The sequence below is a fragment of the Paenibacillus sp. GSMTC-2017 genome, from assembly GCF_016019935.1.
Lineage (GTDB): Bacteria > Bacillota > Bacilli > Paenibacillales > Paenibacillaceae > Pristimantibacillus.
On sequence record NZ_JAECMT010000002.1, the window covers coordinates 807,151 to 1,036,491 of the forward strand.

The window sequence follows — 229,341 nt, forward strand, 5'->3', positions numbered from 1 at the left end:
CTGCTAGCGTCGTAGCTTGAACGATATTGCTCAATGGAGATAGGTTACCGGCTGCATCCTTAGCTTTAATGCTATAGCTATAAGTCGTACTCGCTGTTAAACCTGTGTCACTGTAAGTCGTACCAATTGTTTCACCGATTAGTAGAGTGTCACGGTAAACCTGATAGCTAGTAACACCTACATTATCTGTCGCTGCCACCCAGTTCACATTAATTTGAGAATTTGAAATCGGTGTCGCAGTTAATCCGGTCGGTGCGGTTGGCGCCTCTGTATCTGTACTCGCACATGTATTGGTTGCAGTTCCAGCATCAAGCAAGGACGTTCCTGTGAACGTTAAACACGCATAAACGCCTTTATTAGGTGAATTGCTGAAATCAGTTTTTTCATTGCTGCCCCAAGTATTAATGAACATACCTGACGGCTTTTGCAAATGAGTCCAAGCTGAACCATCCCATCCTAATTGGTAGATTGTATTTAACTGATTATAAGGAGCATAACTGATATAAGGCCCGCCTTTTGTTTCTTGTTTGCTCATCGTATTGTTGAAGAAGACGTTCTGTTCGCCTGTTGAACCTGACCACTTCGTTGCATGAGGTCCAGCACCATACCAAATCGGATACCAAGTACCTTCCAAAACATCCTGGCCACCTTCTCCTTCACCCCATGAGCTATGTTCAAAAGGTATCGTAATCGTATTTTGCTGGATTAAATTTCTACGTTCCCAGCCGCCATGCAAGTTTATATCCGTTGTAAGTGCATTATGTTGAACAACGTTACCTGTTGCCGACCACTGAAGAGTAAGATGGCGTACTCGGTCTATTGTGTTGCCAACAATTTTGCTGTCATACAGCTTAGAACCCCGAACATAGCCGTGCCCACCCTTGCCTTTATTCCATGAGCCAAAAATAATATTGTTTCGTATCTCCATATTTTTGGCGAATTCGGTTACGATCGGATGAGACCCCGTCATGTACGTTTGAATGCCTTTCACCCAACCGTCCTGTGCCCATTTGAATAAAATGCCATGCACGGCATATTCCAATGCTTCATTTTTATATTTTAGTCCAACCCCACCCGGATTTGCTGTTGCATCGTAATCATTGGCGTTGATCGTAGAAGCATACGGAGTATAGGAGATATCTTGCGTGAAGTAGAAGTCCTCGAACCCGACACCTTTAACTGTAGTTACTTTCATCACCTTACTATAATAAATTGAATTGGAACCACCAGGATCAGCAGGAAGCAATCCTTCGTTGCTAAATGGAACATCGAACTCCAACGGCTTATCAAGTGTGAGCGTGTCTCCACTAATACTGACTACCGTAAACATTTGGGTCCGCATATGCGCGTTGTAACGATATTGCTGTGGTCCTTGCATTTGATCATAAAAAGCAACGGTATTAGCTGCTCCCACATATACGGTGTTTCCTGCTTGGAATGTGTTTCCTTTGCCGGAAGCAACCTTTATTTGCGTACTGCCCTTGATTCCTCCTCCGCTAGTAGCAACCCTTTGTCCGCTTAGCCAGTGAAAGTTAATACTTCCTTCATACGTTTGATCGCTGGCATGTTTGGTTCTGTCTTCAACTCGAAATGCTGCATAACCTGGCCACAGCTTACCATCTATTAACGGAGCCCCTTGATTCGCTGGATCTTCGGAGTATATAGCTGATGGTTTAAAAACAATCTTTGTCCCCGTTGTTGGATCGTTGCCCGCACCTTGAATCGTTATAAAACTTGCGTCCACACGAATTTGTTTGTTTAGGTCGATTTGACCAGCAGGAAGTTTAAGAATAGCCCGATTGAATTCGCTGATTACTTGCCCGTTTGCCTTTAATACACCGCTTCGAATATCATTAATGACTTGCTGAAGCGCATTGGAATCATCCACCCCATCATTCGCTGCAATGCCCTTTGTAGTAAGATCAATAATCGTACCAGTTGTTGGCAGTGCTTGTCCGCCTTTATAACCTGCTGTACTCCAATCAGGCAATGAAGGGTCGACAGCCGCTTGTGCTGAAGGCATTCCAAGAGAGGCAATGACGAGGAATGAGGAGAGAATAGATAAGTAGATACATCTTATTTGGGAGCCTTTTAACATTTTTCTAACTTGAATCATTGTAATTCCTCCTTCAAATGGTCGTTTTGATTCCAGCATAACTAGAACATTAGGTAAGTAGTGCTTCACCACCTTTCGTAGCCAGTAGTTACGATTATATTTTAGTTCCATATACAAAAATTAACAATAGAGCGCTTTCAATATCGTGCTAACCTTAAATACGTATGATAAAAAAAATAAAAAACGAACATTTCTATGAAAATGCCCGTCTTTTATACTTGTTAGAACCCCATCTCCGACAACCAATTGGAAAGTTGTTCTTCTCTTATTTTGTTGTCTCCATTATCTTTTTTGTATTTGCCTAAATGCAGTTCGCCCGCAATGCTGCCATCTAGCATAAATAAAATACGTTCCGATTTGGCGGCGACTTTAACATCATGTGTTACTACTAAAATCGTTGTACCTGATTCATTGATATCCGCGATTATGTCCATAATTTCACTTGCCGACTTTGAGTTCAGTGCTCCTGTTGGTTCATCGCCAAACAATATTTCTGGACTATTCATTAGTGCTCTGCAAATCGCTACTCGTTGCAGTTGTCCACCTGACGCTTGAGAAATATCATTGCTCGCAAGCTCTGCAATACCTGACTTTTCCATCACCTCAACCGCACGCTTATTAATATCTGCGCGACTACGATTTTTAGCCACATAGGCGGTTAATATAATATTGTCCATTATAGATAGATTCTTTAGTAGATGAATGTTCTGAAATATAAATCCCATCTTTGTTAAACGTAAATTGGACAACTCTTCTTCAGATAATGAGGATATTTCCTGACCATCAAACACTACACTTCCTGTACTTAACTTGTCCATGCCGCTAATGTTGTATAGCAACGTCGATTTGCCTGAACCGGATGGACCCATTATAGAGACAAACTCTCCTTTATTAATCTGAACATTAATTCCTTTTAAAATAAGCTGTTCTTGGTTAAGGTTGGTCGAATACGTTTTCCCTAGTTCTTTCGCTTCCAAAATAATCCCCATACTTCTAATCACTCCTTTATTCAGCATTCAACTGAGTTATACTCGTTTTTTTCATTGAGGCCATACTTACGTAAGCCGCGGCAGTTACCGCAATCATTAGTACAAGTGGACAAATGATATAGGCTTGCACAGGATCGATCTCAAACTCTATTTTGGCTGCACCCATAAAAGATAACATGACACCCGCTAAGCTCTGCCCCCACGTATTCGAAATTAAGGTACCTACAACAATTCCTATTCCAAGTACAACTAATGCTCTTGTCACATATTGCAAACGGATCGACTTTAAAGAAAATCCAATACTTTTCATAATGGCGATTTGCGCCGAATCTTTGGCTACGATCATTCTCAAAAATAAGGAAGTAATAAGTATAGATACGAGAATAGCAATAACAATCGATACCGTTGCAAGCAGTTTTAATCCTTTAATCGTGTTGCCTAACGTTTGGGTCAAATAACCTTCCAGATCAGTCACTCTAGCCGGTTGAAAGATTTTTTCATATTCCTTCGTTTTTGCAACGATATTAATATGCGGTTTCACGTCAACAATAGCTTCATATCTCAGTACCGTTTCTGGCTGGACAGGCAATACTGCTTTTGCTGTGCGTCCGCCATTCGTAACATCTTGATAAATACCGCTGACAGTCATCACTTGTTCTTGACCATTAATAACTAAACGAATCTGATCCCCGACCCCTTTATTCATCTCCTTGCCATTTAAGAAAGAGAGTGCCATTTCATTTGCTTTAGCAGGGGCAACACCTTTTAAATAATCTAATGGGAATATCGAAAAGTCCCCCGATTCTACTGTTATATTTTCAATTACCCCTTCTTCATTGACCATCTTTAGTGAGCTAATAAGCAAGGACGAAAATCGTTCTACTTCTTCATCATTCGTAAGATGTTCCGAAACACGGTTATGGTCACGCATAATATTGTCTGAATATTGTAGGTCAATTCGTAGATCACTTCGCTCGATACCCATGTATGTGTTGAAGGCTGACGATTGCATCGTATTTACTAAATGCAGAGGAACAAGAATAATAAATGATCCGATTATAAAAACAAACAGCAATAACCGATACATATGAAATCGTCCTAGTACATCCCTTAATCCTAAAAAAACAGGAACGTTAAGCCATTTACTCTTATGCAATGGAAGAGCTAACACTCTCTTTTTGATCCGAACATCTCCAATCTTTCCTGAACGGAGTGCCTCCACTGCCGATATCTTTTTAAACACTTTTAGCGTCCGCATACATATAAGCATGACCATCAAAAACAAAAGAATGACGGCAATAAACGGAATACTGTGTAATAGAACTCCCTTTTCTGCATGGCCAAAATACAATGTAATATTTGCTGTAAACAAACTATTCAACATTAATGAAGCAACAAAACCGACGAATGAAGCTACTGCTGTCATTACCATATATTTAAGTAGATACATTCTTTTGATGTCCCGATGCCCAATGCCAATTGCTTTCATAATTCCGATTTCTCGATAATCTTCTTCAATCGCAGCAAGAATGGTGAACCTAAGGCAAAGAATAGCGATTAGACTGAGCAAAAAGCTTACAAACAAAATGACAGCCGCCATTATTCCATCTGTAATCGCATTTAACATTTTAAACAGTTGATGATCAATACTTGGGCCCATCTTCGGCAAGTTTGATGATTGATACGCATTTCTAAATTCAGAGAGCTTGCTAGTATCTGTTAACAGAAACTCGATTAAATATTCCGTTTCTCCAACATTTCCTTTAAGCTTGTTTAAGTCCGTTTCGCTTACTACAAATCGTTTCGAATGAATGATGGAAGGGTTCATCTGGATGTCTCGAACAAAATCGACAACGGTAAACGTCATGTTAAATGATCCGTTACGAATGTTGATCTTGTCGCCAACTTTCATATTCTTTTGCTGCATATAGTAGATCGGCACCGCAATTTCACCTTGATTAACGGACAACTCTTCATTCGCCATATTGAGCAGAAAATCAAATGATTCGTTTTGTTTTACAAAATAATGATCCATCACACTTGTACTCTCAGGGATTGACGCATCGTCCAAAAATAGATGTAACCCGTCGATACTAAGCATCTCTACCGTCTGTTGTTTATCTACAAGATCGTTGCTAATCGCAAAATGATCAATCGCTGCCTGATCGATTTCCCCTGCATGCATTTGCACAAAATGCGGCGCTTTCGATTTCGTAAATAACGTATTCATCGAAGTCGTTAATTCCGTTATCATATTAGAGCCACTGGCAACTAGCAGTGCAGATAACGTTACAAATATAAACAAAGTAATCGACAACCCTTTATTTCTTTGAAAATCTTTCCTCAACATTTTGATAAGCATCTTATAGGTACTCCTTTCGTATTGTTCTTCTCCTAATTGATTTGTTTACATCCCATTGTTATCGTTACTCAGAACTCCGAATATATAACTGAAGCTTCCAGGTTTTGCTCCTAACGTCTTCTCCATAATCGAAGTGAACGCTATTGCCTTTCGAGTCAGCTCATCAGGTTGCCATTGAAAAATACCTTCATCAAACAAAAATTGCGAAGAAACAAGTAGGAACTCTATCGATTCCCTTGGGTATTCCGTATCGAAAGCTCCCTCCTCAATTCCTTGTTCAATAACTTCCGTTAATATAGGAGTTAGCTGAAGAATCGTTTCTACTAAACTTTTTTGATGCATTTCGGCATTGTTTGCTAGATGCAACTGCTCAATTAATTGTTCCTTTTCGCTCGTATTAGGTTTTTGCGCCATTATAATTTGAAACATCTTTTCATGAGCTGTAAGCTCATTATTCGCCGCGATTGCTTTAGCAGCTGTCACCCCTAATTCGATATACCTCATCACAATCGCATCCATTACTTCTTCCTTGGATTGAAAATAATAATAAAACGTACCTTTAGCGATACCGACCACTTGTAAAATATCGTTAATCGTCGTTTTTGAATATCCTTTTGACCCAAATAGCCCCTCAGCAACATCTAATATTTCGTTTTTTCGTTCGTCTGGTTTTTTCGTTATTCTCAATAAAGACACCCCTCACCTATATAGACCGACGGTCGGTCTAATAAATTGTAACATCATTCCATTTTAACCGTCAAGATCCATAATAAACAAAAAATCGCCTTGCCCCTTAAAGAAAGAGCAAAGCGATTAGCACTATATGAGTTTATGTTGGTACCATTTATCCCCTTTAAACCTCCATGCAAAGATAAACCCTCGTACTCCCCATTCAGCAACCATCGCAATCCAGACTCCTAAAAGACCGAATCCAAGCGTAATTCCTAAAATATAACCAAGTATGATGCGTAATAGCCACATGGTCAGTAAAGAAGCTACAGACGTGAACTTCGAATCCCCTGCGGCTCTTAGAGCCGATGGCAATATAAAACTTAATGACCAAAGAAACGGCTGCGCAATTCCTATCAGCAGCATCAGAGTAAAGATGTCAGGGACGATTTCTTTTGGCGGGGCGTACATGTTTACGAGGAGCGGAAATAATATCAAGATAACTCCTGTAACTAGTACAAAAAATACGGTTGAAAGACCTAAAAAGGATTTTATAAACTTTCTAGCATCCGCGATATTTTTTCGTCCGATACTTTGTCCAACTACAGTAACGATAGCGACACTTAAAGCGGTTCCTCCGATTTGAAACAACATCGATAAAGAATTGCTGATTGCATTTACTGTAGTCGCGAGCGTTCCGAGCTGAACGATGTACGTTTGCGTTAATAGCTTTCCGCCATTAAAGAACATCCCTTCAGCAGCAAATGGAAGGCCGATGAACATAATTTTTTTCAAAATCGAAAAGTGGACACGAAACGTTTCCTTGATCTTAAAACGAAGAGATTGATTATATTTAAGTAAATAAATAATCGAAACGACCATACCAAGCACTCGTGCTACAACGAGTGAGATTGAAAGACCTACTACACCCATATCAAACACTTTTATGAACAAAATATTCAATCCAAAATAAGAGACATTCAATATTAACGATAACATCAAACATGCCTTCGTCTCGGCAACACCTCTAAGTACACCCGTTACAGCCTGATAAATCGCAATAAAAGGATAAGAGATGCAACTACCTATTAAAAAGATCTTCGCATTGTACAAGACATCCGCATCCGCATTGCCAAATAGCATGTTCAAAGTGGATTCATGAAAGATTAAAACTAATGCGGTAATTAACACGGATACAATCGCTACCGATGAAATAGATTGTGAAGCCGCCTTCGTAACCATCTCCTGATTTCCACTGCCCTTGTATTGAGCAACAATGACCGTACCACCTGTCGCTACAGCGATAAATAAATTAATGATAAACATATTAATCGAATCTACCATACTAACCGCACTAACAGCAGCTACTCCTGAAGAACTTATCATTGCTGTATTCATTAACGCCATCAGTACAATAAACGCAGAATCCACAAATATCGGAATAATAATTGCAAATATTTGCTTGTAGTCCATTGAGCTTCCCGAAAAATATTTGTTTAACATCGGTTCGCTTTTTCTATGAATCATTGATCGTATGCCATTCACTGCATCATCACTTCTTTTCATAAACTGTGTCTTAAGATCATCGTCATTGTCGAACAATTCTAATTATAACAAAAAAACAACATCTCTACTGTGATTTGAAATTTTATTTCAAAACTTTTTTGTTACGCTTACCCAAGTGGGTATATGGCACCTGCTCGACAAACACAATCTCTTTCGGCACTTGATATCTAGCAATTCTAGGTCGTAACCATTCCATAATGTCAGCTTCAGTAATTTTATTGTTCGGAGCCATTTGAACATACACTTTCAATCTTTGTCCAAAACGTTCGTCCGTCACACCAACTGCAGCTACATCTTCAATTAATGGATGATGGATGAGAACTTGCTCAATCTCAATCGGATATACATTTTCCCCGGCGGAAACGATCATATCATCGACTCTTCCTCTAAGAAAATAGTACCCCTGCTCATCCCGATATCCTAAATCACCTGTTTCGATCCATATATCCTTTCGATTACGCATGGACCAGCGATTTCGAACACATAACTGCCCTATCGTTCCGTCAGCAACTTTATTACGCTTTGCATCCAGTACCTTTAATCGGACACCGCTAATGACTTTGCCAATTGTAATTGAAGAGTAAGTTAAATGTTGTGGAGTAGCAACGATGTTGAGACCCGCTTCTGAAGTTCCATACAAATTAAATAAAACATCTCCTAATGAGCTCGACACATCGGCTACCAGTTTAGGACTTAACTCTGCACCGCCTGATGCGATACAAGCGAGTGACTTCAAGTCTGCCACATTATGCGCTAACATTTTATGTACCATTAATGGAACGACGGTTACAATTTCGACTTCGTGCTCTCTTATTAGATTGCATGCCTTTGCAGCGTTGAAACTAGCAGTTAACACAACTTTTTTTCCTAGTGCCATACATAATAGTAGGATTGCTATCCCGTATCCATGATAAATGGGTGTTGCAATATATGCTGAACGATGTTTCAGTAAATTTAGTTTAGTAAGAAGCGCTGAGAATGGATACAAGTAATTAAACAACGAAGGTTTATGCGCGACTTTTTTTGCTTTGCCAGTTGTACCTCCCGTTAGCAGCATTAACGTACTGGAAGAGGTACGCTTTCGCATGCCTCCTTCATATTGGAACATTCGGTGCAAATTATTGATGGCAGGGGAATGATCATGATAGCTCATTATCCGTTCCCTTGTATACGATGATTGTTTCAATAGTGCACTTAAATCTTCATCGTATACAATAAGGTCAAATGGATGAGCATCTAGAAGTTGATTAAGCTGACCTAAGCTCATCTCTGTATTAAGCAAGTAAATATCGGAACCTGCAAGTGAAGATGCAAAGATGGACTTTACTAAAGAGACGTGGTTTCTGCACAACAAACCGACTTTTTGACCGCTCCCAATTCCGTACTTTATATGGAAAATAGTCGTTAGCCGCTCAGATTCGGACATTAGCTCGGAATAAGTTATTGTTTCACGATCATCAATCAATGCGGTTCTTTCGCCATAGGTTCTTTCTGCAACTTTAATCAATGTCATGACATTGATTCCGTATTGATAAATTGCAGTAAATAATCTTAACAAAGATTGTGGAGATAACATTTTAATTTTATACAGTACCTCTAGCAGTTTAATGAAGCCCACTGCTCTTTCCCCTCCTTCGCAGTACGTTTGGCAACGCCCAATCCCACACCCCTCTGAACAAAATAGATGCAAGTTGTACGAATATGAGCCACCACGGCATTATTCGTTTACGTTTCGTATACATGGATTTCGCAATCATCGCAGCAACATGTTCTGGGCTCATAGCTGGCTTATTTGCATAAGAAGCCGTTGGCAAAATCATCGGTGTTCTTACTAAAGGAAGATATAGGGATGTTGTTGTGATCCCGCATGCATGAAGCTCGGGTGCAGTAGACCTTAGCCAAGTATCAAAAGCTGTTTTTGACGCTTGATATGCAGCCCAATATGGAAGAGGAATTAATGAAGTATTTATCGTAGAGACATTAATAATTTGGCCCTTATTGCTCTTGAGCTGTGGTATGACGGACAGTAGAATCTGCACGGGGACCAAATAATTGATCGCCATCGTTCGTGTAAAATCGTGACTCCTGTCCAATGAGTCCATAATAGAACGTCTTATGGAATGGCCTGCATTATTCACCATAATATCGACACCACCTGGCAGCCCATGAAGAAAGGTTAACAATCCGTCCATCTCATCCCCATCTCTTAAATCAGCCCGATAGACACTCACCTTTGCAACGTTTTTTTCGATATTTGCTTTCATAGTAAATAGTTTGTTTTCCCTTCTAGCTACTAGAATAAGATGAACATCAAATAGCGCAAGTAAATAAGCTAACTGCTCACCAATACCAGAGCTAGCTCCTGTAATCAAAATCGTCTTTCCGCGTAACGTATACGAAAGTTTATTTTTGTTCAATCGTGTCGGTAAAAATAGCACTTTTTCTAATAGGCTATACGAATGCATCGGCATCATCCTATGTGTGAGATTTCTACAAATAGCCAAGACGTTTCCCTTACGGAAACGCCTTGGCTACTTCAATCCACCTGCATCTCTATTTTAGCACAATATTCCAGCCGTTAAATTTTAAATTGGGACAGGTTATCTAGAAGATCCTGTACCATATCACTTAGTGAAGCTGACGCTGCACTTATTTGTTCCATCGAAGCAAGTTGCTCTTCCGCTGCTGCTGCTACACTTTGCGCCTCGGCAGACGCTTTATCTGCAAGCTCTGACTGATACGTAACCGTAGCAGATATTTGCTGAGTACCAGCAGTCATCTGCTCCGATGCAGCAGAAACCTCTTGCAACTGATCATTCACCGCTTCGATCTCCTTCAATATGGATGTAAATAACGCCCCGCTTACATTAACAGCATCCACACCTACTTCAATTTCACTTACACTTCTTTTCATTGATGCTTCTACTAATCTCGTTTCTGCTTGAACTTCCTTAATAATCGTAGCAATTTTACTAGAAGCAGCTTTAGCACCTTCTGCAAGCTTCCGCACCTCACCAGCAACTACGGCAAACCCTCTACCGTGCTCACCTGCTCTTGATGCTTCAATAGCGGCATTTAATGCAAGTAAATTAGTCTGAACACTAATATCCGTTATTAGTTGAACCGCGCTACCAATTTCCTCGGATTTACTTGCTAGTTTGCGTAGTGCCGATTCCGTTTCAGTTGCAGTAAGGTGAATAGAGTCCATTTTATCAACAGCTAGTTGAATGCGTTCATTGCCACGTCTAGTTTGGGTCGCAACTTCTTCCGTAGAAGTCGTTACTTCACCGCTGGATTCAGATATTCGCATAACACCTTCAGCCATCTCAAGAATAGCACGAGATGTATCCTCAGCAGTACGGCTTTGCGACTGTGCACCTTCCGCCACAGCTTGAATCGATTCGGCAATCGTTTCCGATGCTCTGCTTGTTTCAGCTGCTCCTGCAGTAAGCTGCTGTGAAGTAGCACCTACTGACATCGCCAAATCAGAGATTTGCCTAAACATATCTCTTAGCTTCAGAGACATCGTATTAAAAGCTTCTCCCATCTGACCGATCTCATCTTTTTTATAAATCTTAATCTGTCCGGTTAAGTCTCCCTCGGCCATCTCTTTCATCTTGCCCATAAGAATTCGGATTGGATTCACAATCATTATTTTCACCGTAATAAATACGACAAAACCAACGAGCAGCATTGCACTAATTGTCATTACGTTAGTAAGGAATCTGCTTTTTTCATAGTCTGCTAAAATAACTTCCTTCTCAACTGCAGTCTGTGTATACCACACTTGCTTCGAACCAGGCAAATCAAGTGTATCAAATGTTCGCAAAACCTCTTTGTTTTTCGAGTTGATCGTATAAGCAGAGGATGATTTCCCATTCATAAGTGCATTCCACAATTTTAGCTTGCCTGGGTTGTCGCCGAAATGTTTGCCAATGGAATCTGGGTCGTTAGGGTTAGCTATATATAGACCAGCACCTGTTACCAATGATACATATCCACCCATCGGAGTAAACGTTGCAGCCGCTTCCTGCAATTCTGTCATGGATAGATCCATTCCGACAATAGCCAAAACTTCACCTTTACTGTTCAGAATAGGCTTAACTATTGTACTTATTAATTCCTTTTTGCCAGCTACTTCATAAACAATCGGATCTATGTATTGAAGTTGCTTCGTCTTCTTTGTTACCGAATAATAATCTCCAACACCTTCTTGCATATAATCCGCTAATATTTGCCGCTGGATCTTCCCCTCATTGCGTACAAAATAAACGTTAAACCGCCCTGTAGGATCAATTGCTACTCCTTTATTTGCTGCAATTTCAACATCTTTTCCATCAAATGCATTTGGCTCCCAAAGTGTATATATACCATTTATTTTTGGGTTGACTTCAAGGATATTTTTTAACAACTTCTCTGCATCATCACGACTTCCAACTTCACTCATACTAACTAATGATTGAGATAATGTAGTGAGTGTTGATTCATAACCATGCATCGCAGAAATAATAAGCTCAGAGTAAGCACCACCAGCACTGTGTGCTTCAACTTCAGCTTTCTCGATACTGATTTTCTTCAGCGAGTTGAGATTCACCGTACCATATACACCAAATACAATGATCAATGTTACCAACAAATAACCGATTAACTTTGCTGATAAAGATAACTTTCGATAAAAACGCATACATCTCGCTCCCCCATGTTGACTTTACTCTACATTAATCGACATATTACGACATAAAATTAAGGGGCTGAGCAGCTAATTCTACAGTAAACTCAACAATTTTTTCTTAACTATATTGTTGACCAAAATAGTTAAGGCGCTGTCCCATAAGTAGATTACTCTACTTACGAAACAACGCCTTTTTCTGATTACTATTTTAAATACTACTATTATTTTTTAGTAACCGATTGGTACCATTCATTTACTTCTTTCGTAATTTGCTCGCCGCCGTTTGCATTCCAGCTCTTCACAAATTCATCGAATGCATCAACAGGCAATTTGCCATATACAATTTTATTAAACGTTTCTAGCTCGGATTGGTTAAGCAAGTTCCATTTTGTAATCATTGTAGGAGTTGCTGCACCTGTAAAGTAGTTTTGTTTACGAATGTCTAGTTGTGACATTACGACTTTTGCTGCATACCAGTTTTCTGGTTTACGGAAAGTAGCAATTTGTTTTTCGTAAGGTGTTTTCGCTTCTTCACCATTAGCTAGTTTAACTAGCGTACTCATATAAAGGTTTGGAATACGAGCAGGTCCAGTAATATACGGGAATTTATCAAAGAAACCTTCAATTTTTTCTTTATCTGTTGTTGGTTTGCCGTCTACCATATCCCAGTCATAACCTTGCGCGAATCCATATTCATACTTGCTTCCTGCTGTTGGGTCTGCCAAATTTTCAAGCAAGTAGTTATAGTAAAGAATAATTGCTTCTGGATTTTTTGCATCTTTATTAATCATAAAGCTGCTGTTAACACCTGAGTTTTGCCATTTCGTACCGATATGTCCATCCGGACCTGCTGGTATTGGATAAGCTTTGTACTCTGAACCTGGTACGTTTTTGATCAAATCTGGAGCTGGCCAGTCTGGAACCCAGTTCGCACCTGGCAATATTCCTGCACTACCTTTAGTCCAGTTTTCAGCTGCTTTGTCTTCAGCCCATAGTGCAGAGTCAGGGTGAATATAACCTTTCTCCATCCATTCTTGCAGCTTAGCAAGCGCTTGTTTCGTTCCTGGATTAACAGAACCATATTCTAGATTGCCATTAGCGTCTTTGTTCCATTGCTCATTAACAGCACCATATGCTCCGAAGAACCAATCAAGTCCGCCCATCCACGTATTCGTTTTACCTTTCATGGATATCGCAAGCGGATAAACATCTTTAGGAGCTAAGCCATCCGGATTTTGGTTTTTGAACTTGTCCATAATGTTTTCTAGATCTGCGATCGTTTTTGGTGCTTCAAGCTTAAGCTTAGTCATCCAATCTTCGCGAAGCCACAAAATCGTATCGTCATTATCCGTATACTCTAGAATTGGAAGATTCCATTTCTTGCCGTCCTTTGTGAACGGATACCAAAGCTCTGGATTCTCTTTTGCATGGTCTTTCCATATTTGCGTCGCATACTTCTCGAACAACTCTTCAATCGGAAGGAACTGCCCGGAATCAATAAGCTGGTTCGTAAGTACTGGATCTGAAGGTACCATTACAAAGTCAGGAAGTTTCTCACCAGATGTAAGTGCTAGCTGAAGTTGTTGTCTATACTGGGCATCACCTGCTGGATACCATGTGTTTTTATGTTTCATACCAAGAGTTTCAAGCATCCAACGATCATGAACGTTGTTTTCTTTTGATTCACCTTTGGTATATTCCTTTGGCATAATAATTGTACTAATTTCGATTGGTGGGTCATATTTACCTTTTTCAAAAACAGTTTCCGGAGCATTTGTTGTTACTCCTGCGCCATCCTTGCCTTTGTCTGCAGTGCTACCTTTGTTGTCATCTTTGCCACATGCTGACACGATAAGCGTCAATGCAATGAGCGGCAACAATAGTTTTTTGAATTTACCCATTTCGATTGTCCCCCTGCTGTATGAGATGGTTTATAGTCTTACTTTACCAACGCGCCTAGGAGATCATCTATAGGATTATTTCAGTTTCCATAGGACTCTGTCATGTTGTTAATTTCCTTCTCGATATTCCTGTGGTGTCGTTCCGAACTGTCTTTTAAAAACTTTGATAAAGTAGGCAGGGTCCAAATAACCGATCTCTGCACTAATTTCATATACCTTTTTGTCCGTTGTTTTCAGCTTATGACAAGCCGTTTCCATACGAAGCCGCGATACGAAATCACTTACTCCCTCACCAGTCTCAATCTTATATAATTTAGAAAGATGAGTTGGGTGAAGATTTACATGATCTGCGAGTGCTCGGAGCGAAACATCATGATGTAAGTTTGCTTCAACAAATCGTTGTGTTTTCTTGACATATATCGAGCGAATATCTTTTACTTCAGATGATGCCCCTTCCTTAAGCTTGCCCATTGTACGAAATGCCCAACTACGAAGCTTACTGATGGATGAAAATGCTTCACCATTTTGCAAAAGTTCAATATCTTGACCTAATATTCCTTCAAGTGTATGTCCGTTGCGATGTGAATAATGAGTAAATGACGAAGCGATTACGTATCCCGCTTCTAGGCAATGTTCCCATGAATCCGACCACTTCTCATCAAGCTCAGCAAATATTTGCGAAAGCTTATCTTCCGCTGAATCCCACCGACCAGCCTCTAGTAAACTTTTCAGCGCTGGTGGAGCATGTATAATGTCGAGTACCCCTTGTGGTACATGATTAGCTAAGTCACCTGCTCGCATGACAAACTCTCGTTCTTCCCCAACGATCTGCCGAAAGTAAGCAAGTGCATGCCGATAGCGATCTGTAAGTTTTTCAGGAAATAGAAATGGCTCAGTCATCACAATCGATAATGATCCTTTTAAAAATTGTTTTACTTTCGCTTGGAGCTGCATCGCTGCTTTCTCAAACTTTATTTCTTGTGAAGCATTCGATTGCCCGTCTTTGATTTGAAGTAAAAATGCTAAATAACCGTGTTCTTCCTTAACGCTCCACACATGAGCAAATTCACCGAAAATCTCTTCGGCTATATTAATAATGGCATATTCCATTAAATTTTGACCCCGATTACGAAACTCTCCAAACTCTTCTTCCATTCTGACTAGAAGAAGTGCACTTTCTCCAAAACTAAGAGGCAAGTTGTAACTTTCCAGCTTACGACTCCATTCTTCCATCGACAATCGTTCTCCACGCAAAGCGTTCAGCAATAATTGACCTCGTAATAAAGGAAGATTTTCTCTAAGAATATGTTCCACTCGCTCATAAGAGCTTACACTCCCCCATTCTCTTTCTAACTGTTCAATGGCCGATTTCACAGCTCCGAGTAATTCGTTATCTGTTGGTGGTTTAAGCAAATAATCCACTGCCTGATTTCTAAGCGCTTCTTTCGTATATTCAAAGTCAGAGTATCCTGACAAAATAATGCATTTGATCCGTTTGTCACGTTCACGGATTTTCTCAAGCAACTCTAGTCCCGTCATTTCTGGCATAAGAACATCCGAAATGACGATATCTATCGGATAGGTTTCGATTAGTTGTAACGCTTCTTGTGCGGAGTAAGCTTTATGAACCTGTTCAATTCCTAATTTGTGCCACGGCTTTGTTGTGGATAGGTTGTCTACCCAATGGGCTTCGTCATCAACGATGATCATTTGCATGTGTACGTTCTCCTTCTTGATTCGAATGATGGCGTTCTTCATCACCTGTAGGTATTTCCCACATCAACTCTGATCGAAACCCTCCAATGTCAGATTTCATGAAAGTAAGTCGCGACCTTCCTCCGAATTGATGCATAATACGCTGGTTCGTATTCCAGAAGCCATATCCCATTTCTTCTTGCAGCGGTTGTTCCATTTTACGATTTAACGCGTCCAATTGTTCATCTGTCATTCCAGGTCCATCATCATCTATCGTTAGCTTGCAGAGACCATCCGCCATTACACCAGTAATACGAATTTCACCCGAAGCATACGTTTTTCCTACTCCATGAATAACGGCATTTTCTACGATTGGCTGAAGGATCAGACGAGGCACTTCCTGCCACATCATCTCATTCGGAATGTCGATATGATAATGAATTCTAGGGTTACGAAGCTTCTGAATATCTAAATAGTTAATAATAAGCCCTACTTCATCTGAAAGTGAAGCAGTTGGCCGCTCCAATCTGGTCATATAACGATAATATGCACTCAAATTGTGACCCATAGAAACAACAGCCTCTTCATCCTTCATCTGGGACATATTAATCATATATCCAATACAGTTGTATAAGAAATGCGGATTTATTTGCGCTTGTAATTGCTTTAATGTCGCTTCCCTTACTCTTAACTTTTCGTTTAAGACGTTTTCTATTAGACTTTGAATTTGCTTCGACATATCGTTAAACCGATAAAACAGAAAGGCAAATTCGTTATTTACATTTGAATTCATTCGTACCGAAAAATCTCCTCGTTGAACACTTTGTAAACCTAACATTAGCTTGCGAATTGGTCTTTGGACATTACGATAAAGCAGTACCGAAGCAGCAACTCCGACTAAAAAAAGAAGCAGCATTGCGGCATAAAACAAATTTCGATTAAACGAAATCGGTCCTAATATTTGTTCCAGCGGTGCAATATCGACTAAATACCATCCTAAGGACTCTGATTTCACAGAACTAATTAAGTATCTCTTATTATCGAGCTCAACAACACTTTGCATGGAATCTTCAACATTTATTCCGTTTAAGTATCGAACTAGCTCTGACGATAGTTCTATATCTGCAGTTCGGTTTAAAATCGGTGAATACCCCTTATGATATAACAAAGGATCACCTTGTCCGCCTGCTTTGTAGGTGTCTAACATATTTTGAATGTTTTCATGGTAAAAACTTGCTTGAACGACTAAATCATTCCCTTTAAGCTCATCCTGTTCTCCGAATGTATCCGAATAAAACCAATGAAAGGCTATAGGTTTGTTAGATGTTGCTTCTTCTCCATCACCGTAAGACCATTTACCAATCACATTTCTTTTTAAATATTGTTCATCGTAATGTACCGCGCTTTTTTTATTTGAAATAGCCTCTTTATTGAGCTGCGAATATAAGGTGAACTCAACAGGCCAAATACTCATAACTCCAGATTGCAGCATCATCTTTTCTTGAATGACATATCTCGTCTGCATCCGATCATAACGATCATCCCAAATGTTTAGTCCGTTAAACTTGCGTACGTTCGGATCTCTGGAAAAGGTAACTACAAAATCCATCGTTTGATTGATACGCGACTCCATTTGACTAGAGAAAAAGGATAGTTGCTTTAAATTGGACGCTTGAAGTTCTTTATCAATTACATTCATAGACACTTTATTGGTGTACGTAAAAAAAATGATGACTGGAATAAACAGGAGAACGATCAACCCATTCATTTTTGCAAACAAACTAAGCTTGGAACCTAATCTTCTCCTGACCACACTTATGCCTCTGCCTAACATCAATAACGTTCCCCCCGACAATTTCCATAACAAAACCCTATCGATCCTAATAATGTCTTATAGTTTGATCCTTGTACATGTTGATATTATATATAGCAAGGCTACACCTCATTTACAAATGAAATTTTAGAAAGGGAGAGAACTATGGATCAAATCACATCATCGCATCCCAATCTCAAATCCACTCGTGGAGTAGGAAAGAGAAAAGGATTTAAAATTCCTTGGACATTGCATCTTATGGTACTGCCAGCCGTAATTACGGTTTTCATTTTTTCCTACCTTCCAATGACGGGTATCGTTATGGCGTTCCAAGATTATAAGGCTGGACTCGGAATTACTGGCTCTCCATTCGTTGGCCTGAAGCATTTTAAATACATGTTTGAAAATGATTACTTCATGAAAATCACTTTAAACACTGTAATCTTCGCTTGTTCCAAAATCGTTCTAAATTTGATTATTCCCTTTACCTTCGCACTATTATTGAACGAAGTTCGGAATATGGCGTTCAAAAGATCGATTCAAACACTCGTCTACTTGCCTCACTTTTTATCGTGGGTTACCCTTGGCGGTATTTTGATAGACTTGCTCGCTCAAACTGGTATCGTTAACTCTTTCCTCACGAGCGTATTCGGCATAAAACCGATATTTTTCTTAGGCGACGGCACATGGTTCCGTCTCACTATTATTTTCAGTGATGTTTGGAAGGAATTCGGCTTTAATACGATCATCTTCCTCGCTGCACTTGCTGGTATTAACCCAGCCCTATATGAAGCAGCTGAAGTCGATGGTGCAAGCAGAATCAAGCAAACGATGCATATTACAATACCAGCACTTATTCCGATTCTAATCGTTGTTGCTACACTTGCGCTTGGAAACGTACTTAATGCAAACTTTGACCAAGTGTTTAACTTGTACAGCCCGATGATCTATCAACAAGGTGATATTATTGACACATTCGTATATAGAGAAGGCTTACTAGGTGGACAATTTAGTTTTGCAACAGCTGTAAGTTTGTTCAAATCAGTGATCAGCTTAGTATTAATTATTGTCTCTTACAAACTAGCTCATAAATATGCTGGATACCGTATCTTCTAACATCTTTTATTAGAAACAGCTTCCTAGAAAGGGTGACTTCTCGTGTATCATAAAACGGTGCCTTATCGCATTTTCAACGTGTTTAACAATATATTTCTTGCTGTGATATCAATCGGTTGTTTGTTGCCTTTGTTTCACTTATTGATGGTTTCCTTAAGTGACACATCCGCAGCAAATGCCGGGCTCGTTACTTTCTGGCCAATTAACTTTAATGTAGATGCTTACGCCAGAACGTTCGAAAATGAAAACTTTATGACTTCCCTTATCGTATCACTCAAACGTACCATCATCGGTACAGCACTTGCGTTAGTTGTTAACTCGCTTGCTGCTTACGCGTTATCTAAAGATAATCGAATTTTTCCCGGCAGAAACGGATACTTGTGGTACTTTATCGTTACGATGTTATTCAGTGTCGGCCTAATCCCAGGATATATCCTAATCCTGAAGCTGGGGTTACTGAATAATTTGTTCGCACTTATATTGCCTGGTCTTGTAGCTGTCTATAATGTTATTCTTCTCCTCAACTTCTTCCGTAACGTACCAAAAGAATTAGAAGAAGCTACTTTTATAGATGGTGCCGGACATTTCCGCAGCTTCATATCGATCTATCTTCCAATCTCTATGCCAGCTATCGCAACAATTGCATTGTTTACGATGGTAGGACACTGGAATGCATACTTTGATGGACTTATCTATATGAAGGGTGTTGAAAATCTGCCGTTAGCAAGTTTCATGCAAACTCTTATCGTTCAAGGCAGCAAAACAGGATTCGATCTATTAGTTATTGAAAGCATGTCGGAAAGAACACTACGTGCATCACAAATCTTTATTAGTGCCCTGCCAATCTTGATCGTTTATCCACTTTTGCAACGTTTCTTCGTAAAAGGGATTGTCATTGGTGCGGTTAAAGAATAGCATCTAGTAATTAATGAATATGGCTGCAAAATGGGGGCTGACTCGTAACATTACGAGTCAGCCCTTTTGCTGTGCATACCACGTAGAAAAGCACCATCTCATTGGGATATCGACCTATGAGATGGTGCTCTACGTTTTGCTCTGGCTATAGGGCGTGTAACCCGATTTTTTCGGGTTAGAGCTCGGGTAGCTCGAGCTTCGACGCCTTTAATCCGATTTTTTCGGATTACACGCCCGCCGAGAGTTTGCATGAATTATTTCTTTAATACAAATGGAAGCTGTGCATTCATCTTACTGTTAGGACCTACGAAAGCAACAAATGCACCTGCGTCGCTCTCATGTGTTAAATCAGAATGGTAGTAACGTAACTGCTCCTCTGTAAGGACAAATTCAATCTCCGTACTTTCTCCCGGCTGAAGTAGTACTTTGCGGAAGTCCTTTAGCTCCTTAACCGGACGTACAACCTCACCCGACATATCACGAACGTAGAATTGAACCGTTTCTACTCCAGCTACACTACCTTTATTCGTCAAACTAACTGTAAGCTTGATTGGATCTGTTACGGTTATAACATCAGAAGATAGCTGAGCTTCACCGTATTCAAAATCAGAATAACTAAGTCCGAATCCAAACGGTAGCAATGGCTCATTTGGAATATCTAAGTACTGGGACACGTAACGAACTTGTGCATCTGGAGCACCTTGCGGACGTCCAGTGTTGTAAGCATTATAGTAAACAGGTATTTGACCTACGCTGTAAGGGAACGACATCACTAATCTTCCACTTGGGTTAGCGTCTCCGAACAACAGCTCAGCTACAGCACTGCCGGCTTGAGAACCTGGATACCAAGCTTCTAGTATAGCATCAGCTTCCTCGTAAACACCGTGTAAATCTAATGGACGACCATTAAATAGTACAACTACGATCGGCTTACCCAATACTTTAAGCTTACGAACTAATTCGAGCTGAACGTGAGGCAATTTAATATCTGCTCTGCAAGCCGCTTCACCATTCATATCTGAATGTTCTCCTAAAGCTAAAACGATGATCTCAGCATCATTAGCAGCCGTTAGTGCAGCTTGCCACTGTTCCTTCGTTTCTGTCTCTATTCCGCAGCCTTCAGCTATTAACAGCTCAGCCTGTCCGTTCAACTTATTGCTCATTCCATCAGCGAGCGTAACCGCATCTTCCTTCGCGCCTGTCCATGACCATGGTCCAAGTACATCGTTGTTAGTAGCAAAAGGACCGATTAATGCAATTTTACGATCACGTTTAAGTGGCAAAACACCCTCATTTTTGAGCAGGACACATGATTTGATCGCCAAATCTTTTGCGACTTCTTGGTGAGCTTCACAGAATACAATTTCTTTCTCACGCTCTGGATCAGCAGCACGATAAGGATTTTCAAACAATCCTAGTTTCTCTTTTAATTGAAGGATGCGGAGTACAGCCTCGTCAATAAGTGCTTCGTCTACTTCTTTATTTTCCACTAGCTCGGACAAATGTTTGACATAACAAGCTGTCATCATTTCGATGTCGACACCAGCTTTGATTGATTTAAGTGCTGCTTCGGATTCATCTGCAGCGATACCATGTGCGATCAATTCTCTAACTGCTCCCCAGTCCGAGATCAATATGCCATTAAAGCCCCATTCTTCACGCAATAGCTTCCGCATTAACTTGGAGTTGCCCGTTGCTGGGATACCATCCACCGTGTTAAAGGAAGTCATAACCATCTCGCAGCCTTCATCGAGAGCAGCTTTATACGCTGGCAAATAAAACTCACGCATTTGGCGATCCGATAAATCGACTGTATTATAATCACGACCAGCTTCCGCTGCGCCATATGCTGCAAAGTGTTTAACACAAGCAGCTACTCTATCCATTTCATTAGGTAAATCCTTACCTTGGAATCCTCTTACGAAAGCTTTTGAGAACTCAGCATTCAGGAATGGGTCTTCACCAGTTGATTCTACTACTCGGCCCCATCTCGGATCACGCACTAGATCTACCATCGGTGCGAAAGTAACATGAACACCGGAAACAGCCGCTTCCTTAGCAGCAATTTCTGCACTCTTTTCTGCAAGCTCCATATCCCATGAACAACCAATGGCAAGCGGCACTGGGAAGATCGTTTTAAAACCATGAACAATATCGGCCATCATTAAGAGCGGAATACCGTGACGGTTATGCTTCAAATGAGTACGTTGTACATTGATAACTTCCTGTGCACCAGCAATGCCAAGTACAGAACCTGAGTTATGGACTGTTTCCTCTTTAATACCGAGGGAATCCATAGGCCCAGTAATTTGACCTTCACCTACAGCTCCTTCATAAAACGGCACAGCCAGCTGAATAAGTTGGGCTACTTTTTCATCAAGCGTCATTTGACTAATTAGCTCATTTAAGTTCACTTTATTAATTTGCATGTTTGGAATATGTTGATTCTGATCTGTCATGTTTATCGCAACCTCTCTAGGAGTAATTTCAACAGAATCGAAACGTTTCGATTAGTCTATAATTGAATTATAAATCTCATTTTCTACCGCTGTCAAATGGATTATAACGATAAAAATAGGAGTATATAGAGGGTTGTATGCTATTTCTAGTTCGGTTATAGTTAAAATCTAAACGTTTCACCAATTTTTGTAGAGGGGCGAGTACTTTGGTAAGCATTAAAGATATTGCAAAGCACGCTGGAGTCTCGATATCTACCGTTTCATGTGCCCTTAATGGTAGTGATAAAGTAACAAAAGAAACGACAGCGAAAATCTTAAAAATTGCCGAGGAACTAAATTACGTGCCTCATGCAGCAGCTCGATTGTTAAAGACAAAAAAATCGAATATGATTGGTATTTTTTTGAGGGATTTTAGCGGAAGTTTTTATGGCGATTTGTTACAAGGAATTAAAGATTTTCTTAGTGTTCGAGGGTATGATTTGCTCGTGTGTAGCGGAGCACAGTCACGCAGATTAATTGCCGAAAGGATGATCGACGGCTCGATTATTCTCGACGCGACATTCACAAACGAAGAACTGCTTCAATATATGAAGCAAGGACATAAAGCGGTTGTATTAGATCGCGAGCTTGATCATTCACATATTAATCAAGTGCTGCTCGACAACAAAGCTGGTGCAACTCTTGCACTTGAATATCTAATTGAGCAAGGACATACCAACATATACATTGTAACAGGTCCAACTAGCTCTTACGATGCTAGTCAAAGATTACGTGCGGTCAAACAAGTTATTGAACGTAATCCTATGTTGGATATACATGAAATAACGGGTGATTTCACTAAAGCAGCAGGCGAAGTGGCTGCAAAACATATCGCATCAGAATATACGACTCCAATCGCCGTATTTTGTCTTAATGACGAGATGGCAATTGGCGTATACAGCTACATTAGCAATCATACCGACCTTGTAATCGGTGAGCACATTCATCTCATTGGATTCGATAATATTGAGTTATCCCAATTCGTTCAGCCTAGATTAACGACGATTAACTACTCGATGCGCAAGTGGGGGGCGCTCGCTTCTGAGCAGTTGCTTAAAATGTTGAATGACGAGACTGTTGATCATGAACGAGTTTACGTTACTCTTGTTGAAGGGGCCTCGGTGAGGTCTAGTGGGTAACCATATTTATTTAAGTTTGGCTAATAATTATAGTCTTGTAGATGAATTTGTACAAAGATCACATGTACATTTATTGTTTGCAAGAGTGAAGTATAATTTTAATAAATTATTATCTGTTGGACAAATTATGCCGCAATTCTAAAGACTTGATTCATTCATAACAACATCATCCCATCCAATTGAAAAATTATAATCTCATAAATCATCTACTTAAATTTATAATAAAAGATACATTCTCTTACTATGTGTTAATTAGCCATTAAGCTGAATATCGCTTTGCTTGCGTGTTGAACATATCAGCATATGAGCCTTCTAGATGGAGTAGCTCTTCATGGCTGCCTACTTCAATAATTTCACCGTTATGCAAGACGATAATTTTATCTGCAAAACGACAACTGCTTAGACGATGGGAAATCATTATAGTGGTTTTCCCTTCGTATAGCTTTGCGAAATTATCGTATATTTCTGCTTCCGCTCTTGGATCGAGAGCTGCTGTTGGTTCATCCAAAATCACAATTTGAGCATCTCTCATAAATGCGCGACTTAAAGCGATTTTCTGCCATTGCCCACCAGACAGTTCGTGCCCTTGATGAAACATTGCACCAAGCTCCGTATCTAGCCCGTTAGGAAGGTTTTTGATTAACTCTCCTACTCCCGCTTTAGCTGCTGCGACTTCTACATAAGCATCATCATCAATTTTTCCGTGACCCATCGCGATGTTTTCTCGAACGGTTAGATTGTAGCTCTCAAAATCTTGAAATACTGCAGATACATGCTCACGTAAACTCTTAGGATCTATTGTACGAATGTCAACTCCATCAAATTTAATCGAACCATTGTCAGGCATATAGAGTCCTAACAAACACTTTACGAGCGTACTTTTTCCAGCCCCGTTTTCGCCAACAATAGCGATTTTTTCACCTGGTTTTATCATAAAGCTGATCCCTTTCAATTGGGGAGACGTATGCGTTGCATAGGTGAACGAAAGATTGTTAATTAGGATATGCTTTTGTAATTTTTCAGGAAATGCTCTCATCTTTTGATCTCCATTGATAGCCTCCCATTTATTGTGGAATGTTGCTTTTCCGTTTTCTTAATTTAATCATAGACCTTGTCTATATGTATGTCTGTTGACAATAAGAAACATTTATAGAAGTTTTTAAATACTAGTAATCGAGATTTTCATTGCGTAGTAGCTGTAAAAACTCCTTGAAACTATTTAGTCAAAGTGAATATGTTCGAATAGTAGAGGAATAGAATTTCTGCTTTCCATTAATGTGAACTTAGTGTAATTAAGTTAAAAAAAGGTTGCGTAATGCTGACCACGTGTGGCAAAATCAATTTTATTAATACAAAATTTCTATATGAGTGTAGCCTATCATTATGTCGTTTTCATAAAGACATTTGTAGCAGCGTCATAGAGAAAAACCCCTGATGGAATGACATACTTAATAACAATTTCGTTAGCGTTGAAAAAGTTTAATATGTGAAGGGGTAGCTACGTCTATGGATATACGAATTGATTTCGGTCAACGTATTAAAGAACTCCGTACTCGAGCAGGTATGTCACAAGAAATATTAGCGCATTATTCTGAATTAGATCGCAGCTATATAAGTTCGATAGAAAGTGGGAATCGAAATATTAGCATTTTAAACATTGCGAAAATTGCAGATGCTCTTAAGGTTTCTATTCCTTATTTGTTTTCCAATGAAAGGTTTTCTATCCATCCTGCTTATCAACAGCAAGACTTTAAAATTCCATTCGCCAATAGATTTCATTATTACCTCGATCACGAAAAGAAAATACTCGCTTTACAAGTTAAGGGCTTGTTAAATGGTTATGAGGACTGTAATTATCTTAGTTCAGTTGTGATGGGTATTTGCTCCGCATTCGGCAAAGGGGGGCTTCACTTATTTGTAGACCATCGTTTTATGGTGAGTTCTGACGGTCAGCCAGCAGTATACTCGCCAGAGGTTTTATTAAAAAACCTCGAACTCCAACAAAAAGTGTTAGCCTACTGTAACAAGGTAGTTGTACTCTGTCCATTAAAAAGACATTTTTTCCTGCAAAGGGTGCCTTAGTAGCCTCATACGACAGGAAGAGATGTCTCTTTTTTATTTCATTTGCTAAACTTGTTGCTATTCGCATACAAATATAGTAAAAATAAATAAACACTGTTTATTTATTGGAGGACATATGCCAACCGCAGATGAGTTAGAGGAAAAGGGACTTCGCAAAGGTAGTCGCAACCGAAGTGATGGGCAAAAGGCACAGCTTCGAAGTCACATCCTGCACACAGCAACTGAAATGTTCGTGGAGCTAGGGTACCACGATTTTTCTATGCGAAAGTTAGCTATGAGAGTAGGCTGTTCAGCGGCTACTTTATATTTATATTTTCATGATAAAGACGATTTGTTGTTTACATCAATCGATAACACATTTACCCTTTTTCGCAATCAACTTGCAGATGCAGCTATTAGAAGTAACGATCCATGGGAGCGACTGAGCAGTTTGGCTGAAGCTTATGTCCATTTTGGAATAAACAATCCAGCCTACTATCGGTTGATGTTTATGTGGAGAGTCGATTATTTAAATGGCTCACAGAAAGGGGAAAACAATCTTCGTGTTGAAGCCTTTCAGGTTCTGGCTGATACAGTGACCTATGCTATTGAGCACGGAGCAATGCAGCCTGGCGACCCAATTGTATACAGTGACGTCCTTTGGTCCGTCATGCATGGAATTGTTGCGCTAGCAATCCAGATACCAGGATTTGATGAACAAAGAACGGAAAATCTCACTGAACTTGCGAAAATGATGATCTATAAGGCCTTTCATCAGTAGGCCTTTTTTAAAAAACATAACTGAACAGCGTTCATCAATATTCAAATTATAGTGAGGAGGGATTATTATACCTACATTTTCATTTTTTCTCATCATTCACATTGTTGCCGGATCAATTTGTTTACTAAGTGGGGCTGTAGCCATTTTCGCACGCAAACGAAAAGGTGTACACACTAAGATTGGCGAATTATATCATGCCTGCTACCTAATTGTGTTTATTACTGCTATCGTCATGTCCATAATGAGGTGGTCACAATTACAGTATCTTTTTTACATCGCAATCTTTTCTTATTCACTTGCACTCTATGGCTATTTGGCGAAAAAGTTCCGCTGGAAAGAATGGTTACGTAAACATATCACAGGTATGCTCGGATCATATATCGGGGTTATTACTGCTGTACTAGTAGTAAACGGTGAGCCCGTTTCATATGTGACAGGACTTCCATACTTATCACTTTGGTTCATCCCAACCATAATAGGCACTCCTCTAATTATGTATATAACAAATAAGTTTTTGCGCCCTCGAAAACGGAGTAAATAGGTCGTTTAACTAGTTGATAATAACCACTGTTAAATGTATATCGTTTAGGGGTGAAGTACCAAACTGTTGATAGTGATAAATTGATCAATAATACAACAGTCGGTTTTGTTTTCATTCCACCCCTCCTAAGCAACGATATTCTCACAGATCTATTTTCGACTGCACCTTTAGAGATGTTGTAGCATCTCCTACCCAAATTAGGCTATTCACAGCAATATCAATCTGTTCCGTTAACTCTACAACTACTTGACTCGTATATTGCTCAAAATGTGGCTTTTTAGAATCTGTATTCGTTTCGCTGGAAGTTGGTGTAGCTGAGTTTGCGACCGACGTTTCAGTTGACTCCGCGGTCCCGCTCGGTCCCACACCAGATTCAGTAGCAGTCTCCTCATTTGCTGTATCATCTAGGCTTGTACGACAAGATGAATCAATGACTGTACCTGTCATTGGAGTCAGTTGAGATTCGACTGAACCATCCCCTTTTTCCAGCTGCACCGACAACTTTTCGGTCTTAAACTGCTTACATACTTCAGCACTTTTAAACATAAATACTAAAGAAGTCTGTGCTTTCTGCTCGTTTGTAGCTTCCTTCTGCTCTACATAAACAATAGTATCTTGCTCTTCACCTACAACAGTTCCGTCTGATGGTGTCGGCGTTATTGTAGGTGACGGCTCAATCGGAATGGTTGGAACTTCTACATTTTCTTTATTGGAATTACCTTCTTCTGATAGTGTCAACATAATGCCAGAAAAGAGCATAATACACCCTAACACAGCAATAAAAATAATTTTCGATCCTTTACCACCTTTACGCAGCAAACGGACTAGTGGGGAAGAAAGCTCTAACTGCGCTTCTTTTAAAATAGCTTGTAACTTATCTCCGCTTTCATTAAAAAATTGCTTCCAATTTGCTCGTTTCTTAAGAGCAGCAGGATCATAAGATATGAAGTATGTCATAATTGCCGCTTTGTAAGCTGGCACAATCCCTCTTGGACGCATAAAGTGAGCATTTGTTTCCGACCACAAGAAGAAACGATAGATTGTTTCTTTCTCCACACATTTATTATGGAGGAACTGGAGTAAACCGTTGTAATCTACTACTTCCAGCTCAGGTGAACGCAGAAAGGCAAGAATCAGCTTTGGAAAATCAGTTTCCGTCAAATCCGTCGCGAGCAGATTACGCCCTACCCCTTGCACCCGACTAACCTCTTGAGGTGTTAAACTATCAAGTAAAGATTCCTTGGGCTCTTTCTGTTGAAACCAATAATAAAGTGCTTCTAGCATACGAGCAACCGACGATTGATTACTTCCATTCAACCTTTTATTCCACTTCAGCAATCGCTTATTATCACTCAAAAAAGTTGCTTTCTTTAATCCGTCACGCGTTAGTTTCTCAGGATCAAGCTCGTTTAACATCAATTGATAGACCCAGTATTGAAGTTCTTCACCTAATTCACTTACTCCGCTATTTGCTTTTCCACTTCCTAACTTCGAGTCTGCTTCCAAAACAAATAGCTGTTCGAAGATCATGTTAGAAGCACCTAGTGAATAACGTTCTTTAGTCAACTTTAAGCTCAGACTTTCGCGAGCAATTGTATAAAACTGCTCATATTCATACAACTTCGGATATGCATTTCCAAACTCTACTATTGATTGAATCATATCTTTCAGTGGGATGCTCTTTAGCTTTTGAGATAAGTATGGAAAAAATAAACTTTGTGCTAATCTGCCCTCTGCTACAATTTTATTAAAAAAAGTTTTACGAAGTGGAGCATTACCCTCCACCGTTTCATAATAAGTTGCAACTGCCTCTTGATCATTTCCTCTGCTCGCATTAGAAATGGCATGAACAAGAAAAGCAACTAACTTATGTTCGATCATTTTCCCTACAATCCCATAATAGTCTCTAAATATTAAAACAGTATCTTTAGATGGAATAGCACCTTTACTAAGCTTGTCGTATTCATGGTCAAAATGAGCTAAAAACAGATCATTTAGTTGAACCTTAGCATCAATCGCACCTGGAATACTTAAATATTGAAGTGCACCTCGTAGAATTGAAACCTGATGCTTTTCAAATAATGCCCCATCACCTTCTAAACTTCTGTACATAACAGATAGCTCATGATAGGTTGAAGCAGCTTGTACTCTCTCCGCTTCCATCCCTTCAAGCATTGTACTAGCGAATTGAAAGAAGTTCTCTATCTCTTCTTTTCGATCGATATTCGTCCATACAAAGTCAAGAAAAGGTTGATCTAACCCATCCATATCTACATTCAAAATACGATCATTGGCAAGATCAAAAATAAACTCCTTTTCCATCTCACGATCTAATGTACGCAAACTACTCGATTCCACGAATGAAAGATGAATCCCTTTACGACTAATTGGTTCTTTCGAATAGGTAACAAATCCAAGCATCTTACGAAGAGCGTAAGGTAGGCAGCTATATAAAACGACTAGAAGATCCTTAGCTCTATTTGAGAGTTTATTAATAGGAACATCAAGTGAAATGTACACTTTTTTCTTACCGCCAAGAGAAGTCATTACAGCATGTAGAAGTGCCTTAAACTGTCTTTCACCAATTCCTAGCTCGGAAAGTAGCTTATGTGACGATAGCTCACTTCTTCTTTCCGAAACTTGCGGAAGACGAGAAAGTTGTTCAATTTCAGTCCCTTGTTCAATTAAATAATCCTCTCTAAATGACGCTGATAGCCAGCTTAAATAATCCTGATTAGACTGGGCGCCATAGCTTGCCGGAATTACATAGTGATGACTAAAAAACGCACTGCGAAGTCCTGTGAAATCCGCTGATCGATACACGCTTCGACCAAGAACAACTTCGCCTTGCTCTAGATGAATCAGATGGACAGCATCAGGATAAGCGCTATTGTCCTTCTGACCACTTGCAACTAGCTCCGCAGGTGCATCATATGCACAAAGCGGATGAAGCACTTTTTTGACAAAAGAAGGGTCTAGTCCACTCGATATAGCGATCGTGTCATACCCTTCAGTAGAACGGAATATGCCACGCCTCTCACGAGTGTACAATTGCTGCTGAATAGATGTGCGAGGCGTTTGATCTGCCACTAGTCTCTTCTCCCCTCAATATAGTTCAGCTTGTACAACAGCCATATGAATGGTTCATCCACTCGAATCGGACTCACAACTGTCTGTAGTTTTTGATCGACTGGGTTACTGCCAAGTGCTGAAACGGCATAATAAGCTGTATCGGTAAAATAAACATCCATCGTTCCTTTAAATGGACGATCCACTTTTTCTATAAAACGGCGAATTTCACCATCGATATTTTCAAATTCAGTTAAATTGAAATAATTGCGATGTATCATATTGTTAAAGATGTTGCTGTTACTCTTAATATATTCGCCTTCTTCATCTTTGAGAGAATGAAGCATATCACTTTTAGTGAGTACTACTGCTGTAGGAATATCTGTTTTCCCTTTATCTTGATGAGCAATAAAATCACCAAACATCGTAAGAACGACATCACGCGGCTCATCATATTGAGATACCCACTCTCCAGGTGTATCTCCATGTTTAATTCTTATTTTGTCACGGATCGAACGAATTTGAAGCGGATCTACCATAAATAAAATGCCTGCCGAGTTTTTAATATGTTGGCCATGCAATCCTAGATAGTCCTGTTCCACCATACCTTCACCTGCCACATCAAAAAATACGAGTGTAAGCGGCGGCGTTTCTTCATCTTTAAATACAAACTGGAAAATAAACGGTTCCTGCATCTTCTCCTTCTGAGTAGAAGCAAGCAAATCGCCACGTTCAAATAGTGGCTCTTCATAGTTTGTACGGAACTTTCGGCTAATTTCCGCGTTAAGCGGCATACATGCAGCATTAAAGTGATCTGCCGTAGTATGTTGCAACGTATGAATAAGCGATGTCATATACACCGATTTTCCAACCTGTGAAGCACCAATAATCGAAATGATGTTGCTTGGCACCTTACCAGCCGTCACGGGAAGTTCGTTATGACACTTCGGACATAACCTTCTACGAGTTAACTCACCATAACGGTCTCTTAATCCTGCTAGCACATGCCCTGAATAAATATGTTCTTCAGACGGCACATCTTGCGGGCGTATGACAGCTTCTATATCGTAAAGTGAATCAAGTCCGAATCGCTCTCGATATTTATTAAGTTCCTCATCCTCGCCAAGCGCAAAGTCTTCATCGTCCTCACGAGAATGTGTAGCGCGAAACACAACTTGCTCAGGTGAAAATTTACTAAAGCAATACGGGCATACGATATCATAAAACAACGGCTTCGGCTTACTCTCTGGTTTCTTCTTAAATAGATCAAACAGACCCATGTTTTTTACCTCCCAAGGTTTGCAAGGCAAACCTACTTCGTAAGCATTATCCCAAGGTTTGTGGAACAAACCTACTTCGTAAGCTTTATCTAGCAATTAGTTCATATAATTGCCCGTGTGTACGTCCATCGGTTAAAAATAATCGAACATAGTCTGACTTTCCTACTTCAATAGGAGGAAGAATATTTTTACCCGCTGAGAAAGGCACTACAAATGGATAAAGTACGCCATCATCTCTGTTCGCAGGGAAACTTCCACTCTTTTTCACATAGCACAATACGTCATTCTCTAAAGCTACTTCCGTATTCACTTCAATCCCGATACTTTTGTGTTTGCGGAACAATCCACCTTTTTCCGTCACGGAATAATAGATTTTCGCTTTTCCTGCACTTATTTCAATTATATTTCCACGGTTGGGCTGTTCCAGCAAAAAAGAGCCCTCTTTAGTCTCAATTAGAACATAAACGGTAAACCGATAAATGCGAGCACTTTCGAGACGACTGACGTAACCGTTATTTGCTTTGTATTCAGCTTTTGTATACAACTTTAATCGATTAACATCTTCTCTAGAGTCTTCACATTCGTCTAACGCTACTTTGCGTATATAGACCGCATCAACACCTGTTGGCCAAGTCCAGCGGAGCGTACATCTATCTTTTTCCAACATACGAGTAAGGCCTGTAATAAGGGGTGTACCTTCTTCTGCGATTTTAATCTGCATCTTTCTCATCCCCTCATCGTTCTAGAAACCATGACTGCGACCTTCCCTATTCCGCCCATTTCTACTGCTAACAACTGGACTTTCAAGAGATCCACTTCTACCTCGCCCAGTATTTTTCCGTTCACCAACTGGTACGACTAATGTAAACAGCGAGATGACCAAAGCAAGCACTAGTGCTGCTAATAATCGAATTAATCCATCTGTAAACGAATGCCCTGACAGGCCTGCATTCATAATAAATCCTGCTATTAACCCACCTACAATACCTCCAGTACCGAAACTGAGTGCTAAGAAACGGTTATCGAACATTAGCCCAAGCGATAAACCAATAGCTAATCCGATGACTACGAATGATAATACGCGTAACATTTTATAAATCGAATGCTCCTCGGGTGCATTGGCATTAATAGAATGCAACATCCGATTATCAATCGTCATATAAATATCGCTAAATGCAGCCGCAAGTCCGTCTGACTTAGAAACGTCGTAATATCTTCCTCCGGTTGAATCCGCAATATCTTGTAGCAAAGCAACCCCTTGATCGTTTCCTATTTTGAGTCCTATTGTATGGAGCGCTATATTTTGATTTTGAAATTCATTAATTTGTGCTGTAATGTCCGATTCACTAAAACCATCTGATAATAAAATGGCCATCGTCCCTCGTTCCGCAAATTGCTTCTCTTTAATAACATCTAAAGCCGTTTGGAGTGCCGCACTATAGTTTGTACCGCCTTCCGTTGCAGTGATGGAATCCATCACCTCATAGATCTTATTTTTTTCTTCCACTGTACCCGCACTTACAAAGGGCATATACAATTCAGATGCATCTGCAAATGTAACAATTGCTACCCGCTTTTCTTTGTTCATCTCAGCGATTAGACCTTTAGCAGCTTTGTAACGATCATTATTAGGGTCAGTCTCAGTCATGCTTCCGGAATTATCAATGACCAAAACGATATCTCTAACTTTTTTTGTACCGCCAAAATCTAACCCAAAAACAAACTGAAGTGCCCCACCAATTACAAACAATGAAACAAGTGTTGCCGGAAGGAGTAATTTCCACGATAAATCCATATATCGTTGCCGCCAAGAATGACCATTTAATTTCGGTGATATCATCTCAGCAATCAAACAGGAAAGACCTATACATAAAGCAAGAATGCCGAAGTATAATCCAACAGCAACATAGCTTGGCCACGCCTCTGGTAGCGTAAGCATAACAACCTCGCTAATCGCGAATCCGATGGTTGCGCCTATTAAGCTGAACAGTAGAAGCAGCATATTTATTTTCCGTTGCATATTTTCAGCACCCTCTCACCTTAGCTATAAATCATATTTCGCACTTATCGTTACCGAAGTACCGGAAGTTCGTTCTGATCGATCGAATGAAACTTGTATCCATCCTTCAAATACGCTTCATAAAACACCTTTGCATTACGATAATAAATTAAATCTTCTAAGTGGAATCCACCCATCAAATGGAGCTTCTCTACACCACTACTACGATTTTCGTGTAAGCTCCCAAGCTTATGAATGCGTGACGCTTCATCCATTCCGAATGCATAGCGAATAAATTCACTATTTCGATCCCCGAAAAAGTACTGTTCTTCATAACGGAGCTTATGTGTATAGTCGAACAATCGAATATTGATCGTCGCATTCTCTTCCAGCATGCGATATAACTGCTGAAACAACTCATCTTTCGGCAACACTTTACGATTGCTATAAGAGACAGAAACATTAGCACGTTGTAGTAATTCTTCTTCAAATGATTGATTAAAACGTTCTGTCGTTAAGATATCTCTTCGGCAAACTATAATCAAGCGTTCGATAAACGAAGATTCCCCTTGCTCTATCCGTTCTAGAACATTACCGATGTAACGTTCCTCGAACAACATCGAAGCTCCCCGCTTCTCCTCAAGTTCTTGAATAACGTCAGTCGTAACTCGCTCGTAATATTCAAAAACATTTTGCCCGATATAATCATCACTTAAAGAGATACTTTGTTTTGCTGCCATCTTAAGCTGAGCTCTTAAATCATTCATACGCTCGATTCGAACACGATACCATTGATTAAGCACTTCAAGCTCAATCGCGAATCGTCGATAAATGGAAAGCTCTGTCTCAAGCTTTAACACTGCTAGGCGTAGTCCATAAACGACATCCAAAAAAGTATGGATAAAAGTACGAACATTTCGTTTATCCATAAACGGTACTCGCTGAAACTTCAAATCTTCAACTCGCATCGAAAGTGTCGCTTCAAGCTCTTGCTGAACATCTTCAATCGCCCTCGTTAGCTCACGAATTTTATCACGAACGGATAGCGTGACTTCTCCGGTTGCATTGTTTTCATCCGTCCACTTAAACAAATGATAAAAAGTAATTTCGGTATGTTCTTTCATACTTCGAGATAGTGAGTACTGAATTTCCTTAGAAATATTAATGTTCTGAAGTCTACGTTCAGCAGCTTCTACAAAATGTTTATTAAAAAACGCTTCGCAGCCATTTCCATAAAGAGCAGCTTCCGCTTCTCTAAGCGTCATGCCTCGTAATTGCTCGTACTTTATACCGCTTGTAATAAGCCCTTTCATATCATCAAGCTTATCACCATCAGAAATCATCTCGTTGCTTCTTCCCGTAAGTGTTACTGCATCTAACCCGAAGAAACGCAACTTTTCCTTAGAACCAAGTTCTGTCGTCGCTTGTAATCTCACAATAATTTGATCGAACAGATGATATAACACGGTTAATGCAATAGCGTAAGCGGGCCTTTGTACTTTCGCTAATCCTGCTGAAACAAACCCTATTCTGCCTGATTCTGCCCTTAAACTATGCTTAAAGGATGTATTGTTATAGCTTTCTCCGCTATAGTGTACACTAGAATCTTTACGACTTTTATTTTTCAGAAGCATGATACGACATATGATTTCATAGTTATGCTCCATGCCGTTATGTGCTGTCATTCCTCTTTCATTACGATCCGACAACATATATACAAGATCAAAGAGCGAAGCTGGGCCATGATCTACAGGAATTGTGAGCCCATCACCCGTCATTTGCAGAGGAGCATTATAGTGGAAATCCGGCTGTTGAAACCGCTCGAGCTCACGTAAAAAGCTAATACCCGATGCAGCTGCATAACCGAATGTCTCCGCTTGTTCTCTCTCCTGAATGAGGACAAACAGGTCCATCTGAACTGATTTAAACAATGATCCAAAGATCGATTGAGCAAGGAGCACAACATCTGGCAATAATATATTCATTGGATCATCAGCTCTAGTAATAACAGCTAAATGAAGTCGATCAAAAGAAGCGTACATACGTCCATAGTCACCAATCGAATCGTTAATACGGCGCAGTGTACGATTGAGTACTATTAAATGTTCTCCCGTTGAATGAAAGCTCTTGCCGATCTGCTCTCTTATTGTCCTTTTGTCATCAAGGATTGTTGGTAAACCAGTCAATGGGATATTGAAAAAATTATTCCCGCTTCCCTTACCCGCATTAGCTCCACTAGTGCTAGAAACATGACAATAAACGACTCCTGCATTGTTCGCCCATCTCAGCTCATTAGACTTCATCATCGGTTCAATCGCTTGTTCTGATTCATCCCCAATAAATAGAAATACGGTTGGATAATGAATGCTACTCTGATCATCTTCCGTTCCTTTTAACCGCTGCTCAGCTGCCGAATAATCGGCAGCATATTGTTCTATCATCGCTCTCATCCTTATTTCAACTTTCTGCGAATATCATGAAGCTTAGCTGTCATCCCTTTATAAAATTGATACAGATCTTCACCATTTGCCAGTTCAGCTTTCTCATATTCCAGACGTTCGCGTGCATCAAGGAAAATGCCGAATAAATCATCAAGCTTTGTGACAAGCGAAGACGTATCTTCATTTGATGTTAACTCTGTAACTCTACGAGTTGCTTTACGCATAAGGGTACTGCGACTCTTCTCATCCAACCCGCGGAAACTTTCGAACACTTCATATTCGACATAATTACTGCCCTTCATTAAATTCGCAAACGGCGACCATGCTTCTTCTTCAGAATCTCGATCATAAACAAATAGTGCACCGCGTTTACAAATCGTATCTGTATATAACGCTTCAATAAATTGTTCTAACCACTTCTCTTCACTTTCATGAAGAAGCAATAATTGTTCTAACTCTTTAATTGAGGCAACTAACGAATCCATCTTCGCGAGCTCCTCACGTACACGCCGCAGTTGCTGAGGTGATCGAATTAGATTTTCTTGAGCTAGTTCCTCTGTATAACTACCGAAAATATCTTTTGTAGATTCCGTTTCAATACCACCGTCAAGCAACCTCTTAAGCTCATTAACTGCTCGTTTTACTTCACCTAAATTTGGCTTTGCACCTTCCAAATTCATCGGGAATGCCTTTAATACTTCCGAAACTTGGAGCGGTTTCGTGAATCGAACGTTATACCGATTGCTAAGCGGGTTGTCGATCCCCTTTTCAGCAATAATGCCATAGCCTACTGCATTTGCGAATTCTTCACGAACTCTCGCATTATAGCTCTGCACTCTGCGGTTCATGTATGTTTCTCCCCAAGACTTCTCAGGGATTGGGGACGGTAGGTACGTCCAATTGTCCTTATCGCTTTGAACAAGGTGACGCCCTATTCCTTCTTTGTCCAAAATAGTACGCTCGTAACTCTCCTCATATACTTTCAGCGGCGTATAGACGAATAGCGGCACGCCGTTTCTCGTGTTTAGCCAGAAAATGCGATTACGAACTTCACTTTCCTTAATTGTAAAATGGGACTTACCAATCGAGCTGTTCTGATAGTTCCGAATACCTCTTAAGATGCTTGGTGCTTGCACCGGGACGGAAACGAATCCCCATGAAGGAACATGCAAGCTACCAGCGCTATTGCTCAAATGGAAAACAGGAATTGCTTCCTCATCGAGTTTGCTTGCGATATGTCGCTCAACAAACTTTTCGATTGATTCATCATTACCATATTTCATCACTAAGAAATCTTCCATCGACTTCGTAATCAAATCACCGAATTTATCTGTAAGAAACTCTGATATTGAACCAACGATATCAACTTCTTGCTCTTTCACCCATAGATTAGAATGATCAAGTAGCTCTCTCGTAAAGTCGCGGATTAAGTCTTCTCCATCTTTGTTATCCATTATTCGACCAATAACACTAGAGATATCCGGCACACTTACAATGTTCCAATAATAAGTTTTGTTCCCCTTATGATCACCTTGTTCTTCTCCACTCGTAAGAATTTCACCATTTTTGGCAAAGATCGTATTGAGCACATTCAATATTTCCGTATAAACGTTATAAATGCGGTTGTTCTCAGCGTTAAGCAACTCATGTAAATCTTCATAAAATTCAATTAGTTGTTCCATTCGCTCAACGTCTGCACGCAGCCAATATTCATTTATTTTTGCTTCAATATAGTTGTTCTTTTTCTTATCTTTCGAAACAAATGCGCTCTTCGCATCGCCCATACGCTCGTCAGCTTGTTCTCTTGCCGCCTCAATATCTCTCGGAAGTCTTAATAATCCTTCACGCAATGTTTCGATATAAGAAAGAAGCATCTTTAACAAACAGAAACCTTTTTCCGTATAAAGTAGTCGCGACACGTAAAATGGCCCTTGCTCAGGATGAAGGAAAGTTCGGCGTATTTGCTCAGTAAAATTAGCTGTAATTTCGCCAGGATACTGTTTTTTCGCCTTAATATATTCTTCACGAGCTCTAGCTAGGAAGTTTTGCTCTAATTCAGTGTCCATATTGACCGCTTGCATCTTGATCACATTGTTATAGCTTAATCTTTCGCTATTTTCGAAGCCTGGTAACGGTTCAGGTACACGTGAGTCAAACGTCTTCATCATCGTGTCTAGATCAATGCCAAGTTTGCGAACAAACTTCTCTACATCGTCTTGAGACGGCGCTTTTTGAAACATTCCTTCCATCTTCTGAAACAATCGATAAGCTAAATAAGTGGTCATCTCTTCAATCGGAAGCACTGCTGAAGAAGCACCTATAATATTGTAATCATAGTTAGCAGGATACATCTTGTGCATCTGAGCAATGTTCGTCCGAATGTTGCTAATATAATCATGAATGGCGAACTCTTCGCCAGATTGTTTTTCTTCACTCGATATAAAGTTAGTAATATTTTCAGCTGTTACGTTCATGCAATAATCGTATGCATTGTCAAGAAGCTTGCCTTCTGTGTTCGTTGCTGAAATGAGATGACATAGGTTGAATGGAGGTAGTGGCGAGTTAACAGATAAGATATTGCCATATTGCTGTTTGAAACGCTCACCTCTAGCATCTACGTTCATCCAATAATCCAATTCCTTAAGCGCTGCGTAACCATTTTTCTTAATATATTCCCGCGTGTGATCGCTTAAGCTTTTGTTCGCTAGGTTAATGTCCGGTGTAAACAAATAACCTAACGTATTCACTCGATCAATACCAGCAGCACCGTGATCACGTTCAATAATACCTCTAACGATATAAGAAATATCGAGGAAGCAACCACTACCCGTCCCACCAGATAATCCAGTAAGAAGGAATACCATTAACTTTTTATTAGTGCCAACGGACAATGTCTTAATTTTTTTATCAATACTTTGTACTACTTGATTAATCTTTGTGAACAGCAGCAATCGTCCAGCTTGGCGTACACCCGCTGCACCGTTCATTCCATCCGTAATACTTAATTCTGGAGAAAGCCAATCCGTTATGTACGGCTCCAAAATGCTACGATTTTGCAGTAGTCCTCCGACTTCAGCATTCGACAGTAATACAAATTCATTAATGGGATCAAGACCGACCCCTTTATATTTTTTGTTCCGGTCCTGTTCATTCGTCTCGAAAGCGAGAAACTCTACATTATCGGGTTTATCGCGTTTTCTCTTCGAAATTGGATCTTCTGGTAACTTAAATCTGCGGTTAATCTGATATTTTAATCGGAGCAAAGCATCGATACCTGTACCGCCAAGTCCAATAATTAATATGGGATTGTCAATTGTGTCTACCCTTATCTTTTCACTAACAATACCGCCGCCTAACGATACATCAAGTTGTTGAATATGCTCTCTTACGATTGGTTTCATTGATATTTGCCTCCTGGGTTGTTGTTAAATGAGATATTCGATGTAGATCGTTTTGTCTACTTGCGTCAGCGTTACTGTTAGTCTGTCTCCACTTTGAAGCTCCAGACCACGTCCATCAGCGACCGCTCTTCCGAACTTTTCTACTTTGCATACAGAACTATTAAACAACATGATTTTGTCATTGTTCGCGGGTTTGAAGATAACCTTTTCCGTTTCCTTGAACTCAGGGGCTAGCTGCAATAATTGATGAAGCTGGAATTTTCCTTTAAAATGGTTTAATTTTTTATATTGCGGCGAAGATTTATCTCCTGTATTTTCATCTCGAATCTCAATAATCAATTGTCCAACGAATCCGCGATTTTTCTCCTTTAACATCCGGCTAATCCAATAAGCAAGTGCTAGGAGTCCGATTAATAGAGCAACACCAATTACGACGATTAAAGTCGGAAACGGCTTGTCATTAGATTCTGTAACTGGCGGGCTAGTAGGCTTTGCCGCTCCAGATGCAGCTGAGATTGTTAATAATGCACTCTCTCGGAAAAAACTCTTCTCTTCCGCCCTTACTTTAATTTCATATTTACGTTTATCCGCCACCTTATAGTCGCCTTCAAAGTGGTCACCTGTGTTTGTCATCTTTATTTCTTCAGATTTACCTGTCGTTACATCTTTAACGAACATAACCGCGTTCATGTTGCTATATTGCGCTGTATCGCTAAGTTTTTGTCCTCCACTTGCTAAAAAAGCTTTAACTTTTACCGTGTCGCCCTTGGAAAAAGTAGTTGACTTAAGCGGTTCAAGCTCAAGTGTCAAATCGTAGTTGAAGATTAAGTTAATATCGATTTTATCCTTTGCCACACCTTTTACTTGCAGAGTCCAATCACCTTGGTCTGGCTTAATCAGTTTCATTAAAGAATAGCTCTTCGATTTTGCTAACAACACTTCTTGAGATGGAATGGCAACAGCATTCCCCGATGGATCAATTAGTTTGGCCTCTACTGGCTTATTCGACATAATCGAAATGTTTGCTTCCAGTACATTGCTGTTAGGAACAGTAATTTTCACATCTTGATATGCTCCATTCGCAGTTAACGAGTTAACTGGAACGATGTTGAGTTCCAAATGGCTAGCAAATATTTCACTTAATATTTGAGGTAAGTCATCTGCTGAATCGGTAACGAACGACTTACCATCTGTCTGCTTTGATAAATCTTCTATTGCGTTCTTGTTAAGTTTACCGTCTGCGTTCAAACCAATTGTGTAGATTGGAATGCCGCTATCATTAGCCCCTTTGACAGCTTTCTTCATCACTTCATTTGATTCCGCTTCTGTTCGACCAGATTTCGGATCAAGCGAGGTGTTTCCATCCGTTAACAATATTATGATTGGCTCTCTACCTGCAGTAGCCCCATCCTCTAATATTTGTACAGCTCCCTCTATCCCTACCGATAAATCCGTATATGAACCTCGATCCAATTGATCGATAAACGATTTTAAGTTTTCTTTATCGTCTGCTGAACGAATTTCGAGAAGCGCCTTCTCACGCTGAATCTCATCGGTATATGCTACAATACCTACTCGATCACCTTTCTCGGATAACATATCAATAAACATTTTCATAGCTTCATTACCTATCTTCTGATGATCACTTTTATCCATTGAATGGCTCACATCTAGTACAAGTACTGCATCAATCTTTGAAGCGCCCCCGGCAGCTGCTATAATTGACACATTGCTTAAGCACATAAATACCACAATTGCTATGATGATAAAATAATCTCTATATCTTTTTTGTAAAATCATGATAGTCCTCCTTGGCCACATTGCCGATATATTGTCTAAACTAGTTCAAAAGTCATCGTTAGTCATGACTGTTACTATAATGATATACTTACAATAAGTATACCTGATCAATTTCCATAAATCACTTTTTTTGTCTTATAGGGGAGGCTTTCCGCATGATTACATACTTTGTAATAGGCATAATCGTATTAATTGTAATAATAGTAGTGCTGGGCTATCGTTCCCAAATAAAACAGGCCCCTTCGCCGGAGCAGCTAAGCAGGCTTGTCGTATCCATCTTAAAACGCGGACATGGTAATGTAGAATGAACAATAAATTAGCAGTAACACTTAAACCTTATTCGCCCGTTCAATATCCATATAAAAAGCTCAAAATTTGTCGTAAGTGCAACCATTTCACTGTTCTTGGTGAACAAATCTGTATGTTTTGCCATAAGTCTGCTCTTCAGCCAGTCGAGAAACGAGCTGCAGTCTTAACACAAAGGAAATGTTGGTTCATAAGAATACTTCTAGTCGTGCTCATTGGGGTAGGATTACCATTCAGCACTTCTCCATTACAAACAGGACTTCTGCTAGTTTGCGGCATCGCACTACTATCACTTATATGGACGATACAAGTACGTCTTACCCCTGCACTTGAGCGGATACAACTTAAAAAAATGTTTCACCAACATGCTTATTCACTCGTTTCAGGTTTAAAAACTGATCATCAAGCAGCGATTGCTATGTTCCATCAAGGCGACAAACCTCGTACTTATGAGATGCTGAGAGAAATAGGATCATTAGTACAAACCGATCAAATGCGTGTCGAACAAATTATGCTTCTGCAAACTTTCCGATTGCGCAAAGATATGGATTTAATGATTGAACCATTGCTCATGGAAAGTTTTAACGCAGATCTAGTTGACTACATCGGAGAACTCGCCAAAATTAGGCGCGATCTGCTAAAAGAAAACACATTCCGTTATGTACTTCAATATGAATCACAAATATTGAAGTTACAAGGTGGTAAAAGCATAATAGCAGGTGTCGCTGGAGCCGCAGTTCGCAAAAAGCGCTATTTAGTTTTGTATCCATATTTATTGATTAGTTACGCACGTTTACTTCCGAAGGATCGATTTTTAAGACTATACCGCATTGTACAAAACGATCCGATATTTAAGTCACGACCTTTGTATGATGAAGTTATGCGCGTCTATGAAGAAAAATACAAATGGGATCAGGACTTTCAAAACGGTTAAACCTTTTTGACTAATCGAGTTCCATTCAGCATACAGTGCTCATAAACAATCTAAAACCTACTTAAGTCACAAACGATACAAGACTTTAGTCTAGAGGAATTACAACAAAAACCACGTCCTCAGGACGTGGTTTTTCGTGATGTAATAGATTAAAAATATAGTTTAGCTGTAAAGTGAGATCGTTGTCCGAACCACGACTTACTTCCATTTAACTCCGCTCAAACTAGCCCCATTTACAAATAATCGTTTTATATTTTGTTCCACAGTTGGATTAGCTATTAATGGTGGTGCTTGATGTGGCTTTTTTCGTGCATCGATTATGATATTGTCACAACCCCAATGTTTATGTGAATAGTAGCTATTCACACCGTAGATATCATGGGATGGGTTACTCCGTGTAAATGCAGCCCACAGGAAATTGTCTACTGTAGCACTCATAAACTCGCTGTCATCACATAAGATGATCATCGGGCATGATGGAATTGCTCCCTTTTCAGAAATCGAATCACTTAGCGATTTCAATTGTTTCTCCGCATCACTGTAGCTCACGAATGCTGGTCCTTGAATCGCCACTATACCAGGCATAATCATATGAACGTGTTCATAACCCTTTAATCCTCTCAGACCATCAGGAACTTCCTTGCAAAGCTCCCGCTTTTTCTCCCCGACAGCTGCAAATACGACCTTACTGCCCGTATTGAGCCCAGTTCCAGAGTAATCTAATGTATCAATAGTTGTATTCGTCTGGAAATGAATATCACGATGAAGATCCATTCTTTCCAGCATATACGTCAAAAAGTCTACTATATGATGAGTGCTTAGTGATTGTTTCTCTTCAGCGGCAATAAACAAATATTTAGCCAAACTCAATTGACCCGTTCCGAGTATCCGATTAGCTAGGGTAAGAATCTCAGCTGGTTGTTTCACTTCTTGATAAGGTGTATAACGTTCACTTCCAATTGCAAAGAGCAAAGGATGAACACCAGCTGCATCGACTGCATGAACTTCTTTCAGCCCAGGTATTTCTTGTTTGATCGCTCCTCCAGTTAACTCATGAATAAGTTCTCCGAAGGAAGTATCTTCTTGTGGCGGTCTGCCCACAACGGTAAACGGGAAAATAGCATTTTTTCTAGCATACACCTTATGCACTCTCATAACAGGGAACGGATGTGTCAGGCTGTAATAACCCAAATGATCGCCAAAAGGCCCCTCAGGTTTTGTATCATTTGGATGAATTTCTCCTGTTATTACAAAATCGGCATCGTTACTAACACAGTGTCCTTCAACATAACTGTAACGGAAGTGGCGACCCGCAAGCAGTCCAGCGAAAGTAAGCTCACTCATGCCCTCAGGAAGCGGCATTACAGCAGACAACGTATGGGCTGGAGGCCCTCCAATAAAGATACTTACTTTAAGCGGTTTTCCTAGTTTATTCGCTTTATCTTGATGGACTCCAATACCGCGATGTATTTGGTAATGGATGCCTACTTCTTTGTTCAATTCATAATCATTGCCATCAAGCTGAACACGATACATACCTAAATTGGCATTCATGATGCCTGGCTTATCGGAATCTTCCGAATACACTTGTGGTAAAGTGACGAATGCACCACCATCCATCGGCCAGCTTTTTATAAGTGGAAGATCTTCAATTTTAATTTCTGTGAACTCAGATGGTAGCCCGCCGGATGATTTAATAGGCAGCGCTTTTTTGGCAGCGAGCCCTGTTCCAACATAACTAAACGGTTTTTTGACCGCCTTCATCGGATCGTTGCGTAGAGCGATAACATTTTTTGTAGATTCTAATGTATCTCTAAATATGAACTTACTGCGCTCGATAGTACCAAATAGATTAGAAACGGCACGATATTTCGAACCTTTCACATTTTCGAATAATAAAGCAGGACCGCCAGCCGCATAAGCTTTCATATGTATAGCAGCCATCTCTAAATTAGGATCAACTTCTTCATATATACGGACCAAATGACCATGCTTCTCTAGATCAATAACACATTCCTCTAAATTACGATAGCTCATAGTAGTACTCCAATCTTCTGTTTCTATACAAAAGTGATTCTTTCTAATACTTATGTTACGTACCGCAATATGTTTGGTACGGATACTCTGAACGGTTAGGCTTTGCAGAACATTCTGCTTGTTCTGTAGAGTGCTCATAAGGATTCGATAGAACGTTTATTAAACGTTCCATAACACTATAATCGCCTAACTTAACAGCTGCTTCGAGCGCTTCCTCTACAAGATGGTTCCGTGGAATGAGAGCAGGATTACTGCTACGCATCAGTGCTACTGAGTCCGCTATTGATCCTTGCTGTCTGCCCAATCTTTCCTGCCACTGTTCATACCATTCCGTAAACTCCGAAGTACCGAACAATACAGTTTCCTCTGGCTTACCGAAAGTGAACGCACGGAACGTATTTGTGTAATCCGCTTCGTACTTCTCCATTATTGTGAGGAGAGCAACAATTAGTGTTTCATCTTGTTCCTCTACGTTCATCAAGCCTAGCTTGGATCTCATTCCAGCGAGCCAGTGTTGATGAAACAACTCTGCAAACTGGGCAATTGCACCTTCGGCAAGTTTGACAGCTTGTTCTTCGTCTTCATGAAGTAGTGGTAGTAACGTCTCAGCAAATCGTGCAAGATTCCATGCAGCAATTTGCGGCTGATTGCCATAAGCGTAACGACCATGTCGGTCTATTGAACTGAATACAGTTGCCGAATCATATTCATCCATAAAGGCACAGGGGCCGTAATCAATCGTTTCCCCGCTAATCGCCATATTGTCTGTGTTCATCACTCCGTGAATAAAGCCAACAAGTTGCCATTTAGCAATCAATGAAGCTTGACGTTTGATTACTTCCTGTAGTAACGCAAGATAACAATTGTCAGCTGCCGTAACTGCTGGATAATGTCTTTGTATCGTGTAATCTGCTAAGGTTTGGAGATTCTCCACAGAGCCCGCTTTCGCAAAATACTGAAAAGTCCCTACCCGAAGATGGCTAGCTGCAACTCGTGTTAAAATAGCACCAGGTAGTACCGTTTCACGATATACGTGTTCACCTGTTGTTACAACCGCAAGACTGCGAGTCGTTGGAATACCCAGTCCGTGCATAGCTTCGCTAATGATGTATTCACGGAGCATCGGTCCAAGTGCCGCTAGTCCATCCCCTCGACGGGAATAAGGAGTTGGACCTGAGCCTTTAAGCTGAATATCAAATCGTTCACCTTCTGGTGTAATTTGCTCACCAATAAGCATAGCCCTTCCATCACCTAAATTTGTAAAATGTCCGAATTGATGTCCAGCATAAGCTTGAGCTAGTGGCAATGCACCTTCGGGAATTACGTTTCCAGCAAGAGTTGCAGCACCATGCTCACTTTGCAGCACTTCCAAGTCTAGTCCTAATTTTTTTGCTAATTCGTCATTGAAAATGATTAATTCTGGAGCGCTTACTTCGTTCGGTCCGAGCTTAGAAAAAGCTAATTCTGGCAACTGGGCGTAACTATTGTCAAAGTTCCATCCTGCTTTGCTTTCATTTCTATTTATTGTCATTGGATCTCCTATTTTCGTAGTCTCTTTTTATCTTAGTTTATTCCTCTACATAAATCAAAATATTCGCCACCCTTAAAGAAGCATAAGTATTTATCAATAGAAAGAAAAAAAGCCTCTCCAAAATGGAGTAGGCTTCAGTCAACCTATTAAATAGGGGTATCACATGGTTTCGGACAAGAATAACAATACTCTGCTGAAATTTCGTAATAAAAGCAACACGTATGACGAATGTGAGTCGTTAATTCCTTTTTACTACCTCTATTCGTTGGTGACATAAATGTAGATAATGGGTTTCGACGTTCTCCAAAAATGGTCGCTGGTGCGAGGCGTACGATATAATTGTAATCTTCACGCAGCCGCTGGACAACAGACGTATCCGCTTCTTCCTCTATTCCATCTTCATAAAGTGGTCTTATACGAACGAATGCATTTTCCCAAAGTATGGATATAGGAACACGGCTAACTCCAGCTAACGTACGAAACACCAGAGATAAATGCTCGGCAAAAATATGACGTAACACCTCTTCCCGCCACTCGTTACGTTTCCCTTCTTCCGGTTCCGAAACCTCATATTCACCGAGGCTTCCGTTAGGATACCTCGATTCCACTCCATCGTCAGGCGATTCTAAACGACTGCTTTCAATTGACAATTTCAAACCTTTGTTGAAATACGACATCGCAAAAAGTACAGGAGCTACCGTTAACATTGCATACCTTTTTGCCAGCATTGATGCTGTTACTAATCGAGTTGGAGAGTCTAACTCTATTGAGAGATAATCTAAATATAATGCGCACTTCTCCTGATTAAGTAGATCGTTAGTCATTACAAATCGATTTGTAGGTTGCGAGTCATTTTCTAATAAAAATCTAAACCTAGTTTTCAAACATTCCCATTCCGGCTTCGTCAAAGTGACGGACATGTTATGTCGCTCCTAGTAATGTTTCAGCTATTTGATCTACAACCAAATTAATTGCAATCGGTCCATAATACGCAATCCATAAGGTCGTATCTACCGTATACACTTTATTTTGTTTTACTGCATCAATAGATTTCCATACTTCTGTTTTTTCGTATTCTTCTACAAGAGATTTGAACATATCATTTTTTAATAGGAAATAATGGTCAGCACCGACATCCGGCAAAGCCTCTAAAGATATATGATACGCAGTATCTTTCTCCTGTTTCACTTGCTCAGGTGCTACCAGTCCCAAATCCTGATGCAAAATCGCAGCCGTTCGGTGGCTTGGGGTATGTACACGAATTCCATCATCACGCGGACGAATTAATGCAACACTTTCCCCATTTAATTTAAGTGCGAGTTCAGCCTTCAACTTGTCAATTTTCTGCTTGTAAGCATCCACTGCTAAAGTCGCTTCTTGCTCATTGCCTACTATTTTGCCAAAAGTGATAAGTGTGTCTCTCCAGTCTTCGTTACGATCAAGCATAACAGTTGGTGCGATCTTCGTTAAACTATCATAAATTTTTTCTTGAAATTCTGTACAAATAATAAAATCAGGAGCCATTGCAACGATGGCTTCTAGATTGGGTTCATCTCTTGTTCCTAATAGTTTTACATCCTTTAGTTTATCCGTTAGATAACTTGGGAAATCAGCACTATCCCCATCCGCAGTAACACTTCCTGCTGGTTGTTCACTCAGTGCTACCAAATGATCAACGAATTGGGTATCTAATACAGCAATTCTCTCTGGACGTTGTTCTAGTGTGAAATCTCCCTTAAGTGTTTTTATTACGACCGGATAGGATTGTTGCGCAGCTTGTTCAGCACTAGCACTTGGAGTGACAGTATTGGTTTGGGATGTTGGTTGACTAGACTCTCTTGTAGTCGTTCCTGATCCCGTGCTACATGCTCCGAGAAATAACATCAAACTTAACATTAAACTTACTGCGAGCAATGGTTTTGAACTTCTGTTCATCTTATAAGCCCCTTCGTTTCGTATTCGATAATGATTATCATCATCAACACTATACGAAAGTAAGTCCCTTGTTCCAATGGATTTCCGCGACAACTTGAATGGATTTATACGACTATTGTGTCTAAAGTATATGGGAGCGACCCCGGAATATTTCTTAAATGCACGGCTGAAATAGTAACTGTCTCCATAACCGACCGACTCAGCTATCGACTTAAGTGAGACGTTCGTATTGACCAACATCGCTTGTGCATGGTCCATCCGAACTTGAATCAAATATTCAATTGGGCCCATTCGAAGTTTTTCTTTAAATGCTCTTTGTAGTTGTCTTGTGCTGCAATGTAGTGCACTAGCCAGATCTTCTAGACTAATTGGACTTGCGAAATGCTCTTCCATATAACGAATACTTTGACTAACAATATCCGGTTGTTTCACAAATGCCTTCCCATTGTTATGTAACTGCTGTAGCATTTCATATACAAATTGGTGAAATAATGCTCGTACATGAAACTTCTCCAACTGCTCACCTAATTGCCACTGCTTGTATATCTGTTCTACTTTTGTTAATAGACTTAGCGGATACGAAGGAACTAAACCATATTGGATTTGAAACGGATTATTGTTCTCAAACATACTTAGCAGATCCCTGCGACATGGCAATACCATCGCTGCTTTGTAATATATAATATAATAATCAATTTTCTCGGCTACTTGTACGATATCTAAAGTCGCACCTTTGCCCGCATGACATACGAAGCAATGATCTACTACATATTCATTTCTGTCGATTAGAATTTTTGCCTCTCCAATAACAACGTAAATAAAAGCACTCGCTGGTAACCGAAACTGGAGCACACTTTCGCCCGATTGCACAATTGATCGCCGCACATCAAGCACCCTTATTGCTGCGTGATTCCAGAGTGGCAATTGTTCAAGTATTTTCATTCCTTTCACCTTCCATGTTTGTTTACGTGTTTCCACCATTTATAGGTTTAACTCTATTTTATCAGCACTATCGCAATTTTCTACTAGTAACATTAGATTTTGTCTTATACATTACTAAAACTTTTTTACAACGATTTTCCTCACAATCCCTTAATTCATTTAATGTAACTTACCTACAATATGTCATTCCGATTGTTAAAGATTCAATAAATACACTTTTTTTATATCATTATAAACGTCGTGAAGAACACGCCGCTTCCACACAATTAACGTACTGATTAATTATTCGGGGATTGTGTAGAGGCGGCTTTTGTTTTGTTGTAGTAGTAATAACAACAACCAAGTTTACTTTAAATGAGGACACAGAAACCGTTATTCCTCAAAATCAGCATGTTTTTTACTTTCGCGGACAGAGGTTCCGTTATTTACTCAAAAGATCCCTATTTATATGCAATTAGTGTGCAATAACGGATCTCTTGTTCTCGTACTACCTTAATAAAGAAAAAGCTGCAAAATAACGGAACGTGTGTCCTCGAGTTATAGCAACTTACAAAACTGAAATCGAATTACACTAACTCACAAAACTGTAAGTTTGACCTTTAAGTGTTCGTCACTCTCCTTCCTTGTGGCGGAAGAAGCGGAAGAATAACCAAATCGTTGATTAGTATAGATATTATTAAATAAAAGCTTTCTACTATAAAAAAAATCTATAATCCATTTTGTGGATTTTTGAAGAAGTCATCTTGCATTCCTTATAATTCCGAGTATAATACTAGGTAAATAGAGCAAACGAACAAGGAAGGTGCTACTTATGAATAAAGTTAATGAGCAGACAACATGGTTAAATGATTACTTGGATTTGTATAACTTCGCAGGTCAAATCAACGATACTGCTTGGCAAGAAGAGTTGTTGCAAATAATTCGCAGTGGTCCTTCTGGAGAAAATAGCATTAATAAACATGAGTTAGGGAAAGAAGAATTGTGGGGCGAATTTAATTTGTTAAATCATAAGTTACTACAATTGTTCGCTCAAATAAAAACAAGCAACAGCCTTTTTGAAATCGAAACTGTTCAACAATTAATTCAATCTTTAAAGCAAAGAAGACTAGAGGTCGGTCGTCAATTAATATAAAAACAGTATGCGTACAACTGAATCCAAAGATCATGTTGGTGGTATAGTACGTTATAATTAAATCAGAAAGTTTTGTTGATGTAATTGAGGTTTTACCAATGTGCAAAGGGGTTTTTCAGATGAAACAGAGGATTTTATTTGTAGCTGAAGACTGTAGTAAGGTAGACGGCATGTAGTTGGTCTGCTCTGCCATCATCGAGAATATAATTAAAGGAAACATGCATATGTATGCACTGCACAATAGTGTTGATCGAATCTGGGAAATTCGGTCTACATAAAACGTTAAATTACATTGTCATTTGTTTAGCTTCTGTCATCATGTTCATCATCTTAGTCATCATCTCGTCGCAATTTTGCATGTTCTTCATCATCGTGTCCATATCCATACATGTCATCATCATGTCTTCTGACTTCATACATTCCATCATCATCATCATGCCGTTCATACGAGTCATCATATCTTGCATACACATTGTCATCATCATGTTCATCGCCATTTTCTCCACTCTATCCACCACCTTTCAACCCTTTTCTGTGCCCATAAAAAAGATACTATATTTTTCCTTTTAAGTCAAGGATAATACTTGATTTATTTTTTTCGTTGTGCTATCATACTAAACTTACTTAAATTGTAGGAATAGTAAACAATCTATCATTAATAGAAATAATAGATTGTTCACCTTTCTTTTTTAGTTAACCTGCATCGTCCATCCAAATAGATCTTCGATCGCACCATTTTGTATACCAGTCAATGTATCGTATACTTTTTGTGTTAATGCTCCCAATGAACCCTCAGCAATTAGTAATGTTTGTCCATTCCAGTACATCTCGCCGATTGGTGCGATAACGACTGCTGTCCCCGTCCCAAATGCTTCCGACACATGACCTGACTCATAAATCTCGTTAATCGAAATTTTCCTCTCTTCCACAGGTAAACCCCAATGAGTAAGTAACTGAATAACAGAATTACGAGTAATTCCAGCCAATATACTTCCACTAAGTGCAGGTGTAACAATCGTTCCATTCATGTTGAAAAACACATTCATACTGCCTACTTCTTCAACATATTTGTGCTGTATACCATCAAGCCACATGACTTGCGAATAGCCTTGTTCCTTAGCTAACTTTTGTGATTTAAAAGTCGCCCCATAGTTGCCTGCTGCCTTTGCCTCCCCTACTCCGCCCTCGACAGCACGTACATATTGAGACTCTACGAAAATTTTTATCGGATTAATACGATCACCATAGTAAGCACCTACAGGCGACATGATGATAATAAATTTATACTCTTCAGAAGGCGCTACGCCGAGTACAGCTTGAGTAGCAATAACAAATGGACGAATGTATAATGACATACCCGGCGCGGTAGGAATCCAATTCTCATCGAGTTTAATCAATTGCTTTAAAGCATTTAGAACGACATCCGTATCAAGTTTCGGTATGCTCATTCGTTCATTAGAACGATTCATTCGATCAATATTTTCTTGTGGTCTAAACAATAGAATTCGACCATCTGGTGCTCTATACGCTTTGAGTCCTTCAAAAATCGCTTGCCCATAATGAAACACTTTCGAAGCTGGATCTAGTGTAAGTGGTTGATACGGCATTATTTTTGCTTGATGCCACCCCTCTTCTACACTGTAGTTCATCATAAACATATGGTCGGTAAAATGAGTGCCAAAACCGAGCTGATTATTCGGTGGAATCTTTTTCTTATTTTTACTATGTTCGATATAGATCATATTCTCTTCCGTCATATCAATCATATCCCCTCGTTCTATTCATATATGATTGAATACTATCATCCCGTGATGTATAAATAAATTATCTATTAAGTACTCTATCCAGATCTTTTAAGTATGTTAATAAGGGGGCAATTATGGACATTCGGAAGCTAAAATATTTTCTTGCTATAGCGGAGGAGAAACAAATTACAAAAGCGGCTAAGCTACTTCATATGGAGCAACCGCCATTAAGCCGTCAGCTCATACAATTAGAAGAAGAACTTGGAGCCCAATTATTCGAGCGTAGCAGAAAACAGCTTACGTTAACCGCAGCTGGTGAATTGCTCAAAGTGAGGGCTGAACATTTGTTACTTCAATTGGATGAAACGATTAAAGAAGTAAAGGATCTCGAATCCGGGGTACGCGGTATTTTAAGCATCGGTGCAGCAGTTTCATGTGTTTCGATTCTCCCAAAGCCAATCAAACAAATGAGGGAGCAATATCCGCTCGTTACATTTAAAATCGCAGAAGGGGATCACTATTTTTTAGGGGAGTTACTCGCAAAACGTTCTGTTGAGCTAGTCATATCAAGACTGCCTTTTGAAACTCATATTTTACAAAATAAATTAGACATATTTCAGTTGCCATCCGATCCTTATGTTGCTATATTGCCATGCTCCGACGGCTCGTCTCCTTCTTCCCAACAAAACAGCATCTCTATCAAACATTTGGCGAGTTACCCGCTCCTAACTTTAAAATCCGACAAAACAACTAGAATGCATGAACAAGTTGTGAGTGAATTTAAGCGTCGCGGCTTTGAACCAACTATAATTTGCGAATGTTCAAGTGTATCCATTATTATGTCTCTCATTACGGCAGGAATTGGGGCGTCTATATTCCCCAAATCTGTAGTATCTTCTTTTCCGATTGGTACTGTAGATATAAGAGAAATAGAAGATGCAGACTTTCAATCCGACGTAGGTATTTTGTGGATCAAAGATCAATCACTCTCGAAAAGAGCACAACATTTTATCCAATGCTTTACATCCGATCAAAGTTATTAATGGGTTTCCTTCAGATGACCAAGGATACTTTCTTGATGAACTTTCTCCATAATGTAAGACTTTGATCTTTCGATTAACTTTATAAGCAGATGATTTTCTTTCTATTTGTTCAAGTGATACAATTTCTCAGGATTCATTACGATATAAATGTCAGAAATGGTATTCTCCTTGATCTGAAAGGAAATAACCGAAAAGGTCAGCTCCCCTATCTTTATAATAATGCCGGGATTACCATTAATCTCATGAACGAAACATTCAAAATGTGCAGGAACCTTGTCTCTAACCGTAGTAAAGTAACGTATAATAAGCTCTTGTCCAACGATAGGACGTAATGCTGCATTCGTTTTTCCCCCGCCATCTGTATACAATACCGATTCAGTTGAAAGAATCGTTAACAATGAATTGATATTGCCTGTAGCAATTGCACTTACGAATTGCTCCGTCAATGTCGTCGATATATTCCGTGGTACTGTGTTTTTCTTAGATGCTGAACCGATTCTTTTTTTCGCTCTATAAAAGATTTGCCGACTATTTCCACTACTCTTATCGATAATAGACGCAATTTCCTCGAAACGATAACTAAATAGTTCTCTTAATAAAAATACGACTCGCTCTACGGCTGACAATTGTTGCAATAGAAGCAAATATGCGGTGGACGTCGATTCTTTTGAAATAAACTGTTCCAATGGATCATTTGTATTATTTCGTCTAGTAACTAGCGGCTCAGGAAGCCATGGCCCCACATACATTTCCCGCTGTTTACTGCTCGATTTTAATTTATTGAGACATTTATTCGTAACTACTTTACACATGTATGCTTTAATAAACTGGGTATCAGTTGGCTCGTTTTCATGCAAAGACATAAATGTATCCTGAACAATATCTTCCGCATCCGTAACGCTTCCCAATATTTGATAAGCAAGAGAAAATAACAATGGCTTTAGCTCGACGTATAACTGTTCTATATCCACTTATCCCTTCCTCCGCTCTTCTCTTTTTTGCTTAATTACAACTTGAGCGGCTCTTTTTGCTCCAGCAAAAACAGCGTCCACGAGTAGTTCTCCCTCATGACCGGTCCAATCTCCCGCAACATAAAGTCCTGTCATTTCCGGTACATCCGGTCCTGAATAACTGCCCACTTTGTTAAAAGAACAAAAATCGCTAGCGACCGTTATATATGGTAAGAACTGACGGGCAATTTCCTCTTCCCGCCATCCCGGTTGTATAAGATCTAATGCTTGTTCCAATTGCCATTTATCCTCTTCTGGATAACTTGGATTTTCACCTAGCTGCTTTACCATATGAATGACTGTAGAGCCATCATCTTGTTCCGTGTACTTTGCAACTGATGTTGGATTGTTATAAAAAAGAGGTGCATCTAGCCAAAACCCTGCCACAGAGAATGAGCAACGACTCGGAAGACGACGTAATACAACATCCAAGCAAGCCGCTTTGATCGGATGTGCTTGTTTCTTCCACTTCGTAAGGCTAGTTTGATCAGCTCCCTTTACAATTTTGCACGTTTCAGTTAAGCCCGTAGCAACTATAACAGAAGAAACGTCTAACAAGTCGCCACTTGCAAAGCTAACTTGCAATCCATTGTCGCTTGGAGAAATTTCGACCACTGAATGTTCTGTCATAATCGTTACTCCAGCTTGCTCCGCTTTATATTTGAGAACTTCTATGAGACTAGCCCATCCATCATCAATATAAAATGCCTTCCCTCCAAATGTTCGCTGAAGTTGTTTGACAGCTGTAGAAGCCAAATGTAATTCTGGACGAAGCACAAACGTATTGGCTCGGCATATCGAATAAATAACATGACGGATCATCGGATCAACAACTTCCTTCTCTGCCCATTCTCTGAATGTAAGATGGCTGAGCTTAGCTGTATCTATCTTTCCTAGTTTCATCATAAACTTTATGAGTTCTACTTTTCCAGACAAAGAAAACAACCTAGATGTGATCAACTTTATCGGATCAGTTGGTAGCGTATATACTTTGTTATTCCATATCGCTACGACAGATGCAGGCGGGTTAGCACCTTTTAGCTCAACATTAAGCTCTTTTAATACTTCTTCGCCTTTCCCATCCTGATAAAATGCATGTACACCAAGATTGAGATATGCCCCCTTCTTCTTCACCGTTAATGCTCGCCCGCCAAGTTTATTTGACTTTTCAGTTAGTAATACGGACAAGCCAGCTTTCGCCAAATATATAGAAGCTGTCAATCCTGACAGCCCGCCTCCAACAACTACTACGTCATAGGTTGTTTTTAATGCATTCATGTAAATCACCTCATGTTTTTGCATATATAACAATCGATAGAGGTGTTTTGTTACAAAAAGAGGTCACTTTTCTGCTAAAATATAGCGGACCGAAGATGTTCTAGTTTAACAATATAAAAAAAACCTCCTGATTATCAATCTTCAGAAGGCATTTCCATCGTTCTTTCCAACATCTCAGCTTCGGCATTAAGAACATGACTGATCCCAATTCCTTCTAAAGCAATGGAAGACAATAGCAAATTAACGGCATCGTACCTAGTTAGGGTGATCGACGGAGTAATATTTGGTATATTGGCTAGCGACATAATATTCCCCCTTCAATTCATTTGATCTATTTATATTCATTCATGAAGGAATGGGAATGGACGAGTTCATCAATCCGAACACAAATAAGAAGCTGCCAAAGTGACAGCTTCTAACTTCATTTTACCTTTATGAAAATAAGCTTACAGCCTTCTTTCTAGCACCCTCCATTGGTCCAAGTTTGAACATACGTTGCCAAACATTAGCGAACGTCAACTGAAATAGACTTACTAATATCCATACTCCGATTATTTCAATAGCGTTTAGTTTACCGCCAATTCCTAAGCCCCAGCCATAGAAAATGAACGAGCACAATACATTTTGCAGCACATAACAGCTCAGTGACATTTTCCCTGTTTTCTCTAGCCAGTTCCATAATACAAATTTCGGTTTGGATTCTAGTAGCCTAGCTATAATAGCTACATAGCCCATAGCTAACAACGGAGCAAATAAGTAACGAGCTGGGACATCAAATATTCCGCCAGGGACAAAAAGCAAAAAGTTAAGCGGAAGTCCAATTCCGACACCGTATTTCATCAACTTACCGCGTTTGCGTCTGCCCTCTGCATCGTCTGCGAATAAGCCATTACGCATCATCATAATACCGCACAGAAACAATACGACATTCATCGGAATAGTAAATATAACTTCAAACCGCATCATTAGTATATTTGACAATCTTGCTTGTATCTGATCAAACCAGCTTCCTGATTGATAAAGCCCAGCTAAATCTGCTGGCATAAGCGCCGATTCACTGCTATCGGAAGACATAAGTATCTTCATCCCTACAGCCAGTACCAATACTAATAATATATGCAAACTTCCACCCCAAATTATCGTTCGCCGAATCGCTTTATCACCTGCTCTTACGATAAATGAAACGATAATTGCAGCAGCTGCATACCCCATCAAAATATCGTATTCCATCACCAACATAAAATGTAAAAAACCTTCCAACATTAAAATTAATGATACCCAAATATATATGCCTGGCCATGTTGTTCCTTTACGTACGGACTGCCGGTACTTCATCTCAAGCCCTACTCCAAACATGACCGACAACAATCCTAAAAACTTCCCGTTAATGAGTGCACCACACAACGTGCGGATAAAAGCATCCACGGACGCCCACCAATTTTCTACTTCGGGAAATAATGTGCTCATCTCACTAGCGTAAGCAAATATCCAAATATTCGTTCCGAGTGTCCCCAAGATAGCAAACCCTCTCAAAATATCCAGTATGCGAATCCGATCCATACTTCTCTCCATAAGTACTCTCCCTATTTGTTTTTATGACCTTATTTTATTGGTCAAAACAAAAGAGATTCTGAACGAGTTCTTAATAATTCTTAAGACCGTTCATTTTGACTCTAAGGATTTATTGGAAGGACTATTTTAACTAAAAATTGATCATTTTTAATTCGAGTGTTCATCGTACCGCTATGACGCGTAATAATGTTTTCACATGTGTTGATACCTAAACCATAGCTTTTGCCAATGGGCTGTTTCATCACTTGATTGCTTTGAATGAGTACCAATGTGTCGTCTTTTTTCTCAATTGAAAAACGAATTGGCGAACGCGGATCAGCGTATTTGATTATATTGGAGCATAAATTATCAAATACGCGAATGAATTGATTAATATCGGAATAAATGAAAAACGGCTCTTTCATTTTATTATCAAGCTGTATGTCGAAATTTTCATTTTCTAACAAAAAGATAGCATCAGATAGCAATTGTCCAAATAGTTCCCTTCCCTCAACTACCAATAACTTAAATTGAACACTTGGATGGGAGGAAAATGAATTAGCGAACAATTCGTCCGTCAAATCTTTGATCAAATACGCTTTACTTCGAATATGTTCAATGTATTGCTGCCTTTTCTCTTCACTTTCTACTTTTTTAGCCGCAAGCAAGTCCAAATAACTGATGACCGTCGTTAAAGGAGTTCGAATATCGTGTGAAACCGCACTGATTAACTCGCTTTTCTCACGTTTCAATTGCTCTTCCACTTGAAACTGCTCACGCATTGCATTCGTCATACTATTAACTTTGGCAGCAAGTGAGCTTAGCTCGTCATTTCCTATAACAGGTATGCTATTTTGCATATCTCCACTTTCAATCTCACTAATCCGTTCTTCAATCTTTAAAATGTAACGCAATTTTTTACGTATAAATACGAATAATATTAGTGGAAATACAGCATACGCAATAATAAACGTTATCGTATTCATTGTTACTTTATTTTTGACCTGAGAGAAAGAAACGGCTTCTAAAGTCACCGTTTTATCTGAAAAGTTTAATCGGTAATCAGGATATTCACTCCCATTAAAAGGTTTCTTATTATTAATGAATGAATCTTTTAATACCGAAGCTGATTCATAAATGATGACATTATCTTTATAAATTAAAAAATAAAAGAAATCATTGTCACGATTCCACTGGGCTATTGCTTCTAGGTTAGAAACTGACAGTTTCTTTTCATCAATATACAGCTGTAGCTCTGCTATTTTCATTCTTACTAGTGATAGATTCTCTGCATCATTAATAATATTTTCTTTGTTAAAAACCGAAAAGAGACCAACAACGATCATAATCATCAGTGTCGTTATCACATAGGCAAGAAACACATAAAAGCCAATGATCATACCTAACTTTGAGGTATACCTCTTTTTAATCCACATAATAACCTTTGCCCCATGCGGTTTTAATATATCGAGGATGCTTTGGATCTTCACCAAGTTTTTTTCTTATATTTCGTATATGTACCATTAACGTGTTGTTTGCATCATAATAATAAGGTTCGTTCCAGATGCTTTCATACAAATTTTCAGCTGAAAATACTTTGTTTCGATGCGACATCATAAGCAACAATATTTGGTATTCGGTTTCCGTTAGATCAATCCGATTGCCATTTCTCATCATTGCTTTGGATTCCATTTCGAGGGTCAAATCTTTAAGCACCAACTGCTGATTAGGGTAAATATCGTTTTTACCTTGATAAATAAAATATCTTCGAAGTTGTGATTTTACGCGGGAAAGCAATTCTACATTAGAAAAAGGTTTAGATAGAAAGTCATCTGCACCAGCAGAAAATCCAAGAACTTTATCGGAGTCTTGTGACTTCGCTGTAAGAAACAAAATAGGCACCGTCGTTTTTTTTCTTATTTCAGCACATGCCAAAAATCCTGATTTTTCAGGCATCATAACGTCAAGAATGATTAAATCTACTCCGTTATCTACTTTTTCTATCGCTTCATTGCCATTCGCCACCTTTGTTACCCGAAATCCCTCACAGCTCAATAACAATTCGATTACGTCACAAATCTCTGAATCATCATCCGCAACTAATATATGATAATTATTAATGTTATCCATAGATTTCCTCCAAGTTATAGGTTGAAAAATGTAACAAACAGGTAAAAAATAAACATTACTTTATTATACATTTTTTCATTGAAATAGAACTAGACCCTTCTTTATTTCCGAGAAATTAATGGGTTTAACCTAATAAATTTAATCGAAAAAAGCTCATGACTACTAAAAAAGCTAGTCATGAGCTTTCGATAAATCGTTATAAATCCGACCAACGAGCAACCGTTACTGGTTGCAATTGAGAGCCATTAGTGACTGTATACGGGCGTGGTCCAACATATCCCCCACCGCTAGTTACTTCCATCGATCCCCACGTACCTCTGCTGAAATTGTAATGGAACGACGTTCCGACAGGAATATTAAGTGTAATACTATAGGTGCCGTTCGTATTTTTAGTCAGTTTATAATTTTCATCGTTAACAGACCAGCTATTGTTCAGACCATGAACATACATATAGATACTCGCATTTGCTGGTGTATTTGCTGGGGCTGATACAACAAAGGTTTGACCTATTTGTGGCCCAGCACTAGTGGTCACTGAAGCAACGTTGCTAGCCACGGAAGTATTATTTGCAGCATCCCTCGCTTTTACGGTAAAAGAAAATGTTGTCGATGCAGGTAATCCGCTAACGTGATATGTAGTGCCTGTGGCTGAACCGATCTTGAGCCCATTTTGAAAAATATCATAGCCGCTCACTCCGATATTATCAGTCGATGGAGACCATGTTAAATTAACAGTTGATTCCGTAATATTTGAAGTTGTGAGATTGCTTGGAGCGGTCGGAACGATTATATCTCCTGAAGCTGCCCCAGGCGCTAGCATATTGTCAATTATATTTTGCAAATTAGGCATCGTACCTATCCGATCAATGGATGGATTTGATGATGCTGTATTATAGCTTTCGTTTCTTAACAGATTTCGCACCTCTTCTGGACTGTACGGTATGCCATACTTTGCTTTTGCTATACCTTGCAATGATAAGACGGCAGCTGTAACGATAGGGGAGGCTGAAGATGTTCCGCTAAAGTAAGACGTATAGCCTGTCGTAGAGTTCAGATCAACTGCACTAAGTGTATGCACATTTTCACCGTATCCAAAACTATCAATTCGACTGCCATAACTAGAGTAATACATACGTTCATGTGGTGATGCGGAACTGGCTGCTCCGACTAAGATCGCACCAGAGTCTCTATAATCAGGGCTATTCACATTCAAAATATATTTCCCATTGTGATCCTGGTACGTATCCAAATCAACAGATCCGTTGGCACCTGCCTCAACAACGATAATCCCTTGATCTGTCGCATATCGAATCGCATCAAATTCAGCTTGAAATACTTCCATAGGCACATACTGACCATTTGAAGTACTTGAGATAGATTGCACCTCTATTAAAATAACATCGCCTCTCTGTAATACAGGAACTGAGGTTAAAATGGCTGCGGCGATATTGCTTGATCCATCGATTCGTCTCCAAGAATTAACCTTTGGTGTAGCTTTATTTGCTAGTCCTACATGTCCGATAGAGTTGTCAACAGCGGATATAACTCCTAATACTGCACTTCCATGACTAGCGGAACTAGACATCAGAATGCTAGGTAAAGCCTCAACATTATGCGCTGCAAGATCTTCATGATTCAAAGCCCACCCTTGTTCTATATCTACATAAGTGATCCCTTTGCCATCACCACCTTCGAATTGCCATGCATATGAAGAATTAATTCCAATTGGTGCTAACTGGCCATGCGCTTGGTTCAAATAGAGTGGATCGTCGTATGGTATAACAGGTGTAGTGTTAGGCGTATAAGGTGCAGACGGATCTTCAATCAAAGCTGGTGCCAAGTAAGCCGTTTCTACGAGTGGAGAGCCATTCAACTTAGCGAGCAATTTATCTGCATTCGCATCTGTCGGTATATCAACGGTGAAATACCGATGGAAAATGTCCGTATTATTATTCATTATTCGAGAAGTCTCATCAAGCGTATCGAAAAGTCGGTTCAATTTAAGATTTTTGTATTGGGATAATACACTCGTTAATGTGTTATCTTTGCTGGTGCTTAATGCCCGCTCCGCTCCATCATAATAAGGAAGATTAGCTTCTGGCTTGAATTTAATAACGATCTGACCTCCGTTTTGCACTTGTGCATCCTTCACTGCAAGTATTGATTGTTCGACATTTGCATGAATGGATGGATTATCATTCGTAATAACGGTTAAAAGTATAAATAATGTAAGTGCAAAACTACCAATCTTTTTATTGAACATTGTCCATCTCTCCTACTCTCTTTGTAAAGTCTGCTTTAAAACTAGTAAAACTCTCCTCTCTTAAAAAATAGTTACCTTCGTTTTCAGCCTCTCAAATATAAAAAAGGCATGTAAAACAATATACATCGTCTGTTATATGAAAACTGTCGAAATAGATCGATTAAAAAGGAATTTAATTTCCAAATGATTAATTGTCATCAATTTGACAACTATTGGGACTTTGAACAAGAAATAACCACGTCCAGTTGGACATGGTCAATTTTTGGCACATATTTACGAATGATACGGACAGACTATGTGATGGATTACGAAAGGAGCGTCTATCGTGAGCAATCTTTATGATCATACTGTTAAGTTACATTCGAAATCATCCGATTTTCTCCATTTTGTTTATCCTACGCCTACATATACTTTTTATATTTGTTACTACAAAACGTTAGTAAACAGCAACAGCTTGAACCAATATATTTTGCCAACAGTGCATCAGCTTAAAAATGAAAGTATTCAAAAAATTTACGAAGAGTTGCCTTTCTCTGATCGAGTCATTCTGACTGAAGACAAAGAAATAACAAAAAAACTTCTTATGGGGTTTATCATGTTATTCACCCCGGAAGAGGAAGCTAGCATTGCCCTCCAAGTGATACAAACCGAATCGCGCTCTATTGAAGCACCTCAAATTGAATTCAGCGTAATTGGTCCTAAGGAAGCTTTTATCGAATCGTTAGATACAAATATTATGCTTATTCGCAGAAGGCTTCCGCTAACAGAACTTAGGGTGGAAGAATATATAATCGGCTATACTACTCAGACACGATGTGTAGTCATGTACATAGAAAATATTGCTAACCCCATTAATATTGCACATATGGTTAAACGTCTGAACAGCATCAGCACAGATGTCATTACTGACAGTACAAGTATGACTCAACTGATGGAAGACAATATTTATTCGTTGTTTCCTCAATTTATAGAGACCGAACGGCCTGATCGATTGGTTCATATTTTATCTTCCGGCGGTATCGCAGTCATTGCAGACGGTTCATCTCAAGCCTTCTCCGGTCCGGCTACGCTCGGACAGTTTATCGTTGCTTACGAGGATTATTACTTGCCATGGCATATTGGTTCATTTTTTCGTATTTTACGTATTTTCGCTATCTTATTTTCAATCTTAGTTACACCTATGTACATCGCTGTTTTAACTTACCACTATCAGCTCATTCCAACACTGTTGTTAGAACCTATCATTTCTTCAAGAATCAATCTGCCTTTCCCTCCTGTGATGGAGGTCATCTTTATGGAACTTACAATCGAATTATTAAGAGAAGCTGGCGCACGCCTACCCTCCAAGATTGGACAAACCATTGGTATCGTAGGCGGTATCGTTCTCGGAACAGCAGCCGTTCAAGCTGCACTTACTAGCAACATATTACTTATTTTAGTTGCACTATCTGCCTTATCTTCGTTTACCGTTCCGATCTTTCATATGAGCAATACAATTCGTGTGTTGCGGTATCCGTTTATTATTGCAGCTGCCATGCTTGGAATTGTAGGGATACTTATATGTGGTTGTTTTTTACTAACTCACTTATTGCGATTAAAGTCGCTTGGAACTCCTTTTCTCCAACCTTTTTACCCGTTACGCGTGCAAGATTGGAAAGATTCCATCGTTAGAGCACCTTTAAATAGTTTCAAAATTAGACCGACACTTAATCGTCCTCTTTTCAAAAGTAAAAAAAGAAAACTTGCGCCATTGCAAGATATTGATGAATAAAGGAGTTGCATATAGATGAAGACGGAATATAAAGTGCCAGATCATATGACTATTCCGCCTTCATCCGCCTTTTATATTGCTTTTGGAGCACAAGCAGGACTTGATTATTTAACTTTCCAGCGAAGACTGGCTAATATAGTCGGCCAAGATGCTTGGATCGCGATCATTATCGCTGCTTTATGTATGCATATTGGGATTTGGTTTATGTATTGCTTGTTAAATCGTGAGAAAACCGATCTTATTACGATTAATAAACGTATGTTTGGCAACGTAATAGGCGGTATTCTAAACATTACGCTTATTTTCAACTTCTTGATCGTAGCCGCAATGAGTGTTCGATTGTATGCGGAAATCGTTAAAATTTGGGTTTTTCCAGATTTGCAAATAGGAATACTCATTTCCCTACTCCTTTTATTAGTCTATTATATTGTGGCCGGTGGCTTTCGGGTTATTGTTGGGTTTCTTTTATTTGCCCAAATCTCACTCGCTTTTATTGCCGTCTATGCAGTATTAATGCCGTATTATTATCCTTCGAACCTACTTCCTATATGGTCCCATAAGTTTACGGAGTTAATGGAGGCTACCTGGAGCATGCTACCTGGTTATCTTGGCATCGAGGCGTTACTGATCTTTTATCCTTTTATTAAAGATGGAAAAAAAGCGCAAGCATGGTCTCACTTCGGAAATATCGTTACGATGATCATTTATTTAATGGCCTTCATTTTCTCGATGATGTTCTATAGTCTGGGACAATTACAGGAAGAAAACTGGCCCATTTTAACATTGTTTAAATTTGTTGAGTTCCCCTTTATGGAGCGAGTTGAATTTATCGGCGCTTCTTTTCAATTATTTCGTCTTGTCCCACTGCTTGCTCTCTATGTTTGGATAGCTATTCAATCCACTAAATTACAGTTTCGTTTCGCAAAAAGAAAAACGCTCCCTCTATGTTTGGTCATTGTCTTTGTATGCAGTTTGGCATTTAAAGATTCAGAACAAACTATGTTTTTTTATCGGACTGCCAGTTATTTTGGATTCGCGCTAATTTTTCTATATGTACCTTTATTAACACTCCTATCTCGGCTGAAGGGGCGATTACATTCATGAAATGGTACACCTTATTACTTATAGTCTGTTTATTAACAGGCTGTACGATAAAAAAAGAAATTGTAGAAGATATCTATATCGCATTAGGTACTGCAGTAGATCTTGCAGAAAAAACGACGTTAGAGGGCGGCAATGAGGAGTCGGGCGATGAACTGTACAAAATTACGATAAGCGTCCCTACCTTCCATAGCAATCAAAAGATTGAAAGTCAGTTTTACGAAGGTAAAGGGGACAACTTAAAAAGTGTGATGATGAAAATGAACCACACAAGCGATCAATATATTTCCAATAGCAAAATTAATGTTTTATTGTTCAGCAAACCAATTCTTCAGTTAGGGATTCAGGATTTTACTGAAATATTATCACAAGATCCATTGTTAAGCGGAAGAATGTTACTTGCTATGACCACAGGTAATGCCGATCATCTTTTTCAAAAAAAATACCCCCATACCAATCAGCCGCTAGGAAGGTACCTTTGCCAGGTCATCCATAACAATATTAAAACATTCGGTCTGCCACTCATGAACCTTCACCAATTTATTTATGAATTAAAGGGCGAAGGTATGGACCCTGTCATGCCTATTATTGATGCTATAGACGATAGAGTAAGCTTAACAGGAATTGCCTTATTGAAGGATGCCGCTTATGTTGGAAAAATGTCTCTGGATGAGATATATCCTTATAGTTGGATGAAACAAAAGCATACCCAAACGAGCTTTTTTAAAGTAAAACTGAAAGACCGAAAAGAGCTCTCCATTCGCAACTTGAAAACGAAAATGCGATATCATTATTCAAATACAAATAAAGAAATGTCGTTATACATCCGCCTAACTGGGAAGCTCATGGAATCAAACGAAGCAAAACCTGTTGAAATCAATACGAAAGAGTTAAACATCATGATTAACAATCAAATTAAAATAGAGTGCGAGAGCTTAGTGAAGAAATTTCAGAAGTTAAATGTAGATCCTCTAGGGTTTGGAAATGATGTACGAGCTCATTCGAAAACCTGGAATGAAAAAGTGTGGAAGCAGCAGTACCCTCACGTAAAAATAAAGGTTGTCGTAGATAGCCGTATTGTAAAGTGATTATTAATAATGGGAGGATGGCTGAATGATTTGCTGTATAAAATCATCTCAGCCACCTTCCAAGATCCAAGCTTCAATATCATTACACTTGAGTAACTACACCTTCTTACGCTTAAATATTAGGTACATAAAAAAGGGCGCCCCCACTCCTGCAGTAAACACACCTGCTGGAATATCAAGCGGCTGGAATAGCATCCTTCCTGCCAAATCAGCGAGCAATAAAATAATCGCACCTAGTAATGCCGATACAGGAATGACCATTTGAAATGAGTTGCCAACTAATTTTCTTGCGATATGTGGCGCCATCAATCCGATAAACGAAATCATTCCAGCTACCCCTACCGCAGCACCAGCAAGAGCAACACTAAAAAATAGCAAAACTACACGGCTAAGTTGTATCCTACTGCCTAGCCCAACCGCTGTTTCCTCACCCAGAGACTGAACGTTTAATTCCTTCGAAAATAACAGTGACAATGGAATAAATATTGCCACCCATGGCCATAACACGTCAACATAGCTCCAATTCGTCCCGTAAATGCTGCCCGTCATCCAATTTAATACTTGTGCGGCCAAATAAGCAGGTCCACTAATTAGCAAAAAAGTCGTAATTGCCCCCATAGCCGTTGATATACCAATACCGATAAGAACAAGCCTAAACGGCGAAACACCTCGCCTCCAAGCAAATACGTAGTTAATAACTACTGCTGCCATTGCGCCCACAATCGCAATTACCGGAACCCAATGAATGCTATAACCAGTAAACAACGTCATAAAAGCAACAACAGCAACAGAGGCTCCCCCAGTTACCCCGAGCAAATCAGGTGAAGCGAGTGGATTGCGAATAACACCTTGCAATAAAGCACCGGATACTGCCAGAGCAGCGCCGATTAATACAGCTGCAACGATCCGAGGCAATCGAAACTGCATAATAATTAAATCACTACTCCCTAAATTTCGATCCATAAGGGAGAGTACAACTTCTTTCAAAGGTACACTTACACCACCAATAGATAAACAAATAAGAGACAGTGCAACAACGCCGAAACTTAACATCGCAATAATAAAACTATTTTTTCCTGAAAGAAGTTTAAGCATGGTTCCTCCTTCTTGCCACATGAATTAAGAAGGGCACCCCAATAATCGCTGTTGCAACACCTACAGGAATCTCTTTTGAATCAAGAATGAAACGTGATGCAATATCTGCAGTGACTAGCAAAATAGCACCAATTAATGCACAGTAGGGAAGCAGCCATCTAAAATCATTTCCTACTATATATCTGCAAAGATGAGGCACGATTAGTCCAATAAAAGCGATGGGACCTGCTGCAGAAACAGCACTTCCTGCCAGCAAAACGATAGCAGTCGCGGACATGACTCGTACTAGCGTCATACGTTGACCTAAACTTTTGGCGCCATCATCTCCAAGAGCCATTATATTCAGAGATCCGGATAGCAGCGTAGATAATACAAAACCAGCAACCATATAGGGAAGCACCATTAATAAATGATCAAGATTTCTTCCGGACACAGAACCAATCATCCAGAACAGAGCAGATTCTAATGATTCTTTATTAATCAAAATAATGCCTGAAGTGATTGAAGAAGCAAATGCAGCAATGGAAGCCCCTGCTAATGTCAATTTAATCGGCTCAAACCCGTTTCCACCCTGCATGCCTAGCATATAGACAATGAATGAAGTAACGACTGCGCCGGAAAAAGCGAGCCAGATCATGCCATTCATCGATAAAGATGATCCGAATATCGTAAGTCCAATAACAATAAATAAAACAGCTCCCGAATTTACTCCAAAGATAGATGGGGAAGCTAACGGATTTCTCGTTAATACTTGCATTATAGCGCCAGCAATAGCTAAGCTTGCTCCTACTACCGCTGCAATCAATGCACGTGGCATACGTGTTGTTGTAAGAATGAGATGTTCATTAGAACCATCAAATTGACTGTAAGCGTACCACAAGTCCCTTAATCCGAAATGCTGAAGCCCAAATAAAACGCTTGTCAACATACTAATAGCCAATACAATGATACCTACTATTAAACCTACGATCTTGCTCCTGTTGCTCTGTATCATAAATGACCTTTTTACGCTCACGCTCTGCCTCCTGGATGAGCAGCCCTATTGAACCGCCGAAATACACAATAAGCTGACGCTATTATTTGCGCCAGCTTGTTGATTTAGTTTACAGATCTACTTAACTTCAAAGTATTTAACTAGCTCGTCCAGCAATAAATTAGCTGCTTCATAACCGCCTGCTGAATTCCAAATGCCTTCATCAACTTGGATAACCTTATTATTTTTAGTAACGCTCAAGTTTTTGAATAGAGGATCGTTTTTCCATTCTTCTACCACTTTTGCGCCATCTGTTTGACCCGGTTTTTCCGATACGAAGTAGAACATAACATCCCCATCCATGCTTGGAATCGTTTCTTTCGTCATCACTTCCATAAAGGAGTCTTTATCTTGCGAAGCAGGACGAGCAATTCCCAATTGGCTCAAAAGAACGCCTGAGAATGTTTGTTTCTGATAAATACGTACTTGGCTTGCAGAGAAACGTGCAACTGAAACTTTCGTTTCTGCTTTACTGCCCAGCTTAGCCTTCACATCTTCAACACGTTTGTCGAAGGCAGCCATAGCTTTGTCTCCTTCTTCTTTTTTGTTTAATGCTTCTGAATAAAGTTTGAAGTTTATTTTCCAATCACCCATCAAGTCCGCTGAAAAGATTGTTGGTGCAATTAGTTTCAATTGCTCATATATTTTCTCTTGTCTGACCTTATTACCAATAATAAGATCCGGTTTAAGACTAGCAATTAATTCAATATTGGGTTGCAACTCATCCCCAACTACAGTGACTCCCTCCATATCTTCTTTGATATGGTTGTACCAAGGGTCACCAACCCATGAACTAACTGCTCCAACTGGCTTGATTCCAACTGCAAGGAGCGCCTCGGTTCCTTCATTTGTTAATATAACGACACGCTGTGGGGTGCCTGTAAGCGTTTCTTCCCCCATCGCATGTTTAATAACTCTAGATTCAGAAGCTGCGTTCGCAGACGGAGTAGCCGTAGCTTCGACAATGCTGCTTGGTGCGCTGCTGCTTGAAGTGTTGGCATTTGTGCCTCCTGCTCCGCAAGCGCTCAGAAATAATGCAAAACAAAATAATAACGTTGCTGCCATTGCTGTTTTCGACTTTCTGTACATCTGTAAATCCCCTTTTCCAATAGATTGATAATGATTATCATGCCCGTTTACAATATAACGTTGATGCTTTCTTTGAACAATGGCATATCTAAACGAAGAGGATGGATTATTTCGGCGTACACTTTGATTTCGAACGTCTTCTTTAAATTGAGTTGGTGACACCCCTACCTGCTTTTTAAAGAGACGACTAAAATAATAACTGTCAGAATATCCAACGTTATCGGCTATTTCTTTCAAAGTGAAATCAGTAGTTATCAACAATGACTTTGCTTTATTGATACGAATTTGAATTAAATAATCGATCGGGCTCGTTTTCACTTGGTTCTTAAATGATCTGAGCAATTGACTTGCGCCGCATCCTAACATTTCAACCAATGAATCAAGAGTAAGCTGTTCCTTATAATGTTCCTCCATATATTTAAGCGCTTGTGCTACAAGATCAGGTTTTACTGATCGAACATTCTGATGTTTCATTTGATCTAATATTTCATGGATCAATTGATAAAATAACGATTTGATATGTAACTTCTCGAGTGATTCTGCTTGCTGCCACTCTTGGCTCATTTGAACGACTTTAGGGAAAATTGAAATCGGATAATCTGGGGTAAATAAATATTGCATTTGGAAAGGATTTTCTTGCTCCATAAGCTTTAATAATCCTTGTTGTGTAGGAAGAGCTAATACGGCTTTATACAAAACCATATAATATTCTAAAAACTCTTCTGCTACAACGTCCAAGCAGAGCCCTTTACCTCCATGCACGATGCTAAATCGATTGATTAGATGAACCGTACTATCCAATCGAATTTGCCCACTACCATTCGTTACATAGAGGAATGCGCTTGCGGGCAAGCGATAGGCATTCAATTCCTCTCCTTGATTCATTTTTGTTAATCGTATATCTAAGATGTTAATAAAAGCATGATTCCATAACAAAGCATAGTCTTTGTATTTCATTAGATCCATCTCCCCTTTCTCGAGGATTTAATTCCGATATAAGGACATGAATCTATTATAATTGATAATAATTATCATTTGCAATGAATATTAATTAAACTTAACAATCTTATGTGTGCGCAACTATTGAATTTAGCCATATCGCAAATACTATTTTTCAACAAATTTGACCGCCCGCCGCGATGATATCTTGTTCATTTGCAATCGTCGTCTCGATCGTTATCATAAGTCCTTTTACAATCGTATCAAGAGCCATACTTGGTTGACCGGCGTATTTCGCAGCTTGTTCTGGCAAAAAAGGAATATGAATAAAGCCAGCACGGATAGCGAGCTTATTCTCTGTAATATGATGCATTAATCCATAAAACAAATGATTGCAGACGAACGTTCCCGCTGTATAAGAAATGGATGCAGGAACATGCTGTCTTTTCAATTCATGAACAATCGCTTTGATCGGCAAACTAGTCCAATAACCGACAGGCCCCCCTTCAAACACATAAGTATCAATTGGCTGATTCCCTTCATTATCAGGGATACGAGCATCATTAAGATTTATTGCAACCCGCTCCACAGAAAACTCGGAACGCCCCCCAGCTTGACCTAAACATATGGCAATATGAGGCTGCACATCATTAATTGCTCTGTACAAATTGTCTAGTGATTGATTAAAAACCGTTGGTAACTGATAGATTTCTACTTCGAAAGTATCCGTTTTAAGTCCTTTAAGTGCGCTCACAGCTTCCCAAGCAGGGTTGACTGTCTCTCCTCCAAATGGATCAAACCCAGTCAATAATACTTTTATCATAAGGAACCCCCTTCTCTCTATTAACCAAATGAATAAGGCATTAATTGTGGTAACCGAACTCATATTTAGTGAAATAACAGGGTTGATTTTCTGCTGTATGTAAATGGTATGATAGTTCTATTATAACCTTCTACCTGGTTATTCCAATTAGAAAAAGAGGTGTATATTTATGTCCGAAATCAATGGCAATGATAGCAATGTTATCATTTCACTTGCACTCAGTCATGGAATAACTCTCGATCCCTCCAGTATCACATTTAATGATTCAGGATTAGACTTCCTTGCAATGTTAGCCAAATCAAACGACGGTGTTCCATGGATTTTTCGAATTCCAAGAAGACCAGATGTAATCGAGTCGGCTACTTATGAGAAAAAAGTGTTAGACCTTGTTTCTTCTACCTTACCTGTCTCTGTACCTAATTGGGAAGTTCACACATCCGAAATGATTGCATATCCCATGCTGGAAGGTACCCCTGCTGCAACTGTAAACCCCACTACTAGAAACTTCGATTGGTATCTCGATCCAGCCTCTATTCCTGAAATATTCGTACACTCGTTAGCTGAGACGATAGTTGCCTTGCATACTATCAATCATGACATTGCCCTAAATGCTGGCATCCGGCTTAAACAACCATTCGAACTACGACAACAATTTTCCGAAACGATGGACGAAATTAAAGCTGCTTTCGGGGTATCCGAATCACTTTGGAGACGATGGCAGTTATGGCTGGCTGATCATTCTTATTGGCCTGATCATTCTGTTCTCGTGCATGGTGACTTGCACCCCGGTCATATTTTAGTAGATTCCTACGGACGAGTTACCGGTCTGCTGGATTGGACTGAAGCTGAGGTTGCTGACCCTGCTACTGATTTCGCCATTTATTATGCTTTATTTGGTGAAACAGCCTTATCTGAACTAATTAATCGTTATGAGAAGTTTGGCGGTCGAGTTTGGCCTCGAATGTATGACCATATTGTAGAATTGGCTTCTGCATATCCGGTTAAAATTGCTTCCTTCGCTCTTAAGTCAGGCATTGAGGAGTATAAGATAATGGCGCGCACATTACTTGGGGTAAATGAACATGGTGAAGAGATTCCAACTAAATAATTTATAGGCTTCTGATCATGTGATCAGGAGCTTTTTTAAATGGAATTTATTACCTTGCGTCTTTTCACCCTACTCATGCATCTAACCTATGTAAACTTCATGAAGCGAACAACATCGATGGCTAAACAAAATACAACTAGGCTAAGACCTATAAGGAGAAGATTATAATGATGAAAAAAATAACTATTGGTGCAGTAGCAGCTTCGGTAATTGCAGGAGCGACAATTGTAACTATTTTATCCACTTCAAATGACTCGATTATTGCCCAAGCTAAAGAGGGAGTTAAACAAGGAGCAAAGCACCAACTTGTTACTAACGTGTCCGACTCGAAAAAAACAGTATCTGAATCATTTAGAAATATTAAAGTATCGAAAGAAAAGCTGCTTTTTCAATTAAAAGGTGAAGCTAGCGTATTTGAAGGAACTTATCATTACACGATTAAACAAGGCGATAAGGTTATTGTAGAAGAATTCGGCAGCGCTTCTATCGGAGGTCCAGACTGGGGCAAAATCAATCAACAAATTGAAGTTCCAGCTTCAAAGCTATCCGGTGACGCACCGCTGACGCTAGAACTTTACGAGATGGACCAAGAAAGCGGCAAGCAAGTTCGTAAAATAAACATTTCACTAACAGATATGACTCAAAACAAAATAACAAATAATGATTCATTCCGCAACATAACGGTTACTCCTGTATCTATGAGCTATTCCATTAAAGGTGAAGCAAAAATGAATGAAGGAACTTATCATTATGCCGTAAAGCAAGGCAATACCGTAGTAGCGTCAGATTACGGTACTGCAACGATTGGCGCGCCAGAATGGGGAAAAGTGAAGCAATCGATAACCGTTCCTGCAAACAAACTTACGGGAAACCAACCTATGACACTAGAATTGTTCGGAATGGATGAGGAAAGTGGAAAAGCTATTGATGTAATTGCTATTAAACTTCCATAACTAACAATAGCGGCGTTGCGAAACGCCGCTATACCTGTATGATTGGTAACGTTTGGGGCAAAATGACAAAAAGAAATTGCATCCCACGCTAGGAGGTGTTCCACTATTGTCAACGAAACTGATTTAGTCAAAAAAGCGATAGCAGGTGATGACGAAAGTTTTACTTTGCTGATCGCCGGGCAGAGAGAACGAATATATCGTATCGCTTACACTTATGTTCGAAACAAGGACGATGCACTCGAAATTGTGCAAGAAACCGTCTATCGAGCTATTATTTCCATCCATAAATTACGAGAGCCACAATACTTTAATACTTGGCTTACGAAGATTGCAGTCAATTATGCGCTTACTTTTATTCGTAACGCCAAAAAAACAGTTAGTATAGAAGGAACTTCCGAGCCTAGCTACGTTAGGGAGCGCACAGAAGAATATATCGATCTGCAACAAGCAGTGGACAGTCTTGATGAAAAAGCGCGAACCATCATTATTTTAAGATATTTTGAGGATTTGTCCATAAAAGAAGTTGCCGATATCGTTGATATGCCGCTTAGTACAGTAAAATCGATTATTTATCGGGCACTGGAAAAATTAAACCTCAATTTGAAGGAGGGAAACGACGATGAATAATCCATTTGAAAAGTTAAAAAACCAATATGATGAAATTGCTATTCCAGATGAACTGGCTGACGTTACGGAAGCGGCTATCCAGCGGGGGAAATTAGAGAGAGAGCGTAATAATCGGCGAACCCGGACGAACATTTGGTTTAAACGAGCAGGCGCTAGCGCCGCTAGCATATTGGTTGTGTTTACGATCAGTGTTAACACGATGCCCGTTCTTGCAAGCAACCTTGCGCAAGTACCTGGACTCGGAACATTGGTGAAAACGTTGCAATTCCATAATGGAAGTGCTGGTGGTGGAGCGATCACTGACAATACAGATATCAACTTAATCACATTACAAAAGAAAGCTGATCATGAGCAAATCGTTATCCATTTTGAACAAGATCAACAAACTCAGCAAATAGCTAGCTCATTTAACGTTAAATATAGTGAATATCCAACTACGATGAGCTTATCAATTGGCGGCGCAAGAAAATTTTCAGCGGAAACTGATTTGGCTGCACTTAAGGAAAGCAAACTGATTAAGGATGCCTATCAAGTCATGTCTTTTGACGATTCACTTATCCGGTTTAACATCACATTCCACGAAGATGTTGTTTTTGACGTGAAAGAATATAGTAATCCTGCACAAGTTATCATTACAGTAAAACCAAACAATGCCGAACAGGAACGGAAATCTATTTTTTCGGTACGTACTAATTCCTTCGCATACGATGATCCTCAAAGCATTGATGAAGAGAAGTTACTCGATATGGAGGGGCTCCGTATGCTCAGAGATGAACACGGCACTTACTTTGTTGAAGCAGGATACTTCGAAACGAAGGCTGAAGCAGAAGCCATAATGAACACATTAATTCAAACGAAAGGTTTCACCGAAAATACGTTATTTATTGAACAGCGAGAGACCAATCAAATTCCAAAAGCGATCATAAGTAACAAGTAACCATTCACATTAAGAACCGCTAACGAATCGTAAAACGCTTATATTAAAGAAAATGACGAGTATTTTATTCTAACGAACTCCAGTGTCGTTATCGAGTAGTTTTGGGCAGAAATAAAGCTAAATTGCTTGGAATAAGCACTCTGGAGTTCGTTAAACATTTTGAAAGGCACAATTTGCACAAATAAGAGTTACTGGGTTCGTTAGACTAATGATTGCTATTGCGAGTAGCCAATACTGATTGCCGAATTGGACGTTAACAAAACTGAGTTAGTACAACTGTCTGACAAAGTGAACGAAAACTAAACTTAGTTATCGTTACCATGTGTCACTGTTATAACGACATTCCCTCTTTTACGCCCCATATCCACATATCTATGAGCATCAGCGATTTGTTCCAGTGGATATCGTCTATCTATTACTGGCTTTAAGTCTCCCGACTCCACTATCTCTTTGAGAAATATCAAGTCTTCCTTACATACCTTTGTTATCCCTTGAGCAACAGAAATGAACTTCCCATTTGGAGCTAACGCTTTTTTGCAATAAGACTTGGTGATTTTCCCTACTGCATCAAAGATCAGATCGTATTGATCTCCCACACTAATAAAATCTTCATTTCTGTAATCAATTACCCGATCAGCGCCTAGTGATTTCACCAATACCAAATTTGCGATGCTACATACGCCTGTTACGTCTGCCCCAAAGTATTTAGCAAGCTGCACTGCCGAAGACCCTACTGCTCCAGATGCTCCATAAATGAGTACCTTTTGCCCATGCTGAATTTTTCCTTTTTTTAAATAATGCAATGCTGTTGTTCCGCTAAACGGGATCGTTGTTGCTTCCTCATAACTTACGTTCGCTGGTTTTAACGCTACATTCCCAGCTTCAGGCATACATGTGTATTCCGCATGAGCACCAAATCGCATACCCGTTAATCCGTACACTTGATCACCTTTTTTAAACCTTTTCACATCTTTACCTACTGCCTCAATTTCTCCAGCCAGTTCCACGCCCAAAATAGCTTTTCTAGGCTTGCTGAAACCTAAAACTAAGCGCATTGGAACCCATAACAATGGTGGACTTTTAAAGCTTCTAACTCTACAGTCCCCTGACGTTACAGTCGTTGCATGAACTTTTATCAATATTTCATCGTTTTTAGGAGAAGCTTTCTTCACCTCTTTAAGCTGCAAATCATCTGGTGATCCGTATTTTGTGCATACAATGGCTCTCATTATTTCCCTCCAAAGGTTGATTTGCAATGAGTATATATGGAGTACGGTATCGATATAAAGATACTAAAGTATGGTTTTAGACTTGAAATGATAGAAAATATACCTTTATAATAGTGGTTTCTAAGCAAGCGACAGCTACCTTTAAAAAGCTATAATAAAATAATTTCTTTAGTCACATGTTAGTAAGTAATCGAAATGAATTAGGAGTTTTGTTATGTCAACAAGAGGGTTACAGACGTTTTTTGTATGTTTTATTATTTTGTGGGCTGCGCTAATGCTCGTGTTTAGTTTTGCTGATTTACCTGTATCTAAAGCTGTCTACAACGAAAACAATTCATCCTTCGGGCAATTTTTCGAAAAGTTTGGTGCGTTTCCCGCTTATATTGTTTTGTTTATCTCGGGAAATATTTTGTTTAGTACGGCGAAGCACAGAATTATAGTCGAAAAGATTCTGTTTCGTATTGTAGGTGGTATAACGACGGTTATTGGTGGCATTACCGTTAGTTTCAGATCGTTATTTGGTAGTTGGGAGCTTGCGAACAGTGAGACTCTGATCATTTCTATGTTCATAACACTTGTTGTTACGGTTGTTGTGCAATGGTTGCTTCGTTTTGTCCCTATTCATACTTTGAAAGCATATAACAGAGCCGCTTGGGCGGGCATTATCATTATTTTTGCTGAAATGACGATTGTGAATGTCCTTAAAATTTATTGGGGGCGGATGAGGTTCCGAAACATGGAGGGTGACTATACACAATTTACAAACTGGTTTTTGCCGCAAGGGCTTCAACTAAACGGGGTCACATCTGAAACATATAAATCTTTTCCTTCTGCACATTCTGCTAACGGCTGGACGATGATCGTATGGATGTTGTACATGCCCTTCGTGAATAAATGGCGAACTACGATGTTACTGATTGCAATTGTATGGGGAGCGTTGACTTCATATAGCCGAATAGTGATGGGCGATCATTTTGCTACGGATGTGTTGTTCGGGGCGTTTATTACTATCTGCTGTACGTTCGTAGTATGTAAAATATTTAGAGTTGAACTTTATCCCGGAACAAAATAAAACGATTAACGATTATCCGTTGTAATAAGTAAAATGAAAAAACACAGTAGACTAGTGGCTGCTGTGTTTTTTTGCTTTATTATCACCTAGTTGAAGTTTTCATCTTTACTACTAGTTCATCAATTAACCCACTTCTCCGACCAATAACCCTTCATAAAATTAAGCAACCTCTCTAGCACAACAACCCCCTGCTCTTCCGCTTCTTTCGCCGCACGCAGTAATTCAGTCGCTCGATCAGCTGTAGCTGGATCATTAGGTTCACCGCCTTGTGGAAATGGAAACATCTCTCGCATCTCGACCAACGCGGAAGCTACCTTTTCATAATGCACTGCTGCTTCACCAGCCAATCTACGAACCGTTCGTTCAACAACATTTTCCCCGTTCCAACGTACAACAAGTTCACGAAGAAACTGAGCTGCATATTCTCTTGCATCACTAACTACCGCTGTATTATAAGCATTTCCTAATGGGTCGGCACCACGCCGTTCCATGCAAGCTATCCATGCATCATAACCAGCCATCCCGATACTGTACTTACCTTCGAAAATAACTTGCCACTCTCTTCCTCTGGCATGGTCTATGATCATATCTAACGCCATACGAAGTGTTTCGTACTTGGAGTGAGGAAGACTTTCACTAATCGTTGTTACAAATAACATATTTCGATTTTCAACAAAATCTGTATACGACAATGTGCCATCCTTAGAAACATCCTTGGCGTGAAATAAACCCTTTTCATCGTCATATCCATAAATAAGACCAAACTCAGGTATAAACAGATCGAAGCATATAGCTGGAATCCCTTTATCAAGTGATTGTTGTATCATCGCCATCACCATCTCTACCTTCTCAGGTGTGAATGGTTTCTCAGTATCAGATAAATTACTAATGAACCCCAAATTACATAGGTTACGTCTTAGTATAAACCCTCCGGGAAACATCGTTGGTCCTGCAATGTCAATATGGTCGGGATCAATATTGATACGAAAAGCATGTCCAGTAATACCCATAACATCAACTAAGGAATAATGTTTTTTGTCTGTGTAGTCAACCGCTCCGCGAATAGCTGCAGCAGCACTCGTCCACGTCCTATTCCAGTCTTTTCTTTTCATTTCACTCATCGTTAGCCTCCAAATAGTATTGTGATATAAGGGGGGTTAAGCAAGAGACTAAATATTGGGTGGTCGCAAAATATGTACACGTTTCATCCCTTGCTCCGCTCGTTGCCGTACATATAACGAGATCGCAACGCGTATGCGTTCCTTTTGTACTTTCGTCTTAGAGCGAGACAAAAGATTGTATACATTCGCTGTTGTCATTTCAAACAAGAGAGCTATTTCGTTAGGAGATAATTCACCGAAAAAATGTGCTTCGAAAATTTGCCGCTCGCGTTTGCTCAAACCGTGAAGCAATGCCCGGAGATCTTGCATCAATTCTCTACGCATAAGATTTCTCATTATGTCACCGCTTTGTTCAGCTTGTTCTGAAGCTGAATTCGACATACGAAACAAAATACGATCAATATCTCCCCAGTCCATAGACTGACTATCTCCCATACTTCGGTACTCGGCATGATGGCTTTTCTGGCCCCAACTAGTAAAAGGCACTTCTTTGCCAAACGGGCCGCCACGACGTAACTTCATATACGCTTGGTTACGAATGATTCGATGTAGCCAAGGTAAAAATCGGCTCGCATCCACTAACGTACCTAGATGCAAAAATGCGCGTATAAGTGCCTCTTGAACGATGTCTTCCGCCAAATGAGGATCACGCGTAATTTTGTTTGCCCAGCCATATGCTTCAGCACGATGTGCGCGGATAAGTTCGCTGAATGCATCCTGATCACCTTTGCGCGCCCTTTCTACAAGTTCCTTATCTCCATCACTTTGCCCATTCTTCGTGAGAAGTGAATGCACAGCAAGCTGATTGAATCCATCCTCCCGAAGCTCTCTGCTCAATTACTTCCCTCCTTAGCCCTTAATCATCTGATGCCGCTCACTATGAATATCTATCATTGGAATAGGATTTAAAGTCTGTTTAAGAAACTTTCCAGTTAACGAACCTTCTGTCTCGGCTACTTCTTCGGGCGTGCCCCATGCGACGACTATGCCACCGTGTTTCCCCCCATCAGGTCCCATATCGATTACATAGTCAGCCACCTTAATGAGATCCAAGTGATGTTCGATAACGAGTACAGAGTGTCCAGCGTTTACAAGCTTTTGCAAACTATCAATAAGCTTCTGAATATCGCTCAAATGTAGACCTGTTGTTGGCTCGTCCAAAACATAAAGATTATGACTGCCCCTCTTCATTTTACTAAGCTCATAAGCTAATTTGATCCGTTGTGCCTCTCCTCCAGATAACGTCGTGGAAGACTGACCAAGCTTTAAGTAACCTAGACCTAGTTCATCAAGAACTTTTAATTTGTGCTTAATATATGTCTCCTCAAAAAATGAGGCCGCATACTCAATACTCATATCAAGTACATCCGCGATACTCTTTCCCTTATGCTTAATCTCTAATATCTCATCATTAAATCTACTGCCATTACAAGCGGGACAAACTGTTTCTATATCAGGCATAAACTGCAGCTCTGTAACGACCAAACCTTCACCTTGGCAATGCTCGCAGCGACCGCCATTTTTTAGATTAAAGCTGAAATCGTTTTTTGTTATTGAAAGACCCAGCGTTTCACTTTCTTTCGCAAACAATTCCCTTATTCGGTCAAAAAATCCGACATAGGTCGCAGGATTGGAGCGAGTGCTTCTTCCAATTGGAGACTGGTCAATCATAATGACTCCCGTCAAATGTTCATGACCAGTAAGAGAATCATGTTCACCTGGAACAATTCTTGCATCGTTAAATATTGAAAATAATTGCTTACACAATACTTCATGGATTAATGTGCTTTTACCAGACCCAGATACACCAGTAATGCATGCAAGAACACCAAGTGGGATGTCTACATTTACACTTTTCAAATTGTTTGCTCTTGCTCCGCGTAGTGATAACGACTGTCCGGTTTGAACGCGGCGAGCAGAAGGTACAGCTATCGAACGAACTCCAGACATAAAAGCTCCAGTTATTGATTGTTTAGTAGCTACAAGCTGCTCCGCTGTACCTTCTGCGATAACTTGTCCACCATAACGTCCCGGCCCTGGTCCGATCTCAATTATATGATCCGCACTACTAATTGTGTCCATATCATGCTCAACGACGATAATCGTATTACCTATGTCACGCAGCTTCCTAAGTGTATCCATAATGCGCGAGCTATCTCTTGCATGAAGACCAATACTTGGCTCATCAAGCACATACAGCATACCCATCAGTCCTGAACTGATCTGCGTAGATAGCCGAATACGCTGCGCTTCCCCACCTGATATCGAATCAGAGCGCCTTCCTAAATTTAAGTAGTCCAGCCCAATATCGAGTAGAAGTTGCAAGCGAGATATCATTTCTCCAGCAATTTGCTTACCAATATGTGCTTTTGTCTCCTGAAATTCCAGTGTGTTCAAGAAATGATGCAGCTCTCTAAGTGACATGACACTCAGCTCATGTATATCTGCACCACCTACTCGTACGGAAAATCGCTGAAGCTTTAATTTCTTTCCGTCACAATCCGGGCATGTATGCTCTACCATTACTTTTTTATAAAAGTCAGCTTCTGCAGGTGACCCTTGTCGTTTCAAATTAAGTTTATACCACCAATTGATGATATGGACAAAACCACCAAAGCTCATCCACTTACCTTCATGTCTGTATTGCGTTTTGCCTGCACCTTCAGTTGGAACTAATGGAAACTTCACGTCCTTCGTACCATAGAACAACATTTTCTGGACGTCTTGCGACATTTCGTTCAGTGGTACATTCAGATCAAAACCAAAATGTTTTGCCATGCTCCCAACTAGCGACCACATCCACGTGCTTTTACTTGTACTACTAAGCAACTTAGGTTCGATTGCACCTTGTGAGATACTTTTATTCCAATCCCTCACAAGAAAACGTGGTTCAGCTCGTAAGAAGGTTCCAATTCCTCCACAAGTTCTACATGCACTCGCTATATCGTTAAAAGAGAAATAGTTCGCCTTAAGTTCTCCCATCGTTAAATGATGTTCTGGGCAAGCAAACGAGTCATAAAACTTCTTCTCGTCAACCGACCCATCTTCAGGAATAGAAATAAGCTCGAATCGTATAAAACCTTCGCCAACAAGACTTAAACTATTTTCGATCGTCTTAGTCAGCGCCTTATAGATGTCAGGTTTCACAATCACCTTATCTACCACAATTTCGATCCGATACTCTGCTTCATCTTCCAGTTCTAATGGATCACTTAGACTTCTTCGATCGCCGTCAATTAAAACCGTTCTAAACCCTTTTGCACGAACTTCATCTAATGTCGTCTCGTATGTATCACCGTAAATCTTGTATAGAGGTGCAAGCACTTCAAGCTCCGTACCGGACGGAAGTTGCTGAATATGGTCAATCATTTGTGCAGCTGTAAGAATAGGAACTGAATGATCGCATAAAGGACAAGCAGCATCTCCAGCAGATGCAAACAATAACCGCATAAAATCATAAATATCCGTCATCGTGCCGACTGTTGATCGGGGATTAATAATACCTTTCTTCTGCTCAATTGCAATTACCGGCGATAGTCCAAAAACAAAATCAACTTCCGGTTTCTTTACCTGATTCATACGGCTTTTGGCATATGTGGATAACGAATCAAGAAAACGTCGCTGTCCCTCACCGTAAATAACATCAAATGCTAAAGAAGACTTGCCAGATCCGCTAACTCCTGTGATTACCGTTAACTTGTCCCTAGGAATATCTACATCGATGTTTTGCAAATTATTTTGCCTTGCTCCGCGTACCTCTATATGTGTTCTCATGCCTTCCCCCACATCCCCGAAATTTCATCTTCGTATACATATGCTGGCTCAAAAAGCATTACTCTGCTTTTTGGCGTTACTTTTGTATCCGCTTCCAGCTTAGCTATTAATCCTCTTTCTGCTAGCCAATCACATACTGTTGTCATTGTGGCAGAATTAACTTGAATGAGAAGATTAAATTTCTGCACAAGTTCGTTCAGCGTTCTCATATCACCTTCATCTTTTAAATACTGGATAATCGGCCGGAATAACGATTCTGCCCGTTCAATTAAATATTGATGAATAAGCGTTAACATTTCTTCAACTTTATGTCGATTGATTGCTTCGCTCACAAAGTCGGTATAGATTACTTGGAAAACGTCAGAATTGTAACGAATAGCTTGCTGAACGACTTCCCGCATTGGGATATCTCCATGCAAAACCACTTCAATCTGAGCAAGAACATCAATCATTTTAATAACCCAAACGGCACTATAGATCGGATCATCTTTCACATAGAGCCATTTCTCAGCTTTTGCTTGTAAGGATAACGCATAACTTCCTAGTTCGATTAGCTGGAGCTGACGATCTCGTTCTCCAACATGACGAATTTGCTCCAAATACTCGCTAATGGTGACATCCTTCGTAAATAACAATGTGCTTCTAACTAACATCGAGTGGCTAATCGAACTTTGCACAGAACCTTCAACCGATCGCTTGAAGTCATTGCGGGTTTGGATGCTAGCATTGATAGGGATATCATTTTCTACAAAACATGCATAACCTCTATTAAGCTTCTGATCATGAACAATTAACCTCAGATCAATATCCGATTTCTCCCACACTTGATCATAGGACAAACTCCCAATTAAAATAGCTGCAATAACTTGATCATCCATCTGGATCTTCTCTACAAACGTTTCAAGTGCTTCACGAAAAATAGCTGTAATATCTTTTTTTTGGTTCAATTCCACGAAGAGTTGCTCCTTTTTCTCTAGTAAGTTAATCCTTCTCATTTGTAGATGCCATACTATTAATAAATCTATCATTATTAGAAAAATTTTCTAAACATAGTTAAATAGTACCATACGAAATAATGCCCGATAAAGATAGTAATTGAATTCAACTGAAATAGAAAAAGGGCAGTCTCTCAAGTCATGTTTTGACTCGTAGAGACCGCCCTAATCTATTGATTCTTATTTGCTATGACACTATCTTTAAAAACTATTCTGCCAACTTTGCTCCATTAAAATGGATTAGATCATCAGCGGACATAAAGGTTACACCGTTTTTTACAGCTGCAGCTTCAAAAAGTGTATGCTTGTCTTCACCTTGTACAAGCTCTGTGCCACGAGCAGTGAACGAATATAGCTCCTTGTCGCCGTCCATCACTTTAATACCATTTGTTTCGCCATCCCATTTGATGTTATAACCAAGAGCTTCTACAAATTGACGGAAAGGCAACATCAATCGACCATTTGCCAAATATGGCTTTTCATTATCAGCAAGCTTAAGTGCTTCGCCGTTAATTGATACACCGTCAAGACTTGGCTTAACATATCCTTCGTATGAATAAGGGAATACCATCATTTTTGTTGATTCCGCAGACACTTCAGTTAATGTTGAGCTCTTCCAAACTAGCATTTTCGTTCCCGGTACGAGATGATGCTTCGTTATAATGTTTTTTGTCAAATAAGGAGTAAGCTCAGTTTCATCCGTTATTGTATGTGTTACATCACGATTCGTTTTAACTTTGACAGTTCCATTTTCACCTTGCTCAACACTATCAATTTCTTCAAAAGTAGGAACTGCGAAGTCAGCAGGAATTCCTGTCAAAAGAACTTCAGCACTTGTAATGGGAGGTAAACTCATTGTCATAGCTGGGCCAACGTAAGCGTACACCGTTTCGTTTTCACGAATGTCGTCAATTGACTTCGGCAATCCAGTTACTGCATCAAGAATTAGTGTTTGCTCGCTAATCTGCAATACGACTTTTGGAAACTCCGTGTTCTCGTTGTTGTTTTCTAGAACGATGCGACCTTTTTCAATAGAAGTAGCATTTCCATAAATTCTAAAGGAATCAAGCTTATTCTGTTGCATGATTTCATAAAGAGGTGCATTGATTGGAACAATCTCTGGCGAGTTAGCTGCGAATACAGATGCTCCTCCAGACAAACAAGCAACTACAGTAAGGGTACAAAGTGTACGTTTCATATATTTTTTCATATTAAAACTTCCTCTCGTTATTGGATAGAAAATAATTTAGCGTAATCTTCAGTAAATGAATCTGGTAAAATATACCGACCGTCGCCAAAAGATGCGAGCTTTAGTTCCGGAATAATATACATATCAATCAAAGTACTGTCTTTCAAATGAAATCTTACTAAATACGATTTACCTTCGGGGTCCGTATTCACCAACTGTTCATAATCTTCTTTAGTTACATGAACAGCCTCTTCACTTCCGCGTAACATAGCAATCCAATGACGGATATCCTTCTTTATCTCTAATGAATGCAAAAAATCACTACCACTAATGTTCATTATATCGACTCGCTCCGCGAGCTTGTCCATATCAGCAAAGTCCAAGTAATCTTCAGCTGGAATAATGCTATTGTCGGCTTTACCTGCAAGCTGTGCAATATAATATTGTCCTCTATACGCTACCGCAAGTCGAAAGCTTGGATCATAACTTTGCAAAGGATAGAGCTCCCCTCCTACCAAATAGGTAGTAGCAAAATCACGATCATCATATCCATCTTCTCCGCTGCTTCCTATGTCTTGCTGAATTTCAGCTGATAACACACCCAAACGTTCATCCTTGTTCAACCTCAGACTAGATTGATCATAAGGAGCACCTTCATTTAAGAATGTATAACGAAATCCATTATAGTTCATAAACTTCTGCGGCTCGATTAAATCGATAACAGGTAAATGTCTAAATGTTTTGGCTGGCTGCATGGATTCAGCTTTAAGTGCTACAAGTTGTGGAATCTCTGCATCTTGTTTGTAGAAAATAGGAAATACGAAAGCAAGTGATAACATTGTCCCACATAAAGCAGGAATTGCTATTTTATATCTTCTTTTCAACGGCATTTTCCGTGGAGGCTCCGGAACTAGAATGCGGCTTAGCATTCTTTCCTTCTGCTCTTTTGTCGGGTTTAGCCTTGAAATGCTGGTGATTAACTCTTTCTCATTCATGTCGCTCACCACCTATCGACAGCTTCAAGAGTTTCCTACCTGTATGTAACCGTGTCCGGATTGTAGGCTCTTTAATTGTAAGCATATCTGCGATCTCTTTTGTGCTATATCCCTCATAATAAAATAAGTAGATAGGAAGCCGATATTTCGCCGGTAAGGAAAGCACTTCATCTATGATTTGGTCTTGCTTAATTTCTTCAGAAAGTTGCTTCTGATCACTTTCTTCCCATGTGACTCGCAGCCGTCTCCACCAATGTTTAATCATATTTTTGCAATGGTTGCGGGCAGTCACAATGAGCCAAGCCTTTTCATGCTCGGTGTCGCGGAACGCCTGGTTAGACTTCATCAGCTTTAAAAAAACCGTCTGTGTGGCCTCTTCTGCATCAACAACATTTCTTAACATCATGAAGCAGACTTTATAAATGGTATCTGCATGACTATTATAGATGTGAGTGATCTCCTTGCCCGTACGCTGCAAGGTATCCTCCATGCTGCCTTCCCCCCTTTACTACTAACACAATCGAACGATGCTAAATGTTTGATTTAATAAAAAAAAAATAAAAATATTTATGTATTCATTATTTTATCGCAAATATGCTAGTTATTCAGCGGGATTGTCTGGAAAATACATTCAGCTTAAGACCAAATGAATAAACATTTTTAACGTTAAAACTTTAACAAAGCAAAGAAACTCTATTTGTTGTGATCACAATTTTTGCACGATACGAGTTAACTATAAAGTAACTTAAAATGATCAAACGATAAATTGACTACATTCATTGTAATTATTAAACAACTTATTTCATTACAACTATGAAATTACTCGTTGATAACTAACTTCTTTTCGTTATACTATCAGTATAACGTTGGTCGTGAAGCACACGCCGCTTTGGTACATTCCGCCCCTTACAGGTGGCTGGTGCCGAAGCGGCTTTTTGCATTTACATTTGCGACCAAAAAAAGAAAGGATGTAACTTGCCATGTCAAGGTTTGATCAAGCTTATGAAGAATGGATGAATGTCGCCATTGACCAAGAACAAAATCCAAGAAGACGAGAAATGCTAGAGAAGGGACTCGGGCATGGGACAGTTGAGTTTTTACGTTCTGTTTGGTATCCAGCAGTAAAAAACTTCAACCATCTATATCCCGAATGGGAAGTTCGTGATTTCAACAACGGTTATCGCTATTTAGATCTAGCTTATATGCCCGGCGGAGATGTAAAGGGAGGGATCGAAATACAAGGTTTTGGGCCTCATGCAAGGGACCTCGACGTTAGACGCTTTAAAGATTTGTGTTGGCGACATTGTTTATTAGCACTTGATGACTGGATGTTTCTTCCTATAGCTTATCTTTCCATTACAGATGAACCAAAACGGTGCGAGCAACTTGTTCTATCATTTATTGGGAAGTTTATTGCCACAGATGTACCTACAGATTTAACCTGGCTAGAAGCAGAAACTATTCGTTATGCAAGACGATTGTTTCATCCATTCTCTCCCTCAGAATTAGGAAAACATCTAAGAGTAACAGACCAGCATGCAAGAAGAATCCTTCATAAGTTAGTCGATCTGCAACTATTAATTGTAGTTAGTGGTAACGAGCGTTACCGTACTTATGGCTTACGAACTCAGTAAGTCTTATTTGATCAAAATCAGTGGTTTTATTTTTCTAACGAACTCCAGAGTGCTTATTTCCTATGAATCAGCACGATTCTTCTTGGAAGTCACAACATAACGACACTGGAGTTCGTTAAAATAATTAAAGAGCACAATTTTCGCAAATAAGCAATCTACGGTTCGTTAGTGAAAATGTATTTGCCATTGTCGTAGCTCGGACGAATCCTTCATAAGTTAGTCGATCTGCAACTATTAATCGTGGCAAGTGGCAACGAGCGTTACCGAACCTATGGCTTACGAACTCAGTAAGTCTTATTTGATCAAAATCAGTGGTTTTATTTTTCTAACGAACTCCAGAGTGCTTATTTCCTATGAATCAGCACGATTCTTCTTGGAAGTCACAACTTAACGACACTGGAGTTCGTTAAAATAATTAAAGAGCACAATTTTCGCAAATAAGCAATCTACGGTTCGTTAGTGAAAATGTTCAATTCATTGCGGTTGGGTGACCAAGCGTTGCGTGCTCTAGCAAATTTATTCTTATGCCTTTTTTTAAATTAGTACAGTAGTCTAATCATCCAAAGGAGTGTGGAGTGTTTAAATGAATATCAAAACCTATACCGAATCAAACCGTAATGCTTGGAATGAAGTTAATCCTATTCACCAAAAACATAATCCGATCAATTTCAAAGAGGCTTTTCGCACTGAAAAATTCAACACACTCGATGATCACATCACCCAAACATTTTTAAAGATAGGATTAGAAGGTAAAAACGTAGCACAGCTATGCTGCAACAACGGAAGGGAAGTACTTTCTTTAGTGAACCTTGGTGCACGATGCGGTACTGGTTTCGATATTTCAGATCATTGTATCGAAGAAGCAAAAGAGCTTGCTGAAATTTCTGGATTGCCTTGCACATTCATCCGAACTGATGTTTATGAAATTGATAGTGCTCATGTAAGCCAATATGACCTGTTATACATATCCATCGGTGCGCTCACTTGGTTACCCGATTTGCACAAATTTTTCAGTATTGCCTCTACTCTATTGAAAAAGGATGGACGACTTGTTATTTATGAAATGCATCCTATGCTAAACATGCTGGCTTTAGAGGATGAACCTGAATATGAAGACCCGATGAAAATTGCTCATTCCTATTATAAAAGCGACCCATGGATCTCCAATAGCGGCATTGACTATGTCGGCAACACAACTTATGAGTCTCAAACGAATTACAGCTTCAGCCACACACTTGCTTCCATAATCAATGCTGTCGCTCAAAGCGGCATCCATATTACCAAGTTTGAAGAACACGCTCACGATATTTCGTGTATTTTTCCGCATTTGGAAAAAGAAGCGAAGCTTCCTATGTGCTTCACTCTGATTGGGAAAAAAGCTTAGCCCAGTAAATCCGAGATTTCGTTTACTTTAGACTGAGGAGCATGCCTAATAGCAAACACAGCTGGTTCACGTCCTGCAGCAACTGCTATTTTTAAAGTAGCATGCTCTCTCCACTCTTGCATAGCAGTTTGAGATATACGGTGCCACTGCATCCGCTTTTTAGGAATTATGACCCGTCGCAGCGATAACCCACCATAACGAATAGCAAGGTGACCATCTTGTACCGACCAAGCCGATTGTCTATAACGTAGCTCACCCCATAGCGCTATCAGTAGTGGTAGCAACAACGTAAACCAGCCATAATCATATGGAATCCAAATAATTCCGGGAACTACTAGTATTAAACTTAAACCGATTGGTAACAGCATAAAGTGTTTTCTAGCTGATGAATCCGGTCGTCCTTCCCATTGCACAGGCAATTCGAACCCTGGGACAAAACTTTTCAAAAAGCCATCCAGTTTGGATATCTTTAGCAATGGGTAAAGGATGATTGATCCTCTTTCATTTTCCGTTTTCCCCGCTATGACAAGATTGATGCTCACCAAACCAAACGGTCTACGAAACATATTCCCCACCACCTTCACCGCCTGAATACGATGCAGAGGAACCGTTACGGATTTTTTATCCAGCAACCCTCGCTTGATGATGAGTTTATCTTCGACCCGTTCCAAACTAAAATTGTAATCTATCATAACGGTTAAAATAATTGCAATGCCCCATGCAAGTCCCATCACTAAAAGCGGAAATGTTATAAACCAAAGCGAACCGAAAACGTTCATAATATATTTCCAAATATCTAACACAGCTCTGAAATCATCAAAGCGGGCAATTATCGCGCCGAAAATTGCTAAAACAAGGCCTAATCGCGCGGAGGTCACACTATAATTCAAGAGGTCGCTAAACGAGAGCGAAATGCGGTTTTGTATGTCTTTCTCGCGAGCTTCTTTTCTTTCTAAAGGAGATAACCACAGTGCTTCACGAATTCTCTCCGCTTCGGTTTTGCTAATTGCATCAAGCTCCGCAATAAGTTCATCCGCTCCAGCAGTACTTATTGTAAGATTTACTACACGAAACGGTCGATGATACATTCGTACGGTCGTATCGATTGATTGTACCCGCTCCTTAGCAATCCACGTCTTTTTTCGAAAAAAAACGCCTTGCTCTATATACAATCTACCGTTTTCCAACGTGTATTTAAAATGATACCAGCGTAGCCATCCTATTACGCCAATTAACACAAACACGAAACTAACTACCAACACGGAGACGGTAAACCAATCTACCTTATCTCCAAATAATAACGAAATCAAAAAAATGAATACCGGTATGAGCGGTAAAGCATGGTACCCTTCTTTTATCGTCCTAATCATAAAATAGAACAATGAAACAAGGTGCAAACGTTTCTTAGAATCGTTGATGTGGGAATTAGAGGTCATCTTTCGAAACCTCCGCATAGGCCGATATTTCTCTTTGAACGTGGTCAGCCGTGCCTTCTACAAGTGCCGGAATTGTGTGGCTTCCTGCTGCGGTCGAAATGGTAATGGACGCGAGTCCATAACGACGAAGCAACGGACCTTGTTTCATTTCCACATGTTGAACGCGCACCATTGGAATTAATGTTTTTTTCCACAGCCAAATGCCATGATGTAGTTCTATACCTTGTTCTTTAATTGCGTACGACCAGCGAATATACCGAAGCTTTGGAACTAATACGACTAAAATAAGAACAGCAAGTAACGTCAACATTAACGTAGCTGCAAATATCCAGATCGGCCAGTTAACTAGTAAAGATAATAACAATAGTGCAGCTAAAATAAGAATGGATGGAGAAATAATAATTGCGGCAGTCAGTCTCCAAACAATAAGTGCATTTTTGTCTATTTTCCCATCGAGCCTTTTACGCAAAATTGAAACAACTCCTCTTCCAAAATTTCACTACTTTCCGAATATAGCACGGTGTGCTAAATAGATCAAGTATGTTATACTGATGACATGCCAAAAATCGTAAACCATGAAACCCAAAGAGAGATGATTGCTGAAGTTGCTTGGACAATTGTAACCAGGGACGGTGTGGAATCCGCAAGTGTACGAAATATCGCAAAGGAAGCCGGATTATCGATGGGTTCAATGCGTCACTATTTCCCGAGTCAAGCGGATCTTTATATCTATCTCATGGAACTTGTAAGCAACAGAGTTGGAGCGCGTGTTCAAGCTATGATTGCCTCTACAACGACACCAACATTTGAGCAACTTACACATTTAATGATGCAGCTTTTGCCCATACACGAAGAAACTAAACCCGAAATGGAGGTTTGGCTTTGGTTTAACGCCAAGGCGGTGAGTACACCTGCATTAAAGCCTTTGAACGCTAGAATATATGAAGAAACGTTTCTATTAGTTAAGCTGGTCATCGATGCTCTCATTCATATGAAGCTAGCAAAACAAGAGATCGATGTTCATTATGAGGCTCAGAGTCTTTATGCGTTAGTGGACGGATTAGCTATACATTGTTTTATGCATCCAGATGAAGCTTCCGAAGAGAGAATTTCATCCATTCTAACTCGTCATTTACAAGATTTGTGTGAACGCTAATGGAGTGGAATGGTCTTCTGTGATTGTCATCGCTTTGACCCATTCCACTCTAATTTTAGACCAATAAAATGTTACAATAGGAAAGTACATTCATAATACTAACTAGGAGCATAACAAGTGCGGTCACATCCAATTAACATGTTGCGTATTACAGGATTATTAGATGGTATTTCTTTATTAGTTTTACTTGGTATCGCGATGCCCTTGAAATATATATGGGGGTTTGAAAAGGCTGTTTCGATTGTTGGTAGTATTCATGGTGGGATTTTCATCCTTTATACTTTAGCTATTCTATATGCAGCAATGCGAGTTAAATGGAGCCTGCTTTGGCCCGTTGCTGCAATGTGTGTAGCTTTTATACCATTCGGTAATTTCTTTTTGGATCGTAAGCTTAAAAAAGCTCAGACCAACTATCAATTGAGACCATTCAACTATGCTCTACTCGTGTATAGTATCGTTTTCTTTTCTTTCTTAGATTTATTTGCTCAATTGCCAGTCATGAGTACATTCGCTACGTCCGTCGGTGCAAGCTCATTTATTGCAGGATTTGTTATTGGACTATATTCATTATCCAATACAATAGGTAATATTTTATCCGGCATAATGACAGATAAGGTCGGCCCTTTCAAAATATTAATGGTCGGATTGTTATTAACGAGCGGTGCTTTGCTACTTTATCATTTCGTTGATTCAGCCTTTATCTTAATAATCGTTAGAATTTTACATGGCTTTGTTGCTGGTTTAATTGTTCCTGCTGCCTTTACGTTCTCTGCGAATACTACTGTAAACAACCAACAAGGTCAAAAAGTAGCATTCATCGGTACCTTTGTTGGATTAGCTGCCATTATTGGCCCAGCATTCAGCGGTATTATGGCAAGCAGAACTTCTGTACCATCTGTTTTTACTTATGTGGCCATATTAGGTTTATTACTTGCCCTCCTATCGGCGATTTTTCTTGGCAGGTACAAGCCTACAAAGAAAGAACAGGATAATGCTACCGTTCGACCTTTAGGATCACTTTTTAATGCAGGGGTTCTTAAAGCATATTTGGGTGCCTTTATTCTAATGTTTTCTCAAGGTGTCATTGCTTATTTGTTGCCCTTGCATATTCAGGCGCTTGGATTTGATTCAAGAATTAGTGGTACATTAATGAGCACTTTTGGTATCGTTGCTATTCTAATCTTTGTTCTTCCGACTAACCGATTATTTGATCGTTTTGCACCAGCTAATACGATGGCAGTCGGAATTGTATTAATGGGATTAAGCCAATTGCTTATTAGTCAATCTACCACAACACTAGCCCTTTATTGTGTGTTAGCTCTATATGGGGTAGGCTTTGCCTTCTTGTTCCCTTCCATAAATACAATGCTCATTAAATCCACACCCGAAGGAATGCGCGGGAAAGCTTACGGTTACTTCTATGCCTTCTTCTCTTTAGGTGTTGTTGCTGGTTCATTTGTATTAGGTCTACTGCCTTTTACCATCGTCCAAGAATTTGTATGTACAGGCGTTTTCTTGTTGCTATGTGCTGCATTCGTCACCTTTAACAAGCAGAAAGTACGTGGACTTAAACAGTCGTAACATGCTGTGCATAGTTACAAACATAAAAGCGCTAAACACTAGGAAATCCCTGTGTTTAGCGCTTTTAATTATACACAGTATCAGGCAACACTATACTTTCTATCTTAGCTAGGTGAGGTTCTCTTTATTGTTGCTCAAGCTCACTTTTTTGACGCAAGTGGTGACGGAAATGCATACCAACAAGTGCGAACCACTCTTGACCGTTCAGCCAGCCAAAACCATCATGTTTGACTTTAAAGTTTGGATTAATTTGATTAACTGATGTTTCCAACTCACCGATCTTCTGCAATACTTGATCGAGCCCACCCGTTAGGTCTTCTATACTTTCTAAATTGCTTGGGCTGTTTTCAGGTCCTTCCGGCAACTTAATTTTAATCGGTGGAAATCCACCTGTTTTGAAAATAAACTCACCAGCTTCCGTCTTCCCGAGAGGTTGCTCCACAGTTGCAGACGCACATGTTTCCACTTGTTCAAAATAATCGAGCGCAGTTAGGATTAAGTGATCATACATCTGACCGAGAGACCACACCTCTGGGCCAGATTTATACCTTAATTTCTCTAAAGAATAATATTGCCAATCACTTTTGTATGTTTCAATGCAAGTTTGGTCATTCATTTGGTTATCCCTCCTTAACTTGAACTATTTAAAATTAGGTCACTACATTCTGGATGAAGCAAAAGCGAGAATATAACCGTCCAAATCTCGAATTGCGAATTCTCTCATTCGATATTCAATCGGGTCTTTTGGTGCATAATGAATAATAGCACCACACTCAACGTACTCACGATAGAGCGCATCGGCATCATCAACAAATACGTAAATGTCCCACGACCATCCGTCTATTGTATGATTCGGCACTATCAACTTTGTCTCATCTTCCAATTGATGCAATGTAAGCTTAAGGTCATCCCGATCCATAAAACCAGTATAATGATTACATTCGAAACCCAATTTCTTATAATAGTCAAATGCTTTCTCACGATCTCTAGAAATGAGTATCGGTCGATACTCTTTCATTTTGGCTCTTAGCATAAAATTCCCCCTCTATTTAATAGGCAAACATATGTCTACAATCCATTTTCGTTCGGGATGACTAGATGGATCGTTATAACTGATAAACATGGCAGGTCGATAATCGTATGTGTAACCACTATTAGGCAGCCAACAATGTAATAAACAATGTACAAACGACTCCATTAATTGTTCTGCTTCCTCAAACCGAAGTACAGCGTATCTTCCACCTTGTAAATTTCGCATACCGATTTCCTCAGCTACTTCAACCTTCCTCGGCGTGGTAATACATGCGTCATATCCGAAATCGAGAAATGGTAGAGTGAACAAAGAAAATTTGGGGATACCCAGTAAGTACGTTCCACTACTCCATAATCCATTCCGTGTTGTCATATTACTTAGTGTCATAAAGCTGTCTTGAACATCCGATTCAAGCTTGGCATAATTCCGTTTCCCAAAATGCCTTATGTAATATATATTTTTATTAGGAAACTCCCGAATAGATACTCTTAGCTGATGAGTCGCTTTTCGATCGGATTGATCTTTATTATAAAGATTTTGAACAAAATAGCTTTCCCATTCCTTGTCTTCTATTTGACAAATCTTGCGATTAATAATGGGATAGTGAGTTCGAAACGATTCTGGATTACTCCCTGTTACCTTTTTAAATACTCTTGAAAAATCTGACAAAGAAGAAAAACTACATTCGTATGCTATTTCAGTAATCGTTAAGAGTGGAAAAAAAACTAAATAATGAACAGCCTTTTGCAGCCTAGTCCTTAAAATATATGAATGCAATTTATCTCCTGTTACTTTGGTAAACATACGATGCAAATAGGAGGGAGAGACAGCAACCACCGTCGCTACTCTTTCAAGTGACAATTCGCCGTCTACATTTTGATCAATATAATCGATGACCCGATTGATGATGTTTATATGCTCTCGTATCAGATTATTATTTTTAGTTCTCATCGTTCACCACCGAACCATTAATTTTCACACGTTGAAAAAAGAAACTCTACTATCATTCGACAAAATAACATAACTTCCTTTTTATGGTTTAAAAGTTTCGAAAAGACCAAAAAGCACCACAACCTTATTGGTTGTGATGCTTCACTAGAATATTAGTAAAAACGCAAGTTTACATTATTGACCAAGAAAGCTTTTTTCAAAAAAGTCTAATTGGTATTCCATGCTCAGTGGATCGTTAAAGTAGAATGCTTTAGCATTTGCTTCAAATGCATGTTGATTTTTGATCGCCGGAATAGCTTTGTACGTCTCCGTTTGCTGGAACGAATTATCTTCATTCGCATCTTTACTTATAATAACGTAGTCCCCAATGTAATCCGATAAAACTTCCGTCGATACCGCGAAGAACCCATCTACCTTTGTAGCTTCTTTTACTTTCTCAGGCATACTTAGCCCAAATTGCTGATAAAGAATTTCGGTACCGCGCCCAAAATTGTCACCATAAACATACAGTTGTTTATTGAATGTTTCGATAACCGAAACTGTTGCGTTTTCACCAATTTTCGCTTTAATTTCTTGTCCAATCTTTTTGCTGCGAGCATCAAAGTCTTTGACCCACTCTTGAGCTTCTTTTTCTTTGTTTAGCAACTTACCAACTTCAAGCTGCTGCGTGAAAAAATCAACTTTGCCATACGTATAAGTCACAGTAGGTGCAATTTCTTTCAGCTTGTCAATGTTTTTGATGCTGGATAAACCAATAATAAGATCTGGTTTTAGCTCAATAATTTTCTCCAAACTTTCATCCGTTACTGCCTCTACATTTGCTAACTTATCCGCAAAATTTGGATTGCTTTTGGACATTTCATCCACGCCTACAAGCGGCACACCTAACGCCATAACATTACCTGTCAAGAAACGTGTAATAACAACTACACGTTGTGGATCGCTCGGTACTTCCACAGGACCATTTTCGGATTGATATATAAAGGTAGCAGATTCCGGTGTTGTAGTAGATGTTGCTTCACTGGATGGTTTAGCAGACAGGCTGCTTACATTGTTAGTTTTGTTCGTTTGGTTGCCTCCGCAAGCACTCAGAATAACAACTAACATCAAAACGAACGGAACAAAAAGTTTTCTCATATGATGACTCTCTCCCTTTTTTCATGTACCTTATGTTTGCAGTGAAAATAATTATCATTTTCATTTGCATATCACAATTATAGGGTTCAATACACAGTCGAGCCATGCCTTTTTGTTCGAAAAATGACTTGGACTATTGAATGCCTGTAAATAAATCTACAGCTCTTTGAAGCTGCAATCGAATAGATATTGGATTATATGGGATCCAATCATCCACTTCAAGTTGATGTACACTATTTAACTGAACGGCAGGAAGATTAAGCCAATAGGTCGATTTAAATATTGGGTCCGAATGTGCCGTTGATCCTTTTACATCTGGAAAGACAATAACTAATAACCGATCCCCAGCATAATCAGCTAGCTCGGACATTTCGATTGGAATAGAATGAAATTGATCACCATGTTTCTCGATCAGTTGTTTAATTCTATCGTGAGGCTGAAGTCCAAGCGATTGAAACATAACATAACCAACATTTCGCACACCATATATGAGCAACTCCTCTGGCTTAATAACAAATATCGTTAATATTTCATTAGCAACACTAGTTTGTTGAACAAGGTATCGGGCAGCCTGCTCTTCTTTTTCAAAGTCAGCTAGCCATTTCTCTGCTTGCTCTCTCTTTTGTATAACATGTGCCATATGAAACAAATGTTCTTTCCAACCTAGTTCCATCCAAGGAATATCTACAATTGGAGCAGCTACTCGCAAATGTTCCGCATGTAAACCATACTCGTTCAAATGTTTGCTTGCAGCAAAAAGTAGCTCAATATTATTTTCAATCAAAATCGATTTCACCTGATCTACAGAACTTGTAGTGTTTATAAAATTAATCGATTGTGGTGATTGGATTTCTGTCGTATTCACATATTCGCTGCTGTCTGAGATAATAACGGTCGGCTCCAGCCCAAGCAACAACAAATGACTAGCATAAGGCGAAAGAAATACAGCTACTTTCTGAAAAAGTCCACGAGCATAGCTTGAAGGCGCTACTCCCGTCCCCTGTTTGAAACGACGACTGAGGTAAAATTCATCCTTGTAACCAACTTTAAGTGCAATCTCTCTAAGCGTACCCGATCCACTAATCAATAGTTCCTTTGCACGATTCACACGAAGCTTCGATAAATATTCACTGAGCGGGTATCCGGTAGTCTGTTTAAAGAGAATCGAATAATGAGACCCTGTTACACCTGCGATTTCAGCTAGTCCATCACGTGTTATTTTGTCGCTATAGTTGTTCTCCAAATAAGTAATGCTGCGTTCCATTGAGGGCTGTTCGCTCGCAGTATATTTTGTTTCCTGCTCATCGAGCAAATGGAGAATGATTTGATGAAACACAATTTGATTATGAACATGTCTCGTTTCTCTTTCTGGTAAACGATGAAGGTATAGTTCTACTACACCTGCAACAATCTTAGGTTGGTACGGAATAAAGTGAACAGTTGTATTGGAAACTGCTTCACTTTTCCGAATCATAGACCCTTCAGTAACCTTCCCCGAATACTCACGAGTATTAATGACAAGTTTGTAAAAATGAAGCGGATGTTGTAGATTAGCTACTAATGTAGCTTCGCAATGTGCTGGTAGAAGGATGGCGCTTCCTTCGATAAGTTCGTACACCTTATCTTCCGTTGTCAAAATACCTTTGCCACCCGCAACCGCAATAAGTACAGTTAAACTCTCGTTCACTTTATATACCGGAAGGTTCGAGGTACAATAAATCGAATGAATACTGTCAGCCATATATAATGGAAAATGGGACTCCGCCCACTCCGAGTTAACATCTTTTTTCACTGCCAAACCTCCATAACATTTGTACTACTATCATTCTATTATACGACCAAAAAGCCTCCATAAGGATGGAGACTTTCTGGTATATATGTGTAATTAAACGGTTTTGACAAATGTATTCTGGCCTGCGATAAGTCGCCATACCTCTTCCTCTTTCACTAATACGTAAATAGCAATGCTTCCCTGACCACCATCAATCTTTTCCCCTTCAGCTGTAGTCGGGAATTGCCGTATATGAGCAATAGCTACATCAGAATGTGCAAAAACGATACTTTCAATCTTATAACTAGCGTATGAATCCTTTAATGGTCCCTCTAAAACAAATTTATGTGCTTCATTAATTTGATTCCAACCTGTCAATCTCTCGCCAAAGACATTGACCCAAGTGGCATTTTGGGTAAAATGAAGATCTAATGCTTCTGCATCATGACGATTAAATGCTGACTCCATTTCGGTAATGACTCCTCTAATACGATCTCTTTCCTGCTCTTCAATTGAATGATCATTATTGCTTTTATTAGACATAACGTATTCCTCCTTTTATTTGTTCATTGTAATAACAATTTTGCCACGGCCGTGTCCACTCTCCACTTCGGCATGAGCGTTTGCAACTTGTTCAAGTGATATCGTTTTTCTAATATGAATATGCAGCTTTCCTTGAGAATAAAGATCTACTAGTTCTGCTAGTCTTGTTGCAGTCCGCATCCCACTGATCGGAGGAACCCCCAATTCGTTAGCTAGTTCATCGGAAACCATCGTTCGTATACGATCCTTATTACTAACGAGCTCAATTGAAGCTAACAAAGCATCAGGACCAGCGGTATCCAATGCGGCATCAACACCATTAGGAGCAATAGCACGTACCCGCTCTACGAGACCTTCCCCGTAACGGACTGAAATTACACCAATTGATCTGAGATAATCGTGATTGCCATCACTAGCTGTACCGATCACTGTAGTTGCTCCCCATATTTTTGCTAGTTGTACCGAAAATGTGCCTAGTCCGCCTGCAGCCCCATGGATGAGTACAGTGTCACCCTTATGAATGTTAAGTGCGGACAAATCAAGATGTGCACCCTGACCATTTCCAGAAAATCCTCCGGCTACTTCCCAAGACATATGATCAGGTTTAATTACAATTTGATTGCTGCTCACGACAACATATTCGGCATAACACTTAAGGGTTGTAAATCCTAAAACGTTGTTGCCAACGGAGAAACCGGCAACACCTTCACCGACTTGATCGATTATTCCGGAAAATTCGTTCCCCAGAATCTCTGGGAACGAGATATTCAAAAGCGGTGACCCCGCCCCCTTCTTACCATACAATCATATGGCAACACTCCTGCTGCTTGTACACGAATTCGAACTTCACCATAACCCGCATTCGGCTCTTCTACTTCCGACAATGCTAGTACTTCTGGTGGACCAAATGAAGAAAAAGTCACAGCTTTCATAAAGTCACTCTCCTTTTACCAAAATGAAAATAACAAAGTAAAAGCATGCAAAAAATGATAATGGCAAGAATCATAAATATATTGCTGTATACGATTGCTTCCTTATAAACATTAGCCGGATTCCAATTCAAGCTTGCGCCTCGATCAACTACTTTGCTATAAATGCTTGCGAAAACAGCCCCCGAAATAAAATTAAGCATTCCGAGCAATCCCATACCAACACCAAGCCGATCAAACCCGAGGGAAGATGATTTACTTGGGTTAGCAAATCTGGCGTAAGAAAAGGGATTGAATATCCGATACCGGTTGCAAGGAATGCAAGTACCAGCCCAATAGAATATTTTCTATTTCTAAATAGTTCGGGTATTATGAAAGGACTCGCTGTTTGACATATTCTCCATACGAATAGCAGGAACAAGACCAAACAACCTAAAGCTAACAACCAATCTTGATTCGTTATCGACAAAAGGAGAAGTGCAACTGTTCCTGTAAGTAGTCCTCCTCCCAGCCAATCAACAGTTTCTGTATTTCCTCTTTGATCCTTCACATATTTACGATAGTAGGGTAATAAAAACAATACGACCATCGCCAATCAGCCACGCTTATGATCAAAGCTGCAACGGCCGGTCCTATTGCACTTCCGATAGCTCCTCCGGTCATCGCAATTCCAAGCGCACGTCCTCTTCTTTCCGGCGGGTAGTAACGAACGGGTATAATTCCCGCAAGTGCTGGAATTACCCCTGCGCCTACCGCCTGTATGACTCGACCGAGCAAAACGATGGAATAGTCCCAAGCGAACAGTCCAATTAAGGAGCCTAAAGCAAAAAACAGCAATCCGAATGTGAGCAAACTTTTGAGACTATACCTATCCGCAAGTTTTCCATAAATCATCGTTCCAATCGCGAAAGTAAGTAAATATGATGTTGTGATCCAACTTACCTGTGAGAAGGAGAGATTAAATTCCGCTCTAATTTCAGGTAATGCGATAGTAAACATCGTTGCACTCATTACAGAAATGACAAGGGTCCCCGCAAGGACTATGATTAATTTCTCTGCTCCTTGCTCCTCAGTTGCGTTTTCCATTATGAAGACTTCACCTACTTTACTCACTTATCGTGCTTTAGCTGTATAGTTATGAGATTACTTATTCATTCCTTGCTTCAACAGTGGGAAGCAGTTGTGTTGCTTACATACATAGTGTATACGGAATGCCAAATTAACTGAAATATATTTACAAATATATTGAGTATATACTGGAGTATATGGACATAAAAAAACAGGCACCTAACGCACAATTAATTTGTGCAGAATGGTGCCTGTTTTTAAGCGGGAACACACGATAATTAATAAACTTCTGAACAATTTCACCTGCAAGTCGTGTTTGCAGATCAAAAAAGCTTTCACTTACTCACTCAAATTATTATTACATGATAAAACCGATCATGAACTACAACAAACCTAACTCACGGGCACGTGCTACTGCTTCAGTGCGCCTTTGAACTTGTAGTTTATCAAAAATATTCCGATTATGCCCTTTAACCGTACTCAATGCTAGAAAAAGCCGTTTACTAATCTCATCATTTGAAAGTCCTAGTGCAATAAGTTGAAGTATTTTTAACTCACGTTCACTTAATGGTTCGATCAATTTTTGATTAGGTAAAGCTGACCCTCGTATTGATTTGAATATGCTCGAGTTCTCTCCAGCTCCAAATGCAATTAGTATCTTACTTATATAGTCCGACATAATTCCTCGAACAGCTACTTCAGATAAAAGTTGAGACATGAGTCTACCTTCATCAACAAAAATTCGAATGAAACCACCAATTTGACCTAACGCTAACGCTTCACAAAGCAGTTGTATGGCTAGGTCGATATCTCCATTCATATATCGAGCAACCGACTGTAAAACAATAACTTTAAGCCGTTCATCTACCCAACCCTTTAATTCTACCTGCTGGCGTGTTAATTCCAGTGTCGCGAGAGCTGTCGATATGTCTTCAAGGGCGATGAGTGCTCTAGCATGACTAAGGGGCAGTTCATTCGACTTTGCCAGATCTGAGGCGGCAATGTAATTACCCTTATGAAGCAATATACGAATATGAATGTCCGCTACGTCAGACATTGCATTCACAAAGTTATGTTGATGCAGAAGTTGATTTGCCTTAAAAATAATTGCAGCTGAATCATTTACATCACCTTGCGCTAGTTTCAGCTTAGCATGGAATACTTCACAAACAATGACCCTGTCCGTGTTTACTAACTGCTTTGCTAGCTCAGTGCTTTGCTTCAAATGGTGCTCAGCCATTTCTAAGTCGTTCCATTCATAACATATCCTCGCCAATCCAAGATGTGCTTCACAGACAATAGGTAGTGGTGGATCACCAACCATTTTCAGGACATTTCGATATGTGTCAGTTGCCGTATAAAGTTGATTATCTGCTTCCTGTAAGTTGCCTAAACCTATAGTTGCCATTATCTGAATAACATGATGCCTAATCGCTTGGCTCTTTGAAATAGCTTCAGTATAAGCTTTATTCGCCGCAGCACGATCACCTTGGAGCTGATAAGCATACCCAAGCGTCCACGTAGTTGCAGTTCGGACAGGTAGGTTATCTGGGTGCAAATATTCTAAAGCACGGAGCGACTCTGCAACAATGAATTCAACCTTATGCTGACTAACAGCAAGTGTTGCTCGTATAGCCGCAATATGTCCGATAACATCCCTTGTCTTATCGTCTAGTTCAGTGTTTTGAAGAGCTACTTCAGCAGATTGAAGCTTCTGTTCAACACCTGTCAATTGTCCAACCATCAATATCGTTGAAGCAAAAATGACCCACAATGAAGGTCTAGCATCTAATACTGTCGTTGGCTGTGACTCTAACCATCTAAGTACATGGGTTGCCCCGCCACGGAAATGCAAAGGCATACCCTTCCCATCAATTAATCTTGTGGCAAGCTCAATATCATTGGCCGCTACTGCATGATGAAATGCTTCAATGTCCAGCCCATGATCTTCATACCATTTGCTTGCACGTATATGTAATTCAGCTATATCATACTTCTCATCTTCTGTTGGCGAGATAATCCTTTGATGTAGTCGTTGCCGCAGCAAATCAGCAAAGAGATGGTGATATCGGTACCAACGTCGCTCATTGTCCAAGGGGACGATAAATAGATTTGCATGTTCTAAATATTGTAACGTTTCTTGACTAGATATAGAGGTTTTAAGATGTGACTCAATATCTCCCTCTCCCAAAACAGCATCACAAAGAGGACCACTTAGACGACCTAAGATTGATGTTTGCAGTAAAAAGTTTTGAACACTGTCCGACTGTTGTTGCAAAACTTCCTCAATCAAATAATCTAATACGAAATGATGGCTACCTGTGAAACATTTGATAAAGCTACTTTTGTCTTGATGTCCATGCATAGAAATCGCGGCTAATTGCAGTCCGGCAATCCAACCTTCCGTTCGGGTTTCAAGAAGAGAAATGTCTTTTAATGAGAGGTTCAGGCGCATTACCTTATTTAAAAATTCAGTAACTTCTGAGTGGGTGAATGTTAAGTCATTTACTCGTAGCTCTGTTAATTGGTCTCTAACTCGTAACCGAGCTAGTGGTAAATTCGGGTCTTCACGAGTAGATATGACGATATGCATCTGTGTCGGTAAATGTTCGAGTAAAAAGGCAATAGCATCGATAATCGCTTTGTCTTTAATAATGTGAAAATCATCTAATACGAGGACAAAATTATCCGAGATTACTGTTATTTCATTGATTAGAGTCGTCAAAATCGGCTCGATTGGTAATGACTGAGAAGATTGGAGCGCAACAAACACACCTTCTCCAATATTCGCCTCAATAGTCTGCAATGCAGAAATGAGGTGAATTAGAAAACGTGTAGCATCGTTATCTCCTTCGTCCAGCGAAAGCCAGGCGGTCCGTCGCTTGCTACTAGTAATCCATTCACTAATCAACGTCGTTTTACCAAAACCAGCAGAGGCAGATATAAGAGTCAGCTTACGATGCTGAACCTCATTTAGCTTTTCAAACAGACGATGACGATTGACTACTACTGGTCGTGACTGAGGAATATATAACTTTGTGGATAATATTGGTATGGACATGGATTAAGTATAAAATTACAACTCTTCTCCGTCAATGTTATTATTACCTTCAAGTAGACATTCCTACTTTTTCTAACCACTGAGAGCAATTAACATTGCATAAAAAAATGATATTTGATAAAATAACTGACGACCGTTCGTTAATTTCGCAACGTATTTCACAGCTTTGATTAGACAGAGAGAGGTATGCTTCATGATTAAACCATTGAAACAACAAAAAACAGTTTTGCTCATTCTTCTAAGTAATATATTTATTGTTTTTCTAGGAGTCGGACTTATCGTTCCTGTTATGCCATCTTTTATGAAAGAAATGCAATTATCTGGCCAAACAATGGGATATTTATTTGCAGCATTTTCGTTCGCACAGCTTCTAATGTCTCCTATAGCAGGACGTTGGATTGATACTTATGGCAGAAAAAAAATGATCGTAATCGGCCTGTTGCTATTCAGTATATCTGAAGTGATTTTTGGTTTAGGTACAGATGTGTCTGTACTCTTTTTATCTAGAATTCTTGGTGGTATTGCTGGTGCATTCATAATGCCTGGCGTAACTGCCTATATCGCGGATATTACAACAGTTGAGGAAAGACCTAAAGCGATGGGTTATATATCTGCTGCTATTAGTCTCGGGTTTATTATCGGCCCTGGTATTGGAGGATTTATTGCTGAGCTAGGTATTCGTGCTCCCTTCTATTTTGCTGGAGGCTTCGCATTAATAACATGTATTTCTTCATTAATTATTTTGAAAGAGCCATTATCCAAAGCACAGCTTTCGGAAATCGCTAAGCTCAAAAAGGATACCAGCTTTATAAGTGATCTTAAACGTTCACTACAACCACTTTACATTATTGCCTTTATTCTTGTTTTTGTACTCGCATTTGGTTTATCAGCTTATGAAACAGTATTTAGTCTGTTTTCTGATCATAAATTTGGATTCACTCCACGAGATATAGCAATTCTCATTACAGTAAGCTCGATATTTGGAGTTGTCGTTCAAGTCTTTATGTTCGGTAAAATGGTAGAAAAAATGGGTGAAAAGTTGCTTATCCAACTATGCTTAATTGCTGGTGTAGTATTTGCAGTACTATCAACGATAATCTCTGGCTTTGTAGCCGTCTTAATCGTCACTAGCTTCATCTTCCTCGCATTTGATTTATTGCGACCAGCTTTAACGAGCTACTTGTCAAAAACTGCTGAACAAGAACAAGGATTTATTGCCGGCATGAACTCAACGTATACTAGCCTCGGTACTATAGCTGGCCCAGCGCTTGGCGGTATATTATTTGATGTAAACATCAACTATCCGTACCTATTTGCTGCTGTCATTATGTTTGTTGGTCTAATTATTACGGTGATGTGGAAAGAAAAACAAACTGTTGGTGGATTAGCAAAATAATAAGTGAAACAAACTGTATACTAACAAAAGAGAACCCCATGTCTTGATTAAGACATGGGGTTCTCTTCAATTCTAATACATCTTGTCAGAGGTTCTCCAACTATCAAAGCCGTATTCGTTTGATACGGTTCCTTTCGGTAAATATTTCTTAATAATATATGGTATAAATAAAAATGATTGACACAATAATTGGCACAGTGATATATTGTGCATACACAACAGACACAATTATTCAGGAGGTTGGTTGTATGCTTGCCTTAGAGATTAAAAATGTAAACAAAAAATACGAACATTTTGATTTAAAAGATGTATCTTTCCAATTGGAAAAGGGCTATATCATGGGCTTTATCGGTGCCAACGGCGCAGGAAAAACAACAACAATAAAATCCATTTTGAATTTAACTCGGATGGATAGCGGCAAGATCAGTATTTTGGGCAAGGAGATGGCCAATCATGAACTCCAATTAAAACAAGAAATTGGCTTCGCATTCGGAGATATCAATTTCTATACTCGAAGCAAAATCAAAACGTTAACTAACGTAATCAAAACGTTCTATCATAATTGGAATGATGAAATCTACTACAATTATTTGAAAAGATTTAATTTAAATGAAGGTAAAAAGATATCCGAATTATCAACTGGAATGAAAGTAAAGTACAGCTTGGCGATTGCTTTATCGCATGGTGCAAAACTTCTTATTCTTGATGAACCAACTAGCGGACTTGATCCGGTTGCAAGAGACGATTTATTGGATATTTTCCAGGAATTAGTGGAATATGGCGAAATCAGCATCCTGTTTTCAACTCATATTACATCCGACTTAGAAAAATGCGCCGATTATATTACTTACATCGATAACGGACAAATTATTAACAGCGCTGAGAAGGAACAATTTATTGATACCTATCGGTTGTTGAATGGAAAAGAAGATCAATTGAATGCCATTAAAGACCGATTAATTGCTTACAAAAAGAACTCTTTCGGCTTTACAGGCTTAATCCATACGAGAGATTTTGATCCCTCTTGGGATATTAGATCAACTCTGCCTAATCTTGAGGAGATTATGATCTATTTTTCGAAGAAGGAGGATCAGTATGTATAACTTACTAATGAAAGAATTAAAGCTAGGCGTAAGCCCCTTCTTTTATGTTATGCCCTTTTTGACAGGCGCTTTAATGCTTATTCCCGGATGGTTATATTTCCTTGTCCCTCTTTACTTTTGTTTTATTACGATACCGAATATGTTTGCAGGGTATAAAACTCAGAACGATTTAATATTTACTAGCATGATGCCTGTAATAAAAAATGACATTGTAAAAGCAAAGGTGTCCGTTATCGTAATACTGGAATTAATGCATCTTGTTATTGGGATGATCTATAGCATGATTACTGTTCGTTTATATCCGAATCTGAACTATATTTTCTTCAAACCAACTTTAGGCTTTTGGGGGTTATGTTTCATCATGCTTGCAATCTTCAACTTTATCTTTATATCCATGTATTATAAAACAGCGTATAAATACGGCGCAGCATCGATTGTATCTATGACGGCTGCTGTTCTGTTTGCATTAGGTGCAGAATGGCTCGGATTGGAGAATGAATTTGTGTCTGATCTCTTCAAAGGTACTGGTACTGAGCAGTTCGCAACTCAACTGTCTATCTTGATAACGGGCATTATATTATTTGCGATATTTACGATTATCGCTTATCATATTGCCATCAAACGCTTTGAGAAAGTGGAAATGTAATGAATATAGCTATATCGAACTCATCTGATAAACCTATTTATCAGCAGCTTTTTGAACAAATCTGTGCACAAATTCTAAAGGGCGAACTTGGGAATGGGTACAGTTTGCCACCAATACGACAAGCAGCCACTGAGCTTCGTGTCAGTATCATTACCGTAAAAAAAGCATGGGAAGAACTCGAACGACTTGGATTAATTTATACTGTAACCGGCAAAGGATGTTTTGTTGCCGAACTCTCCCCCGATGATATGCTTCAAAAACGCAATGAAATGATTTTGAAACAGATGGTTATTGATACTTCGTATTACAAATCTTTTGGTATTACTTTAGAAGAAACTTTTGAGCTTTTGAAGGAAGTCTATTGAAAAAATAAAGATATGAAAAAAACCACGTCCTTGATTGATGTGACCCCCAAAAGTTAGACACTATATTATTAAGCGACTTCTAGGGCATGAGTCCGGTACTGTACCGGACTCATGCCCTTTAGTTTTGTTTTAATCCTCTTGTAATTGTAGTAAGTGATATATTGATCTAATTCCGCTCTAAATTAATTCGAAAATATGATAGGCAATGCGAAAAAATATGCAGGTCCAAGCAGTGAAATCACTATCGTAGCAAATATGGGAGCAGAGGGCGATGCCATACGGATTACCATTAGGGACAGTGGCTCGGGAATGCCCCCTGAAGATCTCCCCTATCTGTTCGACCACTTCTACTGAAGTGAGAAATCCCGTTCCAGAGAATATGGTGGCACAGTACTCGGACTCGCCATATGCAAGAAGATCGTGGAGGACCACGGAGGGCTCATTAGTGTTATCGCTGATTCCTTCTTGTCCATAGGAGTTGCCATAATATTAATAGATACTTGGAGAGAATCGCGAACAAATTAATTATGATGGGATGCTAGAAGCTCAATCCTTGTATTGATTCAGATCTATTAATCATTTAAACCTTTGCCTTCCAAAATGTGCTGCTTATACTTTTCAACCCTCGACGCACGAGTTTTGGATTGTTTGGGATCTGAAAAAAATAAAAGATATGCTCTTTGTCGTCCAGGCGTCAATGCTTCAAAGGAAGTTTTCAAAGCAGGAATATCATCGAATTGTTTTTGAAGTTCTTCAGGGATTGTGTATTCTGTATTCTTTTTGTAATTCACTTCCAAACCGGCTTTTTCAACTTCAACAGCTTCATAAATATATGCTTTTATAATTGGTTCCATCTCGATTATTTCTTGAATGTTAGTGAACCTAATCTGACGCGCTGCTTGTACATTTTCGGTTTGTTGGATGAGAATTCCTTGGGCATCTTTTAACAATGCTCCTTTGTGAAATAGAAGTGCGCAATAATCTTTAAATCCATGAATTAATACGATGTTTTTATTGTCAAACATGTAGCACGGATGCATCCACTTAAACTCTTCAGTCAAATTACAGTCGAGAACGATATTTCTTAACTTCTCGTATTCTTCTCTCCATTTTTTTGCCTTAATTAAAAATTGATCCACCTTCGGATTCATTATATTAGTTGTCATCACAGAGCACCTTCTTCGACTAATTTCGACCTATTAATATCATTATACAATTTACAAGGTTTTTGTATACTTGTCTGCATGTTACATAATAAGAGCACAAAAAAGCACGCCAATAATGACGTGCTTCACGAGGTAGAATGATCCACTACCAACTAGTATTCAACGGATTTGGACCAGCGTGCGTAGGAAATAGCGGCAACACTTCCTCCGCTAACTCCTGAATCACTTCCTCAGATGGCCGATTAGAAAATTGGATACCGAGTGCAGCATGATTAACACCAACCGCCTGCCATTCCTCCAAAAGCTGAATTAGACCTAAGCGTCCTGTACGCAATACGAACCCTCCACGAAGCGGCGTTCGAGGATAATGGGCATCTTCTACAAGATCAATCCACTCGTTAGTCATATGCGGCTTGAATACACCGCCAGGTATTTTTTCACGCCAAGCGTTAATCTTTTGACCAAGCATTATTGGACCAAGTTCATTTGTCGTCGCTTGAGGATAAGTGAGCCAACCATCACTATGCTCCGCAATCCAATCTAAAGACTGTCTGCTTGAACCCGTCACAACAAGCGGGATACCACCTGTTGCAGGCTTAGGGAGTAATTCAAGCCCTTTCATACGGCCAAGAGAGGATTGAATTTCAGGACTTCTATTATGTGTAAGTTCGCGGAAATACTCTACCGTTTCCCTAAATCGCACATCACGATTGTCCGCATTTATTCCGTAAGCCGGAAATTCAGCTAGCCGGTCTCCAGAAGCAATCCCTAACACAAGTCGTCCGCCTGATAACACATCAATAGATGCAGCTGCCTTTGCCAAATCAATAGGATGGCGAAGCGTGAAAATCGCACTTCCTGTTACTAGGGATACATTTTTAGTTTTTGCAGCAAGATAGGACAAATATACAAATGGATCAAATAATTGGCCTGCATCTCCAAAAGCGGGATCGAACAAAGGCACATCCCTCACCCAAATGGCTGCAAAATTTCGTTTATCAATACTTTCCACTAGATCAGCTTGGCCCTTTAAAACGTCCATCTGACCTACATAGAACTTAAGTGGTAGAAATAGACCGATCGTTAATTTATTGGGGGCAAACATACGACGGAAACCAGGGTGCCTACTAAAGTTTTCTACCAACTGTGTTGATTGATGATGATTCTCCATCTCTCCAATAGAGTCTATTTTTCTGTCCACAATATTCTCCTCCTAGTGCAATGATCATCCAGTTTTCTAGTGCTAGGTTTCATTCGACTGGAAGTGATATAATCGTATCAGTCAATTGACCCCCTAAGTAGTTACAGTTCTAAACAAAAAATTAGGGTCAGTTTTCTTTTGGACGAGGAGGATATCAATGATAGATTTGACGGTATTGCTGAAGAGAGAGTCTAGTGTTCCGTTATACTCTCAACTTTATCACTATATAAAAAAAGAAATTTTGAGTGGGAAGTTAGCTGCTGAGACACGACTTCCCTCTATTCGCTCACTCTCTAACCACCTTCACATAAGCCGTAATACGGTAGATTTGGCCTATCAACAGTTGTTAGCCGAAGGTTATGTTCAGAGCAGACCAAGGAGCGGCTTATACATTAATGATCTGGAACTGGAATCGCTGCCCTCATCTCAATTCATTCGTAATAAGTGGTTGGATAGTGGTGTGAAAAGTAACTCAGCAATCCGATATGATTTTCGTTATGGTGACGTAGATGCTGAGCATTTTCCACTTGCTACTTGGCGCAAATTATCCAATCAAAGTTTGCACCAGAACGAGCAGAGTTTATTTTCGTATGGTGATCCTCTCGGAGAACCCCAGCTTCGATTAGAAATTGCACATTACTTACACAGCTCAAGAGGGGTCAATTGCTCACCGGATCAAATTATGGTTGGAGCTGGTATTCAGTACTTAATCGGTGTGTTATCTGGATTATTAGGAGATGTAAGCAACGGAATCGCGATGGAAAACCCAGGTTATGACGGTGTTCGAACCATTTTTGAGCACAAAGGTATTAACATCCACTCCATTCCGCTAGAAAGTGATGGACTTAATATCCATAAGCTATATGAAAGCAAATCTCGTATCGTGTATATTACTCCCTCACACCAGTTTCCATATGGGATGGTTATGCCACTCTCCAAGAGAATGCAATTATTAAAATGGGCAGCAGACCAGAATGGGATCATTATAGAAGACGATTACGATAGCGAGTTCAGATATGTCGGCAAACCAATACCTTCCCTACAAAGCTTAGATACCCATGATCGCACTGTTTACCTTGGGACATTCTCAAAGTGTCTCCTCCCTTCATTGCGTATTGCGTACATGGTTTTGCCTCAGACCTTACTAGACTTTCACAGTAAACAAGACTACCGATTATATGACCAAACGGTCTCACGTTTTCATCAGAAAACGTTGGAGCTCTTTATGAAAAATGGTCATTGGGAAGCCCATATTCGTAAGATGCGAAATGTTTATCGACAGAAGCAGTTTACACTGATTTCATTGATTCAGAAGATGATGGGCTCTCAAGTGACAATAATCGGTCAAGATGCAGGACTTCACATTTTATTGCGTATACATAATGGAATGGATGAAGATCAGCTGATTGCCACTGCAGAGGAAGAAGGCGTCAAAGTCTACCCTGTATCCCCCTTTTGGGCACAACGAGCTCAAGCTGATAAATCAATGGTTCAGATCGGTTTCGGTGGCTTGAGCAATGAGGATATTATAGAGGGAGTAAATTGCCTTCACTGTGCTTGGTTTGGATAACATTAAGGCCGAAGCAAAACCAAAAAACACGCCTCATTAGGCGTGTTTTTTGGTTTTGGAGCCTATAGTACACACTCGCCTAACTTCGCTTACTAAGTCTAGTATTTCCGATACATTGGTTGTGTTCGAAATTTTACAGTGGGCCATCCATATACGGGATACTATCCTATATGTATACCTTTGTATAATATTCAGCCCTAGCAACTTGTTATATATTTACTAATGTGTTCAGTATCTTTGGAAAGCAGGTGATCATTTCGTATGACGTAATGTCGCGACGCTCTATTTTGAATGTGCAAGGACAACTAATTTTAAAAACTATTTAGGAGGATTATGATGAATACAAGCAAATTAAAGTCTTTAATAGTGATGGTAACCTTAACTTGCATGACACTACTCGCCTTTTTCCCAGTCCCTACTACCAACGCCTATACGGGTGAAGGATCGTTGACCCAACAATCTTCGTGGCAAAGCTCCGATGGCGGACGAAACATGTACACAGATGCTACGCTTCAGCGATCGGGACCACTTGCCGGACAATTGGATGTCATGACCCGGACGAAAAACAATGTACTCTTGACAGGATTTACGGGTGGTGTATTCGTCCTGCTTCGTAATGCGGACGGCGCTGTAATAGGTGTAACCGACATGCAAAAATATGGTGTCGACGGCAAGTGGATCGGCCGTTATGACCGTACTGACTATTGGAACTGGTCATTCGACCCACAGGTTGCCGCTGCTACGGCATCGTTGCAAATCATCCAGCAACATTCAGCAAAAGATTTCAGCGACCAATTGGCTTATTGGCAAAGCGTTGTATGCGGCAACTTGGATCGATTAGGCTTGCCTAAACCGCCGTTCGGCTGCCCTGCTTAACCTTATTTTATTCGTTGCTCATTGAAGCTAACTCCCCCATATGTAATGAAAAAGCCTCCAAATCCATAGTTTACATGGACTTGGAGGCTTAGCTTACTTGTTACACGCATTTCAAAATAACACGACAAAATAATAGTCAAGATAACGCTGATGAGATAGCCTCATGCATAGTGTTAGACTGACGGTTCCAGCAGTTTTTTGAGCAACTGGGTCCGATTGGTTACACTCAACTTACCTAGCATCGAAGTCATATGTTTTTTCACAGTAATTTCGCTTACATATAAAGCAGAAGCAATCTCAGCATTGGTGAGCCCTTTTTCCAGCAGTTTGGCAACATCTTTTTCTCTAGGAGTCAGATCTAGACGTGCAAGGATGGGATCGACAGCCGACAAAGCAGGAATTCGAACAGGCTCTTCAGCTTCTTTAGTCGAAAGCAGTTTGCGCCCTAAATCCGACTGATTAAGTATTTGATGAATATGATGAATAAATTGATCACCTTTCCAATTGAATACGAAAGTCGCTGTTGGAGTGACTCCATCATAGCCGTAATGAGTGGCACCCTGAACCCTTTCGAAGCCCAAGCTTTCATGCGCCATGATGAAGTATGGGAACGGTGCTGGCGACCAAAAGCGGATTTGGAGCATGGAGGAGCTTGGCGTAATAGTAGTGCAAGACACGAGTTCGTCTCTCCTCGAACAGACCTGGAGCTCTCGATAGTAGCTCCCGAATAATCAACTCCCTCATAAGGGCGTGAACCGTCCATCCATTGTCCACCTTCCGTATGAATGAACAACGAATCAGTTGGTGAAACTCGGGCAAGAGAATGTCGCGATTCATGACGAAGGCGAGACTTTCCTGATTAAAAAAACGGAGAAGAGCCGCTGTTTCGACCAGTGCACGTTGACTTTCGTCAGGAACTTCGCGTAGCCATTGATTGACGATGTATGGTAAAGTTCCGTAGTCCTCGAGTGGCGTATTTGTTTCATTCATATCCAATTGTTCACTAATATATGTAACTAACGACATCGTTAAGGGATGGCCTTTGGAGTGCCGCCATATTTGTTGTACCCGTTCAATATCGTTAATAGAGCTGCAACTTGCATACCTTTCAACCGACGGATAGTCGAGCTCGAATAAAGGCATGCAATGAATAAACTGTCTCCAGACGGGAGATACAAACCATGGCTCAGACAACTTATGTCTGCCCGCGATAACAATTAGAATGCTTTTATTAAGCTGCTTAAGAAAATAATCACGAAGCCATTGGTCCATTGCAGCCAGTTGTTCATACACATCGATAAAAAGGACGATACGCCCATCCACTATACCATTGAGGGATTGGATGCACTGTTCTGCAATTTCTGTAGAAGTGGAAATCGCATCCGTAGCTGACCGATCAACTACTTGCAAAATAGATCTGCAAAACGCTTCGTGTGTCTTAACCAAATGCTCGCAATCGATTGTTATACAACACGCACCAGCAATTCGCGCTTGTCGTTGAAACTCATCGAGCAGAAAGCTCTTACCGATTCCTGCTGTACCGAATATATTAATAATTTTATAGGAGAAGGTTTCATCACCCAAAATGGCGGCAAAGGTTTGAAGCTCACAGTTCCGCCCAACAAGCATTCGGCTCTCCAGTTGCTCCAATCTCTCGCTTTCCTTCATACAGTCACCTCCTGGAACATGACTTACATTCCAATCATACTGCAAAAAATGGGAAAATAAATACTTAAATATGACCACGTCCGATGGACGTGGTCATATTTATTATTCGTAAAGCTATGAGCACTTAAAGTGTTAGATTTAGACGTCGTGCTCCTACATTAGATATGAGCTTATCCGAAAAGCTGGGACAGTTCGTCTGCGTTTAAGAAAACTAATGCAATTGCGATCAGCAGATTTAATAAGGCAGGTATCATTTTACCAATCGAATGATTGACTCTAACATGCGCAAGGCAAGCCACTAACATCATTATTCCGATCAGTATACCTGTCCATGCGATCATCACCGGATACCAGTACCCAATAACGAGTCCAACACATCCTACTATTTGGACGTAGCCCGTAATGATACGAAACCATTGAGGCAGTCTAATAGAATCAAACAGTTCGACCTGATGTTTCGCTCCTGCAATCTTGCTTCCACCGAAGAAAGCCATTGAGAACAGCAGCCAACTTTGAAGAACGATAGATAATATAACCATTTTATCAACTTCCTTTTACGTAATTTATTATTGGACACCATTAAGTGTCCTATTTCATAATATAACACCTTTAGGTGTCCTGTAAAGCAATTATTATGATTAAATTGATCGTAAAATTATCCATTATGGTAAGGAGAAATGAATATCATACGGATGAAAAAGCTATTTTGCCTAGGACTTTCAGTTGTAGATTCGGATGCTTAGTTTCTATTTTAGATGCTTTTCGTACAAAAACTGATTAATTCCTCAGATCACTGGCACTTAAGCAATAACCTTTTTTAAAAATGTCCCCCTACTGTCCTATAACGATCACGTTAAGATGATACTTAACTAAAAAAATTGTCGTAGATCAGAGAGGAAACGACTACTCTACTGCTTTTAAACTATACTCTTTTTCCTATTGAGAATCGTTTTAGGTTGGAATAAAATATAAGTAAGCGCTTACAACATAACTCTGAATCCTCTACTCTCTTATTATCTTCTCCTATTTTTTTCACCATCATCGTCTTACTCCATAAACTAGCATATCCAATCGTTCCAGTCTACATCGTCATAGACGTAGAAAGGAGGTGATTCCGTTCAACAAATAAGTTTGTAATACTAATCGGATTTGAGCCAGCCCGCTCCACCGAAAACCAAATTTGAGGAGGAATCGTTAATGATGATGCAGCAGCAAGCTTTTTATCAAAACAAGTTGTTTAAATTAATCGTTGCCACCGGAGCTATATTGCTATTATTCACACTCGCTAAAGTTTTTTCTGACAGTGCATCTGCCCATGGTTACGTGCAAAATCCGCCTAGCCGTGGCTACTTGTGCAACACCACAGTAAATACGAACTGTGGAACAGCCCAATACAATCCGAATGACTTGGAAGCGCTTAAAGGCTGGCCTGCTGCCGGACCTGCGGACGGGCAAATCGCTAGTGCGGCTGGTAAATACGCTACTTTGGACGCGCAAAGTTCAACTCGCTGGTCCAAGGTCAACATGACGTCTGGTCCACAGACATTTCAATGGTACCTGTCGGCTCCACACTCAACGGCGAGCTGGAAATATTATATAACGAAACAGAATTGGGACCCGAATGCACCACTATCACGCAACTCTTTTGAATTAACTCCATTCTGTGACATCGCATACAGTGGTGCTCCTCCAACAAACTATTCTAGTACGTGTAACGTGCCTGCTCGTACTGGCTATCAAGTCATTCTAGCAGTGTGGGAAGTATCTAATACTCCTAATGCCTTCTATAACGTCATCGATGCCAATTTCGGCACTCCACCTGAACTTGTTCCGCCATCCGATCCAACAAACCTTACTGTTACAGCAGTTACTTCGACTACCGTCTCACTTTCTTGGACAGCTTCCACGGATAATGTTCAAGTGGCTGGGTACGAAATTTATCGCAATAACGCTTATGTAGGGTATGCAACTGGTACGACCTTTACCGATACCTTGCTAACACCGAATACTCCTTACCAGTACAAGATTAAAGCTCGAGATACGTCCAATAATTTATCCGTTAACTTCAGTAATACGGCTACTGGACAAACATTACCTGGAAGTGTCTGTCCGAATCCTTGGCTTCCAACTGCTGTGTATGTCAAAGATAATGAAGTTGTCCACAACGGCATTAGATATAAAGCTAAATGGTGGACAACAAATCAAAATCCAGCTACGAACAGCGGTCCTTCTGACGTCTGGATAAATCTTGGCCCGTGTACATGACTTTAACTAGTTTTGTGTAAATCGATTAACCATTAATTCAAACAGCCGGACAAAAGCCGCCCGAGAATGAATTTCGGTGTGGCTTTTGTCCGATTTAGAGTAAGACTTGTAAATGAACATATTAATTTATCCCTCTACTACCTCAAGATGGCATAACGACCCGATACTATCACAGGAATCACGCCTAGAAGTAACACTCCAGTCAGGATCAAGACATATATCTCCCATACAAAATCAAACTTCCATGAGCCCGTTAATGCTAAACTATGACCCATTAATGTAAACATGGCTATTCCCGTCCCAATGATTACACCTATAACGGAAGTGATGATCGCCTCCCAACTGATCATCCAAAAGATTTGTGATCGAGTCATGCCAACCATTCGTAACTTATAAAACTCTCCCTTACGCTCCAAGGTGGAAAGCGTAATTGTGTTCACAATAGAAATTGCGATATATAGCCCAAGTATACCGATAAGCAAATATAATGCCCAAAGTCCTGACGAACCTTTCTGCTCCGAAAGGGCTATATATTCCTCTTTAGAAAATCCGGTAAGACTTGGAGATGTCTCTGCAAGAGCTTGAAGCTGTTGCAGCAAAGGATCTTCTTTACTATGGAGCGCAGCCAGCGTATCCACAAACACATAGGAGAATGACAATTGATCTTTATGTTGTCCGACTAAAGTATCGGATAACATTATGTCTCCGAGCATTGCAGTAGGTTGAAAAACAGCGGTAATCTCCAATGTCCAGGCAACCTTCTCTACCAAACGTACTTCGATAGCATCTCCGATCCCTAATTCAAATTCATCTGCAAGGTCGCTGCTAATTGCTGCTTTATTTTTCCGGATGTCCGTTAGTTGTCCTTCCACCGCCTCAACGTGAATAAAGTTTTCTAAAAATTGATCGTCAATTGCTGTGGCCTGGTATCCATAGTCATCAATATCTTCCTCAATATCCATTCCATCTGGTAACACATTTGCTTCTATATTTCTTATCCCGGTAACGGCTGATACCCCAGGAGTTTCACTAATCCTACGGAGCATAGCGTTAGGAATCCCATTTGAATCTTGAGTCGTATAAAAGTAATCTGCGGCAAATAAATCTTCCATTTTTTTCTTAGATATATCTACTTCATTTGCCTGTATAAACAAAAGCGTACAAGCGATCGTTACAATAACCATAACCGGAACCATCACTCCGGCTGTTCGCTTACGATTGTTAGCCAAATTCTCTTGTGCCATCCAGCCCGATACTCTAGATATAACAGAAGCGATTGCTCCGGGCAAACATCCGAGAAGACCAACCAACAATGGACCAAGCAGTGCGAAGCCAATCATAAGCAATAGGGCGACCAAAAATGAATACCCATCTTCCTCTAATTGAGGAAGGTTATACCACAGACTCCAACCCCCTACAAGAAAAAGAAATCCGGATAGTAGCCGGAATAGATCAATCCCGTGAGGATCTACTGAAGCTTCCCTCACGGCTTGAGCTGGACCGATACGTGAAACGCGTCGTAGCGAAGTTAACACGGATAACAAGGATATGCACAGACCGAATATAAAGGATACAACGAACGGTGTCATAGATAAATTCGGTTGCAAGTCCCCTTCGGAAATTCCAGTGCGAACGATTAATTCGGCAATGAGGTGGGAGAGGCAGCTACCAGCTAGACAGCCTGCTAATGATGCACAAATTGAGATAACTAATACCTCACCTGTGATCATGACACGGATTTGCCTTGGAGTAGCTCCGATGAGACGAAGTACACCAATTTCTCCGGTGCGTCGTGAAACGGAAAAAGCCAGCGTGTTTACTACGACAAAAATTGAAATAAAACCGATAAGGAAGCTTAGAAACCCGATAAAAGAAATGACGTTTTGATTTTGATTAGAATCCTCCCCAACACTTTCCAAAAGAATGCCTGACGTAGCGATCATCGCTACGGCGATCGATATAGCTACGAACATACCAATGTAATGGATAAGACGGAAACGAACAGATAATAAAATAAAGCAAACCATCATCTCCCCTCCAGTCGGTTCATCCGTTCCATTATTTTCGCAGTTGTAGGTGCTTCGATTTCTCCCGTTACTTGACCGTCTGCCATAAAAATGACCCGATCCGCAAATGACGCAGCATTCGGATCATGTGTGACCATAACTAAAGTTTGCTTTAGATCGACTACAGTCTCACGAAGCATCTCAAGAATGTCCATGCCTGTGTGCGTATCCAGTGCTCCGGTCGGTTCATCAGCAAACACAATATCAGGCTTGGTTATAAGCGCACGTGCAACGGCGACCCGCTGTTGCTGCCCTCCCGACATCTCGGAAGGACGATGATTAAGCCGACTTTCTAATCCTGTCTCCTCGACAAGTCTCCTGAACCAAGCCTCATCAGGCCGTCTACCAGATAATTTTAGTGGCAGTAGTATATTGTCCCGAGCGGACAGAGAATCGATTAAGTTGAATGCTTGAAATATAAATCCAATTCGTTCTCTTCTCATTAAAGTCATACGCGGCTCTTTCAATTTGTTTAATTGAATGTCGCCTAACCATACCTCACCAGAAGTCGGTTGTTCAAGACCGGAAGCGCATTGCAACATTGTACTTTTTCCTGATCCGGAAGGGCCCATAATTGCGTTGAATGAACCTGGAGAGAATTCGAGGGAAATATCATTTAGAGCGAATGCTGCATTTTTGCTGTTTCCATACCGCTTGGAAATCGCTGTGACTCGAAGGATTGGATTTACCGTATTTTTTGCCGTTAGCATATCGATGAACTCCTTATCTCTAATGGTGAATGACAGCAAACTTAACGTTTAAATATGTATCTTTTTTCGTAACAAGGCAATGCCTCCGATGCTATATAAGACACAAAACAGCACGTTTACCAGCATCGGTAAAAGCAAAAGCGGTTCGTCGTTCTTCATCACCATGATTCCAGAGAAAACTAATCCGATCTCCGCTTGTCCGTTCAAAGCCATCAGTACGTAGGTAAGCAAGGCTGGTGCAGGAAATAGGACGATAAAAACTGCGGTCGTGATGATAGTCCGGCATTTCTTCGCACACAATCCGGTCAATACAGAAAAAAAGGCCAATAAATGAATCGTAACTAACGTAACGAACAAAGAGCTTATAAAACCGATGTCCACATTGAGCCATCCATCCTGCAACAACCATTTCCTGCCCCAAAAAAGCAATGTAGAAACTAACAATATCGTGTCTACGAACAAAACAACGGTTAACTTAGAGAAAAAGATCAAACTTCGATTAATCGGCAACAGTAGCAATGAGTAATGCGTATTTTGTCTCCATTCATACATCCAAATCGCAAAGGAGAGAATGACTGGAACAAGGATGGCTGCAATAAATGCGCTCCAGCTAAGACCATAAAACCATAAAGATAATTTCTCGTTACCATAGCGGGACAATAGATATACAAGAATAAATTCAGTCACTCCAAAAAGGATAAACGTTAACGATATCCAATTACGGAAAGAACGGATATCGGTTTTTAACAATCTAATGTAAGCGTTCATAGATGCATCTCCATTATGATTTCAGTAAGTGTTTGTCCCCTACTCTCCTTCAATTCCTCCAAGTTCCCTTGTACGGCCAATTGTCCCTGGCGAACGAGCAATAGTTCGTCTAGGTAAGGCTCTACAACTTCGATTTCATGTGTAGCTATAACAATCGTTTGCTCTTCATCAATGAAGTCGTCGATAAGACTTTGCAGAATCTGTTGTCTGGAGTGCAAATCGATTCCTGATAACGGCTCATCAAGAAGCAGATAACGAGCTCTTCTACTTAAAGCTAATAGCAACTTAGCTTTTGCCAGTTCTCCTTTGGACAACGCCCGCAAACGAATATCAGGCTGAAGCTCGAAAGACTGCAGCAAATCTATCGCTTTCTTCTCGTCCCAATCTGCATAGAAGTCTTTCAAATAACTCATAGCATTGGCAATACTCATCCATGGATATAAGGTTTCAAGTTCAGGCAAGTAGGCTATTGAGCGATTCGTTTTCGGTGAAGGAGGATTCCCGTCAATCAGAATTTCACCACGATCCAGACGTATCAAGCCTGTGATGGCTTTCATGAGTGTCGATTTGCCCGAACGATTTGCCCCCAATAATCCCGTAATGCTGCAGGGGCGGATTTTCAAAGAAATTCCGTTAAGCACCGGTTTATGTTCGTAAAACTTTACGGCATCGTTAACTTCGATCAATGGAGATTCCACCTCCCAGTTTCAATTTCACCATCTGTAAAATCTCTTCGTCGGAAGCCCTTAACGTTTTCATTTCTATTACAAATTGCGAAGATAATTCGTCGAGGATACTTCTCTGTAGCGCCAATATAATTTCAGAGTTTTCGGTAACGATGCTACCACTCCCCCTTAAAGTCGTAATCCATCCGTTATCCTCCATTTCTTTAAAAGCCCGTTGAACCGTGTTTGGATTGACACCAAACGTTTTGGCCAAGTCTCTACGTGGAGGCATAGCAGCCCCCGGAGGAAAGTCGCCGCTTGCAATTTGTTTTTTGTAATAGTCAACGATCTGCGAATAGATCGGCTCTTTAGAATTAAATTCCATCATAAACATCCCCAATATTGTATTAAGCCCTTAATACAATTCCGAGTATAATATAATTCGTAAAATAATGTCAATACGTCGGCTCCTGACAAAAATGCAATAAAGCTACCACCGAAGCAATTCCGGCGACAGCTTGTATGCTGATCATTTCTCCACTGACGTAGATTAATTAATCGAGTGGTTACTTACATTGAAGTTCATGACTGGCTCACCAGTTACTGTACACCTTCCTAGTGAAGATCCTATTCGTAAAAAAAAGCAAAAAAAAGGACAACCAATGGCCATCCTTATCATTTTCATTTGTAATAAAACATTTAGTCATTTTGAACAATATTATTGTTTTTGCCTTGATCCTTAATATTTTTTGGTTTATTGCTCTTAAATCGATTTTCCAATACTAAATTAGCAGTATGAGGGTCATGGATAAAAACGCCGTTGTTCCCGTTTTTCTCGACTTTATTTTGCTGAATGTCATTAAAATCCGAAAAAACCGCTACGCCGCTTCGCTCATTGTTTTTGATACCATTGTTGAGTGCCATATTATAATTAAACGTGAACAGCAAGCCGTTTTTTTGATTACCTTTGACTTTGCTGTCTATAATAAAATTATTATTGCTGCGGGCGAAAACTCCGTTATCTCTGTTTTGTTTGAGCTTATTGTTAAAAAAAAGATTATTGTCTGACCCACTTATCATAATTCCATCGCTCTTATTGCCAGAAATTCGATTCCCTACGATTGCATTATGAAAACTGAGGCCGATGTCTAATCCGTGTAATGAATGATTTAGCAGCCTATTTCGAAGAACCCAGTTCCCCTTTGAATTGCTAATCTGAATACCACTACCCGCTTCAACATTTCCAATCCGTTCGATCTTGTTCCTCATCAGCAGATTACCCACCGAACGATTCACATATATACCAAATGGTTTAACTTCTCCTTTGACACCGCTTATTTTGCTGACTTCGTTCTCCAAGATACGGTGTGATTTTCCGTTACTAATTCTTATACCTCCAAACAAATAGTTCTTTATCTTAAATCCGCTGATTTCCACGCCTGCTACATTATTCAAACCGAATGCTTCCTGCAAAATAAATCTTCCGTCTAGAACAGCTCGATGCTTATGTTTAGCAATGATTCGAAGGTTGTTTTTGTCGCTTCGAATTTTCACGTTTTCGTGGTAAGTTCCTTTATGCACCAAAATAACGTCCCCTTCAACCGCTAAAGCAACCGCATCCCGAATCGCCGTCTGGCTACCCGGAAACACTTCGATGATCGCCATTCCTAACACCTCAATTAGTCAGAGTTTACTATTTCGTATTAGTAAATTCTTATAAGGGCAATAGTGAAACGGCCTACTGACTATGGAACTTCGCCTTTTTTCACAATTAAAATGACTACCGCATGTATGAGTTAAACCGCTGCTTCCTTTAATTCCTCTAGATCCTCTTTTGTAAAACGGTACGTTTCATTACAAAATTGGCAATTTGCTTCAGCTTGTCCATCTGTCTGAATCATGTCGTGAATCTCTTCACTTCCTAAGCTGACTATGGCATTGGACACTCTCTCTTTGGAGCATTGACACTGGAACTGTATGGGCATTCTCTCTAGAAATTTCACATTTCCAACACCGAGAACTTGCTCTAGTATTTGCTCCGTAGTCATCCCTTTCGTAATCATTGCATTTATTGGAGCCATTACTTTCAGACGTTCTTCAATTTCGTTTATTATCTCATCATCTGCACCAGGCATAAGTTGAATAATGAAACCGCCGGCTGCTTGAATAGTGTTATCTGGATTAACAAGAACACCGACTCTTACAACAGACGGAGATTGTTCCGAGTTTGTAAGGTATGAGGTGAAATCTTCTCCTATCTCACCCGACATAAGAGGGATTTGCCCCATAAAAGGTTGCTTTAATCCAACATCTTTCGAAACTGTCAGCATACCGTTCCTTCCAACAGCTCTTTGCATATCTGAATATTCATGGTCATTGAAATCCAACTGGAATTGAGGATTGGTAACTAGACCTCTAACGTCCCCTATCGCATTTGCATCAACAATAATCGTTCCTATTGGACCTCCACCAGCAATTTTTATCGTTAAGTTTTCTTCGTCCTTGAGCATAGCACCGAGCATTGCACTAACAGTCATAGCACGTCCGAGTGCATCCGATGCTATTGGTGAAAGATGATGGCGACGATGAGCTTCCCCTACTGTTACTGTTGTATTAACAGCATACGCACGCACTTGATTATCGAGTGCTAACGCTTTTACTAAATAATCTTGCATTTCTTTTCCCCTTCTTCATTACCATTGTTAAAATAATTCTTTGGCCAATAAGCGGTAAACATCCAGTCGCTTCTCTTGTGAATGAGGAATACTGCAAATCATCGCTTCGTCAAAACCATAATAATTCTGCTCTTCTTGTAATAATGTTGCAATTTCTTTCGCAGAGCCCACCAAATGGATTTTTCTATTTTCTTTAATAGTCATTCGATCTATTTCCGACAACGGAAAATCACTAGCTTCCTCAGGGGTCAAAACTTGTCCGATCTTACCCTTCATAAACATTAAACGCCAAATATCTTGAGGCATTGCCTCAAATTCTGCTTCTTCTTTTGTTTCGGCTGTAGTCACCATATAGGAAACATTGATTTCTGGCTTCTCCATAAAAATAGAAGGTTGAAAACTCTTTTTGTATGAATCTAAAATTTCTTTAGTCATCTCACCATTAAAAAATTGTGCAAAAGAATAACCAACACCTCTGAACCCAGCCTGAACAGCACTGTTACCACTTGAACCGAGCAGCCACGCTTCTGGTAATACAACTTTAGACGGTGTTGCAATTGTTTTTTTATACAACTCATCATCAGGTACTTCGTCGTTCATCAACTTCAGTGTATTATCAAATTTTTTGTACATATTGTTCGTCATCGGCTGACGTCCTTCTGATAATGCAAAAATAGAGTAATTATCCCCTCCGGGAGCTCTACCAGCGCCAAAATCAATACGGCCAGGAGAAAATGCACTTAGCGTTTTAAACACCTCAGCCAATTTCAAAGGAGAATAATGCATCATCATCACTCCCCCAGTTCCTAAACGAATATTTTTTGTTTTCGCTGCCATATGGGCTATCGTAATCTCAGGAGCCGAACTCGCGAACACATCTGTTGCATGATGTTCCGCCATCCACATGCGATGGTAGCCTAATTCATCTCCTAAAAGGGCTAACTCTTGAGCCTTTTTCAAAGCATCTGCTGCTGTATTTCCACTAGTAACAGGAGCTTGATCTAATATACTTAATCTCATCTAGTTATCATCCTTCCAGCTAGCTTATTCTTTCTTTGAATCAACTTCTTTTTCTGTACGCAATTTATCCGGTGTTACATCATTTCCAAGTGCATCAAGCACGGTTAAGCCTGTGAAAGTGTTAATTACTTGTCCGCGAATTTCTCTTAAGTAATCTTCGCGCAACACTTGTTGCTCAACCCACTCTGCATTTGTTAACCCTTCTTCTCGCTGTTTTTTCGCTAATTCATTAATACGACCTAAACTTTTAATCATTATGCTTCTCCCTTTTCTTATCAGCGATAGATTCTATATTTTAAGTTTGTACTCAATTAGAAACTTACTTTGCCATTACAAAACCATTTTTTCTTTTACCCATTGTTGTAACAATTGCATTTTTGGTTGAAAGCCAACCTTTATGTCTTCATTCAAAGATGCAATCGTTTCGCGCTTCAGCACAGACTGCCATGATGACTCGGCTTCTTCCATTAAATCTGTTAACAAGCAGCATCCACCCTCATCTAAGTCAAGCATGCCATGCAATACACCACTAGACGAATAAAGAGATTGTTGTCCCTCTATTGCAAGATAAACATCGTAAATCCGAATATCTTCAGGTTTTTTTCGAAGTTTAAACCCGCCTTTTACCCCTGGTACTGAAATAATCAAATCTGCGCTAACTAACTTTCTTAACAATTTTTGAAAATATGTTGGTGAAGCCCCCAATTGTTGGCTAATCGCTTCCCCAGGTAATACCGCTTTATCCGGCAACATGTTAAGGATAAGGATGGCATACACGGACTGCTCAACTCCCGTTTTCATCTGCATTGCAATCACCTCCTTCATTTTTATTAATCTTTTAAATGTAATCCACTCAATGTTAAACAAACTAAAGTGGATAATGATTGTCCGCTTTAGTTTAACTTATCGTTATATAAAAGTAAACCGTTCTATGGTGCTGACTGCTCACACCATAGTATGCTTCATTCCTTCCTTGCTGACGAAGCTATCGGGGGTTATTTCCCTCTAAGCTATCCATCAAATAAAAAACGCAACCCTTTTCAGGATTACGTTTGTGCATTATTATTGGTGGAGTCTAGGGAATGAGGGGAATGAGAATCCCTAATCTCGCATACTTATTATTTTAAGTTCATTGCTTTCAATAATAGGCTTGGAATAACCTTTTCTTGCCGCCTCGATCATGGCCTTTCCTATTTGTTCAGATGTTATGACACTATTAATTTTCAATAATAACGAATTCAAAGGTTTCAGTACGTCATAAAAAAATTGATACCATTTTGTTTTTGATTTCACACCATGTAATGGTATGATCGCACCTGGGCGAAACATATAAGCCTCCTTAAATGGAAGCTGCAGTAACGCATTTTCGGTTTTCCCTTTTACTCTTGCCCACATAGAACGCCCCTTTTCGGAACTATCTGTCCCACTTCCTGAAACATATATAAACGTCATTTGAGGATTCAATCTTGCTAAAGTGTTGGCAACGGATAGCGTATAATCATACGTTATTTTTATATATTCCTCTTCCTTCATACCTGCAGAAGAAACCCCAAGGCAGAAAAAACAAGCATCGAATCCAGTTATTTTATTTTCTATCGATGATAAATCAGATATATGATTAAGCTCAATTTGATTTAGTTTTTTATGTTGCTGAGCTGTACGATTTCGACCAACCGCAACAATTTCCTGAACTTCTTCATCTAATAAACATTCCCTGAGCGTACTTTGACCAACCATACCAGTAGCCCCAAATATAATAACCTTCATTTAGTTAGCCCCCTCCTGAACCACAAACTTATTGTGACTACCAGTTTGATACGCGAACATCCGCCTTCAACCATTTCTCCCAGTTAGGATCTTCAAGCTTAAGCAGACTTAATGTAATCCCCTTCATATCCAAGGATGTCAGGTGCGAACCTACTTTAAAGAAACGGGCATCGATGCCTTCCAGTTGGATCAAACGCCTGATATCATTGGCGAAAATATATTGCTCCATTAAGGGAGTTGAACCTAAACCATTAATTAAGAAGGCAAACTTATCTCCTTTTTTCCAGCGGTAAATGCTTTTCAGCTTGTTCATTAATTCAATCGCAATCTTCTCGGAAGAATCGAACGTCTCTTTGCGGTAACCTTCTTCTCCATGAATTCCGACGCCAAAATAAACTTCGTGATCCTCCAGAGTAAACGAAGGCTCCTTTTGAAACGGGTTATGAGCAGGCGTCAGTGCAACGCCCAACGTATGTAGATGGCTAACGACAGAAGTACCAATCTCCTTCAGCTCATGCAAAGAATATCCTTCCGTTGCTGCCGCACCGACGATTTTATGCACAAAAACAGTACCTGCTACTCCTCTTCTTCTTTTGTTAAACGTAGCATCGTTTTCAATAGAAACATCATCGTTCACAATAATATGATCGACAGATCTGCCTTCTTTTGTAGCGATAGATTCGGCTGTTAAGAAGTTGTCCACATCCGCTTTGAAATTTTTCACAATCATCAGGATTCTTTGACTTTTATCCACCTTATGGATCGCAGCCAATATTTGTTCCGGCGTTGGAGAAGTAAAAATCGTTCCACTAACCGCTATAGAGAGCATTCCGTCCCCAACGTAACCGAAATGCGCGGGTTCGTGACCGCTACCACCGCCACTTAAAAGAACAACGTTCTGTCCAATGTCCCCTAGGTCTTTTCGATAAATAATGTGATGCTCTGAATCATAGTCAACTCTGTCTTTGTGTTCAAAATAATATCCCTGCAACATATCATCAACTATATTTTGGACTTCGTTTGTAATTCTTTTCATCATTTCTCCACCTTATGGTTTGCGGATAGCCGCAGGGATAATAATAATTGATCATGAATGATCATTTTCATCAAAGACGACATGACTGACGGATCAACCACGCAATCATTACTTATCCAATCTTTGATTGTGCCCCCAAATCCATGACTATAAAAAGAGGCTAAAAAACTTTTTTTCTCTTCGGAAACACTTACCCCAGCGCCAACCGACAGTTCATCGATAATTTTAATATATAAGTTTTTTGTATGTTCAAATAAATATTCGTTAAACGAATTTTGCTCGACAACCTTAAACGCATTTCGATAAAACCGTTGATTTTCATAAAAATAGCGGAATAACTGATTAAAAATATTTTCCCACTTCTCATATTCAATAAAGTCGGTGATGTTCTCCTTCGTTTCTTCTTTATAGATCCATCCTAGTAATTCATATTTATCTAGGAAATGATAATAAAACGATTGCCTTCGCATCTGACAGTTTGACATGATGTCGCTAACCGAGACTTTATGGAACGATTCTGTCTCCATTAGTTCTTTTAATGATTTTGCAATCATTTTTTTTGTAATGATCGATGAAGTCATTCCAACCATCCTTTCGCTCCAATCTAATAGTAACAAAATCTGTTCATAAAGTTAAACACGTTCATTTTTTGACAGATGCGTTTATTTGTCCGTTTACCATAAAGCGCTTTCACTTTAAAATAGGCAGTAGCAAAACTAATCATAATTTCGGACTTCGTCCATGTTCAAATGAGGAGGCAACTCAAGTGAAAAAAATCATGAACAAACCTGAAAATCTCGTATTGGAAATGTGTAACGGAATGGTACTGGCGCATCCGGAACTGGAATTTTTGAAAAAATATAAAATTATAAAGAAAAAAGCGATCAATGAAAATAAAGTAAGTCTGATCAGTGGTGGCGGCAGCGGACATGAACCAGCTCATGCGGGATTGGTAGGTAAAGGTATGTTGGATGCTGCTGTATGCGGCGACGTATTCGCTTCTCCTTCGCAAATTCAAATATATCAAGCCATAAAGGCAACTGCTAGCCGCAAAGGCGCCCTGATGATTATTAAAAATTATAGTGGCGATATGATGAATTTCAAAAACGGCGCGGCATTGGCAAAAGAAGAAGGCATTCAGGTAGAATACGTTCGAGTGGATGATGATATTGCAGTCGAAGACAGCTTGTATACGGTAGGCCGTCGCGGTGTTGCAGGAACTGTACTCGTTCATAAAATTGCTGGGGCTGCCGCGGAAGAAGGCAGAGATCTCGAGCAAGTTAAGGAAGTAGCAGAAAAAGCAGCCGCAAACGTACGAAGCATTGGCGTTGCCCTTACTTCATGTACGGTTCCCGCTAAAGGATCACCTACGTTCACGTTGGGTGCAGACGAAATCGAATATGGGGTCGGCATTCATGGCGAACCGGGAATTCGAAGAGAAAAAATGATTTCCGCGGACGAATTGGCAAATCGAATGACGAACGATCTTTTGAAAGATTTAGAAATAGATAGCGAAGATCAAACGGAAATTGTTATCTTGGTCAATGGTTTCGGTGCAACTCCGCTACAAGAGCTCTATCTGTATCACAATTCGGTTATGCGGGAAATGCATCAAAGAAAGATCCAAGTTCATCGCTCCTTTGTCGGCAATTATATGACAAGTATTGATATGGCAGGAATTTCGTTAACCGTCATGCAGTTGGACGAAGAATTAAAAACATTGTTATCTCATGAATGTGTAACGCCTGCTTTTAGAGTGGACGGGCCTGTAGAGAGTGTTTCTTACGTTGAACATGTTGAGCATGATGAAGCAATTCCTGTTTCCTTTGAGACAGAGACTTCGGAAACTCACGCGATCATCAAAGACGATGTGCTTACTCTAGAAAACATGATTTATCTTGTTGATAAAATGAGTGAAGTCATTATCAAAAATGAAATACCCTTCTGCGAACTGGATTCGCATGCGGGCGACGGTGACTTCGGCATGAGTGTTGCCAAAGGATTCAAGCAATTAAAGCGGGAGTGGCGCGAAATTCTAAGCCAACCTCAATTAACCATCGGAACGTTCCTTCAATCTTGTTCGATTGTTATTATGGAATATTGCGGCGGCGCATCTGGCCCAATCTGGGGTTCAGCTTTCCGTTACGCAGGTAAAGCTGTCGACGGGAAACTTGAATTGACTGTCGGTGAATTTGCCGACATGCTGCAGGCTGCTGTCCATGGAATTCAGGCTACTGGGGAACGCTCTTTCGGAAGAGGCGCAGTAGTAGGAGATAAAACGCTCGTGGATGCGCTAGTACCTTGTGTTCAATCGTGGTTAGAAAGCAACACCGCAGGTGACTCGTTCAAGACGGCCTTTGAAAAAGGCGCAGCAGCGGCTGTCGAAGGTGCGGATAGAACAAAAGAAATCGTAGCTCGCATGGGACGTGCCGGTACTGTAGGAGAAAGAAGTCTCGGTTATCCAGATGCTGGAGCTCACGGTTTAGGAGTTATATTTACAGAGCTTTCGCGTTCTTTAAGATAGGTTAAACGGAGAACAAGTGAATAGAAAAAATATGCGCCGAATGACGGTGAAGCCTGTTGAGAGTCTCGACAGGCTTTTTTTCGTTGATATAGGTATAAAGTTCCGAATCTTGATTGTATGTTGATGAAGTTCGATGAGGACTTTTAGTGATAGATTCAGACGCCGTGCTAGTCCGTTTGAAGCTATTTCTTCGAGCTTATTCTCTTCCACTCCCTTCCGTTCAGGTGAGCGCTCTAGCATATGGGGGGATTGCACACTCCAAAACATCGACCTTTAATCATTACGTTATGCAGGAAGCACATTTGAATTTATACTTGTTAATACCGTCGTTTTCAATGATGTTATCAAATTCAGTTTCAACTCTTCAAAAGTAACTTGAGAATTGCTTTGTAGTGACTTCTCAGCTTCATTAATGTATCGCAATATCGATAGACGTGTTAGTTCTTTAAGTTCCACTAATTCATTTATCCCTATATTCACATCGATACCTTCATGTGTTGATTCAGATCTATATCTGTAGAATGATTTTAGCTTGTAATAAATGTTCTTAATATCCGCATCATCTTTTCCTACTAATACAGCGACCATCTTTGATAATGTTTCTTTCTTTTTTTGTTGATTGCGAGGAAGTAACATTATCTCTAATACTGAAATCAGTTGCTCAAAGCTTTTGGCGTTATCTAATAACTTAAATGAGTATGTGAAGCCATCAATTATACTTTTAAGTATTCTATAAGATTGATTATAATCTGAAAGGAAATCGTTGATATCCCCTAATTCAGTTGTTTCAATCTTATACTTTTTTGTAATTAATGACTTAGCGTCTTCAATTAAAATAGTATTCAACTTATTAAAGTTAATATTGAAGTAGCTATATGAGAATTCATAGAAAACCTCAAATATTCCTATATCTAAATTCTTTAATAGCATTAATTTGGATATGATTCGATTTATTAATTCGAACTGTTCATCTTGAAAATCAACTAATTCAGGAAGATCCCCAAATTTATCAGTAATTCTTACAACACCGTTAGTAGCGAGTACGTCTGGACATCTAACTGTAAAATTAACTTCTTTTGTCAAACAAACAAAACTGGAACTGTCTGTATCATTAAGATCACTTTGCAGTTGCGACAAGTAATATTTATTATTAATTTTTTGATTTGCCAAGAGTATTTTGTCTTTATATTTAAAATCAGCTACACTAACTTTCTGAAAAGAAAAACCATCTACATCATTTATTTGTATTAAAGATACATCAGCTCCTAGTACTATACATGCAACCTTTACATTCACTTCTATCTCATCAGATACTCTAATAGAAACATCAGTCATTTATTTACCTCCAGTTTTTATATCTCATTGAGTTCTTTTCTTGCCATCAATTACCCAATTCTTTCAGGTTAAGCGATTAATTAACAAAATAAGTGTTGTTTTAGCTATTAGAACGAAGTTAACAAGAACAGAACTTATTATCTTCTGTTAATATGATCCCTTGATTCCTGACTAGTATAAAGCAGCACTAGACTCTTCTTCTCAGTAACCCTCATGAATATTACCTAACGTTTATTTCTTTTCTCTAATATTTTCTTATTAGTCTCCTTGGGTATAATCAGTAACTATTGTTAATCCTCTTAAACTCAAGTTTAAATAGTGGCGCACCTAAATCACTCGCTATATTACATAATCTTTCAACATTTAATGATGAACATTTTTCACCAACACAAATTTCCACAGATATGGCTTTCATAGAGGGCATCCCAATCGAAGCACGTCCCGCAGAACACTTAAATTCTTTCTCGTATTGCCAATTACTTTGTTTAATGTTCTGAAGTAATACCGTTGTATACACTATCCTCGAATCATCTATAATTATTCTCTTTCTTCCTAGGCTTAATTGCCGATGCTCTTCCTTCAAAACGTAGTCAATATGTTTCTCCATAATATCGGTAATATCTATTCTTCTGTCTGTATATTGAATGGGCAGGGTACATGCTATTAACTCATTATTATTTACCTCTTTCATATTGTAAACAACGCAAAAACCTTGATGATTATTTTCATAGTGCGCCCACATTGACATAGAGTTATATCCAGCGAAAAACTTCATCTTTATTTGAACAATGCTTCAAAATATCTATTGCCTTGATATAATTCAATGGACTTTCTCTACGATATTTTTCAACATCAGAATTATAGTTTTCCATTTTCAATCCAACATTTATAAATAAATTAAAGAGATTTAGAGAGAAAACATCAGAGTCCTATCACTCCTTAAATATTCTATATATAGTAGTTGTTCGATGTTTCTTGAAATATACCTCCCATGAATAATCAATTGTTCGACTCTGAAAGAAATGGCAGCATGTAGCATCAAAAAATACTGTGTAACGCTAATCCCAACATGATACAATTTCCTTTCGATCATAATTCATCTTCTTTATTATACTTATCGTGAATTCAATTTTTGCTTAGCCTCTTAGGTAAATGTAGCTCATGATGTGCTTTTCCATTCGAGCGACATGCTGCACTTTATATGTATAGTCTTCTACAATAAAAAACGGCATCTCTGCCGTTTAAGTTAACTTATTGGTATATCTGTACCTGATCGAACCGCTGACCTCTTCGCTACCAGCGAAGCACTCTCCTATGCGAGTCGGTTTTTACTACCAAATGTTAGTATCATTATACTTTTACAATCAATATTACGTTTTGAAAAAGGTAGTAAAACCAAAATTTATTACCCTCACATAAATTCCCATCACTTTAATATTTAAAAGTTTTATAAGTAATTAACCTTCTTAATATAAGCAATAATTTTATCTAAACCTTTAGTAAGATCATCAATCATAGCAAAATTGGGTTGCGGAATAATGCTTTGCTTTAAAAGATGTTTAACTTCAAAGTTGTTATAAATATATCTTGCAAGTTCATCCTTGTGCTTAATAGTACCACTTTCTGCTGACACTCCAATTAGTCCTCTATTTTCTAATATGCGACCTGCCCCTTCAGAATTCGAATATACATCCCAATCTACTACTAATGAAGTCCCTTTTATTTTGGAGGCAGGATGCTTTTCTCTTTGTGAATAAAAGTTTTTCATTAGTTCAGGATGAGTATAATTTTCTAGTTCTCTCCCTGTTAAGATCCAAAGATTTGGGATTTTATCAATTTCACTTTCAATGTCCGCTTCATTATCTACAACTGAATCCCTTAGTAGATAATGCGTTCTATTCTGTCTGTTCAACTCTTTTGCAATTCTAATAAATCGCTTGTACTTTTGGGAACCTACATTTGTACGATCAGAATCGATCATTACAAAAGGATTAGGGTTTACTTTGAGTACTTTTAATAGCGTGTCTTCTTCAATATCGTTAAGTGAAATTATTTCTTCTTCAAATGAGTAATGGGAGATTGTACTACCACCGGTCATAAGTAGAGAGTAATGAAGTCCCTCAAGTAAATACGAGCTCAGCTTACCTTGACTAATAAGATACTCACAATAGGTTTTAATCCAGGTACGTAGCCAAAAAACTTCAGACGGCCCCTCCACCCAAATAATACAATTACTTAATAAAACATCACCCGGAAGTACCCCTAATTCATTGCAAATTTCCCTGGCAATTCTAGCTCCAGAAGGATCTGAACCAACATGCTTAAAAAAACCACTAAATGAACATACTCCTTCAATTTTTTGAGAGCGATATAAATAATCTTCTTCGGTCGCTGTTTCTATCGCAACAGGTGAATGGGTAGAAATAATAAACTGAGCACTTCCTATTTGTTTTATAACTTTCATTACTTCTCTTACGAGACCGGGCTGCAGATGACTTTCAATTTCATCAATGATTATTAGCATCTTTCTATTACGAACAAGTTCCATCAACAATATATACAACATTGTATACCCTGTCCCGACTTCTTTTGAGGACAATTCCATATTTCCACTAAATGTGAAGATCAGTTCTTTTTGTTTAACATTTGATGATACAGCAACAGGTGCATCCAGATGAAGTTGCTTTTCAATATACTGTTTAACTTTATCTTTTGCTGTTCTTTTCTCAGAAAGGTGCTCTGTCTCATTCAGCCAGTTCACAAGTTCATATCCACTTACGGTCAGACTGTCATCACCAGCTCGATCAAAAGCCCGAATAGGATCAAATACTAATATACTATCTTGCAATATGTTGTATAAAACATTGCATATCTTCTCAACTTCTTCACCATTAATTCCGAAGCCATTTAAAAATTCTGGATTGAACACAACATCAAGATATTGGTTTGTGTTTGTCACTTCATGCGAACGTATTCCATTTATTGCTATACAAATATTCCCTAAGTATAACTTACCACTTTTATGAATTTGAATGACAATCTCTGTTTCTTTGAACTTTACTAGTTTATTTAGTTTTGGGTCTTGATACTGTGTGAGAGTTGAATTATTAATAGTAAATTCTATAACGATAGGCCTATTCGTATCTAAGTTGTAATAATCGTTATCTGTTATCTTCTCTGCAGCAAACTTCTTTGTATTTTTGAGCTGCCCGTCCAAACTGTATTGAAAAATTCTAACTATCCTAGCCAATAATGACTTCCCGGAATTGTTAGGCCCAACAATAAAAGTTGCATGATTTTTTTTTGCCAACAACAGTACTTGTTTATTTTTTAGTCCTCTATAGTGTTCGATGGTAATTTGTTTGATAAAATAAGACATCATTCGACATCCCACCAGCGGTGAATTGTGTCATGCACATTATATTTTTCAAGCCTTCTTTTCCACACCGAACTAAACTCAACATCGCTCGAATCTGGTTCAGGAGAAGGCGGCGTGATAATAACCTTCGTAGGTATAGTAACACATTCACCGGCAACCAAACACTCTCCATTTTGGAAAAAGGGAATCATACCCGATAGTGTGTTTAAATGATCAGGGAGTACATGATTTATAAAAGCTTGATCATTAGGATTAGTCACCCGTAGAACAAAGAAGTTTGAACACTGGGATACAATCGTTTCGCATAGATCAGATGGTCTTTGACTAATGATAAGTTGGTTAATTCCATATTTACGTCCTTCTTTTGCAATTCTGCCCAAATACTTTTTCGGGAGACGAGTAATAGCGTTTGACTCTTTAGGTATGTAATTATGAGCTTCTTCGAACACAAGATATAGTGGGAGTTTTTTTGGATTACGATCCCATAGCTTATACTCAAAGCATATACGAGATACAACTCCAATAATGATTGGCATAACCTCTGAAGGTAACGTCGATAAATTGAAGATAGTGAGTTGCGTTGTCTTTCTCCGAGATGGGACGGACAATAAACTCTCCATAAATGCATAAAATGCGGTAGATACGCCATAGTTTTTTGAGAACAAAAATTGGTAGCGTCGATCTGAATAAACACTTTGTAGTTTTTCAATTACTTGATCCAGCTCACCATAATAATTTTTATCTTGATGAACCTTATCATTCTTACCATCTCTAGGAACGTTGGTCTGGCCTGAACTAGGTAAAAAATCACCAGTATTTATGTCTATAGCAGGCTCGTTATCCGAACTCCAAATAGTCTTTTTGTTTAATTTTATTAACGTAGGCAACAATTCTTCAACAAAAGAGTAATAAAGCGGAGCATTAATGTTTACTTTTTTTATCTCTCCAACAGTCGATTTTAATTTTATATGTTCTTTCTCTTTTAATGATACTATGACTTCTTTTAGGATTCGAATACCATTACTATTCTTGTTAAGATCCACTTCACCTAGAAAAACAGATTGAAACTCATCGAAATTTAACAGCCAATACGGAATGTAAAGATCTTTAGAATCTATCTTATTGACTTTAAAGCTACCTCTTTTATTTGGAAAGGCATTGCCATACTCATCATGAGGGTCGAAAAATACAACATGACTATATGGATGACTTTTTAGAACATTTTGCATAATACTTGCTACAGTAGATGATTTACCTGATCCTGTTGAACCCAAAATCACAGAATGCTTTCCAAGAAACTTATCTATATGAATAGCCACTTCCTCTACCTGTACGCCGGATGCTTTTCCAATAATTATTCCAGCACCTTCATCCAATGCAAAAAGTTGCTTCTTCTCCTCAGGAGATAGCAAATAACAATTTGCATTAAACTTCGGATAATGTCCCGCTCCACGCATAAACTTCAATATACTTTTTTCATTTAAAGCTTGATATCCAATTACTTTTGCAACTGCAATAGCCTTGTTCTTTGTCTCAAAACTTGTTTGATTATTATATGGATCTTGCTCAAATGATGAAACCAGCTTAATTTCTTCAAAAATACCAAAATGCATTACATTATGAGTTGACGGTCCGCCAATTAGGAATATATCTCCCACAGTTCCTACATTGAGCTTGATATTTTTTCCTGCTTCTAAAACTTTTTCTTGCTCCAAGTTATCTCGTAGTACATCTTGATATATTTCTATGGTAACACTCATGCCTGTAATAGAAACTATTTGACCAAAGGGCTGGCTTTTCATTAATATATCCATAATGATTCACACTCCTCTAATACCTAAATCAATGTTACAATTATTGATTAATTATTCCTACATCTTAACTATAGATAGAGATTTTTAGATTACTAAATGAGAATCATTTGAAAGTAAGACCCTAACAAAGCACTCGATCTACAATATTCGCCAAAAAATTTCATAATCCTTCCATCTTAAAAGTTGAAATCCAATATTGAATAAAAATATATAGTAAATGATTAATCATCTATACTATACAAATGATTCAACCCCCATTCTAACGTGAATCTAAATCAAGAGTGCTTACTCATACTGCTCCCAAACTGAGCTACATAAAAGCACATCAAGATTAGGATTGTTAACGTTTATGTTTGGTTAGCCAAGGGGATTCCTTCTCATTAATAGACGCTCTCTCATGTGATTTCTAAATCTTGATTGTAGAATGCTAAGGTTTATACAGTGAAGAATTTTAGCTGTGGATTTAGACACCCTGCTCCTCCATTTAAGCATTCTATTAGTTGCTTATTCAACCATTCAGTCCGCGCAGACTGAATCCCTGTGTTCGTCCCCGTTCTGGGCTTCACCAAACTAATTTATCCATAACAGGGTGTCCGAATCTGGATCGTTCATCCCCCTCCTAGGCTATCCACCAAATAAATAAAAGTCCACGAAATTAATCGTGGACTTGAACGGTTTATTTTGGTGGAGCCTAGGGGCTCGAACCCCTGACCTCTTAGCTGCCAGCGAAGCGCTCTCCCGCATTAGGGTACTATACACCCAAAAATAGATATAGGGTTTCCATTATTTACAACATGTATAGTCTTAATTCATGAAGTGCTAACTAAAAAGCTTCCGTGTACTTTTTAGTTACTTGCTCATTTGCGCTAACATTTTCAATAAAACCTTCACAGCCTCAGTTCTTGTTGCATTGGCGTGATGGGGCGAATTGCTTATCACGTTTGCCTTGCACAATTCCTGCTTGCTTCACGTATGCAACGCTGCATTCGCCCACGTTGGAATGTCCTTGTCATCTGCGGGTCGAAAAGAAGAACAGCTCAAAACTAGCTGTAGCCGGGGGTGGGCAGTTTTAGTGTTTAAGCGTGTTAATGGCGCGTTAACTTGGATGGATACTAGATCAACATATGGTGAATTTTACGTCTACTATGTTTTACTATAATCGAATATGCTAGCCGATGTTACATAGAGATTTACATTGACTAACTGGAATTTTTTATGTTATATTTGCGCAAGTCAACGTGTCGAAATATGTAAAGGGGTTGGATATTTTGTCAATTATGTTGAAGAAATTTAGTTCTAAGAGATTAAAATTAATGGTTATAAGTTTATGTTTAATTGTACTTATTCTACCTACTACCGCATTAAGCAAATCAAACTTTGAAGGAGCGGAAAACATCGGATTAGGCGCTCAGCCTAATGCGACTGATGTTGGTGATTTTAATAAAGATGGACTACCTGATCTAGTAACTGCGAACTCGTATGAGAACCAGGTTTCAATTCTACTTAATGATCGTTCTGGTCTTTATCAGGAGAAACAGTATCCTGTTGGTATTAAGCCCAGTGATGTAGCTGTTGGCGATCTGAATGGGGACAACATCGTAGATATTGTAACCGCTAACAGTGGGGATGGAGCTAGTGATATTCATTCTAGTACGGTATCTGTATTGGTAGGTCAAGCAGGCGGGGAGTTTAAGTCCACAGTAACCTATAATGTCTATATCAATAGTGTTGACTACAACACATTTACGCCTAGTTCAGTAACGATAGGGGATTTCAACAAAGATTCATTTAAAGATTTGGCTGTAACTAACCGTGACTCGCTTACAAATGAACATCACATTGTATTGTTACTTGGTGAAGCTCCACAATCGGATGGGACGCTTATATATAGTGAGCCGATCCCTATTCGAGTAGGTTATGAGCCTAGTTCTATTACTTCGGGTGATACTAATGGGGATGGCAACTTAGATTTTATTATTACCCATAGCAACGAAGGGAAAGTTTCTATTTTAACTAATAATGGAAACTTGATGTCGATGTCAACTACTGAATATCCAATAGGGAACAACCCAAGAACATCTGTTATTGGAGATATGAATGGGGATGGTCATCCGGACATAGTTGCGGTTACTACTGGAGATTCGGCTGGAATCTCTATTCTTCAAGGTGACGGACAAGGGTCATTTACGTCTGCCGTTAAATTTAAGGCTAGCTGCCCAAATTCATACGTGCCTGCTCTCGATGATCCATACTCGCTTGCTCTCGCTGATCTAGACGGTGATGGTGATCTTGATTTGGCTGCTGGTTGTTCGGAGGCAACTCAAGTATCCATTTTATTAAATGAAAGTACAGGATCCGTGCTATCATTGCAAGCAGCTGTTCGATATGCTGTACAAGGTTCTTACTCTCAGGTAGCTATTGCTGATTTCAATTCTGATAATAAATTGGATGTAGTCGCTACAAATTATGATGAGTTTGGTAATAATGTGAATTTTTCCACTATTTTACTAGGTAGAGGGGACGGAACTTTACTTGCATCCGTTAATTATGATGTTAGTGGCAGTCAACCATCTTCAGTTACAAGTTTCGACTTTGACGGAGATCGGAATTTGGATATAGCAACTGCAAATTTTAATTCTAATAACATGTCCATCATGCGAGGTAATGGAAAAGGTCAGTTTGCAGCCGCCATTAATTATGTAGTTGGGAGTAAGCCTGCTCAACTTTTGTCAGTTGACCTTAACCTCGATGGTAAAAAAGACCTGGTCATTGCTAATTCTGGTGATAATACCATAACACGATTATTAAACGATGGGACAGGATCATTTATTAGCAAAAATTTTGTATCTAGCACCACATCTGGTTCTAAAGCTAGAACAATTACTGTTGCTGATTTTAATGGAGACAATAATCCCGATCTAGCTATAGCACATACAGGATCAAACCATCTAAGTGTGTTGCTTGGAGACGGTACTGGGGAATTTCAGATAAAAGATCATCCAGTTGATAATCGAATCGCCTCACCCGATTCCATCACTTCGGGTCATTTTAATGATGATGACAAGATCGATCTGGCTATAGCTAACAAGGGAACGAAGAAAGTATATATTTTGTATGGACAAGGGGATGGAACGTTTACCTCTGGTGACGAATACGGGGGCAGCAACGAACCAAGCGCGCTTGCTTCAGGTGATTTTAATCGTGATGGATGGGCTGATATAGCGGTTGCTATTAATGGTCCAACAGAATATTCACTTCATATTCTATTCGGTAATCAAACGGGTACATTTCGAGAGGAAACGATTTCTACTTTTTCGAGTCAGGCTTTTTCACTAGCAGTGGGTGATTATAACGGTGATAAGAAGTTGGATATTGCAGTTCCTACTTTATTACGTTCAGTATCTGTATTTATGGGCGATGGCACCGGCAGTTTTGGCTTGGAAAATAGTTATAGTACCGATGTCATGCCTCGGTCGGTTGCGGCTGGCGATTTTAATAACGATAGTAAAGATGATCTAGCTACGGCTAACTACTATGCCGACAATGTCACGATTATCAAAAGTTTCCCTCCTAAAGTTCCGGAAAGTGAACCATCAGTTACGCAACCAGATAACCCAAATCCAGTTAACACAATTCCAGATAACCCAATTATATTAGATGATGTAAAGCTAGATAAAATAGCGACGTTAAAAGAAGTAGTTGTAGGAGGACAATCAACGACGATTGTGTCCCTTGATACTGAGAAATTGATTGCTGTATTGGAAGGTAAAAACAATCAATCAATCATTATTCCAGTAACTTCTAAATCAGAAGTAATCCAGACAGAATTGAACGGTAAAATGATTAAATCATTGGAGAAGACAGATACAGTTATAAAAATTGACACCAATGATGCTATGTATACCATCCCATCGAAACAGCTAATGATTGATCAAATCGCGTCTCAATTCGGTAATAACGTGAAGCTAGAAGATATTAAGTTAAACATTCGTATAGGAAAACCTACTACTGAAAGTAGGAAGTTGGTTGATTCTGCCGCCGCAAACCAAAATGTGACTTTGGCTGCTCCAGCGATTAATTTTGAAATTATAGCTATGTATGAAGATCGTTCCATTAAGATCGATCGATTCGATAGTTACGTGTCACGTGAGATTGTATTGCAGAATTTAACCGATCCCACTCAAATAACAACTGGCGTTGTATTGAATAAAGATGGAACAATATCCCACATTCCAACAAATGTATTTACAAAAGACGGCAAACTACATGCCGTAATGAATAGCTTAACGAATAGTACCTATTCGATTATATGGAACTCGAAGAAATTCGCCGATGTGCAAGGACATTGGAGTCAAAATGATGTCAATAATATGGCTTCGCGCCTCATTGTTGATGGTGTTACAGCAACAACCTTTCAACCTGATCAAGATATCACTCGTGCAGAGTTTCTCGCGATTGTTGTTAGAGCAATGGGCTTGAAGTCAGTTGAGCAAATCAACTTGCCACAGGATGTGAAGCCCTCAGATTGGCATGCATCTGTTGTACAGGCGGCTTTAACATATCAACTTGTTCAAGGTTTTGAGGATAATACGTTCAGACCTGATCAGAAGATAACAAGGCAAGAAGCCGCTGTGATCTTATCTAGAGCGATGGAGATCACTTCGCTTGCGACGACCGTGACGGATGCCGAAACGAATAAAGCATTAAGTTCGTTTAAAGACAGTCAACAAGTTTCTGGTTGGGCGAAGAAAGCAGTAGCACTTATGGTTATTAACAATATCATGCAAGGCAATAATCAACATCTTACAGTTGCAAATCACCTATCCCGTGCACAAACTGCTGCAATTGTAACAAGATTTTTACAGCAAGCAAAGTTGATTAATAAGTAATCACATAATGAGAACCGCGGACTTTTCCTCGACTTTTAATGGAACAGCGAAATGCCTTCTAAAGACATTCAACTAACAAAGAGAAACTGCCCAAAACTGGCTGTAGCCGAGGATGGGCAGTTTCTCTTTGTTATAGCTGAAAACGGCTGATTTCATATGCACGGGCAATCTCAGATGTGACGATTCATTCACGATATACACGCATCAACTCATTAAGGCTCAACCGATTCGGCTACCTTTATGGCTTCATCGCCCGAAATCGGACCGGACACGCCATACTGAATGCCGTCAACCACCCAGAACAATTCCGTGAACTCGGCTTGCTCGAAAATAAAGCCGTCCGCTCCGCCCACTTTGGTCTGTGTGAACAGGTCCGTCGGGAACGCCGCCGGCATGCGGCTCACGCTGAACGTCACCGTCTTATCACCCGAGCCGTATGTGAAGTTCAAGTCTCTGAGCGGTTGGTCCTTCATTCCAACGCCGACGATCTCAGCCAGCTTGAAACCTTCCGGGGCGACCTCTGGAACATACACACCGGAACCGAAAGCTATTTTCGCTGCCTCCGCCGTTCCAAATGGAGTTGTATTCAACTGGGACAACTCCGAACCTGTGGCTCCTCCGTTTCCGGGCAGCACAGCTCCCGACGAATTATCCGTTGGTGTCGGTACTGCGGCGGGCTCTTGCAGCATCGGCAATTCCGTCACTATGACGACTGCCGCGACCAACGCTGCCGCTCCTGCAAGCCAGGCTTTCGGAAGAACGAATCGGCGGCGGCTTCTCTGTTCCGCGGCGGCTTGCTTCCTGATCTTCTGTTTAACGCTATCGTTCAATTCCATTTTAGAAAACAACATATCATCCGACTCCTTTTTCAAATGTTGACGTAAATTACGCTCCATGTCCATCATCGGTTATCTCCTCCTTGCGCATTTCCCGAGCCAACGCCTCGCGCGCCCGGTGCAGTCTGTTTCTCACGGTACCCTCTGGCGACGACGTCGCTTTTGCAATTTCCCGTGTGTCCAAGTCCAAATAATAATATAAATACAAAGCCTCCTGATACGGCAGAGGCAGACGCAGCATATGCTGCAAAATCTCGCTTTTCTGCAATCTTTTAAGCGCTTCTTCTTCCACGTTGAATGTCCGTCCCCGCTCCATCTGGCTGGGATCGGTCGGCTGTTCCGTAAACATCCGCACGCCCATCTTGTCCCGGCAAACGTTGATGACGATCGTCGTCAACCAGGTTTTAACCGCGCTATCTCCACGAAACGAGTTCCAGTTGCGATAAGCACGAAGAAATACCTCCTGACTGATATCCTCGGCAAAATGCTGATCTCCGGTATAAAAATAAGCGGTGCGCATGACCGTCGATCCATATTTTTCCATTAGCTGCTCTAGAGCTTGAGAGGGATCTTTCGGGTAATTTTCCTTGTTATTCGAGCCGGCCGGCTTCACTGATTTATCACCTCCACCTTATTAGACGGCCTGAGCGCATTTTTCGCTGCACTGCGCTTTAAATCTGACAGTCTATTTAAGATTTTGTGAATAATGGTATTCAAACTCTCTCCTCTAAAATGAAAATTTGGCAAAAAAACGGCACCTCCATTGTTAGTCGTGTCCAACAATGAAGGTGCCGTTTATATTAGGCTGCGTATATTTATTTATTTGGTGGAGCTACGCGGAATCGAACCGCGGACTGATCGCTGCCAGCGACCTGTTTTCCCCCTAAACTATAGCCCCAAATTACAACTCACTAGAACATAACATGCGAGGAAAAGAGTGTCAATTGATGCGTAGTATCTAAGTTGCGAATATTCTCTTCATCATCTCAGTTTATCGTTAATTGTCACTCTACTCTGCTCACATGAACTATCTATTACAATTGTATGCTTCAAATGGCATTAGGTGAACCAACACGCTATTCGCATCTCACCCTCTTAACCCTTCTCCCCGCTCCCATTAATCGCATCCTTGGACAACAAGTTATTCAGTTCCTTCATAAACATGTCGATGTCCTTGAACTGACGATATACAGAAGCGAAGCGCACATAAGCGACTTCATCAACTGGGTATAGCTGGCTCATTACGATGCCGCCGATCTCGCTACTGTCTACTTCGGCGACTGCTGTTGTACGAAGCTCTTTCTCAACCTCAGAGACGATAACTTCAAGTCTTTCCACAGGAACGGGACGTTTCTCACATGCCCGAATTAGTCCGCGTAATATTTTGTCACGGCTGAACTCTTCCCTGCTGCCATCCTTCTTAATTACGATTAGAGGTGTCTCCTCAATCATCTCAAACGTTGTAAATCTTCGGTTGCACTTCTCACATTCCCTGCGGCGGCGAATGGATTTGTTTTCGTTAGCTGGTCTTGAATCCAGCACTTTTGTCCCTGCAAAATCGCAATATGGGCATTTCATAAGGGCATCCTCCCTTCCTTTACTTTAATTGTTTTTGCTTTTTCAAAAAAATACCATACGTTTCCTGTAATGAACTTTGGAATTTCGCACATAATACATTTACCAACCGCGAGGAGGTGAACATACATGAGCAACCGCAGCAGCAACCAATTGGTAGTTCCTCAAGCATCTGCCGCTCTAGACCAACTGAAATATGAAGTTGCACAAGAGCTAGGCATTGCGCTTTCACAAGATGGATACTACGGTAACCTTACAACGAGAGAAGCAGGCTCCATCGGAGGTAGCATCACTCGTCGTCTAGTACAAATTGCAGAGCAATCACTTGCAGGTCACAAATAATGATTCATTTGTATGAATAACAGAATGCTTTGGAGTGGCTCGTCCAGAAGTGACGACCCTCCAAGGCTTCGTTGTATGTTCTAAGTTATCGGTTAAAATGTAGGATATAATTCCTTGTACTTATTATAATAATAAATAACCCGTTGTACATAGTGGCGAGTCTCGCCAAAAGGAATATCTTTCACTGCATTCATCTTCCCATTCCAACTACCAGAGTCGAGCCACTTTCTCACATTACCAGGGCCAGCATTATAGGCCGCCACCGCTGCAACTACATTTTGGTCAAATTGCTTATGCAATGCACCTAAATACCACGTTCCAACTTCAATACTTACATCTGCCCGGTGACGAAGTATGTCATCGTCAACAGCTTCGAAACCAGCCTTCTGCACGACCCAATCCGCCGTTGTAGGCATAAGTTGCATTAATCCAAGTGCACCTTTTTTTGATTCTCTGCCTGTTTCGTAATTAGACTCTGCTCTAATTATAGCTGCCACAAGATGAGGTTCAATGCCATAATTTGAAGCGCTTGCTCGAATGTCATCTTTATAATGTATGGGATACATAAAAGAGGCAAGCCAATCGGATTTCAGAAATAAAATTGATATGAGTCCCAGCAGCAATAGTAACAAAAATCTTTTTTTCAATAAAATGTTCTTCATGGTCGTTCCCTAACCTGACTTTCCCAAAATTGCAGCACTTGCTTCTTCGTGTCATCAAGTGATCCACTGTTGTCAATGATCCAGTTGCCTCGTTTGCGCTTCTCTTCAATATCAAGTTGAAGAGATACCCGTCGCTTTGCTTCCTCTTGCGTCATTCCATTACGTTTCATTAATCGTTCAATTTGAAGCTTTGCAGGCACATATACAACTAAAATGCCTTCGTACAAATGTTCTTGCTTCGTCTCAAATAGTAATGGCACGTCACCTACGACCAACTGCTTCGGATCTTGCTCCGCATATCTATGTATTCTCTCTTGCATACGCTTCCTAATTGCAGGATGTGTAATCGCTTCAAGGTCGCGCAAAGCATTGGCATCTTTAAATACGATAGCACCCAGTGCTGAGCGATTAAGTGATCCATCTTCCTGTAATAGAGCTTGTCCAAACAGAGAGGCGATCGCCTCAAGTGCCGGTTCTCCGGGAAGGACGATCTCTCTTGCAACTGCATCAGCATCTACGACTTTAGCACCTAAATCAATAAGCATTTCACTAACAGTGCTTTTGCCGCTGGCGATACCACCGGTCAAACCAATGATCATAGGTTTCACCTCCAATTATAACAACTTCATAATACCCATCATAATTAATAATATACCTGGAAGGAACGACAACGCCTGCATTCCTCGCTTCGCTGCAAATCGAAACCCTAACGATGTGCCGCTTACTAAAAATAAAGCGCTAGATAACGCGATCACTACAGCCGTTATTAAAGAAGGCAGCCCAAGCAATGCTGCGCCTAAACCTGCGCCGAGTGCATCAAGTGATAAAGCGACACCGAGCATGATAGCTTCGGAAGCCGAAATGATGCCTGATCTGTCTACGTCTGCCGCTTGCGGTGTACGTAAAATTTGAATAACTAACCCGAGACGCTTAAGTTCTAATAAAATAACAGGAGTCGCTTGAGTAGGCGTATCCGCAGAGACCGTTGCATGACAGTTTAAATCCTGTACATCAGCGTTCGATAGCTGTGCATTTCTATGCTGCTCTATTTCGATCTCTGATTCTGCTTCGTCATTTCCTCTGCTTCTCATAAGCTGTAATAACGCCCAGCAACCTATTACAATCAAGATCAGTGCCCCAATGAGCTTTGCTGCTGATTCCGAAATAAATCCACTAAGCCATCCACCTGCTTGCATCGACAGCCAGATAATAAAACCTGAACAACAAGCGATAATAAATACAGATAAGAACGGAATCCGAATTTTTCTTAAACCGTAGGTCACGCCAACTCCGAATCCATCCAGACTAACGGCAAAGGCAAGCACGACCATCGATACCATATGTGCAGTCAACCCCAAGCTCCTCCCCGCATAACAGATGCCGGCTCACGTTAGGTGCCGATGTTTGAGGGCATCTGCCTATCGTTCGTACCATCATCATATGCGGGGGTAGAACTGAGGTGCACATTCGTTACGATTTGGAACTGCAATTAATGCTACTTAGCCAACTTATTGGGCTGACACTTTTTACAAATATGTGTCCCTCTGCCGCCTACAACATACTTCTCAATAGGGTTTCCGCAGCTTGGACATGGTTCATTTTTCCTGCCATAGACATTAAATTGATGCTGGAACATCCCCATCTCGCCCTGTCCATTGACAAATGACTTGATAGACGAGCCTCCCGCTTCAACTGCTCGTCCCAACGTATGGCGGATAGCTTCATACAGCTTAGTCCACTCAGCAGGGCGCATGCTGTTAGGTGTGCGTTCAGGATGTATCTGCGCCATAAATAATGCTTCATCAACGTAAATATTGCCGAGCCCAACGATCAGCTCCTGATTTAACAATATCGGCTTAATACTTGTTGTACGTTTCTCCAGCTTTTCACGAAGCACCTTCGCCGTAAACTCAGGTTCAAGCGGTTCAATACCAAGTTTGTTCAGAGGAGGCAACAATAAATCCTCACCCGTCTTGAACAAATGCATCGTACCAAATTGACGTACATCCTTGTACCTTAAATCAGTACCATCGTCGAAGTGGAACAGGACATGGTTATGTTTCTCCACCGGATCATCCGATGCAAAAACGCCATAACGACCTTCCATCCGAAGATGAGACACAAGCACAAGTCCATCCAAAATAATACGAAGAAATTTCCCACGTCTCTCAACCGTCTGTATCGTATGACCAACAAGCGCATCTGCAAACTGTTCTGGTTCAGATGGCTTCATTATAATTCTAGGAAGCTTAACCGTGACGGAACTAATCCGTTTGCCAGCTACAAGTTCGATTAATGTTCGTTTTACCGTTTCTACCTCTGGTAGTTCAGGCATGTCTACTCACCTCAACACCCATTATACTTCAAAAGGGGCGATTTCGCCCCCTTTAAGCCTTATTTCGCCTCATACCAATTATCTCCGAAGCTAACGTCTGCCTTAAGCGGCACATCAAGCTTCAGCGCACCTGACATCACTTCTGGAACTAACGTCTTCATCAGTTCAAGCTCATCTGCTGGAACTTCGAACACCAGCTCATCATGCACCTGAAGCAACATGCGGCTCTTAAGTCCACGTGTACGTAACGCTTCATCCATTTGAACCATTGCGAGTTTAATGATGTCTGCCGCAGTTCCTTGAATTGGTGTATTCATAGCTGTACGTTCCGCAAATGAACGAAGATTAAAGTTTGATGCTTTAATCTCAGGCAAGTAACGACGACGATCTAGCAAAGTCGTAACGTAGCCGTCACTCTTCGCTTGGGCTACAATATCGTCCATGTACTTGCGGACGCCTTTGAATACATTGAAATATTGCTCGATAAATTGTGCTGCCTCTTTACGTGTGATACCAAGATTTTGTGAAAGACCGAAATCACTGATACCATACACGATTCCGAAGTTAACCGCTTTAGCGGAACGTCTCATGTTGCTGTCCACTTGATCAGCAGTAACACCAAATACGTCCATCGCTGTTTTCGTATGAATGTCCATATCGTTAATGAACGCTTCCTTCAAGTTCTCGTCACCTGAAATATGAGCTAGTACACGAAGCTCGATCTGCGAATAGTCAGCTGCTAATATCGACCAGCCTGGCTCAGATGGAACAAACGCCTTACGAATTTGTCTTCCTTCTTCCAAACGAATCGGAATGTTTTGCAAGTTCGGGAACTGGCTGCTAAGTCTGCCTGTTGCAGCTATCGTTTGGCGATAATAAGTGTGAATTTTACCCGTTTCCTTACGTATCTCCTTGAGCAAACCTTCTACATAAGTAGATTGAAGTTTGGACAGTTGACGGAAGTGAAGAATAAGCGGGATGATGTCGTGGTAAGGTGCAAGCTCCTCAAGTACCTCAGCATCCGTCGAATAACCGGTTTTCGTCTTTTTCTTAGCTGGCAGTCCAAGCTTCTCGAACAATATTTCACCTAGCTGCTTCGGAGAACCAATGTTGAACTCTTGCCCCGCAAGCGTATGAATTTCGCTCATAATAACGGTTAGTTGAGATTCGAGACTTTTCCCAAGCGTCTCAAGCTCCTCATTCCTTACGAGAATCCCTTGATGTTCCATCCCTGCAAGTACACGAGAAAGCGGCTGCTCCAGCTCAAAATAAAGCTTATCCATTCCCGTCTCAGAAAGTTTCTCTGTAATGATCGGAAGCAATTGTCTAACTGCATCGCCTTTTAATGCTAGATGACGATACAGCACATCGTTGTCCGGCACTTTGAACTTGGCACCTTTGCCATATACGGATTCATCCGACGGCAATCCATATAAGCCATTGCGATCATAGATAGCACTTAGTGACAATGCACTCTCAGTCGGATCAAGTAAATATGCTCCAAGCTGAACATCAATAGCCGATCCTCCGAGAGTAATTCCTGACCATCGTAATGCTAGTTCAGCTTTGTGCAGATCGAAGCCATATTTCGGTTTGTCTTCTGCTGCAAGCCAAATTCTCAGCTTCTCAGCAAGTGGTGCTTGGACTGCTTCATATGGCAGTACATACACTTTATCTTCAACTGCAATCGATAATCCGATAAGCTCTGCATGATGCGGATTTTCTCCGATTGCTTCTATGTATAGGCCATGCTTGTCTGAGGACTCTAACTTATTTACTAACGCTTCAACTAACTGGGCGTCACTCTCTGCATCAATGACTGTAATCTCAAGTTCAGCAGCGGCTGCTTTAGCTTCCGTTTCTGTAGCTCCGCTCGCTTCAGCACTTAAACCCAGTCTCTCCATCAACGACTTAAATTCTAGCTTGCTGAACGCTTCCCCAAGCTTCTCGTTATCAAAGCCATTATAGCGAAGCTCCTCTGTGTCCCGCTCCAAAGGTACTTCACGGAAAATCGTAGCTAGCTTCTTACTCATGACAGCATCATCGCGATGATTTTCTAGATTTTCTTTCATCTTGCCCTTCAGCTTGTCCAAATTATCTAACACATTCTCCACAGAGCTATATTCATGAAGTAGTTTAAGACCTGTCTTTTCACCTATACCAGGCACACCCGGAATGTTATCCGATGTATCTCCCATAAGGCCTTTAAGATCAATAATTTGCAGCGGTACAAGCCCGTATTTTTCTTGAATCGACTCCGGAGTATAGAGATCTACTTCACTTACACCTTTACGAGTAACAGCCACTGTAACGCCTTCTGATGAAAGCTGCAACATATCTTTATCGCCCGTTACGACGATCGTCTTCACGCCTTTTTCATCTGCTTGCTTCGTAAGTGTTCCAATAATATCGTCTGCCTCATAACCCGACAACTCGAACTGTGCGATGCCAAACGATGTAATCAGCTCTTTTAATACTGGGAACTGCTCAGACAATTCTGGCGGTGTCTTTTGTCTGCCGCCTTTATATTCACTATATCCCTCATGTCTAAACGTAATTTTGCCTGCGTCAAATGCAACAAGCACATGTGTTGGTTTATGTTCTTCGAGTAGCTTTAATAGCATCGTCGTAAAACCAAATATCGCGTTTGTATGTTGCCCTTTTGAATTCGTCAGTGGCGGCATTGCAAAAAACGCCCTGTACGCTATACTATTTCCGTCGATTAACATCCATTTATCCATAGAATTCATTAGCACCTCACTTGAGTACAATACTATCTCTTATCATACCACAAAATGGGCTTTCCCCAACCATCTGAACTAACGTCAGATGCGGGAAAAGCCCATTGTTCGTTTAAGCATTTAGATCTGGTCTGCTGCCAGTAACAAGGTATACGACGCTTTCACCAATATTCGTTGCATGATCACCGAAACGTTCCAAGTAACGTCCCACAAAACTTAGCAGTTGAGCTTGTGCGATATTGCGTGGATTTTCCATCATTAGCATCATTAGTTCACGAGTAATTTGACCGTAAAGGGCATCTACCTGATCATCATCTTTAGCCATCTTGTAGGCCAAGTCAACATTTTCATGGATAAAGGACTGAATCGATTCATACGTCATCGTCTGAATAATCTCTGCCATCCGCGGCAAGTCAATTAGCGGCTTAATTAGTGACTGGCCTTCAAGTCTCAGCACGACCTTAGCAATATCAACCGACTGATCGCCCATTCTCTCCAAATCACTTGCGATACGGAATGCAGATAAAATTCTGCGCAAATCTTTGGCGACTGGCTGCTGCGTTGCAATTAGTCTTGCGCCCAGCTCCATAATTTTTTCTTCCATGCCGTTTAACTTCGGATCTTCTTCAATAATAATACGTGCCTTATTTACATCTACATCCTTTAAAGCAGCCATCGCTTCAACAAGTGCATGTTCTACGAAATTACCCATTTCTACAAGAAGATTATGAAGTTGCTCCAAGCCATGATCGAATTCTTTCCGTTTCGTCATCATCTAAAATGCCCCCCATTTAGTTGAACTTATGCTACTATGCAAGCCAATTAATCCGAAGTTATCGAATTATCCGAAACGGCCGCTAATATAATCCTCTGTGCGCTGGTCTGTTGGGTTAGAGAACAACTTCTCTGTTTCGGAATATTCAACGACTTCACCATTTAAGAAAAATACCGTCTGGTTCGATACGCGGGCTGCTTGATGCATGTTATGAGTAACCATCACGATTGTGTAGCGGTCTTTAAGCTCTTGAGCTAGTTCTTCAATCTTCAACGTAGAAATTGGATCAAGGGCAGATGTTGCTTCATCCATCAGCAATATATCTGGGCCCACTGCAAGTGCGCGAGCGATACAAAGTCGTTGTTGTTGACCACCAGAAATACTGAATGCGGAACGTTTCAAGTGATCTTTTACCTCGTTCCAAAGTGCAGCTGATTTCAAGCTCGTTTCTACAATTTCATCTAGTTCCTTTTTGTTTGTAATACCATGAAGTCTTGGGCCATAAGCCACATTGTCGTAGATAGATTTCGGGAAAGGATTAGGCTGCTGGAACACCATGCCGACCTTTTTACGCAACGTCTCTACATCCACTTCATTCGAATAAATATCCGTACCGCTGATCGATAAGCTACCTTCAATACGTGTGCCTGGAATCATATCGTTCATTCGGTTTAATGTACGAAGCAATGTGGACTTCCCACAACCAGATGGTCCGATGAAAGCTGTAATTGCTTTCTCTGGTATCGTTAACGTGACATCCTTCAGCGCATGGAACGTTCCGTAAAATAAATTCAGGTCTTTAATATTAATAAATGGTTGCATATCGTTCCCTCCATCGTCTGGACTACACATTTTTTTGATATTTGTTTCGTAGAAGAATAGCTGAGAAATTCATTAGTAGTAGTAGCACAAGCAATACGATAATGCCGCTTGCAGCAAGCTCTTTAAATTCTAGTTGCGGTTTCGACAACCAGTTGTATATTTGTATAGGCATTACTGTGAAAGAATCCGTTAGTCCATCTGGCAAAAAGGCTACATACGTTAAAGCGCCGATCATAACAAGTGGTGCTGTTTCTCCAATAGCACGTGACATAGCGAGTATGACGCCCGTCAATATGCCTGAAATTGCGGAAGGTAATACTGATCTAGAAACGGTCTGCCACTTCGTTGCGCCGAGTGCAAATGAAGCGTCTCTTCTTGACTTTGGTACCGCTCTGATCGCTTCTTGAGCAGAAACGATAATGATTGGAAGAACAAGCAGTGTCATCGTCAATGCACCAGCTATTAAGCTTTTTTCAAGAGCTAACAATCTAACGAATAATGTTAATCCCAAAATGCCGTAAACGATCGATGGAACGCCTGCTAGTGTACTGATATTAAGCTGTATAAGGCGAGTAAACCGACCCTTTTTTGCATACTCTTCCAAATAGATCGCTGCTCCAACTCCGAATATAAATGATATAGGAGCCATTAGAAGAAGCATGTAGATTGTACCGACTATAGCAGATTTCATACCCGCGGCTGATGCTCTACGTGATGGGAACTCCGTGAATAAACTTGGCTGAAGTCTAGCGATGCCATCTATTATGATGTCAATTATTAGTGCACTTAGTGCAACAACACCAACGGAAGTAGCTAATACAAACAAAATATGCAATGTAAAGTCTATCCGTCTGCGACCCGCAATTTGACCACGATTTGCGTCTTGAAAAATATTCATCCTAGTATTCCTCCCTAAAACGTCTAGCAATATATTGGGCAAGAATATTAAGCAGGAACGTAATGACGAACAAAGTCATTCCGACTGCAAAGATAGATCCGTACTCAATGGAGCCATGTGGTGTATCTCCAAGACTTACTTGAACGATATAAGCAGTCATCGTTTGAATACTTTCGAGCGGATTAGCTGTTAAGTTCGGAGTCGAACCTGCTGCTAACGTAACAATCATCGTCTCACCAATTGCTCGAGAGAAAGCTAGAACTGCAGATGCTACAATACCTGAGAATGCCGCTGGAACAACAATTTTTAGTGCTACTTCAAACCTAGTCGCACCTAGCGCATAAGCACCATCTCGAAGTGATCTAGGTACGGCCGACATTGCATCTTCGCTAAGTGAACATACCATCGGAATGATCATAATACCAACTACGATACCTGCACTAAGTGCATTGAAAATGCCCGCGCTGCTAAATATCGTTTGAATGATTGGTGTCACGATACTAAGGGCAAAATAGCCATACACGATAGTTGGAACACCTGCAAGTACTTCTAATATTGGCTTTACTACTTTCCGTACGGACTTCGGTGCATATTCGGACAAATAGATTGCGCTCGCAAGGCCGATTGGAACTGCTACTAAACATGCAATAACTGTAATGAGCAATGTCCCTCCAAGAAGAGGCAATATACCATAACTCGTTGGTGGAATAAGCGGTGACCACTTCGTTCCAAATAAGAAATCCATTACCGGTATCGTCTTAAAAAATTGATACGTTTCAGTTGCAAGTGTGACGACGATTCCTATCGTAGTTAGAACAGATACAATTGCACAAAGGAATAGCAACACTGGCATAATCTTATTCATCATGCTGACTCTCGTGTTCTTGAACGGATTGACCGCTCGCGGCATCGTTTGCGCTGTATCATTTGTTGATAGATCATTACGCGGCATATAGCGACCCTCCTTAACATTTACAATTGGTTAACATATTTGGCGAGAAAAATGTGATGTCCCACGAGACATCACATCATTCTCATCCACTGACTTGCTATCGTTCTTTTTATTGAAGTTTCGCTGCTTCTTCTTTATATTTGTCGTCTGGAAGCGATACATATCCAACTTCGCCTGCCATTGAACCAATGTTGTTGATATAGAAGCTCATAAATTCTTTCACTTCTGGACGCTCTAGATCCTTGCTACTTACGTAGACGTAAAGTGGACGGGACAGTGGTGAATAAGAGCTGTCTTTGATCGTGTCGTAGGTCGGTGAAATAGGGCCGCTACCACCATCAACTGGAACAACTTTCAATTTATCTTGATTCTCTTCATAATAAGCGAAGCCGAAGTACCCAATTCCATACTTGCTACCAGATATTCCTAGCACAAGCGTATTGTCATCTTCGCTGAATGTGATAGTATCGGTATCATTGCGAATGCCTTCTTTATGAAGAATAGCTTCATTAAAGTAATCATACGTACCAGAATCTGCACCAGGTGAGAACATCACAATCGGCTCTGCAGGCCATGAAGCACGAACGTCTTTCCACGTTTTCACTGTGCTGCCTGTTTTGAAAATAGCATTTAATTCGTCTACTGTAAGATGGTCGATAAAGTCATTTTCTTTGCTTACGACAACTGTTAAACCGTCATATGCTACTGAAAGTTCTTTAAATTCAATTCCGTTTGCTTTACATTTAGCAGCTTCCTCTTCTTTAATCGGACGGGAAGCATTTGCTATCGCTAATTCGCCTGCGCAAAATTGTTTAAAGCCACCACCTGTACCAGATACTCCGACAGGAACACGTACATCTGGCTGTTCAGCTCTGAACTCCTCAGCAGCTGCTTCTGTTAATGGGAATACCGTACTTGAGCCGTCTACTTTAATTTCGCCAGATAGTTTAACCGATTGTTCGGATGGTTTCGTCGTTGCCGTATTGCCGGTTGTAGCTCCATTACCACTGTTGCCACATGCTGTTGTAAACACCAACATTGCTGCCATTACTAATGTAAGAATACCTTTAACGTTTTTATTTTTAATCAACTCTACCACTCCCCGATTAGGATGTTCTCTGTCTCGCTTACAAGTTCTATACTACTAATCGTTTGTTAATCGTGTATTCGTATTTTGTTATCGCAATGTTAAATGTTTAAGGTGTCGAATATGCTATAATAGATTTCGCAATAGACTAGAGTTAGAAGCGTCTAAGCGAACCTATTTAAATAAGAAGAAACAACTAGGAAAGATACGATGGAGGATGGAATTATGTTAAACAAACAAACCGTATTGGAATCGATAGATCAACATGCGGGTACGTTCCGCAACATATCACTTGCAATTGGTAACAGGCCAGAGCTTGGTCATGAGGAAGTATTTGCTTCTGGTTTGTTATGCGAGGAACTTGAGAAACAAGGATTTCATGTTGAACGGGGCGTTCTTGGCATAGCAACCTCTTTTATTGCTGTTCATGATACAGGTAAGCCCGGACCTACTGTTGGCTTCCTTTGTGAATATGATGCTTTACCTGACTTAGGCCACGCATGTGGTCATCATCTAATCTGCTCAATGAGCGCTATGGCAGCTGTTGGACTGAAGGCCGCTCTTGGCGATCATGGCGGTATCATTCGTGTATATGGTACTCCAGCAGAAGAAACAAAAGGTGCCAAAGTTCCAATGTCCGAAGCTGGTCTTTTCGACGATTGCGATTTCGTTCTTATGGCACATCCTTACCACTCTTATGAGAGATCAGGCAAGTCGCTTGCACTTGATGCTATTCAATTTGAATATAGTGGTGTACCTGCACATGCTGCTGCAAGTCCACATGAAGGTGTTAATGCACTTGACGCAGTTATCTCTTTATTTAATAGTATTAATGCACTTCGTCAACAAACAAAAAGCGATACACGCATCCATGGCATCATCGACAACGGCGGCGTAGCACCCAACATTATTCCAGATTACGCGTCAGCTAAATTTTACGTCCGATCTGCTTCACGGGTCTATACAAACGAGCTAGTAGCAAAAGTGATGAAATGTGCGGAAGCTGCTGCTCTTGCTACAGGCTGTACATTGCAAACGAGCAACTATGAATTTTCGTATGATGAACTTGTGACGAATGAAGCCTTATCAAACCAATTTAATCTCAATCTAATAGAAGCGGGCGTTTCACCAGAGGAAATTGAGTCAGGAAAAGATAACGGGTCACTCGATCTAGGCAATGTATCTGTTCGTTGTCCTGCTATTCATCCGTACGTTAAAATCGTCGAGGAGCGGTTCATGCTTCATACGGAAGCATTCCGTGATGCGGCTATGACAGAAAGAGCACTTGATCGAATGGTGTTCGGAGCTAAAATGTTAGCTACTACCGCGTACGATGTCTTCTCGGACTCCGAACTTCTTGCTCGAATCCGCAAAGAATTCGATGAGCAAGTAAAAGCAACAAGCAGTACTACTTAAGAGGAACGTGATGACCATTCATAACCAGGAGCAAACCCATCTTATTACGCAAATCTGTCTGCTCGCAGGGAAAATTATTTTGCAAAATGGCGGAGAAACTTATCGTGTCGAAGATACAATGGCACGTATTGCGTCAGCCTACGGGATACCCAGCTCCCAAAGCTTCGTTACGCCAACAGGGCTCATATTCGCCATTGACGGCCATACGCAAATTACGAGATTAATTCGTATTTCGGACAGATCTACTAATTTGCTTAAAGTGTCGCTTGTTAACGATATATCAAGGCGAATTTGCAATGGAGATCTTGAAGCAGAAGAAGCACATCGATTGCTACAACAACTAGATGTCACTTCCTACGATTATTCCAATACACAAAAGGTAATTGCTGCGGTCATTGCCTGCGGATGTTTCGTCATTATGTTTCAAGGGACTTGGGCTGATTTTTTACCAGCGGCTTTTATTGGGGGATTTGCCTATTTATTTTTCCTTATCGCGCATTATTTTGTTCCGATTAAATTTTTTGCTGAGTTTTTAACATCTATCATGGTTGGCATTCTTGCTGTATTAGCCGTTTCTTTGGGACTCGGGCAAGATCTAGATAAAATTATAATCGGATCAGTTATGCCACTTGTTCCTGGCTTGCATATTACGAACGCCGTTCGCGATCTAATGGCAGGACATCTTGTATCGGGACTGTCCAAAGGTGCTGAAGCCTTCTTGACTGCATTTGCAATTGGAGCCGGCATTGCGACAGTTCTGGCCTTTTATTAGATTCCGCGGAAGGAGCATAACTGCTCATGTACTTATTAGCTCAATTAATAACTAGTTTTATTTCGTCCGCCGCGTTCTCATTTATATTCAATGTTCCAAAAAAACTGCTTCTTCATTGCGGTACAGTCGGTATGATAGGCTGGGGTGTCTATATTATTGGAACTCAAATAGGTATTGATACTATTCCAGCTACACTTGTTGCATCCTTTTTCGTGACAATAATTAGTCAGCTGTATTCCAAACTCAATAAAACTCCGATTATCGTCTTTAGTGTATCGGGCATAATTCCATTAGTTCCTGGTGGTATTGCATATGATGCGATGCGACATGTCGTTGAGGATCAATATGATACAGCTGTTCAGTTAGCTGTCAAAGCATTTATGATTTCAGGTGCAATTGCGATTGGACTTGTCTTCTCAGAAGTTATCAACCAGATTATTCGCAGATCGGGACGCTGAGGGAGGCTGGAACAGTGGAAGCATTCAATGAGAAGGTCGCTTACGAAAATCCACTTTTATCACTGAGGATCTTCCGAACGATAAGGCATAGTCCTGCATTTACGAATTGGCATTTTCACAAGCAATTAGAGTTTCTTCTTATATTGGAAGGTAATTTGGATGTTTATCTAGCAGAAGAGACGTATCATCTCGGAGCTGGTGACCTATTTTTGCTCGGAGCATCAGAGCTTCATCGTGATCGTAGTACGAATCACCTTGACTATATCGTGTTGCAATTCGATTTAGAGCAGTTTTTTGATCATAGCTCAATCCCTTATATGCGATATTTCTCTGAAACACATGTTCCATTAAGCCAAGCAAACTACATTTTCGAAGAAAACAAATTTATTAAATCACAAACTGCTTCTTGTATTGAGCAAATTTTAAAAGAAGCTAGTCTCAAGCAAACGGGATATGAGCTCGCAGTTAGCATTCTAATCAAACAAATTATGTTACACCTTCTTCGGGGTGACACCCGTAAAGTGCTCATTGAGCAAGACAACTTCGATAAAGCTAGGCTCAAGCCCGTTTTGGATTATATAGAAAATCATTTGACAGAACGTATTAGTGTTGAGGTCGTTTGTAAAATCGCCAACATGAGCTATTACTATTTCGTTAAATTTTTCAAAAAAACGATTGGCCTATCCTTCACAGAATATGTAAACTATCGTAAAGTAAAGTCGGCCGAACGGATGTTGTTAACAAAAGATTTGAGCATATCTGAAGTTGGTGAAAGAATTGGAATGCCTAATATGGCTCATTTCTACAAAATGTTCAAAAAATATAATGATTGCTCGCCGAAACAATTCCAGCGGAAAATGCTCATGTGGCAAAAGACTTAGTACGTATATTATTACTTGGCAATAAAAAAACTCGCATCCCTAAGCTTTAGGGTTTGCGAGTTTTTTTGGCATGACAACTTTATAACCTACACCACGGATTGATTCGATCTGTACCGATTGCTGGCCAAGCTCCAGCTTCTTACGTAATGAGCTAACATGAACGTCAACCGTTCGCTGTCCTCCGATATAATCAAAACCCCAAACAACGTTCATTAAATCGTCGCGTGTAATGACCATCCCAGGTCGCTGAACGAGATAGAGTAATACTTCAAATTCTTTCGGTCTTAGCTGAATGGCATCTCCACCCACGATAACTTCATATTTTTCTGGATAGATGCTCAATTCTCCAATAGTTATAACCTTTTCGTTCGTAAGAACAGGAGCAGCTTCTTCTTGCTGTGTACGTCTAAGAACGGCAGAAACGCGTGCGAGTAGCTCAGCAACACCAAATGGCTTCGTAATGTAATCATCAGCACCATGCTTAAGACCTTGCACAACTTCTTCCTCCGCATTTCGAGCGGTCAAAATAATGACAGGTGTTCGAACTCTATTTTGGCGAAGGCGATTAAGCACCTCAAATCCGTTTAAACCCGGTAACATAATATCCAGTATGATCAAATCAAAGTTTCCTTGAATTGCCGTTTGCAACCCTTCCCCACCATGATCGATCACAGTCGTCTCATAACCTTCTTGCTTTAAATTATAGGACAACAATCTCGCTAACGTCGGTTCGTCTTCTATTACTAGCACTTTATGCGACATATTGACCTCCAAAACTAGGCAGAAGGAAGCATACTGCTACTCCACCCTGCATTTTCATATCATTAATTCATTTAGTGTATCATGGTTTACTTAATTAATGGTAACCCTTTTTATTGAATGATTGGCAGTTCTATGATGAAGGTAGTACCTGCACCCGATGTGCTATCTACAGAAATCGTTCCTTTGTGCAGCTCTACTAAATGTTTCACAATGGATAAACCAAGCCCTGTCCCGCCTGAACTGCGTGAACGAGCTTTGTCCACACGATAGAATCGTTCAAATATACGAGGTAAATCTTTTCTTGGAATTCCAATACCCGTATCTTTTATTTGGATTCGGATGTGGTCCATATCCGACGCATCTACCGTGACAGATACACGACCACCCTCTGGCGTATAATTAATACCGTTCGACAATAAGTTCATCATAATTTGGCGCAAACGATCTTCATCTGCTTCAACGAACAGACCTGCTTCAATATTTTTATCTAACTGGATTCCCTTCAGCTTTGCTTCTGATTCAAGTAGTCTGAACGTATTCGCTATAAACGTATCAAGCTCCACAGGTGAGAATATGAGCGGTACACGGCGAGATTCAATCTTCGACAGCTCCAATATATCTCCGATCAAACGGTTTAATCGTTCGCTTTCATCATAAATAATTTGCAGGAATGATCTCGTCGTTTCTTCATCTTTAACAGCCCCGCCGAGCAAAGTCTCTGCAAAACCTTTTACTGCTGTGATTGGTGTCTTAAGTTCATGTGAGACGTTAGCGACAAACTCACTTCTCATTCGTTCTAGTCTACGTATTGCGGACACGTCTTGCAGCACAAGAAGCACACCACCGAATGCACCTGGACCACTTTGGCTGATTGGCACTAGATTGAGCTCAAGCAATCGCTCCTCTGGGAAATAAAACGTAATTTCTTCCCTAATATGTCTTCTTGTATCAAGTGATTCCTGAATGATTTGCGCGAGCTCATATTGCTGCTTTGCCTCGACAAAATGTCTTCCTACTAGCTCACGCGCTGAGAAACCAAGCACTTCCTCTGCTCTTCGGTTCATAAGCAATATTTGTCCTTGCGCATCAATCATTACGATACCATTGATCATATTTGCCAGAACGCTCTCTAGCTGACTTTCATTTTGTTTAATTTGGGTCATCTGGACTTGCAGACTGTCTGCCATTGCATTAATAGCAGTTCCAAGCTCGCCAATTTCATTTTGTTTCGTCACTTTAACACGAGCTTGATAGTCCATATTTTTAATTCGTTTTGCTACTTTTGTAATTTGATCAAGCGGTCTAGTTAGTCCAAGGGCAATACGATAACTAACTAGAGCAGCGAAAATAAATAAAAAGATCAGGCCACCGATCATTACCATAGTCAATTTACCTATGCTTTGATCCACCTCGTCCAAACTTTTCGCCATTCGTATAATATAAGGAGTTGTAGCAGTGTCTATTTGTACTGGAATAGCGACATAAATCATACTCTGATCCATCGTCTCACTAGGTCTAACAGTTCTACCGATACCCGTTGTGTAAGCTGCTTGTACTTCTTCTCGTTCTAGATGATTATCCATCTCTCGGGCATTATAATCGGAGTCACCAATTACTATCCCGTCACTGCGAATAAACGTTACACGAGCTTCTGTGTACTGTTTAAGCTCTTTAGCCTCGTTCGTATAATAATCAATCATTTCTTCGACGTTACCGGACCGCCACTCGGTCTTTGCTGCAATAAGCCTCATTTCACGAACCATATTATCTTCTAATGCATTAATATGATTATTTTTAAAAGTGCCTATCATTAATATTCCCGCTGCCAATACAGAAAAGGCTACCATTGCAATCATAATAAATGTTAATCTCGTTCGAAAGCTATTCAATCTGTTTCACTCCTTAACCGATAACTGCTATTTAGATTCGACGGCTGTTGTCAGCCTTCGATTATTATTTGTTGTTTTACTACGTTTATGTTACATGTGTCTGCCCAGTTCCGCTACTTTTCTCTTTGTTAAGTTTTTGTAAAACGTAATGATGGACAGTAGCTAACGGTTGTTGAATTAATATCGATAACACCACTGGTACTGCTGCAAGTGGACTGAAATACGTTAGTGCAAGTACAATTCCGAGTGAAATGTTTCGCATTCCAGTAGCGTAGGAAACTGTAATTTGCAGCTGCCTATCCCGATAACCAACTGTACCAACAAATCCAAGTGCATAACATAAACCTACTAATACAATGACAACTGGCACCAAAATGTACATATCTTGTTTTAGTTGATCAACAAAAGGTGCGATTGCTGAAGCATTCAGCGACACAACACCTACAAAACATAGTTTAGAAATCGGGGCTGTATATGGCTTAACCTGATCCTGAATTTTCCCCTTTGACCATTCGTTCAAGGCTACGCCTATAATCGTTGGCAAGACGATCAAAATCGTCAAATCAAGCATGAGCGGTCCCACCTTAACCTCTATTGCCGATTTAAAAAACAGTTGAATAACAGCAGGTACAACTAGCGGACTAAGCATAGAATCCAGTACAACCATCGCAAGCACAAGAGGAACGTTCCCTCCTGACATACTCACCCATAATACCGTAGATATGCCTAGCGGTATAATCGTAAACAGTACTAACCCAATAACATATGGCGAATCCATTCCAAATATAGCTGCACCTACCCCATACGCAACTAATGGTGAGATGATATGTGCCAAAATGAATGTAAGTCCCATAATACGCGGCTTCTTCATTACTACCTTTAGCTCACCGAGTCCGCAACCTATTGCCATCGTAAGAGTGACGAATGCAAACATATAAGGTACAGCATGAATCATTGGCTTCAGAGAAGCTGCAAATATAAATCCAAGTACGAGTGATCCGGGAATAATAAGAAACATCCACTTTTCAAAATATGAGTTAAATGCTAGTCCGAGCCTACGCACACTGATCCCTCATTCATATCATCTAGTCGCAATCTTTGATAAGCCTTATAATAGCATAGACACAGTCTTGGTAGAACACTTCCTACAAAAGAGAATAGGTGGTGCATAATGAAAAACAGTCAATTTACTAATACGATCATAGCTATGCAATATGTTTCAAGGTGGAAAGAATATTCGCCAAGGTACAAGGACAATGCCGCTAGCCATAGCTTTCGCTGTGCGTCAATTGCTATTCTCATCGGAATTATTGAAGAGAAAGTTTACGGAAACGTCCTCGATAAGCTATCTATTGTCGCTAGAGCACTACTCCACGATTTGAACGAAACGGTAACAGGCTCCATTAAATACGTCACAAAAAAAGATGCTCATGTTGCAGAACATATACAAAAGCTTGAGAGTGAAGTTAGTAAAGAAATTGTGTCTTATTTGTCAAAATCGTTGCAGCCACATTTCTATGATTACATTGTAGATGCGGAAGATGACACTTATATCGGTCAACTCGTACGCGAAATTGATTCATTCGATGCCATGTTGTTTTGTAAACGAGAATACGAGCTTGATTCGAACCCCTATTTCGGTAGTAAATACGAGCAATTTCATCATCAGCTTGCGCATTCCCCCTGTCAGTCCATCAAGTGGATACTTCACGCACTAGGAAACGACGATGGTGTGAAACAATTTCTTGATCACATACTGAATTTAGACCTTATTGAACGATGGGGCGGCAGCTTCAATCTCATTCCTGATAATGATGCTACACATTCCTTTCGTGTAGCTGCAATCTCCCTCTTTAACGGGCTATTGGAGAAAGAACGATTTGGTAAAAAAAATATTGATCTATACCGACTTCTCGGCAAGTCAACGATGCATGACATCGTTGAAGGGGTAAGCGGAGATGTCGCTTCGCCAATTAAGAAGTCGTCCCCCATCATCCGCGAAGCTTTTGAACAATATGAGCAACAAGTGGCGAGAGAGATGGTCCTTAAGCTCCCTGACTTCTTTCATGAAGAAATGATGGATTTTCTCGTTCATTCCAAAGATGCAACGTATGAAGGACAACTAGTCGATATTGGTGATAAGATAGACGCACTCATTAAGAGCAATCTTGAGATGCGGAACAATCCGCATTATGGAGATAAATACTATAAACAGCTTGTTCATATTCAACATCATTATGAAAATCCTTGCGTTATCTTTTTCCTTGCTTATATTCTTCACGATCTTACTTATGACCACTTTGTAAGATAGCTTATAGCGGACTTTATAATGATACTTTCCTCTAATCATGTATTACTACAAAAAAAATCCTCTCTATCCACAGCGGATAGAGAGGATTTTAAATTTATTATCGTATAAGTTCTAGTATGGATGACATGTATTAGTTCAGAGAAGCACTCCAACCAAATGGATATGCAGGTGAAATTTCAAGTGGAAGTGTTCCAACTGGTTTTAAATCACCAAGCAACACCTTCGCAGCTGAAGATAATGCAAGTGGTCTGCACTCATAGACAGCAACGTACGTTTTAACGTCAGGGTACAACAATAGATCGAGTGGATTACGAACTGAGACAGCTACAACACGGTCTCCAGCAAGTTTTACAGCTTCACGTGCGATATCTCTTTCCAAAGGATGTTTGGAAGCATCATACGTTACAACAACAACTTGCTGAAACCCTTCGATACCTTCTAAAGGTTTCTCGCTGTTCATCTTACGTTCAACTACTGTTGCACCGTACTGTGTTAAGAAATCACCAAGCGTACCGTCGCTTGATAACATTTCATCAGCTACAGATACTGGAACGATATCTGGCCATAGTACTAGCGTCTGCACATCACGTTTAAGTGGCAATGATTTACCTTCGTTTTTCACAAGTGTTACTGAAGCTTCGCTCCATTTAACAGCAATTGCTTTATTTCTTGCTGTGCCGATTTCATCTTGTACTTGCTCCCAAGGTGCAATCTCTTCTTCAAGCTGAAGCTTCTCTTTCAAACGTAAAACACGCCCTAATGCTTCATCAATACGAGCTTCGGACAATGCTCCACTTTCAACTGCATCAGCTACAGCTTCTAGCGCAGCAATTTGCTTATCAATTCTATGGCTTACAAGTACCATGTCCGCTCCAGCTCTTAGAGCTTGGATAGATCCTTGACCTGGTCCATAATGCTCATCAATTGCACTCATTTCCAAACAATCTGTAACAATAATACCATCATAGCCTAGTTCTTTACGAAGTAGTCCCGTTAGAACAGGTTCAGACAATGTTGAAGGTACACCAGTTGGGTCAAGTGCTGGCAAGCAAACATGTGCTGTCATGATACAATCCGTGCCCGCTTCAATTGCCGCGCGGAATGGTAATAGTTCAATCGCATCGAGACGTTCACGACTATGTGGCAATACTGGCAATGCATGGTGAGAGTCTACTGAAGTGTCGCCATGGCCTGGGAAATGCTTAACTGTAGCTGCCACACGAGCGGATTGGTAACCAATCACAGCAGCTGCTCCCAGATCAGATACGATATCAGAACGATCGCTATAAGAACGTACATTTATAACAGGATTGTCAGGGTTATTGTTAACGTCGATACATGGAGCATAGTTCATTGTAATACCTAATGAACGCAGTTCTTCACCACAGATACGCGCCGTTTCTTGTGCGGATTCTGAAACACCAGTAGCTCCAAGAGCCATATTGCCCGGCATAAGAGTAACACCGTCAACTAATCTTGCTACCATGCCGCCTTCTTGGTCAATCGCAATAAACATTGGTGGTCTGCCAGCTTTTTTCGTCAATTGCTGTAACTCTACAGACAGACTATGTACTTGTTTCGCGTCCTTAACGTTACGTGTGAAGTAGATTGTTCCGCCGATACCATAAGAATTAATTAGTTCTTTAATTTGTTCAGTCGGCTCATATCCATTAAATCCAAATACGAATAATTGGCCAATCTTTTCTTTCAAACTCCAGTTTCTCCACTCACCATTGCGAACCATTACACTACACCCTCTCATGAATTGTCGTATTATCTACTTTCTTCTCCACTTTCGTTTGTATTAAGCTCCCGAACTTGGAATTTACTACGGTAGTCAGTTGGATTATCGCCTGTATACTTCATAAATACTTTCGTGAAATAACGACGTTCCGCATAACCAACCTCTTTTGCTATTTGTGCAACACTCTTTTGAGATTCCGCCAGCATACTCTTCGCCTTTTCCATTCGTTGACGAGTGACGTATTCAATAAACGTTTCCCCATAAGTTTGTTTAAACAATAAACTAAAATAGGATGTGCTTAGCCCTACATGTGTGGCTGCTTCTTCAACGCTCAAATCTCGATAAAGGTTGCGGTCCAAAAACAACTTAGCTTCTGCCATAGAGTTTTCAGATTGCTTCTTCTTATCAATCGATCGTTCTGAAACGGCATTTGTTACTTGTTGAATGAAAACAAGTAATTCTTTAATGCCGAATCGTCTATCTAGCCTGCGCCACAACAATTCCTCCTGCTCCCTTGAGAAGAGCGCCATCTCCTTCATCTCTCTCATTAGATGAAGGACAAAAAAATGAAGAAGAGGTTTGACTCTGGAACTATTAAGTTCATTCAAATGTTGTAATTGTTGAGAGATGCTCTCCACTTCATACTCAACTGCGAAGCTATCTCCCCGTTTGACCGCACTGATCATCTTTTCTGCAGTAATCCAGAAGGCTTGATCCGCGCTAGTAGATCTTTGCTGATCCGATGGATAGAAAGAGATTGAATCATGTGCAGGGGTTAGTTGCATTCCCCGTTGTACTAACTTGAACGCTTCTGAGAGATCATTTACCCCAACATACTTACGATAGATGCCCGCGTTCAAAGATAACTTAACATGGTTCTTAACTGCGGTTAAGAGCATTTCCGCCCAGCTTTGTATCAATTCATTATTGAATATAACGGATTTATCCGTCTCTATCAAGACACACCATTCGCCATCTCTTGTTTGAATAACTGCATGGTGAAGTCCATTCGATTGAAGTTTTTCACGTAGCACATTACAAACTGCGAAATTCCACAGTTTCCGCTCTTTATCAGACCAATCTCGCCAGTCTTTCGTTTTCTCGGAGCTTACGTCAAGATCAAGTACAATCATCACATATTGCTGCAATTTGAGCTTCTGTTCGTCGCCGGTAAAGAGCCATTCACTTCCTGAAAAATCAGTGTAGTCCATTATAATATCGTAAAGTATCTTTTCACTGGCAAGATCAATCATTCGTCCCAGCTTTTGCTGTTCTTCAAAAAGTTGCTTTTGTTTATTCCGTTGAAAAGACATAATTCGAGCAATAACACCTGTCAATTCATCATAAGGTATAGGCTTTAATACATAGTCATTAACACCATACTGAATAGCAGCCCTAGTATAAGTAAAATCCTGATAACCTGATAACATGATGATATCACAAGGTATATCTCTTTCTCGTATTTGTCTTACGAGCTCAAGTCCATCCATTACTGGCATCCTTATATCGCATAGAAGTAAATTAATCGAATCTTGCTCCATAATTTGAAGTGCTTCTACACCATTTTTGGCAACACCAGCAACGACCAGTCCAAGCATTTCCCAGGGAATAACTTTCTCCAAATTTCTTGTAATATGTGCTTCGTCATCAACTAGGAGCACCCGTCCTATCATAGCCCCTCACCTCTGCTCTTCGGTATTACACAACGAATCGTTGTACCACAGCCCTCTGAGCTGCAAATCATCATGCCATATCCCGTTCCGTAATGAATTCGCAGACGGTCTGCGACATTGCGGATACCTAATCCTCTTCTTTCACCCATCTCAGCTTCATCATGTTTTTTACTTGAAGGGCTGTAGCCCTCAGTTAGTTTATAGAGAACATCATGATTCATGCCAATCCCATTGTCGCTTGCCGTAATAATAATCTTCTGCGGCTCAACAGTAACAATAATCGAGATTACCCCTTGTCCATCTTCGTAACCATCGAAACCGTGCTGGATACTGTTTTCGACTAGTGGTTGCAATGTAAGTTTAAGGATTGAATATTCGAAAGCTTCTTCTGGCACTACCAATTCATAAGTAAATAATTCTTCAAAACGGTATTTTTGTATTTCCAAATAACTTCTAACATGTTCAACTTCTTGCTTAATACTAATTTCTTCGGAATGATGCATACTTGTCCGGAGCAGATTGCTAAGGCGTCTTACCATTAACATAATTTTTCCGCCTTCATTTTGTGCAGCAAGTGCATTGATCGATTCCAACGTATTAAACAGAAAATGAGGCTTTATTTGAGCTTGCATAAGCATCATCTCAGCATGTTGCTTTCGTTCTTGCTCATCTCTAACTTCGATAAGAAGATCGCCTATTCGCTCTACCATACTATTAAAACTATTCGCAAGTAGAACCGTTTCATCCTTCCCTTGCGCAGTAATTCGTATATCTAACAATCCTTGTTCAACAAGCCTCATCTTACGAACTACTTTAATAATGGATTTAGCTACCCGGTTAACAAAAAATACGTTAAATAGTACAGCAGAAAAAATTCCTAATACAGTAATCATGCCAATCCATTGTACGAATCTAATATTTTCATTTGTTAATGAGTCCCACGTTTGAATGGAAACTAATATCCAACCGTTTCGATCTAACTGATAGGAAGAAACTAAACTGTCTACTCCATCAAACTCCATTCTGGAGCTTTTGTAAACTTTAGTCAATTGTGGTGCAGAATCCGTATATAGATCGATACTTTGCCCATCAAATTGTTTGTTGCTATCAAGCATAATAAGGCCTTTATCATTCAAAATGAAATAGCGTGTACCTGATGATTCCGCATCTGGATTTTGAAAAGCTTTCAACATGCTATTTACTTCTTCCGTCTTATATTGCGTCACCATAATACCAAGATCGTTAAACGACTCCATATCTTTAACGACACGCATCATTGTAAATAAAGGAGGCTTAACACCTGTCAGATCACGTTGCTCATGTGGACCTATCCATAAAGGTATTCCCCCACGCGCAATGACGTCGTCATAAAGCGCATTCTGCTGTAGTTCCTGAAACGTAATTGGTCTAAACGTCGTCGGATCATTGCGATAAGAGCGGAACATCGTACCTTCACTCGCATAAAGAACGACGAAGCTTACAGCAGGATGCTGAAACAATATTCTGCTCATTTCCTTCTCCGCTTGATTAATCCGGATCAATGTACTAGGTTCCTCAGGCAAAAAATCATCTTGTTTAAGTGTTTCTTGTACTTCTGAGCTAATCACATTTCCGTTTGAGAGCTGGTCCATCTCTCTGAAAAAATAGGAAATATTCCCACCTATTGCCTTTAACGTAATTTCCGAAAGTTCACTATACTTCTTCTCAAGCAATGATTCGGAATTGATAAAGGAGAAAATACCTAATCCGATCATTGGGATAATGATAAGCGAAATAAAGGCAAGCATAAGCTTAGGTCTTAAATTCATTACGCTATGCCTCCTATTTGCTCTCGATCACCGGAGGAACCGTACTAAGTCCTGCGGGTTTTACTTGGACAGCATTGGCCTTATTTTGGGCAGCCTGTATTTTCTCAGCTACTTGCTGAGGCGTGTGTATATTTCCAATTAACTCTTGAAGTCCAATTCCAATCTCAGCAGTTACTGATGGTTGTACAATCGCGTCAAAAGCTGGCCAAGTACTGCTAGCTTGCGATATAACAGTTACAATCTCATCCATTAACGGATCCATATCAGAGGTATCAGTAAATTTCATGGACGGCAACAGCTTGTCTTCATTAAAGGCCCGTTTTTGCACATCTTCATTAAAGTAGTTAGCAATAAACATTTTAACGACTTCAATCTGCTCGGCCGATAAGTTTGAAGAGAAACCAAATCCATTAGAATAAGAGGCGTTAATAGACTTTTGATCACCTAAACCATTAGGTATGGACGGAAATGAAAAAAATCCGATTTGCCCCTGTAATGATCCCGCATCTTTACTCGTGAAAGGGTTTGCATCCCATGTTCCAGTAAACACCATCGCCGCCTTACCTCTCAGCAATTGACCTCCTTGAAGCGAATAGGAAGAACCTAGGGCGCTAGGAGGGAAATAGCCCCGTTTCACAAACTCTGCATATGCTTCAAACCCTTTAATGAAATTAGGGTCTGTCCATTTTGTCTCACCGGTTAATAGCTTATAGAAGGCATCTATGCCTACATGCCTCTCCATAATCGTATTCCACATCATACCCGAGACCCAAGCATCTTTAGCTGCTAATCCAAAAGGTACATAACCTGATCTTTTAATCGTTTCTGACGTTTCAATTAGCTCGTCCCATGTTTTTGGAATTTTCAGCCCAAGCTCATTAAAAATCTTTTTGTTATAAAAGATTCCTTCGCTGTATCCACCATACGGCACACCATAAACTTTACCATCTATCGTAAACTCAGCTAAACTTTCGAATTTATCAGTTAGATTAAGTTCTTCCAAAATAGGTGTCAAATCGAGCATCCTGTTAGCTTTCACATACAACTTAATATCGGTTCCACCAAATACTTCAAAAATGTCGGGTGGGTTGCCTGCTGCCATTTCTTGCTTGAGCTTCGTGTCACGATTGACGATTTCATCAATACCTTCAAGTTTAATCGTCACCCCTGCATTTTCAGCCATCGTCTTCGCGACAACGTCCTCAAGTACACGTAGCCTTGGTTGGCTCGATTCTTTTATCTGGGTATGACGTAGAGTTAGAGATATCTCTTTATATTTGTTAGTTTCATGCTCGTTAAGTGGTTGAGACTTATTCGTACTGCATGCAGCCACATTCGTCATAAAAGCAACAAGAACAGCGATTAGGATTAAGCTTTTCTTCACGTAGGAAAACCTCCATGCACTGATTCATGTCCCCCTACTTATCTAATACATTATATCCTCTGTCACATAGTGTGAACTAGGAAAAAAAACGACAAGTAGGGGATACAATTCTATTTTTTATTGACGAAGCTTCTCTGTAATGTCCTTTACCTTACGATAAAAACTTTTCCATTGCTCATTCGCATTAGAAGGACCAATCCATTCCTCTTGCTGCTCATTTGCTTTGATTTCAGCATTCATCATATCGTCATCTGAATTCGGCTCATAGTTCGTAAGATTAAGCCTCGTAGCTCTCAATCGTAAATTGTCCTCGGCCATACGTTCTATCATCCTTTCAGCCAGCCTTCACGCAAAGCAAACAAATCTTTAAGCTCATCCGTACTTAATTCTGTAATCCAGTTTTCCGATTGGCCAACAACTTGATCATTTAACGATTGTTTACTTTCGATCATTTCATCTATTTTTTCTTCAAGCGTTCCAAGTGATATAAATTTATGCACTTGAACTTGTTTCGTCTGACCGATACGGAATGCCCGATCCGTTGCCTGATTTTCTACTGCTGGATTCCACCATCTATCATAATGGAAAACATGGTTAGCAGCCGTTAAGTTTAACCCTGTACCTCCTGCTTTCAGAGAAAGTACAAATGCGCAGCAGTTTTCCTCTTCAGATTGAAACTTTGTAATCATGTCATCTCGTTTTGCTTTTGGTACTCCGCCATGCAAATAAGGTACGGGCATTCCAAGCCCTTCCTCAAGCATACTTTGAATTTGTGTTCCCATTTCAACATATTGTGTGAAAATTAAGCAACGTTCACCTTCTGCTGCTATCTCCTCACACATTTCAAGCAACCTTGCCATCTTATTAGAACGATCTGTACTCCAAGCCTCGTTCCCCGTTTCCTTAAGCATTAGCGCGGGATGATTACATAGCTGTTTCAACTTCGTAAGTGTTGCAAGGATTAGCCCTCTACGTTGCATTGCATCTAGTTTATCCAGCTTCTCCATCAAATCAGATACAATGTTTTCATACAATGCGCCTTGTTCAGCAGTTAGAGTCATATAACTTTTGGATTCGATTTTGTCCGGCAATGACAATTGAATAAGCGGGTCCTTCTTAACCCTTCGCAGCATGAATGGTTTCACCCATCGTTGCAATCCTTCAATTAATTCTTTGTCTCTTGTACGTTCAATAGGAACAACAATTGCTTTGCGGAATTCCGTAATCGTTCCCAAATATCCAGGATTGATAAAATCATAAATCGACCATAGCTCCGTCAATCTGTTTTCCATTGGTGTACCCGTTAGAGCAATACGATGCCTAGCAGATAGTCGTCTAATCGCTGTTGACTGTTTTGTATATACATTTTTTATATTTTGCGCTTCGTCTAAGCAAAGAGCATTCCAATGGATCCGTGTTAACTCTTCTTCATCTAATTGCGCTAAGGAATAGGACGTAATTACTAAATCGACCTCTTTGACTTCTTCCTCAAGCTCTTCACCTTTGAATCGTTTATTTCCATAATGGAGCATAACGCGTAAACTCGGAGCAAATCTTTTTAACTCCTTTTCCCAGTTTCCGATTACAGAAGTTGGACAAATAAGAAGTGATGGTCCACTAAAATCACTTTCTTGAACCTTCATGGACATCAAATAAGCCATAAATTGAATTGTTTTCCCAAGTCCCATATCATCTGCAAGTACACCACCAAGACCAAACTTCCTTAGAAACAAGAGCCAAGAAACACCTTGTTGCTGATAAGGTCTAAGCTCTCCAAGAAACGCTTCTGGTGGATCAACTAGCGGGATTTGTGAAATATGCTGAAGCTGTTCGAGCCATGCATGCAAATGCTCATTAAGCTCCACTTCCGCGCGTAGCTCAGATTCAAGGTCACCACTAATGTCTAAATCCGTACCGCCGCGAAGATGCATCTCAAGTACATCACGAAACGAAAGCCCTTTTCGCTTACCTACCCGTTTCAGCCACTGCTTTATTTGATCAACATCTTGTGGATCAAGATGTACCCACTCATCTCCGACTCGGAATAGACGGCGATTTTCTTCTGCCATCTTCAAAAATTCGTTTTCCGATAAATTGATATCACCAAGCGCAAGCTTCCAATCGAACTGCACAATTTGGTCCAAACCAAACATTGATTGCGCAGAAGACCCCACTGACGATTTCATCTTAGCTTTTAGTCTTAGCTTCCTAGAGCGAACAACTTCCCACCATGCTGGAAGGAGTACTGGACTACCTGCCTCAAGCAACGCTATACTTCCATGCTCCAGAAAAGCCCAAGCTTCCTGCTCAGTCAATATTTTTTTAAGGGTTCCATTATTCATTTCATCTTCAAGATGTGGCAATACATTAATCCACTTCGTTACTTCCTTATCCATCTTTAATGTTAAAACTGGTTGCCAATCGGTAGGCAAAGACAAGTGTTCGTCTGTTTCAACAGCTATCCAATCCCCATCTATAACATTTTGGCCAATTGGAAACCACGCTCCACCTTCTCGGTCCTGCAATACTGGCCGTAACAGCCATCCGTTGCCATCACTCGGCTCAATCAACTGAAGTGCAGTACGAAATGGTAATGTATCCTTTTCAACACCGATAGCGATTAACCATTCCTGCTCATCGGTTCCTTTACGCCTTAGAACGCTTTCACCTGATTCCGCTCCGATAGAAGCCCAAATGGTTTGAAGTTCTTCATTCGTCACCATCATCTCTTCGACAGCCTCACTTAGCCATCTATCAATGCCAATGTCACCATTATTAACAGCTTCTTGTAATAACGTTTCCCATTGCCCGCTAATCTCGATTTCGTCGTCCGGGAAAGAGACTCTCCAACTTCGGTTCGTTTCTGTCCAATTCGTCCAATCTGGCACAAACCATCCCTTTAACAACACTTTCCTAATTAATCCTGCAAGCTGGATCATTACAGACAACCGTTCTGTCCAGTGAATTTGCAACAACCTCACAGGTGCAGGAGAAGACAAATAATCGATTGCAACCAATGGAGACAACTTCAGAATAGAGTGGCTGCCTAAGCGTATTTCCTCTACATTCGTGCCATACCAAGAGGCTTTATGCCAAGCAAATAATAAGGAACGAAGCTTTCCTTCGGGTTGGTCCTTCCGTTCTACAGCATTAAGGAGAAGAGCTGACTTTCCATCTTCTACGCTCCAAGTGCCATCGATTGTTATTTGCCTTGTACTTGTAAGTACTCTCATGTTACAACTTTCCCTTTCCACAACTCTTCCTGCAATGCTCTTAACCGTTGATTTTTCGCTACAAGCTCGATTAGAAAACCCTCCCACTTGGCCGTTTCCTTTGAAGCTTTATATAACTTCTCTAACTTCTTTAGTTGCTTCGCAGCCATTCGGTAACCTTGTCTATTTCTTGTCCCAATGGCCGATTCAATGGATTGATGATAAATCGGCATTAATGTATGTGGCGCCACCTTAGCTACTTCACGTAGCTCCGGCGCGTTAATATCTTCCAGCTTTACTCCAATAAAGAGTTGCAAGTCAGCCCATTCCTCATACCGTTTTGCTTTTAACCAATGTTCAGATAGCTCGTTATAGGAGTAAGGAAGCATATCCATCATATATGTTGTCCAAATAGGTAGATCCGGCCTCGCTTCATCAGCTCTACGACAAAGTGTAATAAACGGACCAACCGTACGTGCGTTACGATTATTGTAAACCCGCTCATTCAAAAAACTCATCCACTTTTCAACCGTATCCCACTGCCCTGACTCTATACGTTTTGCAACGCATGGATAAATTAGCTTTTGAGACTTTTCGAAAGAACCGAGCACAAAGTGATGAATAGATTGATCATCCTTCTGATCGAAGAAATACATCATACCTGCAGCATTATGGAGAAAAGAATCGTTTCTCTCCACTATATCTTGCGAGTCCAGTTCGTTTAACAATCTGGACATCTCTTGTTCATACCAGTCTCGATTTTCTGAGAGCTTCTCACAAAAGCTTAAATATAAAAAACTCCAATCGAACAACTGTTTTTCAGTCAATAATGCTCTCTGTTTAATATGGAAAATTAACGCATTACTCCAAGCAATTTCTCGCTCGTTCATTTCTTTTGGTTCAAGCTCTCCAATTAACGTATTGCAATGTTCAATCCATGGCTCCGCCATTCTAAGAAAGGACATCTCATGATAATAACGACTGAAGCTATCGACCGTTAATATCGCTCGTTCAGCTTGTTCCAATATAAAAATTATTGCGGTTGACCAATGTAACCGTTGATATGACTTCTCCCAATCCTTTGAAAGGCCTTTTAAACTAGAAAGTAGCGGTTGAAGTGCATGAAGTGAATGACGGCATTTCCTCCATGTTTCCCCGTATTCCGACTCCATCCACTCTAGCCATGTTCCAAAGGGATCCCCTTCATTAGGTGTAAATGTAGACTCGGCGTTTCCTATAACTTCCTCTTCTTTAACTAAATTTCTCGCTGGTGTTAAGCCGAGTAGTCTGAAATAGCACTGTTCTGCCCCTATTGGCCCACCCTTATGCTCACTGCAATATTGAAAGTAAATAGCAACCATATGCTTACAAAGCCCATCATATGGGCAGGTACAACTACTATAGCGAAGGTGCTCTGCATCGATTACTACTGCATAAAGCGTAGAGCCATTCACTACACCCGTTAACGTATTTTGGGCTGTTGCTGTGACACTTTTTACTTGACCATTTTTATAGTAACTCCATCCATGTTTAATGATGGGGCCAGATATATATTCATTAAGTTGCTGTTCCAACACAGAATGCAGCTTCTCAAGTAGTCGCATGGAGAGGACCAACACCTTTCTTTCCGTTCATTTGCATTCTTATTATTATAACAAAAAAACGCCATCACGACGAATGCTTTCCGCCCAGATGACGCTTTGCTTAGGAAACTGTAGTAGGAAATATGATTACATTGGAATCTTTACAATAAACGATAATTTATTTGGTGCATCAACAACGACAGAAGCTTCACCTCTATATCGTTCAGCGATCGTCTTAACAATCGAAAGTCCTAAACCTTGATGTAATTGTTTCTTTGTAGAAAATCCTGCGTCGAACAACGGTTTTTGTGATTTTTCCAATGCATTTTCACAAGTATTAGAAATCATTAATTCGAGCAAATGTTCTGACTGAGTACCAATTAACGTCACTTCACGTTTACTATCCTCATATTTCAACACTTCGTCAAAAGCATTATCGATTAGATTGCCGAGAATGCGATTTATGTCTAACGTCTTTGCCCCCATTCCTATTACATTTAAACCATGGAAGTAACATTGGAAGTTAATTCTATAACTTTCTGCTTGTGAAATCTTTGATCGTATTAAGGCTGCTATCGCTGGATTACCTATGCTTATTATATCGTTCATTTGATGAATATCACCGATAAGCTCTTTTGTGTATGCGACTAATTCGTTATATTTATTCAATTCAGCGAGCGAGTGGATCGTTTGTACGTGATTGATAAAGTCATGTCGCTGTGCGCGAATAGAATTGAACATACTATTTATTTCTTCGGTGTACGTTTCTTGAGCAACACGAACTGCTTTATCCCTTGAATGTTTATAATAACGCATTGCTACAATTGCGATGATTAAGCTTGCAGCTGTTAATATTAAGATCATTAGTCCTAAGTTAAGAAACTGTTTATCCAGCTTTTCTTGTATGATACCATGATCGGATACAATGGAAAGTACGTAACTTTTTAACTCTTCGCCGTTTTCGTCGGTTATACTAAATCCTTTACCTTCGACGGAAACTGGAATAAACATCTTGTATATATGACGATCGCCTATCCATTCGTTAATCGTTTGTACTTCTTGTGTTCGGTAAGCTTCTCGAACAGAATGTACATCGTGATCTGACTTTATCGTATAGCTACCAAACAATTGTGGCCGCTGTACAAAATATTCTTTTGCATTGCCGTAAATTTGATCACTTTTAGCACCATTAGGAAAAGTACGCGGATTCATAACTGTAATCTCAAGCAATGACTCATTATTTATGGTTAAATCATGGATGAGTCGATCCACTCCAGTTATTCGGTTATATTCCTCTTGAATTTTGTTAGAAACGAATGGATCAATGATGTAATTCGTTGTTCCATCAAAATAATATCCCCATTTATAAATTTTTTTCGTGTTTGTTGCTGACACTTCAAATGGACCGCTCCAAAAATTAGTCATTTCCTGACCTAACCACTTCTGTGAAGGCTCCTTCTGATCAAAAAGTTGATTAAACCTACTATGCCAAGGTATCCATTCTTTCGTACTTTTGTTTAATTGACTTTCTTTTGATGAACGATACAAAATAATATCATCACTAGTTCGTTTCAATAAACTAATATGATCAATTTCTAGTTTCGCACTAAGTTCTTTCAGTTGTTCGTTCGTAACTTTCTCTACATCGGGATCTAACGCATACTGAGCTGCAATTGCGGCTGTACGAAGTTCTTTCGCAATCTGTTTCTCAAATTGCTCCGCCCCCATTCGCGATTGCTCCACGGATAATTCAATTTGTTTACCTAATGTGAGCATTTCTTGTTCAAGATCATCTTCTAATGTTTGTTTAGTTAAATAGTAATAAGCTGTGTTATTTATAAGAATCAGCACAATTACTACGCTGATTGCCATTAGCCACATATTGCGCTGCATTAGTTACATTTTGCTCCTTTATATTCATTTTTTAAAAAGCAATCGAACCGCCCATTTCCGCTCAACCCGCTTCCTATATTTAGGCAACGATTTGTAAACACGTAGCCCCTCCTCTGCAGCTTGCTTCGCATCATCAATTCGCCCTAGCCCTTTGTAAATTGTCGCAAGACGATCGTAGCCCTCACAAGAAGATGAATGAATTTCCTGGAATGCATTCAAATAGTATAAAGCTTTATCTGAATTATCCTTCACATGAATCGTCGCTAGACGTAAATACGGAGCGCCAAATTTAACTCTTTCATTCAACTTAAGCGCCTCTAGTATACATGTTTCACCTTCATCTACAGAATTCGTTTGTAAGTAACACGTGCCTAAATCATCCCAATACTCAGCAGATTCTACTAACACTCTTTTTAACGGTTCGAGTATTTGAAGTGCTTCCTTATATCGTTTCCCCGCAATAAGCTGACGAGCTAATTCTTGTTTTGCTGATACATCATTTGGTGACACTTGGATTTGGTTTTTTAACTTTCGTATATGGGACCTGCGCTTGATCGGTTTTAATAGACTAGGAGATAGTCCGACAAACCTGCGATCAATGAGATATAAAATAACAAGCAATACAATCATCGCGATAAACGGATTACCAAGAAGCCAACTTAGCCATAAAAAGATAAACGTAAATTGAAACATAACTTCCTCCGTATCACCTATAATTTAGCAAATATTCAATAGTCCAATCATATCATAATGCACGTCGATATTTTGGAAATGATATAAATTTTCTCTATTTAATTCGCATAAAAACCGAAAGATTTATATGAAGCAATTAATAGCTGCGATTTCCCAGAGTGGAAGTTACAGGTGCAATGGATGAGTGATGATGTGCATACTAAGCCAGTATATAATGCCAAACTAACTCGCAAAATAATTATAGCCAAGCAGGTGATACATACTGAGAATTGGAGCAGTGGGAGGAAGAGCTCATTAACAATCTAGTAGATGCGTGAGCCACTTGCACCCCTTTTATTCAAGAATGGATGATCCATCAGTTGACCCATTTGTAGAGGGTCTATTCCATCGTCTCATCTCAATGATGAACGTACCTAAATAGACCCTTTTTCCAGTTGTGGACGTTAGCAATATACACCATAAATTATTCGCCTATTACTTCATCCAAATAAAATAACTTTCTCATTTTTGCCGGAATACGAATATCAACTGAAGTCCCTATTCCAACGCGACTAAATATGGATACACCATATTCCGGTCCATATTGCAATTGAACACGTTGATGAATGTTACGAATGCCAAAGCCAGTCTCGCTATCTTTGGAAGCATCCATTATTTCTTGTATACGTTCCTGTCGCACACCAAGACCATCATCAATAATTCTATACAAAATAGTATCCTTTTCTTTCCGCGCGACTATTCGAATATGAATGCGATCACCACTCCAAGCATGCTTGAGCGCATTTTCAATAAAAGGCTGTACAATTAATTTAATCGTTTCATATTTCCATATATCTGCATCGATATCAAAAGTTACTTCTAGTCGATGTCCATACTTTACTTTCTGTATTTCCAAATAAGCATTAGATTGCTCAATTTCAGAATGTACAGGAATTAGCGTTCTGCCCGAATTTAACGTTAAACGATAAAACTTAGCAAGCTCAACAACCATCTTCTGCAACTTCTCATTTTCCCCAAATTTAGCTAAACGATTAATTGAATTTAAAGTGTTGTACAAAAAGTGCGGATTTATTTGTGTTTGGAGCATTTCGAGCTCTGCTTCTTTTTTCTGTAATTGGGTCAAATATACTTCTTTAATTAATGCTTCAATATCTTCACCCATTCCGTTAAGCGCAGTAGCAATTTGTGAAAATTCATCTTTTCCTCGGTAAGAAATACGTTTATGCAGGTCACCATCTCTGAATGCGTTCAGAACTGATACAAACTTTGTTATTCTTTTTGAGAAATAACGTGAAAAAATTATACCTGCGAAAGTAAATATAATAAAACAAAGTACACAAACAATTAATATAAAAACACGTACCTTTTCTGCTTCTTTTTCGATAATCGTTAGTGGTACATGTGCAACTATTGTCCAATTTTGTTGATGCATTTTTTCTTCAATTGTTGAATATTTTACATTTGGATTTAGTTCATCAGCCTCAACCATATGTTCGGTGGAGGGCAACGTGACATTTAATCCATCTAATGGTAGTCCGGACGCGTAAATTAGCTCACCATTACTATTTTTTACTAACAACTGGCTTCCAGCACCGAGCTTCTCGTAATTAACACTTTCAAATAGTTCTGATATCTTTACACTGAAGCGCATAATACCAACCTCTTTAACATTAATGAGGTCAGTTGTATCAACAATCCGACGAATCATCGAAATACGATCTTCTTCAGCATCCTCTTCTACTTGATCCCAAACCATCGTTTTATCGTACTCTTCTTTAGGCAACATCATATACCAATATTTTTTTTTAATCTTTTTTAATTGGTAAATATCGTAAGTCTGTTCATTGCCAGAAGTATTTTCTTCTGCTGAACGCGTACGATATTGTTCACTAATCGTCTCATTTTGAGTATAGACGGATAATCTCAGGTTTAGTCCAATTGATTTTGAGGCACTGTCTAACTTTGTCCTAATATATTCAAAGCGCTCAAAGCCCTCCCCTGTTGCTCCGAGCGATTGTTTCAACCGGTATACAAAGTCTAAATCATCATACATTGTTGCAGATATGCGAACGAGGTCATCTGTTTTATAAGCCACATTGTCTGTAATTTGCAGTAGTGTTCCTTTGATGTTCGTTTCTGTTTGTTTCCGCATAGATGATTCGTACATAGAATTTGTTACATAGCCATTCACTGAGACAAGAATGATGATAAATACCAGATAAGACAACATAAGCTTATAACCAATGGGTAAATATCCGGTGTTTTTCCTGAACTCACGGAATGTTTTCATCTTTTCACCCCATCATTGCTCTTTCTTTCGATATTCTAACGGAGTCATGCCGAATTTCTCTTTAAATTGCCTACTGAAATATGGAAGATAGCGATAGCCTACCAGGTCAGCTATTTCATATATCTTGAATCCTGGTTGCTTTAATAGTTCACACGCTTTCTCCATTCTCAATTGGACAAGCAATTCATTAAACGTAGATCCCGATTTCTCTTTAATAAGAAATCCTAAATAACTTGGTGAAAAAGAGAAGTGTTGTGCGATATCCTTTAATGTTATATTTTCACTCATACGATCTTGAATCGTCTTCCTTACATTACGAATAAATTTACTTTCTTTTGTATTGTTTTTTTGATGCAGTCGCTCTGAAATTTCAAAGACACGATGAACGAGCCAAGAACGTATATCATTAATCGTTTCAAACTGCATAAGGATATCTAAATTTCGGATCTCAATTCCTAACAATTCAAATAGATCCTCATTCATTGAGCTTAAATATTGATCAAGTTTCCAAACGATATAGTTAGATAAATTATGAACGGTAAACTTAGAACGCAAGCTCGTTGCAGAACGAAATAAATTTTCAAGTTCATCATAAATTTGAACAAGTTCATAATCACTCATCGCTTTAAGCAATGCTTTCATTCGCTCATCTAACACCTTCGAATCGAGCATCCCTGGTTCAGTTCTTACCTCTTCATACTTTATAATACCGCCCTTGCCAAGGAACATTTTCCCCTCAAGTGCCTCAACTGCTTGCTGAAACGACATTTGCAATTGTTCAATCGTTTGAACAGGTGCTCCAAGTCCCGTCGTAACGGTAACTGTTATTCTTCGTTTAGCTGACTCCAATAGCTCTATTACTGTTTCATCGATATGGTCTGCTTCTATTAACAAAGCGATTCGATGCGAATGTAATTTACAGTAAGGCATTTTACCATATAATTTAACAGCTTCATTTAGTTGCTGAAGAAACAGTCGTGAATTTTCATGTTGTGCCGCTGTATTTCTTTCGACTCTCGACAGTTGATCTAGTTCCATCACTGCTACGCAAACCGGCCACTTTAACTTATCTAATTCATGTGAGGCGATTAGTTTCGACATAAACTCTTTGTTCGTCGTCTCTTCTCCCTCAAATAACCTTACAAGCAACTCGCTTTTGGCAATTGGAATCATATGTTGATACGCTTGTTCTACTTCTCGTTGCTTGCTCTCTTCATCCAAATCTCGTTTAACTTTCATTAATGATGCAACAAGTTCACTGTCATCCATAGGTTTTAGCACATAGCTGTACGCTTTAAGAGACAAAGCTTGTTGAACATAACTAAACTCTTGGAAACCGCTTACAAAAATAATACGCATATTAGGTTTGCGCTGAAGTGCAATTCTAGCCAATTCTAAGCCTGACATATACGGCATATTTACATCGCTTACTAATATATCGATAGGGTGCTGATCAAGCACCTCACACGCTGAAAGTGCATTGTTTACACTTCCTTTCACTTCCATACCTAGCTCAGACCAAGGAATGAACTGTTTCATTCCTTCTAAATCCAACTCCTCATCATCAACCAATAACACCTTGTACATGAAGCATCCCCCTTGCTTTATACATGACAATTTATTTATGATTTATCTTTTTTACATTTTCTTGCCATCTATTTGTAATAAAGTTCAAATATTGTTGATAACCAGCTGCCATTGAGTCTTCATGTGCTTGATCAAGTATGGCGAGTACTTCCTCATCCGTTTCTCCAAAAATAGCCATTGTACGTGCTTTACTCCATATATCCATTAAATTAATTGCAATTAATCCTTCTTCCACATCTGGTTCGGGTATCAAATTAATAAACGGAGTATCATCACCTTGAGATTTCCAAGTGACTTGCTGCTGCCATTTCGTTGACCAATTTTTCTGATCCTCTGATAGTGTGTTTTCATAGTTAATTTTTGTCTCGTCTAAATATTTTGTATTACTAACCCACATCATCTTTCCTGAAACGGCTTGAATCTTCTCTATTTCAACTTGATCAATACCGTACTTGCTAGTAAATTGTGGAGTTATTCCATCAGCTTGAAAACCAGTCCAATACCCATCTGTTCCTGGAGGCCCCCACATTTGTACAGCGGAGCCTTCTGGTCCTGTCATCCAATCAAGCATCGCGAATATAGCTTCAGGATTTTGAGCACTTGTCGTAATTGTAGCAACGTTCCACCCTAAAATATTATAAGTACCGGGATATATTTTTTTCGGGTCTAACCCTTCTTTATAAATAGGATCAATGAAAAAGTAACCGTCGTCTGGGTTTTTTGCTGATAATTCAGCATGTGCAATACTTGCCATTCCCATTGGGTCAGCACTTGCATGTACAGCAACTGTTCCGTTCCAAAATTTTTCTGCAACTTGATCCTGTGTTTGTGTCATGGCGTCTTGTGTCATCAGTCCTTCTCGCATTAGTTTCGCAATAAACAGTGCAGATTCTCTAAAACCTGGATCTTGGTAGATTGAAACCATCTTTTTGTCTGAGGCTACCGCAAGATATCTTGTATAACTGTAGTTTTCTTCTTTAAAAGCAGAAAACAATTGATCGATTCCATGGCCATCGATTGCCTGACCTGTTTCAAACGGAACGACTCCCGGATAGTTTTCCTTAACTAACTTCAAATAATTGTAAAGATCATCCGTTGTTTGAAGTTTAGGTTGCCCGAGTTCGCGATATATACGTTTATTCACAACATATCCGGCATTTCCATATTGTTTGTCAGTATAGTAATTTGGAAAATAATAGATTTTTCCATCTCGAGAACGGAGTAAATTTAATATTTTTTCACCAGCCCATTTCTTTAAATTTGGGTATTTATTAATGTAATCATCCAGTGGAACTAGTAACCCCGCACTACGCAAACGTTCTAAGTCAGAGCCTCTGTCCCCCCAAATTATATCTGGTAGTTTCTTACTTGCTACCATCTGTTGAAGCTTATGTTTACTATCACCATCAGCATGTATTGCTTTAATATGTATATCCAAATTATCCTGAATCCATTTCGAAGACAGATCTGCTCCCCAATTAGGCATTCGATAAGAGTTGTAGTGCCCATAGAAGGTTGCATGCAGTGGTTCATTTCCTAGTTCATATAGCTCGTTCGGCTTTATATTTATTTCTTCAACGTTTTCTACATCAGTATTTGTTATTAAATCAGTTGGTTTGACTTGCCCTTCGTAACTACAAGAAACTAACATACAAACAACTAAACTTCCTAATAATAGCTGCAGGAACATTTTTCTCTTCTTGTTCACTGACTTACGCCCCCCTTAAAAATGGTATATTAGATCCTTAACAACCTAATGATACCAAAAAAAGATTTAACAATATATAGAATAAAAGGATAACGACAAAAATGTAGAGAAATCTCAAGATATCCGTAATGGATTCTTGAGATTGTCTCTACTTGTTTACACGAATTAATTGCCTTCTAATCTTTTTAGATTGTCTTGCCACCTAGCAGTACGCCAGTCAAGCAACTTTTGGTAACCCAAGTCCATCAAATCTTTGTTACCTTGATCAAGAATTTTATCAACTTCCTCATCGCTTGTTCCTGACATTACAGAGTTTGCATAAATTTCAAGGTACAGCTCATCAACAGATGTTCTGATAATGCCTTCTTCTGATTCAGGCGATGGGTTTAGTCCAACGAACTCCGTAGCATCAAGCTGTGTAGGCCACGTTATTGTCATTTGGTACTTTGTTCTCCAGTCTTGTTGCTCGAAAGGCAAATCTTTCATGTATTTATATTTTGCAGGGTCAATATAAGCAGTGTTTCCTACGAACATGACTGGCTCGTTTCCAGTTTGAATTTCAGCTACTGCTGCTGGATCATATTCTGGAGTGAATATTGGTTGGTTATTTTCATCGAAACCTTTCCAGTTGCCGCCTTCTGGTCCGAAGAATTGAAGATTCATACCTTCAGGACCAGTGTACCAATCAAGGAATGCAAAGATTGCTTCTGGATCTTTTGCTGCTGTTGTAATGTAAGCTGCGTTCCAGCCAAAGCTTGTATACGTACCTGGGTAAATTTTGTTTTTGTCCAATCCTTCTTTATGGATTGGCCAGATCATAAAGTAACCACCGTTTGGATCTGTTTTGATCATTTCAGCTTGTGCTTCACCAGCCATAGTTGTTGGGCTAGATCCTGCAAATACTGCAACTCTACCAGACATTACTTTTTCCAAAACGATATCTTCAGTTTGTGTAAACGCATCTTGCGAAATTAATTTTTCTCTGTAAAGTTTCGCAATATACTTTTGTGCTTCACGGAACGTTGGATCTTCAAATACAGATGTTAGTTTTCCATCTTTAGGAACTCCACGAAGATTGGCATTCAAGTATGAGTAACTTGCGCCCTCACCGAATGCTGTGTACAATACGCCTAACCCTTGGCTATCTTGTGCACGATGTGGTTCGAATGGAATAATTTTGTCACCATGCTTCTCTTTAACACTTACAAGATATTTATAAAGATCATCTGTTGTTTCTAGCTTAGGTGAACCTAGCTCTTCATAGATTTTTTTGTTAACAACATATCCAGCATTACCATTTGGTCTGGATGTGTACCAGTTAGGGAACATATACAGCTTACCGTCAGGATGACGCAGCATGTTTAGGTTATCACCCATCCATGTTTTCAAGTTTGGATATTTGTCTAAATAATCATCGAATGCTACTAGCTTACCAGCTTCATAAAGTCTTTCCATATCCGGATGATTACGATCTGTCCAAATCATTTCAGGCAATTCGTCCGAAGCCATCATTGTACTCAACTTTTGTGTATGAGCACCTGCTGCTGCAATCATTTTAAGATTAACTTGCTTTTCTTCACTTAGCCATTTACCTGCTGGCGTGCTGACCCACTCTGGGAAATCTGTGTTGCCATAATGTGCGTAAGCAGTGAATTCCAAAGGTTTTTCTCCGAGAACCCAGCCAGCCGTTGCTGATGTTTCTTCTGGTGTCGTGCTTTCAGATGATGCTGTTGGGGATGCTGATGGTTTTGGATCATTTTTATTGCCTGAGTTGCTGCATCCAGCTAGAACTGCAGACAATGCAACGATAGCCGAAACCACTAGGAGCATAGGCTTTTTCATCTTCTTCATGCTTTTAAAACCCCTCTCGATCGATTTATATATGTCCAAAGCAACTTTCGCCTTAAACCAAATGGAGAACTACTCTTTCAATGAACCGATAAGTACACCCTTTACGAAGTACTTTTGTACAAATGGATAAACCATAATAATCGGTACAGTAACTACGATCATAAACGCCATAGTAAGTGATCTAGATGTCAAGTTTCTAGTTTGTTCTATGAATCCGATGGATGCTGAATCTAATACGGTTGATGACTCAGATACGATATTTGAATTAAGAGTTGCCCTTAGGATCGTCTGAATTGGGAGCAAATCCGGGTTTGTAATATAGATACTTGGTGCAAACCAATCGTTCCAATGTGCGACTGCTGTGAATAAGGAAAGTGTCGCAATAACAGGACCAGACAATGGCAAGATGATCCGGAAAAATATACCCCACGTTGAGCAACCATCGATTTGTGCAGATTCTTCTAAGCCGACAGGCAGTCCTTTGAAGAAAGTACGGAATATAATCATATTCCAAACACTTACAAGTCCTGGAATAATAAACACTAAGAAATTATCCATAAGACCCAAGGATCTAATTAAGAGGAATGTAGGAATTAATCCTCCACCGAAATACAAGGTGAAGATAAAAAATACCATATAAAACTTTCTACCTACGAGGTACGTTCTAGTCATACCATAAGCTAAAATAGCTGTCATAAGAATCGCTGTTGCCGTTCCTACAATCGTTCTCGCGACGGAGATAAAAAATCCGTTAAGAAGTCGATCATCTTGCAAAATAATGTTGTAATTTTCGAACGTCCAAGCTCGCGGCCATATTGTCACACCGCCTTTTGCGGTATCTGTACCTACATTAAATGACACAACTAGTGCATTCCAAAATGGATAGAGCGCACTAAGGGCTAATAAGGTCAGTAAAGTGTAGATGGTAATAATCATTAATCTGTCGTTGAAGCTAATTCTTTTCAAAGCATATACGCCTCCTATCGAATAATCTTGCTCCTACCATAAGCTGTTTCCTGATCGTCGAGCCAGGTAGTTTGCGATAGTCAACAATAAAATACTAATGAGTGCTCTAAATAATCCAATCGCTACTGCATACGAATATCGATGTGTACCTAATCCAACTCGATATACATAAGTATCAATTACATCCGCGACTGGCCGTAATACGGGGTTGGTCGCAAGCAACAAAATATCCTCGAATCCCGCACTAACTAAGTTGCCAATCTGAAGAATCATAAAGATGATAATAACTGGCATAATGGTCGGTAACGTTATGAGATAGATCTGCTTAAACTTACTAGCACCGTCTATGTCAGCTGCTTCATATAAATGTTGATCAACCCCAGCAATAGCTGCCAGGTAAACGATGGATCCAAATCCAACTTCTTTCCAAACGTTAATGGAGACGAGAATGGAAACGAAATATTTTTTGATAGAAAGGAAATTAATAGGCTCGTCAATTGCCCCGAATGATTGTAAAAGCATGTTGACACTTCCGTTTTCAGTCGAGAGCATTGCGATTGCTAGTCCAGCGACAATAACCCAAGAGATAAAGAAAGGGAGATACGTAATCGTTTGCACAACTCTTTTGAATACCATATTTCGTACTTCGTTCAACATTAGTGCTAATATAATTGGTGCTGGGAATCCAACTACAAATTTTGTTAAACTTATGATGATTGTATTTCTAATGATTCTTTCAAACTCAGGGGCATTAAAAAACGCTTCAAAATGTTTAAACCCAACCCAAGGATTTTCGAAAATACGTGCACCTGTAAACAAGTTATAATCCATAAATCCCGTTATAACTCCGTACATTGGTAGATAGGAAAAAATAAATACAAGAATAAATGCGGGAATGACCATTAGTTGAACTTCCCATTGTCTCATCACTCGCCATAGTACGCCCTTCTTCTTAGCTACCTTTGGCGGTTTCGTTGCATATTGTTGTTCTGATACAGCCTGTGACATGCTCATCCTCCCATTACAAATTGTTGCAAACCGCTCCGTTTCGCCTATGTAGGCGCTTCCTCAACAACAATGTGTGTTGTTCGTTTGGCTCTTTATCATTTTAACTCTGCAAAAAAACTGTTACCATATACTAGGAAATCGATTTTTTACACTTCAACATGATCTTCATTTCAAAAAATTATAATTATCATAGATTAAAGATACTTTGCTCGTAATGTTAAACATACGGACGGGATAGATCGCCTTACTTTCATTCAAAACAAAAAAAATGGACAGCATATAAATATGCTGTCCTCATAAAAACCTATTTGTTAGATGTAGAAAGGGCGATAGCCCTGAATGGAGAGAGTCTATTATGTTAGATTTGTAACTCCCCAAGCTTTATTAGCTCGACAACCGCTTGCGAACGACCTTTAACATTTAATTTCTGCATCACATTCGAAATATGATTACGGACGGTTTTCTCGCTGATGAATAATTGCTGAGCTATATCTCGTGTTGTCTTGTCTTGCACCAACAGCTCGAATACCTCTCGTTCACGATGCGTCAGTAAAAACTTGCTCTTTTGGTCGTTTCCCTTCAAGATTCGTCACCCCTCCTTGCTCGGGTTTTATGGTATAACAAGGGCAAGGGATACAGTCAACTTATCATATGAAGGGGGCATATCATTGGTTCGCTATATGAGTAAAATGGGCGGGATAGAACGACAATACATTATTTCATCTCGGCATGCACAATTAGACGATGAGTCGGATTAACTACTGGGTCACATGTAATTAGTGTAAGGCGTTTGTCTGTTTTATTATAATTAAGTACTGACACATCCGTTGGTTCCACAATAGAAACTTTTGTCACCGTATATGTGAATGATTTTCCATTTGTATCGATTATAATTTTGTCATCAATTTTGACTTCATTTAATCGATTAAACAGTCTACCTTTTGCACGCATCCGATGAGCAGCAATAGCTGCATTGCCAACTTCACCAATTGGAGCCGTTTCCTTAAGATGTGCCGCTGCATATTTCATATTTTTTTGCGATGCACCTTCTAATACAGGAAGCTTTAATTTGATGCTCGGTATTTTGATTGTCGCGATCGCATTTAATTTAACAGGTTCCTTAGTCGGTATTGGAGACTCTGATAGCTCCGATGTTGTTTCCTCAGAACTTGAAGTGCTTGAAGGGGATTGCTCAGAATTGCCGGTCTCTTGGGCAAATAGAGTCGTAAGATTATCATATTCTTCTTGTCCCACTATTTGCGCTTCTTCATTCATTTCGTTTGATTCCCATTCCGCCATCAGTTTCTCTTCCTGACGGATATCGTACCACTTACTTACTGTAGGATACAGTAGAATCAATATACCAATGACAACAAGACTATATGCCAATAGCCTCCTCAAACGGATCACCCCGCTTCCGCTGCTCTTTTTACTGCAAAAACCCATTTTTTTGTTCCATAAAAGTTTAAAAACAGAATTAGTCCCGTTACAACTGCCTTCGCCATTAGGTCAGATAAACCAAATAATTCAGAAGCAATTGCTATTAAGATTACTGATAACACGATCATCGAACCATTCCACATGAGGAATCTAAGACGTTGCTTCCATATCTCTGCTTTATTTTGCACACCATTTTCTGAACGAAATGTAATTGTACTGTTCATCACATAACTATTCGTCATTCCTGCAAGATAAGAAGCGGCCTGTGCACCAGCGTAATGAACATTCAACGATACTAGTAACATAAACACGAAAAAGTCGATTGCTGTATTAAGTACACCAATTAAACTAAATTTAATAAATTGCAAGAGCCAAGCTCTCCGTTTACTATCGAACATAATGTTTTATTCGCTCCGTCTCTTCGGTACTGCGTATTTCTCCACGATTAGATTGTTCCTCTTCATATCCTTGTACTTCTCGAACAATATATAACGGTCTATTTTTCGATTCATCATAAATTCGTCCGATGTATTCTCCTATTATACCAAGCAATATAAGGATAATGCCATTGAATAGAAGATTAAGTGCTACGATAGACGTCCAACCAGACTCTGTCGTATCCGTAAACAGTTTTTGATAAATAATAACAAGTAGATAAATAAATCCACCAAGTGACAAGAAAAAACCTAAATATGTTGCGATCTTGAGCGGCTTATACGAAAAGGAAGTTATCCCATCGAGCGCAAATCGTATCATTTTCTTCAATGGATACTTTGTCTCACCTGCAAATCGCTCTTCACGAACATATTCTACGCTCGTCTGTCTAAACCCAATCCAACTAATTAAACCACGAACAAATCGATTTTTTTCTTTTAGTCCTCGAAGAACATCACATACTTTGCGGTCGATTAATCGAAAATCACCTGTATCTAGTGGAATATCAACATTTGTCATACTACGAAGCACTCGATAAAATGCCATCGCCGTTAGTTTTTTAAATAATGTTTCCCCTTTACGCTTGAGCCTACGGCCATAAACGACTTCATACCCTTCCTTCCACTTGTCAATCATATCAAGAATGACTTCAGGAGGGTCCTGCAAGTCTGCATCTATTACGATGATGGCTTCACCTTGAGCGTAATCCATTCCCGCTGATATCGCAATTTGATGACCGAAATTACGTGAAAAGTCGATAAGACGTACATTTGGATCAATGTCGCTAATGAGCTTGATCATTTCCACAGTCCGATCCTTACTGCCGTCGTTGACAAATATGAGCTCATAAGGCTGGCTAGCAGAATCCATAACCAGCTTCAGCCGCTCATACGTATGCTCAATTACCGCCTCTTCATTATACATCGGCACAATTATGCTGTAAGTAATCGATGCTTTCATGTCAAAACTCCTCATGTCATTTTTTAGAATAACCAACTTGGGAACCACCGTAAGAATACATCAACATAGTTCTGTGGAACGGTCATTCCCGATAATGCCGGATAGAACATAATAAACAAACCAACTGCAACCACAATAAAGAGATTACGCACTTTGGAGAAGGCAGGTCTTTTCTCCTCGATCACTTTAATCAAATATACGGTACTCAATATGATGAATGGAACCATTGCAAAATAGTGGTATATGAACGTCTCTCTCGCCACAAGCATCCAAGGTACATACTGGGCTAGAAATGCTATCCAAAGCATATATACCCCTTTGTCTTTACGTTTAATGCTTATTGGGATCGTCAATAACATCGATACAATTCCCGTCCACCAAATAATCGGATTACCCATCGCTACAATGGTCGATTTCATTCCACTTGCAAGCTCACTCCCAGAATAATACCATAACGGTCGTTTCATGAACGGCCACTCCCACCATGATGAAGAAAATGGATGCGACGACACGAGGTTGTTATGATAGCTAAACATGTGAACCTGATAATCGACCAGCGCCTTCAGCGTATAACCACTTTTCATTGCCGACAACACTGGAATGTAAGAAAGTGCATAAATACCTGCTGGGATTACAATATAAAAAACAAGACATATTGCAATTGTCATTACAGTATATTTCGGGAAAACTGCTACAATTCGGCGAAGAGTCTCTTCGTCAAACATTTTATGTGACGTTTTCTCACGCTTCAGCACTCTTTTTGCTGCAACGTATTCTTGATAGCGGCTTATTAGCGATAGTGCCAGCATAACAGCTAGACCAGCTCCACCATAAAAGACGATCCATTTCGAAGCTACACCTAATCCGAAAAATAAACCTGCTAAACCAAGCGGAACAAACGTTGCAGCAAGCTTATGTCGATAAAAATTCATAGATGCATACTTATTCATAAAGTAGAACATTAACATAATAAAGAAAACACCATATACGTCAATTGTTGATATTCTTGTTTGTGTAAAATGCATAAAGTCTACAGCCAAAAGTCCTGCAGCCAACGCAGCATATACTGTTTTGTTAAATATACGTCTAGCCATCAAATAGATGATTGGCACCATTGCAATTCCAATTATTGTACCAGCGATTCTCCAGCCGAATGGATTCAGTCCGAATAATTTAATGCCGAGTGCAATAATCAGTTTGCCTAGAGGTGGATGTGTATTTTCATATGCAACAATTCCTTCGATATGCTCATACGCTGTTCGGGCATGATAAATCTCATCGAAATAGCTGCCCTTCATATAATTGTGGTTATACACCATTTCATTTTGTTCATCGAACAAAGCGCCCAAAGTACCTCTTCTTGGCTGGCCAGCTTGATCCCCATTAACATCTACAATCGGGAGTGGCACCTTGCTTCCCGCCTCATAAAAAGCAAGTTCAATCATTGAAAATCCAACTTGCGTGACCGTTAATTTCACATATCGAGCTTCCTGATCAATCTTTTGACTCTTCCATGAGAAAACAGATGTATGGCTGTTGTCTACTTCTAAAGTATTTGTCCAATTATCCGGTGTCATGCCAAACTCATATTTATATTTTCCAGTTCCGACTCCACCAAAGCTTGTAATTCGTTCCAGACGTTTCGCTTCGCCTAAATCGACATAAAAACTTTGCCCATTAGCGTCAGGTTGCCAATCCGTTACAGGACCTTTCATTGAACCTAAGCCAAGTATTGCTACTATCGCATAGATCAATGTAATACTGCCCATCCAAATCCAATCTTTGCGGTTCATCAGCTTCACTTTCCGTCTTGAAATATCTCCATTATCCGTTTTGAACTCAGACAATATAGAATCGTCCCCTTCAGACTTCTCCTGCGCCGATTTTTGCTCAAGAGTTAGAAGGTTCCCTCTACTAAATCTATCATAACCAATATATAGCGCATATAAGAGCAGTCCAATATTGGCTATCGAACATAAAATAACGATACCGTCCATCGGTACATTTGATGTCGTTTTACTGTATGAGAGTACATAGCTCATATTAATAAAATTAGTAATCGTAAAACCATAGAACAAATACAATATTCTACGATCCATTGTTTGAATAAATGCGAACAAGCTGAGCAATAAAATGGGGAACATATAACGCTCATGCATCTTAGTTACAAAGATGAATACAACAGCTATCAATATTAGCGCAATAAAGAATGAACGATCTTCACGTCCACGTTTAGCACCTGCAAACGCAAAGTAAACAGCAAGTGCGACCGCCACTAGTATAAAAATATTTCCCCAACTCTGATAACTCATAAAGAGCCAGTTATCCGTAATTGGCTTCCAGTTCGCGTTATTTAGCGCATAGAAGTTGAATGCATTCAAGGTCGCATAGGGATAAGAAGATAAAGTCTCCTTATATAGACTGTACACGCCATAGAGGCTTCCATTGCCCCAAAAAAACGGAAGTGATAAAAATATAAATGTACCAAATCCATAATAAGCACTGGTCGCAACTGCACGCCATTTTTTGTTAATAATAAATGCTAACAATAAAATAGGCATAAATATAAATGCTTGTGGCTTAATAAGCGCTGCTATCGCATACCAAACGGACGCTTTACCAAATCGCCGTTCAGCAATGCCGCTGATTGCAAGTACAAGAACTAGTGTAAATACGGAGTCAACTTGACCCCATGCTGCGGAATCGACGATTACGGCAGGATTAAACAACCAAATTAATGCTAAGCCAAGTGCCATTGCAGCATTCAACTTTTGTTTAGCTATACGGAAAATGAAAGCAGCTGCAAGTAAATCCGCTACTATAGCTGGAAGTTTATAAAGCAACATCATTCCCGTTGAGTCTTGTGTTAGCCCTAAAAAGTCTTTCACATGCCCTAAAATAAATAATACATAAATATATCCTGGCGGATAATCGACAAAAATATCAGTATGGTAGAAGTTTGAAATTCCTTCTTTTACAACGTGATCCGACCAGAACATAAATAAGGCAATATCATTTGCGTAACCATCATTTGTTATAGCAAAAACAATTCGAATAGCTAGTGCTGCCGCAAAACTACCAAAAAGAATAATCGGTATCCAGCTCTTTCTACTTGCTAGCCACTCACGATCTCTAAATAGCTTCGAATACACTATAGCAAATAGGAAAGTAAACAAAACAGCCAACAACATTGGTTTCAAAACAGATACCTTTTCCTGCTCTTTGTTCTCTGCTTGTTCTCCTCCTACTTGAGTACCTTTAAGCGAAAACACTTCAGCACCTTCTGGTGCTTCAGATACTTCCTCGACAGCCAGATTATCGAACCAAGCTTTACCCGTATTTATACTCCCATATCCACCTACACTAAATCCGACGACTAACTCCTTTTGCCCTTTGCTCGTCTTTCCATAAAAATCTAAGTATGTCCAAGCACCACTTGTCCCAGTAATTTGCGGATAATGAACAGCTACACCATCAACATACAAATGTGCACCAGTTGCACTCGCTTTGATGTTTTCCGTTTTTAAGTATCCAGAAAAGCGATATAGTTTATTACTTTTAACTTTTATCGTTTGAATAAAGCGAGCGTGATTGTCACCAATATTGTGAATGACTGCTGCCGACCCTCCTGAATACACTTCATTAGAATCGATCCCGTAGGTTGTCACACCCTCATCCTTTACCCATGCCTCTGTCGTCCAATGTTCCGGCATCTGATCAGCGGACTGCTCAAAGTCGCCATTAAGTAACAGATTATCAGCAGCATAGCTCGTATGTCCCGGCAGAAGCAGGAAGAGCAGAAGCATAAATAATAATGTGCGGGGAAAGCCATTCCTCATCTTCATCACAATCTCCTTCTATGTACAAAAAATAATAATTTTTAAACAAACTCATTATCACTTTATCGAATGCATTACCATAGGTCAATGAAAATAACAAAAAAATACAAACAACAAAGAGCTGACTTGTTTGTTTGCAAGTCAGCTTCTACTAATAAAATTTATTACATTGGTTTTATTTAGCTACGTAGTTTCTACTATTATGTGGTCGAATTGTTTTATTATCGATTGGTGCGACCGGGAATAATCTCTCCACCATACCGTTAAATTCCATCACATAATTTTGAACAGGATAACCGCTGTTTACATCATTCATATATGCATTCATGCGTCCTACAAATTCTGGATTGGCAGATACATATACATGTTCGACATGTGGCCTCGTTTCTTTGACGACTTTAACTACTTCCGCCACTATTTCATCTGTCAGCATTTCTTGCCCCGTCGCAAAGCTACTCATCCGTTTGCCAGTAGAAGCACCTTCCTTGCCGAATAAACCAATATGAGTACGACTCATCATTTTTGGATTGCCTTTAGGTTCAGTATCGACAAGTGAAACAGCTACATAAGCATTATAGTCTGTTAGCATGACATAGGATGCTTTAACGGTCTTAATTCCCCTAACCTTATCAGCAATATGCCCACTCATCTGAATATTATAATTTTTATGAGATCCGACAAGATTGTTGCTGTTTAGTCTTCGGCCGTTAATACGATTAGCTTCATTTTTACCATCATCCGCAAATCGCTTGTCGCGTAGCAAGTTTCCACCTGCTCCATCATTAACATTATTTACTGAAATGTTTTTGTTTCCTAGATCGCCTTGTTTCTCCATCGAACAGCCGCAAAGCATCGTACCGAGTAAAATAGTTGCCGACAATGCAATCATTTTTTTTTGCATTAGCTGATCTCCTTTTCCCGAGTTTGCGCCATATCTTTAATCTGGTCTGGTGTGACACCCATACTTATCGTTAGCAGAACACCAAACAGATATTCAATCCATTGACATTAGGATAAACATTACTTATGATTAGTATCAAGTATTAGTATCTGGTACTAATTTTATAATTGTGAAGGGTGTGACGTAAATGACAATCCAAAAATCCACTGAAACTTTGCGATCCAATGCTTTATTAACAGCGATTGGAACTTATGTGCCAAAGCGTAAGCTTACAAATTCAGACCTAGAGAAACTTGTAGAAACAAATGATGAGTGGATTGTTAAACGGACCGGCATACATGAACGTCGAATTGCAGAGGAATATGAATATACGAGTGATCTCATTTTCCGTGCCCTCGAAAACATGATCAACAGATACGACTCAATTGTTGTTGAAGATGTAGACTATATTATTGTCGCAACCTCGACTCCTGATACCATATTCCCAAGTATGGCAGCACGGGTGCAAGATCGTTTCAATATTACAAACTGCGGCACTATTGATATTCAAGCTGCTTGTGCTGGTTTTACTGCTGGACTTCAACTGGGTAACGCACTACTCCTGACAGGCATTTATCAAAAAGTACTCGTCATTGGTGCTGATGCACTTTCGAAGATAACGGATTATACGGACCGAACGACTTGTATCTTGTTCGGTGATGGTGCTGGAGCAGTAATGATGGAAAGAACCTCAGAAGACAAAGCGAGTTTGATCGCATCATATTCAGATACGGATGGCAGCGGTGGACACAATGTTTATTTAAACAATCTGTCCAACTCGATAGGAGAATATGGAATTGAAACAAACGGCAAACTTGTTCAAAATGGCAGGGAAGTTTATCGCTGGGCAATTAGCAGCGTCGCAGAAGGAGTTCAAAAGTTGCTAACCTTAAGTGGCTTAACTACGGATGAAATCAATTGGTTTGTCCCTCACAACGCAAACGAGCGCATTATATCAGCATTAAGTGAACGGATAGGCTTTAGGGAGGATCAGACCTTATCTAGTATTGCCCATTATGGAAATACTTCTGCTGCTTCTATTCCACTTGCTTTAGATGACGCGGTTCGAGATGGACGAGTCAAGGACGGACATACTTTGTTGCTCCATGGTTTTGGAGGGGGCTTAACGCAAGCGGGAGTTGTACTTCGCTGGACTTTATAAATTTAAGAGGATGCTAAGCTGTAGCTTTTACAGTTAAGCATCCTCTACTTTAATTATTACAGGCATATGTAAAACGATAAGGTGAAAATGGTAGTAGACTAGCCGATTGGCTTCGTCCATCCAACAAATCGCCAACTAATAGAGCTGTAATTGGACTGAGTAAAATACCATTACGGTAATGACCTGCAGCCATTATAACCGATTTTTCTTCTCCTACAGCACCAAGTAACGGCAAACCATCCGTCGTTGCTGGCCTAAGTCCAGCCCACTGGTGTACGGTTTGCCGCCCTGAAAAAAAGGGAAACCAGCGCTCACTGCTCTTTATTAACCTTTTGATGCCTCTCTCAGTAACACTAGTCTCAAACCCTGCCACATCTTCGGATGCTCCACAAACGATGCGCCCCTCTTTTTTACCTACCCAATAGGCTTGACTGGAGAAGACCATATGCCTTACTTCCTCCAAACTGCCTTCGTACGAACATATTTGCCCACGTATCGGATGAATTGGGATCGAAATGTCTAGCCACTTCTCATACATCCCCGTCCATGCACCAGAACATATAATAACACGTTCTGCTCTAACTTCTTCTAGCAATCTACTCGTTAAAAGTGATACTCCTCCACCTCGAATTAGTTCGATGGATTGAATGTCCCCTGCACGCTCAAAAAATGTGACGCCTAGATTGCGGCACGCCATTTCAAGTGCTTCAACAAGTTTAGGTGCGTATACATGACTTTCTTCTGGATAATAGATTGCAGCAATAGCTTCTTGCGAAAGGTTCGGCTCTATGCCTTTTAATGCAGATCCTTCCACAAATTCAGCCCTTGCGCCCCATTTATTTTGCCATCGCAGTCTTGATTGCACGGGTAGTAAATCCGCTTCATGTTGAAATACGTTTAAGCTCCCGCTGTTTATCCATTCTACAGAAATGCCAGAATGTTGTTCAACAGCATTAACCCAAGTCGGGTATTGCTTTAGACTACTTAAACAAAGCTGGAAAAATGCATCTGGTTGTTCCGTATTTTCCGAAAATGGTGCAAGCATTCCGGCTGCTGCTCCCGAAGCTTGACCGCCAATACGGTCAGGCTCAAGAAGCGTTACCTTATACCCTCTTCGTGCAGCTTCAAATGCGCAAGAAAGGCCAATAATACCGCCACCTACGACTAGCACTGATCCAGACATTAGCCATTGCCTCCTGCTGGGCCAATTGAAACAATATCTGAAAATAGCGTTCCTGATTCGTCACTACTTGCAGACGCATATCTTTTTTTAGGAATACGACCTGCTCTTCGCGCTAACCTACCCGCTTCAATAGCTAATGCAAATGCTCTAGCCATCGCAATTGGGTCCTTTGCTTTCGCAATTGGAGTATTCGCTAACACCGCAGAGGCACCTAATTCCATCGCTTCAGCCGCATCTTTCGGTGAGCCAATACCTGCATCTACAATAATAGGAACTTTAGCTTCTTCTACAATTAATGAGAGATTATAAGGATTAAGCAGTCCCAGCCCCGTACCAATTGGCGAAGCTCCTGGCATAACTGCAGCTGCCCCCGCTTCTTCAAGCCTTTTACATAATATAGGATCATCTGATGTATAAGGAAGTACGACGAACCCTTCCTTCACCAGCAACTCCGTTGCTCGCAGCGTCTCAAAGGGATCTGGTAATAGCGTAACTGGACTTCCGCTAATTTCAACTTTAATCCAGTCACCAAGACCAGCTACTTTAGCTAGTCTTGCAATACGGACAGCCTCCTCGGCTGTTCTCGCACCCGACGTGTTTGGTAAGTAGGTTAAAGATCGATTAGTCACATGTTGAAGGATTGAATCGTCTTCCATTTCATCTAAGTTCGCTCTTCTAACCGCAAATGTAATGACTTCCGCTCCAGATGCTTCTAATGCTCCCTGCAACACAGCAGGGCTTGGAAATCGGCCAGTGCCAAGAAAAAATCTTGAAGACAATCGGATGCCTCCAATCGTAAAGGGATCTGCTGCATCAAAAAACCTCATATCCCTTACCCACCTCCTACGAATTGAACAAGCTCGATTGTTGCTCCATCAGACACCGTCGTCTCCGGCCATGCGGTGCGTTGTATAATAATGCCATTTACTTCTGTTACTAGCCTTTTGCCACTTTGACCTAGTTGCTCAATTAGATCTGCAAGATTTTCGCTTGTTGTTGTATGAGACTTTCCGTTGAGCCAAATGACTTTAGACATCGGGCCACTCCGATTGGTTTCACGAGACACTTGAATACGTTCACGTAACAATCTGCACATCTTTGCTGGATCATTATCACCTACAATTGCTGATACAGCACATATCCGCGATGCTCCTGCGGCTAGTACATCGTCTACATTAGAAAGTGTAATCCCTCCGATTGCAACGAATGGAATCGTTATTCTCTTTGCAGCTTCGGCTACATACGATGTTGTTACCGCAGCACGTCCAGGTTTTGTATTTGTCGGATAGACAGGACCGACTCCAATATAGTGGGCTCCAGCACGTTCTGCTGCTAACGCTTGCTCAATATTGTGAGTAGATATTCCAATAATTTTGGAAGGTCCAAGCAATGCCCTGGCATCTTCTATTGCATTGTCATCTTGGCCAAGGTGAACACCATCAGCATCTACTTCGAGAGCAATATCAGCATAATCGTTAACGATAAATGGAACATTATATCTGTTAGTTAGAACTCTCAATTCCTTCGCTTGTTTCAAAATCTCTTCTCGAGTTCCCGTTTTGTTACGAAGTTGAAGTATGTCTGCTCCGCCAATAAGCGTCTGCTCCATTACTTGCAGAAGAGATCTACCCGGGTGATTATTTTCAGCCGTAATGACGTACAACTGAAACTGCTGCCAATTTGATCTAATAGCCAACTCATTTCCCTCCTCTAACAAAAAAATTAACACTAATAATCTAAACTAACTTAACTAATAAGTTCACCAAGTAAATAATGTTCACAAAGCTCGATGGCTCTTGAAGCTTCCGTTACCCCTTGGACTAACACTCTCCCATCAGGGAAAAGAACTAACGTTTCTCCACTTCCTATCTTTGCTTTAACCAAATAGCGATTAACTGTCATTACGCATCCCATACCCTCAAGCTTATAATGAATCGAATCCAGTTCTATCGATTGTGGCAATGTAACTTGAATAGAATCTCTGCCGCATAGAACTACAGAACTTTCAAGTCCGAATCGGGCTTTTTTCGATTTATTTATTGAACTTGTTTTATTCCCAGCATTCACTCCGCAATGTTCACACTGTGGTAATGGTTCTGGCAATTGTAATTCTCTAATACTAAACTGCCAAATATCAGCGCTCACCCATGAACGTCTAACGGCTTCTCTATTGCCACTTAACCATTTCAACGCTTCAACCATTTGCAACGATGCTACAAATTCAACTGCTGCTGACAAAACTCCAACAGTAGAACAAGTATCCCCCTCTACCGCTGAATCTTCATCACCGATCATGCATCGCAGACATGCAGTCTTACCTGGAACGAGCAGCGCACTCATTCCTTTTGCACCTGCTACACCACCGTAAGCGAACGGAATATTAAGCTCATAACATACATCGCTTAGCAGAAGCCGTGTCGCCGTATTATCTGTACCATCAAGCACAAGATCTACACCATTAACAAAGTTCCAGACTGTATAGGAATTAACATCAGCTACATGTGCATCAATTCGAACCATACTATTTATTTTTTTGAGTTTTGCCGCAGCTGCTATTGCTTTTGGGACCGCGGCAATCGCATCCGCTTCATCAAATAACGTTTGACGTTGCAAATTGCTTGGTTCAACAAAATCCCGATCAACGATGCGTACTTCCTGGGCCCCAGCACGTACCATATGTTGAGCAAGCGATGCTCCGAGTGCTCCGCAGCCGACAATAAGGACACAAGATTGCTCTAGATTCCTTTGACCTTGAGCACCAATAGGTGCAAACTTTGTTTGTCTAGCATATCTGTCTGGCCAGTCAATGTCAGAGCCATTAAGCATAAATCGTGCTCCCAGCCGCCTTAAATGTTTCTGACTTTTCTTTCATGCCTGCTTCGATTGCTTCACTCGTTTCCATCCCATTTTTCTCTGCATAATCCCGGATGTCTTGCGTAATTCGCATGCTGCAAAACTTCGGTCCGCACATCGAACAGAAGTGCGCAGACTTTGCCGCTTCCGCTGGCAACGTTTCATCGTGATATGCCATCGCACGCTCTGGATCAAGTGAGAGATGGAACTGATCACGCCATCTAAATTCAAAACGAGCTTTTGATAACGCATTATCACGCAACTTCGCATGTGGGTGACCTTTTGCTAGATCAGCTGCATGAGCTGCAATTTTGTAAGTAATAACGCCTTCTTTGACATCTTCTTTATTCGGCAATCCAAGATGCTCCTTCGGCGTAACATAACAAAGCATTGCCGTTCCAAACCATCCGATCATCGCAGCACCAATTGCTGAAGTAATATGGTCATACCCTGGAGCTATGTCAGTTGTTAATGGTCCGAGTGTATAAAACGGAGCTTCATCACAAATTTCTAGTTGCTTCGTCATGTTTTCCTTGATCATATGCATCGGCACATGCCCAGGGCCTTCAATCATAACTTGAACATCATGTTTCCAAGCAATCTTCGTAAGTTCACCCAATGTTTCTAGTTCTGCAAATTGTGCTTCATCATTGGCATCTGCTATAGAGCCGGGACGCAGTCCGTCACCGAGTGAAAAAGAAACATCGTATTGCTTCATGATGAGACAGATTTCTTCGAAATGTGTATATAAAAAGTTTTCCTGATGGTGAGCAAGACACCATGCTGCCATAATGGAGCCCCCGCGTGACACGATTCCCGTCACCCGCTTCGCCGTAAGCGGAATATATCTTAACAGAACCCCGGAATGGATAGTGAAGTAATCGACACCTTGCTCCGCCTGTTCGATGAGCGTATCTCGGAACACTTCCCAGCTTAGATCTTCTGCTTTCCCATTCACTTTTTCTAGCGCTTGATAAATAGGCACTGTTCCAACAGGAACAGGGGAATTACGGACAATCCATTCTCGTGTTGTATGTATGTTCTTGCCTGTTGATAAATCCATGATCGTATCCGCACCCCATCTAGTTGCCCAAGTCATCTTTTCGACTTCTTCTTCGATAGATGATGCAACAGCAGAGTTTCCGATATTCGCATTAATTTTCACATGGAATCCGCGACCGATAATCATTGGTTCGATTTCAGGATGATTGATATTTGCTGGAATGATCGCACGACCTCTAGCAATTTCATCCCTTACAAACTCAGGAGACATTCCTTCACGAATCGCAACAAACTCCATCTCAGGTGTAATAATGCCTTTGCGAGCGTAATGCATCTGTGTAACATTTTGACCTTCCTTAGCTCTAAGCGGCTTCCTTCCGCCAAGAGGGAAAATTTCTGCTCCGCGCTCTTTCACTTTTTCCTCAGATGAAAACCCATTATCTTCTGGGCGGATTTCCCGTCCATCATAATACTCAACATCCGCTCTTTCTGTAATCCATTGTTCTCTAAGTAAGGGGAGACCTGCTCTCACATCTGCCGTGTATTCAAGATCGGTATATGGACCACTTGCATCATAAACGCGAATCGCTTCATTTGGCTGCTCTTCACCATTTCTACTTTGGCTAGGAGAAAGTGCTATTTCCCTCATCGGAACGGAGATAGAAGATTTTGAACCTTTAACATATACTTTACGACTTCCTGGTAGTGGTGTTGTCAACATAACAAAAAACCTCCCGAATGGAATTATTGGAATTCCACCTGGAGGCATACGCAGACATATGAGAAAGTTAGAGGACGTTGCAGGCTCAAGTCGCTTACTACCCTACTCATCCAACAACGAACTGTTAGAAATATAGTGGGCCGTTTGAGCTCATGCACACGCTTTAAGCGGAACGCTAGTTATGCGAATCCGATTGTCCCACTTTCCTACGCTGGCATGACCCAGATCAGGTTCAAAGGGACCAAAGCAAATGCTTAATCTCAGCCTTTCGGCGCCCCTAGTGGATTTCCTTGTTAGACTATAACGCCAGCCGAAGACGACTGTCAACCTATTTTTACAACTTTATCTTATTTTGGAACAGACCTGCTCGTTTCGCAGCCATATAAATGATAACGATAAGCGGTCCTATAAATACGCCAATAATACCTACGAGCTTAAAGCCAACATATAGACTTATTAACGCTGACAGTGCACCAATTCCCACAGAATCCCCGAGTATTTTCGGCTCAACAACACGACGGAACACCGTAATAACTAGGAACAATACAAGCAGACCAGCACCAGTGAAGACGTCTCCTGAAAGAATTAAATAAGACGCCCACGGAACTAGTACTGAACCTGTCCCGAGAATTGGAAGTATGTCTACAATAATAATCAACAAAGCGATTGCCATCGGATATTTAACGTCCAAAATAAGCAAGCCAGCTAATGAAAGAATGTAGGTCATCGCACTAAGTATAATTTGTGAGCGAAGGAATCCGAATATCGATTTTCTTAAATTGTTAAGTACTTGATCAACCTTTGGACGCGATTCTTCTTCAAATAGTGATAATACAGAAGACTTAAGCGTGTTGAGGCTGAAGCTGAACATATATACAGCAACAAAAAACACGATAAAAAATATAAACATCCCCGGTAAAGTTGAGGCAAAGTTAACAACCGTATCTGACAATTTTGCCACTAGCGTCGTTATCGTATCCGTTAATTTTAACAAATACGTTTCTAACGTTGTGACGGCATCTGGAGGAAGTGTTTGATACATTCCTCTTGCATCAATAAGCAATTTATCAACAAAGTCATTAGCATTTTCAAAATAATGCGGCAACTTCTTCATGAAAGCAATAAGTTCCGCTACTATTTTGATACCGAGTAAAACAATTAACCCAAGAAAGATAACAGTAAATAATGTACACGAAATGATTGCGGCTACTAACCGATTCATCTTGAACCGTTTCATGAAAAAGCCATTTAACGGCTCAAGGAATATCGCAACAATAAGCGCAAGTAGAAACGGAGCACCCACAGTAAACATCAAGTAGATAAGAAATAGACCTACAGCTATGAGTATGATGGATCGAATAGACATGCTTAACCCTCCTCTCTTTACTACTATTCAAGTATGGCGCTTCGCATGTGGAAATTATCATTTTTGTAATACATATCTTTAACGAGCAAATTCGGACCACAACAAGATGCTGCGGGACAATGGCAGTTTACACTATCTGCAAGCGGGTGGACTAACCAACGATCAAACAAATCGTCCAATTTAGAATGGGCTATATTGCCGAAAGCGGGTACATCAGAAAAGTCAGTAACAAATACATCACCGGTAAATAAATTTACATTTAATCGATTACGTCCATCCGGGTCATTCCTTACCGTAACTTTCTGCTCATTAGCTAGACGTTTAAGAAGCTTCCGTTCTTCCTCATTATCGCTACAATGGTAGAATGGCAGTGTTCCGAATAGTATCCACACAGCAGGATCACGATTATCTAGTAATTGTTCAATCGATTGCCTCATCTGCTCACGTGTTATAGCGGGTAGATCTTTAGCGAATGAGCTTGGATACATGGGATGGACCTCATGACGCTGACAACCCATCTCTACAATAAGACGATGAATTTCATCGATCTTATCAAACGTTCTATAGTTAATCATCGATTCAGCAGAAACTAACACACCAGCATCACTTAACCTGCGTGCGTTATCTATCATTCGCTCATAAAGCTTCTCGGCAGCGCTAAGAGAAACTGTATGACCTGCTTTTGCAAACCCGACTTGATGGAAATCTTCAGCGTTAGTGTAATTAAATGAGATATGCATAACATCCAAATACGGAGCAAGTAACTCATATCTACTATATGGAAGAGTTACATTGGAATTAATTTGTGAGCGAATGCCTCGACTTCTAGCGTATTGAAGCAAAGGAAGCATATATTCCTTTACCGTACGAGCAGAGAATGTTGGCTCACCGCCCGTTATACTAATCGTTTCTAAATGTTCCACTTCCTCAAGGCGCTGCAACATCGCAGCTAAAGGAATTTTATCTGGTTCGGTCATAACTAACGTATCGCCAACTGCGCAATGCTCGCATCGCATATTGCATAAATTGGTTACTGTCATTTCCACACTTGTTAATCGGTGTTGGCCGAATTTCTGTAAGGAGCGAATAGGGTCCCATGGGTCATTTGTTGGCGTTAACTTTGGAAGAGACGTTTCTATAGATTTACGTGAGTGTATTGGTTGTGTTTCTACTATATTCATCATTTCAGCACCTGACTTAATATCTTTATATTTTTATCTCTTTTATTGTAATGTCAGACGGGGCAGGAAGCAAATAAAACCGCGTCTTATATAGCATGTCCCTATTTATTGGAAAAATAACCAATCAAAAGTATAGCCTCTATTCACTTTGATTAAATTGAATTTATTCAATGTGCGATTACTACAATCCATGGCTTGACTCATTTGGCATAAATTAATTATTGTTATATTAACCCAAATGAAAGGTGGATGTCATATGATTACAACAAGCCCCGTCATTCTCACCGGTTCAAAAGTTCAGCTTGTACCAATTGAGCCCAGTCATGCTGAAGGCTTGTTCAAAGCTGGGAACTTCCCTGATATTTGGACACTTACAAGAGGCAGAATCGATTCACTTGAAAGCGCAGACCAATATGTAAAGACAGCATTGGAGCAAAAAAATGCGATACCATTTGTTATAGTAGATCGCGTGTCCCAGCAAATTATAGGAACTACTCGGCTATTTGAAATTTCTCTCCTTAATAAAAGTTTAGAAATTGGCTCTACTTGGCTTACCCCTGCCGTGTGGAGAACATCTGTCAATACAGAATGCAAATATTTACTTCTTAAACACTGCTTCGAGACTATGGGACTGATCCGTGTACAGATCAAAACGGATAGTCGGAATGTTCGCTCGCAACGAGCAATTGAACGACTTGGTGCGACTAAAGAAGGTGTATTACGTAATCATATGATCTTACCAGATGGATATATTCGTCATAGTGTTTATTACAGTATTATAGACAGTGAGTGGCATGAAGTTAAACTTCGACTCGAACAATATTTGAACTATTACTGATCATAGATATAACACGCAAGAAAGGAGCCTTCAAGGCTCCTTTTTTAATCGAAAAGTCATTTGCACAATTTAGCTGCACACGTTTATCTATATACCCGAAACTAATGGCGTGTCCGTTTCTATTTCGTTTACGCCTACAATCATCATTGTAAGTTGCTTTGATAAATCTATTTCATACGGTGCCTTCAATTGTTCGCCCGCTTCATTATTTAATACTCGTACGATTGGACGATGCGGATAGCTGTTATTGAGATCGACCACCACGCCACTTACGCCAGTCTGCAATTTAACTGTTATCCCAATTGGATAGATGGCTACTTTATCACGGAATTGCTGTAACATTTTTTGTTCGTACAAAGTTCCTGTACCCGCATATAGTCGCTCCATCGCATCATGAGGCAATATTGGTGAACGATATACACGATTTGTCGTCATTGCATCATATGAATCTACAAGTCCAATCCACTTCGCATAATCGTGAATTTCATTCCCTTTAATTCCTCTAGGATAACCACTTCCATCTAATCTTTCATGATGCTGAAACGCACAATGGGCAACGATTAATGGTAGGTTCGGCTCATCCTTCAACAGTTCAAACCCAAGCTGAGCATGTCGCTTCATCAGTTCAAACTCATTCATCGATAACATACCAGGTTTTTGTAGTACACTTGTAGAAATTTGCGTCTTGCCTATATCATGCAACAGCGCTCCCATACCAAGCGTTGTTACTTCCTCACGAGAGTAACCACTAGACAAACCAAGCAATGTCGTATATACGCAAACATTTAATGAGTGTTGAAACAAGTAATGATCTACCGTTCCCATGTTCATGAGCATAATCATGGCATCTTTGTGATTTGCGAGATCATCAATAATTAAGTTCATCATTTGTTTAAATGGCTGAGCAATATAGGGATAAGTAGCACCCTTCGCTTTTTTGGGGCGATCCATCATCTCTCGAAAACTCGAACGTATTTCCTTAATAGCAATTCGGAACGTTTCCTCACTAATAATTGAAGGAGGAGTGACATCTTCTGTTCGATGATCCTCTACGTAGACATATTGGACGCCACATTGTTCCAGTCTTGTAATTAGACGTGATGTCAGCTCCATATGATCGCCGAGAAGAACAATTCCATCTTCTGAAAATATTTTTTTTGCCAGCCTCATACCCGGCTCACACTGCGAAATTGGGAGTAAGCGCATCTTCTCGGTCCTTTCCTTTACGTCTTCTATACCATTACTATCGGAAAAAACCGCTCATATTTTTAATTTACGTGAAAATAAGCAAAACATCAACCATTTTATTCTAATTATTCGACAGAAACCGTCATTTTTCTAACTATTTGTCTAAATAGATCAGATATGTAACCATCTTTGCTTATGACAGGTTTGTAATGATTCAGGATTCGTTAGCTCATGCTCTATGACATCACGTATAAACTGGGGCAAATAAAATTGAAAGTTATCCGCCTTCGCAAGCGATTCATAGCCAACTTTGAAACTAAACATATCGATTGAACCGACTGTATACAACTTATCGTCCAATAAAGGTTCACCATTGACTTCAACCGATATTAATTTATTCATAGCTGGACGAGTACTGTCATATTGAATGATCATTCCGTCTACCGCAAGTTTGCCGAGAACTAGTCCACGAAATCCGTAACCTTTAATCGGTTTGTGAAAAAATTCCTCCAGTAATGATTGCTCTAGTGCAAGGCGAATATTCACTCCTGCTATAATCATTCGACATGGATTAATTGGCGATGGGCATAAGGCATGTAGCTCACCAGCAGTTACGGGACCCACTGACAGATTCCCTAATAGTTGACCATTGTTTACTAGCGCAATATCAGCATTCGTCCATCTTCGGAGTCCTGCTGCCAGTAAATTGCTAAATGAAGATTCCCTTTCAGGGTTTACCAACAACGGTTCAGTTAAAGTAGTTATCACTCGACTTAGACGATGTCGACTAAGTTCTCGGTAGTTATTAATGATGTCCGAAGCTTCTTGCTTTTCTTGAAACGCTCCAGTAGGAATACAACTAGCTTGAAAGCGAGGACGCCTTGAACAGCTATCAAGAGAAATCTCGACACGTCCAATGTAATCGCCAAACTTTCCTGCTGCGCATACTGTTGTATCGTTAATAATGAGTGGCTCTTCAAGTAGATGATGCGTGTGAGCACCCAAAATGAGATCTATTCCTTCAATCTGCTCTGCCATCTTCTGATCACTTGGCAAACCAAGATGCGACATGACAACGAGTACGTCAACTTGTTCACGTATCTCTTTAACTAGCATCCGAATTTCTTCTAATGGTTCTGATGTGGTCCACCCAAGCAACAAATAAAATTCATAGAAGTTTGCTGTAACTCCGATCAGACCGATCCGAAGACCATTTTTAACTACGATCGTATATGGGTGCATCCATTCTGGCCGTTCGCTAGTCGCACTAAGCTTCATATTTGCACATACAACCGCGGGCTGTAATGGATGGTTATATAGTTTAGAGAGTGCTTCCCCTGTATATGTAAGCCCCTCGTTATTACCTAAAGTAACAACCTCATAACCCGCTTCAAGTAACAACGCCATATTAACCTTTCCATCGCTGCCTTCGGTTTCCTGACGCATCCGATCCATATGATCCCCAATGTCTACTGTAAGAACGCGTTCTGCGCCACATTTTGCTCGCTCTTCTGTAATAATGGTAGCTATGCGCGCAGCGTTTTCCAATCTACTGTGAATATCGTTACTATGCAGGAGTACCACTTGAGCTTCTGAACGATCCATCAAGTTAAACCATGCCTCCCTACCACTATTACTAGCCGCCTATTTGCGACATTCGCCGATCTGTCGGCACATGAGTTTGTGCTCCGTTTAATAGTTTAGCCGCCATCTCATGATTTTCTGGTTTAATGTCCATTGCTTTATAGAAAATGTCACGCATAGCAATCGGATCACCTAATGCATGTCTTACGTTTAACTCATCAACCCAGTACAAACAAGGTTTAATATTTCCATCAGCCGTCAATCGCAATCGGTTACAGTTTTTGCAGAAATGATCACTAATAGGATGAATAAGCCCAAAGGAGCCTATTCCTCCCTTCATCTCCCAATCCTCTGAAGGTCCGTTTCCGTGAACATCTTCCCGTCTCCGTACTTGATACTTTTGCTCGTGTGCAATTTCTAACACTCTTGATAATGGCAAATAATGATTTTTCCAATTATCATCGTCATGCCCAATTGGCATATATTCAATAAATCTAACATGGAGCGGTTGCTCATAAGCCAGCTTTAGAAACTGTGCAATTTCGTCTTCATTTACATTTTTAAGTAAAACACAATTCAATTTAATCGGATGAAAACCTACCTCAGCTGCAGCTTCGATACCCTCCATTACCCGCTTTAAATCTCCACGCCTAGCAATAAATTTAAATCTAGCTGGATCTAGTGTGTCCAAACTTATATTAACGCGGTTTAATCCCGCAGCTTTTAGCGCTTTTGCTTGCTTAGCCAGGAATACTCCGTTTGTTGTAAGTGCAATATCTTCAATCCCAGAAATCGCAGACAATCTTGCTATCAACTTATCTAGATCGGGCCTTATTAGTGGTTCTCCACCTGTTATTCTAAGCTTCTTTATGCCAAGCAAAGCACCAGACTTTACGACTTCCACTATCTCATCATATGACATAAGATTTGAGGCTTCCGTAAATTCTACGCCTTCCTCCGGCATGCAATATAAGCAACGTAAATTACAACGATCCGTTACCGAAATGCGTAAATAATTATGATGGCGTCCAAAACGATCCGTTAAGGTTTGCATGTTTTGCACTCCTTTCTATGTAGCTTAAAGCATAACATTTTTCATGTAGTTATGGTATTCTATTAACGACTTTACATCACGGATACGAGAGGTTTACTACTATGAAATATCAATGGAAATTAGCACTATTTGCTGGATTGCAAGAACGGATTGGGAGTAATATCGTTCTTATCCCATCTGACAAAGATGAGCTCACTGTATCAGAATTGAAAACACTCATATCAACGCTTTATCCCGAGCAAGCAGCATTGCTTCATATCTCATTTATAGCTCGCAATCATGCTTACGCTACTGAAAATCAATTACTTCATATAAATGATGAATTAGCTATGTTACCGCCTGTGTCAGGTGGTGAAGATGAGGTTCATCATTCAACAATTGCCAATAATGATCAACGATATGAAATTACAGATAAAGTTATACATGCTGATGATGTATTAGCAAAAGTTATCATTAAGGAACACGGTGCTTCGCTAGCGTTTGTTGGTACTACACGGGAATGGACTGAGGGCGTTCAAACGGTGCATTTGGAATATGAAGCATATACCCCAATGGCGATTGCAATGATGCAACAGATTGGCGATGAAATAGCTGAACAATGGTCAGGTGCTTTATGCGCCATAAGTCATCGAATAGGTGTTGTTGATTTAGCTGAAACAAGCGTTATTATAGCCGTATCGGCTCCACACCGTGATGCTTGTTATGAAGCAAGTCGATATGCAATTGAGCGACTCAAGCAAATTGTACCTATTTGGAAGAAAGAAATCTGGTCAGATGGATCGGAATGGAAAGGCAGTCAGCACTGGAATCCAACAATGCCTTTAACCGAATAACCGAGGAGGATCGTTCTTATGGAACATTCAGAGGACAACCACGAGCAAACACAATCATTTTCAAGCTCTGAAGATTATTCCTCTTCAGCAAATCGATATTCAAGACAAATTCGCTATAAGCATATTGGAGATAAGGGCCAAGCTATGCTTGGACAAAGTCGTATTGCCATTGTAGGAATGGGCGCGCTTGGGTCTGTCATCGCTCAGCACTTAGTACGATCGGGCATCGGATATGTTCGAATTATCGATAGAGATATAGTCGAATGGAGCAACCTCCAACGACAGATGCTTTATTCAGAAGATGATGCTTCGCGACTTCTTCCAAAAGCGGAGGCAGCAGCAGCACATCTTCGAGCTATTAATAGCTCTGTCACTATTGATCCTATTTCAACTGATCTCTCTAGTCATAATGCGGAGACTTTATTAGCGGGAGTTGACCTTATTCTAGATGGCTCCGATAACTTCTCAGTACGTTACTTAATTAACGATTATAGTCTCAAGTATGCTGTGCCTTGGATTTATGGTGGGGCAGTAGGCGCCTCTGGTATGACGATGACCATTATTCCTAATGAAACGCCATGTTATCGATGTCTGTTCCCAGATCCTCCACCACCTGGTACAACTGACACATGCGATACAGCTGGAGTAATTTCGCCAATAATAGATATGATAGCATCCCTACAGGCTACAGAAGCACTCAAATTACTGTCCGGCAATCGTGAAGCATTACATCGTACATTGTTTCAAATAGACCTTTGGAACCATTCCTGGCTCCCTCTAAATGTATCTCACGCACACCGCAAAGACTGCCGTGCATGTGCTCAGCATCAATTTCAGTTTTTAGAGAGTGATAGCCATGAGCCTGCAGCCATTACACTTTGCGGAAGACAATCCGTTCATATTACACCTGGGGTATTAACCAAACTGAATTTAAGTCGGATTGCAGGGCAGTTTTCAAAAATTGGAAAAGTAAAACAAAATGCATATTTGCTGCAGTTGCAGCTTAATGACCAATTGGCAATTGTTTTATTCGGTGATGGAAGAGCGATTATTCAAGGGACCGAGGATTCGACAAAAGCAAGGTCGATTTATGCTGAATTATTAGGTATTTAGTATCATTTATCCATTCCTCATATTGCCATTAAGAGAATTGATTGCTACTATTAATGCTAATTGTACCTCGTATACCTTACATACGACCATTTAATGATAATAATTTCTAGAGGTGTCACTATGAGGATTCATGTAACGGATTTAATAGACGGTGATCAGTTAAGCGGCGACATCTTTAATCACTATGGATTGCACGTGCTTTCAAAAGGAACAAAATTATATACACATGAAATATCTCGTTTGCTTCAACATCAAATTGACTTTGTTGATATTGATGATCGTATTTCACAAGTGGATGAAACTGTTGGACGAACGCTTGAGTCAACCGTTACCCCTAAGTGGCTTCCTACCGTGCAGCCTATTTACGAAAACGCTGTCAAGAGTTTTGAAGGTTTTTTCGCGACTGCCTTAAATTCGGGTGCTATTGATAGCAATAAAGTACAAGATATCGTTCAACCACTTCTGAGCAATCTACAACTTGAACGTGACGTTGTATCCATGCTTTTACTCCTGAATACAGAAGATGATTACACCTACCAACATTCCGTACAAGTCGGCATGTTATCCTATTATTTAGCTACTTGGCTCGGTTATAGTCTGGCTGATGCTTCTATGATTGGTAAAGCAGGATTCCTACACGATATTGGAAAATGCAAAATTGACGAATCCATTCTAAATAAACCCGGTAAATTATCGGATGAAGAATTTGCAGAAGTTAAACGGCATACAGAATATGGACACGCTATACTAATGACATCCTTTAATGATCCGAAGCTAGCTGTTGGTGCACTTCAGCACCATGAACGTATGGATGGTAGTGGTTATCCCCACGGCCTTGTAGGTGACCAGATACATCCCATTTCCAAAATTATTGCAGTCGTTGATATTTATAGTGCTATGATTTCAGCGCGCGTTTACCAAAAAGAACGTGACTTATTATATGTACTAAAGGAGCTACATCGTTTAAGCTTCTCACAACTAGATCCAACTACTACACATACCTTTATTAAACATATGATACCTAATTTTATCGGTAAACGAGTGCAGTTAAACAATGATGAAATTGGATTAATCATTATGACACATCCAACTGAATTTTTCAGACCACTTGTTCAAATCGGTGAAGTTTTTATTGATCTTACTATCGAACGTGATTATGAGATTAAACACGTTTACTTATAATAAGAAATGCAAAAAAAAGCCCTGCTTACTGTGATATAAATCACTGCAAGCAGGGCTTTTCAATGTTATTATTACCCGATGGAACCTTCCATCTCGAACTTGATCAAACGGTTCATCTCTACCGCGTACTCCATTGGGAGTTCTTTCGTAAACGGTTCAATAAAGCCCATAACGATCATTTGAGTAGCTTCGTCTTCAGTTAGACCACGGCTCATTAGGTAGAACAGTTGATCTTCCGAAACTTTCGAAACTGTCGCTTCATGCTCAAGAGTAATGTTATCGTTGAAGATTTCATTATAAGGAATCGTATCTGAAGTCGATTCATTATCAAGAATTAGTGTATCGCATTTAATGTTAGCTTTTGCACCATCAGAGTTGCGTCCGAAGGAAGCTAGACCACGGTAAGTTACTTTACCGCCATGCTTACTAATTGATTTTGATACAATTGTGGAGCTTGTGTCTGGTGCAAGATGAGTCATCTTTGCGCCTGCATCTTGGTGCTGGCCTTTGCCGGCTACTGCAATTGACAATACCATACCTTTTGCACCGCGACCACGCAATACAACAGCTGGGTATTTCATTGTCAGTTTGGAACCGATGTTTCCATCGACCCAATCCATTGATGCATTCTCATCAGCAATTGCACGTTTTGTAACGAGATTATAGATGTTCGGAGCCCAGTTCTGAATCGTTGTATAACGTACACTGGAATCCTTTTTACAAAGAATCTCAACAACTGCGCTATGAAGCGAATTTGTGCTATAGATCGGAGCTGTACAGCCTTCAACATAGTGAACAGAGCTGCCTTCATCTGCAATGATCAACGTACGCTCGAACTGACCCATATTTTCCGAATTGATACGGAAATAAGCTTGAAGCGGAATTTCACATTTTACACCTTTAGGTACATAGATAAAGCTTCCGCCAGACCAAACCGCACTGTTCAGGGCAGCAAACTTGTTGTCATTCGGAGGAATGATTGTACCGAAATATTCTCTAAGCAGTTCAGGGTGTTCACGAAGTGCAGTGTCCGTATCTGTGAAGATAACGCCTTGCTTCTCCAAGTCCTCTGCCATGCTGTGATAAACGACCTCAGATTCATACTGAGCAGATACACCAGCTAGAAACTTTTGTTCCGCTTCTGGGATACCTAGTTTATCGAAAGTTTCCTTAATTTCTTGAGGAACCTCTTCCCACGTCTTACCTTGTTTCTCGGAAGGTTTAACATAATATTGAATTTCATTGAAATCCAAATCATCCATGTTACCGCCCCAAGTAGGCATTTCCATTTTGTAAAATTGCTCTAGAGATTTCAAACGGAATTCAAGCATCCATTCAGGCTCGTTTTTCATCTGGGAAATAGTACGAACGATTTCAGGCGTTAACCCTTTACCCGACTGGAAAATCGCTTTATGCTCGTCGCGGAAGCCATATTTATAATCTTCCATTTCCGGCATTGACTTTGCCATGGTTTTTCACTCCTTCAAAGTTTTGAGTAGCAAAACTTACTTCGTAAGCATTAGCTTAGTTTTGTGAAGCAAAACTTGCTTCGAAAGCATCTGCTTAAGTTCTGTGAAGCAAAACTTACCTCGTAAGCCTGTTATTGCTTCTCGTTTTCACTTTCGATCCCTTTGCGAAGTGCGTTCCAAGCTAATGTAGCGCACTTAATTCTTGCAGGGAATTTATTGACACCGGATAGAGCTTCAATATCTTCAAGTTCTTCAAACTCTACAGGCTCACCCTTCATCAGCGCCGAAAACTTTTCAGCCATATGAATTGCTGCTTCGAATGTTTGACCTTTTATTGCTTCTGTCATCATCGAAGCGGAGCTCATACTGATTGAACATCCTTCTCCCGTAAACTTTGCATCTACAACTTTGCCATCAATGACTTGAATCTGCAATGAAATACGGTCTCCGCAAGTCGGGTTGTTAAGATTGATCGTAACCGATTCTTCATTCAAAGTTCCACGGTTACGAGGATTTTTATAATGATCCATTATTACTCTACGATATAAATCATTCAATTCCATGACCGAAGAACTCCTTTGTTTGTATTAACGCATCGGCTAAACGATCAACGTCCTCTTCGGTATTATATAGATAAAAGCTTGCTCTAGCGGTTGCTGAAACATTCAGCCAACGCATCAAAGGTTGGCAACAATGATGACCTGCTCTTACTGCAATGCCCTTTGAATCTAGGACAGTCGCTACATCATGAGGATGAACATCACCCAAGTTGAAAGTTAGAAGCCCTACGCGATTTGTCTTCGGTCCGTAGATTTCAATTCCTTCAATTGTCGACAGCTTATCGTAAGCATATGCCGCTAGTTGTTTCTCATGACGATCGATTTCGTCCATACCAATACTCTCTAGGAAGTCAATCGCAGCTCCTAAGCCAACTGCACCAGCAATGATGGGAGTACCACCTTCGAATCGGTAAGGAATTTCTTTCCACGTGGATTCGTATAAATCTACGAAGTCTATCATTTCCCCACCAAATTCAATTGGTTCCATCTTGTTTAGCAATGCTTTTTTCCCGTAAAGAGCACCAATGCCAGTAGGTCCACACATTTTATGTCCTGATAGCGTATAAAAATCGACATCTAGATCGCGTACATCCACACGTTTGTGCGGTGTACTCTGCGCTCCATCGACAACCATAACTGCTCCATTACGATGAGCGATTCCCGTAATTTCTTTAATAGGATTAACGACTCCAAGCACGTTTGATACATAGGTCATGGAAACAACCTTTGTGTTAGGCGTAATTGTAGCTTCTGCATCCTCAATTGAAATTGAGCCATCCGGTTGCAACGGAATATATTTTAATGTAGCACCAGTCGCTTTTGCGACCTGTTGCCAAGGAATGAGATTACTATGATGTTCCATCGGCGTAATAACAATTTCATCACCTTCGCCGCATACAGCTCTAGCGTAGCTTGATGCAACTAAGTTTAATGCAGTTGTTGTACCTCTGGTAAAAATAATTTGCTCCGGCGCCCCTGCGTTCAAAAATGCGGCCACCTTTGCTCTAGCGCCTTCATAGGCGTCAGTTGCTCTGGAACCGAGCGTATGCACGCCACGGTGAACATTCGCATTATCAAGCTCATAGTACCGTTTGACCGCATCAATGACGGAACGCGGCTTCTGAGAAGACGCCGCGCTATCCAAGTAAACGAGCGGGTGCCCGTTTATCTCTTGATGCAATATCGGAAATTGCTCCCGTATCGCATTTATATTCATCCCTCAAGCTTCCTTTCGAGCAAACGCTGAAGCTGCTCGCGAACCGCTACGACCGGAATTTCCGATACAACGGGAGCCAAGAAACCGTGAATAATTAATCGTTCAGCGTCTTGCTTAGTTATACCACGTGATCTTAAGTAATACACTTGTTCAGGGTTTACTTGTCCTACGCTTGCAGCATGACCCGCTGTAACATCATCTTCATCAATAAGAAGAATTGGATTAGCGTCTCCGCGAGCTTTCGGGCTAAGCATAAGAACTTTTTCTGTTTGCACGCCGTTTGCTTTTGTAGCACCGTGTTCAATCTTCGTAATGCCGTTGATAATCGCTGAAGCAGAATCCTTCATAACAGCACGAGTTACCATGTTGCTGTCTGAGCTCTTGCCGAAATGAACCGCTTGTGTTGTAAGACTCATCTGTTGCGAGTTTTTGCCTACGCTGATTACTTTTGCATCAGAAGTAGAACCTTTCCCTAGCAATACCGATTTTGTGTCAGACAACGTGTTTCCATCATTCAGGTCTCCAATAATCCACTCGATACGTCCATCGTTTTCAATAATAGCACGACGAATCGTCATATCAACTCCAGCATCGCTCATAGAATGAACGGAACCGAAACGTACTAGAGCGCCTGGTTTAACGAATACTTCTACGATAGAAGGTTGAACGAATGGTCCCGCAATTGCCGTTTTGTCAGTTACAACGCAATCAACATAAGTAACGCGACTATTCGTATCAGCAACGATAACGATATGCGGTGCAAAAGTTGCTTCTGCATTGTCGTTATAAAGGATGGCTTGTAATGGAAGCTCAACTTCAACATTTTTCGGAACGTATACGAATACGCCACCATTCCAAATTGCTGCGTTTAGAGCAGTTAGCTTATCTTCATCCTTTTTAATCGCTTGGAACAAATATTGTTGTACGAGATCACCATGCTCCTTGCATGCTGTCTCCAAATCAGTGAATATAACGCCTTTATTCGATAGCTCAGCTGATAGCTGACTCCAAACTACTCCAGAATTGCGTTGGATTAATAAGTTTTCAGTACCTTCTGAAACTAATTCACGAACATTTTCTGGAAGCTCGTCTACTGAAGCAACTGCTACAGGAGTTTCATAGTTTCCTACTGCTGTAAGATTCCAACGTTCGATACGTACTTTCTCCGGCTTCGGCCAAGCGATTTCGCCTGCTAATTCAGCGGCTTCACCGCGAAGCGTTACGAGCCAATCTGGCTCGCCTTTGCTCCGAGCTAGCGCCTCTGCTGAGTTGCGATCAGTCGGAGTGGTTAGTTGTGTACTCATTCCATATGCCCCCTTCTCCGATTAAGCCTGGCCAACCGTTTCGTCTACGATTCCAAGTTCTTCTTTAACCCAATCGTAACCTTCATTCTCAAGACGCTGAGCAAGCTCAGGACCACCAGATTTAACGATGCGACCTTGCATCATAACGTGTACAAAATCTGGAGTTATATAATCAAGCAAACGCTGATAGTGAGTAATAATTAGGAATCCACGTTCCTCTGAACGCATAGCGTTAACACCGTTAGCAACGATACGAAGAGCATCGATATCAAGACCGGAATCGATCTCATCAAGTACAACGATTTTGGGATCAAGAAGCATCATTTGCAAAATTTCGTTACGTTTTTTCTCACCACCGGAGAAACCTTCATTCAAATAACGATGAGCAAACTCAGGGTTCATTTCTAGTTCTTTCATCTTGCCTTCCATTTGGCGGATGAATTTAATTAGAGAAATTTCGCTACCTTCTTCACGACGAGAGTTAATCGCACTGCGAAGGAAGTCGGAGTTAGTTACACCAGGAATTTCGCTTGGGTACTGCATTGCAAGAAATAGGCCTGCACGTGCTCTCTCGTCAACTTCCATCTCAAGCAAGTCTTCGCCGTCGATTGATGCAGATCCAGCAGTTACTTCATATTTAGGGTGACCCATTAGAGCAGAAGCAAGAGTACTCTTTCCAGTACCGTTAGGTCCCATAATGGCATGAATTTCTCCGCCTTTAATTTCAAGGTTAATTCCTTTTAAAATCTCTTTTCCTTCGATCTCAGCTTTCAAGCCGTCGATGACAAAATGTGTTGCCATATTATACTGATCCCTCCAAAGGTTGGTTTAATTCATAGATTCGTTGATTCTCATTGATTCTCAATAATCATTTTAATATAGTTTTAGTTATAAATCAATGTAGGATATGGTCTTAAGCCGTTTACTTACAGGCATTCCTTCCATTATTCCTCTAATGCTTGCTTAATTCGAACGATCTCCTCGGCAAGTTGTTCTTCAGACAAAACGGATGTCATTGCAGGCAAAGGTATCTCATCTTCCAGTCTTACCCAAGATTTGCATCCATTATAAGTATCTCTTATAGGAGTAAATACTGGCTCATCTAGTTTATATATTTTTAGTAGTAACAAATGCAGTGGTTTCTTCCGTTTCCATTTTAATCTTTCCTCCGCGAAGGTGTCTGTCCAAATATGTAAATGTCGCAATTTATCCAATGTTTCTTGATCGTTAATTTCAATATCCTGCACGACCTCAGCATATGCTTCGAGCTTTATTTCATTTTTATGAGCGGACCATTCTTTAATTGTATCATCGATTTCATCCCTGTAATCTTCTTTTAGCAGATGTTTCTTCTGATGCTCGTAAGCAGGCATCAAATAAAATCGATTACTCATTAATTCAAAATCTCTTGTTTCTTCTATTATGCCTCCTTTCCGCATAATAATTATTTGCTTGCCATCAAGCAACGCTTTTACAGAAACTGCCCATTCTTTTAGAGCGATAGCTTGTCTTACTTGTTGCTCACTCATTTGTCATCCTCCACCCTGATTTGGATATGTAATCCTTATCCATACATGCTGATTATTATATTTTGAAAAAAACTTGTCTCTAAGTCAACCATTAGCCTAAAGAAGGTATTCCATGGTGAAATAATATCTATTATACTATTAGGCATGGTGTCTGAACGATAACTATATTCGGAGGTGTACAAGCTTGTCTACGTATCATCCTTTAAACGAACGAGAAGCCATTGATATCGCGAGTACGTTAGAAGGATTCTTCCCTTCTGACGCTTCACTCTCATGCAGAGAAATAGGTGATGGCAACTTAAATCTCGTCTTTCATATTACGGATAGCATTAGCGGTAAAAGCCTCATTATGAAGCAAGCTTTGCCCTATGCAAAAGTGGTCGGCGAATCTTGGCCGCTTACGCTCGATCGAGCTCGTATTGAAAGCGAAAAGCTAATAATGGAAGGCGCGTTAGCACCTGGATTAGTGCCGACTGTGTATCATTATAATCCTGAGTTGTTTTTAACGATCATGGAAGATTTAAGTGATCATGTTATTATGCGTCAAGGATTAATGAACGGAACGAGATATCCTAAGTTTGCGGACGATATTTCTACTTTTATGGCTCGTACTTTATTTTTCACTTCTGATCTAGGAATGAATCAACAGGATAAGAAACTTCGTGTTAAAGCTTTTATCAATCCCGAATTGTGCAAAATAACGGAAGACCTTATTTTTGACGATCCCTATACGGATTCGACTAACAATAATATTCCAGCTGCCATCCGTGATGCAGCAGAAGCACTTTGGGTAGATCATAAGTTGCAACTAGAAGTAGCTATATTACGCGACAAGTTTTTGACGAATGCACAAGCTTTGCTTCATGGTGATCTTCATACTGGAAGCATCTTTGCTACACCTGAATCAACAAAAGTTATCGATCCTGAGTTTGCTTTCTACGGGCCTATGGGCTTCGACATCGGTGCTGTATTTGCAAACTTACTTCTGAATTACGTAAGCCAAGAACACTGGGAACAGGACGTTTACGCACGTGATGACTTCCGAAAATACTTACTGAATACAATTATAGATATCTGGAACCAATTTGATCATAAATTTAGAACACTTTGGAATTCCAGCAATGTAGACCGTCTAGCTTCTTCGACAGCAGGCTATCAAGATTATTATATGGAGCGCTTGTTGCAAGACACCATTGGTTTCACTGGAAGCAAGATGGTTCGTCGAATCGTGGGACTTGCACATGTAGCCGATATAGATCGTATTCCGAACGAAGTAGAGCGTGAACGCGCACAGCGAGTTGCATTGCAAATAGGAACTGCTCTTATCCAACATAATCGTAATGCCAAATCGATACAAGAGCTAATCGATATCGCAACTTCATCACTTAACAGCAAACCATACGCAGAGAGGAATTAACATCATGACTGAAAAATATGCAGGCTTGCAGTCCCTTATTTGGACTGGAGATAAGCTGGATCTACTAGATCAAAGGCTTCTACCAGAAGAAATCGTATACCTACCTTTAACGACTAGTGAAGGTGTTTGGGAAGCTATCCGCCACTTGAAAGTGCGCGGTGCTCCAGCAATTGGTATAGCTGCAGCATATGGGGTTGTTTTAGCTAGTCGTTCTGCTGCTTCAGTAGAAGAATGGATAGTAGCCGTACAAAAAGAAGCAGAATATCTGGCAACATCACGACCAACTGCCGTTAACCTATTTTGGGCTTTGGATCGTATGAAAGCAGCTGCTACTCGACTTGCAGAGCAACAATTGACAATCGAACAATGTATCGAATCATTAGAAATTGAAGCTATCGCAATTCAAAGTGAAGACGAAGAAACCAACCGTCTAATTGGTGAACATGCATTAACTTTATTCAAAAACGATATGGGTGTTCTAACGCACTGCAATGCAGGAGGTCTTGCTACAGCAAAGTATGGAACTGCATTAGCTCCGTTCTACCTTGCCAAGGAGCGTGGTATCGATATTCGTGTATTTGCTGATGAAACTCGTCCAGTTCTTCAAGGAGCGAGACTTACAGCATTTGAACTTCAGCAAGCCGGTGTTGATGTTACATTAATATGTGACAATATGGCAGGTATGGTAATGGCAAAAGGTTGGGTTGATGCGGTCATCGTTGGAACAGATCGTGTTGCAGCCAACGGTGATGTAGCAAACAAAATTGGTACGTATAGCGTAGCAGTGCTTGCTAAGGCACATGGCATTCCGTTTTATGTCGCTTGTCCACTTTCAACTATCGATCTTCAAACACCTACAGGTGCTGAAATTCCAATTGAAGAACGTAATGCTGAAGAGATTACTGAAGGCTTTGGCAAACGTACCGCACCACAGGGAGTTAAAGTATACAATCCTGCGTTTGATATAACGCCACATGAATATGTGACCGCGATTATTACTGAAAAAGGAATTATTGAGGCTCCTTTTGAAGAAAACCTAAAAAAGCTATTTCAAGCCTAAGTAAATGTTAGTAACAGCCCCGCGTAATTCTAGCTACATAGAAATATGTCGCTCAACATTACCGATTGGGGCTGTTTCTTTTTTAAAAGCTATAACATAATACGGAGTGCCTCCGACCCTTTCATCCCAACGACAATTCCAAGCGATTCTGCCTTATGTGTTACTGACTCAAGTGGAGCTTCCATTAATTCATCAAGCGTGCGTACGCCAACTGCGCGTCCAGCAATAATGTCTCTATCACGCAACCGCTCATTAAGCAGTGACACATCTAACGCTCCGCACATAATGTATCCTCGACCAGTCGAGATAGACAGAAGCGTCGTTTTGGGTAGCTTAACTTCAACTCCGAGAACGGTTTCACCACTATCCAATGTGTAAGGAACCATTCGCATCATTTCGCATCCACCTCCTTTGAACGAATTATTGAGGAGCCCTGCACTCCAAAACCAGTATATGCAAATTTTGTTGTGCAGTGTGGGTATTTGTATATATTGGAGCTACATAAAGGAATGTTTTAGTGTACTATAAAAGAAACATCAAATGAAGTGCGGGGGCAACAAAATGACCAAACATCAAGAAAGCAAAAAGCAATCCTCTTATATCTTTAATTTGGAGATTCTAATTGAAGACGAACATCATTCTATCGCTCTTGAGAGACTGATACATGAACTAAACAAAGCTAACTTTAACGATTTCCGAATTACTTCTGGAATAAAGTTAGGACAACTAATCGAGGAACGCCTAGCAGACGCACCCTTACAATCACCTATTCCAACTTCATTAGCAGCAGCGACTGGAACTATTGACGACTCCAACTTCGATGGAATAGAGCACGTTCGTTCATTTATGAAAAATAATACACTCATTCGATTAATCGTTAATAGAGGGCTTGGAATAAAGCTTAACATTCCTTGTCGAATCATTAATATCGACGAACAAGCAAGTCTTATTACTGTCTATCATGTTGATGAAAAACAAGTGTACACTTTCCGATTAAATGAAATTGAGGACTTCGTTAGTTAACTAGTTTTAAATAGACAATTGAACATAAAAAAGCGATAGGGCACCTAATCTGCACTATCGCTTTTTTCTATTTTGTACTTTTAACAAGCCTTTAGCATCTCTTCAATATTCTCGCTCGAAACAGGTGGGCTCCAGAAGTATCCTTGCATCTCATCGCAATTATGTTTTCTTAGAAATTCCATTTGTGCTTCCGTCTCAACACCTTCGGCAATTACTTGAATATTCAAGTTATGTGCCATTGCGATAATAGCTGCTACAATCTCCGCATCACTTGGATCTTGTTGAATATCACGAACGAATGAACGATCAATCTTAAGTCGATCGATCGGGAAGTTTTTCAAATAGTGGAATGAACTATATCCGGTACCGAAATCATCAACGCTAATACCTACACCTAAATCGGTAATCGCAAGTAAACATCTGGACACATGTCCAACGTCTATCGTCATTGATTCTGTAATTTCGAGATCCAAATATTTTGGTTCCAGGCCACTTTTTTCGAGTACTTCCGCGATTCTGCTTGCAAGATCATGTTGCAAAAACTGTCTTATAGACAAATTTACTGAAACTGGCATCGGAGTTAATCCTGCATTCTGCCATTCCTTATTTTGCCTGCATGCTTCTTGCAATACCCAATCCCCGATTTGTACAATCATTCCGCTTTCTTCAGCGAGTGGAATAAACGTACCTGGTGAAAGTAGTCCTCTAACAGGATGTTCCCATCTTACCAGCGCCTCCACACCAACCATACGTCCGCTAACAAGGTCATATTGGGGTTGATAATGAAGAACAAATTCGCTTCTTTGAATAGCTCTGTACATTTCGTGCTGAAGCTTGAGCCGTTCGAATGATGAATTACTCCAACTTTCGGAGTATAAGAGGCAATCATTTTTTCCACTTTCTTTTGCTTTAACTAAAGCCATATCTGCTTTCTTAAATAACGTATACCCATCGTCTTGCTCATTTAGATTCGTAACAAGACCGATGCTAGCAGTTATATGTAATGGAAAACCTTTAAGTTCATAAGGTTCTTCTATTGATTTCAAAATGTTTCGTGAATGTTCAAGCAGCTCTTCCTCGGATTGAATCGAGTTCAGAAGAAAAGCAAATTCATCGCCTTCCATCCTTGCAACAAAATCTTGTTCTGCGAGTCCCCTGTTCAATCTTTCGGCAACTTGCATTAGAAGCATATCACCAAACTCACGACCAAATGATGCATTTACGAGTTTAAAGCGATCCAAATCCAAGTAGCAAATTCCAACAAGTCGCTCTTCTTCCTTAGCCCTTAATAGGCTCTCTGTAAGCTTCATCTGGAATAAAGTACGATTCGGCAGACCAGTCATATCATCGTAATAGGCCATGTAACGAATTCTTTCTACGTTTCTTTTCCTATCACTAAGATCATGGCTTATCATTACCGTTCCAATTACTACATCATCCTGCAGCATCGGAGAACAGACAACCTGCAGTTCGAGTGGAAATCCGGATCGATGCGTAATATTAATATTACTTTGATTCGTTTCACCTACGAGTGCTTGTTCTAAAGACTCTTGTAACTGTGAACGACTTCCCGGATCAATCATTCGCATGATAGGCTCGCCAATTACTTCAGTTCGTTGATAACCTAACATACGACTTGATGCTTCGTTCATTTCAACAACTTTTCCATTACGATCTAAGATTGCAAGTGGAATTGCCTCTGATCGAAGCAATGTTTCAACGATTGCTGTGTGGTATTTGTTTAAAGTGCTTAATGGAGTATTCCGTAAATAAATGATGATTGCCGTTGCAAACAAGGAAACGGCTACTGCTAGTGAAGTCCATCTGAACATTGCATTTGATATCAATAGAAATGAAACAATAACCCATACAATAGCCAGTGCCGTCAGAACTAGGCTTGTTACCTTCGGTTCGTTCAATGAGAGCAAACCACGTTGCTGACGTGTTTTAGGCAAGCCTTCCATTCGTTTCGCCACACACAAACTTCCTTCCTCTAAGTCGAGTCAAGCGTTAGCTAGCTATATTATAAACGAATTAGACTATTTGGCATAGAAATATTTACTAAACTTTGACGAATGTGCGTTGAAAATTATCGAATTATGTCGAAATAGTTCGAAATAACCGTATTAATAGCTACTTTGTGCGGTTTTTAATTGCACCTGCTATTACAAAGCCCCATCCTATTAGCATGCATAGTCCACCAATAGGTGTAATCATACCTAACTTGGAATACCCTGTTAGTGACAATACATATAAACTACCACTAAAAATAATCGTTCCAGCTAAAATTAATTTCCCACCAATTTGAGCTCTTGGACTACCGTTAACCATTTTGTCCATAAGTGAAATTAGCATTAATCCTAAAGCACTGTACATATGGTATCGTACTCCTGTTTCAAACACCTCTAAATAATGCTCTGATATTTTTTCTTCCAAACCATGGGCTCCAAAAGCTCCAAGTGCAATTGCTAACGCTGCGTTAAATGCGCCAATGATAAAATATTTTGGAAACATTAGTTTTCATTCCTCTCATTATTGTGTATAATTTTCCCAAACCGTATGAAGGAGAGATTGTGTTAATGGACAACGATCGTAATCAACAAGAAGGTACAAATTATTCCTCAAATAGTGCAGGGTTTAATTCCTTTGCACCACTGCCTGGAAACGAAGCTCCTATCGTGAAAAAACATTCTGGGCTCGGTATTGCATCATTTATTTTGGCATTGCTATCAATAGTATGTTATATTGCCAGCGTTGCTTTAATTGGCTCAAGCAGTTCAGAGATTATTAATGGGGGCTTAAATTACCAAACAGAACAAGAAGTGTTGGATAGTGAACTGTTCCCTATGCTAGCTGGAGCAGGATTAGCCATCATCGCTGCAATTGGACTTGGTTTTATTGGTCTTATTCTAGGTATCATTGGCGCATGTATGAAAAACCGCAAAAAATTGTTTAGTGTTCTTGGTATCGTTTTAAATGTCGTTTTCCCAGTAATTATTCTCGTTCTTTTACTTCTCGGAGCAGCAGCAACTGTCTAAACAACTGAGTATCTCTTAACACTACATACTTTTCAGCCTGCTTCGTCCGCTATATGCGAACGCAAGCAGGCTTTTTAATATCAAAACTATTTTAATATAAACTTGGTACGACTAAAGCCTTCCTTCGTCTTGCTTACATCTAAACATGCAGGAAACGCTTCTTTGAGCTCACCTACATGTGATATAACGCCAATCATCCTGCCAGCTCGCTCTAAATCAACTAATGCTGATATTGCCTTATGCAACGATTCCTCATCCAGCGAACCAAACCCTTCGTCAATCAACATCATTTCAATCGATACACCGCCTTGATGTGATTGAATTACATCGGTCATTCCAAGTGCTAAACATAGAGAAGCATTAAACTTTTCTCCACCTGACAACGACTTAACGTCACGATTTTGTCCTGTATAGGAATCATATACATCGAGTCCTAAGCCACTTTGTTTTCCTCTAGACTCTAGCCTATCACTTCGCTGCAATTGATATTGACCGTTCGACAGTTCGTGAAGACGGATGTTGGCCATCGTTAAAATTTGCTCCAAATATTCAATTAAAATATATCGCTCGAAAGAAATTTTAAGCGCATTATCGCCTTTTAACATTCCGTAGATGTCCATAACCTGTTCGAGTTTTGCTTCGATTTCAATAATCTGAGAACCTGCATGTTGAATTGAAGCTTTAAGTCTCTTAGCTTCTTGTCCGTTACGATGTGAATTATGCTCTAAAGTAATCGCTTGTTCATGTGATTGTCTTAATCCAGTTAACTGTTGTACAAGATCAATCGTATCGATACGATCTTTTCCTTCAAGCTCTTGTTCTAATATCGTAATTCCTTCAGCTATTGCTGAAGTAGAAGCATAATATTTCTGGATCTCATCTTTTAAAACATGGATTCTTTCCTCACTTAATATAGCTGCTCTATACTCTTCAACGTTAGAAAACCCTGCTTTTCCCAGCTCATCCATCAAGCGTGCCGAAGTATTTGAAACCATAATTGAAGTTTCTTCTACTTGTACATTTGCTTGCTCTACGTAAGCTTTACTTTCCGCAAGTTTAGTCGTTGTTTGTTGTAGACGCTCTTGAGACGATTTCCACATCTTTTCGAACTCATTAAAGAGATTTTGCTGCACATTCAATTTACGTTTTAGTGATTCTGGAGTTCGTAATTCATCTGGAATCCGGTCTAACTCTTTTTGTAAATTAGCTTGTCCAACAGTCCGTTCCAAAATTAGATTTTGTTGATTCGTTCGAGCTATATCACGGTTTTGTTCAAGCGCTTCAAGCTCCTTTTCGAATTGCTGAAGCTGAAGCTTTAAATCGTTAAGCTGTTTGGTATTCTGCAGAAGAATATCTGTTTCACTCTTAAGCTCTCTCCATTGTTGACGCAATTGAACTTGTCGTTTATGGAGCTCTTCCATCTGATCAAGTGATGATCCATCAAGCCTTATCGAAACACCTTCATCCTCTAACTCAATCATACAAACATTTTTAGCAGAAACTGCTGCCGCTGCTTCCGCTTTCACTCCCATTAGTTCTCTCTCGACTGTCGCTAATGTCATTTTAGATTGTTGAAGACGTTCCCTTGAAGGAAGTTCTTCGCCTGATGTAGCTTTAGACGGGTGGGCTTTACTTCCACATACAGGACATGGTTTACCATCGTGAAGATGTAGCGCAAGGAGACTTGCTTGTCCTTCGATCCAACTCTGTTCCAGTTTTTCATGCTGCGCTTTTGCTTCTGCAAGAGATGCAAGACCTTCCTTTTCCATATTCGTGTATTTTGTCATTTCTTCAGAAAGATCAATTAACCGTTTTATTTGTTTTCCTTGTTGTTCTACCTTGCGCAACTGCTCTATTCGCTCCGGTAAGATGGTCGAGGTAGCTTCTATCGTTCTAATTGATGATTGAAGTTCACTTTTATGCTCTTTATTATTATTTATTTGAAGCTCAAACGATGCAAGCTGCTCAGTTGCAATCCGTTCCTCTTGAGTTAGTTTTTCAACAGCTTGAAGTTGTGCAGAAAGTGCAGAAACAATTGGTTCAAGCTCCTTCAATCGATGTAATTCTCTCTCTGCTTCACGTCGCACATTTTCTTTACTTGATTCAATATTATGCTTATCCAATGCCTCTTCATATTGATTGGATGCTAATTCCCATTCACTTTTTTTCACATCCGCGAAATGACGTTTTGCTTTATTATTTTGTTCTGCTAGTTTTGCATGTTCTTCATAAGGGGTCAAAGTTGCTGCTTTTATAGCAAGAGCAAGCGACTTTTCTTGTTCAACAATTATCGGTTCTTGCTCTTTGTATTTCACTCTCTGAGCATGCTTTGCCACAAGCTCATCATGACGTATATTTATTGCTTGAGCATCACGTATTTTTACTTGTAGTAGATCAAGTTCATTCGCTAATGTATCTTTCGCCTTAGCTGCTGATTCAGCTTGTTCTTCATAATAACGTGCTTCGGAACTAAGAGCTTCTACAATTTGCAACACACTAAATACTTCTTGATTTAAAGTAGCAGCAAACATGCTCTCTTCCCGCTTTGGTAATGCTTCTTCCGCTTGTCTCATAATTGCGGAAGAACTTGCTCTTGCTTCCTTTAGTTGTTCTTGCATTTTCTTATGTTGCGTATAAAAACGATTTTCCAGCTTCTCAAAAAGTTCTGTTCGAAATATTCGTCGTAATATATCTTCCTTATTGTCAGTATCTGACGTAAGTAACTTACGGAATTCACCCTGAGGGAGCATAACAATTTGACTAAATTGCTCTTTTGTGAGTGAAATAATCGATAATAACTTAGCATTTACTTCAGTTGTAATAAATCGATCCACTGCAGGTGTTTCCACACCATCAATCGTCTCATACAACTCCGTTTTTTCTCCCGTCTCGCTACGATTAGCTCCTTTACGATGTTTCATTTGACGAAACACTCTATAGATCTTACTTCCAACTGCAAACACTAATTCTACAGCGGTATGTGAATCTTCGTCAGCAAAATGACTGCGCAGCATCCTAGTATCTGCACGATCCTCACCACTTGCTGTTCCGTAAATAGCAAAACAGATCGCATCAAAAATTGTTGTTTTACCAGCACCTGTATTCCCTGAGATAACGAATAGTCTATGGTTTCCAAGCTCAGTGAAATCAATCGTCTCAGCATCCCGATAAGGCCCAAATGCTGTCATAGTTAATCGTAAAGGTCTCATTGATTTCCACCTTCCTCACGAAGCAAAGCAACATATTGTTCTGTAAATAACACCTTTTTCTCTTCTGAAAGTGTTGTTCCCTTCACTTCTTGATAGAACGCTTCAAACAATTGCACTGGGTTAGCTTCACTTCTTCGTTGTACTGGTCCATCTCCATTTTCAGCATCCGAACCTACCTTGATTTGTTTAGAAACTTCCCGTCTATCCACATGCATCGCATTTGGATAAACAGCACGAACCTTCTCCATTGGAAACAGCACAGGATGATCGCTAAGCAAGGTTACAAATACATAGTCTTCATTGATTGGATGCTTTTCTAGCTCTTCCAAAGTAGCTTCTAACCGCCTCATATCACGAAGTGGTGTAAGTTCTCTTTTTTCAACTGATATTTTCCCCACGCTGTCCATTTCAACGATGTAAAACCCTTTAACATGATTTTCCTCAGAAACGGAATATTTTAATGGTGATCCTGCATAACGAATTGTATCATTGAGCACAAAATGAGCCTGATGAAGATGACCCAAAGCGGTATAGTGAAAACGTTTAAAGTGTGCAGCGCTGACATGTTCAGCTCCACCAATAGCTAGAGGACGTTCGGATTCACTTGTATTTACCCGAGCTTCTCCAGATGGTGTAATGAAAGCATGTCCAACTAGCACATGTCTAGCTTTTGGATCTAAGTCCACCTCTATTCGATCTATTACAGCCTTCATAGCATCTTCATGTGTCCGTATGTTCTCATCACCAAGTGTATGACGAATTTGCGCCGGGTCGGCATAAGGAACGAGATGAAAGTGAACTTCGCCATAACCATCACTAATGACGATAGGTTTTAAATCCGAACGAAGACCACCAGCTAAATACAGACCCCGACTCTCCATCATTTTGGTACCAAAGTTTATTCGATCTGGACTATCATGGTTGCCCGCAATTGCTAACACCGGTGTTTCAAGTTCCACTACTATTCGTTCAAGCACCTCATCAAGCAGATCAACCGCCTCTGTAGGAGGTATAGCTCTATCATATAGATCACCTGCAATAATAACTGCATCTGGTTTTTCTAATTGAATGGCTTCTATAAATTGCTCTAATATATATCGCTGGTCTTCAGTCATGTATACACCTTGAACCAGTTTTCCTAAATGCCAATCGGCCGTATGAAATAGTTTCATCCTTACACTTCCTCTCCTACAGCATTGTTTACCTGCAGACCTCCTATTATATTAACATTGCTCCATATCGGTCGCTAGACCACGAATAAATTACATAGTTAAATTAGTGGTCTTAAAGCTTAGATTACTAGATTAGGTCTAATTTCGTTCACATAACCGCTCCGTAATTGAATATATTGAATAACAATAACGTATTAAGCAAGGAGGTGCTCCGAAATGAGTACATCGGATAAAGACATGTTCATTGTTTCACGAGAAGACTGGTCGCTGCATCGTAAAGGGTATCAGGATCAAGCCCGTCATCAACAGAAAGTACGGGAAGCGATAAAACAAAACTTGCCAGATCTTGTCTCCGAAGAAAGCATAGTCATGTCTGACGGAAAACAAATCATTAAAGTGCCGATTCGGAGCCTAGATGAATTTCGTTTTGTTTATAATTACAATAAAAACAAACATGTTGGTCAAGGTGATGGAGATAGTCAGGTTGGTGACGTACTTGGTGTTGATCCTCAAGCCAAAAAAGGAGGCAAGGGAGAAGGTGCAGGTGAACATCCTGGGGAGGATGTCATCGAAGCCGAGGTAACGTTAGCAGAGCTAGAAACGATGTTATTCGAAGAACTTGAACTTCCTTTCTTAAAGCAGAAAGATAAGGATCAATTAGAAACGAAGGAAATTCGCTTCAATGACATTCGAAAAAAAGGCATCATGTCCAACATCGATAAAAAACGAACGATTATTGAAAATATAAGAAGAAATGCAACTTCCGGCCAACCAGGTATTCATGGCATTAGCCCGGATGATCTTAGATACAAAACGTGGGAAGAAATTATTAAACCGCAATCAAATGCGGTTATTATTGCAATGATGGATACTTCAGGATCGATGGGCTCCTTCGAAAAATATGTGGCTCGCAGCTTCTTTTTTTGGATGACACGTTTCTTACGCCATCAATATGAAAAGGTTGAGATCGTCTTTATTGCTCATCATACAGAGGCCAAGGAAGTAACAGAGGAAGAGTTTTTTACCCGCGGTGAAAGCGGTGGAACTATCTGTTCCTCAGCTTATATGAAGGCGCTTGAAATTATAGATAGTCGGTATAATCCAACGCTCTACAACATTTACCCATTCCACTTCTCCGATGGTGACAACTTAACAAGTGACAATGAACGTTGTGTCAAATTAATTGGTGAACTGCTAAAGCGTTCAAATCTGTTCGGATACGGTGAAGTTAATCAATATAATCGATCCAGCACACTCATGTCAGCCTACAAGCATATTAACATGCAGCATTTTATGTATTATGTAATTAAAGAAAAGGGCGAAGTTTACAACGCTTTGAAATCCTTTTTCCGCAAGCGTGAAGAAATTCCAGGGTAATTTTGCAAGCTCCCCTTATGTTGAACAGGAAACAGAGCAGGCCAGCGCTCTTACGTGGCCTGTTTCTCTCTGCAATGTATTCCTTGATCATCTAGGTAATATATATAGGGGTAATTGTTCGTTATCCCCCGTTAGCTCATTCAAACTTCTGAACTCATAACCTTGTTTTCTTGCTTCATCAATGATACTTCCGAGTGCTTCAGCATTATCTTTTGAGACAGAATGCAGCAATAATATTGCTCCTGGGTGCAATTGTTTGGTTACCTGCTGAAATGCATATTGAGCACCCTTTTGTGCATTCACATCCCAGTCTTTGTAGGCAATCGACCAGAAAACATTGGTATACCCCGATTGTTTGCTTACTGCAAGTACCCTTTCATTAAAGATACCTCTAGGGGGTCTTAAATAATTCATTTCCTCTTGTCCTGTCACAAGACGTACTTGTTCTTTCACTTTATCAAGTTCCGTCTTAATACCGTCTATGGATAGCTGCGTCATATCCGGATGACTCCACGAATGATTCCCAATAATATGTCCCTCTGTTACCATTCGTTTCATCAGTTCAGGTTCTTCCTTAATATAGTGACCTGTAACAAAAAAGGTAGCAGGCACTTTCTTTTCGTTCAAAACATCAAGAATGCCACTCGTTAGCCCATTCTCATATCCGTTATCAAAGGTCAGAAAAAGATCCTTCCTCGTCGTCTCGCCTAAAAAAAGCGCACCATGTTTCGTAATAATCGGTTTAAAACCTTCTTCATCAATTGACGGTAAATTTCCATTTACACTTTTTTTGAATCCAAAATGAAATGCACCTGGATCTGCCTGGACGAGGTTACTGCCGAACGTAAGCGTTACTGCAATTGCCAAGCCTAATATCACGGCCAACTTAGGTTTTATTACTTGCAAATGTTCACTCCTCTCTAGCTGTCAGTCATACTTGCTTCGCATACTTATTGTTTCCAGAGCCTGTTCAAAACATGCTACAAACTCTTATTACGTACAAATAACGCACAAAAAAACCATTGCAGTTACAGTGATCGTTCACTATAAAACAATGGTTATATATTTCTATTAAATAATCTGATAGAAAATGGTCGGGATGACACGATTTGAACATGCGACCCCCTGGTCCCAAACCAGGTGCTCTACCAAGCTGAGCTACATCCCGAAACTTTTTGGAGCGGAAGACGGGAATCGAACCCGCGACCCTCGCCTTGGCAAGGCGATGCTCTACCGCTGAGCCACTTCCGCAAAAAAAAAGATGGTGCCGTCGAGAGGACTTGAACCCCCAACCTACTGATTACAAGTCAGTTGCTCTACCAGTTGAGCTACAACGGCACATTAATGACGATTATTACTATAATCGTATTTGGTTGCGGGGGCAGGATTTGAACCTGCGGCCTTCGGGTTATGAGCCCGACGAGCTACCGGGCTGCTCCACCCCGCGTCGTTTTTAAAAATTGGTGACCCGTAGGGGACTCGAACCCCTGTTACCTCCGTGAAAGGGAGGTGTCTTAACCACTTGACCAACGGGCCGTACTTAATTGAAAAATAAAGAGAACGGAGAGAGAGGGATTCGAACCCTCGCACCACTTACGCAGTCTAACCCCTTAGCAGAGGGTCCCCTTGAGCCACTTGGGTATCTCTCCATGCTTGGCTCCCCGAACAGGACTCGAACCTGTGACAACTCGATTAACAGTCGAGTGCTCTACCAACTGAGCTATCAGGGAATATGTTTCAGTGCTTGCGCCCTGAAAACTGGATACGAAAGATTGCTAGAATGTCTTTAGCTGTTTGCTTATAAGTTGTATGGCCTATATAAGCGTATTAGGATAAGCCCTCGACCGATTAGTATTCGTCAGCTCCGTACATTACTGCACTTCCACCCCGAACCTATCAACCTCGTCGTCTTCAAGGGGTCTTACATACTGGGAAATCTCATCTTGAGGGGGGCTTCACGCTTAGATGCTTTCAGCGCTTATCCCGTCCGTACTTGGCTACCCAGCGGTGCTCCTGGCGGAACAACTGGTACACCAGCGGTACGTCCATCCCGGTCCTCTCGTACTAAGGACAGCTCCTCTCAAATTTCCTACGCCCGCGACAGATAGGGACCGAACTGTCTCACGACGTTCTGAACCCAGCTCGCGTACCGCTTTAATGGGCGAACAGCCCAACCCTTGGGACCTACTTCAGCCCCAGGATGCGATGAGCCGACATCGAGGTGCCAAACCTCCCCGTCGATGTGGACTCTTGGGGGAGATAAGCCTGTTATCCCCAGGGTAGCTTTTATCCGTTGAGCGATGGCCCTTCCATTCGGTACCACCGGATCACTAAGCCCGACTTTCGTCCCTGCTCGACTTGTAGGTCTCGCAGTCAAGCTCCCTTATGCCTTTGCACTCTTCGAATGATTTCCAACCATTCTGAGGGAACCTTTGGGCGCCTCCGTTACATTTTAGGAGGCGACCGCCCCAGTCAAACTGCCCGCCTGACACGGTCCCTCTACCGGTTTCACGGTAGTAGGTTAGAACTCCGATACGATCAGGGTGGTATCCCAACGTCGCCTCCACACAAGCTGGCGCTCATGCTTCAAAGGCTCCCACCTATCCTGTACAGATCGTACCAAAGTCCAATATCAAGCTGCAGTAAAGCTCCATGGGGTCTTTCCGTCTTGTCGCGGGTAACCTGCATCTTCACAGGTATTAAAATTTCACCGGATCTCTCGTTGAGACAGCGCCCAAGTCGTTACGCCATTCGTGCGGGTCAGAATTTACCTGACAAGGAATTTCGCTACCTTAGGACCGTTATAGTTACGGCCGCCGTTTACTGGGGCTTCGGTTCACAGCTTCGGATTGCTCCTAACCGCTCCCCTTAACCTTCCAGCACCGGGCAGGCGTCAGCCCGTATACTTCGCCTTACGGCTTCGCACAGACCTGTGTTTTTGCTAAACAGTCGCTTGGGCCTTTTCACTGCGGCCCCCTCGGGCTATTAACC

The 229,341-nt window shown here is 40.1% G+C and carries 187 protein-coding genes, 8 tRNA genes, 1 rRNA gene, 2 pseudogenes and 1 riboswitch (1 of these 199 only partly in view); of the genes and pseudogenes, 48 read left to right on the forward strand and 150 right to left on the reverse strand.

The window, feature by feature from the left end; all coding sequences use genetic code 11:
- From I6N90_RS11185 to I6N90_RS11235, 11 genes are all read right to left on the reverse strand, one after another.
- Positions 1 to 2,116: the 5' portion of a CBM96 family carbohydrate-binding protein gene (locus I6N90_RS11185; RefSeq protein ID WP_197935581.1), read on the reverse strand. 485 nt of this gene lie to the left of the window's left edge; the window shows 2,116 of its 2,601 coding nt (coding positions 1–2,116); the start codon lies at positions 2,114 to 2,116; the stop codon falls past the left edge of the window.
- Positions 2,117 to 2,337: 221 nt separating this feature from the next.
- Complete coding sequence (locus I6N90_RS11190; protein ID WP_197935582.1) at positions 2,338 to 3,105, reverse strand: ABC transporter ATP-binding protein; 768 nt, start codon at positions 3,103 to 3,105, stop codon at positions 2,338 to 2,340.
- A gap of 16 nt (positions 3,106 to 3,121) precedes the next feature.
- Complete coding sequence (locus I6N90_RS11195; RefSeq protein ID WP_197935583.1) at positions 3,122 to 5,467, reverse strand: ABC transporter permease; 2,346 nt, start codon at positions 5,465 to 5,467, stop codon at positions 3,122 to 3,124.
- Positions 5,468 to 5,512: 45 nt separating this feature from the next.
- On the reverse strand, positions 5,513 to 6,154 hold the full coding sequence (locus I6N90_RS11200) for a TetR/AcrR family transcriptional regulator (RefSeq protein ID WP_197935584.1): 642 nt from the start codon (positions 6,152 to 6,154) through the stop codon (positions 5,513 to 5,515).
- 132 nt (positions 6,155 to 6,286) lie between these two features.
- Positions 6,287 to 7,702, reverse strand: coding sequence for an MATE family efflux transporter (locus I6N90_RS11205; RefSeq protein WP_197935873.1), 1,416 nt, complete (start codon positions 7,700 to 7,702; stop codon positions 6,287 to 6,289).
- Between the two features lie 82 nt (positions 7,703 to 7,784).
- Complete coding sequence (locus I6N90_RS11210; RefSeq protein WP_332262438.1) at positions 7,785 to 9,320, reverse strand: AMP-binding protein; 1,536 nt, start codon at positions 9,318 to 9,320, stop codon at positions 7,785 to 7,787.
- A complete protein-coding gene (locus I6N90_RS11215; protein WP_197935875.1) occupies positions 9,307 to 10,167 on the reverse strand; it encodes an SDR family NAD(P)-dependent oxidoreductase in 861 nt (286 codons plus the stop codon). The genes I6N90_RS11210 and I6N90_RS11215 overlap by 14 nt, the downstream gene beginning before the upstream one ends.
- 113 nt (positions 10,168 to 10,280) lie before the next feature.
- A complete protein-coding gene (locus I6N90_RS11220; protein ID WP_197935585.1) occupies positions 10,281 to 12,386 on the reverse strand; it encodes a methyl-accepting chemotaxis protein in 2,106 nt (701 codons plus the stop codon).
- Positions 12,387 to 12,595: 209 nt separating this feature from the next.
- Positions 12,596 to 14,275, reverse strand: coding sequence for an ABC transporter substrate-binding protein (locus I6N90_RS11225; RefSeq protein WP_197935586.1), 1,680 nt, complete (start codon positions 14,273 to 14,275; stop codon positions 12,596 to 12,598).
- A gap of 108 nt (positions 14,276 to 14,383) precedes the next feature.
- Complete coding sequence (locus I6N90_RS11230; RefSeq protein ID WP_197935587.1) at positions 14,384 to 15,991, reverse strand: response regulator transcription factor; 1,608 nt, start codon at positions 15,989 to 15,991, stop codon at positions 14,384 to 14,386.
- Positions 15,972 to 17,804 carry a sensor histidine kinase gene (locus tag I6N90_RS11235; RefSeq protein ID WP_232242942.1) on the reverse strand — a complete coding sequence of 611 codons (1,833 nt, stop codon included), beginning with the start codon at positions 17,802 to 17,804 and terminating at the stop codon, positions 15,972 to 15,974. Before I6N90_RS11235 ends, I6N90_RS11230 begins: the two co-directional genes overlap by 20 nt.
- Before the next feature lie 237 nt (positions 17,805 to 18,041).
- Between I6N90_RS11235 and I6N90_RS11240 the strand changes: the two genes are divergently transcribed.
- Both I6N90_RS11240 and I6N90_RS11245 read left to right on the forward strand, forming a co-directional pair.
- Positions 18,042 to 18,899, forward strand: a complete 858-nt coding sequence (locus I6N90_RS11240) for an ABC transporter permease (RefSeq protein WP_232242943.1) — start codon at positions 18,042 to 18,044, stop codon at positions 18,897 to 18,899.
- 42 nt (positions 18,900 to 18,941) lie between these two features.
- Positions 18,942 to 19,814 (forward strand): carbohydrate ABC transporter permease, encoded by an 873-nt coding sequence (locus tag I6N90_RS11245; RefSeq protein WP_197935589.1) that lies wholly within the window; start codon positions 18,942 to 18,944, stop codon positions 19,812 to 19,814.
- A 254-nt stretch (positions 19,815 to 20,068) separates the two neighbouring features.
- Here I6N90_RS11245 and I6N90_RS11250 read toward each other — a convergent pair whose 3' ends face one another.
- Entirely contained in the window at positions 20,069 to 22,273 is a 2,205-nt protein-coding gene (locus I6N90_RS11250; RefSeq protein WP_197935590.1) for a glycoside hydrolase family 3 N-terminal domain-containing protein, read from the reverse strand.
- 206 nt (positions 22,274 to 22,479) lie between these two features.
- Here I6N90_RS11250 and I6N90_RS11255 point away from each other — a divergent pair, with 206 nt between their 5' ends.
- A complete protein-coding gene (locus I6N90_RS11255) occupies positions 22,480 to 23,451 on the forward strand; it encodes a LacI family DNA-binding transcriptional regulator (protein WP_197935591.1) in 972 nt (323 codons plus the stop codon).
- Positions 23,452 to 23,710: 259 nt separating this feature from the next.
- Here the strand turns inward: I6N90_RS11255 and I6N90_RS11260 are convergent, their stop codons facing one another.
- Positions 23,711 to 24,487: an ABC transporter ATP-binding protein gene (locus I6N90_RS11260; RefSeq protein WP_197935592.1), complete on the reverse strand. Its 777-nt coding sequence runs from the start codon at positions 24,485 to 24,487 to the stop codon at positions 23,711 to 23,713.
- 470 nt (positions 24,488 to 24,957) lie between these two features.
- Here I6N90_RS11260 and I6N90_RS11265 point away from each other — a divergent pair, with 470 nt between their 5' ends.
- The 3 genes from I6N90_RS11265 to I6N90_RS24730 all read left to right on the forward strand — a co-directional run bounded on the left by I6N90_RS11265 (position 24,958) and on the right by I6N90_RS24730 (position 26,834).
- Positions 24,958 to 25,533, forward strand: a complete 576-nt coding sequence (locus I6N90_RS11265) for a helix-turn-helix domain-containing protein (RefSeq protein WP_197935593.1) — start codon at positions 24,958 to 24,960, stop codon at positions 25,531 to 25,533.
- A 115-nt stretch (positions 25,534 to 25,648) separates the two neighbouring features.
- Positions 25,649 to 26,293, forward strand: coding sequence for a TetR/AcrR family transcriptional regulator (locus I6N90_RS11270; RefSeq protein ID WP_197935594.1), 645 nt, complete (start codon positions 25,649 to 25,651; stop codon positions 26,291 to 26,293).
- Positions 26,294 to 26,360: 67 nt separating this feature from the next.
- Positions 26,361 to 26,834 (forward strand): DUF2306 domain-containing protein, encoded by a 474-nt coding sequence (locus I6N90_RS24730; protein ID WP_332262450.1) that lies wholly within the window; start codon positions 26,361 to 26,363, stop codon positions 26,832 to 26,834.
- Here the strand turns inward: I6N90_RS24730 and I6N90_RS11275 are convergent.
- The 8 genes from I6N90_RS11275 to I6N90_RS11310 all read right to left on the reverse strand — a co-directional run bounded on the left by I6N90_RS11275 (position 26,785) and on the right by I6N90_RS11310 (position 40,824).
- Positions 26,785 to 26,949: a hypothetical protein gene (locus I6N90_RS11275; protein ID WP_197935595.1), complete on the reverse strand. Its 165-nt coding sequence runs from the start codon at positions 26,947 to 26,949 to the stop codon at positions 26,785 to 26,787. The two genes, I6N90_RS24730 and I6N90_RS11275, sit on opposite strands and share 50 nt — an antisense overlap.
- A gap of 26 nt (positions 26,950 to 26,975) precedes the next feature.
- Entirely contained in the window at positions 26,976 to 29,924 is a 2,949-nt protein-coding gene (locus tag I6N90_RS11280) for a GAP1-N2 domain-containing protein (protein WP_197935596.1), read from the reverse strand.
- Complete coding sequence (locus tag I6N90_RS11285; protein WP_197935597.1) at positions 29,924 to 31,183, reverse strand: TRAFAC clade GTPase domain-containing protein; 1,260 nt, start codon at positions 31,181 to 31,183, stop codon at positions 29,924 to 29,926. The genes I6N90_RS11280 and I6N90_RS11285 overlap by 1 nt, the downstream gene beginning before the upstream one ends.
- An 85-nt stretch (positions 31,184 to 31,268) precedes the next feature.
- Positions 31,269 to 31,904 (reverse strand): beta-mannanase, encoded by a 636-nt coding sequence (locus I6N90_RS11290; RefSeq protein WP_197935598.1) that lies wholly within the window; start codon positions 31,902 to 31,904, stop codon positions 31,269 to 31,271.
- 21 nt (positions 31,905 to 31,925) lie between these two features.
- A complete protein-coding gene (locus I6N90_RS11295; RefSeq protein WP_197935599.1) occupies positions 31,926 to 33,203 on the reverse strand; it encodes a vWA domain-containing protein in 1,278 nt (425 codons plus the stop codon).
- Between the two features lie 50 nt (positions 33,204 to 33,253).
- Positions 33,254 to 35,623 (reverse strand): transcription initiation factor TFIID, encoded by a 2,370-nt coding sequence (locus I6N90_RS11300; RefSeq protein ID WP_232242865.1) that lies wholly within the window; start codon positions 35,621 to 35,623, stop codon positions 33,254 to 33,256.
- Between the two features lie 11 nt (positions 35,624 to 35,634).
- Positions 35,635 to 39,024 carry a tubulin-like doman-containing protein gene (locus I6N90_RS11305; RefSeq protein ID WP_197935600.1) on the reverse strand — a complete coding sequence of 1,130 codons (3,390 nt, stop codon included), beginning with the start codon at positions 39,022 to 39,024 and terminating at the stop codon, positions 35,635 to 35,637.
- A gap of 24 nt (positions 39,025 to 39,048) precedes the next feature.
- Complete coding sequence (locus I6N90_RS11310) at positions 39,049 to 40,824, reverse strand: vWA domain-containing protein (RefSeq protein WP_197935601.1); 1,776 nt, start codon at positions 40,822 to 40,824, stop codon at positions 39,049 to 39,051.
- Positions 40,825 to 40,979: 155 nt separating this feature from the next.
- Here I6N90_RS11310 and I6N90_RS11315 point away from each other — a divergent pair, with 155 nt between their 5' ends.
- Positions 40,980 to 41,132, forward strand: a complete 153-nt coding sequence (locus tag I6N90_RS11315) for a hypothetical protein (protein ID WP_197935602.1) — start codon at positions 40,980 to 40,982, stop codon at positions 41,130 to 41,132.
- Complete coding sequence (locus tag I6N90_RS11320; protein ID WP_197935603.1) at positions 41,129 to 42,064, forward strand: hypothetical protein; 936 nt, start codon at positions 41,129 to 41,131, stop codon at positions 42,062 to 42,064. Before I6N90_RS11315 ends, I6N90_RS11320 begins: the two co-directional genes overlap by 4 nt.
- A gap of 198 nt (positions 42,065 to 42,262) precedes the next feature.
- On the opposite strand, the gene I6N90_RS11325 is transcribed toward I6N90_RS11320, so the two are convergent.
- From I6N90_RS11325 to I6N90_RS11340, 4 genes are all read right to left on the reverse strand, one after another.
- The gene (locus tag I6N90_RS11325; protein ID WP_197935604.1) at positions 42,263 to 44,101 is read right to left on the reverse strand and encodes a UbiD family decarboxylase; all 1,839 of its coding nucleotides are present in this window, start codon (positions 44,099 to 44,101) and stop codon (positions 42,263 to 42,265) included.
- 55 nt (positions 44,102 to 44,156) lie between these two features.
- Positions 44,157 to 45,632 (reverse strand): protein adenylyltransferase SelO, encoded by a 1,476-nt coding sequence (locus I6N90_RS11330; protein WP_197935605.1) that lies wholly within the window; start codon positions 45,630 to 45,632, stop codon positions 44,157 to 44,159.
- A 146-nt stretch (positions 45,633 to 45,778) separates the two neighbouring features.
- Complete coding sequence (locus I6N90_RS11335; RefSeq protein ID WP_197935606.1) at positions 45,779 to 46,552, reverse strand: (2Fe-2S)-binding protein; 774 nt, start codon at positions 46,550 to 46,552, stop codon at positions 45,779 to 45,781.
- Between the two features lies 1 nt (position 46,553).
- A complete protein-coding gene (locus I6N90_RS11340; protein WP_197935607.1) occupies positions 46,554 to 48,509 on the reverse strand; it encodes an AraC family transcriptional regulator in 1,956 nt (651 codons plus the stop codon).
- An 811-nt stretch (positions 48,510 to 49,320) separates the two neighbouring features.
- On the opposite strand from I6N90_RS11340, the gene I6N90_RS11345 reads away from it, so the two are divergent.
- A complete protein-coding gene (locus I6N90_RS11345) occupies positions 49,321 to 49,641 on the forward strand; it encodes a hypothetical protein (RefSeq protein WP_197935608.1) in 321 nt (106 codons plus the stop codon).
- Positions 49,642 to 49,928: 287 nt separating this feature from the next.
- On the opposite strand, the gene I6N90_RS11350 is transcribed toward I6N90_RS11345, so the two are convergent.
- Both I6N90_RS11350 and I6N90_RS11355 read right to left on the reverse strand, forming a co-directional pair.
- Positions 49,929 to 50,138 (reverse strand): hypothetical protein, encoded by a 210-nt coding sequence (locus tag I6N90_RS11350; protein WP_232242946.1) that lies wholly within the window; start codon positions 50,136 to 50,138, stop codon positions 49,929 to 49,931.
- A 192-nt stretch (positions 50,139 to 50,330) separates the two neighbouring features.
- Positions 50,331 to 51,398: a branched-chain amino acid aminotransferase gene (locus I6N90_RS11355; protein WP_197935610.1), complete on the reverse strand. Its 1,068-nt coding sequence runs from the start codon at positions 51,396 to 51,398 to the stop codon at positions 50,331 to 50,333.
- A 122-nt stretch (positions 51,399 to 51,520) separates the two neighbouring features.
- Here I6N90_RS11355 and I6N90_RS11360 point away from each other — a divergent pair, with 122 nt between their 5' ends.
- The gene (locus I6N90_RS11360; RefSeq protein ID WP_197935611.1) at positions 51,521 to 52,429 is read left to right on the forward strand and encodes a LysR family transcriptional regulator; all 909 of its coding nucleotides are present in this window, start codon (positions 51,521 to 51,523) and stop codon (positions 52,427 to 52,429) included.
- A 101-nt stretch (positions 52,430 to 52,530) separates the two neighbouring features.
- Here the strand turns inward: I6N90_RS11360 and I6N90_RS11365 are convergent, their stop codons facing one another.
- The 7 genes from I6N90_RS11365 to I6N90_RS11395 form a co-directional block, all read right to left on the reverse strand.
- Positions 52,531 to 53,400, reverse strand: a complete 870-nt coding sequence (locus tag I6N90_RS11365) for an RNA polymerase sigma-70 factor (RefSeq protein WP_197935612.1) — start codon at positions 53,398 to 53,400, stop codon at positions 52,531 to 52,533.
- The gene (locus I6N90_RS11370; RefSeq protein ID WP_197935613.1) at positions 53,401 to 54,717 is read right to left on the reverse strand and encodes a phytoene desaturase family protein; all 1,317 of its coding nucleotides are present in this window, start codon (positions 54,715 to 54,717) and stop codon (positions 53,401 to 53,403) included.
- Positions 54,718 to 54,851: 134 nt separating this feature from the next.
- Positions 54,852 to 55,022, reverse strand: a complete 171-nt coding sequence (locus I6N90_RS11375; RefSeq protein ID WP_197935614.1) for a hypothetical protein — start codon at positions 55,020 to 55,022, stop codon at positions 54,852 to 54,854.
- A 127-nt stretch (positions 55,023 to 55,149) separates the two neighbouring features.
- Entirely contained in the window at positions 55,150 to 56,289 is a 1,140-nt protein-coding gene (locus tag I6N90_RS11380) for a DUF418 domain-containing protein (RefSeq protein WP_197935615.1), read from the reverse strand.
- A gap of 101 nt (positions 56,290 to 56,390) precedes the next feature.
- Complete coding sequence (locus tag I6N90_RS11385) at positions 56,391 to 57,704, reverse strand: HAMP domain-containing sensor histidine kinase (RefSeq protein ID WP_197935616.1); 1,314 nt, start codon at positions 57,702 to 57,704, stop codon at positions 56,391 to 56,393.
- Positions 57,694 to 58,398, reverse strand: a complete 705-nt coding sequence (locus I6N90_RS11390; RefSeq protein ID WP_197935617.1) for a response regulator transcription factor — start codon at positions 58,396 to 58,398, stop codon at positions 57,694 to 57,696. Before I6N90_RS11390 ends, I6N90_RS11385 begins: the two co-directional genes overlap by 11 nt.
- A 196-nt stretch (positions 58,399 to 58,594) precedes the next feature.
- Entirely contained in the window at positions 58,595 to 60,661 is a 2,067-nt protein-coding gene (locus I6N90_RS11395; RefSeq protein WP_197935618.1) for a S8 family serine peptidase, read from the reverse strand.
- Between the two features lie 325 nt (positions 60,662 to 60,986).
- On the opposite strand from I6N90_RS11395, the gene I6N90_RS11400 reads away from it, so the two are divergent.
- From I6N90_RS11400 to I6N90_RS11410, 3 genes are read left to right on the forward strand one after another with little or no spacing between them, the layout of a single operon-like run.
- Positions 60,987 to 62,432 carry a spore germination protein gene (locus I6N90_RS11400; RefSeq protein WP_197935619.1) on the forward strand — a complete coding sequence of 482 codons (1,446 nt, stop codon included), beginning with the start codon at positions 60,987 to 60,989 and terminating at the stop codon, positions 62,430 to 62,432.
- 15 nt (positions 62,433 to 62,447) lie between these two features.
- Positions 62,448 to 63,536: a GerAB/ArcD/ProY family transporter gene (locus tag I6N90_RS11405; protein WP_197935620.1), complete on the forward strand. Its 1,089-nt coding sequence runs from the start codon at positions 62,448 to 62,450 to the stop codon at positions 63,534 to 63,536.
- Positions 63,533 to 64,621, forward strand: a complete 1,089-nt coding sequence (locus I6N90_RS11410; RefSeq protein ID WP_197935621.1) for a Ger(x)C family spore germination protein — start codon at positions 63,533 to 63,535, stop codon at positions 64,619 to 64,621. The genes I6N90_RS11405 and I6N90_RS11410 overlap by 4 nt, the downstream gene beginning before the upstream one ends.
- Before the next feature lie 96 nt (positions 64,622 to 64,717).
- Here the strand turns inward: I6N90_RS11410 and I6N90_RS11415 are convergent, their stop codons facing one another.
- From I6N90_RS11415 to pcp, 4 genes are all read right to left on the reverse strand, one after another.
- Positions 64,718 to 65,716 carry a FecCD family ABC transporter permease gene (locus tag I6N90_RS11415; RefSeq protein WP_197935622.1) on the reverse strand — a complete coding sequence of 333 codons (999 nt, stop codon included), beginning with the start codon at positions 65,714 to 65,716 and terminating at the stop codon, positions 64,718 to 64,720.
- Positions 65,709 to 66,710 carry a FecCD family ABC transporter permease gene (locus I6N90_RS11420; protein ID WP_197935878.1) on the reverse strand — a complete coding sequence of 334 codons (1,002 nt, stop codon included), beginning with the start codon at positions 66,708 to 66,710 and terminating at the stop codon, positions 65,709 to 65,711. Before I6N90_RS11420 ends, I6N90_RS11415 begins: the two co-directional genes overlap by 8 nt.
- 117 nt (positions 66,711 to 66,827) lie before the next feature.
- Positions 66,828 to 68,795, reverse strand: a complete 1,968-nt coding sequence (locus tag I6N90_RS11425) for an AraC family transcriptional regulator (RefSeq protein WP_197935623.1) — start codon at positions 68,793 to 68,795, stop codon at positions 66,828 to 66,830.
- 157 nt (positions 68,796 to 68,952) lie between these two features.
- On the reverse strand, positions 68,953 to 69,600 hold the full coding sequence (gene pcp / locus I6N90_RS11430; RefSeq protein ID WP_197935624.1) for a pyroglutamyl-peptidase I: 648 nt from the start codon (positions 69,598 to 69,600) through the stop codon (positions 68,953 to 68,955).
- Positions 69,601 to 69,769: 169 nt separating this feature from the next.
- Here pcp and I6N90_RS11435 point away from each other — a divergent pair, with 169 nt between their 5' ends.
- From I6N90_RS11435 to I6N90_RS11450, 4 genes are all read left to right on the forward strand, one after another.
- A complete protein-coding gene (locus I6N90_RS11435; protein ID WP_232242868.1) occupies positions 69,770 to 70,708 on the forward strand; it encodes a macrolide 2'-phosphotransferase in 939 nt (312 codons plus the stop codon).
- Between the two features lie 167 nt (positions 70,709 to 70,875).
- Positions 70,876 to 71,661 (forward strand): Gmad2 immunoglobulin-like domain-containing protein, encoded by a 786-nt coding sequence (locus I6N90_RS11440; RefSeq protein ID WP_197935625.1) that lies wholly within the window; start codon positions 70,876 to 70,878, stop codon positions 71,659 to 71,661.
- 165 nt (positions 71,662 to 71,826) lie between these two features.
- Positions 71,827 to 72,288 carry a sigma-70 family RNA polymerase sigma factor gene (locus I6N90_RS11445; protein WP_232242869.1) on the forward strand — a complete coding sequence of 154 codons (462 nt, stop codon included), beginning with the start codon at positions 71,827 to 71,829 and terminating at the stop codon, positions 72,286 to 72,288.
- Positions 72,281 to 73,225: a DUF4179 domain-containing protein gene (locus I6N90_RS11450; protein ID WP_197935626.1), complete on the forward strand. Its 945-nt coding sequence runs from the start codon at positions 72,281 to 72,283 to the stop codon at positions 73,223 to 73,225. Before I6N90_RS11445 ends, I6N90_RS11450 begins: the two co-directional genes overlap by 8 nt.
- 305 nt (positions 73,226 to 73,530) lie before the next feature.
- Here the strand turns inward: I6N90_RS11450 and I6N90_RS11455 are convergent, their stop codons facing one another.
- Positions 73,531 to 74,454: an NAD(P)-dependent alcohol dehydrogenase gene (locus tag I6N90_RS11455; RefSeq protein WP_197935627.1), complete on the reverse strand. Its 924-nt coding sequence runs from the start codon at positions 74,452 to 74,454 to the stop codon at positions 73,531 to 73,533.
- Between the two features lie 214 nt (positions 74,455 to 74,668).
- Here I6N90_RS11455 and I6N90_RS11460 point away from each other — a divergent pair, with 214 nt between their 5' ends.
- Positions 74,669 to 75,526, forward strand: a complete 858-nt coding sequence (locus tag I6N90_RS11460) for a phosphatase PAP2 family protein (protein WP_197935628.1) — start codon at positions 74,669 to 74,671, stop codon at positions 75,524 to 75,526.
- A gap of 119 nt (positions 75,527 to 75,645) precedes the next feature.
- Here I6N90_RS11460 and I6N90_RS11465 read toward each other — a convergent pair whose 3' ends face one another.
- From I6N90_RS11465 to I6N90_RS11495, 7 genes are all read right to left on the reverse strand, one after another.
- The gene (locus I6N90_RS11465; RefSeq protein WP_197935629.1) at positions 75,646 to 76,647 is read right to left on the reverse strand and encodes a hypothetical protein; all 1,002 of its coding nucleotides are present in this window, start codon (positions 76,645 to 76,647) and stop codon (positions 75,646 to 75,648) included.
- 48 nt (positions 76,648 to 76,695) lie between these two features.
- Positions 76,696 to 77,484 (reverse strand): RNA polymerase sigma factor, encoded by a 789-nt coding sequence (locus I6N90_RS11470; protein WP_197935630.1) that lies wholly within the window; start codon positions 77,482 to 77,484, stop codon positions 76,696 to 76,698.
- A 12-nt stretch (positions 77,485 to 77,496) separates the two neighbouring features.
- Complete coding sequence (gene uvrA / locus I6N90_RS11475) at positions 77,497 to 80,421, reverse strand: excinuclease ABC subunit UvrA (protein WP_197935631.1); 2,925 nt, start codon at positions 80,419 to 80,421, stop codon at positions 77,497 to 77,499.
- Positions 80,418 to 81,374 carry a hypothetical protein gene (locus I6N90_RS11480; RefSeq protein WP_197935632.1) on the reverse strand — a complete coding sequence of 319 codons (957 nt, stop codon included), beginning with the start codon at positions 81,372 to 81,374 and terminating at the stop codon, positions 80,418 to 80,420. Before I6N90_RS11480 ends, uvrA begins: the two co-directional genes overlap by 4 nt.
- A gap of 250 nt (positions 81,375 to 81,624) precedes the next feature.
- Positions 81,625 to 82,626: a copper amine oxidase N-terminal domain-containing protein gene (locus I6N90_RS11485; protein ID WP_197935633.1), complete on the reverse strand. Its 1,002-nt coding sequence runs from the start codon at positions 82,624 to 82,626 to the stop codon at positions 81,625 to 81,627.
- A gap of 17 nt (positions 82,627 to 82,643) precedes the next feature.
- Positions 82,644 to 83,600, reverse strand: a complete 957-nt coding sequence (locus I6N90_RS11490) for a hypothetical protein (RefSeq protein WP_197935634.1) — start codon at positions 83,598 to 83,600, stop codon at positions 82,644 to 82,646.
- Entirely contained in the window at positions 83,593 to 84,090 is a 498-nt protein-coding gene (locus I6N90_RS11495) for an RNA polymerase sigma factor (protein ID WP_197935635.1), read from the reverse strand. Before I6N90_RS11495 ends, I6N90_RS11490 begins: the two co-directional genes overlap by 8 nt.
- 490 nt (positions 84,091 to 84,580) lie before the next feature.
- On the opposite strand from I6N90_RS11495, the gene I6N90_RS11500 reads away from it, so the two are divergent.
- Together I6N90_RS11500 and I6N90_RS11505 are read left to right on the forward strand one after the other, a co-directional pair.
- Positions 84,581 to 85,234 carry a transcriptional regulator gene (locus I6N90_RS11500; protein WP_197935636.1) on the forward strand — a complete coding sequence of 218 codons (654 nt, stop codon included), beginning with the start codon at positions 84,581 to 84,583 and terminating at the stop codon, positions 85,232 to 85,234.
- 583 nt (positions 85,235 to 85,817) lie between these two features.
- Positions 85,818 to 86,618, forward strand: coding sequence for a class I SAM-dependent methyltransferase (locus tag I6N90_RS11505; protein WP_197935637.1), 801 nt, complete (start codon positions 85,818 to 85,820; stop codon positions 86,616 to 86,618).
- On the opposite strand, the gene I6N90_RS11510 is transcribed toward I6N90_RS11505, so the two are convergent.
- Positions 86,615 to 88,054, reverse strand: a complete 1,440-nt coding sequence (locus I6N90_RS11510; protein ID WP_197935638.1) for a PH domain-containing protein — start codon at positions 88,052 to 88,054, stop codon at positions 86,615 to 86,617. The genes I6N90_RS11505 and I6N90_RS11510 overlap by 4 nt on opposite strands.
- Entirely contained in the window at positions 88,044 to 88,523 is a 480-nt protein-coding gene (locus tag I6N90_RS11515) for a PH domain-containing protein (protein ID WP_232242871.1), read from the reverse strand. Before I6N90_RS11515 ends, I6N90_RS11510 begins: the two co-directional genes overlap by 11 nt.
- A gap of 87 nt (positions 88,524 to 88,610) precedes the next feature.
- Between I6N90_RS11515 and I6N90_RS11520 the strand changes: the two genes are divergently transcribed.
- Both I6N90_RS11520 and I6N90_RS11525 read left to right on the forward strand, forming a co-directional pair.
- Positions 88,611 to 89,210 carry a TetR/AcrR family transcriptional regulator gene (locus I6N90_RS11520; RefSeq protein WP_197935639.1) on the forward strand — a complete coding sequence of 200 codons (600 nt, stop codon included), beginning with the start codon at positions 88,611 to 88,613 and terminating at the stop codon, positions 89,208 to 89,210.
- 117 nt (positions 89,211 to 89,327) lie between these two features.
- The gene (locus I6N90_RS11525) at positions 89,328 to 90,791 is read left to right on the forward strand and encodes an MFS transporter (RefSeq protein WP_197935640.1); all 1,464 of its coding nucleotides are present in this window, start codon (positions 89,328 to 89,330) and stop codon (positions 90,789 to 90,791) included.
- Positions 90,792 to 90,915: 124 nt separating this feature from the next.
- On the opposite strand, the gene I6N90_RS11530 is transcribed toward I6N90_RS11525, so the two are convergent.
- The 11 genes and pseudogenes from I6N90_RS11530 to I6N90_RS11575 form a co-directional block, all read right to left on the reverse strand.
- Complete coding sequence (locus I6N90_RS11530; RefSeq protein ID WP_197935641.1) at positions 90,916 to 91,407, reverse strand: DinB family protein; 492 nt, start codon at positions 91,405 to 91,407, stop codon at positions 90,916 to 90,918.
- A gap of 42 nt (positions 91,408 to 91,449) precedes the next feature.
- A complete protein-coding gene (locus I6N90_RS11535) occupies positions 91,450 to 91,824 on the reverse strand; it encodes a VOC family protein (RefSeq protein WP_197935642.1) in 375 nt (124 codons plus the stop codon).
- A 12-nt stretch (positions 91,825 to 91,836) separates the two neighbouring features.
- Positions 91,837 to 92,775, reverse strand: coding sequence for an AraC family transcriptional regulator (locus I6N90_RS11540; protein ID WP_197935643.1), 939 nt, complete (start codon positions 92,773 to 92,775; stop codon positions 91,837 to 91,839).
- 174 nt (positions 92,776 to 92,949) lie between these two features.
- Positions 92,950 to 93,912 carry an iron-hydroxamate ABC transporter substrate-binding protein gene (locus I6N90_RS11545; protein WP_197935644.1) on the reverse strand — a complete coding sequence of 321 codons (963 nt, stop codon included), beginning with the start codon at positions 93,910 to 93,912 and terminating at the stop codon, positions 92,950 to 92,952.
- Positions 93,913 to 94,045: 133 nt separating this feature from the next.
- The gene (locus I6N90_RS11550) at positions 94,046 to 95,704 is read right to left on the reverse strand and encodes an AraC family transcriptional regulator (protein WP_332262439.1); all 1,659 of its coding nucleotides are present in this window, start codon (positions 95,702 to 95,704) and stop codon (positions 94,046 to 94,048) included.
- Between the two features lie 93 nt (positions 95,705 to 95,797).
- A complete protein-coding gene (locus I6N90_RS11555; protein ID WP_197935645.1) occupies positions 95,798 to 96,226 on the reverse strand; it encodes an SgcJ/EcaC family oxidoreductase in 429 nt (142 codons plus the stop codon).
- A gap of 15 nt (positions 96,227 to 96,241) precedes the next feature.
- The gene (locus I6N90_RS11560) at positions 96,242 to 96,997 is read right to left on the reverse strand and encodes an NADP-dependent oxidoreductase (protein ID WP_332262440.1); all 756 of its coding nucleotides are present in this window, start codon (positions 96,995 to 96,997) and stop codon (positions 96,242 to 96,244) included.
- Positions 96,994 to 97,158, reverse strand: coding sequence for a hypothetical protein (locus I6N90_RS25255; RefSeq protein ID WP_332262441.1), 165 nt, complete (start codon positions 97,156 to 97,158; stop codon positions 96,994 to 96,996). The genes I6N90_RS11560 and I6N90_RS25255 overlap by 4 nt, the downstream gene beginning before the upstream one ends.
- A 543-nt stretch (positions 97,159 to 97,701) precedes the next feature.
- Positions 97,702 to 98,241, reverse strand: coding sequence for an MFS transporter (locus tag I6N90_RS24735; protein WP_232242872.1), 540 nt, complete (start codon positions 98,239 to 98,241; stop codon positions 97,702 to 97,704).
- Between the two features lie 250 nt (positions 98,242 to 98,491).
- Positions 98,492 to 98,566 (reverse strand): annotated as a pseudogene (locus tag I6N90_RS11570) (DUF4180 domain-containing protein); the annotation flags it as partial.
- 39 nt (positions 98,567 to 98,605) lie between these two features.
- Entirely contained in the window at positions 98,606 to 101,284 is a 2,679-nt protein-coding gene (locus tag I6N90_RS11575; RefSeq protein ID WP_197935646.1) for a LuxR C-terminal-related transcriptional regulator, read from the reverse strand.
- A 193-nt stretch (positions 101,285 to 101,477) separates the two neighbouring features.
- Here I6N90_RS11575 and I6N90_RS11580 point away from each other — a divergent pair, with 193 nt between their 5' ends.
- The 4 genes from I6N90_RS11580 to I6N90_RS11595 all read left to right on the forward strand — a co-directional run bounded on the left by I6N90_RS11580 (position 101,478) and on the right by I6N90_RS11595 (position 104,794).
- Positions 101,478 to 102,680: an MFS transporter gene (locus I6N90_RS11580; RefSeq protein WP_197935647.1), complete on the forward strand. Its 1,203-nt coding sequence runs from the start codon at positions 101,478 to 101,480 to the stop codon at positions 102,678 to 102,680.
- 248 nt (positions 102,681 to 102,928) lie between these two features.
- Positions 102,929 to 103,783 carry an ABC transporter ATP-binding protein gene (locus I6N90_RS11585; protein WP_197935648.1) on the forward strand — a complete coding sequence of 285 codons (855 nt, stop codon included), beginning with the start codon at positions 102,929 to 102,931 and terminating at the stop codon, positions 103,781 to 103,783.
- Positions 103,776 to 104,429, forward strand: a complete 654-nt coding sequence (locus I6N90_RS11590) for an ABC-2 transporter permease (protein WP_197935649.1) — start codon at positions 103,776 to 103,778, stop codon at positions 104,427 to 104,429. The genes I6N90_RS11585 and I6N90_RS11590 overlap by 8 nt, the downstream gene beginning before the upstream one ends.
- The gene (locus tag I6N90_RS11595) at positions 104,429 to 104,794 is read left to right on the forward strand and encodes a GntR family transcriptional regulator (protein WP_197935650.1); all 366 of its coding nucleotides are present in this window, start codon (positions 104,429 to 104,431) and stop codon (positions 104,792 to 104,794) included. The genes I6N90_RS11590 and I6N90_RS11595 overlap by 1 nt, the downstream gene beginning before the upstream one ends.
- 68 nt (positions 104,795 to 104,862) lie before the next feature.
- On the opposite strand, the pseudogene I6N90_RS11600 reads toward I6N90_RS11595, so the two are convergent.
- Positions 104,863 to 104,976: pseudogene (locus tag I6N90_RS11600) on the reverse strand (IS3 family transposase); the annotation flags it as partial.
- 13 nt (positions 104,977 to 104,989) lie between these two features.
- Here I6N90_RS11600 and I6N90_RS25455 point away from each other — a divergent pair.
- The gene (locus I6N90_RS25455) at positions 104,990 to 105,148 is read left to right on the forward strand and encodes an ATP-binding protein (protein WP_442950954.1); all 159 of its coding nucleotides are present in this window, start codon (positions 104,990 to 104,992) and stop codon (positions 105,146 to 105,148) included.
- A 218-nt stretch (positions 105,149 to 105,366) separates the two neighbouring features.
- On the opposite strand, the gene I6N90_RS11610 is transcribed toward I6N90_RS25455, so the two are convergent.
- Together I6N90_RS11610 and I6N90_RS11615 are read right to left on the reverse strand one after the other, a co-directional pair.
- Positions 105,367 to 105,960 (reverse strand): YdeI/OmpD-associated family protein, encoded by a 594-nt coding sequence (locus I6N90_RS11610; RefSeq protein ID WP_197935651.1) that lies wholly within the window; start codon positions 105,958 to 105,960, stop codon positions 105,367 to 105,369.
- Positions 105,961 to 106,105: 145 nt separating this feature from the next.
- Positions 106,106 to 107,161, reverse strand: coding sequence for an LLM class oxidoreductase (locus I6N90_RS11615; RefSeq protein WP_197935652.1), 1,056 nt, complete (start codon positions 107,159 to 107,161; stop codon positions 106,106 to 106,108).
- Positions 107,162 to 107,318: 157 nt separating this feature from the next.
- Between I6N90_RS11615 and pdxR the strand changes: the two genes are divergently transcribed.
- The gene (pdxR, locus tag I6N90_RS11620) at positions 107,319 to 108,731 is read left to right on the forward strand and encodes a MocR-like pyridoxine biosynthesis transcription factor PdxR (RefSeq protein WP_197935653.1); all 1,413 of its coding nucleotides are present in this window, start codon (positions 107,319 to 107,321) and stop codon (positions 108,729 to 108,731) included.
- 333 nt (positions 108,732 to 109,064) lie between these two features.
- Positions 109,065 to 109,607, forward strand: a complete 543-nt coding sequence (locus I6N90_RS11625; protein ID WP_232242873.1) for a hypothetical protein — start codon at positions 109,065 to 109,067, stop codon at positions 109,605 to 109,607.
- Positions 109,608 to 109,780: 173 nt separating this feature from the next.
- On the opposite strand, the gene I6N90_RS11630 is transcribed toward I6N90_RS11625, so the two are convergent.
- The 3 genes from I6N90_RS11630 to I6N90_RS11640 form a co-directional block, all read right to left on the reverse strand.
- The gene (locus I6N90_RS11630) at positions 109,781 to 110,203 is read right to left on the reverse strand and encodes a response regulator transcription factor (protein ID WP_232242874.1); all 423 of its coding nucleotides are present in this window, start codon (positions 110,201 to 110,203) and stop codon (positions 109,781 to 109,783) included.
- A complete protein-coding gene (locus I6N90_RS11635) occupies positions 110,193 to 111,275 on the reverse strand; it encodes an ATP-binding protein (RefSeq protein ID WP_197935655.1) in 1,083 nt (360 codons plus the stop codon). The genes I6N90_RS11630 and I6N90_RS11635 overlap by 11 nt, the downstream gene beginning before the upstream one ends.
- Before the next feature lie 170 nt (positions 111,276 to 111,445).
- Positions 111,446 to 111,814 carry a DoxX family protein gene (locus tag I6N90_RS11640; protein ID WP_197935656.1) on the reverse strand — a complete coding sequence of 123 codons (369 nt, stop codon included), beginning with the start codon at positions 111,812 to 111,814 and terminating at the stop codon, positions 111,446 to 111,448.
- A 658-nt stretch (positions 111,815 to 112,472) separates the two neighbouring features.
- Here I6N90_RS11640 and I6N90_RS11645 point away from each other — a divergent pair.
- Positions 112,473 to 113,540, forward strand: a complete 1,068-nt coding sequence (locus I6N90_RS11645; protein ID WP_197935657.1) for a lytic polysaccharide monooxygenase — start codon at positions 112,473 to 112,475, stop codon at positions 113,538 to 113,540.
- Positions 113,541 to 113,677: 137 nt separating this feature from the next.
- Here I6N90_RS11645 and I6N90_RS11650 read toward each other — a convergent pair whose 3' ends face one another.
- The 13 genes from I6N90_RS11650 to dhaS all read right to left on the reverse strand — a co-directional run bounded on the left by I6N90_RS11650 (position 113,678) and on the right by dhaS (position 124,828).
- The gene (locus I6N90_RS11650) at positions 113,678 to 115,570 is read right to left on the reverse strand and encodes an FtsX-like permease family protein (protein WP_232242875.1); all 1,893 of its coding nucleotides are present in this window, start codon (positions 115,568 to 115,570) and stop codon (positions 113,678 to 113,680) included.
- The gene (locus I6N90_RS11655) at positions 115,567 to 116,316 is read right to left on the reverse strand and encodes an ABC transporter ATP-binding protein (RefSeq protein ID WP_197935659.1); all 750 of its coding nucleotides are present in this window, start codon (positions 116,314 to 116,316) and stop codon (positions 115,567 to 115,569) included. The genes I6N90_RS11650 and I6N90_RS11655 overlap by 4 nt, the downstream gene beginning before the upstream one ends.
- Positions 116,317 to 116,364: 48 nt before the next feature.
- The gene (locus I6N90_RS11660; protein ID WP_197935660.1) at positions 116,365 to 117,084 is read right to left on the reverse strand and encodes a hypothetical protein; all 720 of its coding nucleotides are present in this window, start codon (positions 117,082 to 117,084) and stop codon (positions 116,365 to 116,367) included.
- Positions 117,081 to 117,770 carry an ATP-binding cassette domain-containing protein gene (locus tag I6N90_RS11665; RefSeq protein ID WP_197935661.1) on the reverse strand — a complete coding sequence of 230 codons (690 nt, stop codon included), beginning with the start codon at positions 117,768 to 117,770 and terminating at the stop codon, positions 117,081 to 117,083. The genes I6N90_RS11660 and I6N90_RS11665 overlap by 4 nt, the downstream gene beginning before the upstream one ends.
- Entirely contained in the window at positions 117,757 to 118,137 is a 381-nt protein-coding gene (locus I6N90_RS11670) for a GntR family transcriptional regulator (protein WP_232242876.1), read from the reverse strand. The genes I6N90_RS11665 and I6N90_RS11670 overlap by 14 nt, the downstream gene beginning before the upstream one ends.
- Positions 118,138 to 118,448: 311 nt before the next feature.
- On the reverse strand, positions 118,449 to 119,414 hold the full coding sequence (locus I6N90_RS11675; RefSeq protein ID WP_197935663.1) for a right-handed parallel beta-helix repeat-containing protein: 966 nt from the start codon (positions 119,412 to 119,414) through the stop codon (positions 118,449 to 118,451).
- A gap of 131 nt (positions 119,415 to 119,545) precedes the next feature.
- Entirely contained in the window at positions 119,546 to 120,424 is an 879-nt protein-coding gene (gene hslO, locus I6N90_RS11680; RefSeq protein WP_197935664.1) for an Hsp33 family molecular chaperone HslO, read from the reverse strand.
- Between the two features lie 27 nt (positions 120,425 to 120,451).
- Positions 120,452 to 121,444, reverse strand: a complete 993-nt coding sequence (locus I6N90_RS11685) for an LLM class flavin-dependent oxidoreductase (protein WP_197935665.1) — start codon at positions 121,442 to 121,444, stop codon at positions 120,452 to 120,454.
- A gap of 24 nt (positions 121,445 to 121,468) precedes the next feature.
- Positions 121,469 to 121,699: a DUF896 domain-containing protein gene (locus I6N90_RS11690; protein ID WP_197935666.1), complete on the reverse strand. Its 231-nt coding sequence runs from the start codon at positions 121,697 to 121,699 to the stop codon at positions 121,469 to 121,471.
- Positions 121,700 to 121,774: 75 nt separating this feature from the next.
- A complete protein-coding gene (locus tag I6N90_RS11695; protein WP_197935667.1) occupies positions 121,775 to 122,251 on the reverse strand; it encodes an RrF2 family transcriptional regulator in 477 nt (158 codons plus the stop codon).
- A gap of 294 nt (positions 122,252 to 122,545) precedes the next feature.
- Positions 122,546 to 123,211 carry an NAD-dependent epimerase/dehydratase family protein gene (locus tag I6N90_RS11700; protein WP_197935668.1) on the reverse strand — a complete coding sequence of 222 codons (666 nt, stop codon included), beginning with the start codon at positions 123,209 to 123,211 and terminating at the stop codon, positions 122,546 to 122,548.
- 37 nt (positions 123,212 to 123,248) lie between these two features.
- On the reverse strand, positions 123,249 to 124,247 hold the full coding sequence (gene dhaQ, locus I6N90_RS11705) for a DhaKLM operon coactivator DhaQ (protein ID WP_197935669.1): 999 nt from the start codon (positions 124,245 to 124,247) through the stop codon (positions 123,249 to 123,251).
- Entirely contained in the window at positions 124,247 to 124,828 is a 582-nt protein-coding gene (dhaS, locus tag I6N90_RS11710; protein WP_197935670.1) for a dihydroxyacetone kinase transcriptional activator DhaS, read from the reverse strand. The genes dhaQ and dhaS overlap by 1 nt, the downstream gene beginning before the upstream one ends.
- A gap of 185 nt (positions 124,829 to 125,013) precedes the next feature.
- Here dhaS and dhaK point away from each other — a divergent pair, with 185 nt between their 5' ends.
- On the forward strand, positions 125,014 to 126,771 hold the full coding sequence (gene dhaK, locus I6N90_RS11715) for a dihydroxyacetone kinase subunit DhaK (protein WP_197935671.1): 1,758 nt from the start codon (positions 125,014 to 125,016) through the stop codon (positions 126,769 to 126,771).
- A 285-nt stretch (positions 126,772 to 127,056) separates the two neighbouring features.
- Here the strand turns inward: dhaK and I6N90_RS11720 are convergent, their stop codons facing one another.
- The 4 genes from I6N90_RS11720 to I6N90_RS11735 all read right to left on the reverse strand — a co-directional run bounded on the left by I6N90_RS11720 (position 127,057) and on the right by I6N90_RS11735 (position 133,299).
- The gene (locus tag I6N90_RS11720) at positions 127,057 to 128,106 is read right to left on the reverse strand and encodes a hypothetical protein (RefSeq protein ID WP_197935672.1); all 1,050 of its coding nucleotides are present in this window, start codon (positions 128,104 to 128,106) and stop codon (positions 127,057 to 127,059) included.
- A 277-nt stretch (positions 128,107 to 128,383) separates the two neighbouring features.
- Positions 128,384 to 128,881, reverse strand: a complete 498-nt coding sequence (locus tag I6N90_RS11725; RefSeq protein WP_232242878.1) for a DUF2971 domain-containing protein — start codon at positions 128,879 to 128,881, stop codon at positions 128,384 to 128,386.
- Between the two features lie 672 nt (positions 128,882 to 129,553).
- Positions 129,554 to 131,488: an ATP-dependent nuclease gene (locus I6N90_RS11730; RefSeq protein ID WP_232242880.1), complete on the reverse strand. Its 1,935-nt coding sequence runs from the start codon at positions 131,486 to 131,488 to the stop codon at positions 129,554 to 129,556.
- Positions 131,485 to 133,299 carry an ATP-binding protein gene (locus tag I6N90_RS11735; RefSeq protein ID WP_197935675.1) on the reverse strand — a complete coding sequence of 605 codons (1,815 nt, stop codon included), beginning with the start codon at positions 133,297 to 133,299 and terminating at the stop codon, positions 131,485 to 131,487. The genes I6N90_RS11730 and I6N90_RS11735 overlap by 4 nt, the downstream gene beginning before the upstream one ends.
- 1,313 nt (positions 133,300 to 134,612) lie before the next feature.
- Between I6N90_RS11735 and I6N90_RS11740 the strand changes: the two genes are divergently transcribed.
- Positions 134,613 to 138,188 carry an FG-GAP-like repeat-containing protein gene (locus I6N90_RS11740; protein ID WP_197935676.1) on the forward strand — a complete coding sequence of 1,192 codons (3,576 nt, stop codon included), beginning with the start codon at positions 134,613 to 134,615 and terminating at the stop codon, positions 138,186 to 138,188.
- 212 nt (positions 138,189 to 138,400) lie between these two features.
- Here I6N90_RS11740 and I6N90_RS11745 read toward each other — a convergent pair whose 3' ends face one another.
- The 4 genes from I6N90_RS11745 to nrdR all read right to left on the reverse strand — a co-directional run bounded on the left by I6N90_RS11745 (position 138,401) and on the right by nrdR (position 140,602).
- Positions 138,401 to 139,093, reverse strand: a complete 693-nt coding sequence (locus I6N90_RS11745; RefSeq protein ID WP_197935677.1) for a DUF4367 domain-containing protein — start codon at positions 139,091 to 139,093, stop codon at positions 138,401 to 138,403.
- Positions 139,074 to 139,637, reverse strand: a complete 564-nt coding sequence (locus I6N90_RS11750; protein ID WP_332262442.1) for an RNA polymerase sigma factor — start codon at positions 139,635 to 139,637, stop codon at positions 139,074 to 139,076. The genes I6N90_RS11745 and I6N90_RS11750 overlap by 20 nt, the downstream gene beginning before the upstream one ends.
- Positions 139,638 to 139,848: 211 nt before the next feature.
- A tRNA-Ala gene (locus tag I6N90_RS11755) sits at positions 139,849 to 139,922 on the reverse strand.
- A gap of 197 nt (positions 139,923 to 140,119) precedes the next feature.
- Entirely contained in the window at positions 140,120 to 140,602 is a 483-nt protein-coding gene (nrdR, locus tag I6N90_RS11760; RefSeq protein WP_197935678.1) for a transcriptional regulator NrdR, read from the reverse strand.
- Between the two features lie 126 nt (positions 140,603 to 140,728).
- Here nrdR and I6N90_RS11765 point away from each other — a divergent pair, with 126 nt between their 5' ends.
- Positions 140,729 to 140,941, forward strand: a complete 213-nt coding sequence (locus I6N90_RS11765; protein WP_197935679.1) for an alpha/beta-type small acid-soluble spore protein — start codon at positions 140,729 to 140,731, stop codon at positions 140,939 to 140,941.
- Positions 140,942 to 141,033: 92 nt separating this feature from the next.
- Here I6N90_RS11765 and I6N90_RS11770 read toward each other — a convergent pair whose 3' ends face one another.
- The 10 genes from I6N90_RS11770 to I6N90_RS11815 form a co-directional block, all read right to left on the reverse strand.
- Positions 141,034 to 141,603 carry a lytic transglycosylase domain-containing protein gene (locus I6N90_RS11770; RefSeq protein ID WP_197935680.1) on the reverse strand — a complete coding sequence of 190 codons (570 nt, stop codon included), beginning with the start codon at positions 141,601 to 141,603 and terminating at the stop codon, positions 141,034 to 141,036.
- On the reverse strand, positions 141,600 to 142,202 hold the full coding sequence (gene coaE, locus I6N90_RS11775; RefSeq protein WP_197935681.1) for a dephospho-CoA kinase: 603 nt from the start codon (positions 142,200 to 142,202) through the stop codon (positions 141,600 to 141,602). The genes I6N90_RS11770 and coaE overlap by 4 nt, the downstream gene beginning before the upstream one ends.
- A 15-nt stretch (positions 142,203 to 142,217) precedes the next feature.
- Entirely contained in the window at positions 142,218 to 142,955 is a 738-nt protein-coding gene (locus I6N90_RS11780) for an MntP/YtaF family protein (RefSeq protein ID WP_232242881.1), read from the reverse strand.
- Between the two features lie 143 nt (positions 142,956 to 143,098).
- Complete coding sequence (gene mutM, locus I6N90_RS11785; RefSeq protein WP_197935682.1) at positions 143,099 to 143,938, reverse strand: DNA-formamidopyrimidine glycosylase; 840 nt, start codon at positions 143,936 to 143,938, stop codon at positions 143,099 to 143,101.
- Between the two features lie 59 nt (positions 143,939 to 143,997).
- A complete protein-coding gene (polA, locus tag I6N90_RS11790; protein ID WP_197935683.1) occupies positions 143,998 to 146,679 on the reverse strand; it encodes a DNA polymerase I in 2,682 nt (893 codons plus the stop codon).
- A gap of 112 nt (positions 146,680 to 146,791) precedes the next feature.
- Complete coding sequence (gene phoU / locus I6N90_RS11795) at positions 146,792 to 147,451, reverse strand: phosphate signaling complex protein PhoU (protein ID WP_197935886.1); 660 nt, start codon at positions 147,449 to 147,451, stop codon at positions 146,792 to 146,794.
- Between the two features lie 69 nt (positions 147,452 to 147,520).
- A complete protein-coding gene (gene pstB / locus I6N90_RS11800; protein ID WP_197935684.1) occupies positions 147,521 to 148,276 on the reverse strand; it encodes a phosphate ABC transporter ATP-binding protein PstB in 756 nt (251 codons plus the stop codon).
- Between the two features lie 22 nt (positions 148,277 to 148,298).
- On the reverse strand, positions 148,299 to 149,174 hold the full coding sequence (gene pstA / locus I6N90_RS11805) for a phosphate ABC transporter permease PstA (RefSeq protein WP_197935685.1): 876 nt from the start codon (positions 149,172 to 149,174) through the stop codon (positions 148,299 to 148,301).
- Position 149,175: 1 nt separating this feature from the next.
- Positions 149,176 to 150,084 (reverse strand): phosphate ABC transporter permease subunit PstC, encoded by a 909-nt coding sequence (gene pstC, locus I6N90_RS11810; RefSeq protein WP_197935887.1) that lies wholly within the window; start codon positions 150,082 to 150,084, stop codon positions 149,176 to 149,178.
- Positions 150,085 to 150,235: 151 nt separating this feature from the next.
- Positions 150,236 to 151,216: a PstS family phosphate ABC transporter substrate-binding protein gene (locus I6N90_RS11815; protein ID WP_232242882.1), complete on the reverse strand. Its 981-nt coding sequence runs from the start codon at positions 151,214 to 151,216 to the stop codon at positions 150,236 to 150,238.
- 222 nt (positions 151,217 to 151,438) lie between these two features.
- Between I6N90_RS11815 and I6N90_RS11820 the strand changes: the two genes are divergently transcribed.
- The 4 genes from I6N90_RS11820 to I6N90_RS11835 are packed head-to-tail and all read left to right on the forward strand — an operon-like array spanning position 151,439 to position 154,740.
- A complete protein-coding gene (locus I6N90_RS11820; protein WP_197935686.1) occupies positions 151,439 to 152,629 on the forward strand; it encodes a M20 family metallopeptidase in 1,191 nt (396 codons plus the stop codon).
- A gap of 10 nt (positions 152,630 to 152,639) precedes the next feature.
- Positions 152,640 to 153,401 carry a threonine/serine exporter family protein gene (locus I6N90_RS11825; protein WP_197935687.1) on the forward strand — a complete coding sequence of 254 codons (762 nt, stop codon included), beginning with the start codon at positions 152,640 to 152,642 and terminating at the stop codon, positions 153,399 to 153,401.
- A 26-nt stretch (positions 153,402 to 153,427) separates the two neighbouring features.
- Positions 153,428 to 153,859, forward strand: a complete 432-nt coding sequence (locus I6N90_RS11830) for a threonine/serine exporter family protein (protein ID WP_197935688.1) — start codon at positions 153,428 to 153,430, stop codon at positions 153,857 to 153,859.
- A gap of 14 nt (positions 153,860 to 153,873) precedes the next feature.
- On the forward strand, positions 153,874 to 154,740 hold the full coding sequence (locus I6N90_RS11835) for a helix-turn-helix domain-containing protein (protein ID WP_197935689.1): 867 nt from the start codon (positions 153,874 to 153,876) through the stop codon (positions 154,738 to 154,740).
- 39 nt (positions 154,741 to 154,779) lie between these two features.
- Here I6N90_RS11835 and I6N90_RS11840 read toward each other — a convergent pair whose 3' ends face one another.
- The 3 genes from I6N90_RS11840 to I6N90_RS11850 all read right to left on the reverse strand — a co-directional run bounded on the left by I6N90_RS11840 (position 154,780) and on the right by I6N90_RS11850 (position 158,454).
- On the reverse strand, positions 154,780 to 155,502 hold the full coding sequence (locus I6N90_RS11840) for a response regulator transcription factor (protein ID WP_197935690.1): 723 nt from the start codon (positions 155,500 to 155,502) through the stop codon (positions 154,780 to 154,782).
- A gap of 110 nt (positions 155,503 to 155,612) precedes the next feature.
- Positions 155,613 to 157,391: a two-component system histidine kinase PnpS gene (gene pnpS / locus I6N90_RS11845; RefSeq protein WP_197935691.1), complete on the reverse strand. Its 1,779-nt coding sequence runs from the start codon at positions 157,389 to 157,391 to the stop codon at positions 155,613 to 155,615.
- Positions 157,392 to 157,476: 85 nt separating this feature from the next.
- Positions 157,477 to 158,454 (reverse strand): bile acid:sodium symporter family protein, encoded by a 978-nt coding sequence (locus I6N90_RS11850; RefSeq protein WP_332262443.1) that lies wholly within the window; start codon positions 158,452 to 158,454, stop codon positions 157,477 to 157,479.
- Positions 158,455 to 158,562: 108 nt separating this feature from the next.
- Between I6N90_RS11850 and I6N90_RS11855 the strand changes: the two genes are divergently transcribed.
- Positions 158,563 to 159,702 (forward strand): YfbR-like 5'-deoxynucleotidase, encoded by a 1,140-nt coding sequence (locus I6N90_RS11855; protein WP_197935692.1) that lies wholly within the window; start codon positions 158,563 to 158,565, stop codon positions 159,700 to 159,702.
- Positions 159,703 to 159,832: 130 nt separating this feature from the next.
- Here the strand turns inward: I6N90_RS11855 and I6N90_RS11860 are convergent, their stop codons facing one another.
- The 21 genes from I6N90_RS11860 to I6N90_RS11960 form a co-directional block, all read right to left on the reverse strand.
- Positions 159,833 to 161,446, reverse strand: a complete 1,614-nt coding sequence (locus I6N90_RS11860; RefSeq protein WP_197935693.1) for a glycoside hydrolase family 3 protein — start codon at positions 161,444 to 161,446, stop codon at positions 159,833 to 159,835.
- A 29-nt stretch (positions 161,447 to 161,475) separates the two neighbouring features.
- Positions 161,476 to 163,119: a response regulator transcription factor gene (locus I6N90_RS11865; protein WP_197935694.1), complete on the reverse strand. Its 1,644-nt coding sequence runs from the start codon at positions 163,117 to 163,119 to the stop codon at positions 161,476 to 161,478.
- Complete coding sequence (locus tag I6N90_RS11870; RefSeq protein WP_197935695.1) at positions 163,116 to 164,927, reverse strand: cache domain-containing sensor histidine kinase; 1,812 nt, start codon at positions 164,925 to 164,927, stop codon at positions 163,116 to 163,118. The genes I6N90_RS11865 and I6N90_RS11870 overlap by 4 nt, the downstream gene beginning before the upstream one ends.
- A gap of 13 nt (positions 164,928 to 164,940) precedes the next feature.
- The gene (locus I6N90_RS11875) at positions 164,941 to 166,311 is read right to left on the reverse strand and encodes an ABC transporter substrate-binding protein (protein WP_197935696.1); all 1,371 of its coding nucleotides are present in this window, start codon (positions 166,309 to 166,311) and stop codon (positions 164,941 to 164,943) included.
- Positions 166,312 to 166,428: 117 nt separating this feature from the next.
- Positions 166,429 to 166,629, reverse strand: a complete 201-nt coding sequence (locus tag I6N90_RS11880) for a hypothetical protein (protein ID WP_197935697.1) — start codon at positions 166,627 to 166,629, stop codon at positions 166,429 to 166,431.
- 8 nt (positions 166,630 to 166,637) lie between these two features.
- The gene (locus tag I6N90_RS11885; protein ID WP_197935698.1) at positions 166,638 to 169,544 is read right to left on the reverse strand and encodes a DEAD/DEAH box helicase; all 2,907 of its coding nucleotides are present in this window, start codon (positions 169,542 to 169,544) and stop codon (positions 166,638 to 166,640) included.
- The gene (locus I6N90_RS11890) at positions 169,541 to 171,127 is read right to left on the reverse strand and encodes an SWIM zinc finger family protein (protein WP_197935699.1); all 1,587 of its coding nucleotides are present in this window, start codon (positions 171,125 to 171,127) and stop codon (positions 169,541 to 169,543) included. Before I6N90_RS11890 ends, I6N90_RS11885 begins: the two co-directional genes overlap by 4 nt.
- Positions 171,128 to 171,253: 126 nt before the next feature.
- Complete coding sequence (locus tag I6N90_RS11895) at positions 171,254 to 172,999, reverse strand: sensor histidine kinase (protein ID WP_197935700.1); 1,746 nt, start codon at positions 172,997 to 172,999, stop codon at positions 171,254 to 171,256.
- 24 nt (positions 173,000 to 173,023) lie between these two features.
- Positions 173,024 to 173,692 (reverse strand): tetratricopeptide repeat protein, encoded by a 669-nt coding sequence (locus I6N90_RS11900; RefSeq protein WP_197935701.1) that lies wholly within the window; start codon positions 173,690 to 173,692, stop codon positions 173,024 to 173,026.
- Positions 173,693 to 174,155: 463 nt separating this feature from the next.
- Complete coding sequence (locus I6N90_RS11905; protein WP_197935702.1) at positions 174,156 to 175,982, reverse strand: cache domain-containing sensor histidine kinase; 1,827 nt, start codon at positions 175,980 to 175,982, stop codon at positions 174,156 to 174,158.
- A gap of 12 nt (positions 175,983 to 175,994) precedes the next feature.
- Positions 175,995 to 177,569 (reverse strand): response regulator, encoded by a 1,575-nt coding sequence (locus I6N90_RS11910; protein ID WP_197935703.1) that lies wholly within the window; start codon positions 177,567 to 177,569, stop codon positions 175,995 to 175,997.
- A gap of 31 nt (positions 177,570 to 177,600) precedes the next feature.
- Positions 177,601 to 179,277, reverse strand: a complete 1,677-nt coding sequence (locus I6N90_RS11915; RefSeq protein ID WP_197935704.1) for an extracellular solute-binding protein — start codon at positions 179,275 to 179,277, stop codon at positions 177,601 to 177,603.
- Between the two features lie 165 nt (positions 179,278 to 179,442).
- On the reverse strand, positions 179,443 to 181,128 hold the full coding sequence (locus I6N90_RS11920; RefSeq protein ID WP_197935705.1) for an extracellular solute-binding protein: 1,686 nt from the start codon (positions 181,126 to 181,128) through the stop codon (positions 179,443 to 179,445).
- Between the two features lie 69 nt (positions 181,129 to 181,197).
- Positions 181,198 to 182,064 (reverse strand): carbohydrate ABC transporter permease, encoded by an 867-nt coding sequence (locus tag I6N90_RS11925; RefSeq protein ID WP_442950960.1) that lies wholly within the window; start codon positions 182,062 to 182,064, stop codon positions 181,198 to 181,200.
- Between the two features lie 63 nt (positions 182,065 to 182,127).
- Complete coding sequence (locus I6N90_RS11930) at positions 182,128 to 183,102, reverse strand: ABC transporter permease (RefSeq protein ID WP_197935707.1); 975 nt, start codon at positions 183,100 to 183,102, stop codon at positions 182,128 to 182,130.
- Positions 183,103 to 183,460: 358 nt separating this feature from the next.
- The gene (locus I6N90_RS11935; protein ID WP_197935708.1) at positions 183,461 to 183,685 is read right to left on the reverse strand and encodes a helix-turn-helix domain-containing protein; all 225 of its coding nucleotides are present in this window, start codon (positions 183,683 to 183,685) and stop codon (positions 183,461 to 183,463) included.
- 131 nt (positions 183,686 to 183,816) lie between these two features.
- A complete protein-coding gene (locus tag I6N90_RS11940) occupies positions 183,817 to 184,491 on the reverse strand; it encodes a class D sortase (protein ID WP_232242883.1) in 675 nt (224 codons plus the stop codon).
- Positions 184,492 to 184,508: 17 nt separating this feature from the next.
- The gene (locus I6N90_RS11945) at positions 184,509 to 184,910 is read right to left on the reverse strand and encodes a GtrA family protein (protein WP_197935709.1); all 402 of its coding nucleotides are present in this window, start codon (positions 184,908 to 184,910) and stop codon (positions 184,509 to 184,511) included.
- Between the two features lie 19 nt (positions 184,911 to 184,929).
- On the reverse strand, positions 184,930 to 185,937 hold the full coding sequence (locus I6N90_RS11950; protein ID WP_197935710.1) for a glycosyltransferase family 2 protein: 1,008 nt from the start codon (positions 185,935 to 185,937) through the stop codon (positions 184,930 to 184,932).
- A gap of 23 nt (positions 185,938 to 185,960) precedes the next feature.
- A complete protein-coding gene (locus I6N90_RS11955) occupies positions 185,961 to 189,776 on the reverse strand; it encodes a glycosyltransferase family 39 protein (protein ID WP_232242884.1) in 3,816 nt (1,271 codons plus the stop codon).
- A gap of 175 nt (positions 189,777 to 189,951) precedes the next feature.
- A complete protein-coding gene (locus tag I6N90_RS11960) occupies positions 189,952 to 190,677 on the reverse strand; it encodes a YhcN/YlaJ family sporulation lipoprotein (RefSeq protein ID WP_197935713.1) in 726 nt (241 codons plus the stop codon).
- Positions 190,678 to 190,864: 187 nt separating this feature from the next.
- Here I6N90_RS11960 and I6N90_RS11965 point away from each other — a divergent pair, with 187 nt between their 5' ends.
- The gene (locus tag I6N90_RS11965) at positions 190,865 to 191,878 is read left to right on the forward strand and encodes a ketoacyl-ACP synthase III (protein ID WP_197935715.1); all 1,014 of its coding nucleotides are present in this window, start codon (positions 190,865 to 190,867) and stop codon (positions 191,876 to 191,878) included.
- A gap of 49 nt (positions 191,879 to 191,927) precedes the next feature.
- Here the strand turns inward: I6N90_RS11965 and thiO are convergent, their stop codons facing one another.
- The 7 genes from thiO to yfkAB form a co-directional block, all read right to left on the reverse strand.
- Positions 191,928 to 193,061 (reverse strand): glycine oxidase ThiO, encoded by a 1,134-nt coding sequence (thiO, locus tag I6N90_RS11970; protein WP_197935717.1) that lies wholly within the window; start codon positions 193,059 to 193,061, stop codon positions 191,928 to 191,930.
- Complete coding sequence (locus I6N90_RS11975; protein WP_197935719.1) at positions 193,061 to 193,888, reverse strand: thiazole synthase; 828 nt, start codon at positions 193,886 to 193,888, stop codon at positions 193,061 to 193,063. Before I6N90_RS11975 ends, thiO begins: the two co-directional genes overlap by 1 nt.
- A gap of 5 nt (positions 193,889 to 193,893) precedes the next feature.
- A complete protein-coding gene (gene thiE, locus I6N90_RS11980) occupies positions 193,894 to 194,757 on the reverse strand; it encodes a thiamine phosphate synthase (RefSeq protein ID WP_232242886.1) in 864 nt (287 codons plus the stop codon).
- A gap of 50 nt (positions 194,758 to 194,807) precedes the next feature.
- Positions 194,808 to 195,887 (reverse strand): ThiF family adenylyltransferase, encoded by a 1,080-nt coding sequence (locus tag I6N90_RS11985; protein WP_197935720.1) that lies wholly within the window; start codon positions 195,885 to 195,887, stop codon positions 194,808 to 194,810.
- Positions 195,880 to 197,637, reverse strand: coding sequence for a phosphomethylpyrimidine synthase ThiC (gene thiC / locus I6N90_RS11990; RefSeq protein WP_197935722.1), 1,758 nt, complete (start codon positions 197,635 to 197,637; stop codon positions 195,880 to 195,882). Before thiC ends, I6N90_RS11985 begins: the two co-directional genes overlap by 8 nt.
- Before the next feature lie 186 nt (positions 197,638 to 197,823).
- A riboswitch (TPP riboswitch) is annotated at positions 197,824 to 197,926 on the reverse strand.
- Between the two features lie 45 nt (positions 197,927 to 197,971).
- A complete protein-coding gene (ytvI, locus tag I6N90_RS11995) occupies positions 197,972 to 199,003 on the reverse strand; it encodes a sporulation integral membrane protein YtvI (protein WP_197935724.1) in 1,032 nt (343 codons plus the stop codon).
- Between the two features lie 23 nt (positions 199,004 to 199,026).
- Complete coding sequence (gene yfkAB, locus I6N90_RS12000) at positions 199,027 to 200,184, reverse strand: radical SAM/CxCxxxxC motif protein YfkAB (protein WP_197935725.1); 1,158 nt, start codon at positions 200,182 to 200,184, stop codon at positions 199,027 to 199,029.
- Positions 200,185 to 200,440: 256 nt separating this feature from the next.
- Between yfkAB and I6N90_RS12005 the strand changes: the two genes are divergently transcribed.
- On the forward strand, positions 200,441 to 201,022 hold the full coding sequence (locus I6N90_RS12005) for a GNAT family N-acetyltransferase (protein WP_197935726.1): 582 nt from the start codon (positions 200,441 to 200,443) through the stop codon (positions 201,020 to 201,022).
- Positions 201,023 to 201,109: 87 nt separating this feature from the next.
- On the opposite strand, the gene I6N90_RS12010 is transcribed toward I6N90_RS12005, so the two are convergent.
- The 3 genes from I6N90_RS12010 to moaA all read right to left on the reverse strand — a co-directional run bounded on the left by I6N90_RS12010 (position 201,110) and on the right by moaA (position 204,848).
- A complete protein-coding gene (locus tag I6N90_RS12010; protein ID WP_197935727.1) occupies positions 201,110 to 202,228 on the reverse strand; it encodes an HD-GYP domain-containing protein in 1,119 nt (372 codons plus the stop codon).
- A gap of 153 nt (positions 202,229 to 202,381) precedes the next feature.
- Entirely contained in the window at positions 202,382 to 203,815 is a 1,434-nt protein-coding gene (locus I6N90_RS12015; RefSeq protein WP_197935891.1) for a bifunctional metallophosphatase/5'-nucleotidase, read from the reverse strand.
- A gap of 31 nt (positions 203,816 to 203,846) precedes the next feature.
- Positions 203,847 to 204,848, reverse strand: a complete 1,002-nt coding sequence (gene moaA, locus I6N90_RS12020; protein WP_197935728.1) for a GTP 3',8-cyclase MoaA — start codon at positions 204,846 to 204,848, stop codon at positions 203,847 to 203,849.
- A gap of 101 nt (positions 204,849 to 204,949) precedes the next feature.
- On the opposite strand from moaA, the gene I6N90_RS12025 reads away from it, so the two are divergent.
- From I6N90_RS12025 to I6N90_RS12035, 3 genes are all read left to right on the forward strand, one after another.
- Positions 204,950 to 205,681 (forward strand): molybdenum cofactor biosynthesis protein, encoded by a 732-nt coding sequence (locus I6N90_RS12025; protein ID WP_197935729.1) that lies wholly within the window; start codon positions 204,950 to 204,952, stop codon positions 205,679 to 205,681.
- A gap of 18 nt (positions 205,682 to 205,699) precedes the next feature.
- Positions 205,700 to 206,794, forward strand: a complete 1,095-nt coding sequence (locus I6N90_RS12030; protein ID WP_197935730.1) for a ThiF family adenylyltransferase — start codon at positions 205,700 to 205,702, stop codon at positions 206,792 to 206,794.
- Positions 206,795 to 206,914: 120 nt separating this feature from the next.
- Complete coding sequence (locus I6N90_RS12035) at positions 206,915 to 207,976, forward strand: HD-GYP domain-containing protein (protein WP_197935731.1); 1,062 nt, start codon at positions 206,915 to 206,917, stop codon at positions 207,974 to 207,976.
- A 71-nt stretch (positions 207,977 to 208,047) separates the two neighbouring features.
- Here I6N90_RS12035 and sufB read toward each other — a convergent pair whose 3' ends face one another.
- The 6 genes from sufB to I6N90_RS12065 form a co-directional block, all read right to left on the reverse strand.
- Positions 208,048 to 209,445 (reverse strand): Fe-S cluster assembly protein SufB, encoded by a 1,398-nt coding sequence (gene sufB, locus I6N90_RS12040; protein ID WP_197935732.1) that lies wholly within the window; start codon positions 209,443 to 209,445, stop codon positions 208,048 to 208,050.
- A gap of 131 nt (positions 209,446 to 209,576) precedes the next feature.
- Positions 209,577 to 210,008: a Fe-S cluster assembly sulfur transfer protein SufU gene (sufU, locus tag I6N90_RS12045; RefSeq protein WP_197935733.1), complete on the reverse strand. Its 432-nt coding sequence runs from the start codon at positions 210,006 to 210,008 to the stop codon at positions 209,577 to 209,579.
- Positions 209,995 to 211,221, reverse strand: coding sequence for a cysteine desulfurase (locus I6N90_RS12050; protein WP_197935734.1), 1,227 nt, complete (start codon positions 211,219 to 211,221; stop codon positions 209,995 to 209,997). Before I6N90_RS12050 ends, sufU begins: the two co-directional genes overlap by 14 nt.
- A complete protein-coding gene (sufD, locus tag I6N90_RS12055) occupies positions 211,218 to 212,525 on the reverse strand; it encodes a Fe-S cluster assembly protein SufD (protein ID WP_197935735.1) in 1,308 nt (435 codons plus the stop codon). Before sufD ends, I6N90_RS12050 begins: the two co-directional genes overlap by 4 nt.
- 21 nt (positions 212,526 to 212,546) lie before the next feature.
- Positions 212,547 to 213,326, reverse strand: a complete 780-nt coding sequence (gene sufC, locus I6N90_RS12060; RefSeq protein ID WP_197935736.1) for a Fe-S cluster assembly ATPase SufC — start codon at positions 213,324 to 213,326, stop codon at positions 212,547 to 212,549.
- Positions 213,327 to 213,469: 143 nt separating this feature from the next.
- On the reverse strand, positions 213,470 to 214,054 hold the full coding sequence (locus tag I6N90_RS12065; protein ID WP_197935737.1) for a DUF1802 family protein: 585 nt from the start codon (positions 214,052 to 214,054) through the stop codon (positions 213,470 to 213,472).
- A 184-nt stretch (positions 214,055 to 214,238) separates the two neighbouring features.
- Here I6N90_RS12065 and mtnK point away from each other — a divergent pair, with 184 nt between their 5' ends.
- Together mtnK and mtnA are read left to right on the forward strand one after the other, a co-directional pair.
- Complete coding sequence (mtnK, locus tag I6N90_RS12070) at positions 214,239 to 215,471, forward strand: S-methyl-5-thioribose kinase (RefSeq protein ID WP_197935738.1); 1,233 nt, start codon at positions 214,239 to 214,241, stop codon at positions 215,469 to 215,471.
- Positions 215,472 to 215,475: 4 nt separating this feature from the next.
- Positions 215,476 to 216,531, forward strand: coding sequence for an S-methyl-5-thioribose-1-phosphate isomerase (gene mtnA / locus I6N90_RS12075; protein WP_197935740.1), 1,056 nt, complete (start codon positions 215,476 to 215,478; stop codon positions 216,529 to 216,531).
- A gap of 89 nt (positions 216,532 to 216,620) precedes the next feature.
- Here the strand turns inward: mtnA and I6N90_RS12080 are convergent, their stop codons facing one another.
- Entirely contained in the window at positions 216,621 to 216,926 is a 306-nt protein-coding gene (locus I6N90_RS12080) for a YunC family protein (protein WP_197935741.1), read from the reverse strand.
- Between the two features lie 166 nt (positions 216,927 to 217,092).
- Here I6N90_RS12080 and I6N90_RS12085 point away from each other — a divergent pair, with 166 nt between their 5' ends.
- Positions 217,093 to 217,554, forward strand: coding sequence for a hypothetical protein (locus I6N90_RS12085; RefSeq protein ID WP_197935743.1), 462 nt, complete (start codon positions 217,093 to 217,095; stop codon positions 217,552 to 217,554).
- A gap of 80 nt (positions 217,555 to 217,634) precedes the next feature.
- Here I6N90_RS12085 and I6N90_RS12090 read toward each other — a convergent pair whose 3' ends face one another.
- Both I6N90_RS12090 and I6N90_RS12095 read right to left on the reverse strand, forming a co-directional pair.
- A complete protein-coding gene (locus tag I6N90_RS12090) occupies positions 217,635 to 219,530 on the reverse strand; it encodes a putative bifunctional diguanylate cyclase/phosphodiesterase (RefSeq protein WP_332262444.1) in 1,896 nt (631 codons plus the stop codon).
- A gap of 157 nt (positions 219,531 to 219,687) precedes the next feature.
- Positions 219,688 to 220,068: a DUF423 domain-containing protein gene (locus I6N90_RS12095; RefSeq protein WP_197935745.1), complete on the reverse strand. Its 381-nt coding sequence runs from the start codon at positions 220,066 to 220,068 to the stop codon at positions 219,688 to 219,690.
- 65 nt (positions 220,069 to 220,133) lie between these two features.
- On the opposite strand from I6N90_RS12095, the gene I6N90_RS12100 reads away from it, so the two are divergent.
- Complete coding sequence (locus I6N90_RS12100; protein ID WP_197935746.1) at positions 220,134 to 220,592, forward strand: hypothetical protein; 459 nt, start codon at positions 220,134 to 220,136, stop codon at positions 220,590 to 220,592.
- Positions 220,593 to 220,678: 86 nt separating this feature from the next.
- On the opposite strand, the gene I6N90_RS12105 is transcribed toward I6N90_RS12100, so the two are convergent.
- Positions 220,679 to 223,801, reverse strand: coding sequence for an AAA family ATPase (locus I6N90_RS12105; protein ID WP_197935748.1), 3,123 nt, complete (start codon positions 223,799 to 223,801; stop codon positions 220,679 to 220,681).
- The gene (locus I6N90_RS12110) at positions 223,798 to 224,973 is read right to left on the reverse strand and encodes an exonuclease SbcCD subunit D (RefSeq protein WP_197935749.1); all 1,176 of its coding nucleotides are present in this window, start codon (positions 224,971 to 224,973) and stop codon (positions 223,798 to 223,800) included. Before I6N90_RS12110 ends, I6N90_RS12105 begins: the two co-directional genes overlap by 4 nt.
- A gap of 216 nt (positions 224,974 to 225,189) precedes the next feature.
- On the opposite strand from I6N90_RS12110, the gene yhbH reads away from it, so the two are divergent.
- Positions 225,190 to 226,350, forward strand: a complete 1,161-nt coding sequence (gene yhbH, locus I6N90_RS12115; protein ID WP_197935751.1) for a sporulation protein YhbH — start codon at positions 225,190 to 225,192, stop codon at positions 226,348 to 226,350.
- A gap of 87 nt (positions 226,351 to 226,437) precedes the next feature.
- Here yhbH and pdaA read toward each other — a convergent pair whose 3' ends face one another.
- The 9 genes from pdaA to I6N90_RS12160 form a co-directional block, all read right to left on the reverse strand.
- Positions 226,438 to 227,217: a delta-lactam-biosynthetic de-N-acetylase gene (gene pdaA, locus I6N90_RS12120; RefSeq protein WP_232242955.1), complete on the reverse strand. Its 780-nt coding sequence runs from the start codon at positions 227,215 to 227,217 to the stop codon at positions 226,438 to 226,440.
- 224 nt (positions 227,218 to 227,441) lie between these two features.
- A tRNA-Pro gene (locus I6N90_RS12125) sits at positions 227,442 to 227,518 on the reverse strand.
- Between the two features lie 8 nt (positions 227,519 to 227,526).
- A tRNA-Gly gene (locus tag I6N90_RS12130) sits at positions 227,527 to 227,601 on the reverse strand.
- Between the two features lie 11 nt (positions 227,602 to 227,612).
- Positions 227,613 to 227,688, reverse strand: a tRNA-Thr gene (locus I6N90_RS12135).
- Positions 227,689 to 227,720: 32 nt separating this feature from the next.
- Positions 227,721 to 227,797: transfer RNA gene (locus tag I6N90_RS12140), tRNA-Met, on the reverse strand.
- Between the two features lie 14 nt (positions 227,798 to 227,811).
- Positions 227,812 to 227,886: transfer RNA gene (locus tag I6N90_RS12145), tRNA-Glu, on the reverse strand.
- Between the two features lie 25 nt (positions 227,887 to 227,911).
- A tRNA-Ser gene (locus tag I6N90_RS12150) sits at positions 227,912 to 227,999 on the reverse strand.
- Positions 228,000 to 228,004: 5 nt separating this feature from the next.
- Positions 228,005 to 228,080: transfer RNA gene (locus I6N90_RS12155), tRNA-Asn, on the reverse strand.
- 98 nt (positions 228,081 to 228,178) lie between these two features.
- Positions 228,179 to 229,341, reverse strand: a 23S ribosomal RNA gene (locus tag I6N90_RS12160); the annotation flags it as partial.

Coding starts and splice junctions, on each gene's coding strand:
- sufD (WP_197935735.1), bottom strand. CDS start 212,525: ATGAGTACACAACTAACCACTCCGACTGATCGCAACTCAGCAGAGGCG.
- I6N90_RS11860 (WP_197935693.1), bottom strand. CDS start 161,446: ATGGTTCGCAATGGTGAGTGGAGAAACTGGAGTTTGAAAGAAAAGATT.
- I6N90_RS11855 (WP_197935692.1), top strand. CDS start 158,563: ATGAAAAACAGTCAATTTACTAATACGATCATAGCTATGCAATATGTT.
- I6N90_RS11290 (WP_197935598.1), bottom strand. CDS start 31,904: ATGCAGATTAAAATCGCAGAAGAAGGTACACCCCTTATTACAGGCCTT.
- I6N90_RS11670 (WP_232242876.1), bottom strand. CDS start 118,137: ATGATGGAATTTAATTCTAAAGAGCCGATCTATTCGCAGATCGTTGAC.
- mutM (WP_197935682.1), bottom strand. CDS start 143,938: ATGCCTGAACTACCAGAGGTAGAAACGGTAAAACGAACATTAATCGAA.
- ytvI (WP_197935724.1), bottom strand. CDS start 199,003: ATGTCTATTCGATCCATCATACTCATAGCTGTAGGTCTATTTCTTATC.
- I6N90_RS11450 (WP_197935626.1), top strand. CDS start 72,281: ATGAATAATCCATTTGAAAAGTTAAAAAACCAATATGATGAAATTGCT.
- I6N90_RS11925 (WP_442950960.1), bottom strand. CDS start 182,064: ATGATTATTACCATCTACACTTTACTGACCTTATTAGCCCTTAGTGCG.
- I6N90_RS11545 (WP_197935644.1), bottom strand. CDS start 93,912: ATGAGAAAACTTTTTGTTCCGTTCGTTTTGATGTTAGTTGTTATTCTG.
- I6N90_RS12025 (WP_197935729.1), top strand. CDS start 204,950: ATGAAATATCAATGGAAATTAGCACTATTTGCTGGATTGCAAGAACGG.
- I6N90_RS11770 (WP_197935680.1), bottom strand. CDS start 141,603: ATGAAGAACATTTTATTGAAAAAAAGATTTTTGTTACTATTGCTGCTG.
- I6N90_RS12050 (WP_197935734.1), bottom strand. CDS start 211,221: ATGAATATAAATGCGATACGGGAGCAATTTCCGATATTGCATCAAGAG.
- I6N90_RS11205 (WP_197935873.1), bottom strand. CDS start 7,702: ATGAAAAGAAGTGATGATGCAGTGAATGGCATACGATCAATGATTCAT.
- I6N90_RS11220 (WP_197935585.1), bottom strand. CDS start 12,386: ATGCGTTTTTATCGAAAGTTATCTTTATCAGCAAAGTTAATCGGTTAT.
- thiC (WP_197935722.1), bottom strand. CDS start 197,637: ATGTTGACAACACCACTACCAGGAAGTCGTAAAGTATATGTTAAAGGT.
- nrdR (WP_197935678.1), bottom strand. CDS start 140,602: ATGAAATGCCCATATTGCGATTTTGCAGGGACAAAAGTGCTGGATTCA.
- I6N90_RS11740 (WP_197935676.1), top strand. CDS start 134,613: ATGGTTATAAGTTTATGTTTAATTGTACTTATTCTACCTACTACCGCA.
- I6N90_RS11335 (WP_197935606.1), bottom strand. CDS start 46,552: ATGTCCGTCACTTTGACGAAGCCGGAATGGGAATGTTTGAAAACTAGG.
- I6N90_RS11645 (WP_197935657.1), top strand. CDS start 112,473: ATGATGATGCAGCAGCAAGCTTTTTATCAAAACAAGTTGTTTAAATTA.
- moaA (WP_197935728.1), bottom strand. CDS start 204,848: ATGCAAACCTTAACGGATCGTTTTGGACGCCATCATAATTATTTACGC.
- I6N90_RS11440 (WP_197935625.1), top strand. CDS start 70,876: ATGATGAAAAAAATAACTATTGGTGCAGTAGCAGCTTCGGTAATTGCA.
- yfkAB (WP_197935725.1), bottom strand. CDS start 200,184: ATGAATATAGTAGAAACACAACCAATACACTCACGTAAATCTATAGAA.
- I6N90_RS11260 (WP_197935592.1), bottom strand. CDS start 24,487: ATGAGAGCATTTCCTGAAAAATTACAAAAGCATATCCTAATTAACAAT.
- I6N90_RS11555 (WP_197935645.1), bottom strand. CDS start 96,226: ATGTCTAATAAAAGCAATAATGATCATTCAATTGAAGAGCAGGAAAGA.
- I6N90_RS12065 (WP_197935737.1), bottom strand. CDS start 214,054: ATGAGTGAGCAACAAGTAAGACAAGCTATCGCTCTAAAAGAATGGGCA.
- I6N90_RS12005 (WP_197935726.1), top strand. CDS start 200,441: ATGATTACAACAAGCCCCGTCATTCTCACCGGTTCAAAAGTTCAGCTT.
- I6N90_RS11465 (WP_197935629.1), bottom strand. CDS start 76,647: ATGAGTGAAATGAAAAGAAAAGACTGGAATAGGACGTGGACGAGTGCT.
- I6N90_RS11320 (WP_197935603.1), top strand. CDS start 41,129: ATGAACAATAAATTAGCAGTAACACTTAAACCTTATTCGCCCGTTCAA.
- I6N90_RS11375 (WP_197935614.1), bottom strand. CDS start 55,022: ATGTCGCTAGCCAATATACCAAATATTACTCCGTCGATCACCCTAACT.
- pstB (WP_197935684.1), bottom strand. CDS start 148,276: ATGCAACCATTTATTAATATTAAAGACCTGAATTTATTTTACGGAACG.
- mtnA (WP_197935740.1), top strand. CDS start 215,476: ATGACTGAAAAATATGCAGGCTTGCAGTCCCTTATTTGGACTGGAGAT.
- I6N90_RS12035 (WP_197935731.1), top strand. CDS start 206,915: ATGAGGATTCATGTAACGGATTTAATAGACGGTGATCAGTTAAGCGGC.
- I6N90_RS11345 (WP_197935608.1), top strand. CDS start 49,321: ATGAATAAAGTTAATGAGCAGACAACATGGTTAAATGATTACTTGGAT.
- uvrA (WP_197935631.1), bottom strand. CDS start 80,421: ATGAGAACACATATAGAGGTACGCGGAGCAAGGCAAAATAATTTGCAA.
- I6N90_RS11370 (WP_197935613.1), bottom strand. CDS start 54,717: ATGAATGCATTAAAAACAACCTATGACGTAGTAGTTGTTGGAGGCGGG.
- I6N90_RS24735 (WP_232242872.1), bottom strand. CDS start 98,241: ATGGAAAACGCAACTGAGGAGCAAGGAGCAGAGAAATTAATCATAGTC.
- pdxR (WP_197935653.1), top strand. CDS start 107,319: ATGATAGATTTGACGGTATTGCTGAAGAGAGAGTCTAGTGTTCCGTTA.
- I6N90_RS11305 (WP_197935600.1), bottom strand. CDS start 39,024: ATGAAACCAATCGTAAGAGAGCATATTCAACAACTTGATGTATCGTTA.
- I6N90_RS11460 (WP_197935628.1), top strand. CDS start 74,669: ATGTCAACAAGAGGGTTACAGACGTTTTTTGTATGTTTTATTATTTTG.
- I6N90_RS12110 (WP_197935749.1), bottom strand. CDS start 224,973: ATGAAACTATTTCATACGGCCGATTGGCATTTAGGAAAACTGGTTCAA.
- I6N90_RS11765 (WP_197935679.1), top strand. CDS start 140,729: ATGAGCAACCGCAGCAGCAACCAATTGGTAGTTCCTCAAGCATCTGCC.
- I6N90_RS11725 (WP_232242878.1), bottom strand. CDS start 128,881: ATGAAGTTTTTCGCTGGATATAACTCTATGTCAATGTGGGCGCACTAT.
- I6N90_RS11495 (WP_197935635.1), bottom strand. CDS start 84,090: ATGGAGGATACCTTGCAGCGTACGGGCAAGGAGATCACTCACATCTAT.
- I6N90_RS11325 (WP_197935604.1), bottom strand. CDS start 44,101: ATGAGCTATCGTAATTTAGAGGAATGTGTTATTGATCTAGAGAAGCAT.
- I6N90_RS11580 (WP_197935647.1), top strand. CDS start 101,478: ATGATTAAACCATTGAAACAACAAAAAACAGTTTTGCTCATTCTTCTA.
- I6N90_RS11340 (WP_197935607.1), bottom strand. CDS start 48,509: ATGAAAATACTTGAACAATTGCCACTCTGGAATCACGCAGCAATAAGG.
- I6N90_RS11960 (WP_197935713.1), bottom strand. CDS start 190,677: ATGCAAAAAAAAATGATTGCATTGTCGGCAACTATTTTACTCGGTACG.
- I6N90_RS11840 (WP_197935690.1), bottom strand. CDS start 155,502: ATGTCGCATAAAGTGCTAGTAATAGAAGACGAACCGACGTTAGCGAGA.
- I6N90_RS11415 (WP_197935622.1), bottom strand. CDS start 65,716: ATGCTTAAACTTCTTTCAGGAAAAAATAGTTTTATTATTGCGATGTTA.
- I6N90_RS12030 (WP_197935730.1), top strand. CDS start 205,700: ATGGAACATTCAGAGGACAACCACGAGCAAACACAATCATTTTCAAGC.
- I6N90_RS11730 (WP_232242880.1), bottom strand. CDS start 131,488: ATGATGTCTTATTTTATCAAACAAATTACCATCGAACACTATAGAGGA.
- I6N90_RS11455 (WP_197935627.1), bottom strand. CDS start 74,454: ATGAGAGCCATTGTATGCACAAAATACGGATCACCAGATGATTTGCAG.
- I6N90_RS11920 (WP_197935705.1), bottom strand. CDS start 181,128: ATGAAGAAGATGAAAAAGCCTATGCTCCTAGTGGTTTCGGCTATCGTT.
- I6N90_RS12015 (WP_197935891.1), bottom strand. CDS start 203,815: ATGGATCGTTCAGAAGCTCAAGTGGTACTCCTGCATAGTAACGATATT.
- pcp (WP_197935624.1), bottom strand. CDS start 69,600: ATGATAAAAGTATTATTGACTGGGTTTGATCCATTTGGAGGAGAGACA.
- I6N90_RS11625 (WP_232242873.1), top strand. CDS start 109,065: ATGATGAATACAAGCAAATTAAAGTCTTTAATAGTGATGGTAACCTTA.
- thiO (WP_197935717.1), bottom strand. CDS start 193,061: ATGTCTGGATCAGTGCTAGTCGTAGGTGGCGGTATTATTGGCCTTTCT.
- I6N90_RS11825 (WP_197935687.1), top strand. CDS start 152,640: ATGACCATTCATAACCAGGAGCAAACCCATCTTATTACGCAAATCTGT.
- I6N90_RS12085 (WP_197935743.1), top strand. CDS start 217,093: ATGACCAAACATCAAGAAAGCAAAAAGCAATCCTCTTATATCTTTAAT.
- I6N90_RS11285 (WP_197935597.1), bottom strand. CDS start 31,183: ATGGGTCTGTTTGATCTATTTAAGAAGAAACCAGAGAGTAAGCCGAAG.
- I6N90_RS11315 (WP_197935602.1), top strand. CDS start 40,980: ATGATTACATACTTTGTAATAGGCATAATCGTATTAATTGTAATAATA.
- I6N90_RS11630 (WP_232242874.1), bottom strand. CDS start 110,203: ATGGCGCATGAAAGCTTGGGCTTCGAAAGGGTTCAGGGTGCCACTCAT.
- I6N90_RS11905 (WP_197935702.1), bottom strand. CDS start 175,982: ATGAAAACATTCCGTGAGTTCAGGAAAAACACCGGATATTTACCCATT.
- I6N90_RS11535 (WP_197935642.1), bottom strand. CDS start 91,824: ATGCTAAGAGCCAAAATGAAAGAGTATCGACCGATACTCATTTCTAGA.
- I6N90_RS11720 (WP_197935672.1), bottom strand. CDS start 128,106: ATGACTGATGTTTCTATTAGAGTATCTGATGAGATAGAAGTGAATGTA.
- I6N90_RS11420 (WP_197935878.1), bottom strand. CDS start 66,710: ATGATACAGAGCAACAGGAGCAAGATCGTAGGTTTAATAGTAGGTATC.
- I6N90_RS11330 (WP_197935605.1), bottom strand. CDS start 45,632: ATGACAATAAATAGAAATGAAAGCAAAGCAGGATGGAACTTTGACAAT.
- I6N90_RS12080 (WP_197935741.1), bottom strand. CDS start 216,926: ATGATGCGAATGGTTCCTTACACATTGGATAGTGGTGAAACCGTTCTC.
- I6N90_RS11425 (WP_197935623.1), bottom strand. CDS start 68,795: ATGAAATACAAAGACTATGCTTTGTTATGGAATCATGCTTTTATTAAC.
- I6N90_RS11890 (WP_197935699.1), bottom strand. CDS start 171,127: ATGCGACTACTTGAGAAGCTGCATTCTGTGTTGGAACAGCAACTTAAT.
- I6N90_RS11590 (WP_197935649.1), top strand. CDS start 103,776: ATGTATAACTTACTAATGAAAGAATTAAAGCTAGGCGTAAGCCCCTTC.
- sufB (WP_197935732.1), bottom strand. CDS start 209,445: ATGGCAAAGTCAATGCCGGAAATGGAAGATTATAAATATGGCTTCCGC.
- I6N90_RS11270 (WP_197935594.1), top strand. CDS start 25,649: ATGCCAACCGCAGATGAGTTAGAGGAAAAGGGACTTCGCAAAGGTAGT.
- I6N90_RS12010 (WP_197935727.1), bottom strand. CDS start 202,228: ATGCGCTTACTCCCAATTTCGCAGTGTGAGCCGGGTATGAGGCTGGCA.
- I6N90_RS11735 (WP_197935675.1), bottom strand. CDS start 133,299: ATGGATATATTAATGAAAAGCCAGCCCTTTGGTCAAATAGTTTCTATT.
- I6N90_RS11355 (WP_197935610.1), bottom strand. CDS start 51,398: ATGACGGAAGAGAATATGATCTATATCGAACATAGTAAAAATAAGAAA.
- I6N90_RS11610 (WP_197935651.1), bottom strand. CDS start 105,960: ATGACAACTAATATAATGAATCCGAAGGTGGATCAATTTTTAATTAAG.
- pstA (WP_197935685.1), bottom strand. CDS start 149,174: ATGAATATTTTTCAAGACGCAAATCGTGGTCAAATTGCGGGTCGCAGA.
- I6N90_RS11275 (WP_197935595.1), bottom strand. CDS start 26,949: ATGAAAACAAAACCGACTGTTGTATTATTGATCAATTTATCACTATCA.
- I6N90_RS11975 (WP_197935719.1), bottom strand. CDS start 193,888: ATGAGGTTTTTTGATGCAGCAGATCCCTTTACGATTGGAGGCATCCGA.
- I6N90_RS11985 (WP_197935720.1), bottom strand. CDS start 195,887: ATGCTTAATGGCTCTGACATTGACTGGCCAGACAGATATGCTAGACAA.
- I6N90_RS11390 (WP_197935617.1), bottom strand. CDS start 58,398: ATGGATAACATTAATAATTATCATATATTAGTTGCGGATGATGATTCA.
- I6N90_RS11575 (WP_197935646.1), bottom strand. CDS start 101,284: ATGTCCATACCAATATTATCCACAAAGTTATATATTCCTCAGTCACGA.
- I6N90_RS11540 (WP_197935643.1), bottom strand. CDS start 92,775: ATGAGAACTAAAAATAATAATCTGATACGAGAGCATATAAACATCATC.
- I6N90_RS11865 (WP_197935694.1), bottom strand. CDS start 163,119: ATGATAGGACGGGTGCTCCTAGTTGATGACGAAGCACATATTACAAGA.
- phoU (WP_197935886.1), bottom strand. CDS start 147,451: ATGACGAAACGGAAAGAATTCGATCATGGCTTGGAGCAACTTCATAAT.
- I6N90_RS11360 (WP_197935611.1), top strand. CDS start 51,521: ATGGACATTCGGAAGCTAAAATATTTTCTTGCTATAGCGGAGGAGAAA.
- I6N90_RS11295 (WP_197935599.1), bottom strand. CDS start 33,203: ATGCAACGGAAAATAAATATGCTGCTTCTACTGTTCAGCTTAATAGGC.
- I6N90_RS11910 (WP_197935703.1), bottom strand. CDS start 177,569: ATGTACAAGGTGTTATTGGTTGATGATGAGGAGTTGGATTTAGAAGGA.
- I6N90_RS11500 (WP_197935636.1), top strand. CDS start 84,581: ATGTCAAGGTTTGATCAAGCTTATGAAGAATGGATGAATGTCGCCATT.
- I6N90_RS11265 (WP_197935593.1), top strand. CDS start 24,958: ATGGATATACGAATTGATTTCGGTCAACGTATTAAAGAACTCCGTACT.
- I6N90_RS11700 (WP_197935668.1), bottom strand. CDS start 123,211: ATGAAGGTTATTATATTTGGGGCTACTGGTATGGTTGGTCAAAGTACG.
- I6N90_RS11230 (WP_197935587.1), bottom strand. CDS start 15,991: ATGCAAATGATCATCGTTGATGACGAAGCCCATTGGGTAGACAACCTA.
- I6N90_RS11870 (WP_197935695.1), bottom strand. CDS start 164,927: ATGAATTTAAGACCTAAGCTTATGCTTGCCTTTATTTCGCTTATCATT.
- I6N90_RS11675 (WP_197935663.1), bottom strand. CDS start 119,414: ATGGCGATCATCGAAGTGTTTCCGGGTAGCCAGACGGCGATTCGGGAT.
- I6N90_RS12095 (WP_197935745.1), bottom strand. CDS start 220,068: ATGTTTCCAAAATATTTTATCATTGGCGCATTTAACGCAGCGTTAGCA.
- I6N90_RS11830 (WP_197935688.1), top strand. CDS start 153,428: ATGTACTTATTAGCTCAATTAATAACTAGTTTTATTTCGTCCGCCGCG.
- I6N90_RS11965 (WP_197935715.1), top strand. CDS start 190,865: ATGACAATCCAAAAATCCACTGAAACTTTGCGATCCAATGCTTTATTA.
- I6N90_RS12100 (WP_197935746.1), top strand. CDS start 220,134: ATGGACAACGATCGTAATCAACAAGAAGGTACAAATTATTCCTCAAAT.
- I6N90_RS11900 (WP_197935701.1), bottom strand. CDS start 173,692: ATGTTTCAATTTACGTTTATCTTTTTATGGCTAAGTTGGCTTCTTGGT.
- I6N90_RS25255 (WP_332262441.1), bottom strand. CDS start 97,158: ATGAAAGCTGTGACTTTTTCTTCATTTGGTCCACCAGAAGTACTAGCA.
- I6N90_RS11530 (WP_197935641.1), bottom strand. CDS start 91,407: ATGAATGACCAAACTTGCATTGAAACATACAAAAGTGATTGGCAATAT.
- I6N90_RS11190 (WP_197935582.1), bottom strand. CDS start 3,105: ATGGGGATTATTTTGGAAGCGAAAGAACTAGGGAAAACGTATTCGACC.
- I6N90_RS11955 (WP_232242884.1), bottom strand. CDS start 189,776: ATGAGGAATGGCTTTCCCCGCACATTATTATTTATGCTTCTGCTCTTC.
- I6N90_RS11510 (WP_197935638.1), bottom strand. CDS start 88,054: ATGACCTCTAATTCCCACATCAACGATTCTAAGAAACGTTTGCACCTT.
- I6N90_RS11660 (WP_197935660.1), bottom strand. CDS start 117,084: ATGAACGCTTACATTAGATTGTTAAAAACCGATATCCGTTCTTTCCGT.
- I6N90_RS11395 (WP_197935618.1), bottom strand. CDS start 60,661: ATGTTCAATAAAAAGATTGGTAGTTTTGCACTTACATTATTTATACTT.
- I6N90_RS11300 (WP_232242865.1), bottom strand. CDS start 35,623: ATGATAGAACAATATGCTGCCGATTATTCGGCAGCTGAGCAGCGGTTA.
- hslO (WP_197935664.1), bottom strand. CDS start 120,424: ATGCAAGATTATTTAGTAAAAGCGTTAGCACTCGATAATCAAGTGCGT.
- I6N90_RS11405 (WP_197935620.1), top strand. CDS start 62,448: ATGAAGACGGAATATAAAGTGCCAGATCATATGACTATTCCGCCTTCA.
- I6N90_RS11930 (WP_197935707.1), bottom strand. CDS start 183,102: ATGTCACAGGCTGTATCAGAACAACAATATGCAACGAAACCGCCAAAG.
- I6N90_RS11225 (WP_197935586.1), bottom strand. CDS start 14,275: ATGGGTAAATTCAAAAAACTATTGTTGCCGCTCATTGCATTGACGCTT.
- sufU (WP_197935733.1), bottom strand. CDS start 210,008: ATGGAATTGAATGATTTATATCGTAGAGTAATAATGGATCATTATAAA.
- I6N90_RS11950 (WP_197935710.1), bottom strand. CDS start 185,937: ATGAAAGCATCGATTACTTACAGCATAATTGTGCCGATGTATAATGAA.
- I6N90_RS11655 (WP_197935659.1), bottom strand. CDS start 116,316: ATGCTAACGGCAAAAAATACGGTAAATCCAATCCTTCGAGTCACAGCG.
- I6N90_RS11520 (WP_197935639.1), top strand. CDS start 88,611: ATGCCAAAAATCGTAAACCATGAAACCCAAAGAGAGATGATTGCTGAA.
- I6N90_RS11685 (WP_197935665.1), bottom strand. CDS start 121,444: ATGAGATTAAGTATATTAGATCAAGCTCCTGTTACTAGTGGAAATACA.
- pstC (WP_197935887.1), bottom strand. CDS start 150,084: ATGCCGCGAGCGGTCAATCCGTTCAAGAACACGAGAGTCAGCATGATG.
- I6N90_RS11640 (WP_197935656.1), bottom strand. CDS start 111,814: ATGGTTATATTATCTATCGTTCTTCAAAGTTGGCTGCTGTTCTCAATG.
- dhaS (WP_197935670.1), bottom strand. CDS start 124,828: ATGACTTCATCGATCATTACAAAAAAAATGATTGCAAAATCATTAAAA.
- I6N90_RS11690 (WP_197935666.1), bottom strand. CDS start 121,699: ATGATTAAAAGTTTAGGTCGTATTAATGAATTAGCGAAAAAACAGCGA.
- I6N90_RS11595 (WP_197935650.1), top strand. CDS start 104,429: ATGAATATAGCTATATCGAACTCATCTGATAAACCTATTTATCAGCAG.
- I6N90_RS11490 (WP_197935634.1), bottom strand. CDS start 83,600: ATGAATGAGAAAGAGTTAATCACCAGCATTTCAAGGCTAAACCCGACA.
- I6N90_RS11250 (WP_197935590.1), bottom strand. CDS start 22,273: ATGACAGATCAGAATCAACATATTCCAAACATGCAAATTAATAAAGTG.
- I6N90_RS11310 (WP_197935601.1), bottom strand. CDS start 40,824: ATGATTTTACAAAAAAGATATAGAGATTATTTTATCATCATAGCAATT.
- I6N90_RS11880 (WP_197935697.1), bottom strand. CDS start 166,629: ATGGCCGAGGACAATTTACGATTGAGAGCTACGAGGCTTAATCTTACG.
- I6N90_RS11380 (WP_197935615.1), bottom strand. CDS start 56,289: ATGGAGAGAAGTATGGATCGGATTCGCATACTGGATATTTTGAGAGGG.
- I6N90_RS11585 (WP_197935648.1), top strand. CDS start 102,929: ATGCTTGCCTTAGAGATTAAAAATGTAAACAAAAAATACGAACATTTT.
- sufC (WP_197935736.1), bottom strand. CDS start 213,326: ATGGCAACACATTTTGTCATCGACGGCTTGAAAGCTGAGATCGAAGGA.
- I6N90_RS11240 (WP_232242943.1), top strand. CDS start 18,042: ATGGTACTGCCAGCCGTAATTACGGTTTTCATTTTTTCCTACCTTCCA.
- I6N90_RS11195 (WP_197935583.1), bottom strand. CDS start 5,467: ATGCTTATCAAAATGTTGAGGAAAGATTTTCAAAGAAATAAAGGGTTG.
- I6N90_RS11650 (WP_232242875.1), bottom strand. CDS start 115,570: ATGATGGTTTGCTTTATTTTATTATCTGTTCGTTTCCGTCTTATCCAT.
- I6N90_RS11385 (WP_197935616.1), bottom strand. CDS start 57,704: ATGTGGATTAAAAAGAGGTATACCTCAAAGTTAGGTATGATCATTGGC.
- I6N90_RS11410 (WP_197935621.1), top strand. CDS start 63,533: ATGAAATGGTACACCTTATTACTTATAGTCTGTTTATTAACAGGCTGT.
- I6N90_RS25455 (WP_442950954.1), top strand. CDS start 104,990: ATGATAGGCAATGCGAAAAAATATGCAGGTCCAAGCAGTGAAATCACT.
- I6N90_RS11235 (WP_232242942.1), bottom strand. CDS start 17,804: ATGTTAGGCAGAGGCATAAGTGTGGTCAGGAGAAGATTAGGTTCCAAG.
- coaE (WP_197935681.1), bottom strand. CDS start 142,202: ATGATCATTGGTTTGACCGGTGGTATCGCCAGCGGCAAAAGCACTGTT.
- I6N90_RS12105 (WP_197935748.1), bottom strand. CDS start 223,801: ATGAGACCTTTACGATTAACTATGACAGCATTTGGGCCTTATCGGGAT.
- dhaQ (WP_197935669.1), bottom strand. CDS start 124,247: ATGAAAAGAATTACAAACGAAGTCCAAAATATAGTTGATGATATGTTG.
- I6N90_RS11435 (WP_232242868.1), top strand. CDS start 69,770: ATGTCCGAAATCAATGGCAATGATAGCAATGTTATCATTTCACTTGCA.
- I6N90_RS11350 (WP_232242946.1), bottom strand. CDS start 50,138: ATGGCGATGAACATGATGATGACAATGTGTATGCAAGATATGATGACT.
- yhbH (WP_197935751.1), top strand. CDS start 225,190: ATGAGTACATCGGATAAAGACATGTTCATTGTTTCACGAGAAGACTGG.
- I6N90_RS11695 (WP_197935667.1), bottom strand. CDS start 122,251: ATGCAGATGAAAACGGGAGTTGAGCAGTCCGTGTATGCCATCCTTATC.
- I6N90_RS11485 (WP_197935633.1), bottom strand. CDS start 82,626: ATGAAAAAATATATGAAACGTACACTTTGTACCCTTACTGTAGTTGCT.
- I6N90_RS11820 (WP_197935686.1), top strand. CDS start 151,439: ATGTTAAACAAACAAACCGTATTGGAATCGATAGATCAACATGCGGGT.
- I6N90_RS11885 (WP_197935698.1), bottom strand. CDS start 169,544: ATGAGAGTACTTACAAGTACAAGGCAAATAACAATCGATGGCACTTGG.
- I6N90_RS11745 (WP_197935677.1), bottom strand. CDS start 139,093: ATGATGGACATGGAGCGTAATTTACGTCAACATTTGAAAAAGGAGTCG.
- I6N90_RS11895 (WP_197935700.1), bottom strand. CDS start 172,999: ATGCAGCGCAATATGTGGCTAATGGCAATCAGCGTAGTAATTGTGCTG.
- I6N90_RS11505 (WP_197935637.1), top strand. CDS start 85,818: ATGAATATCAAAACCTATACCGAATCAAACCGTAATGCTTGGAATGAA.
- I6N90_RS11635 (WP_197935655.1), bottom strand. CDS start 111,275: ATGAAGGAAAGCGAGAGATTGGAGCAACTGGAGAGCCGAATGCTTGTT.
- polA (WP_197935683.1), bottom strand. CDS start 146,679: ATGGATAAATGGATGTTAATCGACGGAAATAGTATAGCGTACAGGGCG.
- I6N90_RS11215 (WP_197935875.1), bottom strand. CDS start 10,167: ATGCATTCGTATAGCCTATTAGAAAAAGTGCTATTTTTACCGACACGA.